General features: G+C 68.3%; 211 protein-coding genes, 3 tRNA genes and 4 pseudogenes (1 of these 218 running past the window's edge). 116 read left to right on the top strand and 102 right to left on the bottom strand.

Annotated elements, in window-relative coordinates:
- The 4 genes in view from BN1959_RS09145 to BN1959_RS09130 are tightly spaced (at most 59 nt apart) and all read right to left on the bottom strand, a layout consistent with a single transcriptional unit that may run on beyond the window.
- Positions 1–517 carry the 5' portion of a cyclase family protein gene (locus BN1959_RS09145; RefSeq protein ID WP_053949360.1) on the bottom strand. 137 nt of this gene lie to the left of the window's left edge, so 517 of the gene's 654 nt are visible here — the first part of the coding sequence; its start codon is at positions 515–517; its stop codon lies beyond the left edge, outside the window.
- A gap of 2 nt (positions 518–519) precedes the next feature.
- On the bottom strand, positions 520–2,079 hold the full coding sequence (locus tag BN1959_RS09140; RefSeq protein WP_053948370.1) for an amidohydrolase: 1,560 nt from the start codon (positions 2,077–2,079) through the stop codon (positions 520–522).
- Between the two features lie 59 nt (positions 2,080–2,138).
- Positions 2,139–3,596: an MATE family efflux transporter gene (locus tag BN1959_RS09135; RefSeq protein WP_053948369.1), complete on the bottom strand. Its 1,458-nt coding sequence runs from the start codon at positions 3,594–3,596 to the stop codon at positions 2,139–2,141.
- Positions 3,597–3,654: 58 nt separating this feature from the next.
- On the bottom strand, positions 3,655–4,842 hold the full coding sequence (locus BN1959_RS09130) for an MFS transporter (RefSeq protein WP_053948368.1): 1,188 nt from the start codon (positions 4,840–4,842) through the stop codon (positions 3,655–3,657).
- 81 nt (positions 4,843–4,923) lie between these two features.
- On the opposite strand from BN1959_RS09130, the gene BN1959_RS09125 reads away from it, so the two are divergent.
- Entirely contained in the window at positions 4,924–5,364 is a 441-nt protein-coding gene (locus BN1959_RS09125) for a DUF5683 domain-containing protein (RefSeq protein WP_053948367.1), read from the top strand.
- Here the strand turns inward: BN1959_RS09125 and BN1959_RS14720 are convergent.
- A complete protein-coding gene (locus tag BN1959_RS14720) occupies positions 5,361–5,573 on the bottom strand; it encodes a hypothetical protein (RefSeq protein ID WP_053948366.1) in 213 nt (70 codons plus the stop codon). The genes BN1959_RS09125 and BN1959_RS14720 overlap by 4 nt on opposite strands.
- A 112-nt stretch (positions 5,574–5,685) precedes the next feature.
- Here BN1959_RS14720 and BN1959_RS09115 point away from each other — a divergent pair, with 112 nt between their 5' ends.
- A complete protein-coding gene (locus tag BN1959_RS09115; RefSeq protein ID WP_053948365.1) occupies positions 5,686–6,654 on the top strand; it encodes a Gfo/Idh/MocA family protein in 969 nt (322 codons plus the stop codon).
- Between the two features lie 85 nt (positions 6,655–6,739).
- Complete coding sequence (locus BN1959_RS15360; protein WP_272913565.1) at positions 6,740–6,868, top strand: hypothetical protein; 129 nt, start codon at positions 6,740–6,742, stop codon at positions 6,866–6,868.
- A 52-nt stretch (positions 6,869–6,920) separates the two neighbouring features.
- Here the strand turns inward: BN1959_RS15360 and BN1959_RS09110 are convergent, their stop codons facing one another.
- Positions 6,921–8,222, bottom strand: a complete 1,302-nt coding sequence (locus BN1959_RS09110) for an MFS transporter (protein WP_053948364.1) — start codon at positions 8,220–8,222, stop codon at positions 6,921–6,923.
- Between the two features lie 104 nt (positions 8,223–8,326).
- On the opposite strand from BN1959_RS09110, the gene BN1959_RS09105 reads away from it, so the two are divergent.
- The 8 genes from BN1959_RS09105 to BN1959_RS09070 all read left to right on the top strand — a co-directional run bounded on the left by BN1959_RS09105 (position 8,327) and on the right by BN1959_RS09070 (position 19,232).
- A complete protein-coding gene (locus BN1959_RS09105; RefSeq protein WP_053948363.1) occupies positions 8,327–9,484 on the top strand; it encodes a cobalamin-independent methionine synthase II family protein in 1,158 nt (385 codons plus the stop codon).
- Between the two features lie 53 nt (positions 9,485–9,537).
- Positions 9,538–10,086 carry a gluconate 2-dehydrogenase subunit 3 family protein gene (locus BN1959_RS09100; RefSeq protein WP_053948362.1) on the top strand — a complete coding sequence of 183 codons (549 nt, stop codon included), beginning with the start codon at positions 9,538–9,540 and terminating at the stop codon, positions 10,084–10,086.
- Complete coding sequence (locus BN1959_RS09095) at positions 10,083–11,690, top strand: GMC family oxidoreductase (protein ID WP_053948361.1); 1,608 nt, start codon at positions 10,083–10,085, stop codon at positions 11,688–11,690. The genes BN1959_RS09100 and BN1959_RS09095 overlap by 4 nt, the downstream gene beginning before the upstream one ends.
- A gap of 82 nt (positions 11,691–11,772) precedes the next feature.
- Positions 11,773–12,936, top strand: coding sequence for an alpha-1 4-glucan-protein synthase (locus BN1959_RS09090; protein WP_053948360.1), 1,164 nt, complete (start codon positions 11,773–11,775; stop codon positions 12,934–12,936).
- Complete coding sequence (locus BN1959_RS09085; RefSeq protein WP_053948359.1) at positions 12,929–14,125, top strand: extracellular solute-binding protein; 1,197 nt, start codon at positions 12,929–12,931, stop codon at positions 14,123–14,125. The genes BN1959_RS09090 and BN1959_RS09085 overlap by 8 nt, the downstream gene beginning before the upstream one ends.
- Positions 14,125–15,792: an ABC transporter permease gene (locus BN1959_RS09080; protein ID WP_079978649.1), complete on the top strand. Its 1,668-nt coding sequence runs from the start codon at positions 14,125–14,127 to the stop codon at positions 15,790–15,792. Before BN1959_RS09085 ends, BN1959_RS09080 begins: the two co-directional genes overlap by 1 nt.
- Positions 15,789–17,033: an ABC transporter ATP-binding protein gene (locus BN1959_RS09075; protein WP_053948358.1), complete on the top strand. Its 1,245-nt coding sequence runs from the start codon at positions 15,789–15,791 to the stop codon at positions 17,031–17,033. The genes BN1959_RS09080 and BN1959_RS09075 overlap by 4 nt, the downstream gene beginning before the upstream one ends.
- A complete protein-coding gene (locus tag BN1959_RS09070; RefSeq protein ID WP_053948357.1) occupies positions 17,034–19,232 on the top strand; it encodes an ArnT family glycosyltransferase in 2,199 nt (732 codons plus the stop codon).
- An 11-nt stretch (positions 19,233–19,243) separates the two neighbouring features.
- Here the strand turns inward: BN1959_RS09070 and BN1959_RS09065 are convergent, their stop codons facing one another.
- The 6 genes from BN1959_RS09065 to BN1959_RS09040 form a co-directional block, all read right to left on the bottom strand.
- Positions 19,244–19,447, bottom strand: a complete 204-nt coding sequence (locus tag BN1959_RS09065) for a hypothetical protein (protein ID WP_053948356.1) — start codon at positions 19,445–19,447, stop codon at positions 19,244–19,246.
- A gap of 51 nt (positions 19,448–19,498) precedes the next feature.
- Entirely contained in the window at positions 19,499–19,684 is a 186-nt protein-coding gene (locus BN1959_RS09060) for a hypothetical protein (RefSeq protein ID WP_053948355.1), read from the bottom strand.
- A 27-nt stretch (positions 19,685–19,711) separates the two neighbouring features.
- Entirely contained in the window at positions 19,712–20,458 is a 747-nt protein-coding gene (locus tag BN1959_RS09055; protein ID WP_053948354.1) for a CPBP family intramembrane glutamic endopeptidase, read from the bottom strand.
- Between the two features lie 15 nt (positions 20,459–20,473).
- Positions 20,474–20,680 (bottom strand): helix-turn-helix transcriptional regulator, encoded by a 207-nt coding sequence (locus BN1959_RS09050; protein WP_053948353.1) that lies wholly within the window; start codon positions 20,678–20,680, stop codon positions 20,474–20,476.
- Between the two features lie 3 nt (positions 20,681–20,683).
- Positions 20,684–21,076 carry a hypothetical protein gene (locus tag BN1959_RS09045; RefSeq protein ID WP_053948352.1) on the bottom strand — a complete coding sequence of 131 codons (393 nt, stop codon included), beginning with the start codon at positions 21,074–21,076 and terminating at the stop codon, positions 20,684–20,686.
- Between the two features lie 160 nt (positions 21,077–21,236).
- Complete coding sequence (locus BN1959_RS09040) at positions 21,237–21,938, bottom strand: dolichyl-phosphate hexose transferase (protein ID WP_053948351.1); 702 nt, start codon at positions 21,936–21,938, stop codon at positions 21,237–21,239.
- Between the two features lie 115 nt (positions 21,939–22,053).
- Between BN1959_RS09040 and BN1959_RS09035 the strand changes: the two genes are divergently transcribed.
- A complete protein-coding gene (locus BN1959_RS09035) occupies positions 22,054–22,845 on the top strand; it encodes an SDR family oxidoreductase (protein WP_053948350.1) in 792 nt (263 codons plus the stop codon).
- 155 nt (positions 22,846–23,000) lie between these two features.
- Here BN1959_RS09035 and BN1959_RS09030 read toward each other — a convergent pair whose 3' ends face one another.
- The 3 genes from BN1959_RS09030 to BN1959_RS09020 all read right to left on the bottom strand — a co-directional run bounded on the left by BN1959_RS09030 (position 23,001) and on the right by BN1959_RS09020 (position 24,439).
- A complete protein-coding gene (locus BN1959_RS09030; RefSeq protein WP_053948349.1) occupies positions 23,001–23,681 on the bottom strand; it encodes a CPBP family intramembrane glutamic endopeptidase in 681 nt (226 codons plus the stop codon).
- Positions 23,682–23,796: 115 nt separating this feature from the next.
- Positions 23,797–24,099 (bottom strand): DUF7521 family protein, encoded by a 303-nt coding sequence (locus BN1959_RS09025; RefSeq protein WP_053948348.1) that lies wholly within the window; start codon positions 24,097–24,099, stop codon positions 23,797–23,799.
- 1 nt (position 24,100) lies between these two features.
- Entirely contained in the window at positions 24,101–24,439 is a 339-nt protein-coding gene (locus BN1959_RS09020; protein ID WP_053948347.1) for an ArsR/SmtB family transcription factor, read from the bottom strand.
- Between the two features lie 106 nt (positions 24,440–24,545).
- Here BN1959_RS09020 and BN1959_RS09015 point away from each other — a divergent pair, with 106 nt between their 5' ends.
- Together BN1959_RS09015 and BN1959_RS09010 are read left to right on the top strand one after the other, a co-directional pair.
- Positions 24,546–25,418, top strand: coding sequence for a type II CAAX endopeptidase family protein (locus tag BN1959_RS09015; protein ID WP_053948346.1), 873 nt, complete (start codon positions 24,546–24,548; stop codon positions 25,416–25,418).
- Complete coding sequence (locus BN1959_RS09010) at positions 25,415–25,756, top strand: hypothetical protein (protein WP_053948345.1); 342 nt, start codon at positions 25,415–25,417, stop codon at positions 25,754–25,756. Before BN1959_RS09015 ends, BN1959_RS09010 begins: the two co-directional genes overlap by 4 nt.
- Positions 25,757–25,944: 188 nt before the next feature.
- On the opposite strand, the gene BN1959_RS09005 is transcribed toward BN1959_RS09010, so the two are convergent.
- Entirely contained in the window at positions 25,945–26,532 is a 588-nt protein-coding gene (locus BN1959_RS09005) for an NAD(P)/FAD-dependent oxidoreductase (RefSeq protein WP_053948344.1), read from the bottom strand.
- Positions 26,533–26,691: 159 nt separating this feature from the next.
- On the opposite strand from BN1959_RS09005, the gene BN1959_RS09000 reads away from it, so the two are divergent.
- The 4 genes from BN1959_RS09000 to BN1959_RS08985 all read left to right on the top strand — a co-directional run bounded on the left by BN1959_RS09000 (position 26,692) and on the right by BN1959_RS08985 (position 29,242).
- A complete protein-coding gene (locus tag BN1959_RS09000) occupies positions 26,692–27,033 on the top strand; it encodes a hypothetical protein (RefSeq protein ID WP_053948343.1) in 342 nt (113 codons plus the stop codon).
- Between the two features lie 51 nt (positions 27,034–27,084).
- Positions 27,085–28,026, top strand: coding sequence for an ABC transporter ATP-binding protein (locus tag BN1959_RS08995; RefSeq protein ID WP_053948342.1), 942 nt, complete (start codon positions 27,085–27,087; stop codon positions 28,024–28,026).
- A complete protein-coding gene (locus BN1959_RS08990; RefSeq protein ID WP_053948341.1) occupies positions 28,023–28,808 on the top strand; it encodes an ABC transporter permease in 786 nt (261 codons plus the stop codon). Before BN1959_RS08995 ends, BN1959_RS08990 begins: the two co-directional genes overlap by 4 nt.
- Positions 28,809–28,876: 68 nt before the next feature.
- A complete protein-coding gene (locus BN1959_RS08985) occupies positions 28,877–29,242 on the top strand; it encodes a glyoxalase/bleomycin resistance/dioxygenase family protein (RefSeq protein WP_053948340.1) in 366 nt (121 codons plus the stop codon).
- Here the strand turns inward: BN1959_RS08985 and BN1959_RS08980 are convergent, their stop codons facing one another.
- Positions 29,243–29,995, bottom strand: a complete 753-nt coding sequence (locus BN1959_RS08980) for a YqjF family protein (RefSeq protein WP_053948339.1) — start codon at positions 29,993–29,995, stop codon at positions 29,243–29,245.
- 148 nt (positions 29,996–30,143) lie between these two features.
- On the opposite strand from BN1959_RS08980, the gene hpt reads away from it, so the two are divergent.
- A complete protein-coding gene (gene hpt / locus BN1959_RS08975) occupies positions 30,144–30,707 on the top strand; it encodes a hypoxanthine/guanine phosphoribosyltransferase (protein ID WP_053948338.1) in 564 nt (187 codons plus the stop codon).
- 43 nt (positions 30,708–30,750) lie between these two features.
- Positions 30,751–31,194 carry a hypothetical protein gene (locus BN1959_RS08970; protein ID WP_053948337.1) on the top strand — a complete coding sequence of 148 codons (444 nt, stop codon included), beginning with the start codon at positions 30,751–30,753 and terminating at the stop codon, positions 31,192–31,194.
- Between the two features lies 1 nt (position 31,195).
- On the opposite strand, the gene BN1959_RS08965 is transcribed toward BN1959_RS08970, so the two are convergent.
- From BN1959_RS08965 to BN1959_RS08940, 6 genes are all read right to left on the bottom strand, one after another.
- Positions 31,196–31,390 carry a hypothetical protein gene (locus BN1959_RS08965; protein WP_053948336.1) on the bottom strand — a complete coding sequence of 65 codons (195 nt, stop codon included), beginning with the start codon at positions 31,388–31,390 and terminating at the stop codon, positions 31,196–31,198.
- Positions 31,391–31,421: 31 nt separating this feature from the next.
- Positions 31,422–33,617: an alpha/beta hydrolase family protein gene (locus BN1959_RS08960; protein ID WP_053948335.1), complete on the bottom strand. Its 2,196-nt coding sequence runs from the start codon at positions 33,615–33,617 to the stop codon at positions 31,422–31,424.
- A 55-nt stretch (positions 33,618–33,672) separates the two neighbouring features.
- Complete coding sequence (locus tag BN1959_RS08955) at positions 33,673–34,614, bottom strand: DUF4349 domain-containing protein (protein WP_079978648.1); 942 nt, start codon at positions 34,612–34,614, stop codon at positions 33,673–33,675.
- Positions 34,615–34,779: 165 nt separating this feature from the next.
- Positions 34,780–35,568 carry an NAD(P)/FAD-dependent oxidoreductase gene (locus tag BN1959_RS08950; RefSeq protein WP_053948334.1) on the bottom strand — a complete coding sequence of 263 codons (789 nt, stop codon included), beginning with the start codon at positions 35,566–35,568 and terminating at the stop codon, positions 34,780–34,782.
- Between the two features lie 25 nt (positions 35,569–35,593).
- Positions 35,594–35,884: a hypothetical protein gene (locus BN1959_RS08945; RefSeq protein ID WP_053948333.1), complete on the bottom strand. Its 291-nt coding sequence runs from the start codon at positions 35,882–35,884 to the stop codon at positions 35,594–35,596.
- A gap of 191 nt (positions 35,885–36,075) precedes the next feature.
- Positions 36,076–38,031 (bottom strand): ABC transporter ATP-binding protein, encoded by a 1,956-nt coding sequence (locus BN1959_RS08940; RefSeq protein ID WP_053948332.1) that lies wholly within the window; start codon positions 38,029–38,031, stop codon positions 36,076–36,078.
- Between the two features lie 169 nt (positions 38,032–38,200).
- Between BN1959_RS08940 and BN1959_RS08935 the strand changes: the two genes are divergently transcribed.
- The 3 genes from BN1959_RS08935 to BN1959_RS08925 all read left to right on the top strand — a co-directional run bounded on the left by BN1959_RS08935 (position 38,201) and on the right by BN1959_RS08925 (position 41,823).
- Positions 38,201–38,770, top strand: coding sequence for an SRPBCC family protein (locus BN1959_RS08935; RefSeq protein ID WP_053948331.1), 570 nt, complete (start codon positions 38,201–38,203; stop codon positions 38,768–38,770).
- 39 nt (positions 38,771–38,809) lie between these two features.
- On the top strand, positions 38,810–40,144 hold the full coding sequence (gene trkA / locus BN1959_RS08930; RefSeq protein WP_053948330.1) for a Trk system potassium transporter TrkA: 1,335 nt from the start codon (positions 38,810–38,812) through the stop codon (positions 40,142–40,144).
- A 74-nt stretch (positions 40,145–40,218) separates the two neighbouring features.
- The gene (locus BN1959_RS08925; protein WP_053948329.1) at positions 40,219–41,823 is read left to right on the top strand and encodes a TrkH family potassium uptake protein; all 1,605 of its coding nucleotides are present in this window, start codon (positions 40,219–40,221) and stop codon (positions 41,821–41,823) included.
- Positions 41,824–41,829: 6 nt separating this feature from the next.
- Here the strand turns inward: BN1959_RS08925 and BN1959_RS08920 are convergent, their stop codons facing one another.
- Positions 41,830–43,482: a YegP family protein gene (locus tag BN1959_RS08920; protein WP_053948328.1), complete on the bottom strand. Its 1,653-nt coding sequence runs from the start codon at positions 43,480–43,482 to the stop codon at positions 41,830–41,832.
- A gap of 404 nt (positions 43,483–43,886) precedes the next feature.
- On the opposite strand from BN1959_RS08920, the gene BN1959_RS08915 reads away from it, so the two are divergent.
- Positions 43,887–45,005 carry a methyltransferase gene (locus tag BN1959_RS08915; RefSeq protein WP_053948327.1) on the top strand — a complete coding sequence of 373 codons (1,119 nt, stop codon included), beginning with the start codon at positions 43,887–43,889 and terminating at the stop codon, positions 45,003–45,005.
- On the opposite strand, the gene BN1959_RS08910 is transcribed toward BN1959_RS08915, so the two are convergent.
- Complete coding sequence (locus BN1959_RS08910) at positions 45,002–45,412, bottom strand: CBS domain-containing protein (protein WP_053948326.1); 411 nt, start codon at positions 45,410–45,412, stop codon at positions 45,002–45,004. The two genes, BN1959_RS08915 and BN1959_RS08910, sit on opposite strands and share 4 nt — an antisense overlap.
- Before the next feature lie 128 nt (positions 45,413–45,540).
- Here BN1959_RS08910 and BN1959_RS08905 point away from each other — a divergent pair, with 128 nt between their 5' ends.
- From BN1959_RS08905 to BN1959_RS08895, 3 genes are read left to right on the top strand one after another with little or no spacing between them, the layout of a single operon-like run.
- Positions 45,541–46,305, top strand: coding sequence for an ABC transporter ATP-binding protein (locus tag BN1959_RS08905; protein ID WP_053949358.1), 765 nt, complete (start codon positions 45,541–45,543; stop codon positions 46,303–46,305).
- Positions 46,298–48,049: a hypothetical protein gene (locus tag BN1959_RS08900; RefSeq protein WP_053948325.1), complete on the top strand. Its 1,752-nt coding sequence runs from the start codon at positions 46,298–46,300 to the stop codon at positions 48,047–48,049. Before BN1959_RS08905 ends, BN1959_RS08900 begins: the two co-directional genes overlap by 8 nt.
- On the top strand, positions 48,049–49,335 hold the full coding sequence (locus BN1959_RS08895; RefSeq protein ID WP_053948324.1) for a DUF6498-containing protein: 1,287 nt from the start codon (positions 48,049–48,051) through the stop codon (positions 49,333–49,335). The genes BN1959_RS08900 and BN1959_RS08895 overlap by 1 nt, the downstream gene beginning before the upstream one ends.
- A gap of 1 nt (position 49,336) precedes the next feature.
- Here the strand turns inward: BN1959_RS08895 and BN1959_RS08890 are convergent, their stop codons facing one another.
- The 3 genes from BN1959_RS08890 to BN1959_RS08880 all read right to left on the bottom strand — a co-directional run bounded on the left by BN1959_RS08890 (position 49,337) and on the right by BN1959_RS08880 (position 51,042).
- On the bottom strand, positions 49,337–49,621 hold the full coding sequence (locus tag BN1959_RS08890) for a hypothetical protein (protein ID WP_053948323.1): 285 nt from the start codon (positions 49,619–49,621) through the stop codon (positions 49,337–49,339).
- 31 nt (positions 49,622–49,652) lie between these two features.
- Positions 49,653–49,973, bottom strand: a complete 321-nt coding sequence (locus BN1959_RS08885) for a DUF3784 domain-containing protein (protein ID WP_053948322.1) — start codon at positions 49,971–49,973, stop codon at positions 49,653–49,655.
- 103 nt (positions 49,974–50,076) lie between these two features.
- Positions 50,077–51,042, bottom strand: coding sequence for a metallophosphoesterase family protein (locus BN1959_RS08880; protein ID WP_053948321.1), 966 nt, complete (start codon positions 51,040–51,042; stop codon positions 50,077–50,079).
- Positions 51,043–51,213: 171 nt separating this feature from the next.
- Here BN1959_RS08880 and BN1959_RS08875 point away from each other — a divergent pair, with 171 nt between their 5' ends.
- The 6 genes from BN1959_RS08875 to BN1959_RS08850 all read left to right on the top strand — a co-directional run bounded on the left by BN1959_RS08875 (position 51,214) and on the right by BN1959_RS08850 (position 60,611).
- Positions 51,214–53,115, top strand: coding sequence for an ABC transporter substrate-binding protein (locus BN1959_RS08875; RefSeq protein ID WP_053948320.1), 1,902 nt, complete (start codon positions 51,214–51,216; stop codon positions 53,113–53,115).
- A gap of 126 nt (positions 53,116–53,241) precedes the next feature.
- The gene (locus tag BN1959_RS08870; protein ID WP_053948319.1) at positions 53,242–54,288 is read left to right on the top strand and encodes an ABC transporter permease; all 1,047 of its coding nucleotides are present in this window, start codon (positions 53,242–53,244) and stop codon (positions 54,286–54,288) included.
- A gap of 1 nt (position 54,289) precedes the next feature.
- Entirely contained in the window at positions 54,290–55,714 is a 1,425-nt protein-coding gene (locus BN1959_RS08865; RefSeq protein ID WP_053948318.1) for an ABC transporter permease, read from the top strand.
- A complete protein-coding gene (locus BN1959_RS08860) occupies positions 55,711–56,733 on the top strand; it encodes an ABC transporter ATP-binding protein (protein ID WP_053948317.1) in 1,023 nt (340 codons plus the stop codon). Before BN1959_RS08865 ends, BN1959_RS08860 begins: the two co-directional genes overlap by 4 nt.
- Complete coding sequence (locus BN1959_RS08855; protein ID WP_053948316.1) at positions 56,730–58,238, top strand: ABC transporter ATP-binding protein; 1,509 nt, start codon at positions 56,730–56,732, stop codon at positions 58,236–58,238. The genes BN1959_RS08860 and BN1959_RS08855 overlap by 4 nt, the downstream gene beginning before the upstream one ends.
- A gap of 48 nt (positions 58,239–58,286) precedes the next feature.
- Complete coding sequence (locus tag BN1959_RS08850) at positions 58,287–60,611, top strand: heavy metal translocating P-type ATPase (protein ID WP_053948315.1); 2,325 nt, start codon at positions 58,287–58,289, stop codon at positions 60,609–60,611.
- Here BN1959_RS08850 and BN1959_RS08845 read toward each other — a convergent pair.
- The gene (locus BN1959_RS08845; protein WP_053948314.1) at positions 60,608–60,790 is read right to left on the bottom strand and encodes a hypothetical protein; all 183 of its coding nucleotides are present in this window, start codon (positions 60,788–60,790) and stop codon (positions 60,608–60,610) included. The two genes, BN1959_RS08850 and BN1959_RS08845, sit on opposite strands and share 4 nt — an antisense overlap.
- 88 nt (positions 60,791–60,878) lie before the next feature.
- Between BN1959_RS08845 and BN1959_RS08840 the strand changes: the two genes are divergently transcribed.
- The 5 genes from BN1959_RS08840 (at position 60,879) to BN1959_RS08820 (ending at position 66,256) form a co-directional block, all read left to right on the top strand.
- Entirely contained in the window at positions 60,879–62,012 is a 1,134-nt protein-coding gene (locus BN1959_RS08840) for an LEA type 2 family protein (protein WP_053948313.1), read from the top strand.
- A gap of 62 nt (positions 62,013–62,074) precedes the next feature.
- Positions 62,075–62,524, top strand: coding sequence for a DUF7528 family protein (locus tag BN1959_RS08835; RefSeq protein ID WP_237560317.1), 450 nt, complete (start codon positions 62,075–62,077; stop codon positions 62,522–62,524).
- A gap of 55 nt (positions 62,525–62,579) precedes the next feature.
- Entirely contained in the window at positions 62,580–63,599 is a 1,020-nt protein-coding gene (locus BN1959_RS08830) for an AIR synthase family protein (protein ID WP_053948312.1), read from the top strand.
- A 62-nt stretch (positions 63,600–63,661) separates the two neighbouring features.
- Positions 63,662–65,002, top strand: a complete 1,341-nt coding sequence (kynU, locus tag BN1959_RS08825) for a kynureninase (RefSeq protein WP_053948311.1) — start codon at positions 63,662–63,664, stop codon at positions 65,000–65,002.
- A 63-nt stretch (positions 65,003–65,065) separates the two neighbouring features.
- Positions 65,066–66,256, top strand: coding sequence for an NAD(P)/FAD-dependent oxidoreductase (locus tag BN1959_RS08820; RefSeq protein ID WP_053948310.1), 1,191 nt, complete (start codon positions 65,066–65,068; stop codon positions 66,254–66,256).
- 63 nt (positions 66,257–66,319) lie between these two features.
- On the opposite strand, the gene BN1959_RS08815 is transcribed toward BN1959_RS08820, so the two are convergent.
- Positions 66,320–66,505, bottom strand: a complete 186-nt coding sequence (locus BN1959_RS08815; RefSeq protein WP_053948309.1) for a DUF5786 family protein — start codon at positions 66,503–66,505, stop codon at positions 66,320–66,322.
- Between the two features lie 123 nt (positions 66,506–66,628).
- On the opposite strand from BN1959_RS08815, the gene BN1959_RS08810 reads away from it, so the two are divergent.
- The 8 genes and pseudogenes from BN1959_RS08810 to BN1959_RS08790 all read left to right on the top strand — a co-directional run bounded on the left by BN1959_RS08810 (position 66,629) and on the right by BN1959_RS08790 (position 72,601).
- The gene (locus BN1959_RS08810; RefSeq protein WP_053948308.1) at positions 66,629–66,853 is read left to right on the top strand and encodes a DUF5795 family protein; all 225 of its coding nucleotides are present in this window, start codon (positions 66,629–66,631) and stop codon (positions 66,851–66,853) included.
- Between the two features lie 48 nt (positions 66,854–66,901).
- Positions 66,902–67,077 (top strand) — tRNA-Trp (locus tag BN1959_RS14715).
- A 314-nt stretch (positions 67,078–67,391) separates the two neighbouring features.
- On the top strand, positions 67,392–67,976 hold the full coding sequence (locus BN1959_RS14420; RefSeq protein ID WP_079978647.1) for a type IV pilin: 585 nt from the start codon (positions 67,392–67,394) through the stop codon (positions 67,974–67,976).
- Positions 67,977–68,115: 139 nt separating this feature from the next.
- Positions 68,116–68,472 (top strand): annotated as a pseudogene (locus tag BN1959_RS14415) (IS5/IS1182 family transposase); the annotation flags it as partial.
- Between the two features lie 93 nt (positions 68,473–68,565).
- Positions 68,566–69,621: an outer membrane protein assembly factor BamB family protein gene (locus tag BN1959_RS08800; RefSeq protein WP_053948306.1), complete on the top strand. Its 1,056-nt coding sequence runs from the start codon at positions 68,566–68,568 to the stop codon at positions 69,619–69,621.
- Between the two features lie 563 nt (positions 69,622–70,184).
- A pseudogene (locus BN1959_RS15530) lies at positions 70,185–70,268 on the top strand (DUF7558 family protein); the annotation flags it as partial.
- A 211-nt stretch (positions 70,269–70,479) separates the two neighbouring features.
- On the top strand, positions 70,480–70,824 hold the full coding sequence (locus tag BN1959_RS08795; RefSeq protein ID WP_053948305.1) for a hypothetical protein: 345 nt from the start codon (positions 70,480–70,482) through the stop codon (positions 70,822–70,824).
- A 79-nt stretch (positions 70,825–70,903) separates the two neighbouring features.
- Positions 70,904–72,601: an ATP-binding protein gene (locus BN1959_RS08790; protein WP_053948304.1), complete on the top strand. Its 1,698-nt coding sequence runs from the start codon at positions 70,904–70,906 to the stop codon at positions 72,599–72,601.
- A 345-nt stretch (positions 72,602–72,946) separates the two neighbouring features.
- Here the strand turns inward: BN1959_RS08790 and BN1959_RS08785 are convergent, their stop codons facing one another.
- The gene (locus BN1959_RS08785) at positions 72,947–73,291 is read right to left on the bottom strand and encodes an ArsR/SmtB family transcription factor (RefSeq protein ID WP_053948303.1); all 345 of its coding nucleotides are present in this window, start codon (positions 73,289–73,291) and stop codon (positions 72,947–72,949) included.
- 157 nt (positions 73,292–73,448) lie between these two features.
- Between BN1959_RS08785 and BN1959_RS08780 the strand changes: the two genes are divergently transcribed.
- The 3 genes from BN1959_RS08780 to BN1959_RS08770 all read left to right on the top strand — a co-directional run bounded on the left by BN1959_RS08780 (position 73,449) and on the right by BN1959_RS08770 (position 76,362).
- On the top strand, positions 73,449–74,027 hold the full coding sequence (locus BN1959_RS08780) for a response regulator transcription factor (RefSeq protein WP_053948302.1): 579 nt from the start codon (positions 73,449–73,451) through the stop codon (positions 74,025–74,027).
- Positions 74,028–74,134: 107 nt separating this feature from the next.
- The gene (locus tag BN1959_RS08775) at positions 74,135–74,794 is read left to right on the top strand and encodes an AIM24 family protein (RefSeq protein ID WP_053948301.1); all 660 of its coding nucleotides are present in this window, start codon (positions 74,135–74,137) and stop codon (positions 74,792–74,794) included.
- 449 nt (positions 74,795–75,243) lie between these two features.
- The gene (locus BN1959_RS08770; RefSeq protein ID WP_154018255.1) at positions 75,244–76,362 is read left to right on the top strand and encodes a LolA family protein; all 1,119 of its coding nucleotides are present in this window, start codon (positions 75,244–75,246) and stop codon (positions 76,360–76,362) included.
- A 68-nt stretch (positions 76,363–76,430) separates the two neighbouring features.
- On the opposite strand, the gene BN1959_RS08765 is transcribed toward BN1959_RS08770, so the two are convergent.
- From BN1959_RS08765 to BN1959_RS08755, 3 genes are all read right to left on the bottom strand, one after another.
- On the bottom strand, positions 76,431–77,555 hold the full coding sequence (locus BN1959_RS08765) for a twin-arginine translocation signal domain-containing protein (RefSeq protein ID WP_161803745.1): 1,125 nt from the start codon (positions 77,553–77,555) through the stop codon (positions 76,431–76,433).
- 154 nt (positions 77,556–77,709) lie between these two features.
- Positions 77,710–79,086: a glycosyltransferase gene (locus BN1959_RS08760; RefSeq protein WP_053948298.1), complete on the bottom strand. Its 1,377-nt coding sequence runs from the start codon at positions 79,084–79,086 to the stop codon at positions 77,710–77,712.
- A 176-nt stretch (positions 79,087–79,262) separates the two neighbouring features.
- Positions 79,263–79,664 (bottom strand): DUF5518 domain-containing protein, encoded by a 402-nt coding sequence (locus BN1959_RS08755; protein WP_053948297.1) that lies wholly within the window; start codon positions 79,662–79,664, stop codon positions 79,263–79,265.
- 158 nt (positions 79,665–79,822) lie between these two features.
- Between BN1959_RS08755 and BN1959_RS08750 the strand changes: the two genes are divergently transcribed.
- From BN1959_RS08750 to BN1959_RS14395, 3 genes and pseudogenes are all read left to right on the top strand, one after another.
- Positions 79,823–81,049 (top strand): sensor histidine kinase, encoded by a 1,227-nt coding sequence (locus BN1959_RS08750; protein WP_237560315.1) that lies wholly within the window; start codon positions 79,823–79,825, stop codon positions 81,047–81,049.
- Between the two features lie 42 nt (positions 81,050–81,091).
- The gene (locus BN1959_RS08745) at positions 81,092–82,636 is read left to right on the top strand and encodes a bacterio-opsin activator domain-containing protein (protein WP_053948295.1); all 1,545 of its coding nucleotides are present in this window, start codon (positions 81,092–81,094) and stop codon (positions 82,634–82,636) included.
- Positions 82,637–82,881: 245 nt separating this feature from the next.
- A pseudogene (locus BN1959_RS14395) lies at positions 82,882–83,064 on the top strand (IS6 family transposase); the annotation flags it as partial.
- Positions 83,065–83,476: 412 nt separating this feature from the next.
- Here BN1959_RS14395 and BN1959_RS08740 read toward each other — a convergent pair.
- Positions 83,477–85,855, bottom strand: a complete 2,379-nt coding sequence (locus BN1959_RS08740; RefSeq protein WP_053948294.1) for a heavy metal translocating P-type ATPase — start codon at positions 85,853–85,855, stop codon at positions 83,477–83,479.
- Between the two features lie 125 nt (positions 85,856–85,980).
- On the opposite strand from BN1959_RS08740, the gene BN1959_RS08735 reads away from it, so the two are divergent.
- Positions 85,981–86,772, top strand: a complete 792-nt coding sequence (locus tag BN1959_RS08735; RefSeq protein WP_079978645.1) for a sulfite exporter TauE/SafE family protein — start codon at positions 85,981–85,983, stop codon at positions 86,770–86,772.
- Positions 86,773–87,024: 252 nt separating this feature from the next.
- Here the strand turns inward: BN1959_RS08735 and fdhF are convergent, their stop codons facing one another.
- Positions 87,025–89,157, bottom strand: a complete 2,133-nt coding sequence (gene fdhF, locus BN1959_RS08730; protein WP_053948293.1) for a formate dehydrogenase subunit alpha — start codon at positions 89,155–89,157, stop codon at positions 87,025–87,027.
- A 318-nt stretch (positions 89,158–89,475) separates the two neighbouring features.
- On the opposite strand from fdhF, the gene BN1959_RS08720 reads away from it, so the two are divergent.
- Positions 89,476–89,748 carry a DUF2249 domain-containing protein gene (locus tag BN1959_RS08720; RefSeq protein WP_053948291.1) on the top strand — a complete coding sequence of 91 codons (273 nt, stop codon included), beginning with the start codon at positions 89,476–89,478 and terminating at the stop codon, positions 89,746–89,748.
- 3 nt (positions 89,749–89,751) lie between these two features.
- Here the strand turns inward: BN1959_RS08720 and BN1959_RS08715 are convergent, their stop codons facing one another.
- The gene (locus BN1959_RS08715; RefSeq protein ID WP_053948290.1) at positions 89,752–89,967 is read right to left on the bottom strand and encodes a DUF2249 domain-containing protein; all 216 of its coding nucleotides are present in this window, start codon (positions 89,965–89,967) and stop codon (positions 89,752–89,754) included.
- A 133-nt stretch (positions 89,968–90,100) separates the two neighbouring features.
- Here BN1959_RS08715 and BN1959_RS08710 point away from each other — a divergent pair, with 133 nt between their 5' ends.
- The 7 genes from BN1959_RS08710 (at position 90,101) to BN1959_RS08680 (ending at position 97,253) form a co-directional block, all read left to right on the top strand.
- Positions 90,101–90,760 (top strand): helix-turn-helix domain-containing protein, encoded by a 660-nt coding sequence (locus BN1959_RS08710; protein ID WP_053948289.1) that lies wholly within the window; start codon positions 90,101–90,103, stop codon positions 90,758–90,760.
- Positions 90,761–90,985: 225 nt separating this feature from the next.
- Positions 90,986–91,459: a plastocyanin/azurin family copper-binding protein gene (locus BN1959_RS08705; protein ID WP_394325252.1), complete on the top strand. Its 474-nt coding sequence runs from the start codon at positions 90,986–90,988 to the stop codon at positions 91,457–91,459.
- 1 nt (position 91,460) lies between these two features.
- Positions 91,461–93,470 (top strand): TAT-dependent nitrous-oxide reductase, encoded by a 2,010-nt coding sequence (gene nosZ, locus BN1959_RS08700; protein WP_053948287.1) that lies wholly within the window; start codon positions 91,461–91,463, stop codon positions 93,468–93,470.
- 4 nt (positions 93,471–93,474) lie between these two features.
- Entirely contained in the window at positions 93,475–94,194 is a 720-nt protein-coding gene (locus BN1959_RS08695) for a hypothetical protein (protein ID WP_053948286.1), read from the top strand.
- Complete coding sequence (gene nosD / locus BN1959_RS08690) at positions 94,194–95,573, top strand: nitrous oxide reductase family maturation protein NosD (protein WP_053948285.1); 1,380 nt, start codon at positions 94,194–94,196, stop codon at positions 95,571–95,573. The genes BN1959_RS08695 and nosD overlap by 1 nt, the downstream gene beginning before the upstream one ends.
- On the top strand, positions 95,551–96,384 hold the full coding sequence (locus BN1959_RS08685) for an ABC transporter ATP-binding protein (RefSeq protein ID WP_079978644.1): 834 nt from the start codon (positions 95,551–95,553) through the stop codon (positions 96,382–96,384). Before nosD ends, BN1959_RS08685 begins: the two co-directional genes overlap by 23 nt.
- The gene (locus BN1959_RS08680; protein WP_053948284.1) at positions 96,381–97,253 is read left to right on the top strand and encodes an ABC transporter permease; all 873 of its coding nucleotides are present in this window, start codon (positions 96,381–96,383) and stop codon (positions 97,251–97,253) included. Before BN1959_RS08685 ends, BN1959_RS08680 begins: the two co-directional genes overlap by 4 nt.
- An 86-nt stretch (positions 97,254–97,339) precedes the next feature.
- Here BN1959_RS08680 and BN1959_RS08675 read toward each other — a convergent pair whose 3' ends face one another.
- The 3 genes from BN1959_RS08675 to BN1959_RS08665 form a co-directional block, all read right to left on the bottom strand.
- On the bottom strand, positions 97,340–98,191 hold the full coding sequence (locus BN1959_RS08675) for an SDR family oxidoreductase (RefSeq protein WP_053948283.1): 852 nt from the start codon (positions 98,189–98,191) through the stop codon (positions 97,340–97,342).
- Positions 98,192–98,268: 77 nt separating this feature from the next.
- On the bottom strand, positions 98,269–98,535 hold the full coding sequence (locus BN1959_RS08670; protein WP_053948282.1) for a DUF7521 family protein: 267 nt from the start codon (positions 98,533–98,535) through the stop codon (positions 98,269–98,271).
- Positions 98,532–98,906 (bottom strand): winged helix-turn-helix domain-containing protein, encoded by a 375-nt coding sequence (locus tag BN1959_RS08665; protein WP_053949355.1) that lies wholly within the window; start codon positions 98,904–98,906, stop codon positions 98,532–98,534. The genes BN1959_RS08670 and BN1959_RS08665 overlap by 4 nt, the downstream gene beginning before the upstream one ends.
- A gap of 329 nt (positions 98,907–99,235) precedes the next feature.
- Between BN1959_RS08665 and BN1959_RS08660 the strand changes: the two genes are divergently transcribed.
- The 3 genes from BN1959_RS08660 to BN1959_RS08650 are packed head-to-tail and all read left to right on the top strand — an operon-like array spanning position 99,236 to position 101,249.
- Positions 99,236–99,469, top strand: a complete 234-nt coding sequence (locus tag BN1959_RS08660) for a DUF2249 domain-containing protein (RefSeq protein ID WP_053948281.1) — start codon at positions 99,236–99,238, stop codon at positions 99,467–99,469.
- Positions 99,470–99,524: 55 nt separating this feature from the next.
- Entirely contained in the window at positions 99,525–100,880 is a 1,356-nt protein-coding gene (locus BN1959_RS08655) for a hypothetical protein (RefSeq protein ID WP_053948280.1), read from the top strand.
- Between the two features lie 60 nt (positions 100,881–100,940).
- Positions 100,941–101,249 carry a cupin domain-containing protein gene (locus BN1959_RS08650; protein ID WP_053948279.1) on the top strand — a complete coding sequence of 103 codons (309 nt, stop codon included), beginning with the start codon at positions 100,941–100,943 and terminating at the stop codon, positions 101,247–101,249.
- Positions 101,250–101,289: 40 nt separating this feature from the next.
- Here the strand turns inward: BN1959_RS08650 and BN1959_RS08645 are convergent, their stop codons facing one another.
- Positions 101,290–101,847 (bottom strand): hypothetical protein, encoded by a 558-nt coding sequence (locus BN1959_RS08645; RefSeq protein ID WP_053948278.1) that lies wholly within the window; start codon positions 101,845–101,847, stop codon positions 101,290–101,292.
- Between the two features lie 124 nt (positions 101,848–101,971).
- Between BN1959_RS08645 and BN1959_RS08640 the strand changes: the two genes are divergently transcribed.
- Positions 101,972–103,411 carry an LVIVD repeat-containing protein gene (locus BN1959_RS08640; protein WP_053948277.1) on the top strand — a complete coding sequence of 480 codons (1,440 nt, stop codon included), beginning with the start codon at positions 101,972–101,974 and terminating at the stop codon, positions 103,409–103,411.
- A 3-nt stretch (positions 103,412–103,414) separates the two neighbouring features.
- Here BN1959_RS08640 and BN1959_RS08635 read toward each other — a convergent pair whose 3' ends face one another.
- Positions 103,415–105,940, bottom strand: coding sequence for an efflux RND transporter permease subunit (locus BN1959_RS08635; RefSeq protein WP_053948276.1), 2,526 nt, complete (start codon positions 105,938–105,940; stop codon positions 103,415–103,417).
- 127 nt (positions 105,941–106,067) lie between these two features.
- Here BN1959_RS08635 and BN1959_RS08630 point away from each other — a divergent pair, with 127 nt between their 5' ends.
- Both BN1959_RS08630 and BN1959_RS08625 read left to right on the top strand, forming a co-directional pair.
- Complete coding sequence (locus tag BN1959_RS08630) at positions 106,068–106,829, top strand: TrmB family transcriptional regulator (RefSeq protein WP_053948275.1); 762 nt, start codon at positions 106,068–106,070, stop codon at positions 106,827–106,829.
- 55 nt (positions 106,830–106,884) lie between these two features.
- A complete protein-coding gene (locus tag BN1959_RS08625; protein WP_053948274.1) occupies positions 106,885–107,130 on the top strand; it encodes a hypothetical protein in 246 nt (81 codons plus the stop codon).
- Positions 107,131–107,605: 475 nt separating this feature from the next.
- On the opposite strand, the gene BN1959_RS08620 is transcribed toward BN1959_RS08625, so the two are convergent.
- From BN1959_RS08620 to BN1959_RS08605, 4 genes are all read right to left on the bottom strand, one after another.
- Complete coding sequence (locus BN1959_RS08620) at positions 107,606–109,120, bottom strand: MATE family efflux transporter (RefSeq protein ID WP_053948273.1); 1,515 nt, start codon at positions 109,118–109,120, stop codon at positions 107,606–107,608.
- Entirely contained in the window at positions 109,117–109,713 is a 597-nt protein-coding gene (locus tag BN1959_RS08615; RefSeq protein ID WP_053948272.1) for a TetR/AcrR family transcriptional regulator, read from the bottom strand. The genes BN1959_RS08620 and BN1959_RS08615 overlap by 4 nt, the downstream gene beginning before the upstream one ends.
- 84 nt (positions 109,714–109,797) lie before the next feature.
- Positions 109,798–111,114, bottom strand: a complete 1,317-nt coding sequence (gene metX / locus BN1959_RS08610) for a homoserine O-acetyltransferase MetX (protein ID WP_053948271.1) — start codon at positions 111,112–111,114, stop codon at positions 109,798–109,800.
- Entirely contained in the window at positions 111,111–112,385 is a 1,275-nt protein-coding gene (locus BN1959_RS08605) for an O-acetylhomoserine aminocarboxypropyltransferase/cysteine synthase family protein (protein WP_053948270.1), read from the bottom strand. Before BN1959_RS08605 ends, metX begins: the two co-directional genes overlap by 4 nt.
- A gap of 165 nt (positions 112,386–112,550) precedes the next feature.
- Between BN1959_RS08605 and arcD the strand changes: the two genes are divergently transcribed.
- A complete protein-coding gene (arcD, locus tag BN1959_RS08600; RefSeq protein WP_053948269.1) occupies positions 112,551–114,026 on the top strand; it encodes an arginine/ornithine antiporter ArcD in 1,476 nt (491 codons plus the stop codon).
- A 253-nt stretch (positions 114,027–114,279) separates the two neighbouring features.
- On the opposite strand, the gene BN1959_RS08595 is transcribed toward arcD, so the two are convergent.
- Positions 114,280–115,341: a mandelate racemase/muconate lactonizing enzyme family protein gene (locus tag BN1959_RS08595; protein WP_053948268.1), complete on the bottom strand. Its 1,062-nt coding sequence runs from the start codon at positions 115,339–115,341 to the stop codon at positions 114,280–114,282.
- The gene (locus tag BN1959_RS08590) at positions 115,338–116,273 is read right to left on the bottom strand and encodes a 1,4-dihydroxy-2-naphthoate polyprenyltransferase (RefSeq protein ID WP_053948267.1); all 936 of its coding nucleotides are present in this window, start codon (positions 116,271–116,273) and stop codon (positions 115,338–115,340) included. Before BN1959_RS08590 ends, BN1959_RS08595 begins: the two co-directional genes overlap by 4 nt.
- Positions 116,274–116,358: 85 nt before the next feature.
- On the opposite strand from BN1959_RS08590, the gene BN1959_RS08585 reads away from it, so the two are divergent.
- A complete protein-coding gene (locus tag BN1959_RS08585; RefSeq protein WP_053948266.1) occupies positions 116,359–116,871 on the top strand; it encodes an NUDIX domain-containing protein in 513 nt (170 codons plus the stop codon).
- 12 nt (positions 116,872–116,883) lie between these two features.
- Here the strand turns inward: BN1959_RS08585 and BN1959_RS08580 are convergent, their stop codons facing one another.
- Positions 116,884–117,801, bottom strand: a complete 918-nt coding sequence (locus BN1959_RS08580) for a 1,4-dihydroxy-2-naphthoyl-CoA synthase (RefSeq protein ID WP_053948265.1) — start codon at positions 117,799–117,801, stop codon at positions 116,884–116,886.
- A gap of 58 nt (positions 117,802–117,859) precedes the next feature.
- Positions 117,860–119,668 (bottom strand): 2-succinyl-5-enolpyruvyl-6-hydroxy-3-cyclohexene-1-carboxylic-acid synthase, encoded by a 1,809-nt coding sequence (menD, locus tag BN1959_RS08575; RefSeq protein WP_053948264.1) that lies wholly within the window; start codon positions 119,666–119,668, stop codon positions 117,860–117,862.
- 167 nt (positions 119,669–119,835) lie between these two features.
- Between menD and BN1959_RS08570 the strand changes: the two genes are divergently transcribed.
- The 3 genes from BN1959_RS08570 (at position 119,836) to surE (ending at position 122,593) form a co-directional block, all read left to right on the top strand.
- Positions 119,836–121,029, top strand: coding sequence for an NAD(P)/FAD-dependent oxidoreductase (locus tag BN1959_RS08570; protein ID WP_053948263.1), 1,194 nt, complete (start codon positions 119,836–119,838; stop codon positions 121,027–121,029).
- Between the two features lie 548 nt (positions 121,030–121,577).
- Positions 121,578–121,703: a hypothetical protein gene (locus tag BN1959_RS15355; RefSeq protein WP_272913564.1), complete on the top strand. Its 126-nt coding sequence runs from the start codon at positions 121,578–121,580 to the stop codon at positions 121,701–121,703.
- Between the two features lie 53 nt (positions 121,704–121,756).
- On the top strand, positions 121,757–122,593 hold the full coding sequence (surE, locus tag BN1959_RS08565) for a 5'/3'-nucleotidase SurE (RefSeq protein ID WP_053948262.1): 837 nt from the start codon (positions 121,757–121,759) through the stop codon (positions 122,591–122,593).
- A gap of 49 nt (positions 122,594–122,642) precedes the next feature.
- Here the strand turns inward: surE and BN1959_RS08560 are convergent, their stop codons facing one another.
- The 3 genes from BN1959_RS08560 to BN1959_RS08550 form a co-directional block, all read right to left on the bottom strand.
- A complete protein-coding gene (locus BN1959_RS08560) occupies positions 122,643–123,779 on the bottom strand; it encodes an outer membrane protein assembly factor BamB family protein (RefSeq protein WP_237560314.1) in 1,137 nt (378 codons plus the stop codon).
- A gap of 321 nt (positions 123,780–124,100) precedes the next feature.
- Positions 124,101–124,967 carry a phosphatase PAP2 family protein gene (locus BN1959_RS08555; RefSeq protein ID WP_053948260.1) on the bottom strand — a complete coding sequence of 289 codons (867 nt, stop codon included), beginning with the start codon at positions 124,965–124,967 and terminating at the stop codon, positions 124,101–124,103.
- A complete protein-coding gene (locus BN1959_RS08550; protein WP_053948259.1) occupies positions 124,964–126,730 on the bottom strand; it encodes an ABC transporter substrate-binding protein in 1,767 nt (588 codons plus the stop codon). Before BN1959_RS08550 ends, BN1959_RS08555 begins: the two co-directional genes overlap by 4 nt.
- Positions 126,731–126,845: 115 nt before the next feature.
- On the opposite strand from BN1959_RS08550, the gene BN1959_RS08545 reads away from it, so the two are divergent.
- Genes BN1959_RS08545 through BN1959_RS08535 form a run of 3 tightly spaced genes read left to right on the top strand, consistent with a single transcriptional unit; the run spans position 126,846 to position 132,017 of the window.
- Complete coding sequence (locus BN1959_RS08545; RefSeq protein WP_053948258.1) at positions 126,846–128,234, top strand: arylsulfotransferase family protein; 1,389 nt, start codon at positions 126,846–126,848, stop codon at positions 128,232–128,234.
- Positions 128,231–129,772: a glycosyltransferase family 39 protein gene (locus BN1959_RS08540; protein ID WP_053948257.1), complete on the top strand. Its 1,542-nt coding sequence runs from the start codon at positions 128,231–128,233 to the stop codon at positions 129,770–129,772. The genes BN1959_RS08545 and BN1959_RS08540 overlap by 4 nt, the downstream gene beginning before the upstream one ends.
- Before the next feature lie 46 nt (positions 129,773–129,818).
- Complete coding sequence (locus BN1959_RS08535; protein ID WP_053948256.1) at positions 129,819–132,017, top strand: thioredoxin domain-containing protein; 2,199 nt, start codon at positions 129,819–129,821, stop codon at positions 132,015–132,017.
- A 580-nt stretch (positions 132,018–132,597) separates the two neighbouring features.
- Here BN1959_RS08535 and BN1959_RS08530 read toward each other — a convergent pair.
- The 3 genes from BN1959_RS08530 to BN1959_RS08520 form a co-directional block, all read right to left on the bottom strand.
- Positions 132,598–133,287 carry a pentapeptide repeat-containing protein gene (locus BN1959_RS08530; RefSeq protein WP_053948255.1) on the bottom strand — a complete coding sequence of 230 codons (690 nt, stop codon included), beginning with the start codon at positions 133,285–133,287 and terminating at the stop codon, positions 132,598–132,600.
- 137 nt (positions 133,288–133,424) lie between these two features.
- Positions 133,425–133,820, bottom strand: coding sequence for a thioredoxin family protein (locus tag BN1959_RS08525; RefSeq protein WP_053948254.1), 396 nt, complete (start codon positions 133,818–133,820; stop codon positions 133,425–133,427).
- A gap of 106 nt (positions 133,821–133,926) precedes the next feature.
- The gene (locus tag BN1959_RS08520; protein ID WP_053948253.1) at positions 133,927–134,490 is read right to left on the bottom strand and encodes a hypothetical protein; all 564 of its coding nucleotides are present in this window, start codon (positions 134,488–134,490) and stop codon (positions 133,927–133,929) included.
- 103 nt (positions 134,491–134,593) lie between these two features.
- Between BN1959_RS08520 and BN1959_RS08515 the strand changes: the two genes are divergently transcribed.
- A complete protein-coding gene (locus BN1959_RS08515; RefSeq protein WP_053948252.1) occupies positions 134,594–135,535 on the top strand; it encodes a PLP-dependent cysteine synthase family protein in 942 nt (313 codons plus the stop codon).
- On the opposite strand, the gene BN1959_RS08510 is transcribed toward BN1959_RS08515, so the two are convergent.
- Genes BN1959_RS08510 through cyaB form a run of 6 tightly spaced genes read right to left on the bottom strand, consistent with a single transcriptional unit; the run spans position 135,536 to position 140,707 of the window.
- On the bottom strand, positions 135,536–135,982 hold the full coding sequence (locus tag BN1959_RS08510; RefSeq protein WP_053948251.1) for a DUF5804 family protein: 447 nt from the start codon (positions 135,980–135,982) through the stop codon (positions 135,536–135,538).
- A gap of 51 nt (positions 135,983–136,033) precedes the next feature.
- Positions 136,034–137,218: a tRNA sulfurtransferase gene (locus BN1959_RS08505; protein WP_053948250.1), complete on the bottom strand. Its 1,185-nt coding sequence runs from the start codon at positions 137,216–137,218 to the stop codon at positions 136,034–136,036.
- A gap of 56 nt (positions 137,219–137,274) precedes the next feature.
- Positions 137,275–138,330 carry a CNNM domain-containing protein gene (locus tag BN1959_RS08500; RefSeq protein WP_053948249.1) on the bottom strand — a complete coding sequence of 352 codons (1,056 nt, stop codon included), beginning with the start codon at positions 138,328–138,330 and terminating at the stop codon, positions 137,275–137,277.
- A 47-nt stretch (positions 138,331–138,377) separates the two neighbouring features.
- Positions 138,378–138,848, bottom strand: a complete 471-nt coding sequence (locus BN1959_RS08495) for a dual specificity protein phosphatase family protein (protein WP_053948248.1) — start codon at positions 138,846–138,848, stop codon at positions 138,378–138,380.
- A gap of 30 nt (positions 138,849–138,878) precedes the next feature.
- Positions 138,879–140,093, bottom strand: a complete 1,215-nt coding sequence (locus tag BN1959_RS08490) for a methionine adenosyltransferase (protein ID WP_053948247.1) — start codon at positions 140,091–140,093, stop codon at positions 138,879–138,881.
- A 59-nt stretch (positions 140,094–140,152) separates the two neighbouring features.
- The gene (gene cyaB, locus BN1959_RS08485) at positions 140,153–140,707 is read right to left on the bottom strand and encodes a class IV adenylate cyclase (RefSeq protein ID WP_053948246.1); all 555 of its coding nucleotides are present in this window, start codon (positions 140,705–140,707) and stop codon (positions 140,153–140,155) included.
- 130 nt (positions 140,708–140,837) lie between these two features.
- On the opposite strand from cyaB, the gene BN1959_RS08480 reads away from it, so the two are divergent.
- The 7 genes from BN1959_RS08480 (at position 140,838) to BN1959_RS08450 (ending at position 147,921) form a co-directional block, all read left to right on the top strand.
- On the top strand, positions 140,838–141,773 hold the full coding sequence (locus tag BN1959_RS08480; RefSeq protein WP_053948245.1) for an FKBP-type peptidyl-prolyl cis-trans isomerase: 936 nt from the start codon (positions 140,838–140,840) through the stop codon (positions 141,771–141,773).
- Between the two features lie 303 nt (positions 141,774–142,076).
- Complete coding sequence (hflX, locus tag BN1959_RS08475; protein ID WP_079978642.1) at positions 142,077–143,417, top strand: GTPase HflX; 1,341 nt, start codon at positions 142,077–142,079, stop codon at positions 143,415–143,417.
- A gap of 125 nt (positions 143,418–143,542) precedes the next feature.
- On the top strand, positions 143,543–144,283 hold the full coding sequence (locus BN1959_RS08470) for a hypothetical protein (RefSeq protein ID WP_154018252.1): 741 nt from the start codon (positions 143,543–143,545) through the stop codon (positions 144,281–144,283).
- Positions 144,284–144,861: 578 nt separating this feature from the next.
- Complete coding sequence (gene hisC / locus BN1959_RS08465) at positions 144,862–145,950, top strand: histidinol-phosphate transaminase (protein ID WP_053948243.1); 1,089 nt, start codon at positions 144,862–144,864, stop codon at positions 145,948–145,950.
- Positions 145,947–146,471: an adenylate kinase family protein gene (locus BN1959_RS08460; protein WP_053948242.1), complete on the top strand. Its 525-nt coding sequence runs from the start codon at positions 145,947–145,949 to the stop codon at positions 146,469–146,471. The genes hisC and BN1959_RS08460 overlap by 4 nt, the downstream gene beginning before the upstream one ends.
- Complete coding sequence (locus tag BN1959_RS08455; protein ID WP_053948241.1) at positions 146,468–147,085, top strand: CDP-alcohol phosphatidyltransferase family protein; 618 nt, start codon at positions 146,468–146,470, stop codon at positions 147,083–147,085. Before BN1959_RS08460 ends, BN1959_RS08455 begins: the two co-directional genes overlap by 4 nt.
- Positions 147,086–147,150: 65 nt before the next feature.
- Positions 147,151–147,921, top strand: a complete 771-nt coding sequence (locus tag BN1959_RS08450; protein WP_053948240.1) for a class I SAM-dependent methyltransferase — start codon at positions 147,151–147,153, stop codon at positions 147,919–147,921.
- Here BN1959_RS08450 and BN1959_RS08445 read toward each other — a convergent pair whose 3' ends face one another.
- From BN1959_RS08445 to BN1959_RS08435, 3 genes are all read right to left on the bottom strand, one after another.
- The gene (locus BN1959_RS08445; protein WP_053948239.1) at positions 147,922–148,731 is read right to left on the bottom strand and encodes a nucleoside phosphorylase; all 810 of its coding nucleotides are present in this window, start codon (positions 148,729–148,731) and stop codon (positions 147,922–147,924) included.
- 222 nt (positions 148,732–148,953) lie between these two features.
- Entirely contained in the window at positions 148,954–150,051 is a 1,098-nt protein-coding gene (locus BN1959_RS08440; protein ID WP_053948238.1) for a DNA topoisomerase IV subunit A, read from the bottom strand.
- Positions 150,048–152,483 carry a DNA topoisomerase VI subunit B gene (locus BN1959_RS08435; protein ID WP_053948237.1) on the bottom strand — a complete coding sequence of 812 codons (2,436 nt, stop codon included), beginning with the start codon at positions 152,481–152,483 and terminating at the stop codon, positions 150,048–150,050. Before BN1959_RS08435 ends, BN1959_RS08440 begins: the two co-directional genes overlap by 4 nt.
- A gap of 306 nt (positions 152,484–152,789) precedes the next feature.
- Here BN1959_RS08435 and gyrB point away from each other — a divergent pair, with 306 nt between their 5' ends.
- The 4 genes from gyrB (at position 152,790) to BN1959_RS08415 (ending at position 158,493) form a co-directional block, all read left to right on the top strand.
- Entirely contained in the window at positions 152,790–154,721 is a 1,932-nt protein-coding gene (gyrB, locus tag BN1959_RS08430) for a DNA topoisomerase (ATP-hydrolyzing) subunit B (protein WP_053948236.1), read from the top strand.
- On the top strand, positions 154,718–157,195 hold the full coding sequence (gyrA, locus tag BN1959_RS08425) for a DNA gyrase subunit A (protein WP_053948235.1): 2,478 nt from the start codon (positions 154,718–154,720) through the stop codon (positions 157,193–157,195). Before gyrB ends, gyrA begins: the two co-directional genes overlap by 4 nt.
- Before the next feature lie 282 nt (positions 157,196–157,477).
- Positions 157,478–157,843 (top strand): hypothetical protein, encoded by a 366-nt coding sequence (locus BN1959_RS08420; RefSeq protein ID WP_053948234.1) that lies wholly within the window; start codon positions 157,478–157,480, stop codon positions 157,841–157,843.
- 110 nt (positions 157,844–157,953) lie between these two features.
- A complete protein-coding gene (locus BN1959_RS08415; protein WP_053948233.1) occupies positions 157,954–158,493 on the top strand; it encodes a GNAT family N-acetyltransferase in 540 nt (179 codons plus the stop codon).
- Between the two features lie 132 nt (positions 158,494–158,625).
- Here BN1959_RS08415 and BN1959_RS08410 read toward each other — a convergent pair whose 3' ends face one another.
- The gene (locus BN1959_RS08410) at positions 158,626–158,964 is read right to left on the bottom strand and encodes a winged helix-turn-helix domain-containing protein (RefSeq protein ID WP_053948232.1); all 339 of its coding nucleotides are present in this window, start codon (positions 158,962–158,964) and stop codon (positions 158,626–158,628) included.
- A 300-nt stretch (positions 158,965–159,264) separates the two neighbouring features.
- Here BN1959_RS08410 and BN1959_RS08405 point away from each other — a divergent pair, with 300 nt between their 5' ends.
- Positions 159,265–159,657 (top strand): helix-turn-helix transcriptional regulator, encoded by a 393-nt coding sequence (locus BN1959_RS08405; protein WP_202594660.1) that lies wholly within the window; start codon positions 159,265–159,267, stop codon positions 159,655–159,657.
- Positions 159,658–159,822: 165 nt separating this feature from the next.
- Here BN1959_RS08405 and BN1959_RS08400 read toward each other — a convergent pair whose 3' ends face one another.
- Together BN1959_RS08400 and BN1959_RS08395 are read right to left on the bottom strand one after the other, a co-directional pair.
- On the bottom strand, positions 159,823–160,203 hold the full coding sequence (locus tag BN1959_RS08400; protein WP_053948230.1) for a DUF7500 family protein: 381 nt from the start codon (positions 160,201–160,203) through the stop codon (positions 159,823–159,825).
- A 149-nt stretch (positions 160,204–160,352) separates the two neighbouring features.
- Entirely contained in the window at positions 160,353–160,925 is a 573-nt protein-coding gene (locus BN1959_RS08395) for an archaellin/type IV pilin N-terminal domain-containing protein (RefSeq protein ID WP_053948229.1), read from the bottom strand.
- A 196-nt stretch (positions 160,926–161,121) separates the two neighbouring features.
- Between BN1959_RS08395 and BN1959_RS08390 the strand changes: the two genes are divergently transcribed.
- The 8 genes from BN1959_RS08390 to BN1959_RS08355 all read left to right on the top strand — a co-directional run bounded on the left by BN1959_RS08390 (position 161,122) and on the right by BN1959_RS08355 (position 169,751).
- On the top strand, positions 161,122–162,090 hold the full coding sequence (locus BN1959_RS08390) for a FlaD/FlaE family flagellar protein (RefSeq protein ID WP_053948228.1): 969 nt from the start codon (positions 161,122–161,124) through the stop codon (positions 162,088–162,090).
- Positions 162,090–162,533, top strand: a complete 444-nt coding sequence (locus BN1959_RS08385; protein ID WP_053948227.1) for a hypothetical protein — start codon at positions 162,090–162,092, stop codon at positions 162,531–162,533. The genes BN1959_RS08390 and BN1959_RS08385 overlap by 1 nt, the downstream gene beginning before the upstream one ends.
- Entirely contained in the window at positions 162,534–162,986 is a 453-nt protein-coding gene (locus tag BN1959_RS08380; RefSeq protein ID WP_053948226.1) for a hypothetical protein, read from the top strand. It begins immediately after the preceding gene.
- Positions 162,983–163,693: an ATPase domain-containing protein gene (locus BN1959_RS08375; protein ID WP_053948225.1), complete on the top strand. Its 711-nt coding sequence runs from the start codon at positions 162,983–162,985 to the stop codon at positions 163,691–163,693. Before BN1959_RS08380 ends, BN1959_RS08375 begins: the two co-directional genes overlap by 4 nt.
- On the top strand, positions 163,690–165,366 hold the full coding sequence (locus BN1959_RS08370; RefSeq protein WP_053948224.1) for a type II/IV secretion system ATPase subunit: 1,677 nt from the start codon (positions 163,690–163,692) through the stop codon (positions 165,364–165,366). Before BN1959_RS08375 ends, BN1959_RS08370 begins: the two co-directional genes overlap by 4 nt.
- Positions 165,363–167,087, top strand: a complete 1,725-nt coding sequence (gene flaJ / locus BN1959_RS08365) for an archaellar assembly protein FlaJ (RefSeq protein ID WP_202594659.1) — start codon at positions 165,363–165,365, stop codon at positions 167,085–167,087. The genes BN1959_RS08370 and flaJ overlap by 4 nt, the downstream gene beginning before the upstream one ends.
- Before the next feature lie 61 nt (positions 167,088–167,148).
- Complete coding sequence (locus BN1959_RS08360) at positions 167,149–167,589, top strand: FlaD/FlaE family flagellar protein (RefSeq protein ID WP_053948223.1); 441 nt, start codon at positions 167,149–167,151, stop codon at positions 167,587–167,589.
- A gap of 155 nt (positions 167,590–167,744) precedes the next feature.
- Positions 167,745–169,751: an AMP-binding protein gene (locus BN1959_RS08355; RefSeq protein WP_053948222.1), complete on the top strand. Its 2,007-nt coding sequence runs from the start codon at positions 167,745–167,747 to the stop codon at positions 169,749–169,751.
- Positions 169,752–169,778: 27 nt separating this feature from the next.
- Here BN1959_RS08355 and BN1959_RS08350 read toward each other — a convergent pair whose 3' ends face one another.
- From BN1959_RS08350 to BN1959_RS08330, 5 genes are all read right to left on the bottom strand, one after another.
- A complete protein-coding gene (locus BN1959_RS08350; protein ID WP_053948221.1) occupies positions 169,779–171,080 on the bottom strand; it encodes a dicarboxylate/amino acid:cation symporter in 1,302 nt (433 codons plus the stop codon).
- 89 nt (positions 171,081–171,169) lie between these two features.
- On the bottom strand, positions 171,170–171,904 hold the full coding sequence (locus BN1959_RS08345) for a hypothetical protein (RefSeq protein WP_053948220.1): 735 nt from the start codon (positions 171,902–171,904) through the stop codon (positions 171,170–171,172).
- A gap of 91 nt (positions 171,905–171,995) precedes the next feature.
- Complete coding sequence (locus BN1959_RS08340; RefSeq protein WP_053948219.1) at positions 171,996–172,316, bottom strand: cupin domain-containing protein; 321 nt, start codon at positions 172,314–172,316, stop codon at positions 171,996–171,998.
- 43 nt (positions 172,317–172,359) lie between these two features.
- Positions 172,360–173,529, bottom strand: a complete 1,170-nt coding sequence (dnaJ, locus tag BN1959_RS08335) for a molecular chaperone DnaJ (protein WP_053948218.1) — start codon at positions 173,527–173,529, stop codon at positions 172,360–172,362.
- A 98-nt stretch (positions 173,530–173,627) separates the two neighbouring features.
- Positions 173,628–174,902 (bottom strand): aminoacyl--tRNA ligase-related protein, encoded by a 1,275-nt coding sequence (locus tag BN1959_RS08330; RefSeq protein WP_053948217.1) that lies wholly within the window; start codon positions 174,900–174,902, stop codon positions 173,628–173,630.
- 223 nt (positions 174,903–175,125) lie between these two features.
- Between BN1959_RS08330 and BN1959_RS08325 the strand changes: the two genes are divergently transcribed.
- Complete coding sequence (locus BN1959_RS08325) at positions 175,126–176,298, top strand: arginine deiminase family protein (RefSeq protein ID WP_053948216.1); 1,173 nt, start codon at positions 175,126–175,128, stop codon at positions 176,296–176,298.
- Positions 176,299–176,484: 186 nt separating this feature from the next.
- Here BN1959_RS08325 and dnaK read toward each other — a convergent pair whose 3' ends face one another.
- From dnaK to BN1959_RS08310, 3 genes are all read right to left on the bottom strand, one after another.
- The gene (gene dnaK / locus BN1959_RS08320) at positions 176,485–178,386 is read right to left on the bottom strand and encodes a molecular chaperone DnaK (RefSeq protein WP_053948215.1); all 1,902 of its coding nucleotides are present in this window, start codon (positions 178,384–178,386) and stop codon (positions 176,485–176,487) included.
- 135 nt (positions 178,387–178,521) lie between these two features.
- Entirely contained in the window at positions 178,522–179,127 is a 606-nt protein-coding gene (locus BN1959_RS08315) for a nucleotide exchange factor GrpE (protein WP_053948214.1), read from the bottom strand.
- A 75-nt stretch (positions 179,128–179,202) separates the two neighbouring features.
- Complete coding sequence (locus BN1959_RS08310; RefSeq protein ID WP_053948213.1) at positions 179,203–181,542, bottom strand: DEAD/DEAH box helicase; 2,340 nt, start codon at positions 181,540–181,542, stop codon at positions 179,203–179,205.
- 75 nt (positions 181,543–181,617) lie between these two features.
- On the opposite strand from BN1959_RS08310, the gene BN1959_RS08305 reads away from it, so the two are divergent.
- On the top strand, positions 181,618–182,025 hold the full coding sequence (locus BN1959_RS08305) for a GIY-YIG nuclease family protein (RefSeq protein WP_053948212.1): 408 nt from the start codon (positions 181,618–181,620) through the stop codon (positions 182,023–182,025).
- A 58-nt stretch (positions 182,026–182,083) separates the two neighbouring features.
- Entirely contained in the window at positions 182,084–183,166 is a 1,083-nt protein-coding gene (locus BN1959_RS08300) for a pyridoxal phosphate-dependent aminotransferase (RefSeq protein ID WP_053948211.1), read from the top strand.
- A 136-nt stretch (positions 183,167–183,302) separates the two neighbouring features.
- On the opposite strand, the gene BN1959_RS08295 is transcribed toward BN1959_RS08300, so the two are convergent.
- Positions 183,303–186,380 carry an FAD-binding and (Fe-S)-binding domain-containing protein gene (locus BN1959_RS08295; RefSeq protein ID WP_053948210.1) on the bottom strand — a complete coding sequence of 1,026 codons (3,078 nt, stop codon included), beginning with the start codon at positions 186,378–186,380 and terminating at the stop codon, positions 183,303–183,305.
- Between the two features lie 144 nt (positions 186,381–186,524).
- Here BN1959_RS08295 and BN1959_RS08290 point away from each other — a divergent pair.
- The 3 genes and pseudogenes from BN1959_RS08290 to BN1959_RS08280 form a co-directional block, all read left to right on the top strand.
- Positions 186,525–186,707: pseudogene (locus tag BN1959_RS08290) on the top strand (HVO_2922 family protein); the annotation flags it as partial.
- A 44-nt stretch (positions 186,708–186,751) separates the two neighbouring features.
- Entirely contained in the window at positions 186,752–187,150 is a 399-nt protein-coding gene (locus BN1959_RS08285) for an acyl-CoA thioesterase (protein WP_053948208.1), read from the top strand.
- 37 nt (positions 187,151–187,187) lie between these two features.
- Positions 187,188–187,496, top strand: coding sequence for a cyclin (locus BN1959_RS08280; RefSeq protein ID WP_053948207.1), 309 nt, complete (start codon positions 187,188–187,190; stop codon positions 187,494–187,496).
- Here the strand turns inward: BN1959_RS08280 and BN1959_RS08275 are convergent, their stop codons facing one another.
- From BN1959_RS08275 to BN1959_RS08235, 9 genes are all read right to left on the bottom strand, one after another.
- A complete protein-coding gene (locus tag BN1959_RS08275) occupies positions 187,497–188,024 on the bottom strand; it encodes a phosphopantetheine adenylyltransferase (protein WP_053948206.1) in 528 nt (175 codons plus the stop codon).
- A gap of 36 nt (positions 188,025–188,060) precedes the next feature.
- Positions 188,061–188,618: a winged helix-turn-helix domain-containing protein gene (locus tag BN1959_RS08270; RefSeq protein ID WP_053948205.1), complete on the bottom strand. Its 558-nt coding sequence runs from the start codon at positions 188,616–188,618 to the stop codon at positions 188,061–188,063.
- A 124-nt stretch (positions 188,619–188,742) separates the two neighbouring features.
- Positions 188,743–190,158 (bottom strand): DUF7289 family protein, encoded by a 1,416-nt coding sequence (locus BN1959_RS08265; RefSeq protein WP_053948204.1) that lies wholly within the window; start codon positions 190,156–190,158, stop codon positions 188,743–188,745.
- Between the two features lie 67 nt (positions 190,159–190,225).
- Positions 190,226–190,780: a DUF7266 family protein gene (locus tag BN1959_RS08260; RefSeq protein ID WP_154018250.1), complete on the bottom strand. Its 555-nt coding sequence runs from the start codon at positions 190,778–190,780 to the stop codon at positions 190,226–190,228.
- On the bottom strand, positions 190,773–191,732 hold the full coding sequence (locus BN1959_RS08255; protein ID WP_053948202.1) for a DUF7261 family protein: 960 nt from the start codon (positions 191,730–191,732) through the stop codon (positions 190,773–190,775). The genes BN1959_RS08260 and BN1959_RS08255 overlap by 8 nt, the downstream gene beginning before the upstream one ends.
- Positions 191,720–192,286, bottom strand: a complete 567-nt coding sequence (locus BN1959_RS08250; RefSeq protein WP_053949352.1) for a DUF7288 family protein — start codon at positions 192,284–192,286, stop codon at positions 191,720–191,722. Before BN1959_RS08250 ends, BN1959_RS08255 begins: the two co-directional genes overlap by 13 nt.
- Positions 192,287–192,330: 44 nt before the next feature.
- Positions 192,331–192,828, bottom strand: coding sequence for a DUF7287 family protein (locus BN1959_RS15050; RefSeq protein ID WP_053948201.1), 498 nt, complete (start codon positions 192,826–192,828; stop codon positions 192,331–192,333).
- Positions 192,825–194,855, bottom strand: a complete 2,031-nt coding sequence (locus BN1959_RS08240; protein ID WP_053948200.1) for a type II secretion system F family protein — start codon at positions 194,853–194,855, stop codon at positions 192,825–192,827. Before BN1959_RS08240 ends, BN1959_RS15050 begins: the two co-directional genes overlap by 4 nt.
- Entirely contained in the window at positions 194,856–198,173 is a 3,318-nt protein-coding gene (locus BN1959_RS08235) for an ATPase, T2SS/T4P/T4SS family (RefSeq protein ID WP_053948199.1), read from the bottom strand.
- 107 nt (positions 198,174–198,280) lie between these two features.
- Between BN1959_RS08235 and BN1959_RS08230 the strand changes: the two genes are divergently transcribed.
- Positions 198,281–198,871, top strand: a complete 591-nt coding sequence (locus tag BN1959_RS08230; RefSeq protein ID WP_053948198.1) for an AsnC family transcriptional regulator — start codon at positions 198,281–198,283, stop codon at positions 198,869–198,871.
- 563 nt (positions 198,872–199,434) lie between these two features.
- On the opposite strand, the gene BN1959_RS08225 is transcribed toward BN1959_RS08230, so the two are convergent.
- The gene (locus tag BN1959_RS08225) at positions 199,435–201,975 is read right to left on the bottom strand and encodes a heavy metal translocating P-type ATPase (RefSeq protein WP_053948197.1); all 2,541 of its coding nucleotides are present in this window, start codon (positions 201,973–201,975) and stop codon (positions 199,435–199,437) included.
- A gap of 140 nt (positions 201,976–202,115) precedes the next feature.
- On the opposite strand from BN1959_RS08225, the gene BN1959_RS08220 reads away from it, so the two are divergent.
- A complete protein-coding gene (locus BN1959_RS08220; protein WP_053948196.1) occupies positions 202,116–202,790 on the top strand; it encodes a metallophosphoesterase family protein in 675 nt (224 codons plus the stop codon).
- Between the two features lie 225 nt (positions 202,791–203,015).
- Here the strand turns inward: BN1959_RS08220 and BN1959_RS08215 are convergent.
- Together BN1959_RS08215 and BN1959_RS08210 are read right to left on the bottom strand one after the other, a co-directional pair.
- A tRNA-Arg gene (locus BN1959_RS08215) sits at positions 203,016–203,088 on the bottom strand.
- A gap of 45 nt (positions 203,089–203,133) precedes the next feature.
- Positions 203,134–203,412, bottom strand: a complete 279-nt coding sequence (locus BN1959_RS08210; protein ID WP_053948195.1) for a Sec-independent protein translocase subunit TatA/TatB — start codon at positions 203,410–203,412, stop codon at positions 203,134–203,136.
- An 87-nt stretch (positions 203,413–203,499) separates the two neighbouring features.
- Between BN1959_RS08210 and BN1959_RS08205 the strand changes: the two genes are divergently transcribed.
- Positions 203,500–204,000 carry a redoxin domain-containing protein gene (locus BN1959_RS08205; protein WP_053948194.1) on the top strand — a complete coding sequence of 167 codons (501 nt, stop codon included), beginning with the start codon at positions 203,500–203,502 and terminating at the stop codon, positions 203,998–204,000.
- A 119-nt stretch (positions 204,001–204,119) separates the two neighbouring features.
- Positions 204,120–204,920 (top strand): HD domain-containing protein, encoded by an 801-nt coding sequence (locus BN1959_RS08200; RefSeq protein WP_053948193.1) that lies wholly within the window; start codon positions 204,120–204,122, stop codon positions 204,918–204,920.
- A 5-nt stretch (positions 204,921–204,925) separates the two neighbouring features.
- On the opposite strand, the gene BN1959_RS08195 is transcribed toward BN1959_RS08200, so the two are convergent.
- Complete coding sequence (locus BN1959_RS08195) at positions 204,926–206,548, bottom strand: BCCT family transporter (RefSeq protein WP_053948192.1); 1,623 nt, start codon at positions 206,546–206,548, stop codon at positions 204,926–204,928.
- A gap of 273 nt (positions 206,549–206,821) precedes the next feature.
- On the opposite strand from BN1959_RS08195, the gene BN1959_RS08190 reads away from it, so the two are divergent.
- Positions 206,822–208,186: an MFS transporter gene (locus BN1959_RS08190; RefSeq protein WP_053948191.1), complete on the top strand. Its 1,365-nt coding sequence runs from the start codon at positions 206,822–206,824 to the stop codon at positions 208,184–208,186.
- Positions 208,187–208,213: 27 nt separating this feature from the next.
- On the opposite strand, the gene BN1959_RS08185 is transcribed toward BN1959_RS08190, so the two are convergent.
- The gene (locus BN1959_RS08185; RefSeq protein WP_053948190.1) at positions 208,214–208,717 is read right to left on the bottom strand and encodes a DUF5797 family protein; all 504 of its coding nucleotides are present in this window, start codon (positions 208,715–208,717) and stop codon (positions 208,214–208,216) included.
- A 100-nt stretch (positions 208,718–208,817) separates the two neighbouring features.
- Between BN1959_RS08185 and BN1959_RS08180 the strand changes: the two genes are divergently transcribed.
- A complete protein-coding gene (locus BN1959_RS08180; protein WP_053948189.1) occupies positions 208,818–209,450 on the top strand; it encodes a uracil-DNA glycosylase family protein in 633 nt (210 codons plus the stop codon).
- Between the two features lie 6 nt (positions 209,451–209,456).
- Here BN1959_RS08180 and BN1959_RS08175 read toward each other — a convergent pair whose 3' ends face one another.
- Entirely contained in the window at positions 209,457–210,563 is a 1,107-nt protein-coding gene (locus BN1959_RS08175; protein ID WP_053948188.1) for a DnaJ domain-containing protein, read from the bottom strand.
- A 113-nt stretch (positions 210,564–210,676) separates the two neighbouring features.
- On the opposite strand from BN1959_RS08175, the gene BN1959_RS08170 reads away from it, so the two are divergent.
- The 5 genes from BN1959_RS08170 (at position 210,677) to BN1959_RS08150 (ending at position 213,995) form a co-directional block, all read left to right on the top strand.
- The gene (locus BN1959_RS08170; RefSeq protein WP_053948187.1) at positions 210,677–211,651 is read left to right on the top strand and encodes an MBL fold metallo-hydrolase; all 975 of its coding nucleotides are present in this window, start codon (positions 210,677–210,679) and stop codon (positions 211,649–211,651) included.
- Between the two features lie 78 nt (positions 211,652–211,729).
- A complete protein-coding gene (locus BN1959_RS08165; protein WP_053948186.1) occupies positions 211,730–212,755 on the top strand; it encodes an NAD(P)/FAD-dependent oxidoreductase in 1,026 nt (341 codons plus the stop codon).
- 157 nt (positions 212,756–212,912) lie between these two features.
- Positions 212,913–212,983: transfer RNA gene (locus tag BN1959_RS08160), tRNA-Gly, on the top strand.
- A 179-nt stretch (positions 212,984–213,162) separates the two neighbouring features.
- Positions 213,163–213,435, top strand: coding sequence for a hypothetical protein (locus BN1959_RS08155; protein ID WP_053948185.1), 273 nt, complete (start codon positions 213,163–213,165; stop codon positions 213,433–213,435).
- A 104-nt stretch (positions 213,436–213,539) separates the two neighbouring features.
- The gene (locus BN1959_RS08150) at positions 213,540–213,995 is read left to right on the top strand and encodes a hypothetical protein (protein ID WP_053948184.1); all 456 of its coding nucleotides are present in this window, start codon (positions 213,540–213,542) and stop codon (positions 213,993–213,995) included.
- A 36-nt stretch (positions 213,996–214,031) separates the two neighbouring features.
- Here BN1959_RS08150 and BN1959_RS08145 read toward each other — a convergent pair whose 3' ends face one another.
- The 6 genes from BN1959_RS08145 to BN1959_RS08120 are packed head-to-tail and all read right to left on the bottom strand — an operon-like array spanning position 214,032 to position 219,901.
- Positions 214,032–214,526, bottom strand: coding sequence for a DUF7529 family protein (locus BN1959_RS08145; protein WP_053948183.1), 495 nt, complete (start codon positions 214,524–214,526; stop codon positions 214,032–214,034).
- Positions 214,527–214,570: 44 nt separating this feature from the next.
- Entirely contained in the window at positions 214,571–214,972 is a 402-nt protein-coding gene (locus BN1959_RS08140) for a DUF7555 family protein (RefSeq protein WP_053948182.1), read from the bottom strand.
- Positions 214,972–216,309 (bottom strand): ABC transporter ATP-binding protein, encoded by a 1,338-nt coding sequence (locus BN1959_RS08135; protein WP_053948181.1) that lies wholly within the window; start codon positions 216,307–216,309, stop codon positions 214,972–214,974. Before BN1959_RS08135 ends, BN1959_RS08140 begins: the two co-directional genes overlap by 1 nt.
- Entirely contained in the window at positions 216,302–217,396 is a 1,095-nt protein-coding gene (locus BN1959_RS08130; RefSeq protein ID WP_053948180.1) for an ABC transporter ATP-binding protein, read from the bottom strand. The genes BN1959_RS08135 and BN1959_RS08130 overlap by 8 nt, the downstream gene beginning before the upstream one ends.
- Entirely contained in the window at positions 217,393–218,853 is a 1,461-nt protein-coding gene (locus BN1959_RS08125; protein WP_053948179.1) for an ABC transporter permease, read from the bottom strand. The genes BN1959_RS08130 and BN1959_RS08125 overlap by 4 nt, the downstream gene beginning before the upstream one ends.
- Positions 218,854–218,857: 4 nt before the next feature.
- The gene (locus tag BN1959_RS08120; RefSeq protein WP_053948178.1) at positions 218,858–219,901 is read right to left on the bottom strand and encodes an ABC transporter permease; all 1,044 of its coding nucleotides are present in this window, start codon (positions 219,899–219,901) and stop codon (positions 218,858–218,860) included.
- 103 nt (positions 219,902–220,004) lie between these two features.
- On the opposite strand from BN1959_RS08120, the gene BN1959_RS08115 reads away from it, so the two are divergent.
- Positions 220,005–221,843: an ABC transporter substrate-binding protein gene (locus BN1959_RS08115; protein ID WP_053948177.1), complete on the top strand. Its 1,839-nt coding sequence runs from the start codon at positions 220,005–220,007 to the stop codon at positions 221,841–221,843.
- Positions 221,844–221,884: 41 nt separating this feature from the next.
- Here the strand turns inward: BN1959_RS08115 and BN1959_RS08110 are convergent, their stop codons facing one another.
- Both BN1959_RS08110 and BN1959_RS08105 read right to left on the bottom strand, forming a co-directional pair.
- Positions 221,885–222,898, bottom strand: a complete 1,014-nt coding sequence (locus tag BN1959_RS08110) for a DUF5787 family protein (RefSeq protein WP_053948176.1) — start codon at positions 222,896–222,898, stop codon at positions 221,885–221,887.
- Positions 222,899–222,901: 3 nt separating this feature from the next.
- Positions 222,902–223,360 (bottom strand): bis(5'-nucleosyl)-tetraphosphatase, encoded by a 459-nt coding sequence (locus BN1959_RS08105; RefSeq protein ID WP_053948175.1) that lies wholly within the window; start codon positions 223,358–223,360, stop codon positions 222,902–222,904.
- A 117-nt stretch (positions 223,361–223,477) separates the two neighbouring features.
- Between BN1959_RS08105 and BN1959_RS08100 the strand changes: the two genes are divergently transcribed.
- Complete coding sequence (locus tag BN1959_RS08100; RefSeq protein WP_053948174.1) at positions 223,478–223,804, top strand: uS10/mL48 family ribosomal protein; 327 nt, start codon at positions 223,478–223,480, stop codon at positions 223,802–223,804.
- A 44-nt stretch (positions 223,805–223,848) separates the two neighbouring features.
- On the opposite strand, the gene BN1959_RS08095 is transcribed toward BN1959_RS08100, so the two are convergent.
- Together BN1959_RS08095 and BN1959_RS08090 are read right to left on the bottom strand one after the other, a co-directional pair.
- A complete protein-coding gene (locus BN1959_RS08095; RefSeq protein WP_053948173.1) occupies positions 223,849–224,094 on the bottom strand; it encodes a DUF7513 family protein in 246 nt (81 codons plus the stop codon).
- Entirely contained in the window at positions 224,091–225,638 is a 1,548-nt protein-coding gene (locus BN1959_RS08090; RefSeq protein WP_053948172.1) for a Na+/H+ antiporter NhaC family protein, read from the bottom strand. Before BN1959_RS08090 ends, BN1959_RS08095 begins: the two co-directional genes overlap by 4 nt.
- Before the next feature lie 88 nt (positions 225,639–225,726).
- Between BN1959_RS08090 and BN1959_RS08085 the strand changes: the two genes are divergently transcribed.
- A complete protein-coding gene (locus BN1959_RS08085; protein ID WP_053948171.1) occupies positions 225,727–227,013 on the top strand; it encodes an amidohydrolase in 1,287 nt (428 codons plus the stop codon).
- Positions 227,014–227,083 lie beyond the last annotated feature (70 nt).

Here is a 227,083-nt window from a genome sequence, read left to right as displayed (position 1 = left end):
CCGCCCCGAGCAGCGCGTGGTGGGCGCCGAAGGGATCGCGGCCGTCGAGGTGCATCTCTCCCTCGGCCGGCGGCGTCGGATCCGGGCTGAACGCGTCGATCGCGACGGCGAGCCCGCGGTCGGCACAGCGCTCGGCGGCGGCCACCGAGAGGTAGGGGTGGTCGCGGTAGCGCTCGCACTCCCAGTGACGGTCCCAGCCGGTCCGGAACACCGCACAGTCCGCGCCGGCCGGATCCGGCACGCGGCCGGCGGGGATCGGCTCCCGCGCGTCGAGGTCGGTGCAGTCGACGACCACGGCGTCGCGGACGAACGCCGAGACGGGGTAGGAACCGAGCGTGTCGCCGTCCTTCTCGGTGTGAGATGGCGCGTCGACGTGCGTGCCCGCGTGGCTCCCGCAGGTGAGTTCGCTGACCCGGCAGCCGTCGGCCGCGAACGTGTCCGCGGCGTCGACGCTGACCGCGGGGTCGCCGGGGTAGACGGGCATCCCGGACTCGATGGGGTGGGTGAGGTCCTGCATCGTCATCGGCCGTCGTACACCACGTCGCCGTCGAGCACCGTCAGTTCGACGCCGATCTCCTCGAACGAGTCGGCGTTCTCGTAGGGGTCGGAATCGAGCACGACCGCGTCGGCGAAGCGCCCCGGTTCGAGGACGCCTTTCTCGTCCGCTTGGAACTCCGCGTAGGCGGCGCCGCGCGTGGAGGCAACGAGCGCCTCGTCGACGGTGAGCCGCTGGCTCTCGTAGGGAGACTCGACGGCGAAGCTCATCCCGTACAGCGGTCCGGGCGGCATCTTGTCGCTGCCAAAGGCCAGCGGGACGCCGGCGTCGAGCACGTCGCGGTAGCGGTTGTTCTCGGGGCGTACGTCGCTCCCGAGGCGGTTCTCGTACAGCCCGTCCGCGCCGTTCCACTGGAGGAAGTTGGGCTGCATCGACGCGACGATGCCGAGGTCGGCCATGCGATCGATCGCCTCGTCGGTCGCGAGTTCGGCGTGCTCGATCCGGAGCCGCGGGTCGAACTCCTCGTCGTACGATTCGAGGGCACGCTCGTACTCGTCGATCACCACGTCGATCGCCGCGCCACCGATCGCGTGGGTCGCGATCTGCTGGTTCGTGCGCGCGGCGCGGGCGAACCACTCCCGGAGCTGCTCGCGGTCGTTCACCATCTCCCCGTGGCCGCCGCCGGCGTACTCGCGGTGGGTCTTGGCGGTCTCGGAGCCGATCGAGCCGTCGGAGAACGTCTTCAGCCCGCCGACGCGCAGCCAGTCGTCGCCGAACCCCGAGGCGATCTCCAGGTCCGACAGCGACGCCGCCTGCCACTGCGGCACGTAGAACGTCGTCCGGAGGTCGAGGTCGTCGTCGCGCCAGTGGGCGAACAGCGCCTCCTGCTGGACGTAGCCGTGGTCTCGGACGCGGGTCAGCCCCGCGACGGTCTGGATCGACGTGACGCCGAGTTCGTGGTAGCGATCGATTGCGGCGTCCAGCGCCTCGCGGGCTTTCGGCACGTCCGGGTAGGAGGCCGCCCGCACGCGGCCCGTGGCGTCCTCGACGACTCGGCCGGTCGGCTCGCCGCTCTCGGTTCGCACGTCGTGTTCGACGCCGGCGAAGTCGACTGCTTCGAGCGCGCGGCTGTTGAGCGTCGCCGAGTGGCCGTCGACGCGGACCGCGACGATCGGGTGCTCCTCGGAGACCGCGTCGAGTTCGGCCTTCGTGAGGTAGTCGCGCCCGCCCGCGGGCCAGGTGCTCTCGTCGTACTGGAAGCCGAGCACCCACTCCCCGGCCGGCGTCGACTCCGCATTCTCGGCCAGCAGCGCCAGCGCTTCCCCGCGGTCGTCGGCTGCCGAGAGGTCGGTCTCCAGCAGGCCGATCCCAACCGAGAACACGTGGGTGTGGGCGTCGTTGAACCCCGGGAGAACAGTCCGTCCAGCAAGATCGATCGTCTCGGCATCGGTCGCGGCCTCCTCGACCGTCGCGGTGTCGCCGACTGCGGCCACGCGACCGTCGCGGAACAGGACGCTGTCGGCGACCCGTCGATCGTCGTCGAGCGTGTGGACGGTGCCGCCACACAACAGGAGTTCGGACATACCGGCGCGGGGGGTGGCTCGGAGTTAAGCGTTCTCACGCCGCCAATGGCTCCGGGGAGTCAGTCGACCGTCGTCGCCGGGTCGTCCTGCTCGGGCCGGATGTCGCGGCTGATCTCCTTCCACTTCCCGCTGTTGAACCGCCAGTAGTTGATCGCCGCGGGGACGATCGTCTCTGCCATGAACGCGAGATACACGCCCCAGATGCCCAGCGCGGTCACCGAGCCGAGGTAGACCAGCGGGATCGAACAGCAGAACATCCCGAGGAACTGGCTCAGGAACGGGACGCGGGTGTCGCCGCTGGCGTCCAGCGGGCCGATCGAGGAGCCCGAGATTCCCCGGAACAGCAGCGCGACACAGGCCGCGTAGATCAGGCTGACAGCGATCGGTTCGGTCGCGGGCGGGGAGTCGCTGTTGATGAACAGGCTCACCAGCGGCCCGGCGAAGGCCGCAGTGATCGCCGCCGAGACCGCGTACGTCGCGACCGAGAAGCGGATGATGTCACGGCCGTACGCCTCCGCGAGCGCCTCCTTCCCCTGTCCGAGCGCCTGCCCGGAGAGGCTGGAGGCCGCGAGGCCGAACCCCCAGCCGGGCGTGTTCATGATCCCCCAGATGCGTCGTGCGACGACAAAGGCCGCGAGCGTGCCGTCGCGGTAGTTCCCGAGGAAGGCGAGCATCGGGAACTCCGCGGCGGTCCAGACGAGGTTGCGCGCGCCGACGGGGGTGCCGATCCGGACCAGATCGCGCAGCGTCCCGGGGTCGACGTACGTCCCGACAGGGTCGATCTCGACGGGGAAGTCGCCGAAGCCGGGGATCGCCCCACGCGAGAGCCCGAGCGCGAACGCGGTCACCGCGAACACGTTCGAGAGCACGGTGCCCAGCGCCGCACCCTCGACGCCCCAGCCGAGGACGACGATGAACACGGCGTTGAGGACGACGTTGACGACCGCGCCGCCGGCCCGGACCTGCATCGCGGTGTAGGCGTCGTCGGCGCCGACGAGCACGCGGCTCCCCACGAGGTTCAGCCCCGCGAAGGGGATGCCCAGCCCGACGACCCGGAGGTAGCGTGCGGCGTAGTCGATCTGGGTCGGGTCGCTGTTGATCAGCCTGACCAACTGCTCGGGCACCAGCCAGAACGTGAGCGTCACGGGGAGCGAGACGACGATCACCAGCAGCGTGCTGGAGCGGACCGCCAGCCCGAGCTTCTCGTAGGCGTCCGCGCCGTAGCGCTGGGAGACCAGCGCGATCGTCCCGCCGGCGACGCCGCCGCCGATCGCGAACGCGAGTCCCCAGAACGGGCCCGCCACCCCGACGCCGGCGATCGCGTCGGCGCCGAGTACCGCGCCGACCATCGCCACGTCGGCGGCGTTTTTCGACATCCGGGCGACGCCGGTGACGATGCGGGGCCACGCCAGATCGGCAGTCTCGATCGCCCGCTCGCGGTCGATCAGGCCGAAGCGTGCCAGCGCCAGCCCGATGTAGAGGATGGGCAGCCGGAGGACGTCTGCAGTGCGGGACACTCGTTCCGGCGTTCTTCCCGGACCGCGAAGAGGCTTACCAATCCCGCCAGCTTCGCTCCTACTCGTCGACGGGCACGCTGAGGAGGTGGACGACGACGCTCCCGACGAACAGCACCGCGCCCGCCGCGGCGAGGGCGACGCCCGGGGAGACAGCGTCGGAGAGCAGCCCGCTGCCGAGCTGGAACGGGACGACGGCCAGCCCGCTCACCATCGACATCGCGCTCAGCGCCGTCGCACGCCCGACGGCATCGATCCTGTCGTTGACGTACTGGCTCGCGAACACCCTGGTCGCCTCCGAGAGCCCCCGCACGAGCACGAACGCGATGAACGCAGACACCGGCAGCACCCACTGGCCGACGAGCAGCAGCCCCACCGCGAGCGGGACGACGAGGAACCACGAGCGAAGCCCCACAGTCGATCGGATCCACTCCGCCCGGTACGTGACCGCCGCGGCCACGAGGCTGATCGCGCCGTAGTACCACCCCAACAGCGTCTCCACGTCGCCCAACCCGTAGCCCGCGGCGACGGTCTCGATCCGAGGCTGGAGGAAGATGAACGCGAGATACGTCGCCGCCGCGAACAGCACGTAGTAGAGCACGAGGAACGAGCGGAGCCGCCGGTCGGCAAACGCCGCCCGCACCGCGTCGAGGCTGGCCGACAGCGTGGTCCGGTCGGCGGGATCGTCGCCGTCGTCGTCGACGGTCAGCAGAATCAGAGCGCCGACGCCCGTCACTGCCGCCGCCGCGTAGAAGGGGTAGGCGAGGTCGGCCGACGCGAGGTAGCCGCCGACGACCGCGGCGACGACGCCCGCCGCGAGCGCGAACGACTCGCCGCGGCCCCGCAGATCCGAGAAGGAGCGGCCGTCGCCGACCAGCGAGTCGTAGAGCCACGCGTCCTCCGTGCCCGAGCGGAACGTGTAGCCCAGCGACCAGCAGACGTACAGCCCGAGGAAGGCGGGGAACGTCAGCGATTCGTCGAGTCCCCCGGCCAGTCCGAGCCCCAGCAGCGTGAGTGCGATCGTGGACGTGCCGACGATCAGCCCGTTGCGCCGGCCGAGCCAGTCACCGAGGTAGCCCGTGGGGATCTCCCCCAGCACCGTCGTCACGTTGTAGGCGGCTTCGAGCACCGTGATCTGGAAGAAGGAGAGCCCGGCGCTCGCGAAGTAGAGGTACATGATCGGCCGGTAGAGCTCGACCGCTTTCGTTGCCTTGTACGCGTAGTAACGCGCGACGGCGGCCGATGGCATCGGTCGAACCGGGCAGCGCCAGCAGCAAAAGCCCCCGGGTATGCCACAAGAGCTACCCCCTTCGGACGCCCAGTACGGGGTATGACTGACGACGGTCCCTGCGAGAACCCCTCCAGCGACGACGGGTCGAGGACTCCCGACAGCGACGACGGATCGACGCCCGACGACGGGCAGGTGTACTGCCGGGACTGCGGCGCGATCATCACCGAGAAGGCGGAGATCTGCCCGAAGTGTGGCGTCCGCCAGCAGTCGCCGGGGTCGTCGATGGACGACCTGATCGAGGTGTTGACCAACGGGGAGAACCCGTTCGTGGCCGCGGTGTACTCCGCGATCCTGCCGGGGCTCGGGCAGTTCTACAACCGCGAGCCCGCGAAGGGTGCGACGATCGTCGTCGCCAGCTTCGTCGCGATGCTGTCGGTGCTGGCGCTGGTCGGGATCGTACTCTACCCCGCCGTCTGGCTGTACGCGGTGTACGACGCCTACGTGGTCGCCGACGGGCGGGAGCCGCCGCTGGACGTCTAGTCCAGCAGCACCGACGCGACGAGGAACAGGCCGTGGTGGACGACGATCGCGACGAGCAGCGCGGTCGCGATCGGGCCGGGCGGCCGCTGTACGCCGCCGCCGCTCAGCACCACCGCCACCGCCGGGAGGACGAAAAACGTCAGCACCAGATAGGCGTGTGCGTACCGTCCGGGAAGCCGGCCGAACACGCCGTCGTCGGTCGTCTGCACGTCTCCGGTGTCGCCGGCTGGGGACATAACCCCGGCGGAGCGCGGTCGGTGGCCGACCCGCAGCGGTCGCCGCCGACCGAAGGCTGAAACCCTCTCGTTCCCTCCGCCCGCTGTGTACAACGTTGCCGTCGTCGGCTGTGGGGTCATCGGCCACCGGCTGGCCGACGCGTTCGAGGCACACGTCGGGACGACCCTCCACGCCGCCTGCGATCTGCTGGAGTCGAAGGTCGAATCGTTCGCCGCGGAGTACGACTGCGCGGCCTACACCGACCACGAGACGATGGTCGCCGAGGACGCGGTCGACATTGTCTACGTCGGCGTACCGCCGAACGCCCACCGCGAGGTGGTCGAGGCCGCTGTCGACGCCGGGAAGCCGGTGCTCTGTGAGAAGCCGATCGCCGAGGACGCAAGCGTCGGCGCCGAGCTTGTGGCGCTGGCCGACCGGAGCGACCAGCCGACGGCGATCAACCTCCCGTTCCGCTACACGCCGGGCGTCCGGGAGCTGATCGACCGAATCGACGCCGGCGATATCGGCGAGCCCCGGCGGATCGAGCTCACGTTCCGCTTCCCGCAGTGGCCTCGCGAGTGGCAGGACGTCGAGTGGCTCGCCGGCCGCGAGCAGGGTGGCCCCCTCCGGGAGGTCGGCACCCACTACCTGTTCGGGGTACAGGAGGCGTTCGGCGGCGTCGACTGGGTGGACACCGCGGTCGAGTACACCGCCCCCGGGCGCTACGAGGCGTCGATCACGGGCTACTTCGCGGCCGACGGCGTCCCGGGAACGATCGACCTGCTGACCGACTGCGGCGCGGACGAGCAGAACTCGATGACCGTCGTCGGTACCGAGGGGTCGTTGACGCTGCTCGACTGGTACCGACTCGCCGAGAGTAGCGAGGGGACCGAGCAGCAGGTGGCCGTGGACGAACCCGGCGAGACGACGCTGCAGTTAGTCGAGGAGTTCGTCGCCGAGTTGGACGGCGACGGCGGCGATCTGGTAAGCTTCGCGGAAGCGAACCGCGTGCAGCACGTGGTCGACGCGGTGTTCGCGTCCGACGGCGAGCGAGTGCTCGTCGACACCGAGTGAGGGTCGATCCGCGCCACCTCCCGGGGAGGCGGGACGTAGTTATTGGCCAACATTTATTCCCTCGCAGAAAAGTTAGTTGAGCAACATGACTGGCGTCCAGATCGAGTGCGATGACTGTGCGGGAACGCTCAGTCACGCCGGCGGGTCGAACTGTGACGAACTCCTCGAGTGTGACTGTGGGAGCCAGTACGTCGTGACGATCAGCAAACTCTGAACCGAAACCGTGTCGTGAGACCGACACGGTGGGGATCTCCACCGTCAGCCGACTACCGCCGCAGCAACAGCACGCCGACGCCGCTGGCGATCCCGGCGATCAGCGCGAACACGAGGAACAGCACTGTCTGGTTCGAGTACGTCAGGATCACGCCGGCCAGCCCCGCGCCGAGCGCGCCGACGCCGAAGTTGCCGAGGTAGGTGTAGCCGTAGGAGAGCCCGCGGGCGGACTCGGGAGTGTACTCCGCGACGGCGGCCTGATAGATCGGCTGGACGATGAACAGCGCGAAGCCGAGCACCGCACTCACCAGCAGCAGCGGCGCCGCGCCCATCGACGCCAGCGGGAGGAACAGCACCGCAAGCACCGCCAGCGCGCCGAAGGCGTACGCGATCCCCTGCCCCGGCGAGAGCCGCTCGGTCAGCCGGCCGCCGACGTACTGGCCGGCGATACCGACTGCGAGCAGGCCCGAGTAGACGTAGTTCGCCGGCTCCTGCGGTTCGCCGGCGATCTCGATCGGCTGGAACGTCTCCAGTCCCGCGAGCAGTTCGGGCAGGAACGTCAGCACGCCGCGGTAGTAGAGCCCGTTCATCATCACGACGACGAACACGAACGCGAACGCGCTCTTTGCGACCATCATCGACACGTCGAGGAACTCGCCGATGGTGTCGGGCGTGTCGTCCTCCTCGTCGTCGTCGCTCCGGTGGGTCGACTCGTCGACGTCGTCAGACTGCGTCTGACTGGCAGACGAGCTTCGCTCGTCGACGTCGACGAACAGCGTAGCGGCGGCCGCGACGAACGCCGGTACCGCCAGCACCGCCGCGACCGTCTCCCAGTCGAGGAACGCGAGCATCACCGTCGTCGCCAGCGGCCCCGCCGCGATGCCGATGTTGCCGGCCATCCCGTGCAGCGCGAAGCCCCGGCCCTGCTCGGAGACGCCCTTGCTGATCAGCGCGAGCCCCGCGGGGTGGTAGACGCTGGCCGCGGCGCCCCACAGCACCAGCGCGACCGCGATCGCGATCACCGCGGGGCTGGTCGAGATCACGGGGACCGAGCCGATCGCCCCCGCGGCGGCGCCAGGCGCGACCGAGAGCACGAGGAACGACCCTCCCATGCCGACCAGACAGAGCGCGATCAGCTTCCGCGAGCCGTAGCGGTCCGCGAGCACACCGCCCGGCAGCGCGCCGATACCAAACAGCGCCATCCCGACCGCGACGACGATACCGAGCTCGGCCGCCGTCGTCGCGAACTCTGCCAGCCAGATCCCCACGAGGATGGGCACCGAGAGTTCGTACGTGTGGACCAGCGCGTGGGCCGCCCCCGCCAGCCCCACGATCCGCCGGTCGTTTCCGTCCATGTTGCCCACCCCGGCACGGACCCGCTTGAATGGACGGTTTCCGGCCGGTCTATCGCCCTCTGCAAAACCACTGGTTATATTTGTGAGTAAAATTATTACCGAGTATGTCGACTCACGACGGCGATCGGATCCAGACGACACACATCGGCAGCCTCCCGCGGCCCCCGGAGCTGCTCGACCTGCTGCGGACCCGCGAGGCCGGCGGCGACGTGGACCCCGAGGAGTGGGACCGCGTGAGCCGCGAGGCCACCCACGACATCGTCGACCGCCAGCTCGAAACGGGCATCGACGAGATCAACAACGGCGAGCAGCCCCGCGTCTCGTTCAACTACTACGTGGGCGATCGACTCACCAACATCGGCGGCAAGCGCGAGCAGGAGCTGTGGGCCGATCTGGAGGAGTACCCCGCCGTCGCGGAGGACACGTTCGAGACCGACGTGATCGACCTCGCGAAACAGCCCGCGGTGACCGGCGAGATCCGCTACGAGGGCCACGACGCCGCCGAGCAGGAAGTCGAACAGCTCCGCGAAGCGCTGGAGGGTACGGGCGTCGACATCGAGAACACGTTCTTCACGACCGCCTCCCCCAGCGTCGTCGCGGCGACCCACGTCGACGAGCACTACGACGACCACGCGGAGTACGTGTTCGACATCGCCGACGCGATGGCCGAGGAGTACGAGCTCTTCGCGGAGACGGGCGCGACGATCCAGATCGACGCGCCGGACCTGCTCGCGACGGGCCACAGCCACCTGTTCGCCGACGACAGCGTCGAGGAGTTCCGCGAGGTCGTCGAGCTCCACGTCGACGCGCTCAACGAGGCGCTCTCGGGCATCCCCGAGGAGCAGGTCCGCCTCCACACCTGTTGGGGGAGCTACGAGGGCCCCCACCACCTCGACACCGACCTTGTCGACATGCTGCCCACGCTGTACGAGGCCGACATCTCGGGGCTGAGCGTCGAGCAGGCCAACCCCCGCCACCAGCACGAGTACCGCGCCTTCGCCGAGCACCCCCTGCCCGACGGCTGGACGCTGATCCCCGGCGTCGTCGACGTGAAGACGAACATCATCGACCACCCGGAGACGATCGCCGACCGCATCGAGCGCGTCGCGACCGTCGTCCCCGACGACACCGAGATCGTCGCCGCGCCCGACTGCGGGTTCGGCACGCAGGCCGGTCTCGGGATGGTCCACCCCGACATCGCGTGGCCCAAACTCGAAGCGCTCGTCGAGGGCGCCGAGATCGCCTCGGAACGACTCCGGTAGCCGACCGCTTCCACAACGCTCTTCTTTAGGCTGACCAAATCCTCCGTCGAGGGATGCAGCTGACTCGACGGGACGCGCTCGCGGCGCTGTCGGCGGCGGGGATTGGCAGCGTCGCGGGCTGTTCCGCACCGGACGCCGACTCGTGGGACGAGGGGGAACCCAGCGGCGACGCCGATCCCGAACTGGGTGACGACGATCTGGAGACGCTCGTGGCACTCGCGGGCGTGCTCTACCCCAGCGAGGTGGAGAACGTCGGCGAGTTCGTCACGGAGTGGGTTCGACCCCGCGTGCGCGAGCGTCCCGAGCACGGCCGCGGGATGCTCGACGCGGTCGCGACGCTGAACGAGTACGCCGAGAGCCTCGAAGGGGCGGCGTACGCCGACCTCGACGCCGGGACCCGCGAGGAACTGCTCTCCTATATGGCCGTCGACACCGCCGATCCCGACCCGGACGGCGACGACGACCAGCGGGTGCGCTACTATCTCGTGAACGACCTCCTGTTCGGCCTGTACGCGTCGCCCACGGGCGCGTCGCTGGCGGGTCTCGAGAACCCGCCGGGGTATCCGGGCGGCACAGCCAGTTACCAGCGGGGGCCGGAATGAGCAGAGTCCAGTCCTCTCAGGATCGCACGCCCACCGAGAACGCCGACGTGTGTATCGTCGGCGCCGGCCCCGCGGGCGCGATCGTCGCGGACCGTCTCGCCGCGGCCGGGCACGAAGTGGTCGTGCTCGAAGCGGGCCCGCGGTTCGACCCCGACGACCGCGAGGAACGGATGGAGACCCACCTCCGGCCCGGCGACGACACGCCGATCTGGGGGATGGGCGGCCCCCGCGACGCGTACACCTCCGGCGGTGATCGGTTCTACCCACTCAACGCCGCCCGCGTGAAGGGCGTCGGCGGCTCGACGCTCCACTGGCAGGGGATGGTGATGCGCCTGCACGAGCAGGACTTCCGACTCGACTCGGAGCTCGGCATCGCCGAGGATTGGCCCATCGACTACGCGGACCTCCGTCCCTACTACGCCGCCGCGGAGGAGGCGCTCGCGGTCGCGGGCGCGTCGGACAACCCCTTCGCGCCGCCGCGGGAGCAGCCCCACCCGCTGCCCGCGTTCCCGCCGTCCTACAGCGACTCGCTGTTCGCCGAGGCGTGTGAGGAACTGGAGATCACGACCCACTCGGTGCCCAACGCTCGCAACTCCGAACCGACCGACGGCGAGAGCGCCTGCGTCGGCTACGGCACCTGCCGGCCGATCTGTCCCTCGGGCGCGAAGTACCACGCGCTGCGACACGTCGACAGCGCCGAGGGCGAGGGCGCTCGTGTGATCGACGAGGTGCCCGTCCAGCGGCTCGAACACGATTCGTCGGGCGAGCGCGTCACCGCTGCGGTGTACGTCACGCCTGAGGGCGAGACGTACCGACAGGAGGCCGAGGAGTTCGTGCTCGCGGCGGGCGGCGTGGAGACGCCACGCCTGCTGCTGCTCTCGGAAAGCGAGCAGTACCCCGACGGGCTCGCGAACGGCTCCGGCGCGGTCGGGCGGTACTTCATGGACCACCTGTTCGCCGGCGTCGGCGGCCGCCTCGACGAACGCACCCGGCAGAAACACGTCGGCTTCAACACCACCGAGAGCCACCAGTTCTACGACCGCGAGGACGCGAGCCGCGGGGCGATCAAGCTGGAGTGTCTCAACTACGCCGGCCCCGCGCCCGCGGACATCGCGATGGGGGCGGAGAGCTTCGGCGACGACCTGCTCGAAGAGATCCGCGCGGGCTACGGGAATCACGTCGCGATGGGCGCGCTCGTCGAACAGCTCCCCCGTGCGGAGAACCGCGTCACGCTCGACCGCTCGCGCACCGACGACCACGGCAACCCCGTGCCCGAGGTCGTCTGGTCGCTCGACGAGCGCACCCGCCGGACGATCGAGCGGGCCAACGAGATCCAGCGCGCCGTCTTGGAGGAGATGGGCGCCGAAATCGAGTGGGTCGTCGGCCCGGACTCGACGGGCCCCGCTTACCACCACATGGGCACGACCCGGATGGGTACCGACCCCGAGTCGAGCGTCGTCGACCCCGACCTCCGCACCCACGACCTCGGGAACCTCACGATCGCCGGCAGCTCGACCTTCGTCACCGGCGGCGCGATGAACCCCACGCTCACCATCGCCGCGCTGTCGCTGAGAGCCGCCGACGCGATCGAGTCGCGCCTCTGACTCGGACTGTCGATCGCCCAACTGGTTTTGGCTGCCCGAAAAATCGGCAACGTTTTAGGACTCCCTAAACAATCGGCGAGCAATGAGTGAGCAGGACATCTGCGTGATCGTCCCCACGATACGGGAGTACGAGTGTATGGAGGCGTACATCGCCAACGCCCGCGAACACGGGTTCGACACCGACCGCCTGTTCGTCGTGCTGGTCACGGAGGACTTCTGTGACACCGACGAGATGGCGACGATGCTCGACCAGCTCGGCGTCGATGGCGCCGTCTTCGACGGTACCGCCCGCGAGGAGTGGTTCGCCGAGCAGGGTGCCAGTGAGTACGCACACCTAATTCCCGAGGCCAGCCACGCCCAGACCTCCTTCGGGCTGCTGTACATGTGGGCCCACGAGCGCTTCGACTACGGCGTGTTCATCGACGACGACACGCTGCCCCACGATGACGAGGACTTCTTCGGCACCCACATGGAGAACCTCTCTTACGAGGGCGAGATCGAGTCCCGCGCCTCAGACGAGTCGTGGGTGAACGTGCTCGACGACGCCGACGGCGACCTCTACCCGCGTGGCTACCCCTACGCGGCGATGGACGAGGACGTCGACCGCGAGCCCACCCACGTCGACGACGTCGTCGCTTCGCAGGGTCTTTGGACGAACGTCCCCGACCTCGACGCAGTGCGAATCCTGATGGACGGCGACCTGCAGGGGCAGGCCCAGAGTCGCACGACTCGCGACGACTTCGGCGAGGACTTCGTCGCCGCAGAGGGCCAGTACCTGACCGTCTGCTCGATGAACCTCGCGTTCCGCCGCGAGGTGATCCCCGCGTTCTACCAGCTACCGATGGACGACAACCGCTGGGACGTGGGCCGCTTCGACGACATCTGGTCGGGGCTGTTCCTGAAGCGCGCCGCCGACGTGCTGGGCAAGCAGGTGTACAACGGCGGCCCGCTGTGTGAGCACAACAAGGCGCCGCGCTCGACGTTTGACGACCTCCAGAACGAGGTCGCCGGGCTCGAGCTCAACGAGCACGTCTGGGAAGTGATCGACGACGCCGCCGCCGGCGCGACGTCCTACCGCGAGGCGTTCGCGTCGATGGCCGACGCGCTCGCGACCGGCGATTTCGAGGAGTGGAACAACGGCGCGTTCCTGAACTACTGTGGTGAATACATGAACGACTGGATCGACTGTCTCGACGCGATCGAACCGACCGCCGCGGACACCGTGGAGGTGCCCGCCGATGACTGACGAACCGACTTCCAAGCGCCGCCGCCGGCTGCTCGCGAGCCTCGCGAGCGCCGGCCTCGTCGGCGTCGCCGGCTGTAACGGCGGCGGGACCGAAACCGAGGGCACGCCGGCTGACGGGAACGGCACCGCCACCGACACGCCGAGCGGGAGCGGCGGCGACGGCAGCCTGGGCGCCGAGTTCTCGGAGTTCCGTGGCTCGGGCGTGCTCGCGCAGGGCCGTGACGAGGTCGGCGGCACCCGGATCGAGGAACTGCCGAACCTCGAGGGCGAGCTCACCATCTACCTCGGCGGCGGGGAGGGCGGCCTCTACCGCGACCTGATCAACAAGCTGGAGGAGATCTACCCCGACTTCTCGGCGACCCCCCGGGTCTCCGGCACCGCCGACGCCGCGAACACGATCATCACCGAGGGGTCGGCGACGCCCGCCGACGTGTTCTGGTCGGTCGACGCCGGCTCGCTCGCGGCCGTCGCCGCCGAGGAGCTGACCAGCGAGCTCCCGAGCGAGGTGACCGACCCCGTGCCCGAGGAGTTCCACCCCAACGGCGCGTGGGTCGGCACCGCCGGCCGCGCCCGGGCGATCCCGTACAACACGGAGGCGCTCGACGAGAGCGACATCCCGGACGACGTGATGGACCTGCCCGACTCCGGCATCGCGGGCAACATGGGCTGGGGCCCGACCTACGGCGCGTTCCAAGCGTTCATCACCGCGATGCGGATCACGGAGGGCAAGGAGGCCACCCGGCAGTGGCTGCAGGGGATGGTCGACGCTGGCATCACCGAGTACGCGAACGAGTTCTTCGTCTCCAACGCCGTCGCCGACGGCGAGATCCAGGCCGGCTTCGCGAACCACTACTACGCGCTCCGCGTACAGGCCGCGCGACCGAGCGCGCCGATCGACCTCGCCTTTACCAGCGGCGACGCGGGCGCGCTGATCAACGTCGCCGGCGCCGCGGTGCTGGAGCCGAGCCCCCAGCAGGAGCTTGCACGGACCTTCGTCCGGCACCTGCTCTCGGCGGAGGCCCAGGAGTACTTCGCGACCCGCGCGTACGCCTACCCGATGATCCCGGGCGTGCCGCCGGTTGGCGACCTCCCGCGTATCGACGAGCTCAACCCCCCCGAGTTCGACCTCGCGCGGCTCTCCGAGATCGGGCCGACGGTCGAACTCATGCGTGAGGTCGGCGTCCTGTAATGGGCGCCGCTGGCGACACCACTCGCGAACCGGAGGGGCGCCTCCGGCTGTTCGCTCGGCGGTTCCTCGGGCTGGACGACGACGGCGTCTCGACGCCGCTGGTCCTGCTCTCGGGAGCCATCGCAGCCGCGGTGCTGTCGCCGCTGCTCTGGCTGTTGCTGCGAGCCGGCGAGGTGCCGCTCGCGGAGGCACGGTCGCTGATCGGTTCGTCGGGCGACGTGTTCGCCAACAGCCTCGCGCTCGTCGCGATCGTCACGACCGCCTCGGTGCTGTTGGGCGTCCCGCTTGCGGTGTTGACCGTCCAGACCGACCTGCCGTTCCGCCGGTTCTGGACCGTCGTCATCGCGCTCCCGCTGGTGATCCCCAGCTACGTCGGCGCGTTCGCGTACGTCTCGGCGTTCGGTCCCGACGGCGAGCTCGCGGACGCGCTCGCGCCGCTGGGCGTCCAGATCCCCGAGGTGTACGGGCTCGGTGGCACCGCGCTGGTGCTGACGCTGTTTGTCTACCCGTACGTGTTCCTCACCGCCCGCGCGGCGCTGCTCTCCTTCGACGAGACCCAACTGGAGGCCGCGCGCACGCTCAACGTCGACTACTTCGCGGCGTTCCGGCGGGTGATACTGCCACAGATCCTCCCCGCCGTGACCGCGGGTGCGCTGCTCGTCGCGCTGTACGCGCTGTCGGACTTCGGGACGCCGACGATCATGCAGTACGACGTGTTCACGCGGATGATCTACGTCGAGCTCAACAGCTTCGGCGACGGCCGGAACAACGCCACCCTGCTGTCGCTGCAGCTGTTGACCGTCACCGCCGTCGTGGTCGCGCTGGAGTCCCGAATCGGTGACGGCGAGGACTCGGGCTACGGCGCGGCCTCCTCGTCGTCGGTGTTGATCTCGCTGGGGCGGTTCCGCTGGCCGGCGATGCTGCTGCCCGCCCTCGTGTCGACGTTCACGCTCGCGCTCCCGGTCGGCATCCTGACGATGTGGTTCGTCCGCGCCGAGGCGCTGGCGTACGAGGTGGGCGGCCGGGCGTTCGAGGCCGGTTTCGCGCTCAACTCCGTCTACGTCGCCGCGCTGGCGGCGGCCGTGACGCTCGCGCTGGCGATCCCCGTGGCGTACTACTCCGGCCGTTCACGGTCCACGTTCGCGTGGCTGACCGAGCGGGCGACGTATCTGGGCTACGCGATGCCGGGGGTCGTGCTCGCGCTCGCACTGGTGTTCTTCAGCAGCAATCAGCTGGCGGAGTGGTTCGGGCCCACCGCCGCGCGGGCGGTGTACCAGTCACTCCCGCTGCTGGTGTTCGCCTACGTCGTGCGGTTCCTGCCCCAAGCCGTCGGCGCGACCCGGTCGTCGGTGCTCGGGGTCGATCCGTCGCTGCTCGGCGCCGCGCGCGTGCTCGGCGAGCCGCCGCGGCGAGTGTTCCGGCGGGTGACGCTGCCGCTGATCGCCCCAGGCGTGCTCGCTGGCGCGGCGCTCGTCTTCCTGACGACGATGAAGGAGCTCGACACGACACTGATCCTCCACCCGACAGGGTTTACAACGCTGGTGACGTACATCTGGCGAGTTCAGGAGGGCGGCTACTACGGCCGGGCGGCGCTGCCGGCGCTGGTGCTGGTGGTGGTGTCCGGACTCTCGATGATCCCCCTCCTCGTTCAGGGACGCGATCAATGAGCAACGAATACACCCCCACGACCGACGAGCGAGCGGCGGAGCGAGCAGCCGAGCGGGCGGACACGAGCGTCGACGACGACGCCGAGACGGTGCTCGAACTCTCGAACGTCGCCAAGGAGTTCGCGGGCGAGCGGGCCGTCGACGGCGTCGATCTCGCAGTCCGGGAGGGCGAACTTCTCACGCTCCTCGGGCCGTCGGGCTGTGGGAAGACCACCACGCTGCGCACGATCGCCGGCCTCGAATCGCCCACCGAGGGCACCGTCCGCGTCGGCGGCGAGGTCGTCGCCGGCGAGGGACGAACGGTCCCGCCGGAGGAGCGCGACGTGGGGATGGTGTTCCAGGAGTTCGCGCTGTTCCCCCACCTCTCGGTCGCCGAGAACGTCGCGTTCGGCCTCGACGACCGCGACGGCGACGTCGCACAGCAACGCGTCGCCGACCTGCTCGACCTCGTCGGGCTCGAGGGGTACGGCGACCGCTCCCCGACGGAACTCTCCGGCGGGCAGCGCCAGCGGGTCGCGCTCGCGCGCTCGCTCGCCCCCGAACCCGACGTGTTGCTGCTCGACGAGCCGTTCTCGAACCTCGACGTGGCGCTCAGAGTCGAGATGCGCGAGGAGGTGACTCGGATCCTCAACGAGGCCGGCGTCACCGCGGTCTCGGTCACCCACGATCAGGAGGAGGCGCTGTCGATCTCCGACCGCGTGGCGGTGATGTCCGACGGCCACGTCGAACAGGTCGGCAGCCCCGAGTCGCTGTTCGAACACCCCGAGTCCCGCTTCGTCGCCTCCTTTCTCGGCCAGGCCAGCTTCGTCCCCGGGGAGATCACCGACAGCTCCGTCGACACGACGATCGGCTCCTACGGCCGCGACCTGCTGAAAGGCGTGACCGACGAGTACGTCGGCGCAGAGGTGGACGTGCTGGTCCGCCCCGACGACCTCCGGCTCGCGCCGGTCGACGGCGAGGCCGGCCCCATCTCCGCCGAGACCGAGGCCGTCAGAGCGAGCGCGGACGGGGGGGCGCCGACGGATTCGGCCGCCGACGGGGGGACGCCCTCGGCCCCAACTGCGGACGGCGTGGTGGTCCGCCGCCAGTACACCGGCCCCTCGTTCGTCTACCACGTCGAGCTCGACGACGGCCCCGTGGTGCGCTGCCTGCACAACCACGCCGAGGAGGTCGACGTGGGCGAGCGCGTGCGCGTCCGTCTCGTCGCCGACCACACCCTCGCTTGGTACCCCGCGGCGTAGATGTCCGGGCAGCCCGCCGACTCCGCCGCGGTGACTGCGACGCTCCGAACCGCCGTCGACGCTGCCCGGGACCGCCTCGACCGCGGCCGGGTCGCGATCCTCCTGCTCGCGCTCGTCGCCGCGGTCATCTCGTTCCTCGTCGCGACCCGCGTCTTTCCGTACCACTCGATCAACCACGACGAGGGCGTCTACCTCCAGCAGGCCGAGCTGCTGCTCTCCGGAAAGCTGTTCCTCCAACCGCCGGTCGACGGGCCGTTCCACCCGTGGTTCTTCGTCGAGAGCGCGCGCGGGCTGTACTCGAAGTACCAGCCCGTCCCGGCCGCCGTGTTCGCGCTGGGACGCGTTCTGGGCGGCTACCCGATCGCGCTGGCGGGGATTTCGGCGGCCGTCGTCGCCGGCACCGCGGCGCTGGCCCGCGAGCTGTTCGACTGGCGGGTCGGCGCCGTCGCGGGCGTCCTCGTGCTCGCGTCGCCGCTGTTCCTGATCCACTCGGGGGTGTACCTCCCCTACGCGGCGACGGCGGCGTTCGAACTCTGCTTCGCGGTGGGGTACCTCCGCGGGGAGCGGACCGGGAGCCGGCGAATGGCGGCGGTCGCCGGCGCCGCGATCGCGACCGCCTTCTTCGCCCGACCGTACACCGCCGTGCTGTTCGCGTCGCCGTTCATCCTCCACGCGGTCGGGACGCTCCTCCGCTCGGGCGCGTGGCGGGCGCCGTTCGACGACGTGACCGATGCCCAGCAGGAGCTGTTCGTCCGCCGCCTCCTGACTGCGGGGCTCGGCATCGTCGGCGTGCTGGTCGCGCTGGGGTACAACGTGCTCGTGACGGGCGAGCCCCTCGTGTTCCCGTACCAAGCGTTCGCGCCGGAGGACGGCCCCGGCTTCGGCCACCGCGAGATCCTCGGCCACGAGGAGAACTACACGCTCGAACTCGGGATCGAGTCGAACCGCCGCGTGCTCTCCCAGCTGTTCACCGAGTGGGTCGCGATGGGGACGGTGGGCGCCGCACTCGCCGCCGCCGGCGTCGCCGCGACCGCGGGATCGGCAGTGCTCGGCCGCGTGCAGGACGCGAGCGAGCGCGCGTCCGCAGCGCTCACCCGCCGGCGCGCGACCGTCGCGGGGATGTTCGTCTCGATCGCGGCGGGCAACGTCGCGTTCTGGGGGAACTTCAACATCCTCGGCGCGCTCACCGCGCAGGACGACGGGTTGATCCACAGCCTCGGCCCGTACTACCACTACGACGTGCTCGTCCCGACTGCGGTGTTCGGCGCTGTCGCCGTCGTGTGGGGTGCCGACAGGCTGGGGAGTGTCGCCGCCCGGCGACTTCCGGACGCGCTGACGGCCGGCCGAGTCGCGCTTGCCGTCGTGATCGTGGCGGCGGGGGTCGCCGCGCCCGTCGCTGCCGACGCGGCGGAGCGCCCGCTGGAGCACAACGCGGGGGTCAGCGAGGAGCTCGCGGCCGCCTACGAACCGTTCGAGGAGGAAGGCGGGCTCTCGATGGGCAACGCCGCCCTCGGCGGTAATCAGACCGACGAGCAGACGCTCACGTTCCTCACCCCGGTGTACGGCCCGTGGCTGAACCACCCGTTCCAGGCGGTCCGGAACGACCCGGAGTTCGACGGCCCGTCGCTGTACGCCATCGGCGACTACGACGAGCTCGACGTGGCCGCCGCTAACCCCGACCACGAGCTCCGGCGGTACGTGATGCGCGGCCCGTGGAACCCCGTCGACGGCGAGCGCGTGACAGCCGAACTGCGCCCCGTCGAGCGTATCTCGGGGGAGTCGGTCAGGATTGACGCGGCGGTCGGCGTCCCCGAGGGCGCCCAGTCGGTGTCGATCCGCGCCGGCGGCGACGGCGGGCAGACGTACGCCGCCGCGACCGAGAGTCCGGGGACCCTCGGGCTGACGCTCACCGTCAACGAGAGCACGGCGCGACTCGCCGGCGAGGGGATCCGACAGCCGGGCACGTTCGAGGTTGAGGACCGCGACGAGCTTCGTGTCACGGTGTTCGTCTCCACCGGGCCGAGCGCGGGGTTCAGCTACCAGCTCGTGTTCCCGATCGACACCGCCGGCGACGAGGTGCGCGCGCTGTCGCCGACACGGGAGCGCTGTCCGGTGCCGGATCGCTGTGTGCCGGCGGGGCTGGGCCCGTCGCCGCCCGGGCAGTTCGCGAACGCGACGGTAGAGGCCGTTTCCGGATAGTGTTCGCGGGTTTACGGCTGGTCTGCGCCGGGGCTGACGTACTCCCGGATGGGCATCCACCACCAGCGCCACTTCCAGACGAACAGTGCGCCGCCGAGTAGTACCGAGGTCCAGAGAACGGCGATATCGCCCGTGTAGAGCCCGTAGGCGGGGAGGACGACGAGCAGGGCGACGAAGAGGAGGAGTCGAGTGGGGAGGAACTGGTCGCGGGACACGACGCCCCGTTCGGAGGGCCGGTCCGTGAAACTGTTCGTTCGCCGGTGGTGCTACTCGTCAGACGTGAACAACAGCACGAACACGGTCAGGCCCGCACAGCCCACGAACAGCGGGTGCGGCTCCCCGGTCTGTCCCGTGTAGTACGCGGCGATCACTCCCGCCGCGACGGCGATCAGTGACAGCGCGATCGTTACTCGTTTCTCGACGTCGACTTTCGGAACTGCGTTCTCGAACATCGGTCTGAGTGGGTGTGTTCGTCGTGACTACGCGGTCAGTTGCGCGTACGTGATCGCCATCAGCGTCAGATTGTACAGCCCGTGGGTGAGGACGGGAACGGCGAAGTTTCCGGTGCGCTCGTAGGCGTACCCCCAGAGGAGCGAGACGGCGCCGACGACGCCGGCGGCCAGCAGCGTTCCGAGCGCCGTTCCGTCGAAGTTGAGGAGGTGCCACCCCGCGAACAGCGTGCTCGCGCCCGCCACCGCCGGCCACGTGCCGAACTGCTCGCCGAGGCGGCCCTGCACTGCGCCGCGAAACAGGAGCTCTTCGGCGGGGGCGATCAGGAGGACCGACGTGACGCCGATCCACAGCGTAAGCGACGGGGTCGCCGACACCATGCCGCCGATCGTCGACGTGATGCTGCCCGACACGGCCTGCCGGAGCAGCGTCAGGCCGAACGCGGCGGCGACGGAGGCGGCCACGATCGCGCCGACCAGCAGCGATCCGTTCCGCGAGGGCAGACTGATAGGGAGGTCCAGCGACCGCCAGCGGACGTAGCCGAGCGCGAACGCGAACACGAGCAGTTGGCCCGGGAGCCCGAGCGCGAACTGCACCGTCCCGTCGTTCAGCACCGCTTCCGGCCCGAGGGCGAGGGCAGCGATCAGGCCGGCGAGGAAACTCGCGCCGACGTTGACGACGAGGCCCGCTACCGCGAGTCCGATCGCGACGCCGACCGGGCGGAGGGTGGAGTGATCGTCAGACTGTGCGTTCGAACTGTCGTTCGTGGAGGGCATCGTGAGTGGGGTGAATCAGGTGCCGTCGTCCGGTTCGTACGTGAATATCTCTTCGATCGAACAGTCGAAGTAACGGGCGAGCTTGAAGGCGAGTTCGAGCGAGGGGTCGTACCGACCGCGCTCGATCGCGTTGATCGTCTGTCGCGCCACGTCGAGTTCCTTCGCGAGCTCCGCCTGTGTCACGTCCGCTTTCGCTCGCCAGACTTTGAGATCGTTCTCCATCGGTCACATCCGCCGGCTGTGGTAGCCCATCGACCCGAGGAACGCCACGATCGCGACGGCTGCCGCCGCCAGCAGCGCGTTCTGGGTCGAGACGCCCACCGGGGAGTAGTCGACCGCCCGTGCCAGCGTGACGAGCGTCGCCAGCGTGCAGAGCCACGCCGCGGCGCCCGCACGGTGGGTGATTCGGTTCATGCGCTCGTCGCTCATCAGGCGGCCCCACACTCTGTCGTCGATGAACAGCGCCATCACGAGGAGCGTCCCCCAGGTGAGCGCCGAGCCGCCGATCACCAACCCGAGCGCGAGCTCCGGCGACGACGCCAGATCCGCGCCGACAGTCGCGAGCACCATCCCGATCACCGCGACTGCGAGCGGAACGTCCCGTTGCAGCTTCAGCATCGTATGTCGGGTATATCTGACACAGTGTAATAAGTATTTTCCAAAATGGGTAGTAGCTGCTCCATTCAGTCACGTACTCGAGTTGTCGACAGGGGTCGATCCGTTCAGCCGTACCCCTCGCTACTCGGCCCGAGAGAACCGAACGGCGTCACAGAGACGGTTAGAACAGACTCGTCAACTGCCGCTTGCGCTCCGCCGCACACACTCCCAGGATCGAACCCGCGATCTCGGCGCCGCCGGAGAACGGGTCGAGCTTCGTCTCGCCCAGCCGTTCGTCGTAGGCGATCGGCTCCTCGCGGATCTCGTACCCGCGCATCGCCGGCCGGATCAGCAGCTCCGCCGAGAGCCCGGTGTTCTCCGTCCAGGTGATCTCCTCGATCACGTCCTCGTGGTAGGCGCGCATCCCCGTCGTCACGTCGTGGAGGTACTCCCCCGAGAGCACGCTCGACAGCCCCGCAAAGGCGTAGTTGCCGAAGCGGTTCAGCGTCGGCATCGTGTCCGCACCGTGGTAGAGCCGGTCGCCGCTGACCACGTCGTACCCCTCGTTGATGAGGTCGAGGAAGTCCGGGATCCGCGCCATCGGGTAGGTGCCGTCGCAGTCGGTGGTGATCCGTACGGGGTTGGTCGCCGACAGCAGCGCCTTACACACCGCGTACCCGTACCCCTGGGGCTCCTGCTCGATCACGGTCGCGCCGTGGTCGCGGGCGATCTCGGCAGTGCCGTCGCTCGAACTGTCGACGACGACGACCTCGGCTTGTCCGTCGGTGGCCTCGTCGATATCCTCCAGCACTGGTCCGATTGCCTCCGCCTCGTTGTAGCTGCCCATCACGACGCTCACGTCCGCGAGCGTGTACTCGCTCATGGATACTCGGAGGAGAGGAGATGGTTTAGGCTTGCCGAAAAACTCTGCTCGGAGAACCCCGCAGGCGTTTCCGGAGCGAGTCGGGTTTAAGGTCTCCCCGAGTGCAGAGTACGGTATGGATCTGGAACTCGACGACACGAGCGCACTGGTGACGGCATCGAGCAGCGGTCTCGGCAAGGCGTCGGCGACGGCGCTGGCTCGCGAGGGCGCCAACGTCGTCGTCAACGGTCGAGACGAGGATCGACTCGCCGAGGCCGTCGAGGAGATCGACGGCGTCGGCGACGGCGAGGTCGTCGGCGTCCAGGGCGACCTGACGGAGAAAGACGACATCGAACACCTCGTCGAGCGGACGGTCGAGGAGTTCGGCGGGATCGACACACTGGTCACCAGCGCCGGCGGCCCGCCCAGCGGCGCGTTCCTCGAGACTGACGACGAGGACTGGTACGAGGCGTTCGACCTGCTGGTGATGAGCGCGGTCCGGACGGTCCGGGCGGCGGCGCCGCATCTGAAGGAGTCCGACCACGGGACGATGACGTTCGTCACCTCCCGCTCGGTGAAGGAGGCGATCGACTCGCTCGTCCTCTCGAACTCCGTCCGGATGGCCGTGATCGGGCTGGAGAAGACGCTCTCGAAGGAGCTCGCGCCGGAGGTCCGCTCGAACGCGGTGCTGCCCGGCCCTCACGAGACCTCGCGGATCGAGGAGCTCGTCGAGCAGGCGGTCGACCGCGGCGACTACGACGACTACGAGGAAGGGCTGGCCGACTGGGGCGACGGCATCCCGATGGAGCGCATCGGCGAGCCGATGGAGCTGGGCGACACCGTCGCCTTCCTCTCCTCGCCGAAGTCCTCCTACATCAACGGCGTCGCGCTCCCGATCGAGGGCGGTGCCGGCGCGAGCAACCTGTAACCAGCTACGGCGCGTGAGCGCCTGCGCGCTCCGTCGCGCAGGCTCCGAACCGATGCCGTAGCTGTGTATAGCCGATCACGGCGCGTGACCAGCAAGCGGCGTCGGCCGCTCGCTCGGAGTCGTTGCCGTGGCTGTGTGTAGCCAACTACGACTCCCTACTGCGAGAGGAAGCTGAGCGCGTTCACCGTCGCGTGGACGAGCACGATGACGTAGACGCTGCCCGAAAGCACGTACAGCACCGTCACTGCCAGTGCGGGCACGCTCGTGTACACTGTCGCCTGCAGCGAGAATCGGCCGGTCGCGTAGTGGACTACGGTGAAGACGAGCCACGAGACGACGCCAGCGATGACGACCGACCCCGACAGTGCGGCGAGCCGCTCGATCGGGTAGGCCTGATAGAGGAGGGACTCGGTGAGCCCGGCGGTGACCGCGGTGAACAGGAACACCGCGGCCGGTCGCTCGCCCTGCTCCGCGGAGAACGCCTCGCCCGTGTCCCACTCGAAATGCCGGAAGAGGTTGTACGCGACCGTCGAGAGCGCGATCGTGCCGACGAGCCCGCCGATCCACCAGACGAGCAGGCCGGCGACGCCGCCGACGCCGCCGGCGATCGGTATCGACGGCGGCAGCGTCGCCCCGAGCGAGGCAAACGAGTTTCCCTCGACGCCCACCACATACGCCAGCAGTACGCCCGTTACGAACCACTTCAGCAGGTGCTCCCGGACTGTCTCGTCGTCCGGAAGCACCGCGGGCGTGGCGAACCGCCCGCCGATCCGGCGTGCGGTGGGGTAGCCGGCGAACGCGACGACGAGGCCGCCGGCGGTGGTGACGAGGCTCATCCGGTCTCCGGGGTGGTTTGCCCTTCGGTGCCGGTGGACGGGGACCGTCTCGAGAACATACAGTAGGGGTGACACGACACCCAGTCAGTAAAAGTGTAGGGCCCGACGATCCCGGCTACGGCTCCATACGGAGCGCGTAGATGATACAGAGCAGCCCACCAATCTCCAGCGTCTGGATGAACGCCTGATTCACGGGACCGGGGATCGACGGGAACAGTAGCGAGACCGCCACGACCGGAACCGGGAGTCCGAGGATGATCCCGAAGCCGATCGCGAGGTACAGCATCGGTCGGCTGTCGTTGCGCCGGTAGCCGCGGTAGGCGAGATAGGCGATGAACAGCCCCAGCGCCGCGCCGACCATCTCGTAGGCCTGCAGGAACGCGCCGGTGGTCGCGCCCACTTGGAGTGGTTCGAACATCTCAGATCCCCTCGATCAATCGCGTGAATCGGTCGGACATGTCCTCCCGGCGGTCGATCTCGAGGTGGAGTTCGCCGTCGACGAGCTCGACGGTCACCCGCCGGAGGTTCGGGGCGTACACCTGCTTGTGGTGGCCAGCCTCCGGATCCGGCCGGGTCCGTTCCTCGATCAGGTCGTGCTCCCGGAGCCGTTCGAGCCGCCGGTAGATCGTCGGCCCCGACGCGTCACACCGCTGTTCGAGTTCGCTTGCGGACATGGGTTCTCTGTTCGTTCGAGTGAGGATAGCCCGGGCTGTCTCGTCCTCCAGCAGCCCGGCGACCGCCTCGAGCTCCTCACTCACTGTGTGGGCGTTGTCGGGAAAACCACCTAAAGAGCTACCGGACGCTTCAGCGCGTGAAGCGCTGGCTCCGCCTCTATTGACCCTCCCCGCAATGTGACTGGTAGCGATGTCCGACTCTCCACTCGACGCGGTCGACCGACACCCCGCCGCAACGTACTTCGCACTCACGCTCGCGTTCTCGTGGGGCGTGTGGCTCCCCGTTCTCCCGGCCGTCGACGGGCCGATGGTGAAAGTCGCGGCCCTTCCCGGCGCGTTCGGGCCGCTGGCCGCCGCCGCCGTCGTTACCCGCCTGCGCGGCGAGTCCGTTCGGGGCTGGCTCGTGTCGACGCTCGACTGGCGGCGCTCGCCGCGGTGGTACGCCGCCGCGCTGGCGCTTCCCCTCGGGGTCAGTTCGGCGATGGGCGTCGCGATGTTCGTGCTCGCGGACGGCCTCGCGAAGGGAACTCTCCGTCCCGCGCTCGCGGCGTTCGCGATCAACGTCGTCTTCGCTACGCTGCTCGGCGGCGGACAGGAGGAGTTCGGCTGGCGTGGGTTCGCGCTCCCACACCTGCAGGCCCGCTACAGCGCGCTGACTGCGAGCGTCGTTGTCGGCGCCGTCTGGGCGCTGTGGCACGCACCGATGTTCGTCTTCGGCGTGTACGAGACGGCACCCGCGGGCTACGCAGCGTTTGTCGTCGTCGCCTCGGTCGCGTTCACGTGGCTGTACAACGGCTCGCGGGGCTGTGTGCCCGCGGCGATCCTGATGCACGGGATGCTCAACGCGAGCGTGAACCTCCCGCTGCAAGCCGTCGGTGGGCCGTCGGCGCTCCCGGTGCCGTTCACTGCCCTGCTGGTCGCCGGCTTCGGCCTGTCGGCGCTCGGACTGGTGGCTCGCTACGGCCCCGAGACGCTCTCCGCAGGGGAGAGACGGACGCCGACGTGGACGGGTGATCGGCCGGAACGGCGTGCGACGGCCGAGACGGCGGGGGTGGAGGCGTGACTCTCCCCCGTCGTGCGCTCCCGGAGCTCACGTCGCTCGCGCTGGTGATCGCGACTGTCGCGGCCGGCGTCGTCGTCGCGCCCGCGCTCCCCGAGCAGATGATCGTCGGCTGGCACGTGGGGCTCGACGGACAGATATCGACCACGCGCGGCCCCCGGCTGCTGGGGCTGGTCGCCATCCCTGCGGTCACGGTCGTCACGTACGTCGTGCTGCGGATCACGCGCCTCGTCACCGAGAGAGATTACGGGCTGGACCCCCGGCTGTTCGACGTACTGGCGCATCTCCTCCTCGGGACGCTCGCGCTCGGGCAGGCGTGGCTGCTCGCGGTCAACCTCTGAGACGGGTCGGTCACCCCCCTCCCCTTCGGCCCTCACTCCGTCGGGAGGTCCGCCCCACACTCCGGACACGCCTCGTCGACGACAGTCTCTTGCAGGTCGCACTCGGGGCAGAACTCCCGATAGCACGCGTCGTCACCCATGGCGGGCGGTACGGGGACGCCCGGCGAAAAAACGTTCGTGTGAACGCGTTACTCCTCGTCGGTCATCGCCCCGAACGTCGACTCGGCGTCGGCGGGCACGTCGAAGTCGTGGTAGTGTTCGCCTTTCTCCTTGCTGAGGATGTTGAGCGCGGCGGCGGCGCCGTCGCCCGCGGAGATGACCGCCTGCCACTCCTCGGCGCGGATCATCGCGCCCGTGGCGTAGGCGTTCTCGACACTGGTCTCCATCGTCACGTCGGCGTCGACGACGCCCTCGTCGGTGAGTTCACAGCCCAGATCCTCCGCGAGGTCGCGGTTCGCACCCGTCGCGAGCACCACGTACGGCGCCTCGTGCTCACCGTCCTCGGTGGTCACGGCGAACCCGTCGTCGGTCGTCGTCACGTCGGTCACCTCGACGCCCTGCTTCCGGTCGACGCCGAAGCTGTCGACCTGTGTGCGCAGCGTATCGAGGAAGGCCGTCCCGTCCTGTGAGCCCACGCCGGGGTAGTTGAACAGGTGGGCCTTGTGCATCCACGTCTTGTCGGTGTCGAACACCGTGGTTTCGAGGCCGTTCTTCTCGGCGAACAGTGCAGCGCTCAGTCCGGCGGGACCACCGCCGACGACGATTACGTCGGTCACGTTCGAAAGTTGGCCGCTCGACCCCTAACTCTTTGCACGGTGGCAGGTGTAGTACGTAACCGTCTCTCTCCCGATGGGTCGTCCGCCGGAGGTGGCCAGTATCGACCCTGATAGTCACCACAAAACATTTATCACCGATAGCTCCCTCGGCACGAGTGAATGACGCCGAGCGATGGGTACACGGGGGTGACGGGCGATCTACTGCTTCTCGCCTCGGTCGTGCTGCTCGCGCCGACGTGGATCGGTGGGGCCGAGTTCCTCGCCGCGATGGGGCTAGGGGAGCTCCCGGCCGCGGTCGTCGGCGGCGCCTACGCGTGGGGTCGCGGAGGGCTCTCCGCGGCGATCCTGCTCCGGCGTTGGCGCGCCGGCTCGCTGACGCTGACGCAGTCCTGGATTGCCGAGTCCCTAGAGTCCGTCGCCGCTCGGAGCCCAATGGCCGACTACCCGATGCCGACGTCGGCACGGCTCACGCTGTCGACCGGTGCCCCGGCCGCGGTCTGATGCTCCCGCCGAGAACGAACGCTTTTCCTCCCGCCGTCGCCCACCCCGACCATGGACGCGGCAGTCGTCGCTGACGACGTGACCAAACGCTACGGCGACCTCGTCGCCGTCGACGGCGTCTCGCTGTCGGTGCCCGCCGGGACGGTGTTCGGGCTCATCGGCCCGAACGGCGCGGGGAAGACCTCCCTCGTACGCTGTCTCACCGGCACGACCAACTACGAGGGCGAGGTGTCGCTGCTCGGTAGCTCGCCCGAGACCGTCGACCGATCGTGGATCGGCCTGCTCCCGCAGTCGTTCTCCCCACCGGAACGCCTCACCGTCCGGGAGCTGCTGGGCTACTACGCCGACCTCTACGACGAGGCCCGCGACGTGTCCTCGGTTATCGCCGAGGTCGGCCTCGACGAGTCGGCGGGCACGTGGTACGAGGAACTCTCCGGCGGCCAGCAGCGCCGGGCCTGCGTGGGCATCACGCTCGTCAACGATCCGGACGTGCTGTTCCTCGACGAGCCGACCACCGGGATCGACCCCGCGGGCCGCCGGGACCTCTGGACGCTGATCGAGGAACTCGCGGCCGCGGGGACGACGGTCGTGCTCACCAGCCACTCGATGGACGAGGTCGAACGGCTCGCCGACGAGGTGGCGATGCTGGCCGACGGCGAGGTCGTGGCCGAGGGATCGCCCGCCGCGCTGATCGCGGAACACGGCGGCGAGTCGCGCCTCGAAATCCGGACCGAGGCCGGTGCCGACCCCCTCGCTGACCACGGTTTCCGCGTCGAAGCGTCCGCCGGCCGGCTCACGCTTCACGACGTCGACGCCGCGGAGATCGACGACGCGGTCGACGTGCTCGCGGCCGCCGGGATCGAGTACGAGTCGTTCACTTGGACGGAACCGACGCTCGAGGACGTCTACCTCGAACTCACGGGTGAGTCGTTCCGTGGAGACGGCGTCGCGGGGCCCGCAGAACCCCCCGCCGAGGCGGAGGTGGAGCGATGAGCCGCTTCGGCCGGATCGGTAGCGAGTGCCGCGCGGGCGCGAAGGCGTTCCTGCGCCGGCGCACGGCGGTGTTTTTTACCTTCTTCTTCCCGGTGATCATCGTGCTGATCTTCGGCGTACTCGTGGGCACTCAGCCCACCGGCGGCGGGCTGTTCGCGGAGCCGCCGGGCTACTACCTCCCCGGCTACCTCGCCGTCGTCGTGCTGTTCACGCCGCTGTCGCGGGTGGGCAGCGAGTTCGCGCGCCACTGCGAGGGGAGCCGCTTCGAGAAGCTGGCGACGACGCCGCTGCGCCGCTGGGAGTGGCTGCTCGCACACACGCTCGTGAACGTGTTCGTGATCGGCGCCGCCTCGCTGCTGATCTTCGGCCTCGTGGTCGCGCTCGTCGACGCGCAGATCGCCGTCGGCGCCCACCTACTGTTCCTGATTCCCTTCGTCGCGCTGGGCGTTGCGCTGTTCTGCGGGCTGGGGGCGGTTCTCGGCCGACTGGCAGACTCACAGGACGGCGTCATCGCCGCGAGCAACTCAGTGGCGCTTCCCCTGCTGTTCCTCTCGGAGACGTTCGTCACCCCGGCGCTACTACCGACGTGGTTCCGCCCGATCACGAACCTCTCGCCGCTAACGTACTTCGCTCGCGGCGTGCGATCGCTGACCTACACGGGCGCCCAAACGTCGGCCGGCGTCGATCCGGTCGCGCTCGCACTGGGAGATCTGGGTATGCTCGCGGCGCTGTCGACGGTGTTCTTCCTCGCCGGCGCGTACGCGGTGCCGCGCGGCGACTGACGGTTGTCGCCGACGGCCGGGTGGACGCAGTCGACGGGATTTATGTCCTCGACGCGACCAACCGGGGTATGGTCGACTCCGACGCCGATCTGCCCGACGGAACCGGCGGAATCGTCTTCTTCCGAACCGAGAACCGCGAGACGGTCGTCGACTGGTACCGCGACGTCGTCGGCGCCGAGACATGGCTCGAACAGCCGGGCTGTACGATCCTCTCCTTCCGGGGGTTCCGGTTCGGCTTCTGTGGCGGCGAGGAGACGGAGACCGAAGGGATCCTGACGTTCGTCTACGACGACGCGGCGGCCGTCGACGCGATGCACGAGCGCGTCGGCGATGCTGCCGACGAGGAGCCCCACGAGAACGAGACGTACGACATCTACCAGTTCTTCGCGAGCGATCCCGACGGCCGGACGGCGGAGTTCCAGACGTTCCACTGATCAGTCGACTTTCCTGATCCGATCGGCCCGCACCGGAACGCCCGGCGAGTAGTGTGCTAGCGGCGCCGTGTCGGGGCGCTCGAACCCGTTGGCCTCGAAGAAGTCCGTCGAGCGGAGGTCGAGGTCCGCCTCGTAGAGATCCCACGGCGGGTGGGCGACGTCGCCGTAGAAGAGGCTGGGGTCGGTTCCGTCCCGCTCGCCCACGTCCCCCTCGGCGAGGTAGAACCGGTAGTTCTCGACGAGGAACTGTTCGAGCGTCCCGTCTTCGGGTCGGAACCGCTCGCCTACCGGGCCGTAGGTGGCGTCGAGGTGGGCGTCCGGAACGCCGGCGTGGGCGCGGTGGCTGGCCAGCTCGATCGTCCGCTCGTGGGGGCCGGTCTCGCCCGGGGCCTCACTCGCCCGGTCGATCTCCATGTGGGCGGTGTAGTAGGGGAGCTGGTAGAACTGCCGGGCGATTCTGACGCTCAGCCGGTCGTCGGCGTCGAGGTTGAAGAAGTAGATCCCCTCGCCGCCGTCCGGGCCCGCGACGTACGTTCGGAGGTTCGCCTCGCCGAACGTGAGCCCGAGCGGTGTTGGAACCCCCCGCGGCCGGATGTCCTCCATCACGAACGCGATGATCCCCAGCCACGCGCTGCCGTCGTGGGTCCGGGCAGTGAGCCCGGCCGGGAGCCGGTCATCGACGACCGCGGCGTCGACGGGCCAGTGGGCGAACAGCGCGTCCCGCCAGCCCATCGAGAGGTAGTGACGCTCCATACCCGGCGTTCGGCCGCCTCGCCTTTCCCGGTGTCGGCTGTGGGTGTGTGACGGGTACGCGGGTCTGTGGCGACGCACACCGTGCAACTCGCCCCCACCCCCCGTCGCAGACCGCCACGTTTTACCGGCCACCTGCGGAACGGGCGACATGGATCAACTCCGCCGGTCGCTTCTGGAGGCGCCGATCATCGAGAAAGGCGAGTACCAGTACTTCGTCCACCCGATCAGCGACGGCGTTCCGACGCTGGAGCCGGGGCTGCTCCGGGAGATCGTGATCAAGATCTGCCGGAAAGTGGAGCTCGAGGACGTTGACAAGATCGTCACCCCCGCGGCGATGGGGATCCACATCTCGACCGCGCTCTCGCTGATGACCGACGTGCCGATCGTCGTGATTCGCAAGCGCCAGTACGGGCTGGAGGGTGAGGTGTCGCTCTCCCAGCAGACCGGCTACTCGGAGTCGGAGATGTACATCAACGACGTGGAGGCCGGCGACTCGGTGCTCGTGATCGACGACGTGCTCTCGACGGGTGGCACGCTCTCGGCGATCTGCGAGGCGCTCGACGGCATCGGCGCCGACGTGACCGACGTGGTGGCGGTGATCAAGAAGGCCGGCGAGAACGAGCTCGACGGGCAGGTCGACTACAAGACGCTGATCAACGTCCGCGTCGAGGACGGCGAGGTCGTGATCGTCGACGAGAACGGCGACGGGTAGGCCGACAGTCACGCTTTAGGGACTGCTCGTCCAGTTGTCGTGTGTGTCGAGATTCCCGGATCCGGTGGACCGCTGGCTGACCGTCGAGCGGCCGGTGACCTACTGGTCGTTCTGGGCAGCGATTCTGCGGCTCGTGCCGCTGCTGGCGGTAATCTTCGTGCTCGTGCTACTCACTACGAGCCCCTCCTTTACGCTCCGTTCGTTCGCGCCGGTGCCGTTCGTGTTCGTGGCCGCGACGTTCGGCTACGCCGTCCGTGCGTTCGACGGCGTCGGCGCCCTAATCTCCGCGCTCTCGGCCGTCGTGTACGGCTTCCTCCTCGCGCTCGACGGGATCGGCGCGACGCTGTTGCGCCAGCCGACGCCGCTGCTCTCGGTGCTGGCCGTGCTGACGTTCGTCGCCCTGCTCGCCGGCTTCGGCTCGTCGACGCTCCACGGTCAGGGCGGCGACGCCGAGCTCGAAGCGGCACGCAAGCGCTGGAAGGAGTGAGCTACGCTTGCTCGTGGGTGTGGTGATAGAAGTCGATCCGGGCGGTCGCGCCGACGGTTACCGGCTCGAAACAGACACGTGCGTAGCGTTCGGTCGCTTGTAGCGACACCATCACTCCCTCGGCGTGGCGGGAGACCGAGTCGTACGCCGCGCCACAGACGGGGCAGTTCGCGGGGGCGTCTTCCGGGACTTCCACAGCCCCCGGTCGTGGCTCCGGCTACTTCGGTCTACTCTCCGTCCGCTTCGCGACCGTGGGGGTCGGCGGCGTCGGGATCGCTCACCGCCGGATCGTGCCGACGGTACCACGCCGTGATCTCCTCCAGCCGGTGGATCGCGCGGTCGGGGTCGCCGATGTTGTGGTGTTCGTCCTCGTAGACGACGAGCCGACAGTCCGCGCCGGCCTGCTGGGCCGCGACGTAGAGCTGTTCGGACTGGGAGGGCGGACAGCGCCAGTCCTGCCCCCCGGCGGCGACGAGCAGCGGCGTCTCCACGCTCCCGATATCCGTGATCGCCGAGGAGGCGTCGATGTCCTCGGGGTTCTCCCACGGGTAGCCGTACTCGTTCTCCATCCAGATGTGGGAGTCGTCGGTGCCGTACGCCGAGCGCAGGTCGTAGATGCCGTGTTCGGGCGCCGCGGCGGTGAACAGGTCGGGGTACTGCGTCACCAGGTACCCCTGTGCGATCCCGCCGTAGGAGAAGCCGTAGCCGAACACACGATCGGGGTCGGTCCAGCCGCGGTCGACCAGCGACTCGATCCCGGCGGCGATGTCGCTGGCCTCGACGGTCCCCCACTGGCCGTGAAGCGTCTCGCAGAACTTCCGGCCGAACGAGGAGCCGCCGCGGTAGTTCGGTCGGAACACCAGATAGCCGCGGGTGGTGAGTGCCGCGTGGGCGAAGCTGAACGTGGGCTCGTCGTAGGACACCGGCCCGCCGTGGATCGCACACACCGTCGGCGCCGGCTCGGACTTCCCGGGTTCGTACTCCGGCGGATGGTACAGCACGCCCGAAATCTCCCAGCCGTCGTTCTCGAACGTCACGCGGCGGACTTCGGGCATCTCGTACTCCTCGGTGAGCTCGGCGTTCACCTCGGCCAGCTGCGTGAGCGACTCGGGCTCCTCGTCGGCTGCGAGATCGTCGACGGGCAGGGCGTAGGGGTCGTGGCCCTCGCTGGGGTGGGCGAGCCCCATCGCCGCCGTTTCGCCGCCGATCGAGAGGCCGGCGACGGCGCGATCGTCGCCCTGGGCCTCGAACGTGCGTTCCCAGTCGGCGTCGGCGGCGTCGCCAGAACGCTCCGCGTTCTGGCTGGCTAACGAATCGCTTCGCGATTCGTGAACGTCACACCGAATCAGCCGCGTCCGGGCTTCGTCGCCGACCAGCGTGTAGAACGTCTGGTCGTCTACCCACTCGAACGACGCGCCGCGTGCGAGCGTGCGGTCGAGATCGCCCGTGACCGAGACGTGCTCTTCGCCGTCCCAGACGCGGGCCTCGGTCGGGATACACCAGTTCTCGTCGTCGCCCGCCGAGAAGGCGAGGCGCTCCCCGTTGGGGGACCACGTCGGGCTGTTGCAGCTCAGCCCGCCGTCGGTGATCGCCGTCGCGTCGCCGCCGTCCGGGGAGACGGTGAACACGTCGGTCTCCAGCGTGCTGTCGGGGTCGTCGCCGCGGTAGGAGACGAACGCGATCTCCCCGCCGGCGCCCCAGTCGGGCTGGAGCCCGCTCAGCCCCTCGAACGCGCCGCGGCCGTAGGCGTCCTCGAGCTTCCGTGCGGAGTCGGCGTCCGCGGCGTCGTCGCCGCGCACCGCGTCCTCGCCCACCACGAACAGGTAGCTGGTGACGGTGTCGAGGTAGCCGGCGCCGTCGAGTTTGTGCTGGACGCGCTCGGTCTCGACGGGCCCGCCGTCGCGGCGTTCGTCGAGGTAGGCCGATTCGGCCTCGGTCGGGTCCCGGGCGGTGACGACGATACGCTCGCCGTCGGGCGCCCAGTCGAACTCACGGACGCCCTCCTCGAACTCGGTGATCTGCTGGGCGTCGCCGCCGAGTGCGAGGTCGAACACCCAGAGCTGGGAGTTCGGTTCCTCGTCGCTGCCGCCGCCGGCACCGTTCGGTCCGGCTTCCTCCTCCTCGTCCTCTTCTTCGTCCTCGTCACGGCCGACCCGGAGGTCGCTGTCCTCGTCGCGGGCCGCGAGGAAGCCGAGGCGGTCGCCGCCGGGCGACCATTGCGGCGATCCGGCACCGGAGACGCGGGTCAGTCGGTGGGGATCGCGACTGCCGTCGGTGGGGACGACGAACAGCGACGACACCGGTTCGTCGGCGTCGGGGTCGGACTCGGTAGTGGTAAAGGCGGCGCGGTCGCCGTCGGGGGAGACGGCGATCTCGCCGATCTGCGTGAGGTCGTAGTACGCGTGGAGCGGGAGTTCGCTCATGGGGCGGCGTTTACCCGGAGCGCGAAAAGCGTTCGGCAAGCGGAAGCGCGGGCGGCTACCCTTCGCCCTCGTTCGGTGGCTCGTCGCCCTCGTCGACCGGCGACTCTCCCCCGCCACCGCCGCGTATCGACCTGTCACCGACGACGTAGCGCTTGAACACCAGTCCGAGGCCGAACAGCGGCACGCCGAACGCGATCAGGTACGGGAGGGCGTACGCCAGCCCGACTACCGCGGCTCGGAGCGCGACTACGGCGCCGTCGACGGATTCGAGGAACGCGGCGATCACGCCGGTGTCGTACCAGTTCTCGGTATTGACCGGATCGTCGGGGCGTTCCTCGCGGAGTTCGACGGTCACCGTGGCGTATGCGACGCGGTTCTCAAGCGACTCCAGCCGGGCCTCGATCGACTCGATCTCGCCCTGCACGTCCGAGAGCTCGCGTTGGACCGCCAGCACGTCCTCGGTGTCGTTGGCCTCCTCGTACAGCTCGCGGAGCCGATCGCGCTCGGCGCGGAGGTTCGAGAGCCGGGCTTCGAGGTCGGCGTGCTGACCGGTCACGTCCTGTACGTTCTCCTCCTCACGGACGACGGTGCCCTCAGCCCGCACTTCCTCGAGGAACGCGGAGTAGTTCTCCGCGGGCACGCGGTAGGTGAAGCGGCCGTCGCGGTAGGTCGCGTCGTCCCAGTCGTTGCTCGTGATCTGTGAGTTTCCGACGTAGCCGCCGTGGGCCTCGGCCGCGGTCGAGAGGTTCGACCGGCTCGGCTCGAACTCGTCGACGCGGACGGTGAGCTTGGCGGTGTAGATCCGCATCCGGTTGCTCGCGGACGCGCTCTCGCTGTCGGCCTCCGCGGCCGTTCCGGTCGCTTGCTGGTACTCGGGCTCGTCGCCGCCTAGCGCCGCCTGCGTGGCGCCGTCGCCGGGGTTCCCCCCGCCCGCACAGCCCGCGAGCACGAGCAGGAGCGCGACCCCGACGGCGGCGAGCGGCCGTTTGCCTCGCATACCCGTCTCTCTCGGCGGAACTCGCTAAAGGGTTGGCTAACCACAAAGAGCCGTTTGAGTTATCGACGATGGCTCTCGCGCCGTCGATTTGGTGTGACACGATCACGGCAATAGTTCCGTCGTCGCGGGACGGAACCCGCGACGGGTCACGCGCCGTGGTCGGTATCACTCCCCGTCGAGTCGCCCCTTCTCGTCGTCGACGAGGCTCGGGTGGGTTCGCTGGCGCTGCTCGTGTGCCTCGGCGAAGTACTCCCGCATCGCCGCGCGGGACTCCGCCCGCCGAGCCGCACACTCGGCCTCGCCGATCTCCTCACAGCCCGGCGGCACCTCGCGGTCGCGATCGGTGAAGTACCCCTCCGGAGTCACCCAGTCGTGGTAGAACGGCGTATCGGAGTCGTGGATTAGCGTGATCGCCGTTCGCGCACCGTCGCCGGCCGCGACGACGGCCTGGTGGTAGCGCTCGGCGAGCCGACCCGCCGCGTAGAGCCCGTCGACGCCGGTCCGGCCGTCCTCGTCCTCGAGGAACTGCTTGCTGCCTGCCGACCGGATCGCCGGGCCGACCGGGTCGAGGTAGTCGGTGTTCGACCACGAGGCGGCGATCACCTTCTCGGCGCGAACCTCGTCGCCGTCCTCGGCGACCGCAACGAACCCCTCGCCCTCGGCGTGCCGAAGCTCCGTGATCCGGCCGGCGACCAGATCGACGCCGTTTCTCGTCGCCTGTGCGTGGAGCATGTCGGCGAAGAGTCGGGGGTTGACGCCCGCGGGAAACCCCGGGAAGTTCTCCAAGTGGGCGTTCCGGCGCAGGATCGACTCCCCGCCGTCGTACACCAGCGTGTCGAGCCCCGCGCGAGCGGTGAACAGCGCGGCGGTCAGGCCGGCGATCCCGCCGCCGACGATCAGCAGTTCGCGGCGCTGTGGCTCCTCGTCGTTCGCAGTCTCGCTCGAATCGGACATGCCCGCTGGGAGCCCCCACACGGGGTTAGGAACTTCGGAGTTCGGGGAGGCCGTTCCGCCCGACCCAGAGCACGACGTTCGCGCCGACCAGCGCGTAGATGAGGTAGCCGTCGCTCAGGATGCCCATACAGACCACCGCCCCGGCGATCAGCACGGGGAACGCGGAGAGGCTCCCGTCGCGGTCGTGGGTGATGGCTGCCCACACCACCGTCACCGCCGCGACGGCGCCCAACAGCGCGTTTCCGAGGAGGAAGGCGCTCGCCAGGAACACCCCCGCTGCGACGGCCGCCGTCAGCCACTTGGTCGTGGTCTCCACTACCCGACGTTTCTCGGTCGCGGAGGAAAGAGTTCCTACTCCCCTCCGCGGTGGCGAACAGGCGGTGCTTCCCGGCCCGGAGCGACACACCGCACAGGCGCTCCCCGCCCCGGGCGTCGTTCAGACCACGGCGCCGCTGCTCGCGGGATCGTACTTGAAAATCGGGGCGGCGGGATCGGTGCTGCCGGCGGTCAGTCGTCGTCGGCGTCGATGTCCTCTTCGAGCATGTCCGTGCGCTGGGCGGCGCGTTCGCGGGCGCGCTGGACGAACTCCTCCGGCAGGTCGTCGATCTCGCCGGCCTGGACGCCCCAGAGCTTCGCGTAGAGGCCGTCGGCTTCGAGCAGTTCCTCGTGATCGCCGCGTTCGACGATCTCCCCGTCCTCGAGCACGAGGATCGTGTCGGCGTCCCGCACCGTCGAGAGCCGGTGGGCGATCTCGAAGGTGGTGCAGTCCTCGCTCAGGCGGTCGAGGCTGCGCTGGATCAGCATCTCCGTCTCCGTGTCGACCGCGCTGGTGGCCTCGTCGAGCACGAGCACGTCGGGGTCCTGCAGCATCGTCCGGGCGATCGAGAGCCGCTGCTGCTGCCCGCCTGAGAGCTTCACGCCGCGCTCGCCGATCCGGGTGTCGTACCCCTCCGGCAGCGACTCGATGAACGCGTGAGCCTCCGCGGCCTTCGCGGCCTCGACGACCGCCTCGCGGTCGGCGTCGAACCGGCCGTACCGGATGTTCTCTGCGACGGTGCCGTCGAACAGGAACGTCGACTGGGAGACGTAGCCGACGTGGCTCCGCAGCGTCTCGAGGGATAGCTCGCGCAGGTCGTGACCGTCGATGCGCACCTCGCCGTCGACGGGGTCGTACAGCCGCAGTAGCAGTTTGAGCAGCGTCGACTTCCCGGCGCCGGTCGGGCCGACCAGCGCCACGTCCTCGCCGGGCTTGGCCTCGAAGTCGACGTTCTCGAGCACCATCTCCTCGGGCCCGTCCTGCTCCACGTCGGCGTAGCCGAAGCTCACGTCGTCGTACTCGACGCGGCCCTCGACCTCGTCAAGTTCGATCGGGTCGTCGGTCTCGGTGATCTGGGAGGGGATATCCATTAGCCCGAAGATGCGCTCGGAGGACGCCTTGGCGTTCTCGTACTGGTCAATGATGTTCGACACCTGCGCCAGCGGTGTGACGATGCGCTGGGTCATCAGGACGAACACCACCAGATCCCCGCCGCTGAGATCGCCGCTGAAAAACAGCGGCGGGCCCTGAAACACCCAGAGCCCGCCGACGATGAACGTCACCGCGAAGGAGAGTCCCGCCAGCAGCTCCATCCCGGGCCGGTAGATGTAGCTCAGCCGTAGCACCGCCATCGTGTCCCGGAAGTAGCGCCACGACGCGTTCTCGACGCGGTCGCTCTCGTAGGACTCGGTGCCGCTGGTCTTGACCAGTTCGACGCCGGCGAGCGCGTTCTCCAGCCGCGTGTTGAGGTTGCCGACGCTCGCCCGTCGGTCGACGTACCGAGGCTCGACGGCGCGCATGAACCACATCGTCAGCCCGACGATCGCGGGGACGACGACCAGCGTCACGAGCGCCAACTGCCAGTTCAGCGAGAACAGGATCATCGCGATCCCGACGATCATCACCGTCAGCCGGATCGAGTTCTGAAGCCCGTTGTCGAGGAAGTTCTCGAGGTTGTTGGCGTCGTTGTTCAGCACGGACATGACCTCCCCGGTCTGCTTGTCGTCGAAGAAGGTCATGTCCAGCCGCTGCATCGTCTCGAAGCTGTCCGTCCGGACCGCGTGCATCACGCGGTGGGCGTAGTTGTTGGCGGCGATGCCGTACAGCGTGGTGAACACCGCGGTCACGACGAACGAGCCCAGTATCAGCTCCACCGAGAACCAGAACTGCGCGGTGTCGGTCGCCGGGATCCACGCCCCCGGGAAGAACGGAATCGTGAACGCGCTGGTGTCCTGGAACACGCTGTCCAGCGCTGCACCGAGGACCACCGGCGGCAACAGGCTCGCCGACCGGGCGACGATGTTGCCCATCATTCCCAGGATCAGCCAGCGTATCCGTCCCGCGCTGTACTCCGTGAAAAGACGGTAGAGCGGCCGCTCGACGCGCTCCCGGTACACGTCGAACACGCTCCCCTCCTCCGCACTCATTACGAAGCGAAACCCCGCGCCACCGGAAGAACCCATCGAAGCCGGGTGCTGTAACCGGCAGCAGCTGCCGGGATCGCCCGGAACGGAGGGTAACGTCGCCGATCCGCGCTACCGGCGTGGCGGTACCACGACCACCGAAGCTATACCCCTCCCGCCGCGTGGGTGGGGTATGGAGCGGCTCGCCGTCGAGACGGTCGTCTACCGGCCGGTCGAGGAAGTGTACGAGTTTCTGGAGGCGTTCCCGGGGTACGCGAACTACTCCGAGTACCTCGACCGCGTCGACGAACTCGACCCCGGCCCCGGTGAGTCCGCGCGCTACGCGCTGCGGTTCTCGTGGTGGAAGCTCGAGTACACCGCGCGGTCGGCAGTGATCGAGACCGTCGAGAACGAGCGCATCGAGTGGGAACTGCTGGGCGATTTCGACGCCGGCGGCCGCTGGCTGGTCGCCGAGCGGTCCCTCCCAGAGGACGCCCCCGACTGGGCCGAGACGGCGACCGGGGTCCGGTTCGAAGTCGCGTACGCCCCCGAGACCGCCCACAGCGGGCTGATCGACCTCCCTTCGCTGGTGTCGCTGGGCTGGGTAGTCGAGAAAGTGAAACCGAAAATCGAGTCGGAGGCTCGAACCGTCGTCGAGCGGGCCGTCGCGGACCTCGAAGGCGAGCCACGGTCGGTCGAACTCACCGTGGAGACCGGCACAGACACGGCGGGCTCTGCGTTCCCGGCCGAAGAGAAAACGTGATACGGTGGGAAACAGTGGCTTTCGACAAGTGACCTACTCGTGCGCGTAATCATCGTTGGCGCCGGCCAGGTCGGTGAGAGCATCGCTGCCGACCTGAGTGACGCCCACGACGTCGTCATAGTCGAACAGGACCCCGACCGCGTCGAGGAGCTCAACTACAGCCTCGACGTGCTCGCGATCGAGGGCGACGGCACCAGCCTCAGCGCGCTCGAAGGGGCCGATGTGGCCGACGCGGACATGGTGATCGCCTCCACCGACAACGACGAGACCAACATCGTCGTCTCCTCGACAGTGAAGGCGATCTCCGACGCGTTCACCATCGCCCGAGTGAAAAACACCGAGTACCTCCGGACGTGGGAGCGCTCACGAAAGGCGTTCGGCGTCGACTTCATGGTCTGTACGTACCTGCTGGCCGCGGAGTCGATCGTCCGCGTCGTCGGGCTGCCCGCCGCCCGCGACGCGGACACGTTCGCCGACGGGCGCGTCGAGATGGCGGAGTTCGACGTGGGGGCGAGCTCGCCGATCGCGGGACAGTCGGTCGCGGCGGCGGACACGTACGACTCGCTGACGTTCGCGGCAATCATCAGGGAGGAGGAGCTGTTGATCCCGACCGGGACGACCACCATCCGCGCCGACGACCGCCTCGTGGTGATCGGGACGCCCCGAAGCGTCCGACGGTTCGCCGGCGACGTCGCGCCCGAGGAGGCCGCCCTCTCCGGCGAGGTGGTGATCGTCGGCGGCAGTGAGATCGGCTACCACGTCGCCAGACTGCTCTCCGAGCGCGGCGTCTCCGCGCGCCTGCTCGAACAGGACGCCGATCGGGCCCGCTGGCTCGCCGAGGAGCTCCCGGACACGATGGTGATGGAGACTGACGCGACCGACATCGAGTTCCTCGAACGCGAGCACATCGGCGACGCGGAGGTGATCGTCTCCGCGCTCGACTCCGACGAGAAGAACCTCCTCGCCTCCCTGCTGGCCGAGCGGGTCGGCACCGAGCGCAGCATCGCCGTGATCGACCAGTCGGAGTACGTCGACCTGTTCGAGGCGGTCGGCATCGACGTGGGCATCAACCCCCGCGAGGTGGTCGCCGAGGAGATCACCCGGTTCACCCGGACAGGCGGCGCCGAGAACGTCGCGCTGGTCGAGAACGGGCTGGCGGAGGTGCTGGAGGTCGAAGTCGACGAGGACAGCCCGCTGGTGGGCAAGCCGATCCGGGAGTCGATCCAGCTGCTCCCCGCGGACGTGGTGATCGGCGCCATCACCCGCGGTGGGGAGTACGTCGTCCCCCGCGGCGGGACCGAACTCGAAGCCGGCGACCACGTCGTACTGTTCGTCGAGACCGAGCACGCCGACGAGGTCTCCGCGGCGCTGTGACAGTGAGCCCCCGCCGGGGAGCGCCCCCGAAACAGTAGCTTGAAGCGCCGAACGCATCTCACCCCGAAACAACCGTGTCGATACGCGTCGATTACCGCGCCAGCCTGAGCCTCGTCGGGACGGTACTGAAGTACCTCTCCGTCCCGCTGCTGCTTCCGGTCGTCGTCGCGCTGCTCTACGGCGAGACGCTCGCACCGTTCCTGCCCACCATCGCGATCACGCTGGCGGCCGGGTGGGGGCTCGAACGGCTCGCCCCCGACCCGGATATCGAGCGCCGTGAGGGGTTCCTGATGGTGGCGACCACGTGGATCGCAGTCGCACTCGTGGGGACAATCCCGTACCTGATCGAGGCCCACGGCATCCCGCTGCTCGTGGAGCCCGTCCACCCCGGATCGACGCTCGGCAACCCCGTGAACGCGCTGTTCGAGTCGATGTCGGGCTTTACCACCACCGGTGCGACCGTGCTGGGGAACATCAACGTCACTGACCACACCCGGGGAGTGATGATCTGGCGCCAGCTCACCCAGTGGCTCGGTGGGATGGGGATCGTCGTGCTCGCGGTCGCGATCCTGCCCGAACTCTCCGTGGGCGGCGCGCAGTTGATGGACGCCGAGGCGCCCGGCCCGGGGATCGAGAAGCTGACGCCGAAGATCGCCGAGACCGCGCGGGTGCTCTGGGGCGCCTACCTCGCGATCACGGTGGTCGAGATCCTGCTGCTGTACGGGCTCGACCTCGCCGGGATGGCCGGCCCGAACATGGACGCGTACAACGCCGTCGCTCACGGACTGACGACGATGCCGACCGGCGGGTTCTCGCCGCAGGCCCGCAGCATCGAGGCGTTCTCGGCGGCGGTCCAGTGGGTGATCATCCCGTTCATGGTGATCGCGGGCACCAACTTCGCGCTGATCTGGCAGGCGATCGCCGGCTCCCCCCGCGAGCTGTTCGAGGACACCGAGTTCCGGGGTTTCCTCGGCGTGATGGCGGTGCTGACGGCCATCGTCTCCGGGCTGCTGTTCACCGGCGGGTTCGCGTCTGGCGTCCCTGAGGGCGCGACGTTCGACGCTGCCTACCTGTCTGAGACCGTCGCCGCGATCAGCGGCAACCTCGAACCGACTGTTCGCCACGCGCTGTTCCAGACCGTCTCGATCGTCACGACCACCGGCTACGCCAGCATGGACTTCGACGTCTGGGCGCCGCCGGCGCAGTACGCGCTCCTGTTCGCGATGTTCGTCGGTGGCTCCGCCGGCTCGACCGGCGGGGCGATCAAGATCGTCCGCTGGATCGTCATCGCGAAAGTACTCCGCCGCGAGCTGTTCACGACCGCCCACCCCGAGGCGGTTCGGCCCGTCCGGCTGGGCGGAAACACGCTCGATGACCGCGCGGTTCGGGGGATCATGGCGTTCACGCTGCTGTACATCACGATCTTCTTCCTCGGGGCACTGCTTCTGTTCCTCGACGTCGCCCGCGCAGGCCTCGACTTCACGGTGCTCGAAGTGATATCGGGGACCGCTTCGACACTCGGCAACGTCGGGCCGGCGTTCTACCGCCTCGGCCCGATGGGCGGCTACATCGGCTTCCCCGACAGCTCGAAGCTGTTCATGGTGGTGCTGATGTGGGCCGGCCGGCTGGAGATCATCCCCCTGTTGGTCTGTCTGGTGCCGGAGTACTGGCGGCGCTGAGGGGGACTACTCTCCGTCGCCGTTCCCGTCGTCACCGTCCTCAGCTTCGGCGGCCGCCGCAGCGTCGAGATCCTCGATCTCGGAACCCGGCGCGTTCAGCTTGAACCGATCGACTGCGTCCTCGGTTTTGGACTTCTCGGCGTACCCCTCGCTGCCGGTCGCGACGATCTGGCCGTTGCGGTGGCGGAGCCGCCAGCGGAACTCCCCACCCTGATCCTCGTACACCTCGAACGACGCGCGGCCGATGTCCAGCACGTCGGCCTCCGGCGCGTACTCCCGTACGCGTTCGACGGCGTCCTCGACGCTCGATTTCCGGCTGTACCCCTCGCCGCTGTCGGCGACGATCTGCCCGTTGGCGGACTTGAGCCGCCAGCGGTGCTCGCCGGCGCTATCCTCGTACGTCTCGAACGTCAGTTCGTCGAGCCCCCCGCGGACGCGGTCGACCGCGCGGCGGGCGTCGCGGCGGCGGGTGTACCCCTCGCCCCCGTCGCCGAGGACGTTCCCGTTCCGGTGGACGAGCCGCCAGCGCCACTCACCGGCGACGTCGCGATAGATCTCGAACCCGGTCGGGTCGAGGCGCAGGTACTCCGCGGGACCGGCGTACTCCTGGACGCGCTCGATCGCGTCGCGGGCGCCCGACCGCCGGCTGTACCCCTCGCCGCCGTCGCCGACGATGTTGCCGTTGTCGTGGCGGAGCCGCCAGCGGAACTCTCCGCCCTTGTCCTCGTACAGCTCGAACGTCGTCTGGCTCTCGACGACCTCTGGCGGCTCGAACGTCTCGCCCGGCTCGGCGAGTTCGTCCTCGGACTCGACGCGCAGCAGCGTCGCCCCGAGCGCGTTGCGCCGGACGCTCTCGAGCCCCTTCTGTGCGTTGTGCCGCTGGCTGTACCCCTCGCCGCTCGTCGCGACGATGTTGCCGTTGCGGTGGCGGAGCCGCCAGCGGAACTCCCCGCCTTTGTCCTCGTACAGTTCGAACCGCGCCTGACTCTGCCGGAGCGACCAGAGCCGCGCGGCGAGGTCAGCTTCGTCGGCCTCGGCGTCGGCGAGCTCCTCCGACATCGCCGTGACCGCCCTGCCCAGCGACGCCGCGGCGTCGTTCGACGCCGCCAGCTCGCTCCGGAGCGCTGCGACCCGTGCGGCGAGGTCGGCCTCGTCGGCGGCACTGTCTTCGAGCACGTCGTCGAGCTCGGCGAGTTCGCGCCGGAGGTCGGCGGCCTCGTCGCCCCGGCCGGAGAGCAGGGGAACGAGCACGCCGCCGGCCCCGATGGCCAGCAGTCCGAGCCCGTAGAGCCCGATCACGACCGTGTTCCCGTTCCGGACGGACCATTCCCCCGGGAACACCGCGACGAAGTAGGCGACGCCGATCGCCGCGACCGTGGCGCCGACGGCGACCAGCGTCGTCGCCCGCGGTTGGAGCGGGAGCCGGATCACCGGCCCCACCAGCAGGAGGATCAGCCCGACGCTGATCCCGACCAGCGAGAGCTGTCTCAGTCCGCCCCGGGGCTCGCTGGCGAGGAAGAGCAACACCCCCGCCACGGCGAGCACCAGTCCGACAACGAACAGCCAGTACCCCCTGACCTCGTCGTCGGTGGTCGGGTCGCCGATCCGCCGTCGGTACACCGATCGCAGCGTCCCCTCGTCGGTTCGTTCAGTTGACATCGTCGACTGCCATGTTTCTCCCCTGACGGCTTATAAGTATGCGAGCGAAACGTCGGTAGCATCAAGTGTCGGGCGCTGGCAGCACCGGTCGCGTGAAGAAGGGCTCTCGGTCGGTCCCGTCGCGGTAACCCCGTCGGGCCGGTCGGCCTGCCGACTGTGGACGCTCGTCGCCGCGCCCGGTGAGGCCGGGGGCGGACGGGCGTCGCGCTTTCGGTACTCGGTGCCACGCCCCGCCGTGAGCACCCGCTTTCTCCCGCCGGTCGGCGTGGCTCGTCCCGCTCGAACACCGACGAGTCCGACGTTTCCCGAATGCACGCACACCCGACGCTACGACAGCACCGCACGCCGACCGACACTCCACGCCGACGCTCGTCCCGAACCGCCAGCCGGACGGGAGCCCGGCGATGACCGGGCCGCTCGAACTGGCCGCCGGGGTCGCGGACGGCCCCGACAGCTACCGGTTCCACACCGCCGACGGCGCTGCCTCGCCCGCCTCCTTCCGCACCGACGAACTGGTCCTGCTCCGCTCGCTCCACGGCGCCGCTCCCGGCGACCACCTCTCGGTCCAGTCGAACTACGGCGTCGTGGGGGTGGGGATCGCGGCCTCGGCGGTATCCGTCCGGATGACCGAGGCCAGCGCCCGCCGGGCGACGCTCTGCCGGCGGAACGCCGCCGAGAACGGTGCCGACGCCCACACGGCGGTTGTCGCCGACCTCGGCCGCCTCACCCAGCGCTACGACACGGCGTCGTACGCGCCGGAGAGTCACACTCCGATCGCGCTCGGCAAACAGCGGATCGCCGACGCGCTGGCGACGCTCCGGCCGGGCGGTCGGCTGTTCGTCGCCGCCACGGACGGAGCGGGCGGCTCGCGCTACGCGGACTGCCTCCGTGAACTGACCGGCGGCTGCCGGACCATCACCTCGACCGACGGCTGTTCCGTCTACGTGGCCGAGCGTCCGGCCGAGTTCGAATCGCCGCAGTACGTGGAGCCGACGCGGTTCACCGCCCGCGTCGACGGCGTCCCGTTCCCGCTGGTCACGCTGCCGGGGATGTTCGCTGCCGGCCGCCTCGATCACGGGACGCGGCTGCTGGCGGCCACGGCGGCGGTCGACGACGGCGACCGCGTCCTCGACCTCTGCTGTGGCGCCGGCCCGCTGGGGATCTACGCGGCACGGACGGCCGACTGCTCGGTCACGCTGACCGACGACAGCCGGATCGCGACGCGTGCCGCGACCTGTAGCCTTCGGGCGGCGGGCGTCGATGGCGGCGTCGTCACCGCCGACGGCGTCGCGGGGGTCGCCGACGAGCGCTTCGACCGCGTGCTCTGTAACCCTCCGACTCATGCAGGGGACGGCGTACTCTCGTCGCTCCTCGGCGGCGCGTCCCGCGTCCTCACGGGCGACGGCGTGCTTCTCGTCGTCCACCACCGCGATCTCGACCTCCGGCCGCATCTCCGTAGCTACCGCTCGGTGAGCGAGCGGGCGACCGGCGAGGAACACGTCGTCGTCGCGGCGCGGCGTTAGGGGCTCGGCGTCTGCACCGTCGAGAGGTACGCGGTGAGGTCGGAGGTGGTGATCATGCCGATCAGTCCCTCGGTGTCGTCGACGACGGGCATGTGGTGGAACCTCGCCTCGATCATCCGGTCGGCGATCGTCCGGATCGAGTCGCCGGCTTTCGCGGTCTCGACGTCCCGAGTCATGTACTCCTTCACGGGCGTCTGGTCTTTGGGCTTCTGCCCCGCGACGATCGACACGAAGTCCGTCCGCGTGAGGATCCCCTCGAGGGCACCGTCACCGTCGACGACGACGACCGATCCGATGTCGTTGTCGAGCATCACTTCGGCGGCGTCCTCGACTAGCGTGTCCTGTGTGACGGTTTTGACGTCGGTGCTCATCAGGCTCGCGACGAAGAGGTCGTCGGTCTCGTCCATGTGAATACACAGCACGACACGGCGGATAACCCTTCCCCTCTCGGGCGATCAGTCGGGTCATGCCGGCCGCCGGGTCGGTACGCCTTTGGGGGCAGCGCCGCCAGACGACGGTGTCCCGCTTCCCACTCATGCCCGCCATCGAGACTACCGACCTGACCAAACAGTACGGCGACACCGTCGCAGTCACGGACCTCGACCTCGCGGTCGACTCAGGCAGCGTGTTCGGCTTCCTCGGCCCCAACGGCGCCGGGAAGACGACGACGATGCGGATGCTGACCGGGCTCGTCCGTCCGACCCGGGGCCGCGCGACGGTCGCCGGCGCCGACGCGACCGACCGCGACGCCCTCCGCCCCCGGATCGGCTATCTGCCCGAAGAGCCGCCGCTGTACGATCACGCGACCGCGTACGAACAGCTCGACTACGCCGCCGGCCTGCGCGATCTCGACCCCGAGCGCGCCAGCGAGCGCGTCGACGACCTGCTCGACCGCCTCGACCTGCCGCCCGAGGACGCGTCGGGCCGCATCGCCGACTACTCGAAGGGGATGCGGCAGAAAGTCGCCTACGTGCAGGCGGTGCTCCACGAGCCCGACGTGGTGTTCCTCGACGAGCCGACCTCCGGGCTCGACCCGCGTGCGGCCCGGACGCTCCGGCAACTGATCGTCGAGCTCGCCGAGGGCGGGACGACCGTGTTTCTCTCGACACACATCCTCCCGGTAGTCGAGGAAGTCGCCGACGCGGTGGGGATCCTCTACGACGGCGAGCTGGTCGCCGAGGGCGCGCCCGCCGAACTGCAGCGCCGCGCGGAGACCGGCGAGGCGCGCTCGCTGGAGGACGCGTTCCTCGAACTCACGACCGACGCCGTCGACGCGGCGCCGAGCGAGGGCGATGGCTGAGCCGAACTGGCTCCGGCACGCACTCCGGGCGGGTATCTTCGAGTACCGGCGCTCGATTCGGGCGATCCGCGAGGACACGGGCCGGCTGGTGTTGCTGGCGTTCAGTGTCCTGCTTCCGACGCTGATGCTCGGCGGGATGGCGGCACTGTTCGCACCGATCGTCCGGGAGAACGTGCCGGCCGGGCACGCTGTCCCGGCCGCGCTGCGTGGCGGCGCGACGCTGTTCTGGCTGTTCGGCGTCTTCCTGCTGGGCCAGCGGACGTCGTCGGCACACAGCGAGCCCGTGGCGGCGCCGTTCGTGCTGACGACAGTCTCCCCCCGGACCGCCGTCGTCGGCGGGATCGTCGCGGAGTCGCTGCGCGTGCTGACGTACGTGCTCCCGACCGCGGGGCTCGTGACCCTCGTCGGCGCCTACGCGTTCGCGACGCCGGCGCCGCTACTGACGGTGCCGCTGGTCGGCTGCCTGTTCGTCGCCAGCGCCGTCGTCGCTGGCCGGCTCGCGGGGTACTCCACGGCGTGGCTCGTCGCCCGAGTCCCGTTCGTCGCCCGCCACCGGACCGCACTGAGCGCGCTCGTCGCCATCGGCTTCTTCGGGCTGTACATGCTGTTCCAGCTCCCGTCGATCCGCTACTCGCTCGACCCCGCGCTGCTGAGCGCCGTCCCGCTGGGCTGGATCGTCGAGCTGCTGGCGGCCGGAACGCCGATCGAGTTCTCCCCAGCCCACGCCGCGGGCGGGCTGCTCACCGTCGGTGCAGTGCTGATCGCCGGCGGCTGGGCCGCCCAGCGGGTCGCCGCCTCGCTGTGGTTCGGTGACGAGGTCGACCCGACCGAGAGCGACGACGCGGCGACGGCGACGACCGAGCGCTCCACCGCCGGGGCGCTCGAACGCGGGATTTCCCCGGTCACGGTGCCGCTGGTGAGCGGGCCCGTCCAGCAGGTCGCCCGGTGGACACTGCTGCGGGCGAGACGCGAGCCGCAGCGACTGAACTTCCTGATGGTGCCAGTGTTCGGCGGCATCTCTGGGCTGGGGAGCATGATCCTACAGGGCACAGTCTCCCCGTCGGCGTTCGGGCCGGCGGTCGCGCTGATCGCGGGCTGGGTCGGCGGCGCCGCGTTCGCGCTCAATCCGCTGGGCGACGAGGGGCCGGTGCTGCCGATGACGCTGACGACTGTTTCCGGGCGGACGTACGTCCGCGGGCTGCTCGCGCCGGCGATGTTCACCGGCCCGATCGTCGCTGCGCTCACGTTTTCGGTCGCCGTCGCCGGCGGCCACGGGCTCGGCTCGGCGCTGGCGCTCGCGGCGATCGGCTGCCTGCTGAGCGCCGTCGGCGCCGCGCTGGCGCCGGCGGTCGGGATCTGGTTCCCACGCTACAGCGCGATCCGGATCGGCAACAGCGACGAGGTTCGGCCGCCGCGGCTGCTCGCCGGCACGCTGCACACCGTGCTCGTGTTCGTCCCCGGCGCGATGCTGGTGGGCGTCGCCGTCGCGCCGGAAATCGTCCGGCTCGTCGTGTCGGGCGTCGGCACTGTCCCCGGCTTCCTGCTCGGCCTCGTGGCCGGGGAGTCGGGGGGACTCGCCGCGATCGCGTCGTCGTTCGACGCCCTCGGCGCCGGCATCCGGTCGCTACCGCCGGCTATCGTTCAGTTCGGCGCCGGTGCGTTGCTGACCGCCGGCGGCGTGCTGGCCGGCTGGATCGGTTACCGTGAGGCAGTTCGGCGGTTCGACGAGCACGGGCCGTACTGATGGCCGGGGACGTTCCCGACCTCGACGCCGTCGCCGTCGTGATCGCGTCGAACCTCGTGGTGCCGGCGGGGGTGGTGTTTCTCGACTGGTCGATCGCGGTGCTGTTCGGCGTGCTCGTCACCGAGCTCGCGGTCGTGTTCGCACTGGCACTGGTGAAGATCCCGTTCGCGGCCAAGCGCTCCCGTGGCACCGTCGACCGCTCCCGGCTCGCTGGGCTGGTCCACCGGCTCAGGGGGTCGATCCCGATGCCCGGGCCGATCCCCGGAATCTACCCGCGGAACCTCCCGCCGCTGTTCGGCGGCGCCGTGATCGGCTCGGTCCTGCTGCTGTTCGTGTTCGCGCTGTTCGGCTTCGTCGCCAGCGGCGGCGTGACCGACGACGAGGCGGCCGCGATCGGCCTCGGGCTGCTGACGGTGTTGGTCCTCCGGAGCGGGGAGGAGCTTCTCGAGTACTTCGTCCGTGGCGGCTACCGCGAGCACTCCGCACAGTCGGCGTTCGCGCCGCCGTTTACGAGCCTGCTCGGGATCGGATCCCTCCTCGTGGTCGGGGTTGGTGTCGACGCTGCGGGGGTCGCCGCCGACCGCGGCGAGGTCGTCCTCGCGCTGCTGGTCGGCGGGAAGTTGCTCCTCGACCTGTGGGGGCTCCGGATCGAGGCCGACGAGGACCGCCACGGCGTGCTGGCCCGGATGTTCGGGAGCACAGCGACTGCCGTCGCCCCCGAGCCCGTCGAGGAGCCCGAGGGGGAGCCGAGGGTCACACAGCGGCCGCCGCGGGGGGCCGCGCTCGTTGACGCGCTTCTCCGTGGGCTGGCGTACGGCGTGACGAGCCCGATCGCGTTTTTCGCGTTCGTCGGTGGCGGCTTTGGCCTCCTCGCGGGGGGGCTCCCGGCGGCCGCGCTGGTCGCGTTTGCCGTCCTCGCACCGTTCGTCGCCGCCCGGGCCGTCGCGCGCTACCTCACCTACGGCGCCGTCGAGTACCGTTGCTACGACGGGCTGCTCGTCGTCGACAGCACACTGCTCGACGCGGCACAGGCGCGGCTCCGGCGACAGGCTGTCGACGGCGTGGCGATCGACCGCGACCTCGTGGACCGCGCCTTCGACACCGAGACGCTCGATCTGGAGGCCGACGCCCCGGACACGACGCCCGAGTTCGGGCTGCCCGACCCCGACGAGGAGCCGGACGACGGCGTGAACGCGGACCGGACGCGCACGCTCGCACACGTGCCCGAGGCGGGCGCCGTCGTCGACGCGCTCGGGGTTCGGTGGATACTGGAACGGGACAGGTAGCTCAGTCGCGGCGGTACCAGAACGCGGCGTAGGCGGCGAGTGAGAGCCCGAAGAGGACGAGCTCCGCCGCGGTCGCGATGCCCGCCGACACGCCCGGATCAGGGATCAGTCCGAACGCGCCGTCGAACCCCACGAGCGCCAAAACCAGCAGAGCGCTCCCGACACGGATCAGCGCCCGATCGGGCCAGTTCTCCGGATTGGCACCCAAGTAGCGCGACCAGAGTTCGGCCGCGACGGGGAGGAGGGCGAGGCCGGTGACGAGCACGAGCAGGTGCGGGTGGACCACGGCGAGGGGTCGAATGCTGCGGTGAAACAGCTTACGATGCCCCCGGGTCGTACGTGTTGAGGCGGTAGAGCAGCCTACCGACGGCGACGACGATCACGACCGCGAGCAGCGGGCCGGTGAACGACGGTACGCCCGACACTGCCCCGACGGCGCCGACCGCCAGTAGCGCCACGCCGAGACGGAGGACGGTGTTGCCCACCATGTTCGCCGCGACGTCCTCGGGGACGGGCGTCGACTCGTCGTAGCCGGCGATCAGGAACGTCCAGCCGCCGAACTTGATCAGCGCCCCCAACGCCGCCAGCACGGCGCCGACCGCCAGCCACTCGACCGAACTTGGAGGGAGTCCGAACATATCTGCCGGTCGTGGCGCCACCGACGTAAGTACCGTCCCGATCTCCCCGACTGCGACGCGGGAGATACGTTCTCGACCCCCTGTGAGTCGTGGCGCCGATCGCTCAGGACTCGTCGACTAGCGGGAACTGCGCCAGCCGGACCGCGGCCATGTCGGTCAGCCCCTTGCCGGTGATCGAGTCTTGATGGCGCTCGTAGTGACCGAGCATCATCCCCTCGTGGTCGGTGACGGGGACCAGTCGGATCTCGGTGCCCTCGGGGCCGACGTCGAACAGCAGGTACGACTGCGGGAACGAGCAGGTCGTCGGCGACATGATCTCGCGGACGCCTCGCTCCTTCGTGGCCGAGGGGAGGTGGAGGTGGCCGGTGACGACCAGCGGCGCGTCGTGGGCTTCGAGCGTGTCGAGGAACGGCTCGGGGTTGCGCATCGTCGGCGGGATCGCCATCTCCGGCTCGTTGTTGTCGCGGTGCTGGACCAACTGCTCGGACATCGTCGGGAGGTTGTGGTGGACCGCAATCAGGGGGTTCTCGAGTTCGGGCAGCGTCTCGTCGAGCCACTCGAGTTGGTGGTCGGTGACGAGCCCGTCGTGGGAGTCGGTCAGCCAGTCGTCGCCGCCGGCGCTGTTGAGGCCGACCACGTCGACGCCGTCGACGCGTTCGTGGAACGGCAGCCCGTCCGGCGTGTAGCGCTCTTCGAACTCGCTCAGGGGGAGGTTCTCGTGGTCGTACCCCTCCTTCTCCACGTCGTGGTTGCCCGGAACCGAGCGGAACGGGCTGTCGAGATCGGCGAGGATCTCGTCGGCGGCGTCGTAGTTCCAGCGCTCGCCGTCCTTGGTGATATCGCCGACACAGAGCGTGTAGTCCACGTCGCGGTCGTTGATGTCCGCGACTGCGCTCGCGAGGTGGGCCTCGGTGTGCTCGAACAGCTTCGACGTGCCCTCTTCGCGCGTGGAGACGTGCGGGTCCGCGACGACGGCGATGCGGGTCCGTTCGTCGCTGCACGGGCGCTGGAGGCGTGCCATCACGTTCCCCGGTGCGCTACCACTGTGGTCGACTGGATCGACGGCCATACGGGGTGTGTGGGCACCCGGTTGATAAGCCCACGGAGCTTCGACGGCCGGCGGTCGGATATGTATCGATATATAGTGGCACTGTCTCAAACGCTCGATATTGGGACGTACTGTCCCAAACGCACACTCAGAGGGCAAACTATTTCTGCAGGCGGTAATCCTGTAGGGGTGATGCCCGAGGAGAGCACTCGGCGATCGTTCTTAGCGGCGGCAGGCACCGGCGTTGCGGCGGCGCTCGCCGGCTGCGGCGGTAATGCACCCGATCAAACAGCGACGGAATCGCCCACTGACGAGCCGGCAGGCGGCTCCGACGACACCGACACCGAGCCGGAGGGCACGCCCCAGTCCGGCGGCACCCTCCAGATGATGGCGACCGGCGCTATCCAGACGCTGGACCCGATCAACGCGAAGGGGTCCGGTGCCGGCTACAACCAGTACAACCAGCAGTTGATGATGTTCCCGGACGGGGAGTACCCGCCGGAGGCGGCGCTCGCGACGGATTACGAGCTGTCCGACGACGGCCTCACGTACACGTTCACGCTGCGTGAGGACGCCACGTTCCACAACGGCGACGACGTGACGGCACACGACGTCGTCTACTCCTTCCGCCGGCTCGCGGAGTCCGAGAACTCCCGGAACCAGGACGACATCATCGGCGAGACGATGACGATCGACCACGAGAAGGACGCCTCCATCGCCCAACCCGAGGACGAGGAGACGCTCGACGACATCGTCCCGGAGTCGCTCGCGGTCGAGGCCGTCGACGACTACACGTTCGAAATGACGCTGCGGAGCGCGTTCTCGTGGTCGCTGTTCCAGATCTCGGGCGGCACGTTCGCGATCCTGCCCGAGAACTCGGTCGGCGACATCGAGGGGTACGACGGCGAGTACTCCTACAACGAGTTCTTCAGCACCTCCGGCGACGGCCCAACCTTCGCCGGCGCCGGCGCGTTCGAGGTCGACTCTTGGAGCAAGGGTGACGCGATCACGCTGTCGGCGTTCGACGGCTACTACGGCACCCAGCCCCAGATCGACGAGATCGTCTACACGGTCGTCCCCGACGGCAACACCCGGCTCAACCGCTTCGAGAACGGGAACGCCGACATCCTCGAAGGGATGCCGACGGCCTCGTTCACGCCGGGCAACGTGAACATCGAGGAGGACCAGGGTGCCAAGGAGATCGGGACGTACGACCTTGGCGGCCAGACGGTCAACTACGGCCAGATTGCCTCGCTGACCACGGAGTACCTCGTGTTCAACACGCTCGAGGTACCGCGACCGGTCCGGCGGGCGTTCGCGTACGCGCTGAACCAGCACGACGTCGCGGAGAACGTCTACAAGGGGACTGCCACGCCGGCGTACCACATCGTGCCGCCGGCGGCGTACCCCACCTTCGAGGAGGGCGTCTCCGCGGGCGAGACGTACACCCGCCACGCCGAGGACGGCTACCAGTCCAACCTCGAAGGCGCCGCCGACGGCTACCCGTACGGCTACGCCGAGACGGATCTCGAGTCCGCCCGGCAGGTGATGGAGGAAGCCGGCTACAGCTCCGACAACACGTTCGAGATCACTGCGACGACGATCTCGGGCAACAGCGGCTACCAGCGGGTGCTCACCCGGCTGCAGTCCAAGCTCCGGCAGGCCCACATCGAGATGGACATCACCGAGGCGCAGTTCGGCACCATCATCAGCCAGGCCATCGGCGGCGAGATGGAAGTGTTCGCGCTGGGTGACGGGATGGAGTACCCCGGCCCGGAGAACTTCCTGCGCTTCCTGTTCGGCGGGAACCCGTCGACGCAGTTCACCCGCTGGGGCGCGGAGGGGAGCTACTTCGACGAGGAGCTCCGACAGACGACGATCGACGCGTGGGAGCAGAACTACGCTCCTTCGGACTCCACGGCCGAGGAGGAGGCCGAGGCGTTCCAGACCGTCGAGGAGGGCAACTGGCTCTCGGTCCAGGAGCTCCCGATCGTCAACCCCGCCAGCCAGCGCTTCTGGCACCAGGACGTCGACGTCGAGATGTACGGTGTGATGGAGAACCAGACGTTCACCGATCTCACGCTCAGCCGGTAGAGCAGCGATCGGCCGTCTTTTCAATACCGCCTTCCTACCCCTGCGCGAACGCACACGAATGCACCAAATACGCGGTCTCGACCTCCGTAACGTGCGCATCGAACAGCCGACCGACGGAGGCCAGACGTGAGCAGAGCCAAGTACCTCGCCAAACGGCTGCTCATGGCGATCCCGGTCGTGTGGCTGGGGACGTCGATGACGTGGTACATCATCTTCCAGGGGCCGATCGACCCCGCCGCACGCCTGCTGAGCGAGGGACAGACGCGTGACCCGGCCGCGTATCAGGCCGCACAGACGCAGTTGGGACTGAACCAACCCCCGCTCCAGCACTACGTCGACTGGGTTTCGAGTCTGCTGATGTTCGACCTCGGCCAGACGTGGCTGCTCTACCAGGGGTCGAACGTGAACGCGCTCATCCTCGACTTCCTCCCGCGGACGCTCTGGCTGGGGTTCTGGTCGGTGCTGATCGCGATCTTCATCGGCGTTCCGTTGGGGTTCTACGCCGGCATGCGGTCGAACACCGTGGCCGACTACACCGCTTCGATGGGCGGGATCGTCTGGCGGGCGATGCCGAACTTCTGGCTCGGGATCATGCTGCTCGCAGTGCTCGGCAGCTCCCAGGCGATCTTCGGCTTCAGTTGGGAGACGCTCGGGCCGAACCTCACCTCCGGTATCTCCGGCAACCCCGATCTCAGCTATCTCTCGGGGAACCCGCTAGCCCTCTTTACGAACCCGAACGCGACCCTGCAGGCGATCAAGAAAGTGGCGCCCGCCGCGATCGTCCTCGGGTCGGCGTCGATGGGGAACGAGATGCGTATCGGCCGGACGGCCGTGCTCGAAGTGAAGAACCAAGACTACGTCGAGCTCGCCAAAGTCAAGGGCGTCTCCGACCGCGCGCTCGTGTACAAACACATCCTCCGGAACGCGCTGGTGCCGCTGGTCCCGATCATCACCAGCGAGGCGTTCCTGCTGATCGGCGGCAGCGTGCTCGTCGAGTCCGTGTTCGGGATCAACGGGATCGGCTACCTGTTCTTCCAGGCGGCCATCCAGGGCGACCTCCCGCTTGTCGGGACGCTGATGTACGTATTCATCCTCATGATCGTCGGAATCAATCTCATTCAGGACGTGCTGTACACGCTGATCGACCCACGCGTCGGGCTGGAGGGCGAGTGAGATGGCGGTGAAGACCTCCCGGTTCACGGAGACGCTGACCGACGGCCGGACCGCGCTGTGGGCGGCCGTTGGTGTGTTCCTCCTCGTGCTCCAGTTCGGGGCGCTCGCGAACTTCGTCGTCGGGCTGGGTATCGACGCGGTGCTCGCGCTGCCCGGCGTTGAGAGCGTCGGCTTCCTGACCAGCCTCGAGAACGCGCTCCAGTCGATCCCGACGTTGCTCTCCCGCGAGACGGTCCCCAACCAGGGGTACTACGACGGGAGCGGCTACGAGGGGACGTTCCTCGGACTGGCGCCGGCCATGGCGTGGGCGCTGCGGGCGACGCTCATCTATCTCTACGCCTTCGCCGCCCTCGGCTGGGTCATCTGGGGGCTGCGGATCTACCGCCAGGAGCACCGCGCCGCCGACTGGACCCCCCGTGACGACATGCTCAACCGGTTCCGCGGGCACAAGTGGGGGATCTTCGGGCTGGTGATCGTGTTCATGTTCGTGACGATGGCGGTGTTCGCCCCCGCGTTGGGGCCGACGACCGTCGACCAGAACATGCGCAACTCCTACGGCCACGAGATCAGCTACTGGGACACCGAGACCCAGTCCGTCGAGGAGGTCGTCGTCGGCCAGGCCAACCTCAACTCCCTCTCGGTAGGGAACGACGAGAACGTCGGGCTCTGGACGTACGACGACTACGGGCGGTTCCACCCGTTCGGCACGATGCAGAACGGCAGGGACCTGTTCACGTTCCTCGCAGTGGGCTCACGGATCTCCTTGGTCATCGGCGTGCTCTCGGTCGCGCTGAGTGCGTCGATCGCCGCCTCGCTCGCGCTGACCTCGGCGTACTACAAGGGGCGGATCGACCTGGGGATGGTGCTCGTCTCCGACGCCGTGATGGCGATGCCCCAGCTCCTGTTGCTGATCATGCTGACGACCGTCCTCAGGGAGACGTGGATCAGCGACGTGTACAGCGGCGGGTTCCTGCTCGCGCTGATCTTCGCGTTCACTGGCTGGACGTACATGTGGCGCTCCATCCGTGGGCCGGCGCTGCAGATTTCCGAGCGGGAGTGGATCGACGCCGCCCGGAGCTTCGGGCAGACGCCGCTCACGATCATGCGCAAACACATGCTTCCCTACGTGACCGGCTACCTGCTGATCTACGGCTCGATGACGCTGGGTGGCGCGATCATCTCCATCGCGGGGCTGTCCTTCCTCGGGCTGGGGGTGCAGCCACCGACGCCCGAGTGGGGACGGGCGATCAACCTCGGCCAGGACTACGTCCGCACCGGCTCCTGGCACATCTCGCTGATCCCCGGCATCCTGATCACGCTGGTCGTGACCGGGTTCAACGCGCTGGGTGACGGGATCCGCGACGCGATCGACCCGCAGTCCGACAGCGCCGGCGGCGAGACCGCCGGGGCAGGGGGTGGCGCGTGAGCGACACGCTGCTCTCCGTCGAGAACCTCCGCACCGTGTTCCACACCGACAAGGAGACGATCCGCGCCGTCGACGGCGTGAGCTTCGACGTCCAGCGCGGCGAGACCGTCGGCCTCGTCGGCGAGTCCGGGTCGGGCAAGTCCGTCACCGCCCGCTCGGTGCTCGGGCTGGTCGAGGAGCCCGGCGTGATCGAGGAGGGGTCGATCGAGTTCTGCGGCGACGAGCTCGTCGGCGGCAACTGGGACGAACACCGCGGCGACATCGCGATCGTGTTCCAGGACCCGATGAACTCGCTCAACCCCGTCTACACCGTCGGGAACCAGATCAAGGAGGCCCTGCGAATCCATCAGGACCTCCGGGGGCAGGAGGCCACCGAGGCCGCGATCGAACTGCTGGAGGACGTTGGCATCCCCGACGCCGCCCGCCGCGTGTCGGAGTACCCCCACCAGTTCTCCGGCGGGATGCGCCAGCGTGCGGTGATCGCGATCGCGCTGGCCTGTGACCCGGACCTGCTGGTCTGTGACGAGCCGACGACCGCACTCGACGTGACGATTCAGGCCCAGATCCTCGAACTGCTGGACGAGCTCCAGCGCGAGGAGAACCTGGGCGTGCTGTTCATTACTCACGACATGGGCGTGATCGAGGAGACGACCGACCGCGTGAACGTGATGTACGCCGGCGAGTTCGTCGAGAGCGCGCCGGTCGACGAGCTGTTCGACAACCCCCGCCACCCCTACACCCGGGGGCTGCTCGCGAGCATCCCCGGCCGGACCGCCGGCGACGAACGGCTGCCAACGATCGAAGGTGAGGTGCCGACATCGACCAGCGAGCCAACGAGCTGCCGGTTCGCGCCGCGGTGTCCCCACGCGTTCGAGGACTGCGAGGCGGTCCACCCCGAACGGATCGACGTCGGCGACGGGAACGTCGACCACGAGGCGGCGTGTCTCCTGTACGACGACCGGTTCGAGGAGTCGGCGCCCGAGGAGAAGTTCGCGAACGACGGGGGTGAGCGCGCGTGAGCGCCGAACCGTTCCTCGAAGTCCGCGACCTGAAGAAGTACTACGACGACGGCGGCCTGCTCGGCAGCGACCCCGTCAAGGCGGTCGACGGCGTGAGCTTCGACATCCGCGAGGGCGAGACGCTCGGGCTCGTCGGCGAGTCCGGCTGTGGGAAGACCACACTGGGGCGGACGATTCTCAACCTCGAGAAGGCGACCGAGGGTGAGGTCGTCGCCGACGACACCGACGTGACCAGCATCTCGGGCCGGGAGCTCCGGGAGTGGCAGAGTCAGGCCCAGATGGTGTTCCAGGACCCCGAGGCCAGCCTGAACGAGCGGATGACCGTCGGCGAGATCATCCGCGAGCCGCTCGACGCCCACGACTGGCCGAACCTCGCAGTGTCGGTCAGCGACGACCGCGAGGTGTCGGGGAAACTCGTCCACCGCGCCGAGGACGGCGAACGCCCCGACATCACTGTCGGCATCGACGACAGCGTCACCGTCCGCAAGAACGCACCGCTGTCGATCGACGACGTGGAGGTCGAGATCGACGAGGTGGAGATCAGCGTCGAGGTGACCAAACACGCCTCGGAGATGCGCGAGGACCGCGTGCGCGACCTGCTCGAACAGGTGGGGCTGCAGGAGGAGCACTTCTACCGCTACCCCCACCAGTTCTCCGGCGGGCAGAGTCAGCGCGTGGGCATCGCCCGCGCGCTCGCGCTCGAACCGCGGTTCCTCGTGCTCGACGAACCCGTGAGCGCACTCGACGTGAGCGTCCAGGCCCGGATCATCAACCTCCTCGAAGACTTACAGGAGGAGCTCGGGCTCACCTTCCTGTTCATCGCCCACGACCTGAGCGTCGTCCGCCACATCGCCGACCGCGTGGCGGTGATGTACCTGGGTGAGGTGATGGAGCTCGGCCCAACCGAGGAGGTGTTCACCGACCCCTCTCACCCCTACACCGAGTCGCTGCTGTCGGCGATTCCCGGCTCGTTGGTCGAGACCGGCGAGCGTATCACGCTGCGCGGGACGCCGCCGAGCCCGCGGGACCCGCCGACGGGCTGTCGGTTCTCGACGCGTTGCCCGGCGAAGATCCGCCCCGACGAGTACAGCGTCTCCGGCGAACACTGGGAGGCGCTCGACCAGCTCCACTCGGTGCTCCGGGCCCGCGCGAACGCCGAGAAGAGCATCGTCGACGTGGTCAAAGAGCGGCTTGGCGTGCAGGACGTGTCGACGGTCGACGAGCTCCTGCTCGAACTGTTCGACGCCGAGGAGGAAGCCGACGGCGACATCACGCTGAACATGCCCGACGACGCGGCGTCGGTCGTGTACGAGGCCGTGGAGATGGCCCGTGCCGGCGACGAAGACGGCGCCGCGACGCGGCTGGACGAGGCGTTCGGCAGCGTCTGCACCGAGGAACACCCCGACGCCAACGACGTCGGCGAGGGGCGGGAGAGCCGGTGTCTCCGCCACCGCGAGGAGTACGAGGATCCCGGCCCGGTGATCGAACAGCGCTACCGGAGCTAACCGGGCCCGAACCGACAGGGCTTACGCCACGGCGACGTACCCTCGCCCGTGTCCGAACCGTCCGCTTGCGACCTCTGTGACAGCCCCGTTCCCGAGCACCGCGACGGGGCGTTCTGCTCGGCGGGCTGTCGGTCGATCGCCGAAACCCTCGCTGAGCCCGCCGACACCGGGCCCGAGACGGCCGACGCCGCGGCCGACGGGACCACGTCGGCGTTCTTCTCGGTCGAGGGGATGCATTCTGCGACCTGTGAGGCGTACCTCGAAGCCGTCGCACGCGGCGTCGACGGCGTCGTCGCCGCCGACGCGAGCTACGTCACCGAGTCGATCCGCGTCGACTGCGACGGCGAGCCGCCGGTCGAGGAACTGACCGAGGCGCTCTCCGGCCTCGGCTACGACGCCACGCCGCGTGAGGATCGCGAGCCCGGGAGCTCGGTCGACACCGACGGCGGCGTCGTCGACGGTGCGTTGGGCTACCGCTACGCAGCCGGGGTGGTGTTCGCCTCGTTCCTGTTGCTCCCCTACGCCGTCGTGTTCTACCCCTCCCACCTCGCGGCGCTGCTGGGCTTCGCCGACCCGCTGGGCGGCGGCGCGAGCATCACGACCGTCGTCCCCGTGTTCCTCGTGTTGACGTTCGTCGTCATCGTCGTCACCGGCGCGCCCGTGCTCCGGGACGCCTACATCGCGATCGTCCTCAGGAAACCCAACACGGGGCTACTCGTGACGTTGACCGCGATCGCGGCGTACCTGTTCGGGGTCGCGGGCTACTTCGCGGGGACGTTCGGCGCCTACTACGACCTCGCGGTGGTGGCGGTCGCCGGCGTCACCGGCGCGACGTTCTACGAGTCGCTCACGAAGCGCAACGCCGCGAGCGCGCTGACCGATCTCACGGTGTCCCGCGTGGCGGACGCGACCCGCGAGACCGACGCCGGGAGCGAGACCGTCCCGGTCGACGCACTCGAACCGGGCGACCGCGTGCTCGTCCCCGAGGGCGAGCGCGTGCCCGTGGACGGCACGCTCACGGAGGGCGAGTGTACCGTCGACGAGGCGGTCGTCACCGGCGAGTCGGCGCCCGTTCGGAAGCGGGCGGGCGACGAACTGATCGGCGGCTCGATCGTCAGCACGGGCGCGGCGACGATCACCGTCGGCGACGGCGTGGCGAGCAGCGTCGACCGGCTCGCGGCGTCGGTCTGGGGGTTCCAGAGCGCCGCCCACGGGGGCCAGCGCCGCGCGAACCGAATCGCCGAGCGAGTAACGCCGCCGCTGGTCGCGGTGGCACTGCTCGTCGGCGTCGGCTCGTTCGTGCTGAGCGGCGGCCGGATCGCGGTCGGCGTCGTCGGGCTGCTCACGACGTTCATCGCCGCCTCGCCGTGGGCGCTGGGGTTCTCGACGCCGCTGTCGGCGGGGACGAGCGTCGCCCGCGCGCTCGAGGACGGCGTCGCGGTGTTCGACGAGACGACGTTCGAGCGGCTGCGCGGCGTCGAGACGGTCGTGTTCGACAAGACCGGGACGCTCACCACCGGCCGGATGGAGCTGCTCGATTACGACGCGCCAGCGGACCTGCTCGCGGCGGCCGCCGAACTCGAACGACGGGCCGCCCACCCCGCGGCCGCGGCGATCGTCGACGCGTTCGGCGGCGACGACAACACGGTCGAGTCGTTCACCAGCCACCCGACCGGCGTCGAGGGAACTGTCGACGGCCGGCAGCTGCTCGTCGGGAACCCCGACCTGTTCGCGGAGCGCGGCTGGTCGGTGCCTGACAACATCGCGTCCCGGGCGAGCGAGGCCCGCGAGGCCGGGAAGCTCCCGGTGCTCGTCGGGGAGGACGGCGCGGCGGCGGGAATCGTGATCGTCGGCGACGAGGCCCGGCCCGACTGGGCGTCGACGCTCGAACGCCTCGCCGACCGGGGGCTCGACGTGGTCGTGCTCACGGGCGACGACGAGTCCGCGGCCGCCGAGTTCGCCGCCAGCCCGCACGTCACCCACGTGTTCGCGGGCGTCCCCCCGGCCGGGAAGTCGGCGGCGGTCCGGCGGCTGCGCGCCGACGGGCCGGTCGCGATGGTCGGCGACGGGACCAACGACGCGCCGGCGCTGGCCGCGGCGGATCTGGGGATCTCGCTCGGGAGCGGGACCGCACTCGCGGCCGAGGCCTCGGATCTGGCGGTGGTCGAGGACGACCTCTCCGGCGTCGCCGCGGCGTTCGACCACTCGGCGGAGAGCTACCGGCGGCGGCGCTGGAACGACCGGCTCGCGCTGCTGTACAACGTCGCCGCGATCCCGCTGGCGATCGGCGGGCTGCTCAACCCCCTGCTGACGATGGGGGCGGCGGTGTTGTGCTGTGGGCTGATCGCCGGCAACGCGTTCCGTGCCGACTAATCGGGAAGTTCGAACTCACCCAGCGTGAGAAGGCCAAGTGCGAAGCCGGCGACGATCAGTCCCCCCGCGAGCAGCTGTGAGCGTGGCGTGCTCGGGAGCAAGCCCGTCGCGAGCGTCCCCCCAACGACGAGTATCGACGCGCCACCGAGCCCGACTACGGTCCGTACTCGTTCGTCCATATCGAGAGTTCGACCTCCGACAGCATGAGCGACACGCTTCCGTCCCGTGCCCGACGACGCTAAAGGGGAGGACCGTTCATGGCCGGCCATGTTGGGTGGGAAACTCGCGGCGGCGTCGACGCTGAAGATCGCCGCCGCAGTGCTCGGAGTGCTGTCGCTCTCGATCGGCGGGGCGTGGGCGGTCGGGATCATCGGCGCGCCCTCGGTCGTCGTCGTCGACAACGCGTTCGGCCCGGTGAACGAGTCGACCACGACGATCGAGTCCGAGATCGTCGTCGACAACCCCAACCCGTTCGGGCTGCGGCTGGGTGGGCTCACGATCGACTACGCCGTCGAGATGAACGGCGTCCGGATGGCTACCGGCGGGCGCGAGGGGCTGGGGGTGAACGCCAGCGGCAACAGTTCGATCCCGCTCACGACGCGGATGAACAACGACCGCATCCCGCCGTGGTGGGTCACCCACGTCGAGAACGGCGAGAACACCACGCTGACCGTCGACGCCTCGATCCACTCGGACCTGCTGGGCCAGTCGTTCGACCCACAGATCGAACGGTCGGTGAACACGAACGTCATCGGCGGGTTCAACAGCGAGGAGGACCGGCCGATCGACGTCGACCGGCCGTTCGCTCCCGAGCCCGTGCTCTGGCTCAACAGCACCAGCGGCCAGTGGGGCGCGGTGAGCAACGAGACCACCGAGATCGACACCGCCTTCGAGCTGTACAACCCCAACCCGACGCCGGTCGCGATCTCGGAGATCGGCTACGAGATCGAGATGAACACCGTCACGATGGGCGAGGGCGCGACCGAGAGCGCGGTCAGCATCGCCCCCGGAGAGCGCGAGACCGTCCGCGCGACGACGGCGCTGCAGAACGAGAACCTCGACGAGTGGTGGGTCACCCACCTCCAGAACGAGCAGACGACACAACTGGAGGTGACGTTCTACGCCCGGATCGACCTCTCCTCGTTCGGCGGCGACACCATCGAGATCCGGCTCGACTCCATCCAGCGCACCATCGAGACCGACATCTTCGGTGGGGGTGCGTCCGACGGCGGCACCGAGGGCGAGGCCACGCCCACGCCCGACGGAACTGAAACGGCGACAGCACCCGACGACGAGGAGACGGCGACGCCCGACGACACGCCCACTGACGACGAGACAGCCACACCGACGCCGACACCGACCGACGACGGACTCCTCGCGGTCGGTGGTTCCGTGGCGTGACAACACGTCACTGAGCGCCGACACGTTCTTCGCGGTGGCGGTGCTGCGTTCGACTATGCGGAGTGAACACGCTCCTGATCGGGTTCTTCTCGCACGACGAGACCGCGGTCGCGGCCGAGCGTGAGGACGGGGCGGTCCGGCTGACCGTCGACGGCGAGACGTATCGCTTGCCCCGCGAGGCCGCGCTCGCGCTGCGGGAGTCCGTCGGCGACGCGCTGGAGCGCCGACTGGCGCTGTTCCGGACCGTCGGACAGTACCGCCGCGACGGGAGCTACACCGTCGCCCGCCGAGGCGCCGACACGCCGGGAAACGAACAGGTGTTCGACTCCTTCGAGGCGCTGCGGGCGCTGTTCGAATCGCTACCCCCCGAGTTCGGGGCCGAGGCGGTGGGTGAGCAGGGCGTCACCGGCTCCCGACGCCACCTGATCGTGCGCCACTTCGCCGAGCACCCGCGGTTCGACTGTCGGCTGATCAGCGAGCGCCCGCTACGGGCCGAGAAGTCCGAGGACTGACGAGCGGTCGCCGTCGGTCGGCAGGCATACGTCGCCGCCGCCCGCAGCCGGAAACATGACCGACAGCGGCAAGATCGACCGGACGTTCTTCGCCGAGCGGATCGCCCCCCGACTCGGCGCCGAGCGCGACGACGTGGCGCTTGGCCCGACTGCGGGCGTCGACTTCGGCCTGCTCGACCTCGACGGGACGGGGCTGGCGGTCGCGACCGACCCGATCTCGGTGCTCCCGGCGCTGGGGTTCGAACGCGCGGGCCGGTTCGCGCTCCACGTCGCGCTCTCGGACGTGGCCGTCGCCGGCGTCGTCCCCAGCCACCTCGCGATCTCCTTCTCGCTGTCCGAGTCCATCACCGACGAACAGTTCGACGCGCTCTGGGGCGCGATCCACGAGGAGTGTCGTGATCTGGGGATCAGCGTGCTCACAGGTCACACCGCGCGCTACCCCGGCGCCGAGTTCCCGTGGGTCGGCGCGGCGACGGCGATGGGCGTCTGCGACCCCGCGGCGGTCGTGCGCCCGGACGGCGCGCGCCCGGGCGACCGCCTGCTCGTGACTCGCGGGCCGGCCGTCGAGACCGCGGGCCTGTTCGCGTCGCTGTACCCCGAGGAACTCGGCGAGCGCGGGCTGTCGCCCGAGACGGTTGCCGAGGCCGCCACGGGGCTGGACGAGGCCACGCTGGTCCGCGACGCCGTGACCGCTGCGGAGACAAGGGAAGTGACCGCGATGCACGACGCGACGGAGGGGGGCTTGCTCGGCGCGTTCTGTGAGATGGCCGGCAGCGCCGGGGTCCGGTTCGAGATCGACCACGCGGCGGCGCCGATGCGGTCGGGCGTCGACGCGGTCTGTGCGGCGCTGGGGATCGACCCGTGGAAATCCACCAGTTCGGGGACGCTCGTGCTCGCGGTCGCGCCCGAGGACGCCGACGCGGTCCGGGCGGCGATCGAGCGTCGGGGGACGCCCGTCGCCGAAGTCGGGAAAGTCGTAGAAGGTTCGGGTGTCCGGTTCCGCGGCGAGGAGTGGACCGAGCCGCCGCGGGACCCCTCGTGGGACGCCTACGCCGAGTTGGCCGGCGAGGAGTGAGCCGCGAATGGGGCGGCGGCCGGTGTGGTAACGCCTTTGTCGGGCGGGACGGAGAACCGTGCATGAGCAGCCCCTTCTCGATCGCCCGCGAGGACGCCGCCGCGCGGGACGCCGCCGACCCGCTGTCGGCGTACCGCGACCGCTTCGACGTGCCCAGCGAGCTGTACATGGACGGGAACTCGCTGGGGCCGATCAGCGACGACGCCGAACGCACGCTCGACCGCGTGGTCGACGAGTGGCGCGAGCGCGGCATCGAGGGCTGGACGGAGGGCGAACAGCCGTGGTGGGAGTACGCCGAACACCTCGGCGAGCGTCTCGCGCCGTACGTCGGCGCCGAGTCGGAGGAGGTCGTGATCGCCAACTCCACCACCATCAACATCCACAGCCTGGTCGGGACGTTCCTCGATCACGTCGCCGACGTGCCGGCACGGGCGATGGACGCGCCCGACGCTCTCGACGACTCGCCGGTCGACGCCTCGGGCAACGTCGTCGTCGCGAACGAACTCGACTTCCCGACCGACCACTACGCGATCCGCGCACAGTTCCGCCAGCGCGGGCTGGACCCCGACGAACACCTCCGGCTGGTGGAGAGCCGGGACGGCCGGACGATTGAGTACGAGGATGTCGCGGCGGCGATGGGCGACGACGTGGGGATCCTGTTCATGCCGACCGTGCTCTACCGATCGGGGCAACTGTTCGATGTGGACGCGCTGACCGAACTCGCCCACGACCACGACGCACTCGCCGGGTTCGACGCCGCCCACTCCGTCGGCGCAGTCCCCCACGAGTTCTCGGCGGCCGACGTGGACTTCGCGGTCTGGTGTTCCTACAAGTACCTCAACGCCGGCCCGGGAGCCATCGCGGGGCTGTACGTGAACGAGCGCTACCACGGGCTGGCGCCCGCCCTGCCGGGCTGGTGGGGGAACGAGAAAGCGAGCCAGTTCGACCTCGAACTCACGTACAGGCCCGAGCAGTCGGCGGGCGCGTGGCAGATCGGCACCGTGCCGATGCTGTCGGCGGCGCCGCTTGAGGGCTCGCTCGACCTGCTCGACGAGGCCGGGATCGACCGGGTGCGGGCGAAGTCGCTCGAACTGACGGAGCTGCTCGCGACGCTGGTCGAGGATCTGGCCGACGCGGGCTACGAGTATTCGGTCGGAACGCCCGCGGCAGACGAGCGCCGCGGCGGCCACGTCGCCGTCGAGCACCCCGACGCCGACCGCGTGAGTCAGGCGCTCCGCGAGCGGGGGGTGGTCGTCGACTACCGCCCGCCGAACGTGATCCGGATCTGTCCGGCGCCGCTGTACGTCGGCTACGCGGACGTGTACGACGTGGCCGAACAGCTCCGGGCCGTGATCGACGAAGGGGCACACGAGGCGTTCACCGCGAGCGAAGGCGTCTCGTAGCCGCGAACGACGTGAACACTCCGGCGTGAACACCGTTTTGTCGTCGGGGACCCAACACCGACCATGGACGTTCTAGTGCTCGGTGGCGGTTACGCCGGCCTCACGGTGACACGAAAACTGGAGCGGCGGCTCCCGGCGTCGGCGACGCTCACGCTGGTCGACGACACGGGGAACCATCTGGTCCAGCACGAGCTCCACCGGGCGGTCCGGGAGCCCGACTACGTCGACGACATCTCGGTGCCGCTGGGGGAGATTCTCGATCGAGCGACGCTGCGGGAGGGGGAAGTTACCGATGTGGACCGCGAGGGTCGGACCGTCTCGCTGGCCGGCGGCGACGAACTCGGCTACGACTACTGTGTGGTCGCGCTCGGGGCCGACACGGCGTTCTACGGCATCCCGGGCGTCGAAGAGCACGCGACACCGCTCAAACGGCTGGAACACGCCGCGACGATTCGCCGGGAGTTCGAGGCGGTGGTCGACCAACTGGGCCACGACGACCCGGCGACCGACACCGAGCGGACCGGGACGGTCGTCGTCGGCGGCGCCGGCCTCTCCGGCGTGCAGGTCGCGGGCGAACTGGCCGCGATGGCTCGCGAGCGCGACGTGGCTGACAGCGTCGAGATCGTCCTGCTCGAACAGGAGGCGACCGTCGCGCCCGGCTTCCCCGAGCAGTTCCAGCGGGCGACCCGCGACCTCCTCGACGAGCAGGGGGTGGACGTGCGGACGGGGACCACCGTGACTGCGGCGGACGACGCGACGATCACGACCGAGAGGGGAACGATCGCCTACGACCAGTTCGTCTGGACCGGCGGCATCCGCGGGAACGAGGCCATGGCCGGCGATCGCCCGCAGGTCCGCGGCGATCTCCGCCTCGACGAGCGGACGTTCGCGCTGGGGGATGCGGTGCGGATCGTCGACGCCGACGGCGAGCCGGTGCCCGCAAGCGCCTCCGCGGCCGTGCGAGCCGCGGAGACGGTCGCGCGGAACGTCGTCGCCGCGGCGACGGCCGACGGCGGGTTCGTGGACGTTCAGCAGTGGCACTGGGAGAGCCCGGGCTGGCTGATCTCGGTCGGTGACGACGCGGTGGCACAGCTCGGACCGACGGTCGTGACCGGCGGCACCGCCAACGCGCTCAAGTCGGCGGTGGGAGTCACCTATCTCGCGGAGCACGGCTCGCTCCGGCGTGCGCTGGGCGTGCTACGAAAGGAGATGGACGACGTCGAGGAGTTCGCGGAGCTACTCGAACGGCTCTGAGCCGAGGCTGTTCGGTCGTTCGATCAAGAACGAACGGGGGCTCGTGACGCGGGGGTCACGGGCCTACTCGTCGTCTTCGTCGTCGTCGCGCATCTCGTCGAGCTTGCCGACCAGTTCGTCGGTCGACTCGGTGGACTCGAAGGAGAGGTCGCCCTCCTCGCCGCCGTCGATGTCGACGCCCTCGGCCTGATCGTTGGTGTCCTGGTTCTGGTTCTCCTGCTCAGACTCGTCGTACGATCCAAATCCCATACCCGAGCCGACGGGGCCGAGCGCAAAAACCCTGTGGACCTGTCGGTCCCGTGAGGGTGGTTCTCGCGCCGCGCCCGCGGCGGACCGACAGGGCTTACGGGCCCGGGGGCCGAGGGGTGGGACATGAGCAACCGTGTCGTGCAGGGACGGATGGTGACGCCGGAATCGCTGGCCGAACAGGTCGAGGGCGACGACGTGCTGGAGGCCGAACCGATCGAGGACGCCGACCGGGACTGCCCGGACTGTGGCGGCGACGTGATCAGCGTCGGCTACATGCCCAGCGTGACGGAGTTCGTTACCGCCTACAAGTGCCAGGAGTGCGACTGGGCGGAAGTCGACCGGGACTGAATCGGATCGAAATCCCTTTACACGGAACGGATGTAGCGAGGAGTGCAAGGGGACGTGGCCAAGCCCGGGATGGCGACTGACTCCAGAGGCCACGCGCCCGGTGACGAACTCCAGACTGATATACCGAGTCGGCGACTGATCATCGCCGGCGACGACGACCCTCTGGAGGACCGAGGCGCACCGGAGATATCAGTCGATCGGGGGTTCAAATCCCTCCGTCCCCATTTCTTTCCGTACTGCACAATAATTGGCAGTAGAGAGGCCCTACCTTAACTACCCTCCCTCAATGCGCCGATATATTTCAGTCGATACCTGAATGGTATCCTGTACCAGTACAGGGTTTTGTCTGATGATGCTGAGTGTAGGTACTAATTCTGTTGACTGTTTTCGGACACCAGTCCCTAAGTACGGTTGTCTATATTGACCGTCAAGGATTCTACCATCCGAAAGAAAAGTCCTGATAATCATACAACATACGACATTTATACTCAAAAGGGATCCGCGAAGTTACTTATGTTGGTAGAATATAGTTAAATACATGACTCAGCAGCGCCGTGCTGTTTCTTCAGTCATTGCAGTTGTTTTGATGGTTGCAGTTGTCGTTATTCTCAGTGCAACTGTTTCTGCTGCCGTTCTTAGCATCACAGAAGATCTCAATGAACCAGCTCCGACAGTTGCGCAGACGAGTGGCGATTTTATTCCAGGAGCGGACGATCAAGAAGTTCGGGTGACCCACCTTGCTGGGGACAGCGTAATGGTTGAAAACATCGAGATAGCCGTTAGAGCCTCTGGTCCTGACGTGGACACTACGGAACGGCTGATCAATCTACCGGCAGATGGCAGCGATATCGACGAAGAAAACTTACACAACGATAATGGCTTAATTAGCAAGGGATACGGAGATGCCGGTCCCGCAGATCCGAACCAAGTGATTATAGAAGATTACCCGACTGACGACAACGTCTGGGACGTCGGTGAAACGGTTCAATTCGAAATAAATGTTGGTGAAGCCGACTTCCGGAGCCAACCCGGCAGGACAGGCCCAGACGCTGATGAACTCGAAATTACGATTATTCATACAGAGTCAAACGCGATACTGTTTGAAAAGGTGTTTAGACCGTAACTGGAATAGGATCGCACACAACTGCCTTGATAAGGAACTAGTGACTTCACACTCCGATAAATAAGCCGGTGTAGTGAATGGATAGTTCACCTCGGTTGCAGCGAAAGAAACGCCGTGCGAATCGTTCTATGACACCCTCGTCCTCGACGTACATATCTCGGCCCGGTGGAAACACAATACGAAGACCGGGCCGTAGGTCGTCCGCCGGAACGCGGACGACCTGCTATGAGTGGCTGCCGACAAAGCCTTCCACAGCTAGATCACGAAATACGAGTTCTACGCCCTCGGTGTCGATCCACTCAACTTACAGCATGGATCGAAACCGCTGACGCTAGGACATAACGCGTTCATCCGGACAAAAAGCTACTCTCAGCGCTGGATACCCGAAACATCGTATTCGACAACGAAGCGCTCGCTCGGCTGGTATCGACAGTTCCATGAAATCGCTCTCATATTCGCCATCTCCAACATAGAACCGCTCTGTGAACCACTCTAACGGTGACTTAGCACCTATCCAACACGGCAGATACAACAGCAACAGGTGGATCTATTGGTTAAAATACTTTGTTGGTCGGTATCTCGATGGTGTATGGTCTCCCGTAGAGTTACCCTCCAGTCCGTCGGTACCCTCCTTGTCGGTCTCGGTGCCGGGTGTATCGGCCAGTCAGGCCCGGCCAGTGATCGCGTCGAATGGCAGCGACAGGTCTCTGGGACGCCCCTTCTCAACGACGGAACGATCTACATCCTCGATCGGCTGACACTCTATGCACTGTCGCCGACCGATGGAAGCGACCAGTGGACGGTCGCCTACGAAGAAGACAACTTCGACGAACGTCTCTGTCTCCGCAGTGAACTCGCCGTCGACGATCGTCGGGTCTACGTCTCGGCGTGCGACGGACTCCGTGCCCTTCGTCGGTCGGACGGGGAGCAGGTATGGTCAGTCGACTCTCCGCTCAGATCGGGCGTAACCGTCAACGGGGGGCGGGTGTACGCGAACGGCGACGACTTGCTCGCCATCGACGCCGACGGGGGAGATATAGAATGGCGCGTGCCCACGGATGGCGAACGCCTCACCAGACTGGCAGCCACGGAGGATGTCGTCGTCTTCACGAACCGAGCCGACGGCGTCGTCACCGCGTTCGACACCGACGGCGAGCAACGGTGGACATATCGGACCGAGACCGAAACTCGGAGTCCGACGATCGCCGATGGAGTCGTCTACGTGGCAACCGCGCCGGTCCCGGGTCGTGAGGGACGATTGCTCGCGCTGGATATCGAGGACGGAGCCATACTGTGGAACGTCGAGACGCCGTCACTGAAACGCGGGACGCGTCCCGTCGTCGACACGGACGCGATCTACCTCGGCTGTAACGGCCGTGACAGCGGACGGCTAGTCTCCCGAAGCCGGCAGGACGGATCCGAGCGGTGGTCGTTCACCGCCGACAATCGGAGCGTGTACGAGCCGGTGGTCGACGACGGGACCGTGTACGCCGGCTCGAACGACAATACCCTGTACGCGTTCTCGCTTACCGGGGAAACGAAGTGGACGGTCGACACGGACAGTACCGTTGGATCGGTCGCCGTGGGAGACGAGTTCGTCTACGCGTCGAACAACGAGCGGCTCGTGGCCGTTGAGCGAAGCTGAGCGCGAGCTCATCATCGAGGGGATAGAACAACTTACGACACAGGGGCACCTCGCACTGGCTGCCGTGACGATCCTCGAACTCGGGGGGCATTCCGGGATCCGGACTCGCGATGTCTATGACGTGTATAACTCGCTGTCAGACCACACGATGCCGACCAACTTGCCACCGTCGGATGCGTGATCGCTTACTCGAGCTCGACATGCTGAGCATCATCCGCGCACGCAAGTCTGTCTGGCTCCGTCGGCGGCGAGGCCTACACGTTCGGGCTCCGCGTCGAGCCGTCGACGGCTACCGACGTCCTCGAAGCTGTCTCCCGGTTCGACGACGTCGACTTCAACGAGCTCGCGAAGAATTGGTTGAACGAACAGCAGAAACGTGGGTAGCGACGTTAGATTCTTTCACCTCAACTCTCCACCCCCGGGCATGTCCGGATTTCTCGTCGTCGACGACCACGTACTCGATATCCTGACCCGGGTGGACTGGTAGGTCCGGCTCGCGGGCTCGATTCAAGGCGGCCACGTTCTGGGTATTCTGTGAGTAGCCTTCCAGTGGCCTGGAGGTACGATTCCGGGTCGAACTCGGGCATCTTCAAGGCCAGTTGCAGCTGTGCGAACGCTGTCGCCCACGGGGGGTCGCGACGTACTGGGACGACCGACCGGACGGTTCGGGCGAGGGGGGAGGGCCGAGGGGGAGGGGCCGGTGGACTGCGACCCGTCGTTCGCGACGACGGGCAGGTGCAACTCGGCGTGCAGCAGGGAAGTATTGGAGTGTAGCGTTTCCCTACCTGAAACAGTCCATGTCTCTAACCCTGAAACAGGCCTCCAATGGTTAAACGCCACCTGGCAGGAAGCATCGGTATGTCGTTCTCTACCAGTCGCTCGGTCGGACGAGGTATCAGGAACTCGCTGTCCCGTTCCGGCGTGGCTGTGTTCGTTCCCGTACTGCTCGCACAGGCAGCCGTCCTCATCGCGTTCAACACTGTCCTCCAGTCGACTCTTCAGGAGGAGTTACACGGCCTTTCGATCGGCCTCGCCGCCATCGTTGCGCTCGGGGTCGTGAACGCCGGCATCGGGCTGCTTTCGCTGATCGATCTCGCAGCAGCACAGGTAGTAAGCCTCGTAGTCATATCGGCGTTCAACGTTGTCTCCATCACCGTCGTTGGCGACGCGTTCCGTCAGCTTCGGGGAGGAGCCTCCCCGTGAGCTCCTCTCGACACGAGTGTGACCGATCACCGCTCTCATTACGGATGCGCCGAGACTGTCAGATCATACAGCCACAACGATGAGGATCCTCGTGCTTTCGGCCTCGATCGCCGCCGACGTCGTTGCCGTCGCACTGTTGGCGTGGGCAACGTGGCGGGCCGTTGATGACCGGACCCGGCCGAACGCGGCCCCATTCGTCGCTCTGACCGGTGGGCTCCTGCTGTGGGCCCTCCTGTCGTTGGTCTCCGAGCTTCCACACGCCTGGTCCGTCGGCTCGGGAAGGGCCGCGATCGTACAGGTCCTACCGATCGTCTTCATCCCCGCGGTCTGGCTGGTCTACGTACTCGGCTACACCGGCCGCGGTACTGGACTGACACGTCCGCGGATCGCGATGTTCGTTCTCCTCGCGCTCCCCCTCGTCGGCGCGGCGATCACGTTCAACGGTGATCCCTCTATGGAGGAGGTTCAGCGCTCCCTGGCGTCACTCGCCGGGACTGAACTGATGCTGTTGTTCGTGGTGTACGTCTATGCGGGATTCGTCTTTCTCAGATACGGCTGGAACCACGCGCGCATCTCGAAAGGGCAGCTGCTGGTCCAGGTCGGGGCCGTCTCGGCGCCGTACGTCGTCGGGACGTGGCGCGACGGTAATCACATCGTCGACGGCGTGACGGCCGGCCTGCTCCTCTCCGGCGTATTGCTTTTGTTCGCGCTCCGGCAGTATCCCGTACTGACAGGGTTCCCGAAGGCGGACTACGTCGCCCGGTCACGAGTCGTCGAAGCGCTGCAGGAGGCCGTCATCGTCGTCGACTGGGATGGTCACGTCCTCGACGCGAACGTGACCGCCGAAGAACTGTTCAACCGATCCACGCGGGCCATGATCGACACGCCTGTGGCGTCGATCGTCGACGGTATCGACGGCGCTGACCTGTCCCCCGGATCGACCGGGGTGACCGCCCTCCGAACTGCGAAGGGGTACCGGCAGTTCCAGTTCACCGTCTCCGCCGTCGAGGGTGACGAGGGGGGCGACCCGGTCGCTAGAGCCGTGGTGCTCCGAGACGTGACCGATCAGCAGACCCGCGAGCAACGGCTCTCCGTTCTCAATCGCGTGCTCAGACACAACCTCCGGAACAAGCTCGACGTGATCCTCGCTCACGCCGATCACATCGCCGAGGGGACCCATCGCAGGGCGATTCGAGAGAGTGCGGCCGATCTGGCGTCGACCAGCCGGAAAGCTCGCGATGCCGAGGCGTTGATGACCGACAGCAGCGATTCACCATCACCGGTCGACCTCGTGTCCGTTGCCCGTGAAGTCGCCACGACCGCCCGTGAGGAGTACCCCGAGGACAGCGTCTCGGTCCAGGGGCCGGACCACCTCTGTATCGCCTCCCAACCCACGGTCGTCCGCCGGCTCGTGACCGAACTCGTCGAGAACGGGATCGTCCACTCGAGCGACCCCGCTCGGGTCGAGATCGACGTGGACAGGACTGCCGACGGCACGCCGAGACTCCGTGTCACCGATGACGGCCCGGGCATCCCCGATCGCGAACGCGAACTGTTGACCGGGTCGGGCGAAACTCAACTCGAACACGGGCTCGGTGTCGGCCTCTGGTTCGTTAACTGGGCAGTCAATCAACTCGGTGCAGAACTCGAGTTCGAGCGCGCCGACGCCGACGGAACCGTCGTCGTCGTCTCGTTCCACGGCGCTGGTACGTCTTCGATCTCGAACTCGTCGGACGACGAGTCCGACGGCACCGGGACGACCGAGGGAGACGGATGATGCGGAAAACATTCACCGGTGCGTTGGTGGAGGCTGATATGCGACGCCGCAACGTCCTCACGAGCGGGGCTGTCCTCCTCTCGGTCCCCCTCACCGGCAGTGCTTAACCCATCCGTCGTCCTCGATATGGAGTAGGGACGGCAGTAGAGACCCCTGACGAGAAGTCGATGACCGCTGAGCCGGGATGCGACGAACACTCCGTCATGACGACCATGCTGGAGAACGTGTCCGCGACTCGGAGTGACCGCAGCGAACTGTTCGCCACGAGACGTGGCTCGTCGGGTACAACGGAACTGCGTATCACATCTTCGCCGAAGGGCAGACGGGAACCGTACGATCGGGACGCTACCGAGTGAAACTGATCGACGCTTCGATATCGCCGTCCTCGATCGAAACCGAGAGGTGGCGGGCGGTGGCGGCGAACTGTTCACGATGGTGGCCGTCGAGAGCGATCCGCTGTTCGCTCCTGACGAGTCCGGCGTCCTGGAGGTCGTTGAGCCGACGGTAGGCGGTCGCTCGGGACACTCCCGCTTCTTCGGCGACGGCACGCCCGCCGCGCGGCCGTTCCGAGACTGCCTCGAACACCCGACGCGTGTACTCGTCCCCGAACAGGTCAAGCAGCTCCGCCGTCGACGGTCGGGATTCCATCTCTTCGTCGCGATCGTGACTCGGTTGGAGGCGTGCAGCCATACAACTGCAGTGTGGCGGATACCCCTTTGCAGGACGTGCTCAGTATCGGAACGCCCGCCCGATTCAGTGTCTAACCATGCAGACTGCGGTGCCCCGACGCGCCGAACGGAACCAGTTATGATGCTCCGGGAGCAACTCAGGGCTACGATTCCCCGCCATGGCGGACACCGACACCAATCAGGATCCGAGGGTTCTCGTTGTTGACGACGAGAAGGAAGTCGCCGACGCCTACGCGCTCCGACTCCGTGGCGAGTGTACGGTGGATACTGCCTACGGTGGGCAGGAGGCGTTCTCAGTCATCGAAAACCGGCCTGTCGACATCCTCCTCCTGGATCGGCACATGCCGGACGTCTCGGGCGACGAGGTGCTCACTCGACTCGCCGAGCGCGGGTTCGAGGGCCGTGTCGTGATGGTGACTGCGATCGACCCGGAGTTCGACGTGTTGGAATTACCGTTCGACGATTACCTGTGTAAGCCGATTGATCGTGAGGACGTTCGGTCGGTCGTCGATCAGCAGCGGCAGATTCTCGCCTACGAGACTCTCGGGAAGTACTTCGGCGCGAAGTCGACACAGACGGTGTTGACCGCCCAAACGAGCCCCGAACAACGCGAGAACCACGAGCAGTTCGAGGCGGTCCGCGAGCGGGCGACCCGCCTCGAACGGCGGGCACAGCGGTTGCTCGACGATGACACGCTGCTCGCGAAGTTCGAGAGCGTCGACCGTGATGGAAGGTAACACGAACTGTTGCTCTGCGCCTCACTTTCGTGTTGTGGGTGCCGTGTTGCACGAACGGAAACAGGGAGATAGAGCTTTTTCCGACTGAACTTACGTACGAGTGTCCAATGCAACTCGACGAGTTCGTCGACGCCAATGCTCCCGAATCGAGCGGTGACAGTTTCCGAAAAGTCAACAAACGGTTGTTAGAGATCCCCTTCGACGGAATCACGATGGTAAAAGCCGGCTCGATGATCGCCTACACCGGGAACGTGACGTTCACCGGCAAATCCTCCGCCGAGGGCGGTCTCGCTGGCTTCGTCAAGGACGCCGTCAGCGGCGAGGGGACACCGATCATGGAGGCCGAAGGATCGGGGACGCTGTACGTCGCCGATCAGGGCAAGAAGGTACAGATCCTCTCGTTGGACGCCGACGAGTCGATCTCAGTCAACGGGACCGATGTGCTCGCCTTCGAGGAGGGTATCGATTACGAGATCGGTACCGTCGGCGGCCTCTCCCAAGCCGCTGCGGGCGGGCTGACGAACGTGTTCCTCACCGGCCCCGGCGACGTGGCCATCACAACCCACGGCGACCCCGTCGTGATGAGGCCGCCAGTCACGACCGACCCCGATTCGACCGTGGCCTGGAGCGCCAACCTCTCACCGTCGATCGGGACGAACAAGGCCATCGAGATCGGCCAGCAGTCCGGCGAGCGGGTACAGATGGAGTTCGGCGACTCCGAGGGGTTCGTAATCGTCCAACCCTACGAGGAGGGCGGACAAACGTAACGACGATACGTAGCCACCACTCGCTCCGCCGGACCGATTCGCTGAACCGCCTTGGGGTCAAGCCCCGTGGCACTCGCCTTGCTTATCTGTAGACCCGTTCCCGGTTCAGGATAGCCTCGTGAGTGCTCAGATGCTCGGATACCGAAACTGACGACCGACTCTTTGCGGCGGACCGTCGGAACCGTCCCGCGCTCGAACGCGCGGATGGGTTGTTTCCCCGTCGGATTGGCAGTCAGCCGATGCGATCTCGCGAGAGCGACGTACCCCGCGGAACGTACTCCGACGAGCTTCGAGATCCGTCGGCCGTGGCGACGCGGCGGGGATCGTCTCGGAACCGCGAGGCGGGGCCGTAGCCGCTTCGGCGATCGGTGTTAAAACCCGGGTTCGCGTTGCTGGGGACGATAGCCGTCTGTAGGCCTATCCAAGTGGGGGGTGTAGAACCGGTCGCTATGTCCCCGAGCAGAGGCCGGCAAACGGTGGTTGCGGTACTCACTGCAGCGATGCTGCTGACCAGTGGTGCCGTGGGCGTCGCGTTCGCCGGTTCGCCCTCCATGACGGACGCACAGGCCGGAGAAACAGCCGACGGTGAGGAGGTAATCGACGCGTTCCTCGAGCAGGTATCGACCCTCGAAACCGTCCAGTTCACCCGCACCGCCGAGCTCACGTTCAACAATCAGACCTCTACGAACACCGTCCGCGTCGACGCGGACCTCGAGTCGTTCCTGAAGCGGACCGAGACGGTGAACGCCTCGATCGGAAGCGATTCGGTCACGACAGTACGAAACGACAGCGCGGTGATCACGTACGACTCCGAGGAGAACACTGTCTCGGAGTACGAAGTCCAGTCGGGAACCCTCCTCCCCCGAATCGAGTCGCTGGCGAACGAGTCCATGGTCGACTACGAATACCTCGGCATCGAAACCGTCGACGGACAGGAGACCTACGCGCTGGACGTGACTCCGGAAGAGCAGTTCCAGCGCGACGCCGACGTCGAGACGGAGACGACTGTGTATCTCGACACGGAGACGTACTTCCCGGTCCGGACGGACAGTCAGACACGAAGTGAGGAGTACAACCACAGTTCGACGGTGACGTACGAGAACGTCACGCTGAACGAGGAGATCCCGGACGGGACGTTCGACCTCGACGTGCCCGATGACGCAACGGATCCGACGGCGGCCGTCGGCCCGGAGATTACGGAGTTCGACACCTACGACGAACTCGCAGCGGCCGCGAACGTTTCAGTCCCGGACGCTGAGATCGGCGACGGGTTCAGTTACGACCACGGCACGACGATCGACGGCGAGAACTACTACGGCGTCACGCTGGGCTACAGCGACGGCAATCGGACGATCACTGTCAGCACGCAGGCCGAGTCGACCGGGAACTTCGACTACGAGGAGTCGGAGATGTACGAGGCCGTCGAAGTCGGCGGGATCACGGGCTATCTCTACACGAGCGACGAGTTCAGCCTGCTCAGTATCGAGGCCGACCAACGGTACACGATCTACGGCGATGTACGGAACGAGACCGCCGTAGATGTCGGGGTGTCGGTCATCGACGGGTAGCGCGGTTCGATACCTTTTTTTTTTGCGAACCGGAAGCGTACGCCGCGGTCCGACGTCGCTCTCGTCGCCTACGACTGGTGGTACCGCTCCCGGTGAACTTCCGCCGTCGTCCCATCGTTGGTCAGTGTGACGACCACTTCGTCGCCTCCCGGGTCGATGCCGACGACGCTGTACGTCGCGTTCTCGGCCGGTTCGGTCATCGTCTCACCACCATGCACCGTCGAGGAGACGGTGAGTCGGTCACCCGATTGGTTGCCGGTGAACGAGACCCGAGCTGTGGCGTCGAACAGGTCCGAGTCAGGATCGTCGTCGTAGGTGATCCCCTCGACGACCCGCGCCGACTCGGGGTACTGTTCGCGATGGATCGTCCGGGTCTCGCCGTCGACGGTTGCGGTGACCACCAGTTCGTCACCCGTCGGATCCAGATTCACGTCGAAGTACGTGATGACTCCCGGTGTCGACGACGACCGGGAGGAGGTCGCGTTCGCCGCCTTCGCAGTCACGCGATCGGCGACCGGTGATTCGACGAAGTGGACGCGAGCGCGGTCCTCATCGGTGTTGAACGTGACCTTGTCGACGACACGTACGTCGAACGGGCCGGGGTCGGAGACGTCCGCCTCGATCCGGACCCCCTGGGTCAGGATCACCCAGTTCCCGTCGTGGGTCACCGTAACCGCGCTGAACTCGCTCGTGTCACCACTCGAATCGGTGATCGTCACCTCGACGACGGCGGCCTCTTCGCCGGTGAGCGCGTCCTCGATCGTCTCGCTGTCGGCTCTGTCCCCCTGCAGGAACGGTGATGTCCGGACGAGATCGGTCGTCACCTCCCGGTCCATCGTTTCGACCGCGACTTGTGACACCGGTTCGTCCCGGAGCAGCCACGGTCCCGCCGTTTCGGGGTCGATGTTCTCGGGGTGGAACGGATGTATCGGGTGGAAGTACGCCCCGACGACGGCGGGGTCCGACGCCGCCACGGTTGATTCGACGTACTGACGGAGGAGCGACTCGGGAGTCCCGCTCGGCCCGGAAACCGTCGGGGAGGCTCTCGGCTCGTCAGTCACCGTCTCGTCGTCTGTCGCCTCTGTCTGTGTGCTCTCGTCCTCTGTGGGAGCACCGATGCAGCCGGCGCCTGCGGCGCCTCCGATCACGCCGAGTGTACCGAGGAACCGTCGTCTGGATACGTTGTGGGCCATCCAAGTACGTTCTACCGTCGCTTTCCCCTTCATCGCCCAGTCGCTGTTTCGAGATCCGAACGCGGGGAAAGGCATTTAGGAGCAGTCGAGCCGAACGCCCCGAGGTGGTTCACCAATCTCGTTGGCCCGTGGCGCCTTCACGTCCCCAGGATGGTCATCCCGATTCCTGTCCCTTCGCGACGCTGTACCACTCGCCGTCCCAGCTGAGAACGTACTCGACGACAGCTTTGATGCCGGCGAGGCTGTACATCGGCAGGACGGCCGGCACGAACAGGTAGCCGATCCCGACTCGTTCGAGGCGACCAGCATTGGCGTCGTAGGCCCTGAGCGCTAGCGCCGCACCGACGAGCGTCGCTGCCGGCAGCAGCGTCCACTTGGCGGCACCGTTGACGACGAGTACTGCCATCTTCGAGACCAGCGAGAGCATGAACACGTTGCCGAGTACCGAGCCAGCACAGATGGCTGGCGACACCAGTGATCGGTAGTTCTGCGGGCTGAGACTCCCCATCACCAGGCTGTGGAGCACCTGCGCGTAGCCAGTCATCCAACGCTTTCGCTGCCCCCACCAGTCAGCTGCCGTGTGGGCTGCCTCGATGGTCGAGGCGTAGGAGAACTGCTCGACCACGTCGACGCCCGCCTCGTAGCAGGCGAACGCGAACGCGTAGTCCTCGGTGAGCTTCGACGGGTCGTACCCGCCGACCGTCTCGAACGCCGCCCGCCGCATCACGATGGTCCGGCTGGCGGCCGTGGTGAAGTCGGTGAGCGTAGTGAGGAGCCGCTGACTGAGGTCGCCGAGTACGACCGATTCGTAGTACGCGACCGTTTCGACGACTCCGTTCGGGTCGGGGATCGTCCGTCCCTGCACCACGTCGCAGTCCTCGAGCTGTGCGACAGCCGCCGAGACGAACCGGCGGTCGACCTGTTCGTCCGCGTCGAACACTGCGAGGAGTTCGCTCTCAGTCACCGCTGCGGCGTAGTTCACCGCACCGGCTTTACTACCGGGGGAGCGGGTGTTGATCAGCAGGTCGACGCGGTCCTCACCTGTGTACTCACGCGCGCGTCGAATCGAGGCGTCGTCTCCGGGTTCGGCGACGATCACGACCCGGAGCGAGTCGTAGCGGCTCGACAGCAGGCTCTCGACGCTCCGGTGGAGGACTGGGGCGTCCTCGTGGACGGGGACTACCGCAGTAACGGTTGGCCCCGTCATCGGACGCTGGTTCTCGGACGTGAACGCCAGCTGGCCGAGCAGCGCCACTGACGAGAGCCCGAAGAGCCCGGAAAGGGTGAAACAGGCCATCACCGCCTGCAAAACCACGACGCTCGCGCCGCCGAGGACGGCCGGAAGCGTGACGACCATCGAGAGCGCGCCTTGGAGGTAGCCCGCGACCGCGATCGCGGCAACGAGCACGCCGAACGTCGCGCTGTCGAAGCCGTCCCGGAACGAGTCCGGAACGACGCTACGGAGGTGAACGAGGAAGCTGGAGAGCCGTTGTCGGATACGGAACGGGGTTCCTGATACGGACGAAGCCATCGGTTGTAGACGGAGGATCGGCCCCCTTCTCCCTGTATCGGACGGCTAACAGCCTGAACGTCTCCCTGTGTCCTCTCTAACTATGCAGACCCACCCGAATCAATGGCCGTGTCCGGGCTCGATCCTGTGACTAGTGGAACTCAGTACAGCCACCCCCAGACCATCCGGGAGCAGAATCACCCCCGAGTTTTCCCGGCCAGCCAGCTCCCGCCGACCGCGCCGAAGGCGCCGGCCACCACGGCGATGGCGAACGTGAAGACTACGAACGTGCCAACAAACAGCAGTCCGCCCACCGCACGAAACCAGACCGGGCCGGCGAGCCCGGACGTTGCTTCGAGGAGGAGCACGAGTGCCGGGAGGCCACCGACCAGTCCGGTACGGATACCGACAGCGGTGATGTCGATCTGTGGGGCCCTGATCTCGGCGAAGTAACCCGCGAGGACACCGCCGAAGAACACCATGTTGAGCGAGAAGGTACTGCCCGCCGCCGTCAGCCAGTAAAGGCCGGCCGAAAGCGGGATCGACGCGATACCGCCGAGGAGGGCGTACCGCCACGTATCGGCCGCAATGTAGTTCATACTTGACGTTTACGCGAGGCGATGATAATGGCCGTGGGGTGTTTCAGTCCCGGCAACGGTGTCCGACGGTCCCGAACGTACACGAGTGATCAACGGTATCGTTCGGTTTCCGTGAGCCGCTTCGGGGTCGACCTTCCGGGCACTCGCCTCGTTCGTCAGTGAACCGCCTTGGGGGCAACCCCCGAGGCACTCGGCCTTATCAGCCTGTAGAGACCTACGCAGCACGACCGGCCGCGACCCGATTTCCCGGGGGTGTCGGTATTGTTAGAGTGGGGACCTATATGTACGGCCGTGGAAGACTGGAGGTATGCACCCGACGACGGCTCGCCGGTGTCCACTCCCGCCGAGCGGCCCACTTCGTCGGACAGCCAGCGTCGTACCGACCACATTTCGGCCGAGCGCCGGTGATCGCCATGGCGGATGAGGCGTCGAGCCTCCCGATCGACGCGGTTCCCGACCCGTTCGTCCGGTACGAGATTTCGGACCGATCGCCAGAGATTGCTGCGGTCAACGAGGCGTTCGAAGCGGCGTTCAGCCCGGTTGCGACCGGGACGCCTGTAGAGAACTGGCTGCGATCCGACACTGCTGTCAACGAGGGCACTGTCGAGGAGCTTTGTTCGGCGCTCAGGGCCGGTGACACGGTCGACACCGAACTCCGTGCCGCGGGCGCAGTGCCGGGCGACGCTGCCGATTACCGGCTCCGAACCCTCGACGGCGAACGAGGCCTCCTGCTGACGGAACTCGCGACCGGCGTCGCGGTTGACCGTATCGCCAGCATCGTCAGCCACGATCTCCGGAACCCACTAGACGTGGCAAACGCCCACCTCCGTGCGGCCCGCGAAACGGGGGCCGAGGAGCACTTCGATCAGATCAGAGCGTCCCACGAGCGGATGGAGCGGATCATTCAAGACGTTCTCACCCTCTCTCAGCGGGAGGGGGCGATTGAGCTTACTGACAACGTCGGCGTTGCCGACGTGGCGGCCGACGCGTGGGCGACCGTCGATACCGCCGGGGCCTCGCTGACGCTGGCCGCTGATCTCCCCACGATCGCGGCCGATCCGGACCGCCTGCAACGGCTGTTCGAAAATCTGTTCCGCAACGCAGTCGAGCACAGTCCGGCGAACAGGACACACGATGCACCGACACAGGTCCGTGTCGGGCGCGTCGACGGCGGCTTCTTCGTGGCCGACGACGGGGTCGGTATCCCTGAGGCCGAGCGTGACCGGGTGTTCGCCCCCGGTTACACCACCGACCGGTCGGGAGGCGGAACCGGGCTGGGGCTGACGATCGTCGAACGCATCGCGGAGGCACACGGCTGGACTATTTCGCTCACCGCAAGCGACGCCGGCGGTGCCCGGTTCGAGGTTCGCCCGGCGGAAGGCTAACTACGCCGACACTCTACGTACCCGTAGTTCGACTACAAAACGATGGACGACGCACTCAGAAAGGCCCCGATCGGGGTCATCGAGACGACGCCCGAGGGTCAGGTCACGGCGGTCAACGATGCCGCAACGGCCGTTATCGACCTCGGTCGGGGCGACGACATCCGCGAGCACTTCCCGCGGTCGGCCGCCGGAACGCTACGGGCGGCGTTCGACGGCGGTCCGAGTGGCGAACGCTCCTTCGTCGAGTACTACCCGGAAATCGACCGCTGGCTCGCCGTCGATGTTCGGGTCGGCGAGGACGTAGTCGTCTACGTCCGGGACCGAACGGAGCACCGTGAGACCGAACGGGCTGTCGAGCGGCTGGAGCAGCGCCTCGACCGTGTCCAGCGGATCAACGCGTTAGTTACGGATGTGCTTCAGCGCGTCATCGACGCCGACGATCGCGTGGACGTGGGTGAGACAGTATGTGAGCGTCTCGGCGGCACTGACCTCTACCGATTCGCGTGGGTCGGGGAGCGGGAGTTCCCAGCCGAGCGCCTGCGGACTCTCGCTGCCGCGGGGAGCCCGACGGTGCTACAGGACCGCATCGGCGAGAGCCTCAGCAGCGAGACACGCTTACCCGAACAGGTGGCCGTCGAGACAGGGGAGACCCAGCTCGTCACACCGCTCGCCGCGGACGACCGCGTCCCTCGGGGCGTCCGCCGGGCGGCGTTCGGTAACGGTCTCCAGTCGTCTCTCGTGGTCCCGCTCGCATACCAGGGGTCGGTTTACGGCGTCGTCTCGGTGTACTCGGCAGACGAAGCCGGGTTCAGCCAGCAGGAGCGCGCTGCGCTCGAGACGCTCGGGAGCGTCGCCGGGTTCGCCATCCGGGCGATCAGGCAGGAGGGAATGCTTGCCGCTGACACGGTCACCCAAGTAACACTCTCGGTCACCGACGGGACGCTGCCGTTTACCCGTGCAGCCCGTGAGGCGGGCAGCGAGCTATCGCTCGAAGGGGTGGTCCCACGTGGGGAAGGAGCGGTGGTTTGTTACCTCCGAGCGGGCGGCGCCCCCGACGCGATCGACGACGTGCTCTCCGATGACGACCGCGTCACCGACGTGCGGTGGGTCCGATCGGAGGGGGACTCGCTGGTACAGGCCACGCTCGTCGGCGAATCACCGGTCCGGGTGCTCATCAACTGGGGCGCAACGGTCAACACGGCCGAGTACGCGGCTGATTCCGCCCGTCTCGTCGCCGCAGCGCCGCCGGACGGCGACGTTCGCCGAATGGTCGAGGCCGTCGACGCTCGCGTCGACGGGACTGAACTCGTCTCGAAGACGAAGACTGCTCGGAGATCCGCGTCGGCCGAGTCGTTCCGCGATGCGCTCGATGATCGCCTGACAGACAGACAGCGGGCGGTACTCCGGACTGCCTATCTGTCGGATTACTTCACGTCGCCGCGCGGGAGTACCGCCGAGGAGGTGGCCGACACGCTGGACATCACGGGCTCGACGATGCTGTACCACCTCCGCCGGGCACAGCGGAAGCTGATCGAAGCGTTCCTGTCGACTGACAGAAAGCCGGCAACGCGTGATTCGGATCAGTAGCTCCCGGAGCCGATCCCGGAGAAACCCCGGGACTAATTCGTCGCCGTCGGGCAACGGTTGCTGGATGAACTGCTCGACGACCCGCCTGGACCACCGACACTGTCGATACAGAACGCAAGTCCCAGCTGAACCCACCTCTTTCGGGAGGGTCGTTCGAGAACCAATCCGTACAAACATGACCGAACGTCGGGGACTGTCTAGTTAAGCCAGTTTGAGAAGTGAGCAGTCCGTTGGTTTCGGTGTCTATGTGCAACCAAGAACTGCTCAGAGAGACGTTGAAAACAGCGGATCTTGAATGTTGGGAGCGTGAACGGACCGCGATGCCCGTTAGGGCGTTCGCCGTCCGGCTTCACGCGACCGGTTGTTCGCTTCGAGAAACCAAAGAAATCCTTCGATTGTTCGGCGTAGAACGCTCACATCAAGCGATCTCGGCGAGGTTCCCAACTCGCTTGCTGCCCACGTCCTCGGCGCCCTGCTGCTTCGCTTGGTAATCAGCGCGCACTCGGTCTATTTCGTCCGGCGTAAACTGATACACTATCTCTCAAAGTGCCAGACGAGAAGTTATAGATTCCCATCGCCCTCCGGCTCCCCGAACCCAGCGTCCCAACCGACCGAACAGCCTCCGACGGACGTGCTGAGGCGGGCGACAGTCGGGATAAACGTGGTCGGGACGGAGGGAGTGGATCACACGGGGAGAGTAAGCCGGCGGCAGGCGGGGAGACTGCACTGGCTCGCCCGCGGAACCGGCTCGGACGACCGCCCCGCTAGCTCGGTGGGGCCGGGGAACCGCCCCTTCCGTGGCCGGGAGCCGACGGTTCGGTTCGGCGTCCGAGAGCCCGCTCACTCCCCCGCTTCGAGTAGCGGGCGGGAGGAGTTCGCCACGACCAGAAGACTGCTCGAAGCCATCGCGACGGCGGCGAACAGGGGGTTCAGCGTGCCCGACAGCGCGAGCGGGATGGCGATAGCGTTGTAGCAGAACGCCCAGCCGATGTTCTGTTTGACGCGTCGGCCGGTCGCCGTCGAGAGGTCGAACACCGTCTCCAACGAGCCGAGGTCGTCGTCGACGATCGCGACGTCCGCGGCGTCGACCGCGATGGCGGTGCCGCTGCCCAGCGCGATCCCGAGGTCGGCGCTGGCCAGTGCGGGGCCGTCATTGGTCCCGTCGCCGACCATCGCGAGCGTCCGGTCGGTCCCGAGCCGGCGGACCGTCTCCGCCTTCCCCTCCGGGGGGACGCCGGCGAACACCCGGTCGATCGCGGGGTGGTCGCGGAACGTCGCCGCCGCCTCGGACTCGTCGCCGGTGAGCAACACGACGTCGACGCCCCGGTCTGCGAGCCCGGTGACGGTCTCCTCCCAGCCCGGCCGGGGTTGATCGCCGAGGACGATCACCCCCTCCGCCTCGCCGTCACGCCCGACGAGGATCGGGAGGTCGCCGTTCGAGCGAACCGCGGCTGCCCGGTCGCGAAGGTCGTCGGCGACCGTCCAACCGTACTCCTCGAACAGGTCCGGGTGGCCGACCACGGCATCGGCGCCGTCGACGGTGCCCGCGACGCCGTTGGTGTGGCTCTCGAACGACGTCACGGGATCGTCAGCCCAGTCGCCCGCGAACGCGTCGGCGATCGCGGCCGCGACGGGGTGGGAAGAGCGCCGTTCGAGTGCGGCGGCGGCGGCGAGGGCCCCCTCGGGGGCGTCCGAACGCTTGAGCTCAAGTTCGCCCGTGGTGAGCGTCCCCGTCTTGTCGAACACCACGGTGTCGACGCCGCGGAACCGCTCGAACACCGTCTCGTCGAACACGACGATGTTCCGCTCGATCGCGTCGCGGATACCCGAGGCGACCGCCAGCGGCGTCGCGAGCCCCAGCGCACACGGACAGGAGACGAGCAGCACGGTCAGCGAGATGAGCACCGCCCGCGTCGGGTCGGCCCCGGCGGCGAGGTAGCCGACGCCGGCGACCGCCGCCAGTAGCACGACCGCTGGAACGAAGATCACCGCCAGCCGGTCGGCGAGCTTCTGGACACCGCTGTTGGCGCTCTGGAGGTTCCACAGCAGGTTCGTCACGCGGTCGATGCTGCTGGTCGCCCCTTCGCCCACTTCGACGGTGAGCGAGCCGTCCGACAGCACCGAGCCGCCGACCACCTCGTCGCCCGGCGCCTTCGAAACTGGCAGGGACTCGCCGGTGACGACCGCCTCGTCGACGGTCCCCTCGCCGTCGGTGACGACGCCGTCGACGGGGATTCGGTCGCCGGTCCGGACGAGCACGCGGTCGCCCTCGGTCAGCCGGCTCACGTCGACGGTCGCCGTCTCCCCGTCGTCGAGCAGGGTCGCCGAGGAGACCTGCTCGTCGCCGAGCTCGGAGAGCATCCCCATCGCGCGCTTCTTGATCGACGACTCGTAGTAGTTGCCCGCGGTGACGACCACGACGATGGCGACCGTCACGTCGTAGTAGATGTCGATCCGGCCGAGTGCGGCCGCGAGCGTGCTGTAAGCGTACGCGCTGAGCGCCGCCAGCGCCACCAGCAAGTCCATGTTCGGCGCCTTGGCCCGCAGGCTCACGAGTGCGCCGCGCAGGATCGGTTTCCCGACGCCGAACAGCACCAACGAGGTCAGCAGGAACAGTACGGCGTAGAAGTACGTCGCCCCCTGCAGCTGGGCCTCGGCCATCTCGGCCAGCCACGGCGGGTAGAGCCCGAAGTGGACGGGGTAGATGTAGACGAAATAGGGGAGCATCACCGCCATCCCGAGCATCACGCCCGCCGCGATCCGCCACAGTAGCGTCTCCTCGGCGTGGGAGCCCGCGGTGCCCTCCTCGCGGTCGTCGGCGACGTAGCCCGCGGTCGTGAGCCGGTCCTGAACTCCGTCCTCGTCGACGACCGCCGGGTCGTGGTCGACGCGGACCGTCTCGGTGACGTAGCTCGCCTGCGCGCCGTGGATCCCCTCCCCCTTCCCCGCGACGGATTCCAAGAACGCCTCGCAGGTCGTACAGTGCATCCCACTCACGTGGAGGTACGACCGCTCGTACCCCTCGGGGGGCTCCTCGTCGAGCGTCGAGTCGTCGGCGACCGCCTCGCGCACGTCGCCGCTGTCGACTGCAGCGTCGCCGAGCGCGTCGTGGACGTCCCGACAGCCCGTACAGCAGTACACTGCGTCCTCGCCCTCGACACGACCGCGAGAGAGCGGCAGGCCACAGAGCGCACACTCCCCCTGTTCAGTCGCGGTCATCGCCACCCGTTCGGGCCTCGTGATTCGAGAACCGCACCAGAACGGCCAACCTCCCACCGCCCGTAGTCCGGCGACATGAACCGCCACCGACCGCCGCGGACCGACCCACCCCGCCACGGTGAACGATGATCCCGGCGACGCTGCCGGCCCACGCCGGCCCGCTGCCGACCGGGAACGTCGAAACGGCCGTGTTCCTGATCGTCGGGCTGCTCGGCGGCGCCCACTGTCTGGGGATGTGCGGCCCCTTGGTGACGATGTACGCCGACCGGATGGAGAGTGAAAGCGAGAACGTTCTCTCGCTGTACGAGGTCCGCCAACACGCGCTGTTCAACGCGGGCCGAACGGTGAGCTACGCCGCCATCGGTGCGGTGTTCGGCGCGCTGGGCTCGGTCGTCTACGGTGCGGCGTCGACGGTAACCGCGGTCGGCGACACCGTCCGTGCCGTCTCCGGGCTGGTGGTCGGCGTCCTCATCCTCGTCGTGGGCGCCCGGTACGCGCTCGGTGAGTTCGGCGGGCACGGACTGTTCGGCAGCGGGGGCGGGTGGTTCAGCAGCGTGTACGGTCGCCTTACCGCCCACGTCGACGAGTGGACGAACGGGTCGGGGATCGTCGGCCTCGGTCTGGTCCACGGGCTCCTCCCCTGCCCGATCCTCTACCCCGCGTTCCTCTACGCCTTCGCACAGGGGTCGCCGGCGAAGGGGGCGGTCTCGCTCGCGCTGCTCGGGCTGGGAACGTTCCCCACGTTGTTCCTCTACGGCACCGTGCTCCAGTCGATCGGGAACCGCCACCGTGCACGGCTCCACCGTGCCCTCGGCCTGGCGTTTCTCGTCATGGGGTGGATGCCGATCGCACACGGGCTCGGACTGTTCGGCGTCTCCGTCCCCCACATCGAGGTGCCAGTTTACACCCCCTTCTGACGACGGCCTCCCCCCATCGCCTTCGTGGTACTGATCCATAGTGGCGGTTGTGCCTGCGGCATCCTTTCGATTCTGGTTCGCCCATCGAAACGCCCGGGCGGTCGACGGGCGAAACAGCGCTGCCGAGTGAACGCCCGATGGGTCGCCCGTTCGCACGGATCGCCCGCCCCCCAGTGGGGTCTGAAACGGGCGACGACGGCCTGTGGATCGACCGACCGAGGTGCTAAAACGGAAAACCGGTCCGCCGCGGACTCAGTCGTCCGCGGACGCCCCACCCGCTGGCTCGAGATCGACCTCGATCTCCGCGGTGGCCGCCTTGTACTCCGGAATCTTCGACCGTTCGTCGAGCACGTCGTTCGTCAGCCGGTTCGCCGAAGCGGCCGCGAAGTGTGGCGTGGTCCAGACGACGCCCTCCTTGATCGCCTCGGTCACGTCCGCCCGGACCGTGATCTCCCCGCGGCGGGAGCGCAGCACCACGTCGTCGCCGTCCTCGATCCCGTAGCGCTCGGCGTCGGTGGGGTGGACGTCGACGAAGTTCTCCGGCTGCTGGCGGGACAGCGTCGGCGAGCGACGGCTCATCGTCCCCGTGTTGTACTGCTCCTCCAGCCGCGCCGTCGTGAGCACGAGGGGGTACTCCTCGTCGGGTGTCTCCTTGGGTGCCTGGTGGACGACGCCCTCGATCCGGGCGAGGCCGTCCTCGGTCTCGAAGGAGTCCTCGTAGAGGTACGGGTCGCCCTCGTCGCCCGGCTCGTAGCAGGGCCAGTGCAGCCCCTCCTCCCCGAGCGCGTCGTAGCTCATGCCGTGCATGATCGGGCACACCTCGCGGAGCTCCTCGAACACCGCCTCGGGCCCATCGAAGTCGAACCCCTCGTCGAACAGCCGCGTCCCGACCTCCGAGAGGATGTCGAGGTCGTGGCGCGTGTTCTCGTGGACTTTGTGGGCGCCGCGCATCCGCTGGACCCGGCGGTCGGTGTTGGTGACCGTCCCGCCGCGTTCGGCCCACGTCGTCGCCGGCAGCACCACGTCCGCGAGCTCGGCGGTTTCGGTCATGAAGATGTCCTGCACCACGAGGAAGCCCAGATCCTCGCGGAACCGTCGCTCGGTCGCGTTCCCGTCCGGCTCGCTCATGATGGGGTTCTCGCCCATCACGTACAGCCCGTGGACCGTGTCGCCGATCGCGTGGGAGATCTCGACGTTCGTCAGCCCCGGTTCGGACGGGATCTCGAACCCCCACACCTCCTCGACGGACTCGCGGGCCTCGTCGTCGTCGACCAACTGATACCCCGGAAGCACGTTCGGCATCGCACCCACGTCGCAGGTGCCCTGAACGTTGTTCTGCCCGCGAAGGGGGTTCACGCCCGCGCCGGGCTTGCCGAGGTTCCCCGTGATCAGCGCGAGGTTGATCTCGTTCTGGACGTTGTCGACGCCGCAGGTGTGCTGGGACATCCCCATCCCGGTGAAGATGGCGGCGTCGGTCCCCATCGCGTACTTCTCGGCGGCGCGTTCGATCTCTTCGAGCGGGACGCCACACTCCTCGGCGGCGGCCTGCTTGTCGAAGTCGGCGAGCGTCTCCCGCAGGTCCTCGAACCCCTTGGTGCGCTCCTCGACGAACGCTTCGTCGATCCACCCTGCGTCGGGCTCCGCCTCGTGGCGTTCGAGGATCGTCTTCAGCACGACGTTGAGCAGGGGGATGTCCGTCCCCGGCTCGAGCTGGAGATGCATGTGGCGCTCGGTGCCCTCGATGTCGAACGACTCGGTGGTCTTGTTGGCGTGGGGGTCGACCTGGATCACCGTCGCGCCCTCGAGCACCGCCTGCCGGAAGTACTGGCTGTTGGCGATGGGGTGTTGCTCGCCGGGGTTGGCGCCTTGGATCCACAGCACGTCCGCGGCGTCCTCCAGATCGGCCATGCTGTTGGTCATGGCACCCATCCCGAGGCTCGTCCGCAGCGCCCAGACGGTCGAGGCGTGACACATCCGGGTGCAGTTGTCGATCTGGTTCGTGCCGTACCGCCGCGCCAGCTTCTGGAGCAGGTAGTTCTCCTCGTTGAACGTCTTCGAGGAGCCGAAAAAGCCCATTCCATCGGGGCCGTGCCGTTCACGGATCGACTCCATCTCGTCGACGACCCGGCTCAGCGCCTCGTCCCACGTCGCTTCCCGGAACTCCCCGTCTTCCTTGATCAGCGGCTCGGTCAGTCGGTCCTCGTGGTCGACGACATGCGTCGCCGCGCCGCCCTTGATGCAGACGCTGCCCTCGTTGACCGGGGCGTCACCCCACGGCACGAAGTTCATCTCGCCGCGCTCCTCGCCCTCGCGGACGCGGATCCCACAGCCGACGCCGCAGTACGGGCAGATCGTCTTCACCGGTTCGTCCGCCTCACTGGACATCGTGGTCACCGTGTGTGTTCATACCGCACGATCGGGTGTCTCAGTCCATGAGTGTGTCGGTGGGGCCGACGAGGCAGGACTCGGCGCAGGAACTAACTAACTCCGACACAGCGCACACCAGTGTGACGGACGGAGAGCTACGGTGTCCCGAGTGTGGGCTCACGGCCTCCGAATCGACGCTCGACAGCCGCCCGGGCGACATCTGCCCGGACTGCCGGAAGGGGTATCTCGAAGCCGAGTAGGACGACTCTCTGCTAACGCCCGGTCCCGAACCAGTTCGGCACAACCCTCCCGCCGACGCCACCCCGACGGACACGTATGGCCACAGACCGGCGACCGACCCTCGACGACCGGTTCGACGACGCGCCACTGGATCGACCCCAGCATCACCTCGACGCCAGCGATCTGCCCCCGCCGAAGCCGCTCCGGAACACCCTCGAACGGCTCGAAGAACTGTCCGACGGCGCCGTGCTCGTCCAGACGAACGACCGCCGCCCTCAGCATCTCTACCCGCGGCTCGAAGAGCGCGGGTACAGCTACGAGACGGTCGAGGAAGACGGCAGCGCGACCACCGCGATCTGGAGCGAGTGAGCCTCAGGCCTGCTCGATCACGACGCGCCACTCGTTTTCCCCGACCTGTTCGGTCTCGTGATCGAACCCGCGCCGATCGAGCACGCCGTACAGCGGTTCGGGCTCGAAGCTGTTGACCAGTTCCAGCTGCTCAGTCTCCCCGAGCGTCTCCAGCTCGTCGACGATCCGGCCGAACGGCTCCCCGTCGATATCTCGGGCGTCGAGGGTCCTGTCGGGCATATATCGAACTCCTCGGCCGTGAGGGTGGCAGTTGTGCCGAACGAGTTCGGCGGTGGCGCCGTCCGGAACCGGACCTCCGAACATGTTCGGGAGTATCGACTGGGTTATCCGTCCCCGACGCCGTGATAGAGCAATGCCCGAAGCCAAACTCACCCTCACGATTCCCGAACGAACCTGGCCCGGAGAGATCACCCGCGCCCACGGCGACGCCACGATCCGGATCCTGGCGGCGATGACCGAGACCGACGCCGGCGTCGGCTTGGCGGAGGTCGCTGCCCGCGATCCCGAGTCGGTCGTCGCCGACGTCTCCGGCCACGACTCCGTCGACGACGTGGAGGTGCTCCAGCGGGGCGATCGGCAGACTCTGATCCAGTTCCGGACGCACCTCCCCCTGTTGCTGCTGGCGGCGCGTGACTCCGGGCTCCCACTGGAGATGCCGTTCGAGATCGAGGACGGCGAGGCGACGTGGACGCTGACCGCCTCACAGGACGCCATCTCCGAGCTGGGCGACCAGCTCTCGGCGCTCGGCGTCTCTTTCACCGTCGACTACCTCCAGCAGGAGGTCGCCGGCTCCGAGGCGCTGCTGACTGACCGCCAGGGGACGATCGTCCGCGAGGCGATCGAGCGCGGCTACTACGACACGCCCCGGAAGTGCTCGCTGACCGAACTCGCCGACGCGGTGGGGCTGGCGAAGTCGACGGTCAGTGAGACGCTCCACCGCGCGGAGGAGCGCGTGATGAAAGAGTTCGCCGCCGGACTGGAGGAGGAGCCCCAGCCGATCATCGGGGGGTAGGGCCGGCCCGAAACCGCGCGCGAGGTCGAGAGAGCTGCGAGCATCGGGGGGCGACGCGTTGTTTTCCACGGCTAACTCACGAACTGAACTCGCGGTCCGTTCGCCCCGGGAACACAGATAAACCCCTGCCCGAACGGGTTCGTGAGTTCTGATACCGTGGGAATTCGCTCGACCGTTCTTTTGGTGGCACCCCGAACGCCGACCTGTCGAACCATGACTGAGGAGATGACGCGACGACGGTACGTGGTCGCACTGGCGTCGACGGGGATCGGGTTGGGGCTGGCCGGCTGTTCCGGCGGCAGCAGCACCGACTCCCCGACGGACACGCCGACGCCCACGGAGTCGGGCGGCGGCAGCGGCGAGTCCTGGGAGCAGACGAGCACCGTCGACATGAACGATCAGCTGGCGTTCGCCCCCAAGCGGATCGAGGTGGAGGCCGGGACGACGGTCACCTGGGAGAACGTCGGCTCGATCGGCCACTCGGTGACCGCCTACGAGGACAACGTCCCCGACGGCGCCGAGTACTTCGCCTCCGGCGGCTTCGACAGTCAGGACGCCGCCGTGGCGGCGTACCCCGACGAGGGGAACGTCACCGAGGGCGAGACGTACGAACACACGTTCGAGACGACCGGGGAGTACGAGTACTACTGCATCCCCCACGAGATGAACGGGATGGTCGGCTACGTGCGGGTGGTCTAACATGAGCACTAACGAACCCACCGAGGACGACGCGAGCGGAACCGAGCCGAAAGATTCCGAGGAGCTGTTCGAGGAGCACGAGGCACAGCTGAACGAACTGCTCGCGGACGTGGAGGGCCCCGACGCCCCCGAGGCGGAGTCGACGCTCCCCTCGCTGGGCGGCGGCGCCACCCGTCGGGACGTCATGAAGGCGGGCGCAGCCGTCGGCGCGATCGGCGGGCTCGCGGGCTGTGCGGGCACGGGTGCCCTGGGTAACAACACTGATACCGAGTCGAACAGCGGCGGCGACGTGCCCGACCACAAGGTGCCGCCGGGCGAGCACGACGAGTACTACGGCTTCTGGTCGGGCGGCCACGCCGGCGACATCCGAGTGTACGGTATCCCGTCGATGCGCCAGCTCACCCGGATCCCGGTGTTCAACCGCGAGCCGGCCAAGGGGTACGGTTTCGACGACGGGACTGACGAGATGCTGGAGGAGGCCGGCGACTACACGTGGGGGGACTCCCACCACCCGAGCCTCTCGGAGACCGACGGGAAGTACGACGGGGAGTACATCTACGTCAACGACAAAGCCAACGGCCGGGTCGCCCGGGTGAACCTCACCTACTTCGAGACCGACGCCATCGTCGACATCCCCAACGTCCAGTCGGTCCACGGCTGCTGTATCCAGAGCCCGGACACCGACTACGTGTTTGCCAACAGCGAGTTCCGGACGCCGATTCCCAACGACGGCCGGGACGTGAACAACCCCGAGGAGTACGTCTCGGTGTTCACCGCGCTCGACCCCGAGAGCATGGACGTGCTCTGGCAGGTCGAGGTCGACGGCCAGCTCGACATCGTCGACTCCGACAAGGACGGTCGCTGGGTGCTGTCCTCCTCCTACAACGACGAGGAGGGCGTCGAAGTCGAGGAGATGACCAAGGACGACCGGGACGACCTGAAGGCGTTCGACGTGCCGGCGATCCAGGAGCTCGTCGACGCCGGCGAGTACGAGGAGGTCAACGGCGTCCCCGTCGTCGACGGGACGAAGGAGAGCCCGCACAACGAGGGCGACGACCCGATCGTGCGCTACATCCCGACGCCGAAGTCGCCCCACTGCGTCGAGGTGACGCCGGACGGCAACTACGGGATGGTCGCCGGGAAGCTCTCGCCGACGGTGTCGATCATCGACATCGAGAAGCTGGGCACCGCCGACGACCCCGCGGACACGATCGTCGGCCAGCCGAAGGTCGGCCTCGGGCCGCTGCACACGACCTACGACGACCGCGGGCACGCCTACACTTCCCTGTTCATCGACTCCCAGGTCGTGAAGTGGGACATCGAACAGGCCGTCAACGCCGAGAAGGGCTCCGAGGAGCCGATCCTCGGCAAGATCGACGTGCACTACAACCCCGGCCACATCCAGGCGGTGCAGGCGATGTCGACCGAGCCGGAGGGCAACTGGCTGGTCGCGCTCAACAAGCTCTCGAAGGACCGCTTCCTCCCGGTCGGACCGATCTACCCCGACAACGACCAGCTGATCTACATCGGGAACGACGAGGACAACGAGACCGGCGGGATGGAGCTGGTCGCGGACCACCCCGTCTACCCCGAGCCCCACGACGCGATCTTCGCCCACAAGGACAAGATCGAGCCGGCGACGACGTGGAACAAGGAGGACTACGAGGAGGAGTACGTCACCCAGGAGAACTCCCGGGTCGAGCGCGTCGACGACTCCACCGTCGAGGTGTACGCCTCGGTCAAGCGCAGCGAGTACGGCCTGCGTGACTTCACCGTCAAGGAGGGCGACGAGGTCACCCTGACCGCGACCAACATCGAGGGGACACAGGACATCGTCCACGGGCTGGCGATCCCCGAGCACGACGTGAACCTCGCGCTTGCGCCACAGGACACGCGGCAGGTGACGTTCACCGCCGACGAGCCCGGGGTGTACTGGATCTACTGTACGTACTTCTGCAGCGCGCTCCACCTGGAGATGCGCTCGCGAATGATCGTCGAGCCCTCAGAGTAGGACCATGGAACGCCCGAAACCGAGCCAGTTCGGCGAGATCAGGCGGCTGCTGCCGCTGCTAGCGGCGGCGCTACTCGTGGTCGCCCTCCTCTTCCCGATGTGGCACATCCGGATGGACGCCGTCCAGTACCCCAGCGAGACGCTGTCGCTTGGGCTGTACGCCTACCCGCGGATCAGCGGCGACTACGTCGAGATCGCCCGCCTGAACAGCTACATCGGGTTCTACTACCCGGACCCGGTGTACTGGCCGCCGAACTACGAGCCCCACCCCGACGCGATCGACGTGCCGGAGTGGTCGCTCGGCCCGCTGGCGTTCGTCGGCGTGGCGGCGGCCAGCCTGTTCGTCGCCGTCGCACCGACGGCGCGGAAGCTCCGCCGCGGGCTCACCGCCCAGCTGGTCGGCTCGGTGCTGGTGTTCGGGATCCTGCTGGCGGACATCCAGTACCGGCTCTATCAGGCGGGCCACACGCTCGACCCCGACGCGCCAGTGATGGGCGTGGACCCGTTCACGCCGCCGCTGTGGGGGAAGTACGCGGTGGCGAACATCACCAGCTACTCCCGGTTCGGCGTCGGCGCCTACCTGACGGTGGTCGCCATCGGCCTGCTGGTGGTCGCGTGGCTGGCCCGGGGCTCGACGGCGACGGTGGGTGAACTGCCCCGGCTCGTTCGGGCGGTGCCGGACCGCCTGCGGGAGCGGGTCGGCCGAACGGAGGTGCAGCGCTGATGGACGACGCCGGACTCGAACGCGGGTTCGTCGCGCTCGTGGTCGTGGTTGCCGCCGCGCTCGCGGGGGTGGCAGTCGCCCCTACGTCGGCGGCGCCGACGCCCGACGCGGACGCGGAACGCCCCGACGGCTTCGCGTTCGATCCCGTGACTGAGTCCGGCGTCGCCACCGTCGGCGACGAGTCGTTCGACTCCGTCCAGCGCGCCGTCGACGCCGCCGAACCGGGCGAGACGGTCCGGCTCCGCGGCCGGTTCGGCGACCGCGTCGTCGTGAACACCACGGGGGTGACCGTCACGGCGGCGCCGGACGCCCGCGCGGTGATCGACGGCGGGCAAGAGGGTGACGTGCTCACGATTGCGGCCGCGAACGTCACCGTTCGGGACCTCTGGATCCGCAACTCCGGGATGGACACCTCGACCAACGACGCCGGCGTCTGGATCGACGCGCCCAACGTCACCGTCGCCGACAGCCGACTGACCGAGATTACGTTCGGCGTCTGGGTCGACGGCGTCGACGACGCGACCCTGCGCAACAACACGATCGTCGGCCGGGAGTCGGTGACGCCGCGGTCCTACCGCGGCAACGGCGTCCAGCTCTGGAAGACGACCGGCACGCTGCTCGAGGACAACCGGATCACCGACGCCCGGGACGGCATCTACTACTCGTGGGCGTCGGACGTGACCGCCCGCGGGAACACGCTCTGGGACCTGCGCTACGGCGTCCACTACATGTACTCCCACCGCAACCGCCTCGTGAACAACACCGCCGTCGACAACGACGTGGGGTACGCGCTGATGCTCTCCGAGGAGATCGCGGTGGTGAACAACACCGCCGCGAACAACACCGGCACCAGCGGCCACGGGCTCCTGCTCAAGCGCATCGACTACTCGACGATCCGGGGGAACACGCTCGTCGACAACCAACGCGGGATCTACTCGCTGAACTCCGCGGACAACGAGATCAGGGACAACCTCGTGCTGGGGAACCGGATCGGCTTCCACCTGACCGCCGGCACCAGCGGGGAGCGTGTCGTCGGCAACAGCTTCGTCGGCAACGGTCGGCACGTGCAGGCGGTCACCAGCGACACCCACGTCTGGAACGGCTCCGGGCGCGGGAACTACTGGAGCGATGGCGGCGCCGCCGATCTGGACGACGACGGCGTGAGCGAGCTCCGCTACCGCCCCGCCGGGCTGGTCGAGACGCTGGTCCGGGAGAACCCGGCCGCCGCGGTGTTCACCAACAGCCCGGCGTTCGAGGCGATCCGCCGGGCCGAGCGCACGCTCCCGATCGTCGACGCGCCGGGCGTCGTCGACTACCACCCGCTCGAACGCTCGCCACACGACTGGAGGGATCACTATGCACGCGATAGCGACGACTGATCTGACGAAACGATACGGCGACGTGACCGCGCTCGACGGCGTGAGCCTGTCGATCGAGGCGGGCACGACGTTCGGCCTGCTGGGCACCAACGGTGCCGGCAAGTCCACGCTGTTCAAGCTGCTCGTCGGCCACCTCACCCCCGACTCGGGGACCGTGACCGTGGGCGGTACGGACGTGACCGACGCCGGCCACCGGCTCCGCGACGTTGTGGGGTACGTCCCCGAGCACGCGGGGTTCCCGGACGCGCTCACGGGGCGGGAGGTGCTCGGCTACCACGCCCGCCTCCGTGGCGTGCCCAAGGCCGAACGCGCCGACCGAGTCGCCGCCGCGCTCGGGACTGTCGGTCTCGACGACGCGGCGGATCGCCGGGTCGGCGGCTACTCCAACGGGATGAACCGCCGGCTCGCGCTCGCGTCGGCGCTGCTCGACCGCCCGCGGCTGCTCCTGCTCGATGAGCCGACCGCCGGCCTCGACCCGCTGGGCGTCGCGGAGTTCCACCGGATCCTCGACCGCCTGCGCGAGGAGTCCGACCTGACCGTCGTGCTCACGACCCACGTGCTCGCGGAGGTCGAGGCGCTGTGTGACGACGCCGCGGTGCTCCACGACGGCGACCTGCTGTTCGACGGCGCCGTCGGCGAGCTGCGGGAGCTGGGCGAGGGCGACGAGCTCGAAGCCGGCTTCGGCGCGCTGATCGCCGACGCCGGCGGCAGTCGCGAGGAAACTGTATCGGGCGCCGAGCGCGAGCAGCCGGCGCCGGCGACTGGTGATGCCGAGAGCGGGCAGCCGGCATCGGCGGAGGTGGAGCGATGACCGACGTGAGCGCCGAGGAAGAGGGTGTCACCGAGGAGCCCGCGTTCAGCCTCCCGACGGGGGTGAGCGAGGGGTCGGCGCTCGATCAGGTCGCCACCGTCGCGCGGTTGGAGTTCGCGCTCGCGGTCCGGAATCGCTGGGCGTTCGCGCTGGCGGCGCTGTTCGCCTCGCTGTCGGTGCTCGTCGTCGCCCTCGGCGGGCAAGGCGGGGTGGTCCGCGCCGACGCGGTCGTCGTCAGCCTCGTCGAACTCTCGGCGCTGCTGCTCCCGCTGGTCGCGCTGCTGTTCGGCTACGACGCGGTCGTCGGCAGCGACGAGTCCGGCTGGCTCGGCGTGCTGTTTGCGCTCCCCGTTCCACGCAGTCGCATCGTCATCGGCACGTATCTCGGCCGGCTCGCGGTGTTCACGGGTGCGGTCGTCGCCGGCTTCGGCGTCGGCGGGCTCTGGCTCGCGGCCCAGGGGCGGTTCACCCCCGCGTATCTCGGCCTCATCGGTGCGGCAGTACTGGGCGGCGCGGCGTTTCTCGCGCTGTCGACCCTGCTGTCGACGCTCGCAGCGGAGAAGACCCACGCCCTCGGCGGCGCGTTGCTGCTGTGGGTCTGGGTCGCGCTGGTCCACGACCTCGTCTCGGTCGGGCTGATCGCCGCCGACATCGTGGGGCCGGACTGGCTGGCCGTCTTCGTGCTCGCGAACCCTGCCACCGCGTTTCGCGTGCTCGCGCTGCAGTCGGTGCCGACGGTGACCGGCGGGATGGCGGACGTGCTGGTCGGCTCGGGCGTGACGATGCCGGTGCTCGTGGCGGCGCTGGTCGCGTGGAGCGTCGCGGGGACGTGGCTGGCGAGTCGGTTGGTTCGGCGCCGGAGCGTCTGAACCTTCGCGAATTCCGTCCTGTGGCGCCCGAGTCGTGCCCGCCGGGGTTCCAGGCTACCTGATCCTCGTTTCTGTGGCGGAACCGATCACGCCTCGCGCTCGAACGCCGGGTCGAACATCCGGGCCGACATCGGCGCCGGATCGCCCTCGGTGACGTTGTACTCGGAGAAGTCGGTGACGCCGGCCTCGCGCAGCAGCGTCTCGTCGTAGAAGCTGTTGCCCGTACACTCCGCGGGGTCGCGTGCGAGGATCTCGAGCACCGCGTCCGAGACGATCTCCGGGGTACGCCAGTCGTCCTCGGTTCCGAGCCCGAAGTAGCGGCTCGCGCGGGTGTCGATCGTCGTCACCGGCCAGAACGTGTTACAGCCGACGCCGTCGCTTTTCAGCTCCTCGGCGAGCGACAGCGCGATGAACGACATCCCGAGCTTCGACCACGCGTACGGCGCCTTCCCGGGCGAGCGGTCGGTGGTGATCGGCGGTGAGTTCGACAGCAGCCACGCCTCTTCCTGGTCCGCGAGGTGGTCGGCGAACGCGTGCGCGACGAGGTGGCTGCCGCGGACGTTCACGTCGGTCAGCAGGTCGAACCGGTCGGCCGGCAGGTCCGCGACGTTCGCCAACTGGATCGCGCTGGCGTTGTTGATCACGATGTCGATCTCGCCGAACTGGTCGATCGCTTCGTCGACGATTGCCTCGACGCGGTCCTCGTCGCGGAGGTCGAGTTCGAGCGCGATCGCCTCGGCCCCACGCTCGCGTACCTCGCGGGCCGTCTGCTCGATCGAGCCCGCGAGCTCGGTCTCGTCGTCGTCGGTCGTCTTGCCCGTCGAGACGACGTTGCAGCCGTGGTCGGCGAGCGCGAGCGCGAGCTGTTTGCCGATTCCGCGGGTCGTGCCGGTGATGAACGCCGTCGAGCCAGTGAGGTCGGGGTTCGCGAGTGCCATGGCTCCGGATCGGCCGACGGGAGTATAATTCCCGGTGTCCGAGCTGCGGGCTCGGAACGACGGGGCCGACGATCCCCCTACTCCACGTACAGCGAGTAGAGGATCACGCCGAACCCCAGCGTCGTGAACGCGCTCTCGACGACGAGTGCGAACTCGTTGTTCACCGGCAGGAGCTGGTCGACGATCCCCGCAAGCAGCGCACCGACGGTGATCGCGCCGAACCCGATCGCGAGCGCCCGCAGCGCCGGCGACCCGTTGCGCCGATAGGCCCGGACCGCGTACAGCGTGATCGAGCCGCCGAGAACGAGCGTGAGGGTCTTGAGTACGACGACGGCGACGTTCATGTTTCGGTGCGCACCTCCGACCAGAGCGCCGAGAGCCGCTCTTCGGGCGTCGACTCCCTGCGGCCGATCGCGAGTTCGAGCGAACCGTCCTCGTCCAGCGAGACCTGGATCTCCTCGAAGTCCGCGACGTACCGGGTCGTGTGGCGGCCGTCGTCGCGGATCTCCGTCCGTTCATCGACCAGCGAGGCGTCGCTGAGCAGGTCCAGCTTGCGGTAGGTCGTCGATTGCGGAATCTCACACGCCTCTGAGAGCTCTTTGGCGGCCATCGGGCTGTCGAGCTGCCCGAGGATCGCTCGGCAGTCCGGATCGTCCAGTGCGTCGAGCACGTCCTGTAGCTCCGGCGCCTCGACCGCGATCGGGTCACGCTTCATCGTTCTCCGTTCGGCGTGACTGCTCGCCTCGTACAGCTGTCCGGTCATCGTCCCGGTGTCGTGAGGTGTTCATGGTCGGCTACCCTGCGCTCGTCGGCGTCGCTCGCGGGCCGGCCGATCGAGGGGTACTCGGCCGGCAGCGGGCGTCTACGACTGGCCCCGGGTCGGTCGCAGTGAGAGTGTCGCTGGGACATGGCATCGATACCTCATCGTACTGCCCTGCCCCACCAATCGGTGCTGCCGAACACGTTCGGGACACTCCGCCGGCCGACGAGAACCGAACAAGTTCGGGCGAACCCTCTGGGGGACTGGCCCGCTATCGGAAGTCGATGTCCGAGACCACACTCGACGTTCGTGAGATCCCGCCGTCGGACCGCCACCCGAAGATCCACGACGCGTTCGACTCGCTCGACAGCGGCGACGAGCTGGTGATCGTCAACGACCACGAGCCCAAACCCCTGTTCTACGAGATGCAGGCCGAGGTCGAGGCGTTCGACCCAGACGGCTACAGCGTCGAACAGCGCGACGACGACGAGTACGTGGCGCGGTTCCCCAAGCGGTAGCCGACCCGAACGTGTTCGCAGCCATTGGGAGGCCGCTGGGGCCCGTTCCGCCGGTATGAGCGCGATCCCCGGCGACGTCGACGCCGACCGTCAGCCGCCGATGACCGTCCCGCTGCGACATTTCCTCGTCGCGAGCGCGTTCCTCCCGCTCGGCGTAGTGGCCGGCGTCGCGGCTGTCGCCGATCTCCGTCTGGGACTGCTCTCGCTCGCCCACGCCCACCTGCTGCTCGTGGGGTGGGTCTGTCTCACGATCGCCGGTGCGATGACGCAGTTCGTGCCGGTCTGGTCGGGCGTCGACCTCCACTCGACGCGGCTCGCCGCGATCCAGCTCCCGCTGATCGCGGGCGGGCTGGTGGGGTTCGCCGCCGGCCTGCTCACCGGGCAGCTCGCGCTCCTGCCAGCCTTCGGCGCGGCGATGCTGCTGGGGTTCTGGGTGTTCGTCTACAACATCGGCCGGACGCTGGCCCGGGTGCGACCGTTCGACACGACCGAGCGTCACTTCGCGCTCGCGCTCGGCTTCTTCCTCCTCGCGACGCTGCTGGGGCTCCTGCTGGCGGTCGGCTTCGTTCGACCGTCGGTGCTCCCCGTCCCCCGACCGGCCGTCGTCGGCGCCCACGCGACACTCGCCGTGTTCGGTGCGGTGCTCACGACGGTGCTGGGCGCGCTCTACCAGCTCGGGACGATGTTCACCCAGACCGAACTCCACGGGATCGACGTCCCGCTCGGCCGATTCGAGGAGTTCGGCTACCCGACGGGCGTGCTCCTGCTCGCAGCCGGCCGACTCGCGGAATCGGCCACTGTCGCGCGCGCCGGCGGCGTTCTCGTCGCGTTCGCGCTCGTCGCGTTCGCGGTCGTGCTCGCCCGCCGGCTCTGGGAGACGCAGGTCGAGCGGACGCCGATGCTCTCGCGGTATGCGGTCGTTGCCGCGGCGACCGCGATCTGGGCCGCGCTCGCGTTGCCCGCGTGGCTCGCGGATCCGCTCGCGCGGAGCGCGCTGCTGGGTCGACCGGGCGTGAGCCACCTGCTCCTGCTCGGCGTCGTCGGCTTCGTCGTCCTCGGCACTGTCTACCACGTCGTCCCCTTCGTCGTCTGGGTCCACCGCTACAGCGACCGTCTGGGGTACGAGCCGGTGCCGATGGTCGACGACCTGTACGACGACCGGCTCGCAGCGGCGGACTTCTGGTGTCTTCTCGGCGGGACGACGCTGCTCGTCGCCGACGGCCTGCTCGACCTCCCGTCGGCGGTTTCGGCGGTCGCCGGGATCGCGGTCCTCGTCGGGACGCTGCTGTTCGTCGTGAACGTCGCCGGCGTCGTCCGCGAGCACGCGCCGCAGTCGCTGCTCACGGTACTGCTCGGGACGTGGGCGACGGTCGAGTCCGACGGCGCGTCGGCGTCGGCCGACCGCGACTGAGCCGGCGGCACGAACGTCTTCGGCCGAACGCTCAGGGCCGGCCCGAACGGAGTCCCGTCGATGCCCGAGATCACCGCGATCGACGACCTGACCGACACACCCCACGCGGAGGTGTTCGAGCAGCGCGACCCCCGGACGGTCCGGCTCGAACTCGACGCCGGCGAGGGAGTTCCCGCCCACACCCACCCCGGGACGAACGTCGTCCTCCACCTTCTCGACGGTCAGCTAGAGGTCTCGCTCGACGACGAGACGCACGAACTGGAGGCGGGTGAGCTCGCCCGATTCAGCGGCGAGCGTTCGATCTCCCCTCACGCAGTCGAGCCGAGCACGGCCATCGTCGTCCTCGCGCCCGCCACCGAGGAGTCGTAGTTCAGAGTCGAGAGCGGCGGCGAGACTGTCGACGGCGGGGTCAGAACGGCGCGTCCGGCGAGCCCGTCGTCGACCCACCGTCCTCGCTGTCGTCCGCATCCGGAACGCTCCCCGTCTCACGGTACTCCTCTTCCAGCGACCGGAGCTGTTCGTTGACCGCGTCGCTCTCCTGATGCATCGGGGCCGCGCGGATCCGGACGATTTCGTAGCCGTGGCGCTCGGCGAGCCCGTTCCAGGCCCGGAACGCGCCGATAGTGAGGGTGTGTGTCTGCGGGCAGAACGCCGTCGTCGGCGTGAACTCGGCGCGCAGCACGGCCGGGTCGTCCGCCTCTTCGGCGTATCGGAACCCGGCCCCGGGGTGGCGCGTGTCGAGGTTGAGTCGCGCGAGGTTGTAGCCGAACGTCATGTCGTACACGCCGCGTTCCTCGAACAGTTCCCGTGCGACATCGTGGACGGCGACGTGTTCGTCCTCGGCGAGCACGTCGTGCCCCTCGAGGAACTCGCCGGATTCTGGGAGGTGTTCGGGGACGAACTCGCCCTCCTCGTCGAACGTCGCGTCGTCGTTCCCGCCGCCGCCGAAGGGTGAGAGACCGGACATGGTCGACGCTACGCGCTCTCGCCCCCTACCCGTGGCTCCGAACACGTTCGGATGGGCGGGGAAGCAACGAATTTCGTTTCACTCTCCAGCACGCTTTTGCTCCGCTGGGCCCACCGTCGGGGCGATGCACCGGCGTCAGTTCCTCCGGGCCGCCGGCTGTGCGATCCCCGCCGTCGGCGCCCTCCCTGCCACCGCATCGGCTACACAATCTGCGTTCGAACCGCTCGGCTCCGTCTCGATCACCGGCGCGACCGAGGCCGTCGTCGGCCCCGAGAGCGAGACGGCGTACGTCGCGACCCAGGACGGGTTCGCGGTCGTCGACATCTCCACGCCGAACGAGCCCGCCGTGCTCCAGCGCCGGACGGGGCTGTTGTCGGAACGAGAAGGCGGGCCGATGCAGGAGATCCTCGACGTGAAGGTCGCCGGCGATCGGCTGCTCGTGGCCGGCCCCGCGAACGGGCACGAGGAACCGGTCGTCGAGGGGTTCCTGCTGTACGACGTCACGGACCCCAAAGACCCGGAGCGCGTCGCCTTCCACGAGACCGAGTTCCCCATCCACAACGCCGAACTGACCGAGGAGCGTGCGTACCTGGTCAACGGGAGCGAGGTGGTGCTCGTCGGCGTCGCCGACGAGCCGACCGAACTCGGGCGGTGGGCGCCGCGAGACGCCGACCCGGCGTGGGCGGAGGTGGACGGCCTGCTGCGTTTCGCGCACGACGTGTACGCGCAGGGCGACCGTGCGTACGTCGTCGAGTGGGATGCGGGCACGTTCGTCCTCGACGTGAGTGACCCGGCAGCACCGACGGTTGTGACCCGGATCGGCGGTCGGTCGGCGGAGACGCTCGCGGAGATACCGTCGGAGGACGCCGTCGTCCACTCGCTGAGCATGCCGGGGAACCACCACACGGCGGCCGTGAACGACGACGCCTCGCTGCTCGCCCTCAACAAGGAGGCGTGGCCGACCGAACTCACAGAGGGGACGGAGATCCAGCCCCTCGGCGAGGTCGAACTCTGGGACGTGCGCGAGGAGACCGCGCCGGAGCGGCTCGCGACGATCGAGGCGCCGCACTCCCGAAACCCCGAGAAGGCCGAGATCAACACCACGCCGCACAACTTCGAGATCAGGGGCGAGCGCCTCTACAGCTCGTGGTACGACGGCGGCGTCAAGATCCACGACGTGAGCGATCCGCGGAACCCGGAGCTGCTGGCGTGGTGGCGCGACCCCCACGAGTGGACGTTCTGGACCGCCCAGTACGCCACCGAGGAGTTCTTCGTCGCCAGCAGCCACTCGCGGGGGCGGTACAACGCCGGCAAGGGTGCGTTGGTCACCTTCCCGAACCGCGCCGGCGAGCAGGCGTCGCCGCCGGCGTTGACCGACACCGAGACGCCCACGCCGACCGTGGAGCCGACGCCGTCCTCCACTCCCGGTACGTCGACACCGTCGTCTCCCGCGCCCACGTCGACGCCGGCTGCCGAGAGCAAGACCGTGAGCGCCCCCGGGTTCGGCCTGCTCGGGGCCGCCGGGGCGATCTCGCTCGCGACGTGGCGGCACCTGCGGGACTGAGCCTCAGCGGCCGGGCTCGGCCGACGCCGACCCGTCGAACCGCTCCCACACTGTCAGCAGGCTCGGCAGCACCAGCACGCTCGCGAGGAACGCGTAGCTGATCGCGACCGCAGTGATGAAGCCGAATCGCTGGAGCGAGGGCACGAGCGCCAGCGCGAGCACGCCGAACCCCGCGGCCGTCGTCGCCGCGCTGGCCAGCAGCGCGCCGCCGGTGCCCTGGACGGTCCGAGTCAGGGCGGCGATCGGCTCGTGACCGCCGCCACGTTCGTCGACGAACCGCTCGCCGATGTGGATCGCGTAGTCGACGCCGATCCCGATTCCGATGGCGGCGATGATCGCGGTCTCGGTCGTGAACGCCAGCTCGGCGAGATACATCGTGCCGAACAGCCACGCCTGCGCGAGCACCACGGGGAACAGCACCACCGCGCCGAGCGTCGCCGAGCCGTACCGCAGTCGGAAGATGACGGCGAGGAACGCGAGGATCACACCGAACGTGATCAGGAACCCCTCGACCAGCGTCCGCAGCAGCGACCGCTGGACTAGCTCGGTCGTGATCGGCGAACCGGTCGCGACGGCGTCGAGGCTGCTTCCGGACTCCATCTCGGTCGCGACGCCCCGCATCTCCTCGGTGATCGTCCGCGTGTTCGTCGTGCCGGTCAGCGCGACGGAGACACGCAGCGAGCGGTACTCGCCGCCCTCGCGGTGGATCGTCGCCGCGGCCGCCTCCGGGTTCGCGTCGTAGACGGCATCGTAGATCGCCGCGAGGTTCTCGTCGGGCACACCGTCGCCGTCAGTGTCGGCGTCGTCGACCATCGCGGCGACAGTGTCGTTCTCGGCGGCGACGGCGGTGATCGTCTCGATCGGGCCGGTCACTTGGAGGCTGCCGTCGGCACGTACTGCCGCGGAGTCGGTGTCCCGGAGCGCGTCACGACCGTTTGCGAGCGCGTCGAGCGCCCCGGGGTCGGCGACGGGGCCGCGTATCAGGAACTCCGCCCGCGAGTCCCCGCGGGACTGGACGAAGTTCTCGTTGAGGTATTCGGCGTTCTCCCGGAGGTCGTAGTCGCTCGGCTGGATCGCCGCGGGGAGGACGTTCATCCAGTCCGGCGAGTCCTGCGGGAGAAACGCCGTCTGGTCCAGCGTCGTATCGATCCCCGTCGCCGCGACGCCGCCGCCGGCCGCGAGCACGACCGCGATCGCGAGCACCACGTACGGCGCCCGGCGGGCGAGCTCGGGGCCGACACGCAGCAGGCGCCCGACGCGCTCGCCACGGCCGAACGGGCGGCGATCGGGATCCCAACCCACCCGGGCGCGGAGCCGGTCGACCTCCAGCTTCAGCGCCGGGAACAGCAGGCCGAACACGACGAACGCGGCCGCGATACCGAACCCGCTGACGAGGCCGAACTCCCGGATCGAGACGATCGGGCTCACCGCGTTCGAGAGGAAGCCGACCGCGGTCGTGAACGTCGCGGCGCCGATCGCGACGACGACGCCCGCCAGCCCGCGGCGCATCGCCACCCGAGGCTCGATCTCGGGGTCGTCGGTGGCGGCCTCGCGGTAGCGCATCACCACGTGGAGCGCGTAGTCGATGCTCAGCCCGATCAGCAGGAACGGGACGGCGATCAGGATCTGCGTGATGCCGATGCCGGCCCAGCCGAGGAAGCCGGCCATCCAGACCAGCACCAGCGCGACGCCGAACAGCCCCAACAGCACGTCGATCGCGTCGCGATAGGCGATCCCCAGCACCGCGAGGATCAGCAGCAGCGCAACCGGCGAGATCAGCGCGAAGCTCTCGCCGGTGGCCTGCCCGCTCTCCTCGTCGACGATCCCCGTGGCGAACGTGAACTGGTCGGTCGAGGTGATCTCTGCGGCCGCGAGATCCTGCAGTTCGAGCTGGGCGTCGGTCACGTCGGCGGGGAGGCTATCGGTCGCCGCGCCGCTGGTGTCCTGATACACCAGAAGAATCCGGGCGGGCGCGGTCGTCGACCCCGGCTCGTACTCCGTCGAGAGCAGCGCGTAGGGGTCGCCGCGGGTGTCGGCCTCGGGATCGAGGACGCGGTCGACGGTCGACTCCACCTCGCCGGCGGACATCGACTCCAGTTGATCGATCTGCTCGCTCAGCGACGGCGGCGGGCCGCCCCCGCCGCGGGACTCGTAGTACGCCGCCGTCGCGACGACGTTGGAGACGCCGACGGTCGGCTGCTCGCCCCGCAGCGTCGCGTTGATCGAGTCGTCCGCCCTGATCGCGCGCTGGAGTCGGAGTGTTTCGAGCAGCGACTCCTTGGTGAGGACGTTCTCACCCCGGACGACCACCTGTGCGGTCGTCGTGTTCTCGCCGGCGACCGAGAAGTTCCGCTCGATGTCGTCGAGCGCGGCCGCCTCCGGCGAGTCGCTGCTGAACCCGGCGATCGTGAGCCCGCCGTCGACGCTGCCCGCGCCGGCACCGACCACCAGCGAGAGCACGAGGACGGCAGCGATCACCAGCTTGCTGTGGTCGGTCACGACCGCGGCGTAGCGCTCGGCGAGCTTCATCGACTGTTCCCTGTTTCCCGACGAAGATAAATATTGTAGATTACTACAAAATATACTTCATGCGGACCCCGGTCACTCATATCGCCCCCCGACGAAGCCCCGGTCGACTGGAGGTCCCGCCACGCCAATGAGTACACGAGACGCCGTCGACGCGCTGAAGCGACTCGGGCTGTCGAACTACGAGGCACGAGTGTTCGCGGCGCTGCAGCGCCTCGGGACGGGGACGGCACAGGAGATCAGCGACGTATCGGAGGTGCCCCGGTCGCAGGTGTACGGCGCCGCCGACGACCTGCTCGAACGCGGGCTGGTCGAACTGGTCGCGTCCTCGCCCAAGGAGTACCGACCGGTGAGCCTCGAAACCGCCCGAGAGCAGTTGGGACAGCGACTCGAACGTGAACGGGACCGGGCGTTCGAGAACCTGGCGGAGCTCCGGACCGAGGGCGACGACGGCGACACCGGCGGCACGGTCGCGACGCTGCGCGGCCGACAACCGATCGACGACCGCGTGGGTGACCTGCTCCGGACGGCGACCGACCGGGTGGTGTTCGTCGCGCCCGACGCCCGGTCGATCCCCGCCGCGCTGGCGGAGACGCTGCGGGAGCGCGCCCGCGAGGGGGTCGCCGTGATCGTCGTCACCGCCGAACCGGACCAGCGCGAGCGGTTCGCCGACAGCCCGGTCCGGGTGTTCGTGATGGACGAGGACAACCCCGGGGATTTCGCCGGCCGGGCGCTGATGGTCGACGGCGACACCGTGTTGCTGTCGGCGACGACAGACGATGCCGTGGGCGAGGAGGCGATGTGGACCGCCGAGAGCAGCATCGGCCGCATCCTCGCCCAGTTCATGCAGTCCGGGATCGACTCCGGGATGGAGCGCACCGACGGGCTCTGAATTCGACGATCGTTGTAACTAACCTTTACGGATGTCGAACTCATCGGCGTATTCAATGACGCAGACTCAGCCCAGCGCGGGCGACGCGACGACGGAACTCAGTACCGAACCGCCGGCGGACGTCGAGTCGACCGCCGGGAAGCTCGTGTACGTCTACCTCTCGTCGGTCGTGGAAGCGACCGTCGACGGGATCGCCGAGGCGCTCGACCTGCAGCTGATCGAACTGCTGCCGACGCTGCGCTCGCTGCAGTCGGCGGGCTACGTCGCGCGTGCCGGGGAGCGCTGTCGGATCGTCCGGTAGTAGCGTCTACTTCTTCGTTCAACTGACTGCTGTTCAGTGACAACGACGGCAACAGCAACTCGTTCGTAGACCACTTGTGACCGCAGTGCGCCGAACACGAGGTTCGGCGCAGTACCGAATCCCCACCCTTCCCCCGCGGGCCGGCGACCGGCGCCGGCCCGCGGCGACCACCGCCCCGCTACCGCACCACGGTCGCTGTGGGGGCGAAGCGCGAGCAGGGCGGGACCGGCGGTCCCGCTGGCCGTGCGGGCGACGCGTGGCTCGCCCGCACGACGCCTCCGTGCGCGAGCCGAGCGCGAGGGACGAGCGAGCGCATGCGAGCGGGTCGGCTGGGGAGATCTGTGGGCTGTGCGGGGCGGTGCAGTCGCAAGTGGTCTCGCGTCGAGACGCTGTTGCTGTCGAAGTAGACCTTGACAGAGCGACCGCCGTTCTCTCAGAATCCACCGACCGAAAAGCACCGCACCACTGCCACGAATCAGTCGTCACTGGGCGCTGCCCCGCGGGTCCGGTCGACGTCCACGCTCCGCCACGTGCCGCGCTGGTACCAGAGGTACGCCAGCGCCGCGCCGAACGCGTTCGAGAGCGCGAAGGAGAGCCACAGCCCGTCCGGGCCGAGGTTGAACGTCTGGGAGCCCAGCCACGCGATCGGCAGCCGGAACACCATCAGCGTCCCCACCGAGATCACCGCCGCGGTCGCGGTCTTCCCTGCCCCGCGGAAGCTGCCGTTGTAGGCGCGCATGATCCCCATGAAGCCAAACGTCGGCGCGACGAAGCGCATGAACTGCGCCCCGACCTCGATCACCTGCGGCGCATCGGGCTGGTCGGCGCCGACGAAGATCGAGACGATCGGCTCGGCCCAGACGAACGCGACCACGCCCACCGCCGAGAGAATCAGGAACGACGCCTTCGACGCGAACGCGGCGGTCGCCGCGGCGCGGTCGGGCTTGTCCGCGCCGATGTTCTGGCCGCTCATCGTCTCCACCCCGCGGGCCATCGCGATCGCGGGCATGAACACGACCGAGAGCACCCTGGTGCCGATCCCGTACGCCGACACGACCGGCGTCGCGAACAGTCCGACGACGATCAGCAGGAGGTTCACCGAGAGCGCCCGGCCCACACCCTCGACGGAGGCGGGCACGCCGATCTGGAGGATGCGCCGCGCGAACTCGAGGTCCGGCGCCATATCGCCGAGCCGGATCTGGACGCCCTGGTTCCCGCGGAACATGATCCCCAGCCCGATTACGAACGCCAGCGCCCGGGAGAAGATGGTCGCGATGGCGGCGCCACGCAGCCCGTCGCCCGTATAGCCCGTCATCGCGAACAGCTGCTCCTGCAGCCCGGGCATCCCGACGATCGCGAACAGCGGGTTCTCCTGGAACCCGAAGATGAGGAACGGGTCGAGCACGATGTTGACGATCACGGAGAGCGCCATCACCAGCATCGGCGTCACCGTGTCGCCGGCCCCGCGCATCAGGGAGATGAACACGAAGAAACCGAACATGAACAGCAGGCCAAGCGAGATCACCTCCATGTAGTTGACCGCCAGCGGCTTCACGTCGGGCGAGGCGCCGTAGATCTCCACCAGCGTATCGACGGCGAAGTATCCGATGATGCCCAGCACGATCGAGACGACGACCGCGAACGAGACCGTTTGGGATGCGGCGTAGTCGGCCTGTCGCTCGTCGCCGGCGCCGATGTTCTGGGCGATCAACACGCTGCCCGCGACCGAGAGCCCCATCCCCAGCGAGATCAGCAGGAACACCATCGGGAACGCGAAGCTGATCGCCGCCAGCGCCTCGGTGCTGTACCGCCCGACCCAGAACGTGTCCGCGAGGTTGTAGGCGGTCTGGAACAGGTTCGTGATGACGATCGGGATCGCGAGGATGAACAGCGGCTTGGCGATGCCGCCCTCGGTTAGGTCCAGCTCCTCCTGATTGAACGCTCGCTCGAACAGCCGCCGGACGCCCGCGAGCTGATCGCGGAGGCTCACTGGCACCCCCCGCCGGCGACGATCATCGAGTCGATGTGGGCCCGCAGCGTCTCACGCGTCTCCTCGATCGGTCGGCCGACCGCGACGCTACGGGTCTGGGCGCCGTTGAACACGGTCACGAGGAAGTCTGCCGACGCCTCCACGTCGAGATCCGACCGGAACTCCCCGCTCTCGACGCCCGCCGCGAGTTCGGCCTCGACGTGGTCGCGCAGCGTCCGGTCGTGGGCTTGGAGGTGCTCCCGGAACGCCTCGTCGTAGGGGCCCTGTGCCTTCATCTCCAGTACCGCCGTCTGGAACCCTCGGTCGGGGGCGTCGTCGTCCGGCGGGAGCAGGATCGTGTCGATCAGGTCCAGCAGGCGGTCGTGTGCGGTGTCCCCCTCGACGGCGTCGAGCCGCTCGGTGAAGCTCTCCAGCAGATCCTCGAAAAACGAGATCAGCAGGTCGTGCTTGCTGTCGTAGTGGTAGTGAAGGGCGGATTTGCTCCTGTCCGTCTCCGCGGCGATATCCTCCATGGTCACGTCGGCGTACCCGTGCTTGCAGAGCGCGCGGTACGTTCCTTCCGTGAGATCGCTCGTCGACTCTCCCGTACTCATACTGACTGACTGGTTAGTCAGACTGTTCAGTTAGTCAAAAGGGCTACGGTCGCGGAAATCGGCGTGGGGCGCTCCCGTGGATGCTCAGCCCATAAACCCGGAGCACGGTGTTCCGGGCGTCGCCAGGCGAGGGTTCGCCGTGTCGGCGTCGCCGTCGTCGCCGGCGTCGTCACGGTCCGCGTCGTCGACGGCATCACCGTCCACGCCGTCCCGGAGGAACGAGCGGATCGGCGGCCCCACCCGCTCGGGTTCGACGAGGAAGGCGTCGTGGCCGTGGTCGGAGTCGACGACGTGGTGGGCGACGGGAGTGTCCGTCGCCGCGAAGGCGTCCGCGAGCGCGCCGCCGGCCTCGGCCGGGAAGTGCCAGTCGCCCGTAAACGAGAGCACCAGCGCCTCGCCGCCGAACGCCGCGAGCGCGTCGGCGTCGGAGCCGTGTCCCGCCGCGAGGTCGAAGTCGTCCATCGCGCGGGTCAGGTAGAGGTAGCTGTTGGCGTCGAAGCGCTCGACGAACCGCGCGGCGTTGTGGTCGAGGTAGGACTCCACCTCCCGTTCGGGGAACGACTCGGCCGCGGGGTCGGCCGGGAACGGCGACTCCGCGTCGTACTCGCTCTCGCCACGGTCGAACTTGCGGTCCATCGACGCCTTCGAGAGGTAGCTGAGGTGGCCGAGCTGGCGCGCCAGCGCGAGCCCCCGGTCGGGGTGGCTCCCCGCGGCAGCGTACTCGCCGTCGTGCCACGCCGGATCCCCGCGGATCGCCCGCCGCGCGGTGGCGTTGAGCCCCAGCAGCTGTTGGTCGAGCCGCGGGGCGGCCGCGACGGGGATCGCTCGGTCGAGGTCGTCGGGGAACCGCCGCACCCAGTCGAGGACGTTCATCCCGCCGACGCTGCCGCCGACGACGGCGTGGAGGCGCTCGACGTCCAGTTCGTCCAGCAGTCGACGCTGGGCGCGGGTCCAGTCGCCGACGGTGACCGCCGGGAACGAACTGCCCCAGACACCCCCGTCGGGGTGGGGGCTCGCGGGCCCCGTCGAGCCGTAGCAGGAGCCCGGGACGTTCACGCAGACGACGAAGTACGCCGTCGTGTCGATGGCTCGCTCGGGACCGACGACGTCGTCCCACCACGCACGGGCCTGCCCGGCCGTCTCCGTTCCATCGGCGCCGTCGCCATCAGCGCCGCTCCCGCCCGGCGCGCTGGCGACGTGCTGGCTCCCGGTGAGCGCGTGACAGACGAGCACCGCGTTCCCCTCGCCGTTCGGGCCGCCGTCGGGGTCGTACTCGCCGTAGGTTTCGTACGCCAGTTCGAGGTCGGGAACCGAGCCGCCGCGCTCGAACTCGAAGGCCCCCACAGAGCGCGTGTCGGCGACGTGTGTCGGCGTCGGATCGAGGTCGGTGTTCCCCGTCATGTCGATCGATCGATGGCGGCATCGATGTCGTCCACGATGTCCTCGGGCTCCTCCAGCCCCACCGAGAGCCGGATCAGGTCGGGGGAGACGCCCGCGGCGCGCTGTTCGTCCTCGCTCAACTGCGCGTGGGTGGTGCTCGCGGGGTGAATCACCAGCGTCCGCGCGTCGCCGACGTTGGCGACGAAGCTGGCTAGCTCCACCTCCTCACAGAACTGCTTGCCCGCCGAGAACCCGTCTTCGAGCCCGAATGCGACCATGCCGCCGAACCCCTCGAGGTAACGCGCGGCGTTGTCGTGAGTCGGGTGGTCGTCGAGCCCGGGGTAGGTAACCCACGCCACGTCGGGGTGATCTTGGAGGTGCTCGGCGACGATCCCGGCGTTCTCGCAGTGTCGGTCCATCCGCAGGTCGAGCGTCTCCAGCCCCTGCAGCGTCGCCCACGCGTCGAAGGGAGTCTGCTGGGCGCCGAGCGGTCGGAGCCCGCGCTGGCGGAGCGCGTGGGTCAGCGCCTCCTCGCCGAAGCGCTCCGCGAAGTCGACGCCGAAGGCGGGGTTTACCCCCGAGAGCTCGTCGTAGTCGGCGTCGGGGTGGTCCCACGGGAACGTCCCGCCGTCGACCACGACGCCGCCGACGGTGGTGCCCGAGCCGTGGATCCACTTCGTGGTGGACTCCCAGACGGCGTCGGCGCCGTGCTCGATCGGCCGACAGAGCGCCGGGGAGGCGAACGTGTTGTCGACGACCAGCGGCGTCGCGTGCTCGTGGGCGATCGTCGCGAGGCGTTCGAAGTCGGGGGTCACCAGCGAGGGGTTAGCCATCGTCTCGACGTGGACGTAGGCGGTGTCCTCGTCGATCGCGTCGGCGTAACCGTCGTAGTCGAGTGTGTCGACGGTCCTGATCTCGATCCCCCGACGGGTCGCGGTGTGGGCGAAGTAAGCAGTCGTGCCGCCGTAGAGGTCGCCCGCGGTGACGACGTTCTCGCCCGACTTCGCGAGTACGGTCGTCAGCGCGTCGACGGCGGCCATCCCGGCGTTGGTCGCGACGGCCCCGACTCCGCCGGAGAGCGACGCCAGCCGGTGCTCCAGCGCGCGGACGGTCGGATTCGAGATGCGGCTGTAGACGTCGCCCTCGGCCTCCAGCGCGTAGAGGTCGGCGGCGCGGTCGGCGCTGCCCAGTCGATACGACGTCGTCTGGTGGATCGGTGGTGCGAACGACCCCCCGTCGGCGTCCGGCTCGTGGCCGCCGTGGAGGCTTCGGCTCCGGAACCCGCGAGTCATGTATATAACGCATATCTCAATAGATAAAAATGCATGGGAGTATTTTCTTTTGGCGGTGAGCGCCACCATGCGCCGCGGTTGGACAGTGGCGTGTGACACCTGATCCCAAAACACGGCCGTCCCGTCAGGTCTTTATTCCCTAAGGTAATTGTTCCGTCTACGAAAATGAGCTCTGCGAATGGTTCGCCGACGGACAGCTCGCCCGACGTGTTGCCGACGCTGGAACAGGCGCTCGTACCGACGCTGGGGATCGTCGTCTTCCTCGGTATCGGCTCCGGGCTGCTGGGGATGGCACCCCACGCACCGCTGCTCTGGAGCGTCGTGCTCGCAGCGCTGGTCGGCCGGTACTGGATCGGCGTGGGGTACGACGACCTCGCCGACGGGGTCGAACACGGGCTGCGGATGGGGCTCCAGGCGATTCTGATCCTCTTCACGATCTACGCGCTGATCGCGACGTGGATCGCCGCCGGGACGATCCCGGGGCTGATGTACTACGGGCTGGGGATACTCACGCCCGAAACGTTCCTCCCCGCGACGGCGCTGCTGGCAGCGGTCGTTGCGTTCTCGATCGGCTCCTCGTGGACGACCGCGGGGACGCTGGGCGTCGCCTTTACCGGCATCGGTTCGGGGCTCGGCATCCCGATCCCGATGACGGCGGGAGCGGTGCTCTCTGGCGCGTACGCCGGTGACAAGCAGTCCCCGCTCTCGGACACGACCAACCTCGCGGCCGCGGTGACCGACACGGAGCTGTACGATCACATCCTCTCGATGCGGCTCGGCACCGCGATCGCGTTCGGGCTCTCGGTGCTGCTGTACGCTTGGCTGGGGCTCCAAGCCGGCGGCGCCATCCCGACGGGGCGGGTCGCCGAGATTCGCGGTGCGCTCGCGGGCACGTACGATCTCGGCTTGCTCGTCTTCGTCCCGCTGCTCGTCACGTTCGCGCTGGCGATCCGCGGGATTCCGGCGCTGGCCTCCCTCGTCGCCGGCGTGTTCGCCGGCGCCGGCACGACGGTGCTCGTGCAGGGCACCGCGTTCACCGACGCGTGGGACGTGTTCCTCAACGGGACCGCGCCGGAGACGGGCGTCACGCTGGTGAACGAACTGCTCGTGAGCGGCGGGCTCGCTGGCTCGGCGTGGACGATCTCGGTGGTCGTGCTCGCGCTCTCCCTCGGGGGACTGCTCGACCATCTGGGCGTGCTCTCGACACTCGCCGCACAGCTCGCGGATCTCGTCATGGGTCAGCGTAGCCTCGTCATCGGGACGGGCATCTCGGCGTTCGCCGTCAACGCGTTCTCCGCCCAGCAGTACATGAGCATCGTCGTCCCCGGGATGACGCTGCGGGAGCTGTTCGACGAGCACGACCTCGACAGCTCGGTGCTTTCGCGGGCGGTCGAGTCCGCCGGGACGCCGACGGGCGCGCTGCTTCCGTACCACGCCGGCGGCGTGTTCATGACCAGCGTGTTCGGCCTGCAGGGCGGGACCTCGCTGCTCATCCTCACCGAGTACGCGCAGTACTACTTCTTCGCGTTCCTCTCGCCGCTGGTGCTGGTGGTCCTGACGATTGCGGGTGTCGGCCTCGACTCCGTGCCGCCCCGCGGCGGCGTCGATGCGGGTAGCGAGCCCGCCGTTGCGGACGACTGATCCGTTCGGCACGCTGTCAGCCGAGCGGGGCGACTGATCCGTTCGGCACGCTGTCAGCCGAGCGGGGCGACTGATCTCGCCGGCGCTGGTCGGCCGGCGAGGACGACTAATCACCCTCCCCGATCCTTATCCCCGATAGGGTGACCAACCCCTGTGTGCGCTGAGAGCTGCCGCAGGGCGAACGAGGCGGGAGCGTGACACACCGCCCTGTGAGCGACCGTGTCGCCTGTTCGCCATCTCGGGAAGCGGCTGCTCAGTCCCACACGCGGTCGTCGAACGCCGCCCCGACGTTCCCCGGTCCGTCGGGGACGGCGATCGCCCCGTCGACGACCGGGACCGGATCCGTGCCCAGATCCGACGCGAGCATCCCGCCGGTTGCGAGCCCGCACGCGCGGTCGCCCGAAATCGCGGCGGCGACGTGGACCGCGCCGGCCCGAGCGACGGCGCCGTCGATCGTCGTGGTCACGACGGGGTCGACGCCGGCGGCCGCCAGCCGTCCAGCCGCGGCGACCGCCGCGTCCGGCCCGCCGAGCGCCATCGGCTTCAGCACCGCCACGTCGGCCGCGCCGGCGTCGAGCACCGCCTGGATCCCGACTGCCTGGACCGACTCGTCGACCGCGACCTCGACACCGCGACCGCGCAGCGCCGCTAGCCCCGAGAGCTCTGTCGCGGGCAGGGGCTGTTCGACGTACTCGACACCGATCGAGGCGAACGTATCGACGGCCTCCGTAGCCGTCTCACAGTCCCACGCGCCGTTCGCGTCGATTCGAACGGTCGCGTCGACGGCATCACGGACCGCCGCCACGCGATCGAGGTCGGTGTCGAGCGATCGCGCCCCGACTTTGAGCTTGAGACAGTCGAACCCGGCGTCGACGGCGGTCCGAGCGGCGGCGACGGTCTCGTCGACGCTCCCGTCCCCCACTGTCGCGTTTACCGGCACCGATTCGCTCGGTCCGGGAAACCCGCCGCGGTCCGCGAGTAGCGCTGCGAGCGGCGTTCCGTTCGATCGCGCTTCCGCGTCCAGCACGGCGAGCCGGTAGCCGTGACGGGCAGCCGGCGTCGACGGTTGGCCGCCGTCCGCAACGGCGTCGGTGTGCTGCCACGACTGGGGCGGATCTCGGAGTGCGGCCTCACAGTCCTCGTATTCCTCGGTCCACCCCGGAAGCGGCGTCGCCTCACCGACGCCGTGAACCGTTCCCGTGTCTGTCGATCGCTCCATGCCGACGAGGAACCCACGACGCTCGTCGATGGTTCTGTCGGCGGTCGACAGCGGGCGTGCGAGATCCAGCGTGAACGACCGGATGTTCGGGCTCATCCGAGGATCAGTCCGGTGGTGAACAGCGCCGCGTACAGCGCGAGCAGCTGCCCGGTTCGCTCCAAGGCGGGGTTGAGCGCCTCGCCGTCGGTTCGCGTCAGGACGGTTCGTCCCACGACCGCCGCCAGCGGGATCGACAGGAGGGGGAGTAGGACAGCCGGACCGAACCCCTCGACGAACAGGAACACCGGGACCGCGTACGCGAGTGCGAGCATCGCGACGTACTCGACCCGGCAGACGCCGTAGCCGAAACGAACGGCGAGCGTTCGTTTTCCGGTTCTGCTGTCCTCTTCCTTGTCCCGGACGTTGTTCACCACGAGGACGTTCGTCGTGAGCCCCGCCATCGGGAGGCTAGCCAGCAGTGCGAGCGACGGCACCGTTCCCTCGGGGAGGCCCATCGGAACCCCGGCGACGGCCGCGGCGGCCTGCACGTAGACGGTCCCGGTGACGGCGACGAGGCCGAAGAAGACGAACACGAACAGGTCGCCGAGCCCGTGGTAGCCCAAGGGGTACGGCCCCCCGGTGTAGGCGATCCCGGAGGCGACCGAGAGCAGGCCGATCACGAGGATCGGGACGCCGCCGATCCAGACGAGGTAGCTGCCGACTAAGATCGCGGCGGCGAAGGTGAGCCACATCGCCCGCTTGACCGCGGCGGGTTCGATCAGCCCGCCCGCGGTCACGCGGGTGAACCCCTCGCGGTCCTCCGTGTCGGCGCCTTGGATCGCGTCGTAGTAGTCGTTCGCGAAGTTGGTGCCGATCTGGATCAGGATCGCGCCCAAAAGCGCTGCGGCGGCCGGGATCGGCGCGAACAACCCCTCGTGGACGGCGACGCCGACGCCGACGAGCACCGGGGAGATCGCCGCCGGCATCGTCTGGGGGCGGGCGGCCATCACCCACGCTTTCGCCCGCGACGGCTCCGCGTTCGAACTCATTGCCGGCGGTTCGCGCGGGCGCCCCAAAGCGACTGTGGTTGCCGGAAGTCGGAACCGTTTCGGACGTGCGCTGGGAGGAGGAACCGTGGACCGAAGCGACCCGCGAACGACCTACGACGACCTCTACGAGACCGAGCAGGTCCACGAGGTCGAGCCCGAACGGTTCGACGAGCTGGTCGACGGAGAGCCGTTCAGCACCGGCTGGGTCACGGTCGCGTCCGTGCTCGACGGCGAGGGGCGGGTCCTGTTGATCTACGACGCCGACGACGAGTCGTGGATGCTCCCGGGCGGGACGCTCCAGCCCGGCGAGTCGCTGACCGAGAGCGTCGTCCGCGAGGTCGAGGAGGAGGCCGGCGTCGAGATCGTCCCGCAGCGGCCACACAGCGCGATCGAGTCGGTCTGTAGCGACGGCGAGCGCTCGGCGGCGTTCACCGTCGTGGGCTTCGAGGCGACGCCCCTGAGTACGACCGTCGGGAGCGATCTCGGCGTCGACGACGAGTCGATCACCGACGCCACGTGGTTCGCCGAGCTCCCGGAGCCGCTGTTCGCCCGCGATCACGCGGAAGCGCTGTTCGAGCGGGCACGAAGCCGGCTCTGAGCCGTTCCCGGATCAGTAGTGCCAGGGGTAGCCCGAGAAGTCGGGCTCCCGACCTTCGAGGAACGCGTCCCGGCCCTCCTTGGCCTCGTCGGTCATGTACCCGAGCCGCGTCGCTTCGCCCGCGAAGACCTGCTGGCCCACCATCCCGTCGTCGGCCATGTTGAACGCGTACTTCAACATCCGCATCGCCGTCGGGCTCTTGCTCGTCATCGTCTCGGCCCACTCGATCGCCGTCTCCTCCAGCTCGTCGTGTGGAACGGCCTCGTTGGCCATCCCCATGTCGACGGCCTCCTCTGCGGAGTAGGTCTTCCCGAGGAAGAACACTTCACGAGCCTTCTTCTGGCCGATCTGGCGGGCGAGGTACGCCGAGCCGAAGCCGCCGTCGAAGGAGGCCACGTCGGGGTCGGTCTGGAGGAACTTCGCGTGCTCCTCGCTCGCGAGGGTGAGATCACAGACCACGTGCAGCGAGTGGCCGCCGCCGACCGCCCACCCCGGGACGACGGCGACGACGGGCTTGGGCATGAACCGAATGAGTCGCTGCACTTCGAGGATGTGGAGCCGGCCAGCTTTGGCCTGTTTGACGGACTCGGACTCGTCCTCGGCGGCCTCGTCGTCGCCGCGGTACTCGTAGCCCGAGCCGCCGCGGACCGACTGGTCGCCGCCGGCACAGAACGCCCAGCCGCCGTCCTTCTCGGAGGGGCCGTTGCCCGTCAGGAGGACGGCGCCGATGTCGGCCTGCTTGCGCGCGTGGTCGAGCGCGGCGTGGAGTTCGTCCACTGTGCCGGGCCGGAACGCGTTCCGCACGTCGGGACGGTCGAACGCGATCCGGACCGCCGGGAAATCCACGCCGCGGTGGTAGGTGATGTCGTTGAACTCGCCGGCGCCGTCGACCTGCTCCCAGCGCTCGGGGTCGAACAGCTCTGAGACCATACCGGAACCGCGACGCCGGCCCGCAAAAAGTCCGCGGTCGGCGCGGCCGTGGAGCGCCTCAGTTCGCCGGGTCGCCGCCGAGTTCCTCGATCACCTGCTCCCGCAGGCGGTCCCGAACCGCGTGGGAGTCGCCGGCCTCGGTGACGACCTCGACGACGGTGCTCCCCTCGCTCTCGACCGCCTCGCTGTAGGCGTCGACGAACTCCTCCCGGGAGTCCACCCGTTCGTAGTCGAGCCCGTACAGCTCGCCCGTCGGCTCGAAGTCGATCCCGTGGGGCGTCTTGAACTGGTCGGTGAACGGCGGCTCGAACGACTCGATCGGGAGCATGTGGAAGATCCCCCCGCCGTCGTTGTTGAGAAGGACGATGGTCGCGTCCACGTCACAGCGCGCGATCGCGAGCAGCGCGTTCATGTCGTGGTAGTACGCCAGATCGCCGATCACGAGCGTCAGGTGGTCTGCCGTCGCCGACCCCGCACCCAGCGCGGTCGAGGTGATCCCGTCGATCCCCGAGACGCCGCGGTTGCCCAGCGCCGTCACCGCGTCCGCGCTCGGTCGGGCGAACCGATCGAGATCCCGCACGGGCATCGAGTTCGAGACGAACAGCGTCGTGGGTTCGGGGGCCGCGTCGACGGCGTCGGCGACGATCCCGCCCTCGAATAGCCCCTCGTGGGCGTCGACCGTCTCCCAGTGGGTCCGCTCGGCTTCGCCCCACCGTTCCCGCCAATCGGCCGAATCCGGCCCGGCGACGACCCGAGCCAGCGCCTCGGCCAGCCGCGAGTGGTCGGCGACGACGAGGTCGGTCGCGGTGAACTCCGCCTCGCGCCACTTCCCGGCGGGATCGACGACGAACTGCTCGGCGTCGACCCGGCCGAGATAGTTCCGCAGCGGCTTCGAGGTCGGGGAGGCGCCGATCCGCAGCACCGCCTCGGGATCGGGCCAGTCACCGGTGACGCTCTCGTCGAGGTAGGCGTCGTAGCCGCCGAGCACGGGCGCGACGCGGGTGTGGCCGCCGAAGCGCAGGCCGGATAGCGGATCCGCGAGAATTGGGAACCCCGTCGCGTGGGCGAGTGCGACGATCGCCTCGGGGTCGACCTCGGTGGGGTCGGCGGGGCCGGCGACGATCAGGCCGCGCTCGACGCCGAGGGACTCCGCAAGCGAACGAATCTCGGTGTCGGGGAGCTCGGGCGCCCCCTGTGTGCGCTCGACGAACGCGGGCGACGACGATCCGGCACCGACGCCGGCGGGGGCGGCGGCGCTGCCCTCGCGCTCTCGCCCCTCGGCGGCCAGCGTTTCGAGATCCTCGGGCACGTCGCCGGGCACCTCGGTCGGTTCGAGCGGCTTGCGGAACGGGCAGTTGAGGTGGACCGGGCCGGCGTCGGTTCCCTCGGCCTCGGCCAGCGCGCGGGCGACGGTGGTCCGCAGCGAGCGGAGCTTGCGCGCCTCGGCCTCGGGCTCGGGCAGGTCCTTGTACCACCGGACGGCGTCCCCGTACAGCTTCTCCTGGTCGGCGGTCTGGTTCGCGCCCGAATCGCGCAGTTCGGGTGGGCGGTCGGCCGTGAGCGCGAGCAGCGGGACGCGGGACTGGTCGGCCTCCAGCACCGCGGGGTGGTAGTTCGCGGCGGCCGTGCCGGAAGTGCAGACCAGCGGCGTCACCTCGCCGGTGCGGCGGGCCCGGCCGAGCGCGAAGTAGGCGGCGGCGCGTTCGTCGAGATGAGAGAACGTCCGGACCGACTCGTGTTCGTCGAACGCGACCGTCAACGCCGTCGATCGCGATCCCGGCGAGATGCAGGCCGCGGTGACGCCGCCCCGGGCGAGCTCGTCGACGATCGCCCGGGCCCAGAGCGTGTTGCGGTTCGGCGCAGTCATTGTCGGATCGTCGCGGCGGGGGCTGTTGGTTCCTGCGTTCCCGGGCCGACGGCCGAGTCGGGCTCGGGGCTTGGGGCGACTGGGCCGGCGTCACGCGGCCGGAGCGGTCGATCATTCCCCGCGACGGTTCCGTAGCGACTTTACCGGAGCCCGTGTCACCTCCGCCTATGACCGACCGCATCGTCGTCGTCGGGGCCGGCTACGCGGGCGCCGGAACCGTCGACTCGCTCAAGGATGAACTGCCCGACGCCGGGCTGGAAGACGACGTCGAGCTCGTCTGGATCAACGAACACGACTACCACCTCGTGCTGCACGAGGCCCACCGCGTGATCCGGAACCCGGACGTGGCATCGAAGATCACGATCCCCTGTGCGTCGATCCTGCCCGACTGGGGAGAGTTCGTCCAGGACCGCGTCGTCGGCCTCGACACCGACGACCGAACGCTCGAACTCGAAGACGGCGACGCGGTCGACTACGACTACCTCCTGCTGGGGGTCGGCAGCGCCACCGCGTTCTTCGGGATCGACGGCCTGCGCGAGCACGCGCTCACGCTCAAGAGCCTCGCGGACGCCCGTGAGATCCACGAGGACGTGAAGACGGCCGCCGCGGACGCTTCCGTCGCCGATCCCGCACAGGTGATCGTCGGCGGTGCCGGCCTCTCCGGGATTCAGGCCGCCGGCGAGATCGCGGCGTACCGCGACGAGCACGACGCCCCGATCGACGTCCACCTCGTCGAGGGGCTGGATCAGGTGTTCCCCAACAACCCCGACGACGTCCAGCAGGCGATCCGCAGCCGGCTGGAGGCCGCAGACGTGAACATCGAGTGCGGCGAGTTCATCTCCAGTGTCGACGAGGACACGGTGTACATCGGCGGCGGCGACGACGAGGCGCCCGCCGAGATGCCGTACGACGTGCTCGTCTGGACCGGCGGCATCACGGGGCGGGAGGAACTGGAGAACACCGACCTCGACAAGGACGAGCGCTCCCGGCGCGTGTTCGCCGACCGTGACTTCCAGACCAGCGACGACCGCGTGTTCGCGATCGGCGACACGGCGCTGATCGATCAGGGCGAGGACGACGTCGCGCCGCCGACGGCGGTCGCGGCGTGGACCGCGGCCGAAGTGGCGGGCGAGAATCTCGTCAACGCCGTGCAGGGCCGGCCGCTCTCGCAGTGGACGTACGAGGACAAGGGGACGCTGATCTCCGTCGGCGACGAGGCCGTCGCCCACGACATCGACGCGCTCCCGTTCGACACCTTCGGCGGGATCGGCGCGAAGTTCCTGAAGAAGGCGGCCGCGGCCCGGTGGATCGCGTCGGTCTCCTCGGTGAGTCGGGGGATGGACGCCTGGAGCGACATGTGAGCGTCGGGTAGTCGCTTTCTTTGGTTGGGTTTGGAGGTGGTGAGTTCTTTCGCTGAATCCGTCGCACCGACAGTAGCTGGGTCGTTGGCTACTGGGACAGCAACCGCAACAGCATCTCGATGCTTGACCACTTGCGACCGCAGGGTGCCGGGCACGAGGCCCGGCACAGTTCCGAGTCCCCACTCCTCCCCCGCGGGCCGTCGACGAGAATCGGAGATTCTCGTCTGCCAATCAGAAATTTCCGATTTCTGATGACGGCGACAAGTGCCGGCCTGCGGCGTCCACCGCCACCGCACGTTGTGGCTGTCGGCGCGAAGCGCATGCGCCCTCGTGGCGCATGTCAGCGCGAGGGACGAGTGAGGCCGGAGGCCGAACGAGTCGGCTGGGGAGGTTCGTGGGTTGTGCGGGGCGGTGCGGTCACAAGAGGCCATGCTCGCTCCGCGGTCGTGTTCGCGGTCGATCCGACCGACTCGCGGCCGAACCGATCGAACGCCACGATCCGAATACCGCCACAACCCGTATCCCGATGGCTCCCCACCGTCGACTGTATGCGAGCATCTACGCTCGTCCTCGCGTTCGGCGTGTTCGTGTTCGTGCTCCCGATCCCCGGGACGTTCGTGGCTGGCGCACTCGTCCTGTTGGCTGGCGCAGTCGCCCGCTGGCTCGGCTCCTAGCGGCCGCTGCCCCGTACCGCAACCGTTTCTACCCGCAGGCGTCCACTTCCCGTATGAGCGACCCCGATATCCTCCTCACGAACGACGACGGGATCGACGCCTCCGGCCTCGCGTCCCTCCGCGAAGAGCTCACCGCAGTGGGCGACGTGACCGTCGTCGCGCCCCACGAGAACCAGAGCGGCGTCGGCCGCACGCGATCGAGCAGCGCCGTCCGCCACGATCACCCGTGGGGGTACTCTCTCGAAGGGACCCCGGCGGACTGCGTCGCCTACGCGCTCAGCGGCCTCGAGACCGAGTTCGACGCGGTCGTCTCCGGCGTCAACGACGGCCCGAACGCGGGCAACTACGTCGTCGGGCGCTCGGGCACCGTCGGCGCGGGGATCGAGGCGGCCTTTCTCGGCGTCCCTGCACTCGCGGTGTCGGCGTACCACGCGGTCGACTTCTTCCCCCACCCGCCGGAGGAGTACGACTTCGCCCGGCCCGCGCGGGTGGCCGCGGATCTGCTCGACCGCGCGCTCGCGACTGACACGTACAGCGACGTGGACCTACTGAACGTCAACGCGCCCGTCGATGCCCCGGATCCGGACGCTCGGATCACCCGCCCCACACACGACTACGACCTCGACGTGGCACACCGCACCGACGCCGTCGACCGCGACCTCGGCAACGGCGAGACTGCGGTCCGGCTCTCGGACTCGGTCTGGCCCGACACCGAGGGGTTCGAGAACCCGTTCCCGCTCGCGGACCAGCACGAGGAGCGCTACCCCCACGGGAGCGACCGCCGCGCGATGATCGAGGGGGAGGTGTCGGTGTCGCCGCTGTCGGTCGACCACGGCCACGCCGAGAGCGAGTCGCTCGTCGGCGTCGTCGAGAGTTTGGAAGCGGAGTGAACGCGGCCGAAACCCTCCCTCCCCGGAGTCTCCCGAGGCTGTCGTCCTCCTAGCCGTTTTTCTCCACGTCCCCGAGTACCGCCAGCGCGCCGATGCTGCTGGTCGCGAAGAACACGGCGCCGCCGGCGAGGACCGGCGGGATCGTCACCGAGTGGAACCCGTCCATCACGTAGTTCCACTCGACCTCCCCCGTCTCACGGTCGAAGGCCGTGATCGTCTCGCGGAGGTCGGTGGAGACGTACTCGGAGCCGTCCACCATGGCGATAACCGTCTCGCTCCCGACGGAGAACCCTTGGGCGTACACATCGTCGTCGTGGAGCACCCGCGTCGTTCCGCGCGCGAGATCGACCGCGAGTAGCCCCTCAGCGTTCGCCACGAACGCTGTCTCCCCGTCCACGGCCACTGTCGTCCTTTCGGTCCCGTCGATTTCGGGCACGTCGATCTCCGTGGTTCTCTCTCCGGTCTCGGGGTCGTGGACGGCGAGGCTGTTCCCGTCCACGACGAAAACGCCACGCTCGGTCGCTACCGGATCGGCGCTTACCGCCGGCTCCGTCAGTGCCTCCGTCCAGCGGGTCGTTCCGTCTTCGACGTCGAACGCCCCGAGGCCGTCCGTTCCGTCGATCTCCCCGATAGCGTAGACGGTGCCGTCGTGGATCGCCGGCGTGACGCGCTGCTGTGCCACCTCGGCCGTCTCCCAGTGTGGGTCGCCGCCCTCCGCCCGGAACGCTTCGAGGCCATCCTGATGCGGGATGACGACGACACCCGACTGGTCGTCGACGGCGAGCAGTTCCGGAGAGTAGTTCGGCCTGCCGTCGGTTTCGGACTCCCCGAGGAGCTGTCGCCAGAGAACGTCGCCGTTGCCTCGGTCGAGCGCGACGAGCTCGCCGTCGTACGCCACGAGGAAGCGGTCGTCGACGAGCGCTCGTCCGTGGTCGCTCTCCCCGCCGAGAGCGGTCCGCCACTGCTCGCTCCCGTCCTGGGCGTCGAGGGCGATCGCGCTTCCCTCGTTGCTGGCGTCGAAGTTCGTGATGTACACCGTTCCGCCGGCGATGACCGGGTCCCACCGCGTGAACGCCGCCGACTCCCACGCCAGGTTTCCCCGCGAGGGTGCGGAGACGTCCGGCGCGAACGTGTTGCCGCTGTCGCTGCCGTGTTGGGTCCACGACCCGTCTGGAACGGCGGGCAAGGGCGTGTCCGGCCTGCCCGACGGCAGGATCGATAGACAGCCAGACAGCGCTGCGGTACCGACGCACGCGGCCGTCAGGAGCGTGCGCCGGTTCATACGGGCGAGCGATTCAGTGACCGACGGATCGTACTTTCTGGAGGGCGCATTCCTGTGGTGGTATGCCTCGGCAGGGTTTTATGCATTGGTGTTCGATACGTACTCTTCACTGTCGGGAGATTCTGCCAGCGGTCCGCACAAACAGTCCTCGGCCGGGCCCCAGACAACGAACCGTCGGTTCGCTCAAATACGGGTGATGGGCGTTCCGTCGGTGACGCCGCCGAACTACCGCCTGAACTGCTCGACGACGCCGCCCGCGGTGCCGCGTGATCGATCGAGCGACTCCGTCCCGTCCTCCCCGTGTCGGCGCTCGGCGAACCGGGCGCCGACGCCGACGCTGAACGCCGCGAGCAGGAAGCCGGCGAGCACGTCGGTCAGCCAGTGGATTCCCAGATACATCGTCGCGATCGCGACCGAGACAGCGCCGATCGCCGCGATCGGGAGCCACCCCGGCGCGGTCGAACGGTACCGGGCGGCCAGCAGCGCCACCGTCGCCGACAGTGAGGTGTGCAGCGACGGGAACACGTTGGTGTTCTCGTTGACCTGACTCGTGAGCGCCTGCACCTCCGGCCAGTTGGCGAACAGCAGCGACTCGACCGCGCCCGGCATGAAGTTCCGGGGGCCGTACGCGACGAACAGCACGTAACAGACGAGGCCGATACCGTAGTTCAGTGCGTACGCTACCAGCGTCGCCGACAGTGGACGCGTGTCGTCGTGGAGCACGTAGAGCACGATCGGGAACGTCAAGAGGAACACGTAGCCGAACACGTAGACGAAGCTGAAGTACGCCGTCAGCGGCGGCGTCGCGTACGACTGGAGGCCGGCGACGAACCCGCCCTCGATCGCGTGAATCGCGCCCGTGACGTTGATGCCGATCAGCCAGGAGAGCTGGACCCCCACGTCCCGGACGGTGCCGTTGGCCAGCAGCAGCGCGCCGAGCACCGCCGCCGTCGGACCGACTGCGCGGACGTTCTCCCGAAGCGAACCGCGGCAGATTCCGGCGCCGGAGAGCCAGCGGAGCGTGCCGAGGCTCACCAGATGCAGGAGGAGGACGACGGCGACGACGTTTGAGAGGACGGTCAGCAGGCTCACGTCGCCCCCCCGACGAGCGTGTCGTCGTCGTACTGGTAGCCCGCCTCGCGGAACGACGCGCGGGCCGCTTCGGCGTTGAGTTCGCCGTGCTGTCCGAGGAATGGGACGACTGGGTTCCCGTCGTCCCACGCCAGATCGTCGGGGTACCACTCCGTCCCCTGGAGCGGGCCGACCGCGGGCCGGGCGTAGCCGTCGAGCACGTCCTCGCCGAGGTGTGCCCCGTCGATCAGTCGCGCGAGCGTGTGCCGGAACCGGGGGTTAGAGAGGTGCGGGCGGCCCGTGTTGTAGCCGAGCACGTACGGCCGCTCCGACCGACGCACGAGCAGTTCGGTCCCCTCGGCGCGGCCGATCCGGGGGACCGTCGACGCGCCGACGGCGGTGCCAGTCACGTCCGACTCCCCGTCGGTCACTGCCTCGACGGCGGCCACGTCGGAGCCGACGACCCGAACCGACAGCGCGTCGAGCGCGGAGTCGGCGATCCAGCCGGGCAGCGCCGTCCCTTCCCGCGTCGAGAAGTGGTCGTCGACACGTTCGAGTAGCAGGCGCTCACGGGGGGTGTTCCGGACGAACTCGAACGGGCCGCTCCCCACCGGTGGGATGTTGTTCGTGACCAGCGCCTCGGTCACCGTCCCGACGGGGATACCGCCAATGGCGGCCGGGTCGGTCCGGTCGCGCCAGACGTGTTCGGGAAGTATCGGCGCCGTCAGCGCACGCCGAGCCACGTCCTCGTCGGCATCGACGAACGACAGCGTCACCCGTCGATCGTCGACGACCGAGACCTCGTCGACGAGCGTGCGCCGGCCGCGGAACTCCGGGGACGGCACCGCAGCCGACTCGTCGTCGCCCAGCGTCGTGTCCGCGAGCAGGTCGTACGTGAACACCACGTCGTCGGCGGTCAACGACTCCCCGTCGTGCCAGCGGACGTCCTCCCGGAGCGTGACCTGCGCGGTCGGCGCTTCGTCGGTCCCGAACTCGATCGAGGACGCGAGCCACGGTGTGTACTCGCCGTCGAGGGGCCGCGCGAGCGGGTCGTACAGCAGCCCGGTCAACACGCCACTTCGCCGGAACTCGACGGAGAGCGGGTTCAGGTTCGTGGTCGCCCGGCGATCGGTGCCGACCACCCGGAGCTGCCCGTCGCCGCGATCCAGCTGCAGGTAGTCCATCGGGTCGGTCAGATCGGCCGCCCGCCAGTTCGTGTCGTCGGCGGTTCGTGCCGCCCGAACGTCGTCGGGTACCGTCAGCATGGTGAACGGCTGCGATCGGGCGATCGTCCGCTGGAGGTCGGCGAGCGCCTCCCGGCGCTGCTCGCCGCTGGTCCGTCGCTGGCGCTCGATCGTGCCGTCGGCATCGAGGTCGGTGTAGCTGAACGGGTTCTGCCAGCCCGGGGCGTCGGCGAACCGCGAGTGGAGCAGGGTGGTGAGCGCGTCGGGATCGCGGAACTTCGCTGGCAGCCGCATCACGAACAGGTCGAACTCGGACCGGAGCAGACACTGGCGTACGAGCTCCTGTTCGGCCATCGGGAGCACGTCGACGCCGATGCCCGCCTCGCGGAACCACGCGGCGACCCGTCGTGCGAGCCGGAGGGCGTAAGGGTCGGCGTCGGCCGGCAGCGTCTTGATCCGCAGTTCGACGGGCTGTGCGGATCGCCAGCCGGTGAGGTTCCGGGCTCGGCGGAGACAGCCACTGCCGAGGGCGGCGACGCCGCTGCCCAGCGCCGCGAGGACCGATCGTCGGCCCGTCGGCAGACGTGGCTGGTCGCTCATCTTCCTTCAGGTGTGCGATGAACGGATATATGGATTATGCTACTCGATCCGCGGCGCACGGGCGCCGCGACGGTTTCAGACAGACTTTACCGCCCGCCCCGACTCCCTCCCGGCGATGTCGTTCCCCAAGCGGACCGCTCGCCTCCTGCTCGCCGCGTTGGTCGTCGTCTCGGCAGTGACGGTCGTCGCCGGCTACGTCGAGAGTGAACGCACGAACGACCGTGTGACCGGCGACCCCGCCGTCGAGCAGGCGTTCCGGTCCGGTAGCGACGAAGCCGTCGTCGGCGAGCGCGAGGGAATCACCGTCGTCGCGACGGACTCCAACGCGTTCGTCAGCGACGAGAGCGACGCGCCGCGGGCGCAGGCCGAACTCGCGGCGTTCGCCCCCGACGGAAGCGTCTACTACTACCAGAACGACCACACGCGCTACTGGGACGTCGACCCCGTCGAGGGCACCAGCCACACCGTCGAGTTCGTCTACGCCGACCACCTCGACGCCGACGAGTGTGACGGCTCGGTCTGTACCCGAAACGGGATCGAGCGCGTCAACCTCACCACGGGTGAGCGCACGGACGTGTTCAGCCGGATCACCGCCGGCAAGCACTCCACGCGCTGGCACGACGCCGACCGCATCGACGACGAGCGACTCCTAATTGCCGACATTGCACAGGACCGCGCGTTCATCGTGAACACGACGACCGGGCTGATCGAGTGGTCGTGGGAAGCACAGGCAGACTACGACGTGTCGAGCGGCGGGCCGTTCCCCGAGGACTGGACCCACATCAACGACGTGGAGCACGTCGAGATCGACGGGCAGAAAGCGGTGATGGTCAGCCTCCGGAACCAAGACCAAGTCGCCTTCGTCGGCATGGACGGCGAACTGAAGGAGAACTGGACGCTCGGCACCGACGGTGACCACGCGACGCTGTACGAGCAGCACAACCCCGACTTCATCCCCGCCGAGCGGGGCGGCCCGGCGCTGCTCGTCGGCGACTCCGAGAACGGCCGGATCGTCGAGTACCAGCGCGAGGACGGCGAGTGGGTCGAGTCGTGGACGTGGACCGACCAGCGGATGCAGTGGCCCCGCGACGCCGACCGGCTTCCGAACGGCCACACGCTGATCACCGACTCCAACGGCGACCGGGTGGTCGAGGTCGACCGCGAAGGTGAGATCGTCTGGTCGGCCGACGTGGGGTTCCCCTACGAGTCCGAGCGGCTCGGCACCGGTGACGAGAGCACGGGTGGGGAGAGCGCGGCGTCGCTGGGGCTACCGAGCCACGAGCCAGCGCCCGAGAACGCGTCGCTGTTCGATCGGGTCCAGAACGCGCTGCCCCCAGCGATCGCGAACGCGATCTCCTACGCCTTCCCGCGCTGGGTCGGCCTGCTGGAGGGGAGCGCGATCGTCGTCCTGCTCGGCAGCCTGCTGCGCTGGGCGACGCTGGAGTACTGCTGGCGCGACAGAACGGTGGCGTTCCGATCGCCGATCGAGTTCCGCCGGAAATGAGCCGCGTCGTCGGCCGCCTCCCGATCACACGCGACGACGCGCGGTGGTTCGGCGCCACCCTCGCGGCGGGGCTGCTCGCGGTCGCCGTCTACCTCGCGACCAACCCCTATCCGGCGTACGGCGCCGGACTCTACCTCCGGATCGCCGACGCGATCGCCGCCGGCGGCTACGCCCCGCCGGCCCGGATCGCGGGGTACACTGCCGAGGGCGTCCCCTTCGCCTACCCGCCGCTGCAGTTCTACGTGCTCGCGGTGCTGCTCGATCTCGGCGCGACCCCCATCGCGCTAGCCCGCGTGCTCCCCTCTGTCGGCGTACTGGCCGCGCTCGTGCCCGTTTACCTGCTTGCGCGGGACTACGCGGGATCGCAGCCCGCGGGCGCGGCCGCGGGCGTCGCCGTCGCGCTCAACCCCCAACTGCTCCAGTGGCACGTCTCCGCTGGCGGCGTGGTGCGGGCGTTCGCGTTCTGCTACGCGCTGACCGCGATCTACGCCGGCTACCGGGCGCTCGAACACGACTCGCGGCCGGCGGTTGCCGTCGGCGCGCTGGCGTTCGGCGCGACGGTGCTCACCCACCCGACGTACTCGCTGTTCGTCGTCGTCAGCTACGTCCTGCTGTGGGGCGTCCGGGACCGCTCAGTCGCCGGGCTCGCCCGGAGCGCGGCGGTCGGCCTCGGCGGCGCCGTCGTCGCGACGCCGTGGCTGCTGTGGGTGACGAGCACCCACGGGATCGCCGTGCTCACGGGCGCCGCGGGCACCCACGGCGGCGTCGGCGGCGGCGCGGCGACGCTTTTCGGCGCGCTGAGTTCGGCCACTGCGTTGCCGCTGCTCGGCGCCGCCTACTTACTGTGGGCCCGCCGGGAGTGGTTCCTCGCGGCGTGGACCCTCGCCGCGGAGCTACTGTTCGCCCAGCCGCGGTTCGTCTTCACCGTCGGGAGCGTCGTCGCGGCGGTCGCGGCCGTCGACGTGGCTCGGCGCCTCCCCGCGCTGGACGGAAGCATCTCGCTGCCCGGAACGGGCGCAGTCAATCGCCGGGAGGCCGCCGCCGCGGCGTGTCTCCTCCTCGCGAGCGTCGCCGGCGGGGCGTACCTCGCCCACGAAATGACGCTCGGAAGCGACCCCTCGACGCCCGAGTTCCTCGACGACGAGGACGTGGCGGCGATGGAGTGGGCCGAGCGCGAGACGGCGCCCGACGCGACGTTCGTCGTGCTCGGCGACGCCGCGGAGTGGTTCCCGGCGTTGGCCGACCGGACGATCCTCGTCGGTCCGTGGGGCGTGGAGTGGCGCGGGCCGGACGCGTACACCACGCAGTTGGCGTCGTTCGAGGCGATTTCTCGGTGTGATTCGGCGTCCTGTGTCGAGGGAGAGGCGGGAGCCGTCGGCGCCGATCCCGAGTACGTCTACCTCCCAAAGGGCGCTTACACGGTTCGGGGGCACCCTGAGGTGACGTTCGGTACGCTCGACCGTTCGTTCGCGGCGTCGCCGGACTGGGAGCGCGCGTACGAGAACGACGGCGTGGTCGTCTACCGCGCGGCCGGGTAGCGCCGCGACCACCGGCTACTTCCCCCTCCGTGCGCTTTCTCCGACGATGACCGACTCGCCCAGCGGCGACGCGCGGAACCGACTCGCCGGGGCGGCCAGCCCCTACCTGCAGCAGCACGCCGACAACCCCGTGAACTGGCAGCCGTGGGACGACGACGCGCTCGCGGAGGCCCGGGAGCGCGACGTGCCGATCTTCCTCTCGGTCGGCTACTCGGCTTGCCACTGGTGTCACGTCATGGCCGAGGAGTCCTTCGAGGACCCCGCGGTCGCCGAGGTGCTGAACGAGAACTTCGTCCCGGTCAAGGTCGACCGCGAGGAGCGGCCGGACCTCGACCGCGTCTACCAGACTGTCTGTCAGCTGGTCACCGGCGGCGGCGGGTGGCCGCTGTCGGCGTTTCTGACGCCCGAGGGGAAGCCGTTCTACGTCGGGACGTACTTCCCGCCCGAGCCGCAGCCTGGGCGGAACGTTCCCGGGTTCGAGCAGCTCTGCCGCCAGATCGCCGACTCCTGGAACGACCCCGAGCAGCGCGGGGAGATGGAGAACCGCGCCGAGCAGTGGACGGCGGCGGCGCGGGACCGCATGGCGCCCGCGGACTCCCCGGAGGAAGAGACCGAGCGGCCGAGCAGCGAGATCCTCGACGACGCCGCGGCGGCGGCGATCCGCGGCGCCGACCGCCAGCACGGCGGGTTCGGGCAGGGGAGCCCGAAGTTCCCCCAGCCCGGGCGGGTCGAACTCCTGCTCCGTGTCGCGTCGCTGTCGGGTGATTCCGAGCCGCTGACGGTCGCCGAGAACGCGTTGGGGGCGATGGGCAGCGGCGGACTGTACGACCACCTCGGCGGCGGCTTCCACCGCTACTGCGTCGACGAGGACTGGACGGTCCCCCACTTCGAGAAGATGGCGTACGACAACGCCACGATCCCGGCGGCCTTTCTCGCGGGCTATCGCGCGACGGGGCGGGAGCGCTACGCCGAGATCGTCCGGGAGACGCTCGACTTCGCGGAACGCGAACTCTCCCACCCCGAGGGCGGCTTCTTCAGCACGCTCGACGCACGGAGCGAGACCCCCGCCTCACGCCTCGACGAGGGGGAGGAGCCCGAACGCGAGGAGGGGGCGTTCTACGTCTGGACGCCCGCGGAGGTCCGCGAGCACGTCGACGAGCCGGCGGCGACGCTGTTCTGTCGGCGATACGGCGTCGTCTCCGGCGGCAACTTCGAGGGCGGCACGAGCGTTCTGAACGAGACCGTCCCCGTGGCGGAGTTGGTCGGCGCCGAGATCGAGGTCGCGCGAGAGACGGTCACCGCGCCCGATTCGGCGGCCGCGGTTCGGGAACTGCTGGCAGACGCCCGCGAGACGCTGTTTGCGGCCCGCGAGGAACGCCCCCGACCGCTCCGCGACGAGAAGGTGCTGGCGGGCTGGAACGGCCTGCTGATCGAGACGTTCGCCCGTGCGGGGTTCGTGCTGGGCGACGACGCCCGGATCGAGCGCGCACAGTCGGCGCTTGGTTTCGTCCGCGACGAGCTCTGGAACGCCGATGCCGGCCGGCTCGCCCGCCGGTTCAAGGACGGGCAGGTGGGGATCGACGCCGCCCTCGAGGACTACGCGTTCCTCGGCCGCGGCGCGTTCGAGCTGTACCAAGCGACCGGCGACGTGGAGCCGCTCGCGTTCGCGCTCGATCTCGCTGGCGTCGTCGCCGACTCGTTCTACGACCCCGAGGACGGGACGCTCTACCTCTCGCCGAACGACGGGGAGGAGCTCGTCGCCCGGCCGCAGGAGCTCACCGACCAGTCGACGCCCTCCAGCGTCGGCGCCGCGGTCGCGCTGCTGCTCGATCTGGACCACTTCACCGACGACGATCTCGGCGAAGTGGCCCGCGAGACGCTCGCGACCCACCGCGGCCGGATCGAGGCCAGCCCCGTCGAGCACGGGACGCTCGCGATGGCTGCCGACGCGGCCGAGCGCGGCTCGCTCGAACTCACCGTCGCCGCCGACGAACTGCCGGGCGAATGGCGCGAGACGCTCGCTGACCGCCATCTCCCGGGTGCCGTCGTTGCCCGGCGACCGCCGACGGCGGCGGGGCTGGAGGCGTGGCTCGACGAACTCGGACTCGAGGAGGCACCGCCGATCTGGGCCGGACGCGAGGCCCGCGACGGCGAACCGACGGTGTACGCCTGTCGGTCGCGAACCTGCTCGCCGCCGGAGACGGATCTGTCGGCAGCGCTGGACTGGGTCGAAGCGAACCTGTAGAACTGTGTGACCGTCTCGGGTCACTGACTCCCGCGAGGGGAGCGAGCTATCGCTGCAGGGTCGCCCCCGCGACGGCGCCGACGAGCAGGCCGGCGGTGACCGCGGGGAACGCCGCCGCGAACACCACTGCGAGCGGCAGAGCAGCGAGCAGCAGCATCGTTCCGAAGGTGGGTGGGTGGCGATACGTCCGATGGTCCGGATTCCGTGGTGGGTACATCGTCTGTGGAGGGAGGTGCGTCAGCGGAGCGATACGAGCCACGTCGCCGTACCCGGGATTCGAGCGTTAGCACCCGAACGAGTCGGGATCGGGACGGGGCCGTCGGGGGACGAACTCCGTCAGATCGTCCACCGGACGGCGGCGACGACAACGCGCGTGAGGCGGGCACGGAACCCATCGGCCACGACCGAACGGCGGTCGCGTGACTGGGTCCCCTGGCCGGGGAGAAGCACGCTCAGTGAGTTGTGTAGCACGTCGTCGTCACCTCGGTCACTGGTAGTGGAGACGACAGTAAAAAGCTGAGCAGGGAGTGGTAACACACGGCACAACAGTACCGTCGCTACCGATGCGGGTGACGGCCGCTTACTCCTCGTCAATGAGCCCGTGTTCGACTAACTGATCGTGGATCGCGTCCGGTACCATCGCTCCGGTGAACGTCGCGCCCTCGATTTTGCCACCGCCCAGATTCGCGTTCGACAGATCGGCGTCCGTGAACTCTGCGTCCCGCATGTTGCAGCCGATCAGTGTCGCATCCGTGAGTGTCGCGTCGACGAGAGTTGCTCCGTCCAAGCTGCCGCTGCCCAGATCAGCACCAGTCATCTCGGCAGCGTCGAGGCTTGCATCCGTGAACGTTGCGTCCGATAGCCTGGCATCAGTGAGGTCGGCGTCGCCGAGGTCTGCGGTACTGAAGTCGCCATCGATGAACGCACCGCCCGACAGGTCTGCATTCTGGAGCTTCGCACCGCTGAAGGTCGGGCCACCGGGGTCGATCGAATCACCGTCGTCGCGATAGATCGATTCACGCTGGGCATCGCTAAGATCCGCTCCGGACAGGTCAGCGCCGGTGAAATCAGCATCACCGAGTTCAGCTTCACTGAGGTCGGCGTTTCGGAGGTCGGCGTCCACAAGGGTTGCTCCCCGAAGGTCACCCTCACTGAGGTCGGCACCTTGTAGATCGGCGTCCGTGAGATTCGCCTCCCGAAGGCCGGCCTCGTTCAGGTCGGCTCCCGGTTTGATCTCCTCCGGTTCGAGTTCACTGTGTGGGAGTTCCATGATCGCGGCTTCCGTCGCCACAGTGAAATATGTTTACTCAGGGATGATACGTCGAATCTGATTCTGGTCGAACTGCTTGCTCAACGGTGTAAGGCCGGGATTCTACTACGAGCGAGGATTCTACCAAGATTCCGAACTCACCCGGAAATCTCGTCGGCGAGGTAGACCGCGATCGGTCGGGCCTCGCTTTCGACGAACCGCGCGATCTCCTCCCCATCGCGCTCGACGATCACCGTCGGGATCAGGTCGATCCCGTACTCTTCGATACCGTCGCCCACTTTCTCGCCGTCCACGCGCTCGACCGCGTGGGCGTGGATCCGCTCGTCGGGCACGCCCGCGGCCGAAAGCGCGGCCGCGAAGGCGGGTAGCTGCTGGCGGCAGTCGCCACACCAGTCGCCGCCCCAGATGCGGAACGTGAGCCCCTCGGCGCCGAGGGCCTCGACCGTCTCCTCGTGGGCGTCGGCGCTCCACGTCGGGTCCGGCTGGAGCGTCGAGAGCGTCGATTCGGGGGAATCAGTCTCTGTGTTGGCCATACACGAAGATGGGCCCCGGCGAGGATAAGTCATACGTCGGCGGCTGTCAGTCGCCGCCTCCGAATTTGTACGTCGGCGGCTGTCCGCCGCCAAAATCACCCCCCGATCAGTCGCCGACCGCGCTCCCGAGCACGCCGCCGACCGCGCCGAAGACGAGGGGGTACACTAGTCCAGCGAGCAGGATCGCCGTGACCAGATCCGGTGCCGCCGATCCCTGGTAGGAGAACAGGAACCGACCGAGCAGCGCCAGCGGGAAGTAGCCGATCGCGACCGCGGCGCCGGCGATCGCGCCGTCGGCCGGCGCCTCGGCGTCGGCGAGCCGCGCGGTCAGCAGCCCCGCCGCGAGCAGCAGGACGATCGGCACCGCGTACAGCAGCGCAATCGACCCGCCGTCGCTGCCGGCGATGAAGTTCTGTGACTGCGTGCCCCCGAACCCGTCGATCCGGGTACTGACGAAGTGGGCGTTGTAGAACATCCAGCCGACGCCCTCCCAGACGGCGATGGGCTCGCCGCCGAACAGGTCGGCGATGAAGTTGTACGCCTCTAGCCGCTCCTCGATGGAGCCGCTCAGCCAGACGTAGCTGATCAGGTAGCCGAGCAGGTAGGCGGCGACCCCCGTGCCCGCGCCAGCGCCGAACGGCAGTTTCTCCGTCGTGCTCTCGGTGCTCATGGTTGTACGGATCGTCCGTGGGTAAAAATCTCTGACGGCCGTCGGCGGCGCGGGAAGCCGCTGTCGCTACCCCTTTACTCCCGACCCGGGTAGGCCGGGGTAGATGGACGCGAACGTGATCGACGCCATCGGCTCGCCGCTGGTCGAAGTGGCGTCGCCGGTCGGTACGGTCGCCGCCAAACTGGAGTCGAAAAACCCCGGCGGCTCCGCGAAGGACCGCCCCGCGCTGTACATGATCCGGGCGGCCGAGGAGGCCGGCGAACTCGGCGAGGGGGACGCGATCGTCGAACCCACGAGCGGGAACACCGGAATCGGGCTCGCCCTCATCGGCGCGGTGAAAGGGTACGACGTGCGGATCGTCATCCCCGGCTCGAAATCCCCCGAGCGCCGGCGGATCATGCGCGCCTACGGCGCCGACATCGAGGTCGTCGACGGTGACATCAGCGACGCACGCGACCGCGCCGACGAGCTCGAAGCGACCGGCGAGTACGTGCAGGTCCGGCAGTTCGAGAACGGCGCCAACCCCCGGGCCCACTACGAGACGACGGGCCCGGAGATTCTCGATCAGGTCGACGACCACGATATCGACGCTTTCGTCGCCGGCGTCGGCACCGGCGGGACACTGACGGGGACGAGCCGCCGGCTCTTGGAGTCCTTCCCCGAGATGGAGGTCGTCGCAGTCGAGCCAGAAGAGAACGCCGTGCTCTCCACGGGCAAATCCGGCCACGACGACTACCAGGGGATGGGCCCGGGGTTCGTCGCCCCGAACCTCGACGTAGATCTCATCGACGCGGTCGAGGCCGTCGATCTGTCGACCGCCGAGCGGGAGTGTCGCTGTCTGGCCCGCGAGGAGGGGATCCTAGTGGGACAGTCAAGCGGCGCCGCCAACGTCGCCGCGCGGCGGACCGTCAAGCGCCTCGTCGAGGAGGGGGTCGACGATCCGCTGGTAGTGACCGTGTTCCCCGACGGCGGCGAGCGGTACATGTCCACCGGGCTGTTCGAGGCCGAGGAGGCCGAGGACTGCCAGTGGGAGTGTGAGGACTGACTACCCGTCGAACTCGGACTCCGTCACCCGAACGACGAGCACGTCGTCGTACCCCTCACGTTCCGGAGTCCACTCACCTTCCCGTTCGACGAACACGGCGTCCTCCGGTCGCCCGTCCTCGACTCCGTACACCTGTAGAAGCGTCCCCGTCTCCTCGGGGGCCACCTCACCGTCCCTGATCGCCGTCGCGAGTTCGCGGGAGAGCCATTCCGTCTCCGATACCGAGTCCGACTGCACCAGCGCCGTCCTGACGAACCGGACGAGGTACCAGTTCAAGTCGTTCAGCAGCGACACCGCGGCGCCGATCGAGACGGTGTCGAGCGCGAGGCTGTTCGCGTACGGCTCCCGGAGCTCGTACGTCGAGAGCGCCTCCCGGGCGGTCTCCCGGGAGAGCAGTTCGTACCGGAGGTCGCTCTCGGGCTCGCCCAGCAGACAGACCTGCGCCATCGTCGGGGGGTCGCCGGGGCGGAAGAAGTGGGTTGCGGTCCGGCGCCGGGGTCAGTGGTCGCCGACGACGGAGCGTTCGTCGGCCAGCGCTTCCGCGCGGGCGAGCAGGTCGTCGGGCTCGGCGGCCTCGACCTCGGCAAGTGTCGCGTTAGTCTCCGGGTAGTCGGGGGCGACGCGCTCGCAGCCGACGTTCGTCGTCGCGTCGACGAACGTGCCGATGTCGCGGGCCTGCTCGACGATCTCGGGCTTGTCCCGCGTGAGTAGGGGGCGGTGGACTGGCAGGCTCGCGGCGGCGTCGGTGACGCGAACGTTCGGGCCGGTCTGGGAGGACTTCTGCCCGATCGACTCTCCGGTCGCGATCGAGTGGGCGCCGACGTCGTCGGCGACCGCCTCCGCGACCCGGAGCATCGCGCGTCGGAGTGAGAGCATCCGCGTCGCTCCCGTCTCGGCGACCAGCTCGTCGACGAGGTCGCCCGCGGGCACGACGCGCAGCCGAGCGTCGACGTGCGGCGCCGAGCGGGCGACCGTCCGGGCAGTCTCGGTCGCGCGAGCGAGGTGGTCCGGGCCGCCGTAGTCGCCGAGATCGAGGTAGACGGGGACGACCTCCAGTCCGCGTTTGAACAGCTCCCACGCCGCGACGGGGGAGTCGAGCCCGCCGGAGAACAGCGCGACCGTCGTCCCCTGCGTCCCGACGGGGAGCCCCCCCGGCCCGTCGTACTCGACGGCGGAGACGAACGCTTCGTCCTCCCGGACGTCGAGGCGATAGGTGCGGTCGGGATCGTCGAGATCCACGTCGGCGCCGGTCGCGTTGCCGATCGCCGCGCCGACTTCCGACGCGACCTCCTGACTCGTGAACGGGTGGGTCTCGGCCGTCCCGGCGCGGTTCGCCCGGACCGCGAACGTCGCGCCCTCGGGGTGGTCGTCGGTCAGTGCGACCGCCGCCTCGGCCAGCGCCTCGGCCTCGGGGGCGGTCGAGATCGCGGGCCGTGTCGAGACGACGCCGAACGTGTCGGCAGCCGCGCGAGCGGCCTCGTCGGCGGAGAAGTCCGTTTCGGGCTCGGCCGGCCGGACCAGGAGTCGCGACCAAGTGCGCTCGACCGCCCCGGGGATCCCGCGGTCGTCGAGGACTGCCCGCACGTTCTCGGCGAGGCGGTCGAGCATCTGCCCGCGGACCTTGTCGCTCTTGATGCCTGCCTCGCCGTAGCGGACGACCGCGAGGTCGGGTGACTGCTGCACGGGCGGGGTAACGGGCGGGCGAGCATGGGTGTTTCCTTCCGGGACGGACCCGGCCGTTACTCCTCGTCCAGCAGGTCGATCGGGTCCTCGATCTGCCCGGTGATCGACTCGAGCAGGTCGGTCACCGTCACCATCCCGACCACGTCACCGTTCTCCAGCACGAACGCGAGCTCCTGGCTCTCGACCTGGAACTGGTCGATCGCGTTGCTGACGCTGGTGTCGTGGGACATCGTCATCGGCGGCGCCGAGAGGTTCGTGAAGTCGATCTCGCCCTCGGCGACGCTGTCGCGGTAGCGAGCGAGCATCGGGAAGTAGACGATCCCCCGGAAGTCGTCGACCTCCTCGCCGATCAGCGGGTAGCGCGTGTGGGGGTGCTCCTCCATCCGGCGGAAGTTCTCCTCGGCGTCGACCGCCGTCGAGAGCGTCACGATCTCCTCGGTCGGCACCATCACGTCCTTGACCTGCTGATCGCCGATAGTGAGCGCGTTCAACACCTCCTCGCGGCGTTCCTCGGACATCTCTCCCTGCGAGAGCACCGAGCCCAGCCGCTTGTGGAGGTCGGCACGGGACTCGATGGCGTCCTCCTCGGTCTCCAGCCACGCGCCGGTCATCTCGACGCCGAACAGGCCGAGGGTGGCCTTCGCGACCCAGTCGCCCAGCTTGATGATCGGAAGGATGAGCCGGTTACACCAGTACAGCGGCGTCGCGCCGTACCGACAGACCAGCCGGGAGCGCTCGACGCCGAGGTAGGTTGGCGTCTGCTCGCCGTGGGTCAGATGGACGAGGTTGATGATCAGGAACGCGATGATCGCGCCGACGCCGACCCCCACTAACGGCTCGAACAGCGCCCCCAGCGCGGGCTCGGCGACGATCCCGACCGCGATGCTGGAGGCGGTGATCCCCACCTGACAGGTGGTGAGGTACAGTTCGAGGTCATTGGTCATCTCCCAGGCGCGTTCGAGCGCCGCGCTGTTCTCCCCGTCGCCGAGGAACTCCTCCTTCGAGAACTGCCGAGCGCGGGTGAGCGCGAACTCGATCGCGACGAAAAAGCCGTTCGCGAGGATCAACCCCACCCCCGCGATCAGTCTGGCGGTCAGTTCGAACGTCTGCATGGGGGTGTCTCTGGACCGCCCCCGGTAAATGCCCGGTGGCTCCGGGGCTACCCCCTCGCGGCGAGGTAGACGGCCCCCAGTTCGACCAGCGCCGGGTGTGGCACCGCCTCCGGTCGCGCCGCCTCGACGGTTCTCAGCCCGTCCCGGAACGACCCACCCCGCTCGGCGGCGACCGCCGTCGCGAGCACCGCGGTGCTCCGACTCACGCCCGCCTTGCAGTTGACGAGCACGTCGGCCGTCCGCGAGAGTCGTCGCACGGCGTCGACGGCCGCCGCGAACGCCGCCCAGTCGTTCCCCTCGCCGTCGGTCAGCGGATGGTGGTGGGTGGTCAGGGGGAACGCGTCGGCCGAGACGGAGACGACGGCGTCGAAGCGACGGTCGTGGCAGCCGGGGTCGGCGGCGTGGCGGTTGCCGAGGTGGAGGCCACGGTAGTCCAGCACTGCGAGAACCGGTTCGTCCTCGACGAAGCCGATCGGTCGGAGGAACTGGCAGTCGGGATCGGTCGAGCGGTCACTCATCGCCCCGGCTGCGCCGGGGGGAGCGCGCGCTCAGAACGTCGAGATGTCGCCCTCGATCGCCTCGCGGGTGATCTCGGTGACGTTCGCGAGGTTGTCGTCGACGATGTCGCTCACCTCGCCCTCGATGTCGGCCACGTCGACGCCGTCGGCGGTGACGACCTGCGCGTCGGCGACGTGGGGCTCGTCGATCGGCCGGCCGATCTGGGAGAGCAGGCGCAGTTGGAGGTCGCGGATGCCGTCGACTTCCGCGACGACGTCCTCGGCGGTGGCCGTCGAGAGGAGGTTGTAGATCTTCCCGATGTGGTTGACGGGGTTCTTCCCCGAGGTGGCCTCCATGCTCATCGGTCGGTTCGGCGTGATGAGCCCGTTGGCGCGGTTCCCGCGACCGACAGAGCCGTCGTCGCCCTGCTCGGCGGAGGTGCCGGTGACGGTGAGGTACACCGAGCCGGCGTCGTAGTCGTCGGCGGTGTTGACCTCGACGCTGATCTCGCGGTCGGTGTGCTCCCGGGCGACGCTCTCGGCGTACGCCTGTACCTCCTCTACCGCGGCCTTGTACGCCTCCAGACTCTCGACGTACGTGTCGACCATCGCGACGGCGACGGTCACGTCGATCGTGTCGCCCTCGCGCTTGCCCATCACCTTCACGTCCGGGCCGACCTCGGGGTGGTCGGCGGCGTACTCGGTGTTGATCCCGCGCTCGATCTCGTGGACGATCGTCTCCGTCTCGGTCAGGGGGGCGTGGCCGACGCCGTAGGAGGTGTCGTTGGCCATCGGTACCTGGACCTCCTCCTCGCCGAACACGTCCTGCAGGTCGCCGCTGCCCTCACCGAGCTGGATGTCGACGATTACGTCGGTCCCGTACTCCAGTTCGGGGATCTGTTCTTGGAGGTACTCACGGGCGGCCGCGAGCGCCGTCGAGTCGACCGGCAGCTCGATCGTCTCGCCGTCGCGCTCGTAGCTCTTGGTCGCGCGGCCGACGATCAGGATGTAGATCGGCTCGATCACTTCGCCGCCGCCGTAGGCCGGCGAGGCACGGCCCGCAGCGAGCTGTGTCTCGTCGGTGTTGTAGTGGAGCACCTTCCCCACGCGATCGAGGTAGAGCTGTGAGAGCGCTCGGGAGACGCTCTCGGCGATGCCGTCGCAGATAGAGTCGGGGTGGCCGATCCCCTTTCGCTCGACGATCTCGACTTGCTGGTCCTCGACCGCCCGCCGGTCGAGTTCGGAAACCTGAACGTTCCGCGTCATTGCTCCCTCTTCCGTGGCGCGGGGTCTATAACCTTCGGAAACGATCCGGGAGACGGAAATTACTGTGGGGCATCAGCGTCGAGCAGCAGACCGAGGTAGGACGTACGGATCTGGCCGTCGGGGTCGAGCCCAAGCGCTCGGAGTCGCTCCTGTGCCCGCTCCCGCACCGTCTCGATGTCGGATTCGGACGCCTCGCGTTCGACCTCGACGAACGAGCCGAGCCCGTCGACCGTATCGAGGGTGACGGTGTACCCCTCGAACTCGAACCGTTCGCGCTCCTTCTCGACGGTCGCGGCCGGCTCGAACCCGAGCCCGTCGAGGATTCCCGCGGCGGCGTCGCCGTTGGCGACGGCGGTCTCGTGCTCCTCGCGAGTCTTCGAGTCGGCCTCGACGAGCGGGCCCTTGTAGGTCAGCTTCGTCGTCGTCACGTCGGCAGCGAGGTCGGTCTCCTCGCGGAGCCGGAGCGCCTCGTCTGTCTCGGCGAACTCGCGGTGGGGAGCGTCGTAGTACGTGTCTACCTGCCGGACGTGATCGACGGGCTCGGCGCCGGCGTCGGCGAGCGCCGACCGGACGGGATCGTGGTCGGCTGCGACTTTGAGTTCGACCTCGTACATGACTCCGGGGACGGCGGCGGCGACGAAAAGGCTGCCCTCTCGGCCGCGACGCGTCGGCAGGGCCGCCGGCATCGGGAGCGTCCAGCCCCGAAACGTTGTCCTTAAGAGTGGAACACGAGACCGTAGAGGTATGAGCGAAAACGAGGCCGACGCCGAGAACGAGGCCGAGGCAGCCGAGACCGAGTCGGGAATCCAGGACGGTGACTTCGTCCGTATCGACTACAACGTCCGCACCGTCAGCGACGACCGCGTCGTCGACACGACCCGCAAGGACGTCGCCGAGGAGGCCGGCATCGACGACGACGAGTACGACTTCTCGCCGCGCATCATCGTCGTCGGCGAGGGCCACGTGTTCCCGGGCGTCGACGACGCGCTGCTCGACGGCGAGGTCGGCGACGAGGGCACCGTCGAGATCGACGCCGAGGACGGCTTCGGCGAGTACGACGAGGAAGAGGTTCGCACCGTCAGCGCCAACAAGCTGGACGAGGAGAACCGCCGCCCCGGCGCGCAGGTCCAGATCGACGGCGAGCAGGGCTACGTCGAGACCGTAATCGGCGGGCGTGCCCGCGTCGACTTCAACCACCCGCTGGCCGGGGAGGATCTCGAGTACGAGTACGAGATCGTCGACGTCGTCGACGACGACGAGGAGAAGGCGGCCGGCCTGCTGGGGATGTACCTCCAGATGGAGCCGGAGCTGCGCATCGAGACCGAGACGGTCGAGGAGGAGATCACCAGCGAGGACGAGGACGGCGAGGCGACGACCGAGGAGGTCGAGCAGCGCTCCCTCTACATCGAGGCCACTCAGCAGATGCAGATGAACCAGCAGTGGATGTTCCAGAAGAGCCAGGTCGCCCAGGAGCTGATGGACCGCCTCGACCTCGACCGCGTGGTCGTCGAGGAGGTCTTCGACGGCAGCGGCGGCGGCATGATGGGCGGCATGGGCGGTATGATGGGCGGCATGGGCGGTGCCGAGCAGATCGAAGAGGAGATCGAGGACATCGAGGAGGACCTCGAGGACGCCGACGTCGACGCCGAGGAGATCGTCGACGAGCTCGAAGACGAGTAACGCAGCCGGCACGCGACGCCGTCACACACCGGCCGAACCTTTTTGCGGGATCCCACGCCAGTAGCGCATAGCCGATGAAGCTCGACTTCTCCTGAGCCCGCGCGGCTCACGCGACGGCGGCGAGGCGACAGCCTCGGAAAGTAGCGAGGCGACAGCCTCGGCACCCGTGGTTCCGCGACCACGCTGTGAGCAGCGGGAGACCACCTGTGGCACCGTTCCCCGACAGCCTCGGGTCTCCCGCCGGCCGCGGGCCGATCCTGCCGTCGTCGCCCGTCCACGGTGGGAGACTCATCCCCACCAACGTTGCAACACTCACCACCAGCCGAGACGGATGCACAGCGAGCAAACATCAGTGACGCCGATGGCGACCCCGACCGAACCGCGATCGTCGTCGCCCGCGACGCCGACGAGCAGCCCGACACGACCGAGGTCGAACGCCTCGCCGCCGCAGCGAGGTACGAGGTCGTCGACGCGCTCACCCAGCGCCGCGCCGAGGACGGCCAGTACAACCTCGGCCGCGGGAAGGCCGAGGCACTCGCCCGTCGCGTGGTCGAGACCGACGCCGACGCCGCCCTGTTCGACGTGGAGCTCACGCCCGGGCAGTACAGTTCCCTGACGGCGCTCCTGCCCGACGGCACCGGCGTCGTCGACCGTCACCGGCTCGTGCTCGAGATCTTCGAGGCCGGCGCCGGCGACGAGGCTGCCCGCCTCCAAGTCGAACGGGCGAGGCTGCGCTACGAGCTCCCTCGGATCAGGGAGACCGAGGAGCGAACCCACATGCAGCGCGCCGCGGAGACCGGCTCCCGCGTGGTCGACACCGAGCGGCGGATTCGGACCGTCGAGAACAAGCTCGACGATCTGACCGACCGCGCAAGCGAGCGCCGGGCCGAGCGCCGCGACCAGGGATTCGACCTCGTCGCGATCGCTGGCTACACCAACGCGGGCAAGTCGACGCTGCTGCACCGGCTAGCGGACGACCTCTCTATCGACGGGATGGCGCCGGGGCATGCCGACCTCGACGGCGAAGCCGAAGTCGCGGATCGACTGTTCAAGACCCTCGACACCACCACCCGCCGCGCGGCGATCGACGGCCGGCGCGTCCTGCTGACCGACACCGTCGGGCTCGTCGATGGGATCCCGCACGACCTCGTGGCGTCATTCAGCGCGACGCTCGACGCCATCGCCGATAGCGATCTCGCGTTGCTGGTCGCCGACGCGAGCGATCCCCTGCCGAAGCTGCGCGAGAAGCTCCGAGTCTCGCTCCGGGAGCTCGACGCACCCCGCGGCGAGCTCCTGGTCGTGCTCAACAAGGTCGATCTCGTCGACGGTGACGCACTCGACGAACGCCGAGAGGCAGTGGAGTCGGTGGCCGGCGATCGGGCCGCCGCAGTGCTCACGGTCAGCGCGCTGGCGGGCGATGGCGCAGACCGCCTGCGCGATACCGTCGCGGCGGCACTCCCGAGTGAAACGGTCCAGTTCGACCTGCCCAACACCGGGGAGACGCAGTCGTTCCTCGCGTGGGCGCACGAGCACGGGTGTGCCGACGCCGAGTACGAGGGCGACCGTGTTCGCGTTCGGTTCGCCGGCCGGCCGGCGGTCGTCGACCGGGCGCGCTCGCGGGCGGCCTCGATCCGGGTGGACTGATCGCGATCCCGGTACTGCTCCGCTGACTTTTTCTCACTCTGCCCCGAGGGTGCTTGTGTGTGCGGCACACGGCCGCGGGCGCGGTCACGGCGGCGCCCGCCGGCCACGCACGCGGTGCTTCAACCATGACTGACAACGGCGGCAACGACCGACGACGGGACATCGAGGGACGAATCAACACGCTCGGCACGGGCAACAACGTGAGCGGCCGGCGGAGCCATGGCGCCGACGCAACCGAGGGCGACGACGCCGACTCGGAGACGGGCGTAACGCCGGAGGCCGGCGGCGACGATCGCGGCGGCGACGGGGAGACCGACCGCGACACCGGCGTGACGCCGGAAGCCGACGATAACGGCGGCGATGACGCCCCCGAGCGCGAGACGGAGGTGACTCCGGAGGCGAGCACCGACGACTACGAGAGCGAGGAGGAGGACCGCTCGTCGCTGGACGTCGAACTCGATCGGTTCGTGTGCGCCTTCGCCGCGCGGCGGGCCGAGTCGCTCGACGAGACGCTCGACGAGTACGTCGTCGGCTCCGTGAAAGGGTATCTCGCGGGGCTACTCGGTGGCGACGTGGAGTCGCCGGGCACGCTGAAGCGCCGCGTCGAGGTCGAGGCCGACGACGTGTTCGGGGGCCTGCTCGACGCCGTCGCCGAGGAGGAGCAAGACCGCGGCGACGTGGTGGTCGCGGCGGTCGCCGAGGCGTACGACGTGCCCGAGGACGACGAGCTGACCGTCGCTGGCCTGCGTGACCACGAGGCGATGCTGAACGGCGTGGTCGCGAACAGTTCGAACAGCCTCGGCGACGTGTCCGAGGTCGTGCAGGCGGCCGTCGAGACGCGGCTGCTCGAGGAGGACGCGGAGTAACAGCGGTAACGGCTCGCTTTTTCAGTTCCGGGGAGAGCGCCGTCAGTCGTGGCGTCGTGAGGTGATCCGTTCGTTCTTCGATCGCGAACAGGACCGCGGAGTGAGCATGGCCACTTGTGACCGCAGTGTGCCGGACACGGGGTCCGGCGCAGCACGGAATCCCCACCCCTCCCCCCGCGAGCGCCAACGTGGCGCTCGCGAGGCGTCCACCGCGACCGCACTGCAGCCGGCGGTGGCGCGCGACGTGAGCAGGGCGAGACCGGCGGTCTCGCTGGCAGTGCGGGCGACGCGTGGGTCGCCCGCACGACGCCTCCGTGGGCGAACGAGCCCGAACGAGTCGGCTGGGAAGGCGTGAGGGCTGTGCGGGGCGGTGCGGTCGCAAGGTGCCAACGATCGAGCTGCTGTCGCCGTCGCAGTAGACCCAGTGAAGAGATGCTGTTGCCGTCACAGCACCCTTACTGAAGAGATACTGTTTCAGTCACAACGCACTCACCATTCTCCCCGAAGAACGCTCCGCCGAGACCCCAACCTCAGTCGAGGGCGGGAGCCTTATCCCCCATCACCGAGAACGTCGCGATATGCAACCACGCGACCTCTCCGCCCACGTCGAGTACGTCCCCGGCCGGGGGGTCGAGGAGGTCGCCCGCGACCTCGGCCTCGATCCCGACGAGCTCGTCAAACTCTCCTCGAACGAGAACCCACACGGCGCCAGCCCCGCGGCCGTCGACGCCGTCCGGGACGCCGCCCACGAGATCTCCGTCTACCCCAAGGCGGCCCACACCGACCTCACGGCCGACCTCGCCGACCACTGGAACGTCGACACCGAGCAGGTCTGGGTCAGCCCGGGCGCCGACGGCGCGATCGACTATCTCTCCCGGGCGATGCTCGACCCCGCGGACCCCGTGCTCGTCCCCGACCCCGGCTTCTCCTACTACGGGATGAGCGCGCGCTACCACCACGGTGACGTCGAGACCTACGAACTCTCGAAGGGCGACGCGTTCGAGATGACCGCCGACACCGTGCTGGACGCGTACGACGGCGAGCGAATGGTGTTCGTCACGTCGCCGCACAACCCCACGGGGGCGACGATGGCCCGCGAGGAGATCGAGGCACTCCTCCGCAGGGTCGACGACGACTCGCTGGTCGTGATCGACGAGGCCTACGGCGAGTTCGCCGAGGAGCCCCCCGCCGCTGAGCTTCTCGACGAGTACGAGAACCTCGCAGTCCTGCGGACGTTCTCGAAGGCGTACGGGCTCGCCGGCCTCCGGATCGGCTACGCGCTCGTCCCCTCTGCGTGGGGCGACGCCTACGCGAAGGTCTCGACGCCGTTCGCCGCCAGCGAGATGGCGCTGCGGGCCGCCATCGCTGCACTCGACGACGACGCACACGTCGAGACGTCCGTCGAGAGCGCCGAGTGGGCGCGGGCGCACATCCACGACCAACTCGACGCCCCGACGTTCGACAGCGAGGCCAACTTCGTACTGTGTGAAGTCGGCGACGGCAGCGCCGTCGCCGAGGCCGCCCAGCGCGAGGGCGTGATCGTCCGGGACTGCAGCTCCTTCGGCCTCCCGGGCTGTATCCGGATCTCCTGTGGGACCGAGGCCGAGACGCGCCGGGCCGTCGAGACGCTGAACGAGGTGCTCGCCGAGTTGGAGGCCACGGCATGACCAGGAGTGACGACCGCGTCGCGCTCACGGGCACGCCCGGGACGGGTAAGACGACCGTCGCCGAGGCAGTCGGCGACCGCCGCGGCATCGACGTCTACCACCTCAACGACCTGATCCGCGAGGAGGGGCTCCACGAGGGTGAGGACGAGCAGCGCGGCTCGCTCGTGGCCGACCTCGACGCGATCCGGGAGTACCTCGGCGACTGGTCGGGACTGCTCGACTCTCACCTCGCTCACCACTTCGAGGCCGACGCCGCGATCGTGCTGCGCTGTCACCCCGACGAACTGGAGGAACGGCTCGCCGAGCGTGACGAACCGGACGCGAAGATCGCCGAGAACGCCGAGAGCGAGGCACTGGACATCGTACTCAGCGAGGCGGTCCGAACCTACGGCGAGGAGAACGTCTACGAGATCGACACCACCGACCGGCCGGTCGAGGCCGTCGTCGACGACGTGATCGCCGTCCTGCGCGGCGAGCGCCAGCCGTCGGCCGGCACGGTCGACTTCACGGGGGCGCTGTGACGCTCGATCAGTACCGCGATATTGCGGACCGGCTGCTCGTCCCGTTCGTCGACGCCGCGGAGGCGTTGGGGCTCACGCCCGACGGCGTGAGCGTGGTCGCGTTCGTGTTCGCCAGTGCCGCCGGTGGCGCGTTCGCGCTCGCGGGCGGGCAGGGGCCGCTCTGGCTCTATCTCGCGGCCAGCTTCTTCGTGTTCGCGAACGGCTGGCTCGATCTCGTCGACGGCGCGCTCGCCCGCAGCCTCGGCACCGACTCGAAGGGCGGCGACCTGCTCGACCACGTGCTCGATCGCTACGCCGACGTGCTGATTATCGCCGGGCTCGCGGCGGGCGCGGACGCCTACGCGCTGGGCCTGCTCGCGGTGACGGGCGTGCTGCTCACCTCCTACCTCGGCACGCAGATCCAGGCGGTCGGGCTCGGCCGGCAGTACGGTGGCCTACTCGGCCGGGCGGATCGGCTCGCGCTCGTGGGGATCGTCGGCGTCGTCGCGTTCGTGCTCCCCGGCGAGATCGTCGCCGGCTTCGGCGCGGTCGAACTGCTGCTCGTCCTGTTCGCGGCCGTCGGCCACCTAACTGCACTCCAGCGGTTCTGGGGCGCGTGGTCGGACCTCCGCTGACTGGGCGTGGGTCGCCGTCTCGAACGGACGGAAAACTGATACCGACCCCCGACACAGCCAGCGTCATGAGCGACCTCCGTCAGTCGAACCGACAGCTCTGGGACGAGTGGAGCGACGACTTCCAGGCGATCTGGCGCTCTGATACCGACGACGGTGAGCTTCCACCCGCACCCTCACCGTTCGCCGCGGACGCCCCCGGCGGCCCGCAGCCGGGGGTTCTGGAGAGCGTCGAGGGGAAGGCGTACGTCGAACTCGGCTGTGGCGGCGGGCAGGGCACCGTCGGCACCGCGGAGCTCGGCGCCGAGCCCGCCGTCGGCGTCGACTTCTCGGGTGAGCAGCTTCGGTACGCCCGGGCGCTCCGCGACGAGTACGCTGTCGACGCGCAGTTCGTGCAGGGCGACGTGACCGACCTCCCGCTGCCGGACGACCGCTTCGACGTGGCCTCCTCGGAGGCGGCGTTCCAGATGGTCGAGAACGTCGACCGCGCGTTCGCGGAGGCCCACCGCGTCCTCCGTGAGGGGGGCGTGTTCGTGTTCAGCGTGCTGCACCCGCTGCACGAAGCGCTCGATGCGGAGTCCGGCACGCTCGAACACAGCTACGTCGACGACGGGCCCCGGGAAATCGAGATCGACGAGTCGTTCGAGGAGACGCTGACGGTGTTCGACCGCACGGTCGCAGACCTGCACAACGGTCTCGTCGACGCCGGCTTCGAGGTCCCGCGGCTGCTCGAACACCACAACCACGAGGTCGAGCACACAGAGCCCGAGGAGAGCGATCTGCCCGACGTGCTTTGGAAAGTTCCCCAGAGCGTGCGGTTCTGGGCGGTCGCACGGTGATCAGTCAAGACTGAGGCCGGCGTGCCAGCGGTCCGCGCCGGCCGCTTCCTTCACTTCGTCCATCTTCGCGAGCAGCTTCACGGCGAGGCTGGCGGTCTCGGCGGCGACGGACTCGCCCTCGGTCATGAACTCCCCCGTGGTGCGGTTCGCGAACACCGAGCAGACCGCACCCGCCCGCAGGCCGTAGACGTTCGCGAGCGTGCAGATGGCGGCGGTCTCCATCTCGATGTTGAGCACGTTCGCCTCCTTCAGGTCCTCGACGAGCGTCTCGCTGCCGGCGGCTTCGAACCCTTCGAACCCTTCCCGCCCCTGCCCGGCGTAGAAGGAGTCGGCGGACATCGTGAGACCGACGTGGTAGTCGTGACCGAGTCGCTCGGCGGCCGCGACAAGCGCCGAGACGACCTCCTCGTCGGCGACTGCGGGGTAGTCCTCCCGGACGTACTCCTTGCTCGTGCCCTCCTGCCGGACGGCGCCGCGGGTGATCACCAGATCGCCCACGTCCATTTCGGGCTGGATCGCGCCGCAGGAACCGACCCGGATGAACGTGTCCGCGCCGACGCGAGCGAGTTCCTCGACGGCGATCGCCGCCGACGGCGAGCCGATCCCGGTGGAGGTGACCGAGATCGGGGCGCCGTCGTAGTTCCCGGTTGCAGTGCGGTACTCGCGGTGGTGGGCGACCTCCTCGTGGTCGTCCCACAGCGGCGTGATCTTGTCCAGCCGTTCGGGGTCGCCCGGGAGCAGGACGCTGTCGGCGACATCGCCGGGTTCGAGTTCGACGTGGTACTCCATCTCGTCGGACGCGTCGGACATGCTTTCGCGGTTCTCCGCTGTGGGGCGTAAGGCTGTCGTTCACTGTCGGATATCCTCCGTCCTCTGAGTCCAGTTCGGAGTCCAGTGCGTTTGTCTTGGCCCACGAGGGGAAGTTTTGAATCACTAACCGCTATATCGATTCGCCTCCGTCGAGACCAGATGCGTCGACGGAACGACCGACTATGCGAGCCGACAACTCGGCGAAACCCGGCCGAAAAAGAGTTACAGCACGCCCATCGTCTCCAGTCGCTCGGGCAGGTACGTGTCCGTCACGAAGTCGAGCCCCCGGGAGGCGAGCGCCTGCTGCTCGGCCTTCTTGTCGATCTCCAACTGCAGTTCGATCTGCTCCTCCCAGAACTCCGTCTGGAAGCGCGGGTCCTCGAGTTCGGACTCCAGGGCGTTCACGTCGGAGTCCGACAGCGGGTCCGTCGGCAGGTCGTAGTCGACGATGTCCTGTGGACGGATGCCGACGTACTGAGCCTCCGGGGTCGCGAGATACTCCGAGAGGTGGGCGGACTTGATCGAGCCGTACGCCACGGAGCCGTATATCCGGTAGGACCACGGGTCGCCGTCAGTGAACACCACGACCGGCAGGTCGAGTTCGTCGCGGAGTCGCTTGGTGATCCGCCGGGTCGCGCGTGCGGGTTGGCCTTTGAGGTGGACGATCAGGCAGTTGTACTCGTCGTCGAACCCGTTCTCGATCAGGCGGTCCCGCATCCCACCCGTCTCCACACAGAGCACGAAGTCGATGTCGTGGTCGAGGAACTCGATCGTGTCGGGGTTGTTCGGGATCTGGTAGCCACCCTCACCCACGTCGAGCTGGCAGTGAATCTCCCGCTCGCCGCGGCGGGTCTGTTCGCGCAGCTTCAGCGGCCCCATCAGGGTCGCGCCGGACTCCTCGGGCCGCATGTGGAAGTCCTCGCGGGTGACGCCCGTGATGATCTCTAAGTCCTCGACGAGGTTGTTCGACTCGTCCTGCCCGTTGAACTGAGCCTCCTCGTTGTCCCACGACTCTGAGAGGTAGTAGAGCTCTCGCAGCGTCGAGGAGCGGTCCTCGTCGAGCTGGTTCGCGAGGAACTCGATCGTGTAGGCGGCCTTCAGCAGCTTCCGCGCGCCGCTGACGGAGTTGGCCGACCGGGTGGATTTGCGGTCGCCGTACACCCAGACGCTCTTCTCGGGGTCGTACTCGATGTTGCTCTTCGTCCGGGTGGGCAGCTCCATCCGGGGGATCTCGCCGGCCGCGAACTGGTCGTAAAACTCCGCGGCCAGGTCGATTAGCCGTTCCCGCGCCTCGGCGTCGCTCAGGTCTTTCGTGCTCATGCGTTCACCGTGAGTTTCTCGTCGTCGACGCCGTCGACGGTGGCGTCGGCGTCGGCATCGGTCGGCAGGCTGTACTCCAGTTCGACCGTCTCGCCCGACCCCACGTCGGGGTTCCAGTTCACGAACCACTCCTCGTCCATCTCGATCGCGTCGACGCCGTCGGGCAGCCCCTCGGGCTCGGCGGAGACGATCTCGGTGATCTCTAGGCTCTCGTTCCGATCGGAGTGGTTCTCGACTCGCAGCGTCACCGTCTCGCCGTCGCGCTCGCGATCGACGCCGACGTTGTTCATGATCCGGGCCATCGCGCCCTCGATGTCGGGGTGGTCCCGACCCGTGACCTCGGCGACCTTCTCGGCCATCTGTGGGAGGATGCGTCCGAGCACGTCCTGTTTCTCCCGGCGCTTGGCCATCGAGCGGCGCTTGTTGAGGTAGGATTTGAGCTCGCGGGCGGCCTCCCGGATCGCGAGTTCGATCTCGTCTTCGATCTCCGGCACCGACGCCAGCGCGTCCTTCGACTCGCTGGTGAAGGGAACGTTCGTGGAGGCGACGTGGATCGAGATCACCGCCGGCCCCGAGGGCATCCCCGAGCCACCGGGCTGATCGAGCCCGTAGTTGCGCCAACCGATGCGCTTGACGACGTTCGTCGTCGCACACGCGCCGCGCTGGTACACCAGCGGCACGCGGTTCGCGAAGCGCAGCAGTTCGACGCTCCCGTCGGCGGGGATGTCGCCGCCGTAGGCGATCCCGGCCTCGACGACGAACGGGTCACCGCCGTGAACCTCGGCGTCCCGGGTCGAAGCGGCGTAGAAGTCGGCATCGTACTCCTTCCGGAGCCCGGCCTCGACCAGTTCGGCCGTGATCGGGGCGAGACAGCCCGTCGGCGGCGAGAGAATGTCCGTCTCCCGCATCGCCTCCAGCAGCTCGGAGGCGGTGTCGCGGTCGCCCGCGATTTCGCTCACGTCCGGCGGGTCGTCCGGGACGGTCTCCATCCGCGACCACAGCGACTCGACGACGTTCTCGCGGGCGGTGTCGCCGAACGTCTCGTCGTCGTACTCCTCGGTGGTGTCGGCGGCCTCGTCGACGAGCGTCTTCAGGTCGGCGAGGGTGAGCCGCATCCGGTTGGGGGCGTCGTCGTCGCCCAGTGCGACGAAGCGTTCGGCCAGCCGCTCGGCCAGCCCGTTGACCGCGGCATCGTCCTTCCGCGTCGAGGTGGCGTCGTCGACTAGCTCGTACAGCGTCGGTGTGAGCCGGTCGAGATCGTCGCCCTCGTCGTTCTCGGAACCGAACCGGGTGAGCTCGGCCCACGCCGCCGCGACGGCGTTCTCCCGGACGGTCGCGCCGAACGTCTTGCCCGTCTCGGTGCCGACGACCTCCACGAGCTTGGAGTAGGTCGTCCGCTCGCGTTCGGTCAGGCTGTTCGCGATCCGCTCGGCGAACACGTCGGTCGCGTCGGCGCCCTTGTTCGAGACGGCCTCGTAGAGGGCGCTTTGGATGTCCGCTTCCACGTCGGCGGTCGGGGCGCCGTTCCGGGCGGGCCAGCCGAGCTCGCGGCCGAAGTGGCGGTCGCGGAAGTTGTCGAGGACGCTGTCGGCGGTCTTCTTCCCGACGCGGGTGAACTCCCCCTGCATGAACCCGGAGACGGAGTAGGAGTCGGTCGCGTCGAGCATCTTGATCAGCGTCCCGAGCTCGACGCCGTGGGGGTGGGGCCGGATCTCCTCGGTCTCGGCGGGGAGCTGGTCGGTCGCGCGCTCGAACTTCAGCGGCTCGTCCAGCCCCGGCTCTCGAAGTTCGATCCGGGCGTGGGGGTTGACGACTGCGGTGTGTTTGATGTAGTCGTGGAGCTGCTGGCGGGCGCGCATGTTGGCCTCCATCTCCAACTCGATGCGGGTGCCGTGGCTGCGGTCCCACGAGGTGGTCTCGGCGGTCCCGATCTCCGGCTCGTTGGTGTCGGTGTCGATGATGAGCTCGAAGTACTCCGCCTCGGTGCTGCCCTGCGTGCGGGAGGTGATCTTCGCGGGCTTGCCGGAGGTGAGCTGGGAGTAGAGCACGGCCGCGGAGATCCCGATTCCCTGCTGCCCGCGGCTCTGCTCGCGCTTGTGGAACCGCGAGCCGTACAGCAACTTCCCGAACACTTTGGGGAGCTGCTCCTTGGTGATCCCGGGCCCGTTATCCTCGACCACGAGGCGGTAGTAGTCGCCGACCTCGCGGATCTCGACGTAGATATCGGGCCGGATGCCGGCCTCCTCGGTCGCGTCGAGAGCGTTGTCGACGGCCTCCTTCACGGCCGTCACCAGCCCCCGGGCGCCCGAGTCGAACCCGAGCATGTGTTTGTTCTTCTCGAAGAACTCGGCGATGGAGATCTCGCGCTGCCCCTCGGCCAACTCCTCGGCCGTAGTGGTGTCCTCGCCGAGTGTCGTCTGCTGCGAGGTCATTCTGTACTCGGGGTACCCGTCCCCCACGTAAAGTCCCTTTCGTAGCTCGGTGGAACTGAAACTCCGGGAGAACGACGGGATTTTCGGCCGATCGCACGCGGCCGCTCCGAGGCGCTGCTCGCGCGCACCCCGAAAACCGGAGGGTATCGGTCCGATCGCCCCACCCCCGAACTCAGTTTTCGGTCGCGTCGGCTCGCTTTGGGAATCGCCAAATTTCACTACGCCTGCAGCGATTTTTCGTTCGCGCGCTCCCGCGCGCGTGCGAGCCCTTTATCGGGCGGGGGCGCCTCCCAGTTAGTACGCGCTATGTCAGAAGAGAACGCCGACTACGGCGCGGGCCAGATCCAGGTCTTGGAGGGTCTCCAGGCCGTTCGGAAGCGCCCCGCCATGTACATCGGGTCCACCGACGACCGTGGGCTCCACCATCTCGTCTACGAGGTCGTCGACAACGCCATCGACGAGGCGTTGGCGGGTCACTGCGACCGCATCTCGGTGACGATCCACGACGACGGCTCCGTCTCCGTCACCGACGACGGTCGGGGGATCCCCGTCGACACCCACGAGGAGTACGACCGGCCGGCGCTGGAGGTCATCATGACCGTCCTCCACGCCGGCGGGAAGTTCGACAACAAGTCCTACCAGGTCTCCGGGGGGCTCCACGGCGTCGGCGTGAGCGTGGTGAACGCGCTCGCGAAACGCCTGACCGCCGAGGTCAAACGCGACGGCGCCGTCTGGCGCCACGAGTTCCACCGCGGCGAGCCCCAGGGCGACATCGACCGCGTCCGCGACCTCGCGGACGACGACGGGACGGGCACCACGATCCGGTTCTGGCCCGACGAGGAGATCTTCGAGACCACGGAGTTCGAGTTCACGACGCTGGAGAGCCGGCTCCGCGAACTCGCCTTCCTCAACAGCGGCGTCCACATCGAGCTCGCCGACGAACGCGACGACGACGAGCACGAGCCGGAGTCGGAGACGTTCCGCTACGAGGGCGGCATCCGTGCGTTCGTCCGGTTCCTCAACGAGACCAAGACGCCCATCCACGACGACGTGATCTACTTCGCGGACGAGGAGGATGGCGTCCAAGTCGAGGTGGCGCTGCAGGCCACCGAGGAACTCCAGGGGTCGATCCACAGCTTCGCGAACAACATCAACACCCGCGAGGGCGGCACCCACCTCACGGGGTTCAAGACGGCGCTCACCCGTGTCGTCAACGACTACGCCAACGAACAGGGACTCATCGGCGACGTCGACGGCAACCTCAAGGGCGAGGACGTCCGCGAGGGGCTGACCGCCGTCGTCTCGGTCAAACACCCCGACCCGCAGTTCGAGGGCCAGACCAAGACCAAGCTCGGCAACAGCGAGGTTCGCGGGATCACCGAGAGCACGGTCCACGAGGGGCTCGGGACGTACCTCGAGGAGAACCCCGACACCGCGAAGAAGGTCGTCGCGAAGGCCGCCGAGGCGGCGAAGGCTCGACAGGCCGCGAAGAAGGCCGAGGAGCTCACCCGCCGGAAGTCAGCACTGGAGTCGACGGCACTGCCCGGGAAGCTCGCGGACTGTCAGAGCCGCGACCCCAGCGAGGCAGAGCTGTTCATCGCGGAGGGTGACTCCGCAGGCGGGAGCGCCAAGCAGGCCCGGGACTCCTCGTTCCAGGCTGTGCTCCCGATCAAAGGGAAGATCCTCAACGTCGAGAAACACCGGCTCGACCGCATCCTCGAGAACGACGAGATCCGCGCGATCATCACCGCCGTCGGCACGGGGATCGGCGAGGAGTTCGACATCGAGGACTGTCGCTACGAGAAGATCATCATGGCCACCGACGCCGACGTCGACGGCGCCCACATCCGCACGCTGCTGCTGACGCTGTTCTACCGGCACATGAAGCCGCTGCTGGAGGCGGGCTACGTCTACGCGACCCAGCCGCCGCTGTACCGCATCCGCTACCGCGGCGAGACGTACGACGTGATGAGCGAGGAAGAGCGGGACCAGGTGATCGAGGAGGTCTGTGACGGCAACCCCACGCAGGTCCAGCGGTTCAAGGGGCTGGGCGAGATGAACCCCGACCAGCTCTGGGAGACGACGATGAACCCGGAGAACCGGGTGCTCAAGCAGATCACGCTCGACGACGCCGCCGCCGCGGACAAGATGTTCTCGGTGCTGATGGGCGACGCCGTCGAGCCGCGCAAGCAGTTCATCAAGGAGCACGCGACCGACGCCGAGTGGGTGGACATATGAGCACGGACACGCCCGACGACGGGGACGAGCCGGCCGATCGGGTCGAGCACGTCCGCGTCGAGGACGAGATGGAGCAGAGCTACATCGACTACGCGATGTCGGTCATCGCGGGCCGAGCCCTCCCGGACGTCCGGGACGGGCTGAAGCCGGTCCACCGGCGCATCCTCTACGCGATGCACGAGGACGGCATCACCTCCGGCTCCGGCCACCGGAAGTCCTCCTCCATCGTCGGGACCACCATGGGGGACTACCACCCCCACGGCGACAGCGCGATCTACGACGCGCTCGCCCGGATGGCACAGGACTTCTCGATGCGCGCGCCGCTGGTCGACGGGCAGGGGAACTTCGGCTCGATCGACGGCGACCCGCCGGCCGCGATGCGCTACACGGAGGCGCGCATGGCCCCGATCGCCGAGGAGCTGCTCGACGACATCGGGAAGGACACCGTCGACTTCTCCAGCAACTACGACGACCGGCTCACGGAGCCGGACGTGCTGCCCGCGACGTTCCCGAACCTGCTCGTCAACGGGAGTTCGGGGATCGCGGTCGGCATGTCGACGAACGTCCCGCCGCACAACCTCCGGGAGGTCGTCGACGCCACGATCGAACTGATCGAGGACCCCGAGGCGACCGTCGAGGACCTGATGGAGCACGTCGAGGGGCCGGACTTCCCGACGGGCGCGAACATCGTCGGCCGGAACGGCGTCCATCAGGCGTACAAGACCGGCCGCGGGCGGGTCCGCATCCGCGCGAAGTTCGACGTCGACGAGGAGGCGGGCCGCATCGTCGTCACCGAACTCCCCTTCCAGGCGAACAAGGCCCGCCTGATCGAGCGGATCGCCGACGACGTCAACGAGGGGAAGATCGAAGGGATCCGCGACCTGCGCGACGAGTCCGACCGCGACGGCATCCGCATCGTGATCGAGCTCAAGCGCGACGCGATGGCGGAGGTCGTCAAGAACCAGCTCCTGGAGTCCCACCTCGAAACCACTTTCGGCGTGATCAACCTCGCGCTGGTCGACGGCCAGCCGAAGGTGCTCACGCTAAAAGAGACGCTGCAGGAGTACATCAAGCACCGCCGCGAAGTGGTGCGTCGGCGCAGCGAGTACGACCTCGCGGAGGCCGAGGACCGCGCCCACATCCTCGAAGGCCGGCTGAAGGCGCTTGAGAACGCCGAGGACGTGGTCGAGGCGATCCAGAACAGCGAGGACCGCGACGCCGCCAAGGCGATGCTCCAGGCGGAGTGGGGGTTCAGCGAGGAGCAGGCCGCCCACGTCGTCCGGATGCAGCTTGGCTCGCTTACCTCGATGGAGCGGACCTCGATCGAGGAGGAGTACGAAGACGTGCAGGCGACGATCGACCGCCTCGAGACCATCCTCGCCAGCGACGAGGAGCTCGACTCGGTGATCGTCGACGAGCTCGAAGCCGTCGCCGAGGAGTACGGCGACGAGCGCCGGACGGGATTCATCGAGGACACCGGCACGGTCACCCACGAGGACCTGATCCCCGAGTCCGAGCAGGTGGTCGTGATGACCGAGGACGACTACATCAAGCGGATGGAGCTCGAGGAGTTCCGTGCCCAGAACCGCGGCGGGAAGGGGATCATCGGCACCGGGCTGAAGGAGGGCGACGCGGTCGCCTCCGTGTTCGTGGCCAACAGCCACGACTACCTGCTCTGTTTCACCAACCACGGGCAGGTGTACAAGCTGAAAACGTACGAGGTGCCGGAGATGTCCCGGACCGCCCGCGGGAAGTCCGCGGTCAACCTGCTCGACCTCGGCGACGACGAGCAGATCGAGGCCGTCGTCAACACCGACGACATCGACACCGAGGGCGACGAGGAGGAACAGCAGTTCCTCACGATGGTGACCCGCGGCGGCTACATCAAGCGCAGCGGCGTCTCGGAGTTCCAGAACATCCTCTCGACGGGGATCCGCGCGATCAGTCTCGAGGACGGCGACGCGCTCGCCGACGTCGAGGTCACCGACGGCACGCAGGACGTCGTGATCGCGACCCGCGAGGGGATGTCGATCCGCTTCGACGAGACGGAGGCCCGCGCGATGGGCCGGACCGCCCGCGGGGTCCGCGGGGTCGATCTCGAAGGCGACGACGAGGTCGCCGCCGTCGCCGGCATCGACGAGGAGCGCTCCTCGTGGCTGCTCACCGTGACCGAGAACGGCTACGGCAAGCGCTCCGACCTCGACGCCTACCGCGTGCAGTCCCGCAACGGGAAGGGGCTGATCGACATCAAGACCAACGACCGCAACGGGTTCGTCACCGCCCTGGACGCGGTCGGGCCGGGCGACCACCTCGTGACGATGAGCGAGGCCGGCCAGATCATGCGCTGTCCCGTGGAGGACCTCTCGATCGTCGGCCGGAACACGATGGGCGTGACGGTGATGGACCTCGCTGACGGCGACCGCGTGGCCGCCGTCGACGTGGTCGACGCCGACCGGATGGCCGAGGACGAGTAGGCTCCCGGCCCCCGTTTTCGAACGGTCTCGGACGCTTGCGAAATTCACACATTCCACGATTTGTGAGATTCCTCGATGGTCTCGACTGTCCCCACCGGCATCGGCCCCGTTCCGGGCTGTGCCTCGCAGTGTCCTAAACTGATTTATGCTTTTGGGGCCTAACGAACCCCGATGACCGAGGAAAACTGGGAGCTCTCGAGCGGGAGCGGCGGGGTGGATTCGCTGCCGAAGCAGATCCCGGAGGAGCTACTCGGCTACTTGTAGGAGGCGCTCGGGGAGAACGTGCGTGCCGTCGCCCACTACGATCACAACTCCGCCGATATCCGGACTGCCGACGGCGTCGGCGACGGCGTCACCGACGACCACGTCCAGGAGATCATCGACGACCTCCGACTGCAGGACGTCTCCCAGACCAGACAGGAGAGCCTCTTCGACGTCGGGTCGCTGTACTGCACGATCCGGGCGTTCGACGACGCGCTCGTCGTCCACTTCATCCAGGGCGACGCCCGGGGGACGATGATCTCGCTCGAACCGTCGACGGCGCCGGGTCTCACCGAGTTCATCTACGACGTGCTCGGAATCCTCCACGAACACTCCGAACAGGAGATCAACCGCGCCCCGCAGTGGACGGGATCGAAGCAGGACTGACCGGCGGCTGACTGCGGAGCAGGCGTGCAGGGCGCTCGAACAGTCCACGGTTTCTGGACCCTCGACGTGATCTCACAAAACCTATTCCCCGACCCCCGGAGGGGAGAGCCATGCCTGGAGCCAGCGTCAGTCGGGGCGAGCGGGTGACGCTCCGGACCGTCGAGGAGGAGGATCGGGCGTTCTGCCAGCGGGCGTCGGCCAACCCGGAGATCCGGATCCCGATCGGGAACCCCCTGCGGAGCCGGACGGAACTCGGCGACGTGGCCGAGTCCGAGGGCGACCAGTTCCTCGTCTGTCTGGACGGCGCGGGGCCGGGGTCGCCCGATGAGTCGGCGCTGACCCGGGTCGGCTGGGTCGGCGTCGAGGACATGAGCTACCGGCGGCCGGAGCTCTCCTACTGGCTCGCGCCGGAGTTCCACGGCGAGGGGTACGGCGGCGAGGCGGTGGGGCTCGCAGTCGACTACGTGTTCGCGACGTACGACCACCCCGCGGTGGGCGCGATCGCCTACGAGTTCAACGACGCCTCGCGGGGGCTGCTCGAGTCGCTCGGGTTCGAGCAGGAGGGGCGCGTGCGCCGGGATCGGTTCATCGACGGCGAGTACGTGGACACGATCCACTACGGGCTGTTGCGGGAGGAGTGGCGGGAGTAACAGGCTCATCGACCGCGAGCCGGATGGGTGTTCGTGGTGGACTAACGTCTGGCAGTTCATGCAGCCGTACGCCATCGACGACTACGAGGAACTGATCGAGCGCACCACGACCGAGATCAGCTCACCGGTGGATCAGCTGTCCGTGATCGGGGTGGCGGCGTCCGGGAGATCCCCCTCCTGAAGAACGCGGGCGTCGTACCCGTCCTCCTCCAACGTCACCACCGCCCCGGCGAAATCCGACCAGTACACGTTGTAGTGGTTGCCGTCGTCGGCCACGAGCGTCCGCTCCTCCACGAGATCGTGTTCTCTGAGTGTTTCGATCCGCCGATAGATCGTCGCTTCAGAGAGATCGAGCTGTTCTATCAAATCATTTACTGGCCCGGGCTTCCTAACGATAGCCGCCAACACGGTCCGCGTGCGCTCGTCACCGATCGCTTCGAGAACCCCGTTGCCAGCCCTGTCTTCCTGCATGTGTTTTTTGGCTGTCCATGTCAGCACTTATGCGTTCTCGTCTTTGATAACAAGTTTATATAGGTTTTCTCAAAATCCGAATATGCTGTCATAGTTATATGATAAGTTGAGCCATGATGTTTCGATATGAGCCGCGATCTGGGAACTGTCAATATGCCGTCTTCGGACGACGAATCCACCCGCACCGAGACGCGGAGGTCCGCGGCTGCCGCGTCGGAACCGGCCTCAGGGGCAACCGTCGACCAACTCTACGAGGAACTACGTTCACTCGAGGAGGAGCCACCCGAAATGGACGTCCGCATGACCCCGGAACAGCAGTCCGAGGTCGTGCTCGAACACGTCGAGCGATCGCTGTTCGACGGCGCGGAGTTCACGTTCGACGAGTCGACGGTGAAAGACAACCTCGAAGAGATCCTGCTGGTGCTGGTCGCACACCGTTCGTCCAACACGAACGGAAAGAGCCTCATGGGTGACCTCACGACCATCTTCGGCACCAGACTCAGCCCCGGGACGGTCTACCCGCAGCTCCACGACCTCGAGGAGGAGGAGGTGCTCCGGGTGCAGGAACTGGTCCGAACGAAGGAGTACGAGGTCGACGACGAGGACGCGCTCGTCGAGCGTGTCACGGCCGCGATGGAACAACACCTGACGCTTGGGCTCTTCCTGCGGTCTGCCCTCGACGAGCTGTCGTAGTTCTCACGCCGCCCCGAGTCGCCGCGCTGTCGACGTGCTCTCCAGTGGCGAGTCCACCGGCAGCGACTGTCGTTCTCACACAGTCACGAGCCGTCGGGCTTCTGTGATTCACACACCGTTTCGAGTCGGCCGGCAGTCCGCCGGCGCCGTCGACGCCGACCCGGCTCAGCTCCGCCCGTCGAGCTCGAGATCGGAGTTCGCGAGCAGCGTCCCCACGACAGCTTCGGGCGGGGTCGCCGGCGCCACCTTCTCGGCGTACCACCGCAGCAGCGACTCGAAGGCGTCTGCCACGTCGTTGGTCTCGACGCGGAGACTGTCTGCGTCGTCCTCGTGTCGGGCGTGGAGTTCGAGCGCGTAGGCGCCGTCGAGGTCGTCGAGCGTTCGACCCGCATCGCTGCCGGGGTCCGGCGCGTGCGCGCCGGCCGGTGGCGCTTCCACCCGCTCGTCCAGACTGACCACGTACCGGTCCTCGCCCAGCGGCTGGACGTGTTCGTCACTCGATCCCTCCCGTTCGGTCGTCGTGTCGTCAGTGTCGTCGTCGAGCATCTATCGCGTCCGTGGTGGGTCTCCCGCCGAATCGTTACTGGAGCCAGTACTCGATCGCTTCAGTCTGGGAAAAAGGCGAACGCAGTCACACGGTCGGCGCGTCACACCGGACGCAGCCGGCTGCCGTGTGTGGTCGTCGTCGCGAGCGCCTACACTTCCACGAAGTCGCCCGTGAGCACTTCCGGCACGCTCACGCCGTAGACCGTCTCCGCGCCCGACTGGTCGACGATCCGCAGCTGGGCGTCCTCGCCCTCGGCGAGGCCGCTTTGGATGTCGCTCGTGTTGATCGTGATCTCGATTCGCTGATTCGTGTCCTCGAGGACCGTGTCCTCGCTGCCGACGATCGCTTCCGTCGAGAATGCCGTTCCGTTGGCCGAGCCCCCTTGAGTCAGCGTCACCGAACTACTACTACTCGTATACTCGATCGTGGCCGCGCTGAGGTCGATTGGGTCAGACCCCGGCGACTTCTTCACGACCAGCGTGACGTTATCGACGTTGCTATCGCCGCCGGTCGCGCCCGTTGCGGACACGACGTCGATCTGGTTGGATACCTGTGCTTGTGCGTCCTCCCCGGTATCGGAGGCACGCGTCTGGAGATCATCCGCCGTGTTGATGAGGACCCCCGCGGCGACCGCGGCGACCAGCACCAGCGCGATGAAGATGATCAGCGTCCCGATACCGACCTGTCCGCGGTCGGCGTCGTCTCGTGATGGTAGTTTCATTGTCGTAGTCTCACTCCCTTATCGGATGGGTTCGTTCCCATCTCGTTCACCGGGGGGTATCCACTTAGTATAGCGAACGGTTTCGCCGACCGTATCGAGACTCGAAACGCGACTCGAGTTCGCCCCGCGACCTATGTGCTCGGTGGTTCTGTATTCTCACAAGAGCGTCGACGGCACAGTACGCGGGAAGAAAACTATGTTCGAAATCATCAGCAGCATGTTCAGCTCGAACGACGACGAAAACACCGACGAAGGACCGACCGACACGGCGGACGGCGACCCGTCCGCGAACCCGGAGCCGGAAGCGCCAGAAAGCGATCGGGAGGCGCTGGGTGGGGACGAGGGCTCGCCCGTGAAAGTATCCGCCCCCGAAGACGACGGGCCGGACGTCAACGAGCTCGACGTCCGACTCGACGAACTGGACGACGAGCTCTCGTCGACGGAGTCCTCGGTCCGCGCCCTCCAGAACTCCCAAGAGGAGATGGCGGACTCGATCGACGAGATGAACGACACGGTCAGACAGCTCGTCGGCGTCTACGACCGGCTCGCAGCCGAGGAGAACCCGTTCGTCGACGATCCGACCGAGGCGGCGGGCGGCGCTTCGCCGATGGCCGGGGTCGACGGCGAGGCGGCCGACGCGGCGGTCCCGGACGCGGATCCGGCCCCGGACGAACCCGCACGCGACGACCACGCCCCGGCGGAGGAGTCGGAGGCGGCGGCGGATCCGGTCGTCTCCTTCGACGATCTTCAGGAGGAGCCGGCGGCGGATCCGTTCGATGCGGCTGCCGAGTTCGAGACGGGTTCGGCCCCCGACCACCAGGAGCGCCGGGGCGGGGACGACGACGCCGCTCGGGACTCACAGGCCGCGGACGGCGGCCCGGTGCTCGAGTCGATCCCCGACGGCTACGCGGGCGAGGTGCTCGTGATGGAGTGGCTGGCGACGCTGATGGACCGGTCCGGGCCCGCGGGTGCGTTCCGCGCGGTCGACTACTACGAGAACGTCGGCTGGATCTCCCCGAAAGTCGAGGAGCGACTCGTCGACGTGATCGGTGGGCCGGCGCTCGACGTGTTCGTCGACCCGACACAGGCCCGCGAGCCGACCGCCGAGGAACACGCCGTCTCACACGAGTACATTCGCGTGCTCGCCTGTCTGAACGATATCTGATGGGGTTCAGCGTCAGCGGCGCGACGGCGGTGATCTTCATCGGCCTCCTCGTGAGCGCCGCGACCGTCTACCCGGCGGTCGACCGCTACGCCGACCGCCGATCGGCGGCGGCAACGGCGGCCGAGGAGCGAGATCTGACCCGACAGAACACCGCGATCGAATTCGTGAACGCGACGTACAACGAGAGTACGGACGAACTTACTGTCACGATCCGGAACACCGGCGCGAGCAGCCTCTCCGTCGCCGCGACCGATCTCCTCGTCGACGGCGAGTACGCCCGGCCGACCGCGGCCAACACGACCGTCGAGGGGATCGCGACAACCGACATCTGGGCCCCCGGGGAGACGCTCAGGCTGACACTCTCCCGGGCCTCGGCGCCGAACCGGACTAAGGTCGTGAGCGGGCCGGGTGTCGCCGTTACCGCCCGGGTGGAGGTGCGCTGAATGGCGAGCGCGTCGGTGTCGGAACTGATCCTGTTCATCGCGGCGGTGAGCGTCGCCGCCGCCGTCTCGGGTGTAATGGTCACGACTGTCGGGGGGATCTCCGACTCCCTCGACGAGCGAGGGGCCGACGTGGCCGCCGACATCGACACCGACATCGACGTGATCAGCGATCCGGGCAGTGACGCCGTCTACGACGACGAGAACGAGTCGGTCCGCATCCTGGTGAAAAACACCGGTCGGCGGACGATCGGAACGGACGGGTCGAGCATCGAAGTGCTGGTCGACGGGAAGTACGTCTCGCCCTCCGAGTACTCCGTCAGCGTGATCGGCGGCGGCGAGTGGTACGAGGGCGGCGTCGTCCGGATCGTCGTGAACGAACCGATCGCGAGTGGAGACCACCGTGTCACCATCATCGTCGAGAGCGAACGTGAGACCCTCCGTTTCAGAACATGAACTACCTGTCAATCGGACTCGAGTCACGAGATCGTGTCAACAACGCAATCGGCGGCGGCATCCCCGAGGGGAGCCTCGTGCTCGTCGAGGGCGGGACGGGGGCCGGGAAGTCGGCTCTGACCGCACGGTTCGTCTACGGGCTCTGTGAGGAGGGGACGGCCGTCGGGCTGGTCTCGACGCAACTCTCGACTGGCGAGTTCGTCGACCAGATGCACTCGCTGTCCTACGATGTTGTCGACCACCTCCTCGACGGCCACCTCCGGTACTTCCGGGCGCCCACCGAGGCCGATCGCCCGCTGCTGCACCGCCTCGTGGAGCCGAGCCCCCTCTGGGACGCCAGAACCGTCGCGGTCGACGGCTTCGGCTCGCTCTGTCGCAGCGACAGCTGGTTCGGCGGGCAGCTCGGTTCGGGCGACGAGGATCGGGCGATGGAGCGCGTCATCGGCCAGCTCGATCCCGCGCTGGCCGCCGACAAGGTGGTCCTGCTCACGGTCGACCCCGACAGCGTGACCGAGCGGGCGCTGCGGCCGCTGCGTTCGGCCGCCGACGTCTACCTCGAACTCCGCAGCGAGACCGTCGGCAACAACATCCGGAAGAAGGCGATGGTCCGTCGCTTCTCGGGGATGCAGAACCCGGTCGACGACACGATCGGCTTCTCGATCCAGCAGGGCCGCGGCCTCGTCATCGAATCGCGAACCATCGCATGAGATCGAACACTCGACTCACGGACGACCTGCGCGCGGTAACGGAGGCCCAGCCCCACGTCCGTGACCACCTCCAGTCGCTCTACGAGGAGACCGGTACGTACCCGGTGTACGCCGAGGAGCCGACGGAGGAACACGCGGACGGGGAGGCGAACGTCCTCTACCCGGCCGAGCCCCCGATCTACGTCCACGTCCACGGGGGAACCGGCCGCGACCCGACGTACCGCTGTCTGGAGCCGACGCTGTCCGACGAGGAGCAACAGCTGTACGAGCAGGTCCGGACCGAGGTGCTCGACCGTTCGGTCACGAAGCCCGCACCCGCCGAGGGCGACGACTTCACCGAGCATCTCGACGAGCTCGTCGACGAGATCCTGACCGTCGACGCTAGGGGGGGGTCCACCCTCGACCGGCTCCGGTCCTCGCTACTGGGCGACCAGTTCGTCGTCGACCGCGAGACGTACGATCGGCTCCGGTACGTCCTCCAGCGGGACATCGTCGGGCTCGGTCCGCTCGAACCCGTGATGGCCGACCCGATGAACGAGGACATCCACGTCATCGGCCCACACGCCTGCTACGTCGAACACGGCGTCTTCGGCATGACCGAGACGAGCGTCGACTTCGGCGACCTCGAGACGTTCAGCAACTGGATCCGGAACATGGGCGAACGGATGAACTCGCCCGTCTCGGACTCCGACCCCGTCATCGACTCGACGCTTCCGAACGGCTCGCGGATCAACATCATCTACTCGGACGACGTGAGCATCAAGGGGCCCTCGCTCACCGTCCGACAGGGGGAGGACGTCCCGCTGTCGATTTTCCAGATCACCAAGTGGGGGACGCTGTCTCCCGAACTCGCCGCCTACCTCTGGCTCTGCATGGAGAACGAACAGACCGTGTTCGTGGTCGGAGAGACCGCCTCCGGGAAGACGACCACGCTCAACTCCATGTTCTCGTTCATCCCGCGGGACCACAAGATCTACACCGCGGAGGACACCGCCGAAGTGATGCCCCCCCACGACAACTGGCAGCAGCTGCTCACCCGTGAGAGCAACGGCGACGGTTCGGACGTGGACATGTTCGACCTCGTGGCCGCCGCCCTCCGATCGCGCCCGGACTACATCGTCGTCGGGGAGGTCCGTGGTGCCGAGGCTCAGATGGCGTTTCAGGCGGCCCAGACGGGCCACCCGGTGCTGCTCACGTTCCACGCCAGCGATATCGTCTCGATGATCCAGCGGTTCACTTCGAACCCGATCAACGTCCCCGAGACGTTCATGGACAACTGCGACGTGGCGCTGTTCCAGAACCGTGTCAAACAGGGCGACGAGGTGCTCCGGCGGGTCACGAGCGTCCAGGAGATCGAAGGGTACTCCGAACACGAGGGCGGGGTCGTCACCCGTGAGACGTTCGGCTGGGACCCCCGGGACGACGAGGTCACGTTCAAGGGTCGGAACAACAGCCACGTCCTCGAGGACGGGATCGCGACGCTGCTGGGCTACGACGACACCCGGCGCATCTACGACGAACTCGACCGCCGCGCCGAGGTGATCCGTCGGCTCATCGACGCCGACGTGACCGGCTACCACGAGGTGAACGAGGCTATCGAGACGTTCCAGCGCGACGGCGTCGAGGCGCTCCCGATCGACATCCACGGCCTCACGGCCGGTGGAGAGCCGTGAGCACCGCCGAGGGAGACGGGGACGGCTGGAACCCTGGAGTGCGCGACGTCGTCCGGTCGGTGTTCGAGGCCTACCGCTACATGGAGATGTCCGTCGAGCGGTACGTGCTCATCGTCCTGCTGCCCGGTATCGCCGTCGCCGTCGCCGTCGCGGTTGCCCTCGTTCTGTTCAGCCCCCCGCCGCTCGTCGCGGCACCGGCCGTCCTCCTCGGCGTGCTCGCCCCCACGGCGGCGTTCGTCTACCCGAAGATCATCGCCGACCGGAAGCGCCGAGAGATCCGCGGGCAGTTCCACCTCTTCCTCACCCACATCACCGTCCTCTCCATGACGAACATCGATCGCGTCGAAGTGTTTCGGACCCTCGCCGGCGTTGAGGAGTACGGTGCACTCGCCGAAGAGATGGGCCGGATCACCGCGCTCGTCGACACGTGGAACCAGTCCCTCGACGACGCCTGCCGGCGCCGGTCCGAGCGCGTTCCCTCTGAACTGCTGTCGGACTTCCTCGGGCGAATGGCCTACACCGTCGGCGCCGGGCAGGGGCTCGACGAGTTCCTCCTCGACGAACAGGAGTCGATCATCCAGGAGTTCGTCATCCGCTACGAGTCGGCGCTCGACAAACTCGACGTCATGAAGGAGCTCTACCTCTCGCTGATGCTCTCGGTGACGTTCATTCTCGTGTTCGCGACGGTGCTCCCCATCCTGATCCCGGTGCCACCCACGCTGCTGCTCGGCGGCATCATCGTTCTGTTCGGGATCGTCCAAGCCGGCTTCGTGTTCCTCATTCACAACATCGCGCCGAAGGATCCGGTCTGGCTCGCCCCCGAGAGCGACCACTCGCCGATGCACCGCGTCCGCCCGGCGATCGTCGGCGGCGTCGCGCTCTCGGGGCTGGCCGTGGCCGGCGTGCTCGCAGTCGGCCTCGGGCTCACGCCGCTGGCTTCGGACGTGCTGCCGACGCCGATCTACCTCGCGATCCCGACGACGCCGCTGCTGCTTCCGGGGCTGGCGATGCGCCGAGAGGAGCAGCGGGTGACCGAGCGCGATCAGGGGTTCCCGTCGTTCATCCGCGCGCTGGGCGGCGTCGAGTCCGTCAAACAGACTTCGACCGCGAACGTCCTCGAGTCGCTCCGGAAGAAAGATTTCGGCGCGCTGACGGACAACGTCGACGACCTCTACAAGCGGCTTCGGACGCGGATCGACACGGAGTCCTCGTGGCGGCTGTTCGCCGCAGAGACGGGGTCGTACCTGATCCAGAAGTTCGGCGATATGTACGTCGTCGGCCGCCGGATGGGCGGGGAACCTCGACAGCTCGGCCGGGTGATCTCGACGAACTTCAACGAGGTGCTCCGCGTCCGCGAGCAGCGCCAGCAGGCGACGACGACGTTCGTCGGGATCGTCTACGGCGTGACGGCGGCGGCGATGTTCTCGGCGTTCATCGGGCTCGGCGTCGCCGAGCAGATGCTCGAGATCACGTCGGGGATCGCCGAGGGGAACGAGCAGTTCGTCGACTCGCTGTTCTCGACGGCGAGCTACGATATCGCGGTCATCGAGTTCCTCCTCCTCACTGTCGTGTTGCTGAACGCGCTGTTCTCGTCAGTGATGATCCGGATCACCGACCGCGGGCACTTCGTGAGCGGGCTCCCCCACTACGTGGCGCTGGTCTGGACCGGCGCGCTGGTTGCCACCGTCACCGAAATCGTCGTCGCTGGGCTGCTCGCCTGAGCGCGACTCAACTCTCGAAACGCTCCCCCCACTTTAGGTGGCGGTGGCCCAACGCCGACCCATGCCAGACGTCTCCGGAACGCGCCCGTTCCTCGAGGGACCCCTCGACGGCTCCGAACCGCTCCTCCAGTGGGTCAAGTACCTCGGCACGACCTTCGGCACCGCCGGCGCGCTCTGTTCGCTCCGGTACTACGAGGGGTTGTCGTGGATCTCTCCGGGGGTCCGTCGGGAGGTCGAGCAACACCTAGAGGCGCTCTCGCTCGAGGAGACACACTCGAAGAAGTACGACGAGCCGGGTCATCCCACCGGTCCGCTCTCCCCGCTCGCGGGAACCCCCTTCGGCGCCCACGCGAAGTCGCTCCGGTTCATCGCGAGGCTGGCCGACGACGACCTCGAAGGCGATATGCTCCGCGCGAAGTTGGCCAAACACCGCATCGACGGCGATCTCGTCCAGCCGGCGGAGGACCCCGAGTCCTCCTTCTCGTCGGCTTCGGAGCCGTAAGCGGTCGGCGTTCGACCCGTTTCCGGCTTCCACCGTCGGTGCGGGGCTCTGACAGCCGCCGGAACGGACGACGCGACTCTCGTCTGCTCGGTCGGCAACTCCGGCCGGCGGTCGTCGAGTAAGTTACTTCCCCGCTCCCCCAAAACGCCCGACGTATGGAAACGAGCGAGGGGTTCGACGAGGTCGTCCACGAGCCGGATCGGGAGTTCGTGGAGTCGACCAACGTCTGGCAGTTCATGCAGGCGTACGGTATCGACGACTACGAGGAGCTGATCGAGCGCACCACGACCGAGATCGAGGGCGAGCCCGAGTCGGGCGTCGACTGGTTCTGGGACGAGATGGCGGACTACCTCGACGTGGAGTTCTACGAGGCCTACGATACGGTCCGTGACAACAGCGACGGGCCGCAGTTCACCGACTGGTACCCCGGCGGCGAGATCAACATCGCCCACAACACGCTGGACCGCTACGCCGAGGCTGACGCCCCCGAGCGCAACACGGTCGCCTGTATCTGGGAGGGCGAGGACGGCGAAGTCGACGAGCGGACGTTCCACGACCTCTACCGGCAGGCCAATCGCGTCGCGAACTACCTCGAGGAGGCGGGGATCGAGACCGGCGACACCGTTGGCCTCTACATGCCGATGGTGCCGGAGGTGATCTCGATCCTCTACGGCTGTTTCAAGGTGGGCGCGATCGTGGTGCCGATCTTCTCGGGGTTCGGCGTCGAGGCGACCGCGACCCGGATCGACGACGCCGAGCCCTCGGTGCTGTTCACCGGCGACGGGTTCTACCGTCGCGGGAGCCCCGTCCGGCTGAAGGCGGGCTCCGACGAGGCGATCGAGCAGGCCGGCCACGTCGAGAACGTCGTCGTGTTCGACCGGCTCGGTGATCGTGAGAACCCCGAAGTAGACGTGCCGTGGGACGACGACCGCGACGACTGGTGGGGCGACACGGTCGCCGAGCAGGACGGCGAGTACGACACCAAGTCGCTGCCGTCGGATCAGGAGTCGATGCTGCTGTACTCCTCCGGGACCACGGGCGAGCCGAAGGGGATCGTCCACACCCACGCCGGGGTGCTGACTCAGTGCGCGAAGGAGATCCACTTCGGCTTCGACCAGAAGGAGTCCGACCGCTTCTTCTGGGTCAGCGACATCGGCTGGATGATGGGGCCGTGGACGCTGATCGGCAACCACCACTTCGCGGGCACGACGTTCATGTACGAGGGCGCGCCCGACCACCCCCATCCCGGCCGATTCTGGGAGATGATCGAGGAGCACGGGATCACCACGTTCGGCGTCTCCCCGACTGCGATCCGCGCGCTGCGCAAGCACGGTGACGAAGTCGTCGAGCAGTACGACCTCTCCAGCCTCCGGCTGCTGGGTTCGACGGGCGAACCCTGGGACCCCGAGTCGTGGCTGTGGTACTACGAGCAGGTCGGCGGCGGCGAGGCGCCGATCATCAACATCTCCGGCGGCACCGAGATCTGTGGCTGCTTCCTGATGCCGCTGCCGATCAACGATCTCAAACCCGGCACGCTGGGCGGCCCGGGGCTGGGGATGGACATCGACATCGTCGACAACGACGGCAACTCCGTGAAGGAGGACCACGAGCGCGGCTTCCTCGTCGCGCGTGACTCCTGCCCGTCGATGACCAAGAGCCTCTGGTCGGGCGACGAGCGCTACCTGGAAGAGTACTGGTCGACGTGGGACGATCTCTGGGACCACGGCGACTTCGCCCAGAAGGACGAGGAGGGGTTCTGGTTCCTCCACGGCCGCGCCGACGACGCGCTCAACGTCGCCGGCCGGAAGGTCGGCCCCGCCGAGATCGAGGGCGTGCTTGTCGAACACGGCGACGTGAACCAAGCCGCCGCCGTTGGCGTCCCGGACGACACCACCGGCACCGCGGTCGTGACCTACGTCATCCCCGAGGAGGGCGTCGAGTCGAGCGACGAACTCGCCGAGGAGCTCCGCGAGCTGGTCGGCGAGGAGCACGGCAAGCCGTTCCGCCCTCGCGAGATACTGTTCGTCGACGAGTTCCCCAAGACGCAGTCGGGGAAGGTGATCCGCCGCGCGATCGAGGCGGCGTACAAGGGTGAGGACCCCGGGGACCTCTCCTCGATGGAGAACCCCGAGGCGTTCGACGAGCTGAAAGACGCGTCGTAGCGCCACCGAACCGCTCTTTGTGGCGGCTCAGTCGTCGGCGGGTGCCGAGCCGTTCGGCTCTCCCACCCACGAGCCGCTCGCGAAGTCGACGGCGTTGTTCCACTTCGCGACGACCGTCGTCACCGCGAGGTCGCCGGAGATGTTGGTCATCGTGCGCAGCCGGTCGAGGATCGGGTCGACGCCGGCGACGAACCCGACCACTTCCAGCGGCAGCCCCAGCTGGGTCAGCACCAGCGTCAGCATGATCAGCCCCGTGCCGGGGACGCCCGCGGCGCCGATGCTCGCGAGCACCGCGACCACGACGACCGTGAACTGTTCGGGCAGCGTCAGTGAGACCCCGACCAAGTTCGCGGCGAAGATCGCCGCGACGCCCTGGTACAGCGCGGTCCCGTCCATGTTGATCGTCGCGCCCAGTGGGAGCGAGAAGCTGTAGACGCTCTCGTCGATCTTGAGGTTCTCGTCGGCGTCGTTCATCGTCACCGGCAGCGTCCCCGACGAGGAGCGGATCGACAGCGCCGTGATCAGCGCCTCGCGGCCGCCGCGCAGGAACTTGATCGGCGACTGGCCGGCCAGTAGCATCACCAGCCCGCCCAGGTGGACGACGGCGATGTGCAGGCTCACGGCGATCAGCAGCGTGAGGATCAACAGCGCGAACGGGACGATCGCGTCGACGCCCGCCTGCCCGAACACGGACGCCATCAGCGCGAACACGCCCAGCACGCCGTACTCCATCACGCCCCAGACGACTTTGAACATCGCCTCGGCGCCGGCCTCAGCGAGGTTGTAGAAGCTCTCGATCCCCTCGCTGACCTGCTCGGAGATCTCGTCGGACTCCTCGACCACCGCCAGCGCGTAGCCGAACACGATAACGAAGAAGATGACCGGCAAAATGTCGCCCGCGGCCATCGCGCCGATCGGATTCGAGGGGACGATCCCCAGGATCACTTCGACGATGTCGGGTGCCTCCGCCTCCATCGCCTCGCCGCCGGTTAGTTCGAGGTTCTCGCCGGGGTTGATGAGGTTCGCCACCAGCAGCCCGAAGGCGACGGCGAGCCCGGACGTGAGGGCGTACAGCCCCACGACCTGCCCGCCGATCCGGCCGAGCTTGCTCGGTGTCAGCCGTCTCGCCCCCATCAGCAGCGTGAACACGATAATGGGGATGATCAGCATGCTCAGCATCTGGACGAACAGGTCGCCCAGCGGCTGGAGCTGCGTCGCGGGCTGTCCGACCGCGAGCCCGACGACCGAGCCGAGGAGGAACGCCGCCCCGATACGATACACGATCGGAACCGACCGATACCGAGACCAGTATCCGCCAACTGTACTCATGATCCGCCCGATCTTCCGGGCACCCGTACTTAAAACACCGTGTGGGGGCGACTGCGGCCGTTACCTACGTCGGCCTGACCCATCGGCTCTCAGTTCCGTGAGAGCGTGAGCTCGTCAGGATCGACGGTGGCCGGCTCGGGGGCGTCGCCCGAAACCACCGCGAGGTCACCGACTGCCGCTGTCGCCGTGGCTGCCGGGTCGGCGAGTACGATACAGCCGCCGACCAGAAGCGGTGCGAGCACCCCGACGACCACCGCAGCCGGGTCGGCGAGCGACTCCCGGAGGACCACGCGACTGTCGGCGTCGAGCCCGCGGAGCTCCGCGATCTCGGAGGCGGCCGCGAGCGCGTCGCCGTGGCTCACCGTGCGGTCCCCGTCGGCGAGCAGCGGCGTCCCGGGATCGATCTCGGTCGGCGGGAACGCGGGGTTCTCGCTCCAGACGGACTCCTCCCAGTCGATCGTCTCGGCGTCGGTCGCCTCGCCCCCGAACACCGCGATTTTGGTGCCGGGACCGGGGGCGTAGGCGGCTTGCTCGGCGGCGGGGACGAGCAGCAGTCGGTCGCCGGCGTCGCTGCCGGCAGCGGGGTCGAACCGCGTTGCGGCGCCGAGCTGGGCGGCGCCGAGGAACGAGAGGAGGGGCGGCAGGTCGGGAACGGGGGCGACGGCGACCGTTCGATCCTCGCCGACGCCGTGAAAACGGAGAACGTTGCCCGCCTTGTACGCGTTCGTGATCAGTTCGTGGTAGCTCCGCTCGCGGTCCCCGATCGAGAGCGCCGGTCGATCGCTGCGGCGGTCACGGGCGAGCAGGTCGCCGACTACGTCCATGATCGGGGGACGCGGTCCGGAGCGATAAGGCTCCGGCGGTCGACGGCTCGGGACGGGTAGCGCTCCGTGGCTCGACGGTACGCCGACGACTCTACGGCGCGCCGGCGATCACCATCCGGGAGTCGTCTTCCTCGAACAGGAGCATCCGGGAGTCCTCCCCGTCGACGCGGACGGCGTCGCCGGCGTCCATGTCGACAGTGTCACCCTCGACGGTGAGCTTCGCCGATCCCGCGAGCAGGACGTACACCTCCTCTTGTCCGTCGCTCTCGTGGGCGTGTTCCATCCCCTCCCAGCCGGCGTCGGCCTCGACGACGGTGACGCCGAGGTTCTCGCAGTCGAGCGCGTCCCGGAGGAAGTACATCCCGGGCGCCTTCGGTTCCACGTCGTCGTAGCTGACGGTGTCGTGGCTCATGCGCGTAAGTCGTGGGCCGCTGCCGTGAAAAATCGCGCGGCGGCTACAGCGAACTGCGGAGCTTCTCGAAGAAGCCGCGATCCACGTCGACCTCCTCGCCGCCGGCCTCGGCGAACTGTTCGAGCGCCTCGCGCTGCTCCTCGTTCAGATCGTCGGGCGTGACGATCTGCACGTCGACGTAGAGGTTGCCCTGCCCGCGCCCGCGCAGCCGAGGCATCCCCTTGCCCTGGAGGCGGAACCGCTCACCGGACTGCGTGCCGGCGGGGATGTCGAGTTCGACGGGGCCGTCGAGCGTGGGCACCTCGACGGTCGCGCCGAAGGTGGCCTGCGGGAACGAGATGGCGTGGCGGTGCTCGAGGTCGGCGCCGTCGCGCTCGAACTCGGGGTGGTCCTCGACCTCGACCTCGATCAGCAGGTCGCCCTTGGGGCCGCCGTTCTCGCCGGGCGCGCCCTCGCGGTTCATCCGGAGGCTCTGCCCGCTCTGGATGCCGGCAGGCACGTCGACCTGCAGGGTGGCCTCCTGCCGGACGACGCCGTCGCCCGAACACGTCTTACAGTCCTCGGAGTACAGCTCGCCCTCGCCGCCACAGCGCCGGCAGGTCTGGGTCTGCTGGACGCGACCCAGCGGCGTCTGCTGGACCTGCGTGACCTGCCCCTGCCCGTTACACTCCGGGCAGGTCTCTACGTCGGCGTCGGCGGGGTGGCCCGCGCCGTCGCAGTCGGGACACTGCTCGGGGCGCTCGATGGTGAACTCCTTGCTGACGCCCTCGTAGGCCTCCGAAAGCGTGATCGACATGCCGGTGCGGATGTCTCGACCGGCCTGCGGGCGGTTGCCGCCGCCGCCACGGCCGCCCCCGCGGCCGCCGCCGAAGAACTGCTCGAAGATGTCCTCGAAGCCGCCGCCCCCGCCACCCATGCCGCCGCCGAAGGGGCCACCGCCCATGCCACCAGCGCCACCGCCGCCCTGGTCGAAGCCGCCGCGCTTCTCGGCCTGTTCGAAGCGCTCGTGACCCATCTGGTCGTACGCCTGCCGCTTCTCCTCGTCGGTGAGCACCTCCTTGGCCTTCTTGGCTTTGCGGAACTTCTCCTCGGCGTCGGGATCGTCGCTCACGTCCGGGTGGTACTGGGAAGCCTTCTGGCGGAACGCCTGCTGGATCTCGTCCTCGTCGGCGTCCCGGGAGACCCCCAGCACCTCATAGAAGTCCTCGCTCATTCGTTATCGGGGATAACTGGCTCGGCCTATTTGAATCGCGTGGCTTCCGGCGTCCCCGCGGCACCGCCGCCACGCGGCCCGAGGGCTGCCCGCCGGGCTCAGTTCCCGGCGGCGAACCGTTCGACGGCGTCGTGGACTGCCTCGGGCGCCACCGACCGACTCTCGCCGTCGCGGTCCTCGACCTCCACCTCGCCGGTCTCGCGGTAGTGGTTCCCGAGGATGATTTTCGCGGGAATCCCGAGCAGTTCGCTCTCGGCGAACCGTTCGCCGACGGACTGCTCGCCGTCGAACAGGAGGCAGTCCTCGCCGATCGCGTCGTGAATCTCGGTAGCCACCGCCGCGATCTCCCCGTCGCCGATGGGGACGATCGCGGCTCGGTAGGGCGCGACCGATCCCCACTCGGTGACGGGCCAACGACAGGCCGCTTCCCCCGAGTCGGCGCCGCCCTGCATCACCATCGTCTGGACGATCCGACCGATGCCGAGCCCGTAGCTACCCATGTGAACCTCGCGGGGCCGGCCGTCGGCATCGTCGACCGTGAACCCCATCGCGTCGGCGTAGCGCGTCCCGAGTTCGAACGTGTGGCCCACCTCGACGCCGCCACTGCTCCGGAGGCTGCCGCCGCAGTCGGGGCAGTCGTCCCCGTCCGCGAACGCGTCGAACCGGGGTGACTCGTCGCTCAGGCCGAACCGGCAGCCGTCGGCGGTGCAGCCCAACAGCTCGCAGGTCCCGCTCTCGACGGGCGCGAGAAACTCCTCCGAGCGGTCGCCGCCCATCACGCTGTTGGCGGCGTCGGCGATCACGAACTCGATGCCGAGATCGGCGAGTATGCGCTCGTAGGCCGCCCGTATCTCGCGGTACCCTTCCCGCAGCGAGGCCTCGCCCGTATGGAACGAGTAGGCGTCCTTCATCGTGAACTCCTTGCAGCGCAGCAGGCCCGCGCGGGCGTGGTCGTCCCGGAACTTCGCGCCGACCTGGTACAGCGTCAGGGGGAGCTCGTCGTAGGAGCGCACCAGCCCGTCGAGCAGGTGAACCATCCCCTCCTCGTGGCTGGGCGCGAAACAGAGGTCGCGGCCGTCGCGGTCCGCGAGGGTGAACATCTCGCCCTCGAAGGATCCCCAACGGCCGCTCTGTTCCCAGCGCTCGCGCTGCTGGAGGCCGGGAAGGGTGACCTCCTGCCCACCGACGCCGTCCATCCCTCTCCGGATTCGGTCGACGGCTTTCTCCCGAATCCGCTGCCCGGCGGGCGTGAGCGCCCAGAGCCCACTGCCGAACTCCCGGATCAGCCCCGCACGCACGAGGAGTTCGGTCGCTTCCGTCCCCTCGCCGCGGCGCTCGCGGCTCGCGGGGAGAAAGAGGTCACTCCGACGCATGGGCCACCTCGCTCGCTACGGACTGCTGGAGAATTCGCTGTTCGTTACCGCCATCGCGGAACGCGTCCACGGGCCGTGCTGAACCCGCGGAACTCGCGTGTCGAAGACATCGACTGAAGCGTGTGGCGGACGTGTGAAAAACCTACCTCTGTCGTGCGGTTCGATGGCAGCCCCCACGCAGCGATGGATTGATCGCCCCCCGACCCACAGATCGTGGTAACTGATGCCATCGTTCACCGCCCGCGCCGAGTACGACCGCCTCGCCCACGTCCGCGCCCACCGCCCCGGCCTCGAACTCTGGTCGGGCGCGCTCGACCCCGAATCCAATCTCTTCGACGCGACCGTCCCGCCCGCACAGGCCACACGAGAGCACGAGCGCATGACCGACGCGCTCGCGAGGGCGGGCGTCGAGGTCCACCTGCTCGCCGACGATCTCGCCGACGCTGGCGCGCTCGACGATCTCGTCGCCGAGTACGTCGATCTCCCCGACGGTCGCCATCCGGCCGCGGCGACCGCCGAGTTCGACGCCCGCGAGACGCTCGAACTGATCCTCTCGCGAGCGAGACTCACCGAGGGCGGCGACGGGCCGAACGTCGAACTCCGTCAACCGATCTCGAACACGCTGTTCCAGAGCGACACCGTCGTCGTCGGCGACGAGGGGCCGGTGCTCTGTGAGATGGGCGAGCCGATTCGACAGGACGAACTCCCGATCGTCCGCCGGGCGTGGGAGGGGCTGGGCGCCGAGTTCACCCACGAGATGTCCCGCCCGCTCGAAGGCGGGGAGTTCCTCCCCGCCGACGAGTTCGCGCTGCTGGGCGTCTCCGCGGAGACCGACGGCGAAGAAGAAGTGATCCGGACCACCTACGAGGCGGGCCGGGAGTTCATCGACGCGGGTGCGGTCGGGTTCGAGGAGGTGGGGCTCGTCCGCGCGCCACTGGCCGCTGACCGACGCCACCGCGAGCAGCACGGGATCGGCTCCCGGGTGCTCCACCTGCTCGGCTGGTGTAACCTCGCCGCCGAGGGGCTGGCGGTGACCGACCCGACGCTGGCCAAGGCGGCGACGGTCGACGTGTTCCGGAAAACGGGCGATTGCTACGCGTTCGACCGCTCCACGTCGACGCTCGCGTACCTCCGCGAGAAGGGATACGATATCGTCGAGATGGGACCGAAAGAACGCTGGGCGGCGAACTTCCTGACCGTCGACGACGGGACGATCGTCCCGATGCACCGCACCGACGAGGACGGCGAGTACGACCCCGACCTGAACGGCACGATCGAGCGCCTGAAGGAACGAGGCGTCGAGGTTCTCCCCGACGGCGAGGGGATTCCGGAAGGCGTGCTAACGCAGGGGGCCGGCGGGATCAACTGCATGACCGTGCCGCTGGAGCGTCAGTGAGTCGGGAAGAGTTCGTCTCGGGAAGTTTCGTCTCAGTCCGGTTCAGAAAGCTCCCTGCGGTCGCTTTCTGAAATCACGAGGGACTTCGCTTCGCTCTCGTGAGCAGACGAGAACGACGACTATTCGTCGTCGTTCTCGTCGACGTCATCAGAAATCGAAGATTTCTGATTGGCTGACGAGACGAGTCTACGACTCGTCTTCGTCAACGTCTTCGAAGTCGGCGTCGACGTACTCGTCGTCGTCACCGCCGGACTCGCCGCCCATGCCGCCGGGGCCGGCGCCGCCCATGCCGCCCGGACCGCCCGCGGCACCCGCACCGGCGCCGCCGGCGCCCGCCTGGGCCTGCTCCTGGTACATCTGCTTGCCGATCTCCTGGAGCTCCTCGCTGAGCTCCTCGGCGGCCTCGTTCAGCTCGTCGGCGGTGGCGTCCTCGTCGTCGAGGACGTCCTGCACGTCGTCGATCGCGGCCTCGATCTCCTCGATCGTCTCGTCGTCGACGTTCTCCTCGTTCTCGTCGATCAGCGTCTCGGCGCGCTGGATCGCGCCCTCGGCCTCGTTGCGGGCCTCGATTCGCTCGCGGCGCTGCTGGTCCTCCTCGGCGTGCTGCTCGGCCTCCTGCTGCATCTCCTCGATCTGCTCGTCGGAGAGGCCGGCGCCGCCCTCGATGGTGATCGACTCGGCGTTACCCGAGCCCTGATCCTCGGCCTCGACGTTGACGATCCCGTTCTCGTCGATGTTGAACGTGACCTCGATCTGGGGCGTTCCGGCCGGCGCCGGCGGGATACCGGTCAGCTGGAACTCACCCAGCAGCTCGTTCTCCTCGGCGATCTCGCGCTCGCCCTGGAACACCCGGACCTGCACGGAGGTCTGGTTGTCCGCGGCGGTGGTGAACACCTTCGACTCCTCGGTCGGGATCGTGGTGTTCTTCTCGATCAGGCGCTCGAACAGGCCGCCCTTGACTTCGATCCCCAGCGAGAGCGGGGTCACGTCGAGCAGCACGAGGTCGTCGACGTCGCCGGAGAGCACGCCGCCCTGGATCGCTGCACCCAGTGCGACTGCCTCGTCGGGGTTGACGTTCTTCTTGGGCTCCTGCCCGACGAGATCTTCGACCTGCTCGTGGACCTGCGGCATCCGGGTCGACCCGCCGACCAGAATCACTTCGTCGATGTCGTTCTTGCTGTAGCCGGCGTCGTCGAGCGCCTGCTCGGTCGGCTCGACCGTTCGCTCGATCAGGTCGTCGGTCAGCGACTCGAACGTCGCACGCGTGATCGACTGTTCGAGGTGGACCGGGCCGGAGTCCGTCGCCGTGATGAACGGGAGGTTGACGGTGGTCTCTTTCTTGTTCGAGAGCTCGATCTTGGCCTCCTCGGCGGCGTCCTTGAGCCGCTGAAGCGCCTGTCGGTCCTCGCGGAGGTCGATCCCGTGCTCGTTCTCGAACTCGTCGGCGAGGTGGTCCATCAGCGCCTCGTCCCAGTCGTCGCCGCCGAGGTCGTTGTCCCCGTTGGTCGCGACGACCTCGTAGACGCCGCCGCCGAGGTCGAGGATCGACACGTCGAACGTCCCGCCGCCGAGGTCGTAGACGAGCACCGTTTGGTCGGAGTCGTCGTCGAGCCCGTACGCCATCGACGCCGCCGTCGGCTCGTTGACGATTCGCTCGACCTCGAAGCCGGCGATCTCGCCGGCGTCCTTGGTCGCCTGTCGCTGCTTGTCGTTGAAGTACGCGGGAACCGTGATGACCGCCTTCTCCACCTCGTCGCCGAGATACTCCTCGGCGTCGCGCTTGAGCTTCTGGAGGATCATCGCCGAGATCTGCTCGGGCGTGTACTCCTCGCCGTCGGCCTCGACGGCGTACGCTTCCTCGCCCATGTGGCGCTTGATGGAGGCGATCGTGTTGTCGGGGTTCTGGATCGCCTGGTTCTTGGCGGGCTTGCCGACCAGGCGCTCGCCGTCGTCGGAGAACGCGACGACCGACGGCGTGGTCCGGTCGCCCTCGCTGTTGACGATGATCTCGGGATCACCACCCTCCATGACGGCCATGGCGGAGTTGGTGGTACCGAGGTCGATTCCGAGGATCTTGTTGCTCGCCATTCTTGGTCGTGTATTCCGGGCTGAATCGGTTAAAGGTTGCTTTCACGACCGCAGACCGTCCCTCTGCCGGCTTGCGGTTCTACCAGTCGGTGTTGGGATGTGGAGAAGGGTTTATCCCGAAGCGTCGTCCGACCGCTACTCCTCGCTGACCGTGACCTGTGCGGTCCGGATCACCTTCTCGCCCATCTCGTAGCCGGGGCGGTAGAGCTCCTCGATGGTGCCGGCGGGGCGGTCGCTCTCGACGCGCATCAGCACCTCGTGGCGCTCGGGGTCGGGCTCCTCGCCGGGCTCGGGCTCGATCCGCTCGACGCCTTCGTCCGCGAGCACGGTGTCCAGTTCGCGGAGCGTCCCCTCGACGCCCTCGCGGATGTCGGCGTCGCTGTCCTGCTCCAGCGCGCGAGCGAGGTTGTCCCGGACCGGGAGCAGCTCCTCGACTAGACTCTCGGTCGCGCGGGCCTGCTGCTGTTCGAGCTTCTTCTGTTGGCGCTTCTTGAAGTTCTGGAAGTCGGCCTGTTTCCGGGTGAGCTTCCCCTCCAAGTCGTCGATGCGCTCCTCGTAGTCGGCGCGGTCCTCCCGGACCGCCTCGGCCAGTTTCTCGTCGTAGTCGGCGACGCGCTCGATCAGCGATCGGTCGAGCTCCTCGTCGGTCTCCGCCTCCGGCGCGTCAGCGTCGGGTTCGACCTCGGTCCCTTCGTCGGCGTCGGTCGGCTCCTCGGCTGCCGCGTCGGCGTCGTCGGTCATACCCGAAGGAAGCGCCGCCGTGGGTTTAAGCGTTGCAAAAGCGCCCCGCGATCCCGTGTCGCCCCCTGGTCCCGATCAGTCGCCGCCGGTGAGCTCGTCGAGCATGAACACCGCCTCGGGCTTCGAGAGCGGGTCGTTCGCGTTACCACAGTGGGGCGACTGCACACAGGACGGGCAGCCGTCGGCGCAGTCGCAGTCGTCGATCAGTCGGGCGGTCCGGGCCATCAGTTCCTCGATCCGGTCGTAGCTGCGCCGGGTCAGCCCGACGCCGCCGGGGTGGCCGTCGTAGACGAAGATCGTCGACTGGTCGGTGTGGCCGTGGTACGGCGTCGACAGCCCGCCGATATCCGCCCGGTCACAGAGCAGGTACAGCGGGAACAGCGAGATGACGCCGTGCTCGGCGGCGTGGATCCCGCCGTTGAATCCGTACTCGGGGTCGCCGTCCTCGGCGGCCATCGCGCGCATCTCCACCTCCACGTCCTCGGGGACCGTCCAGTAGAACGCTTTCGTCCGGAGCGTCGTCTCCGGCAGGTCCAGCGACTCCCGCCCCATCGTCTCGCCGGAGGCGGCGTCACGGCGCTCGAACCCGGTGATCTGCTCGGTTACGGAGACGTCCGCGAACCGGACCGCCGTGTCGGGGCGGGCCGACAGCGACTTCTCCCGCAGGTCCTCGTGGACGGTCACGTCTTTCTCGGTCAGGACCTGCGTGTGGTAGTCCGCCCAGGTCGGCTGGAGGCGGGCGGTGTCCCGGTCCAGATCTAACTCCGTGACCTCGTAGCGCTGGCCTTGGTGATGGTAGATCGCTCCCGGGTGGGCGTCTCGGAGCGCGTCCGAGAACGACAGGGAGGCGATCACGTCGTTCGAGCGGGAGTCACGGAGCTCGACCTCGCGGTCGTCGATCGTCCGGAGGTTCATGCTGTGCTGGGGGCTTTCACTGCCGTCGTGGGTCCAGCGGAGCCCGTTCCCCGTCTCGCGACGCTCCAGCACGCCCGACTCCTCCAAGTCGGCGACCACGTCAGGGAACGGTTCGCCGAAGTGGCGCCGGTCGTCTCGGGAGAGCCAGTTCTCGGCGGCCGCCGAGGCGACGTGGTCGGGCATCACCGCCTCGTTCTCCGGGTCGCTGATGGCGTCCTCCGGTTCGCCCTCGAAGAACGTCTCGGGGTTGCTCATCAGGTACTGGTCCAACTGGTCCTCGCCGGCCACCATCACGACCAGCGCGGGATCGTCGCCCCGACCGGCACGCCCGGCCTGCTGGAACGCCGCCATCCGGGTGCCCGGGTAGCCGTCGACGATCACCGCGTCCAGCCCGCCCACGTCGACGCCGAGTTCGAGCGCGTTCGTGCTCCACGCCCCGCGGAGGTCGCCGCTGTGGAGCCGATCCTCAAGCTCCCGCCGGCGGTCGTCGGTCAGCGACCCTTGGTATGCCTGTACCTTCCCCGCGACCTCGGTCGACCCGCGGCTCCGGAGCTCCTTTGCGGACTCCGCCGCGTAGCGCTCGGCGGTCTGACGGCTCCGCGTGAACACGAGCGTCTGCTGGCCCGCCTCCACGAGGTCGGTGAACAGTCGCATGGATTCGACGTGACTGGAGCGTCGCCGTCCCGTGTCGCGGTCCTGTTCGTACTCGGGTGGGTTCCAGAGCACCCAGTCCCGCGGCCCCGTCGCGGAGGCGTCGTCGTCCACGAGCGTGAACCCCGAGGGGTCGCGGCCGGTGATCGTCGCCGCGTGCTCAATCGGGTTACCGATCGTCGCCGAGCAGCAGACGTACGTCGGGTCGGCGCCGTAGCGCTCGCAGATCCGGTTCAGCCGCCGGAGCAGCAGCGCGACCTGCGAGCCGAACACGCCGCGGTAGCTGTGGACCTCGTCGATCACCACCAGTTCGAGCGAGGAGAAGAACCACTCCCAGAGCCGGTGGGCGTGGGGGAGCAGCGCGTAGTGGACCATGTCGGGGTTCGAGAGCAGCACGGTCGGTCGGCGATCCCGCACGTCGCGCTTTTCGGATTTCGAGAGTCGGCCGGTGTACTGGTCGACCGAGACGCGTGAACCGAAGCCGAGATCGCGGGCCAGCTCCGAGAGCGTCTCTAGCTGGTCCGAAACGAGCGCGTTCTGCGGGCCGAGATACAGCGTTCGGCCGCCGTGGTCCATCGCTCGCTCGAACGCGGGAACGGTGTAGGCGAGGCTCTTCCCGCTGGCGGTCTCGGTCGCGATCACGGCGTCGTCACCCTCCCTGACGGCTTCGATCGCGTTACTCTGGTGCCGGAACGGTCGCTCGATCCCTCGGTCGGCGAGCGCGCTCTCCAGCCGCGGTTCGAGGTCGAGATCCGCGAACGTGGGCTTCCGGGCTGACACTCGCCGGTGAGCGGCCACCTGGTCCGCGTGGTACTGGCGCTCCCGGAGCCAGTCGAGCGGGTCGTGCACGCGCCCGCTCGGCGCCCGCGAGCCATGACGGTTCTGGTCCCGGCCGCTTTTGACCGCCGGCGGCGACGTGAACGTATGAACGGCGGAACGTACACGCTCGTCTTTTCGCTGCCGAGCGCCACCCATATCGAGGTCGGTGCGCTCGGCGAGCACCGGTTCCCGGCGGGTGGCTACTGCTACACGGGGAGCGCGCTGGGCAGCGGCGGCTTCTCCCGGATCGACCGCCACCGTCGCGTCGCCGCCGGCGAACACGACGTGCGTCACTGGCACGTCGACTACTTCGGCAGCCACCCGGCGACGGAACTGGTTGCCGTCGAGCGCACGCGCGGCCAGGACCGCGAATGTGCAGTGGCGCGAACACTCGGGAACGGCCCCGTTCCCGGGTTCGGGGCCTCCGATTGCGACTGCGAGACACACCTCGCGCGGTTCGAGAGCCCGGAACTCGCCGCCGAGAGAGCCGCCGCCGTACACGATCGCCAATAACGCACGACGAGAAGGGGAGGCGGTGACTCTTAACCCCCCACAGCACTACTGGGCGAGCATGTTCGAACCGATGCCCTACCTGGAGTGGATCGAGGGGCGGCCGGCGGCGGCCGACCACGATCTCGGGTCGAGCGACCTCCGGACGCACCGAGCCGACGGATCGGTGACCCCGCCGCCGCTCTCGGGGCTGGCCGATCCGGACGATCCGCCGTCGCTGTCCGCTTCGATCGCCACGGAGTACGGCGTCGACGAGTCGTCGGTACTCGTGACCGCGGGGGCAACCCACGCGAACTTCCTCGCCGCCGCCGCGGCGCTGTCGCTGAGCGAAGGCGAAGAAATCGTCGTCGAGGATCCCGGCTACGATCCGCTCGTCCACACGCCCGCCGGGATCGGCGGGACGGTGACGCGCTTCGAGCGCCCCGCCCGATCGGGCTACCCACTCCTCCCGGGCGAGATCGCGTCGGCCGTCTCCGGGCAGACGGCGTTGGTCACCGTCACGAACCGCCACAACCCGACGGGTCGACTCGCTTCCCGGCCGGAGTTGGCGTCGGTCGGGGAGGCCGTCACCGACGCGAACAGCCGGCTGCTCGTCGACGAGGTGTACGGTCCCTACACCGCCGAAGCCGACGCCGAGGGGGCGTTCGGCGGCGTCACGGCGGCGGGGCTCCCCAACACGGTCGTGACGGGCTCGTTCACGAAGTTCCACGGGCTCGGCGGGCTCCAGATCGGCTGGCTGATCGCCGAGGAGCCGTTCGTCGAGCGCGCTCGGGAGGTGTTCATGCACGTCCCCTCCGTCGCGGCGCCGAGCCGCGCGCTCGCTCGGCGCTTCTTCGCCCACCGGGACGAGCTGGTCGCCGACTCCCGCTCGCACCTCCGACGGAACCACGAGCTGCTCTCGTCGTTCGTCGATGACCGCCCGGCGCTCGACGGCGAGATCGCCGCCGGCTGCACGTACGGGTTCGTCGAACACCCGCGCGCCGACGGCGACGAGCTCGCCGAGGCGGCGTGGGACGCCGGCGTGTTGGTCGTGCCGGGGCGGTTCTTCGACGCGCCGTCCGGGGTCCGGATCTCGGCCGGCCGGAGCCCCGAGGCGGTCGAAGCGGGGCTGGACACGCTGGGCGAGGTGCTGGACGAGCTCTGAGCCCGGACGTCGACGCCGAGGCTGGCGAACAGGTGGCAGGCCGCCGGCGAGGCAGGTGGCACGCTCCCGCTGCTGCCCCGCCGCGGTTCTCAGGTCACGGGGAGCGTGGTCCCGTTCCCGTACTTGAACGTCGGGGTCAGTCGACGTCGACGGCCGCCGCGAGCGTCTCGATTGGGTGGGGCGGCTCCGCATCGGCGTCCGGTCGGTCGCCGAGCTGGGTTCGACAGGATGCGCCCGGCGCGACGACCTCGTCGCCGTCGGCGTCGTCGACCTGATCGAACAGCATCCGGCCGATCGCTCTGCTCATCGAGAGATGTTCGGCCTCGTAACCGAAGCTCCCGGCCATTCCACAGCAAGTGGAGTCCAGCGGGTCGACTTCGAAGCCGGCCCGGCGGAGCACGCCGACCGCGTGGTGATCCTTCGTGCTCGCTTTCTGGTGGCAGTGGCCGTGGTAGACGAGTTCCCCCTCGCCCGCCGCGTCGAGGCCGTCGTCGAGGCGGAACGCGTCGAGGTACTCGAAGACGCCGTAGGTAGCGTTCGAGACGGCCGCCACGTCGTCGCCGGCCAGCAGATCGTGGTAATCGGACTGGAGCATCACCGCGTCGGACGGCTCGACGACGACCACGTCCCAGCCGTCGGCGACCTTCGGGGCGAGCGCGTCGACGTTCTCGCGGGCCTGCTCACGCGCCTCGTCGACGAACCCCTTCGAGAGCGGCGGCCGGCCGCTGGAGCCCGCTTTTTCCGCCAGTCGGACGTGGACGCCGGCCGCTTCGAGCACCCGGACCGCCGCCTTGCCCTGTTCGGGGGCGTTGTAGTTCGTGTGGGTGTCCGGGAGTACGACTGCTTTCCGCTCGGCCTCGCTTTCGGGGACCGCCGGCTCGCGATCGGCCATCCAGTCGGCGAAGCTCTCGCGGTGGAACGTCGGCAGGCTCCGGTCGGCCGCGATGCCGACGGTCTTCTCCATCGCCCAGCGCGCGCCCGGGAGCCTCGCGGCGACGTTCGACAGCGGCGCGAGCCGGCTGCCGATCCGCGAGAGCGTGTCGACGTTGGCGAACAGTCGCTCCCGGAGGCTGCTCCCCTCGCGCTCGTGGCGCGCGTGCTCGATCTCGGTCTTCATCTTCGCCATGTCCACCTCGCTCGGGCAGTCCTTCGCACAGCCCTTACAGCCGATACAGAGATCGAGCACCTCGTCCTCGAACTCCTCGGTGAAGATCTCCTCCTCGGGGAGGTCGCCGCTCATCGCCTGCCGGAGCAGGTTCGCCCGGCCGCGGGTGGCCTGAATCTCCTCGTCGGCCGCGCGGTAGGTCGGACACATCACCCCGCCGGTGGTCTCCTGCCCGCCGCGACAGCCGCCGCAGCCGTGACAGAGCTCCGCCATCCCCTGGAACCCGTTGTCGTTCTCCCAGCGGAGTTCGGGGTCGAAGCCGGCGTCGAACTCGTACTCCGGGTCGAACCGGAGGTGCTCGGTCATCGCCACGGCGTCGGCGCGTTCGGGCAGCGACCCGGGCCGTTGCTCGTCGGGCGCGTAGCCGCAGACCTGTCCCGGGTTCAGCAGCCAGTCGGGGTCGAACGCCGACTTGAGGTCGCGGAACGCCTCCCAAAGCTCCTGTCCGTACAGCTTCCGGTTCCACTGCGTTCTGGCCCGGCCGTCGCCGTGTTCCCCGGAGACGCTGCCCCCGAGGTCGACGACGATGTCACTGACCGCGTCGGCGATCGACTCGAAGCGCTCGACGCCGGCGTCGGTCTTCGTCCCGATCAGCGGCCGGACGTGGAGCACTCCCGGGCCGGCGTGGGCGTAGAACGAGGCGAACGTGTCGTGGTCCGCGAGGACCTGCTGGAAGCGGCGGGTGTACTCGGGGAGCTTCTCGGGGGGCACCGCACAGTCCTCGATGAACGAGAGGTGTTTCTCGTCGGTCGTTCTGGAGAGCAGGATCGGCATCCCAGCCTTGCGCATCTTCCAGAACCGCTCCCGTGTAGTCTCGTCGTGGGCCTCCATCGCCGCGTCGGCACGGACGGGGTCGCCGGCGCTCGGCGGGTGGTCGCTCGGTTCCGCCGCGGTAGTGGTCCCCGGCCGACGGTCGGCGAGCAGGTCGGCGACCTTCTGCCGCCCCGCGTCGCCGCTCCCGGCGTAGAACTCCACGAGCAGCGCCGAGTCGGTGCCTTCGGGGAGCATCCCCACTACGTCGCCGAACTCCTGGGTGTCCCGCGCGAGGTCGAGCAGCGTGTCGTCCATCACCTCGACGGCCGCGGGGTCGTGTTCGAGCACCGCGCTCACGTCCTCCATCGCCGAGAGCAGGTCGCCGTACGCCAGCAGCGCGACGGCCTTGGTCTCGGGGATCGGTTCGAGCGAGACGGTCGCTTCCGTGACGATCGCGAGCGTCCCCTCGCTGCCCGCCAGCAGGCGCGCGAGGTTGACCGTCGCGTCGTCGGCTACCTCGCCGTCGACCGTCGCTTCGTCGACCAGCACGTCGAGGTTGTACCCCGAGACGTTCCGCTTGAGTTCGGGGTACCGCTCGCGCACCTCGTCGGCGTGGTCGTCGAGCACGTCGACGACGTCCGCGGCGATCCGCTGCTGGAGGTCGCCGTCGGGGTCCGCGCGCTCCCGTAGATCGCCGACGCGCGACTCGCCGAGTTCGGCCACGGTGCCGTCGGCGAGCACGGCCTCGCAGGACTCCACGTACGCGTCGGTCTTCCCGTACTTCAGCGAGTGCGATCCGGTGGAGTTGTTGCCGATCGCGCCGCCGAGGGCGGACTTGTCCCGCCACGCGGGGTCGGGCGCGAACTTCAGCCCGTGCGGTTCGCAGGCGGCGTTGAGTTCGGCGAGGATCGCCCCGGGCTCGGCGGTCGCGGTCGCCGCTTCGGGGTCGATCTCGCCGATCCCGTCCATCTCGGCGGTGAAGTCGAGGACGACCGCCTCGTTGACGGTCTGCCCGGCGAGGCTGGTGCCGCCGCCGCGAGGGAGCACGGGGATCCCGCGCTCGCTGCAGTACTCGATGACGGCGGCCACGTCCGCGGTCGACTCGGGGAATACGACCCCGATCGGCGTTACCTCGTACGCCGAGGCGTCGGTCGCGTAGAGCTGTCGGGAGTAGCTGTCGAAGCGCACGTCGCCGTCGACGAGCGACTCGAGATCGTCGAGCAGCCCCGGCCGGGCCACCTCGCCGCCGTGGTAGTCGAAGTCGCCGTCTGTCGACGGGTCCGGGTCCGCTGCCATGGGACGGTGTTACGCGAGTATCGGGAAAAGTACACCTCCTCCGGTGGCCGATGCGGGCGGCGGCCTCGGGGCAGAAAGTGGCCGGGGAAGGACAGGGCCGGAAGAAGTTTCAGGTATGAGGGTAATTACCAACTGATGGCCGAGTCAAAAGCCACCTTCGAGTTGTACGAGGACGACGCCGGGCAGTACCGCTGGCGGCTCCGCCACGACAACGGCAACATCGTCGCCGACAGCGGCGAGGGGTACGCGAGCAAGCAGAAAGCCCGCCAGGGGATCGAGAGCGTGAAGAACAACGCCGCCGGCGCCGACGTCGAAGAACACGACTGAGCCCGGATCGGTGCCCCTTTTTCGCTGCCAGACGAGGTCGGCACATGAGCTACGAGACCACCGTCGGCGTGCGCTTTCGTGATATCGACGCGATGGGCCACGTCAACAACGCGGTGTACGCCAGCTACGCCGAACAGGCCCGGGTCGACTACTTCGCGGACGTGCTCGACACCGACCTCTCGGCGGTCTCCTCGGTGCTCGCTCGCATCGAGATCGACTACCACCGCCCGATCGAACTCGACGACGGCCCCGTCACCGTCGCGGTCGACGTGCCCAGCCTCGGCGAGTCCAGCCTCCCGATGACCTACGAGATCAGCGATGCCGACGGGAACCTCGCGGCGAGCGTCGAGAGCGTGCAAGTGGCGTACGACCGCGACGCCGAGGAGTCGGTCCCCATCCCCGAGGCGTGGCGCACGGCAATCGAGTCGTACCACGATCTGTAGGCCGACGGTTTATCGGACTGGACGACGACGTTCGACCGTGTACAGCGCCCGTGATCGCGTCGAAGAAGCGGGGTGGCTCGCGGAGATCGACCGCGCGGCCGACAGCCTCGAACTGGGCGCCGACGCCAGATCGACCGCCGAGGACCTGTTCCTGAGCAACGTCCCCGAGAGCGAGCGCTCCAAGCCCGCGGTCGCGGCCGCCGCGCTCTACGCGGCCGCGCTGCTGTCCGGCGAGGAACGCGCACAGACCGCGGTCGCCGACGCGATGGACGTGTCGCGGCTCTCGGTCCAGCAGCGCTGGAAACCGCTGCTGGAGGAAGCGGGCTTTCGCCCGCCGACGTGGTAGCTACTCGGCGTCGCAGGAAGAGGCCGACTCGGTGCCTTCGGGCGGGAACTTCCCGCGTCCCTCCCGGTCGGGCGTGCGGTTGCCGTGGCGGTCGATCTCGCCGCTGACGATCCGCGTCGAAGAGATCCGGTCGCCGTCCGCCGCGGGGACGTGATCGACGACCTCGATGTCGAGCGGCTCGTGGCCCCGCTGTTCCCGGATTTCGTTGATCCGTTCGCCGCCCTCCTGGGTCTCCGGCGAGACGATCAGGACGTCGAACTGCGGCTCGGTCGCGATACCGGTCGGCTCCTCCAGCGTCCGGATCTCGAACTCGCGGCCGTACTCCTCGGCCAGCGGTTCGAGTTCGGCTTCGAGATCGGTCTTCCGCTCCGACCAGGGGCGGACGTACCGATCGACGTGGCGTGTCTCCGGGGCGAGCTCGTCCGACGTGAGGCCGACGGTCAGGTCGCCGAGCTCGAACGCTCGGCGGAACAGCTCCCGGTGACCGTCGTGAACGGGGTCGAACGTCCCCCCGATGGCGACCTGCATACCCCGGGGAACGGGCCGCCGACTGTTAAAGCGCAGTCATTCGCTCTCGGCGGGGTCGGGCGAGTCGCTCGCGTCGGCGTCGTCGGTCACGCCATCGTCGGTGCCCTCGTCCGTCCGATCGTCGCCATCGTCGGCGTCGCTGACCGAGATCGTCACGGGCCCGCCGTCGTCGCCGGTCTCGCCCCGATCGAGCCGCTCGTCGAGGTTGAACACGGCGTTGAGCTGGTTCTGGACCTGCCCGACCGCGTCGGAGACGAGCTCGCTGGGCGAGATCGCGTCGTACTCGTAGGGGTTGTTGCCGGCGCCCTCGCTCTCCCGCTTCCCGCGGGAGACGGTCCCCTCCTCGTGGAGTTCGGCGAGCGCCTCACGGACGGTGCTCGGGTAGAGCCCGGTCCCCTCGGCGACCTCATCGCTGGTGCTGTCGGGGTGCTGTCGCAGGTAGACGTAGATCCGCGCGCGCGTCTCGGTGTCGAGCAGCCACGCAAGCAGGTCGACGACGCCCTGATCGAACTCGCCGATCGCCTTGTCGGCACCCTCCTCGAGCCGTTCCCGCGCCGAACTGACGTCCTCGTCGGTTTCTGAGTCCTGAGACATGTGTGTTCACTCGAAGGTCAGAACTCTGCGCCCAAAAACGTTTGCCGCGGGACGCGGTGAGGCGCCGGCGCTGTCGAGAGGCGCCGATGTCAGCCGATTCGAAAAAGTGCCCGTGAACGGGCGATTACTCCAGCTCGACTTCGATCTCGTTTTCGGTCACGTGGAGGTACGCGATGTACTTCCGACCGTCCGTCTCGTAGTCGAGAACGCCGGTGGAGGCCGTCTTGTCGAGCTGTGAGCCTGAGCTCTTCAGCTCGCCGCTGACGGTGAACTCGTCGCCGAGCAGCGCCACGTAGTGGTTCGAGAGCTGCTCGATCGTGGTCGAGTCGCCGGACTCAAACGTTCGTGGCTCGTCGGGGGCGTCCTCGTGATCGAACGTGACGTTCTCGCTCCCTTGGTACTCGAGGTCCAGATCCGACGTGAAGTCCGCTTCGAGCTGCGGAACGTCCCCGTCGCAGTCCAGCTGGAAGGGGCCGCTCATGGCGGACGTATCGCCGCTCTCCCACCGTTGTGTCGTCGTGTCGTTCCCATACGTGACGGTTACCGATATCGGCCCGGTGCCGCCACCCTGTTGGCAGCCTTTGTCGATCGCGATCGTGTAATCGAGGGTCTTCTCGCCCGAGCTCACCGTGAAGTACACCTCTTGGCTGTTGAACGTGTTCCCGATCGGCTTCCCGTTCTTGTTCGTGTCTGGCTGGAGGGTCACGTTGAACTCCGTGAGCGTGTGTCCCGGGGCTTTTCCACGGGCGGTCAGCCCGTCCTCCGAATCCACCTGCAGCCATTGGAACTCGCCGATCGTGTCGGGGGTGATCAGCTCGACAGTCGCCCGCCGGTTGTCGTGATCGACGGTCACGTTGCCGCTGGTCCGGGTCCGGAAGAAGTCGGCCCAGCCCTCGTAGAAGCGGCTCTGGACGGTGACGGTGACGTTCCCGGTGGTGATCGGGTTGTCGTACGCCGTCCCGTCGTCGTAGGACGCGGAGCTGTTGGGGAACACCCGCCGAGACTCCTCACTCTGTGTGACGACCGCGGTGGTTCGGCCCGACGCCTGCCCCTCGGAGGTCACCCTGATCGCGGGCAGTGTAAGCGTCGCGCGGCGGTAGTTGAACTCAGGCGGCGAGCGCATCACGCTGCCGTTGCCACGGCGCTCCCAGACCCCGCCGCCCTGATAGGCGATCTCCGTGTCGCCGTTCCGGTAGCTCACTGAGCCCAGCGAGGCGTTGTAGATCTGCTTCTCGGTCCCGTTACCGGTGGCGTTGTGGTGGACGACCCGAAGCCAGCCCGAGTCGTTCTCGGCGACGAACTCGCCGTCGCCGGAGGGGCCGAGATCGACGCGCTGGGAGCTACTCTCCCCCAGCGCGACGATCGCGGCTTTGGAGTCGAACTGCGTGAGCGCGTGGCCGGCTTGTGAGGTCGTCGCCGTCCGCTCGGCGTCGGCGAACGCCTGCGAGCCGATGCCGACGACGGCGCCCGTCCCGATGATGGTGATACCGAGCAGTAACACCACGCCGACGACGCTCGAGACGCCACGATCCGTTCGCATCATCGCCGGATACGACCTCCACGGGGATAGTTGCTCCCCTCGCTGGGGCGGCTGAGCGGGGGAGATATCACGACCCACCATCCCCAGCGAGTCCGCTCTCGTTAGTCGGCGCAGCCACCAGTTCCTGCTCGTCACCGTCGCCGGCGACCCGGATCGTCACCGGGCCGCCGGATAGTGTTTCGTTCGCGACCGGGTGTTCGGTCCGGAAGCTGACGTTCCGGCTCACGTCGACGCTCTCGGCAGTGACGACGATGGTGCCGCTGGCTGGCTGGCCCGCTTCGTCCGATCGGTTCACCAACTGTAGCGTGTACCCCCCGCCGGTTCCCACGTCGTCGGGGAGCCAAACGCGCACCCTGACGGTTCCGTTCTCCCCGTCCGCGGCGCCGGCGAGGCGGTCGGCGTCCTCGATGCCGCTGGCGAGCTGTTGGCCGGTCACGGTCAGTTCGTCGGTGACGACCGCCCGTTGTTGGTTCTCGACCAGCGTCCCGCCGGCAGTCAACAGCCCCGCGATCAGAACCGCCGTGATCGAGAGCGTGAGCGTGTAGCCGAGCGCCGTCGAGACGCCGCGGCGGTCCGCGGCGATCGAGGCGTCGGGCTCCGGTGCCGGGGCGTCCTCACGCATCGGGCTCACCCGGCGCGATCCGGACCTCCGACTGGTAGTAGACGTTCGACGTCCGGTACGTCACCCGGAGTTCGGCGCTGTACAGCGTTCGCGTGGCCGTCGGCTCCCCGACGACGTCGGCGCCCGTCTCGAGACGGTCCAGCCGGCGGTCGACCACGACGGCGTAGGTGCCGACGACCTGTTCGTTCCCGCCGCCGTCGAGCGCGTCGACGTATCTGATCGTGTACTCCCCGGAGAGGGTACCGAAGAACTGCATCGCCGAGCAGTCCTCGCCGGCGATCGTGCCGGCCGTGAGGTCCACCACTGCTCGGTCGTCTGAGCCGGGGTCAACCGTACAGCTCTCGACATTCCCGTCCGGATCTTCGACGCTGACCGCCACGTCGCCGGTATCGCCCCCACTCTGATGGAGGTAGGTGGCCCACTCGTCGGTGCCGTTGTCGAACGTCACCCGGAAGGCGCCGTCGGCGACGGGCGTATCCGTCGAGGCGAGCGAGTCTTGGGTGACGTTCAGCCGGAACGCCCGGGCTCGGCTGTCGTTCGCGACAGTCCAATTCCTTGCGCCGCTGTCGCTCGTGAAGTTCCGGTCGCTTGCTTGGGTGATTCGGGTTCCGTTCTGCATGGAGCGGCTCTCCAGTCTCGCCTCGACCAGCCCCACTACTGCGTGGGTGCCGGCGGCACGACTCCAATCGCCGACGGTGTCGGTGAAGTTCCCGCGAAGTTCCGCGTACGTGGCGCTCCCGCCGCCGTCGATCTCGCCGACGGTCGTCCGCGCCATCGCTGTCGCCTCGTTCTCGTACTCGATCGCCTCGCCCGTGCCCGGGCCCGGGTCGCGGGTGGCGACGTTGCCGGTGTAGATGGCGGCGTTGAGCAACACCGCCAGCGTCACGAATATGACCGCCAGCACGAGCGCGCCGACGAGCATCAGCTGGGCGCGGTCGTCTACATCCGCCATACGACCACCTCCACCTCCAGCACGTTGTACACGGGGCCGTCCGGGTCGACGTTGTACCCCAGATACGTGCTGTTCGACATCGACGTGTTCTCCAGCGTGGTGGCCGTGGGCTCGGCCCGCTGGGCCGTCTCGTTGACGCGGTGGAGCACGTCGTCGTCGTACACCGTAAACGAGCGCGTAGCCGTCGAGGCGTGGTCCGACGGCGAGCCCAGATCGACCAGCAGCTCGGAGTCACGGCTCCCCTCCCCGGTGACGTAGTACACCTTCACGTTGAACGCGATGTTCCGCTCGCGGAGCGTTCGATCGAGCCCGTTCCCGAACGCAGTTGGCGGCCCGCCGCCGTGGAACCCGCCCGCCTCGGCGCCGTCGAAGTGGCCGTCCTCGTTCCAGCTGAGCAGCGTCGGCACGACCGAGCCCCTCTCGGCTTCGGCCGCGAGTATCCCCTCCGCGAGCTTGGCCTGTTGGTTCTCGATGTGCTGGCTGGACGTGCTGCCGGTCAGCGGCGTGACCGCCGTGACCTGCAGCGCGAACACGATGCTGGCCAGCAGCAACATCCCCGCGGTGATCGCCTCCAGCGTGCGGGCCTGCCCGCGGTCGCTCACCACGCACGCACCTCCAGCCAGTAGTTCTCCCCGTCGATCGAGACGACCCGCCGCGCGGTCGTCACCGAGACGCTGCTCGGCGGCTCGCCCCCCGCTTGGTGTGTCCCGAGCGCCGCGGTGTCGGTCGTGTTCTCGATCCGGATCTGGACCGACTGCCCGGAGTCGAGGCCGAACATCTCCTGCAGCGTGGTCGCGTTCGTGTCGAACCGGCAGCCCTCCGCCGGCGGGTCGCTGCCGTTCAGCTGTTCGAAAAACGCGACCGTGCAGTCCCGATCGAGCACGTACGGCTGGTCGGGCGCGCCCAGCCGCTCGGTCGCCAGCGAGGTGGCGGTCCGGTCGGCGACCTGCGTGTCGCCCGCGCCGAGAAACGGCGAGAACATCCCCGGAATCGTGGCGACGACGAACGTGACCGCCACGAGGAAGATCCCGATCCCGATGGCGTAGTCGAGTACGGTCTGGCCCCGCCGATCGCCGACGACCTCCCGGCGGCTCATACGACCACCACCCAGACCGCCAGCGCAAGCGTCTGCAGGATCACGACGAACTTCACCCCCGAGATGATCTGGGCGTCGCGGATGTACCCCGAGATGATCCCCGAGAGCACCGCCTGCAGCGTCACCGCGTGAAAGAACAGCAGCGAGAGCAGCTGGGTGTCGATGCTGGCGCCGAAGCTGAGCCCGCCGGCGCCGGCCGCTTCGCCGCCGCCGCTCCCGCCCATCGACGCCATGGTGTCGAGGAACTGTACCTTCAGGATCGCCATCACCGCAAGCAGCGTGAGATACGTCATCAGGATGATCGCGACCTGCATCCGGGTACGGGACTTGCGCTCCCGTTCGATGTCGTCCTGGTTCTCGGAGGACTGGGCCGCAGTCGACAGCACGTCGGTGATCTGGCTGGACGCCTCCTGTGCTTCCGAGATCAGCTTGATCGTCCGGGCCAGCCGCGGGATGTGGTACTTGTTGTTGAACTCGACCATCGCCTCCCGCAGGCTCATCCCGTAGTTCACCTTCGCGTACATCACCTCGAACTCGTCGGCGAGCTTCCCCGTCGAGGTGTCAGAGACCGTCTCGATCGATTCGAGTAGCGTCTGTCCGGTGTCGTTGGCCGAGGAGAGCTTCCGGAGGTTCTCCGAAAGCTTCCCGGTGATCGACCGCCGGGTGAGCCCGTTCCACTCGTAGAACACCGCCAGCGGGAGCAGCACCATGTACGAGGGGATGTAGTACCACGCAAACGTCCCCCAGATCGGGTTCGCGATCATCCCGTCCCACGCCGTCGGCATCGCGCCGTTGACGAACAGGACGGCCACCACCGCGGCCGCCGTCGGCACCGTGAGCGCAAGCGTAAACAGAGGGTTGTCCCGGAAGAAGATCTGTGGCGCCGACAGCAGCTGTTTCGTCTTGTAGTTCCCCTCGCGGGACTTGATGCGGTTGAACACGCTGAACCGTCCCGTGAACGCCTCGATCAGGCCGAGGTGGATCAACCCCTCCCGCTGGCTGGCTTCGAGCCGCTCGCTGCCGTCCTGTGGCGAGAGGTAGCCGTCGCCGATCTCGTCCTGTTTTACCGTCGAGATCATCACGAGAAAGCCGACCCCCGTCAGCGGGATCAGCGCGTAGACGGTGCCGTAGATGAGCTGCTCCCGGCCGCTGCCCATCATGCTCATCACGACGAGGATGATGATCAGCAGGAGCGGGAACAGCGACAGCGTCATGTACATCTCGCCGAACAGCTCCAAGGTCTCCAGTGTGGTTTCCTGCTCCTGCTTGGCGGTGCGCATGTGCTTCTCCTTCTTGTCGTAGAGGAACTGCTCCATGTCCCCCCCGGAGTTGATGATCGAGAGCATGTCCGTGAGGAACTGCGAGAGCTCGTCACTTGGGGTCTCCATCGACTGCTTGCGCACCGCGTTCCGGTAGTCGGTGCCGAAGTACTCCGTCTCGTTGACGATGCTCTGGAACTCCTTTGCGACCTCGCCGTACGTGTCGTCGGCCTCGGCCATCGACTCGAGTATCTCGAGTTGGTTCAGCCCCCCGACCGACAGCGCGTACATGTAGGAGACCGAGTCCGAGAGCAGCATGTTGATCTCCCGCTTGCGGGCCGACGCCCGGGAGTAGGGGATCGCCGCCAGCGTGCCGAACCCCATCAGGAACCCGATGCTGCCGAACACCAGCCCCGACAGCAGGATCGCCACGGGCACCGTCGCCGCCCTGAGCATCGCTGCGGTTTGGGCGTTCCCGGCGGGGATACCGAGGCTGAGCGACTCCGGAGTCACCAGCCCGAACTCGAAGATCGCCCAGCCGAGCAGGCTGCCGAACGCCCAGAGCAGGCCGCCGACCAGCACGCCGACTGCGAGCGCTCGAGAGAGGTAGAGCTCGACCGCCTGGTTCATCCGAGCCTCGGTCAGCTTCTCCTCGACGTTGCCGACGAAATCGCCCTCCGTGTCGAACAGGAAGCGGTACAATGGGTAGAACGCGTCCGCCAGCGTCCCCCAGTCGTCGTCGCGACCCTCGCCGAGTTCCAGGCTCATCTACTCCTCGCCCTCCTCGTCGTCGGCCCCACTCCGGAACAGATCGTCCGGTTCGGTGTCGGACGGGCTCCGGAACAGATCGTCCAGATCGTCCGATTCGTCCTCGGAGTCGAACAGCGACTCCTCCGGCTCCGCGTCGTCATCGGACGAACCCAACCCCGATTCCTCCGTCCCCGTGCCGTCGTCGGAGTCGAACAGTGATTCGTCCGGCTCCGCGTCGTCGTCGGAGTCGAACAGCGATCCCTCCGTTCCGTCGTCGGACGAGCCGAACTCCGAATCCTCGGGCTCCGGATGGGTCGTCAGGTCGCTCGGATCGTCCCACTCGTCGCCTTCCGGGTCCCACTGGATCGCCGGCTCGTGAGACTCGTCGACGCCGTCATCCTCGGGCTGATCGTTCTCGCCCCCATCGACGGCCGATGCGCTCGCGCCGGTCGGGGGTTCGTCACTCTCCTCGTCGGCGTCTCCCCCCTCCTCGGGCTCTCGGTCGGCCTCTGTCCGATCGGTATCGGCTCCGTCGAAGTCGGGCCCGGCGGCGTCGGCGGTTTCGTCGTCTTCCGGCTCGTCGTCGTCCGGTTCGTCGTCGCCCGGTTCGAGCTCCGGCGTCGACTCGTCCGCGCTGTCCTCCCCGTCCACGTCGTCCAGCGCCGGCCCCTCGGGCTCGTCGAGTTCGACGCCCTCCTCGGTCCCGCTGGGGAGCTCGCCGGCGGCGTCGGGTGTCGCTTCCACGTCGCCCTGTGGCTGGCTGTCGACCAGCGCGTCGGCGACGTCGTCGGGGGTCTCGCCGTAGTACTTCTCGAACAGCCGCTCCTCCGCCTCTTCGAGGATCCCCGCAGTCTGTTCGAAGATCTCGTCGTTAGGGTCGGGGCGGGGGACCATCTCCTCCTTCGCGGGATCGATGTCGATCAGCACGGACTCCATCTCCCGGAGGTCCTCCAGCGACGCTTCGAGCTGGTCGTTAGCCATCAGCGAGAGGATCGTCTCGGGGTCGTTGATGAACGCCTGGAACGTCGCCGCCACCTGCGTGTACGTGTTGAGCCCCTCGTGGATCAGGTACGCCAGCACCGTCTGGCGCTTGAATATCTCGTCGTCGAGCCGCTGGCGGTCCCACCCGCGGTCGAACATGATCTCCTCTAAGGTGTTCGAGTCGCCCATCTTCAGGAACTCGTCGGTCTCGGCCTGCCACTGGTAGACGTCCTGCACGTTGATCTCGTCGTTCTCGGCGTCGTAGTGGTTGATCTCCGTGAGCGACTTGTTCCGGCGAACCTTGTGGCCCTGCACCCGGGTGGAGGTCTGGATCGAGACGAGGTCCAGCGCGGTGAACATCGTCTTCGAGACGTTGATCGGCTCGGTGGTGAACCGCTTCAGCACCTCGCCGACGTTGTCGGCGTGGAACGTCGTGTACGTGGTGTGGCCCGTGGACATGACCTGGAACAGCGTCCGCCCCTCCTCCCCGCGGATCTCGCCCATCACGATGTAGTCGGGGCGCTGGCGGAGCGCGGCCTCCAGCAGGTCGAACTCGTCGACGTCGCCCTTGTCGTCGTCGGAGAACGAGGGCCGGGTGACCGACGCGATCCAGTTGCGCTGGGGCAGTTCGACCTCGCGGGTGTCCTCGATCGAGACGATCTTCGTGTTCGAGGGGATAAAGAGCGAAACGGCGTTCAGGCTGGTGGTCTTCCCGGAGGCCGTCCCGCCGGCGAAGATCAGCGACTTGTGGTTCTCGATACAGAGCCAGAGAAAGGCCATCTGGTCCAGGCTGAACGTCTGCCAGTTGATCAGGTCGACCGGCGTGAACGGCACGTCCTTGAACTGGCGGATCGTGTAGTTGGTGCCGTGGTCGGAGACTTCCTTCCCCAGCGTGAGCTGGGCACGGGAGCCGTCCGGGAGCGTCGCGTCGACCTGCGGCCGGCGTTTCGAGATACCCTTCCCCGAGCGCTGGGCCAGCTTCACGACGAAGTCGTCGAGCTCGTCCTCGCCGTGGTAGACGTTGGTGATGATCTGCTCGTAGTCCGAGTGGTAGACGAAGACGGGTGAGTTGTAGCCGTCACACGAGATGTCCTCGACGTTGATGTCGTGTTTGATCCCGTCGATGCGCTCGTAGCCGATGAAGTCCCGTTCGAGATAGTACAGCAGCTTCTCGACCTGGTACTCGTTGAGCGTGTCCTCGTCCTCTTCGAGCAGCACGGGCTCGGGCCGGACTTCGATCCCCTCCAACTGCCGGGTGCCCTCGATCGGTTCCTCGTAGCCCAGTAGGTCGACGACGCGGCCGGAGACCCCGCCGCTCGGGTCGAGGCCGAACGCGTCGGCGATGCGGTTGCCCAGCCCGCCGCGCTCGCCCGGCTCGTCGGGCTCGTCGTAGAGGTCGTAGCGATCGAGCAGCTCCCGGGTCCGGCTCTCGATCACCGACCGGCGGTGGTCCTCGTCGCCCGCGGTGCCGCCCTCGTCCTCGTACTTGATCGACGCCCGCAGCTTGTCGGTCAGGTAGTCGCTGAGCTCGTCCTCGATCTGGGTGAGGTGGGGCTCGACGACGTAGTACTTGATCTCGTTCTCCTTCGTGGAGTGGAAGATCACCACGTAGGAGTAGGGCTTGTTCACCCAGTAGCGGTCCCGCTCCCGGAAATGCTGTTTCTTCGCCAGCGGGACGGTCTTCTCCAAGTCGTAGCGGTTGGCGACGGTCGTCCGCCCCTGCGTGTCAGAGAAGAACGCGTCCTCGTCGATCTCCTCGTCCACGTCGACGGTGCGCTCGTCGATCAGCTCCTCGAGCTCCTCGCCCGCCCGCTCGCAGTCGGCCATCGTCCGGTCGATGCTGTCGGCGGGGAACCCCAGCGCCGTGTCGGGGTCGAACTCGACGGGTTCGCCGTCGCTGTCGGTCGGCGCCTTCCCCTCCTCGTCGTAGAAGTACTCGCGTTTGTAGTCCGCCCAGCCGTAGATGTCCTTGATGACCGGCGTCTCGTCGTAGCCGATCAGCGGTGAGTAGTCGGTGATATCCCCCGCGACCCGGCCGGCTGCGCCGATCCGGGCCTCGATCTCCCACGGCGGAAACCCCAGATACGCCGCGGGATCCACGTCGGTCCGCTCCCAGTCCTCGGGCGTGAGCGTGCGATCCTCCTCCCCCCAGCGCTCGCTACCCGGCGTCTCGTCGAACCGCCGGTAGAGCGCGCTCGCCGCTTGGCTCTCACCGTGTTCCCGAAGGAAATCGTCCCACGTGTACGAGCCGACGACGGCGTCCGGAGCCGTCCCGGTCCCCTCCCCGGGCTCGACCCCGTCCTGCACTTCCCCATCGAGCGGGCTCGGGGTCGAGTCCCCCTCGTCGGTAGCCATTGACTAGTTGGGTAACTCACTCCGCACGCAAAAACTCTCGCCTGGGAGTATCAACACGGAGAACGGCGACGGCGAAGCTCTTTGGGCCCGGTCTCCTTACCCCGCCCATGCGAGATCTCGACGAGACCGACCTCCGGATCATCGAACTACTGGCCGCGGACGCCCGCCGACCGTACAGCGAGATCGGCGACGACGTTGGGCTCTCGGGACCGGCGGTGTCCGACCGCATAAAGCGGCTGCAGGACTCGGGTGTCCTGAAGCGGTTCACGGTCGACGTGGACCGCTCGCAGCTTCGGGCCGGCGTCCCCGTGTTCGTCCGCCTCGTCGTCGACGACGGGCTGGCCGAGCTCCGGGAGCGCGTCTCGATGGCGAGCGCCGTCGAGCACCTATTCGTCACCGCCGACGAGGAGCTGCTGTTTTCCGCCCGTGCCGAGGCCAACGGCGTGCGCGACTGGCTGACCGACCTCGTGGGCGACGCCGACGTGCGCGATCGCGAGGTGCGCGTCCTGGACGAGATGGAGTGGAGCCCCGCGCTGGGCGGGGTGGAGTTCGCGCTGACGTGTGACGAGTGCGGCAACACCGTCGACAGCGAGGGCGAGACCGAACGGCTGGGCGGCGACGTGTACCACTTCTGCTGTTCCTCCTGTCGGTCGCGGTTCGTGGAGCGCTACGAGCGGATGGAGGAAGGCGCGGGGTGATCGTGGTTGGATCGTTGATTGGGTACTTTTCGGCTTATCGTGGTTTGGAGTTAGGGCGAACAGCGACAGTACGGCCCCACCGCGAACAGCGACAGTACGGCCCCACCGCGAACAGCGACAGTACGGCCCCACCGCGAACAGCGACAGTACGGCCCCACCCCGAACAGCGACAGCATCTCGATCGTAGACCACTTGCGACAGCACCGCCCCGCACAGCCCTCACGCCTCCCCAACCGACTCGTTCGGGCTTCGCCCTCACTCGTCCCTCGCGCTGGTCGCGCCCACAAGGGGCGCTCCTGCTTCGCGCCGACCCCGGCCGCGGTGCGGTAGCGGTGGACGCCGCGGGCCGGCAGTTGTCGCCGGCCCGCGGGGGAGGGGTGGGGACTCGGTGCTGCGCCGGACTCTGTGTCCGGCGCACTGCGGTCGCAAGTGGTCAAGCATCGAGATGCCGTTGCTGTTGCGGTCTCAGTTGCCAATGATCGAGATCCAGTTGCAGTCGCTACCGAGCAGACATACGCTCACGCCAACCGATACGCCCGGAAAATCGAACAAGTAACGACGTCTTACTCCCCGAAATTCTCCGGCTGAATACGGGAGAGCCGCATCGCGTTCCCCGTCACGCCCAGCGTCATCCCGGCGTCGCCGACCAGTACCGCCGCCCAGATCGGTACCACCCCGAACGGGACCGCCAGCGCGAGCGCCGCCTTCACCGCCAGACTGGTCCAGATGTTCTGCCGGATCACGCCGTTGGCGTCGTGGGAGAGCTCGTAGAGGTACGGCAGCCGCGAGAGGTCGTCGCCCATCAGCGCGATGTCGGCGGTCTCGATCGCGGTGTCGGTGCCCGCCGCGCCCATCGCGACGCCGACGGTCGCCGTGGCGAGCGCGGGGGCGTCGTTGATCCCGTCGCCGACCATCGCGACGCCGCCGTACGCCTCGTCGAGCTCCTGCACCGCGTCGACCTTGTCCTCCGGGAGCAGTTCCGCGCGGTACTCGTCGACGCCCACCTTCTCGGCGATCGCACGCGCGGTCCGTTCGTTGTCCCCCGTCAGCATCGCGACGTGCTCGACGCCGTGATCGTGGAGGGCGGCGACCGCCTGCTCGGCCTCCGGACGCACGTCGTCGGCGACGGCGATCACGCCCTCGATCTCGTCGTCGGTACCGACGAGGACCACCGTCTTCCCCTCCGACTGGAGGTCCGGCACGATCGTCTCCAGCAGATCGACGCAGTCGTTGCGCTCACACAGCTGCTGGCTCTTCTGCGTGACGGCCCCGCCGTCGGTCGCCGCGTGGACGTGGTTCAGGTCGAAGCCGAGCTCCTCGAACAGCCCCGGCTTCCCGGCGTAGTGGGTCCGACCGTCGAGCTCCGCCCGGACGCCCTTGCCGGTGATGCTCTCGAACTCGTCGACCCGGCGGTCGTCGACATCCCGCGCCTCGGCGCGTTCGACGATCGCTTCGCCGATGGGGTGTTCCGAACGCGATTCGAGTCCCTTCGCACACCGAAGCACGTCCGCCTCGGTGTGGTCCCCCAGCGGGACGACGTCAGTGACGCGCAGTTCGCCGACGGTGAGCGTCCCCGTCTTGTCGAGGGCGACGGCGTCGACCTCGCCCATCGCTTCGAGGTGGTTCCCCCCCTTGATCAGCACGCCGTTTTTCGCGCCGCTGGTGATCCCCGAAACCACGGAGACGGGCGTGGAGATGACGAACGCGCAGGGACACGCGAGCACCAGCAGCGTCAGGCCGTAGACGATCGCCTGCGTGGTCGAGACGCCGAGCAGCGAGGGCGACGCCAGCGTCACCAGCACCGCAAAGGCGACCACGACCGGCGTGTAGTAGCCCGCGAACCGTTCGACGAACTGCTCGCGTTCGGTCTTGTTCGACTGGGCGTCCTCCACCATCTCGATGATCCGGGAGAGCGTGTTCTCGCCGGCCGCGGAGGTGACCTGTAGCTCGAGGTACCCCTGTTCGTTGACCGTCCCGGCGTACACCTCGTCGCCGGGCGTCTTGTCGACGGGCACGCTCTCGCCGGTGATCGGCGCCTGATTGACCGCGCTCTCGCCGTCGATCACCTCGCCGTCGAGGGGGATCTTCTCCCCCGGCTTCACGACGACCACGTCGCCGACCGCGACCTCGTCGACGGGGACCGTGGTCTCCTCCCCGTCGCGCCGCACCGTCGCCTCGTCGGGCGAGAGATCCATCAGCTCCTGCAGCGAGTTCCGTGCCTTGTCCATCGAGTAGCGTTCCAGTAGCTCCGCGACGCTGAACAGGAACGCCAGCGTCGCGGCCTCCATGTACAGCGCCTCCCCGAAGCCGAGGCTGACGGCGACGGCGCCGCCGATCGCGAGGCTCATCAGCAGGTCGATGTCGAGGTTGCGGTTCCGCAGCGAGTAGTAGCCCCCGCGGACGATCTCCTGCCCGCCGACGACGACCGCGGCGAGGAACAGGACGTCGGCGATCGCCAGCGTCACTCCCCCGGCGGCGAGGAGCTCGGCGTTCGCCCCCGTGAGCACGAACTCCAGCAGCAGGCCGAGCGCGGTGAAGACGCCGCTGATCCACGTCTTGATCGCCCGCCGGCTCCGCCAGACAGTCCCGGTCTCGGCGACGCCGCCGTCGTCGCCGTCGGCCGTCGACTCCGTCACCTCGTAGCCGGCGTTCTCGACCGCCCGCGTGACCGCCCCCGCGGAGGTCTGCTCCCGGTCGAACGTGACTGTGACCTTCCCCGTCGTGGGCTGGGTCTGGTAGGCGGTGACGCCGTCGACGGCGTCGACCGCGTTTTCCACCTTGCCGGCGCAGGAGGCACAGTCCATCTCGGGGGCGGTGAACGTCTCGGTGGCCTCACCGACGCCGGAGTCGACCGTGTAGCCCGCCTGTTCGATCCGCTCGGCCACGTCCGCGGGATTCGTCCCCTCGGGGTCGTAGTTCACGGTGACCGTGCCGGTGGTGACCTGCGGGTCGACACGCTCGACGGCGTCGAGTTCGCGGACGCTGCTCTCGACTTTCCCGGCACAGGACGGGCAGTCCATCTCCGTGACGGTGAGCTGGAGTGACTCCCCGTCGCTGGGTTCGTCGGGTGGTTCCCGCGGGTCGTCTGGTTCGTCGCCGCTCATACCTAGCCGTAGTCGCTCGTCGGTTAATAATCCCGCTGCTAAATAGGCGGGTCAGTATGCGCTACTTTGGTAAATATTGCGGACCGAGTTATTAACGAGTCGTCGGCTTCATAGTTCGGAGGCACGAAGCTTCGGTCCCGATGCGTCTCGTACTCCTCTCGGACGTCCACGCGAACGAGCCCGCCCTCCGAGCCGTCCTCGCGGATCTCGCCGACGAGTCGTTCGATCGACTCGTCTGCGTCGGGGATATCGTCGGGTACGGTCCGGACCCGGCGGCCTGCCTCTCGCTCGTTCGTGACCACGCCGACGTCTGTGTCGCCGGAAACCACGACCGCGAGGCTAACACGCCCGAGCGATACAGCGGGCACCCTACCGCCGGCCCGGGGCTCGAACACACCTACGAGGAGCTCGGGGACGACGAACTCGCCTGGCTCGACGAACTCCCCGAGCGCCGGCGACTGGAAGCGTGTTCGACGACCGTCGCACACAGCCATCCGGTCCCCGAACACACCGACCGCTACGTCTACCCGGCGGATTTCTCGGATGTCGGCTCCACCGTCGACACCGCGCTCCTGGCGATGGGCCACACCCACGTCCAGGGGGCAGAGATGGTCGGCGAGACGCTCGTCGTCAACCCCGGCAGCGTCGGACAGCCCCGTGACGGGGAGCCGGGCGCCGCCTACGCGATCGTCGACACCGACGACCGGACGGCCGACCTCCGGCGGGTGGAGTACGACGTCAACGCGGTTCGGGAACGCGTCCGGGCCGCCGGACTGCCCGACGAGACGTGGAAGCGACTGCTGGACGGGCGCTAGCTTCAGTACAGAGGAGGGTGGACGGGCGTGGTAGGACTCTCGCAAGCGACCATCGGGAGGGAGTGAGAGTAAACCATGCCAGTGAACGACTGCAAGGAGTGAACGGGCGTGGTGGGATTCGAACCACGGTCGGACGTGCTCGCTCGCGTTCGCTCGCTGCGCGCGACCTCCCTGTTTCGGAATCCCACCGAGCCGTTTTCACGGCTCACTTCGTTCGCCGGAAAACGGGCGTGGTGGGATTCGAACCCACGATCGAGGAGTTAGGAACCCCTCGCCTTGTCCGCTAGGCCACACGCCCTACTGGCCGCTACCGGGCCGGGGGGCAAAAGAACCCGCTTCGGCGTCAGTTGCTCGACGTCTCGGTCTCGGTCGCCGTCTCCTCCTCGGTGTCGTCGGTCGTCGAGGAGGTGGTGTCGTCGTCCGTGTCCGGTCCGTCCTTCATCTCTTCGAGCTCCTCGTTGAGCTCCTGTCGGCCCTTCTGGAACTCACCCATCGCTTGCCCGGTCGACCGAGCCAGCTTCGGGATCTTGTTCGCGCCGAACAGGAGCACGAGCACGAGGAGGATGATGACGAGCTCGGGGCCCCCGGGGATCGGTACTTGAAGCGGCGCAGTCTGGAACATCTCTATGCGGATGTACCCCACTCCCGACTATAGGCCTTTTGGAAATCGGGGGGAGCGCTTTTCCCCGACGACGGCAGACGATCGACTATGGACGACACCACACCGCCGGCGGTCGGTGACGACGCACCGGGGTTCACCGCGCCAACTGTCGACGCCGACGGCACCACGCCCCGCCCGCTTGAGGCGTATCTCGGCGAAACGCCGACCGTGTTAGCCTTCTTCCCCGCCGCGTTCTCCGGCACCTGCACCGAGGAGTTCTGTACGTTCCGGGACCGGCTCGGTCCGCTGGCCAGCGAGTCGGCGACGGTGCTCGGAATCAGCACCGACCTCCCGTGGGCGCTCGCGGAGTTCCGTGAGGTGGAGTCGCTACCGTTCCCGCTGGTCGCCGACAACGACGGCGCGATCTGTGCGGACTACGGCGTCCGGACACGGTACGAACGCCTCGGCATCGACGGCGTCGCCCGCCGATCGGTGTTCGTTCTCGACGCCGACGGTGCGGTCACGTACCGTTGGCTGGCCGACGATCCCGGGAACGAGCCCGACTACGAGGCCGTCGACGAGGCGGTCCGGAACGCCGCGGACGACTGATCGCCGACGGCACGCTGGCAGCTGCGGCGGACGACTGATCGCCGACGGCACGCTGGCAGCCGCGGCGGGCGAGTAGCTACCCGACGACCTTTTTCCGTCGGCTCCGCGAGACGAAGGGTATGGCTATGGAAGTCTCCGATCACGAGTACGACCCGCAGGAGGAGCACGCCTTCCCCGACGACCGACTCAACGAGGTGCTTCCCGCGCTGGTCGAGGACCCCGAAGTCGTCGCCTACCTCGAAGCCCAGAACGTCAACGCGGTCACGCGGAAGGGGTACAACGACCACGGGAGCAAACACATCGAGATCGTCCGGAACCGTGCGCTCCGGCTGTACGACCTGCTGAAAGCCGGCGGCGTCGAGTTCAACGGCGCCAGCGAGCAGGGGCTCGACGAGGCCGACGAGCCGGTGATCGTCGCGCTCGCGGCGACGCTGCACGACGTGGGCCACGTCGTCCACCGCGACGAGCACGCCTACTACTCGATCCCGCTGGCGGCGGACCTGCTCGACCGCTTCCTCGATCAGTTCTACGAGACGCCGGAGAAGGTGCGCGTGAAGGCGGAGGTGCTCCACGCGATTCTCTGTCACCACACTGCGGAGACCCCGCTGACCCGGGAGGCAGGCGTGATCCGCGTCGCCGACGCCCTCGACATGGAGCGTGGCCGCTCGCGCATCCCCTACGAGGAGGGCGGTCGGGGGATCAACACCCTCTCCAGTCAGGCGATCCGGCAGGTGAGCCTCCAGCCGGGCAACGGGAAGGCCGTGCTCGTCGAGATCGAGATGATCAACGCCGCCGGCGTCTATCAGGTGGACAACCTCCTCAAGGACAAGCTCCACGACTCGATGCTCGAAGACGACGTCCGCATCGTCGCCGTCAACACGAAAGGTGACGACGATCTGGTCGAGCGAATCGAGCTGTAGGCGGCTCAGTCGTCAGAGGTGGTGCCCGCCGACTGGCGCTGTTGCTGAACCGACGGTCCCGCCGGCGTCGACCGTTCGCTCTCCTCGCTGTCGCTCTCGGTGAGGATCGGGAACTCGCGTTCGAACTCGATCAGCATCCCCAGCATCGCGATCGCACACAGGATCGCGGTCGGGAGCCCGACGAGAATCGTGAACGACTGGAGCACGGGCATCCCGCCGGCGAGGCTGAGCGCGATGGTGAGAAGCACCATCATCAGCCCCCAGACCAGCCGGTTGATCGTCGACGGCGACTCCTCGCCGCCCGCGGCCATCATCGCGATGCTCAGTGTCGAGGAGTCGAGCGTGGTGATGAGGAAGCTCACCACCAGCAGCAGCAGCGCCGCCGAGAACACGGCGGGGTAGGGGAGTAGCTGCTCGAACAGCGCGAATCCGACGGCCTCCAACCCCGAGGACTCGTACACACCCAGCAGGTCCGCGGCGCCGGAGCTCTGGAGCAGCAGCGCGGAGCCGCCGGTGGCGGCGTACCACGGCACCGTCAGTGCGAACGAGCCGAACAGGCCGGCGAACACCAGCTCACGCAGGGTTCGACCCTTGGAGATCCGGGCCATGAAGATCCCGATCATCGGCGCGAACGTGAGCCACCACGGCCAGAAAAAGAGCGTCCACGAGCCGAGCCAGCCCGTCGCGTCGCCGTTCGGCGCGAAGAAGAGGCTCATCCCGACGAAGTCGGTCGCGTAACCGGTCAGCGCCTGCGTGGTGAGGTTGACCAGTGTCGTCGCCTGCCCGAACGCGAACATCGCCGCCATCAGCCCGATCAGCAGGACGACGTTGAGGTCGGCGAACCGCTTGATCCCCTTCTGGATGCCGGCGATCACCGACAGCAGGAACAGCACCCCCACGAGGAGGATCAGCCCGATCCGGCCGAGCTGGCCGAGGCCGACCCCCCACTTGAACGAGAGGCCGGAGGCGAACTGGCTGATCCCCAGCCCGAAGGAGACGGTGATCCCGCTGACGGTGACGACGACCGCCAACGCGTCGACGAGTTTCCCCAGCGGGCCGTCGAGGTTGTCGACGCCGACGAACGGCGCGAGAATCACCGCCGGACGGAACGGCGCACCCCTCCGGTAGACGTAGTAGGAGATCGCCACCGCGAACACGAGGTAGGTGGCCCACGCCGACAGCCCGTAGTGGTAGATGGCGTACTGCAGGGCGTCGGCCATCCGCGCCCACGTCCCCGCCGAGGAGTCGAAGTACGGCGGCCGCGTCCCGTAGTGGATCAGCGGCTCGACCGGGCCCCAGAACTCCAGTCCGCCGGAGGAGAGCCCCGCGGTGAACGTCATGACGAGGTACTGCCAGAACGTGAACTCCGGCTCCGTGTCGGGGCCGCCCAGCTTGATCCGGCCCCACGGGCCGATCATCACGTAGACGACGAAGACGAAGGCGAGGAACACGACCCAGAGGTAGAGCCACCCCAGGTTCCCTACGATGAACTGGTTCGCCGTCGCCAGCGTCGCGGCGGCGGTGTCGGAGAACGCGACGACGGCGACGATGATCCCCACCAGCGCGGCCACCGACAGCGAGAAGACGGCCACGTCCGACTTCTCCCGGAACGATTCGACTGCGCCCACGAGCTGCGACGATACACTCACGAGTGCGGAAGGAGGGTCAGTACCGCAGCCTGTCGTTCGACACCGTTCGCCGACGCTATCGTCTCAGATCCGTGCGAACTCACGCAGATTGCGTGCATCCGGCCGATGTCCAGTGAAGTGAGAGGGATGTATCTGTTGAAGCGGGACAGTCTAATCAGAGACGTGACTGTTTATCGGACCGCCCGTCCCTCCCGGAAAAGGCTGCGGCGAAGGATTCCTTTATGCGTCGGTGTCGTGTTCGGTCCGACGAAAGTGGCCCGTTTCGGCAACTCCGTCGCGCTGCTCCGCAACCGGGAGTTCCTCTCGCTCGCCGGCACCGCGTTCGCCCGGAGTCAGGCGTACTCGACCATCATCATCGCGCTCGCGCTGTACGCCGACGCGTTCGGCACCTCCGGGTTCATCGAGGGGCTGTGGGGGACCGCGTTCGCGTCGGTCCAGCTGCTGATCGTTCTCCCGTTGGGACGGAAGATCGACACCGGGAACGCCAAGCGCTGGCTGCTCGCCGGCCTCCTGATCAACGTCCTCGTGTTCGCGGGGTACATGTTCATCGGCGACCCGGTCAACGCGGAGATCGTCGCCCTCCTCAAGAGCGTCGGCGCCGGCGCGCTCTGGACGACCAACGGCTCGATCCAGGTCGTCCTCGTCCGGATGCTGCAGGGGATCGGCGCCAGCATCCTCTGGATCACGGGCTCGACCGTCGTCGGGCAGATCTCGCCGGACGACGAGAGCGGCCGCTGGCTCGGCTCGTACAATCAGGTCGCGGCGTTCTCCTCGCTTGCGGGCGATCTAGTCGGCGGCCTGCTGCTCTCGATGTACGATCCGCTCCAGTCGCGGGTGGTGTTCATCGTGCTCGCGGCAGTCACGATGGTCGCGTTCGTCCTCGTCTACTTCGAACTCCGCGACAACCCCGGCGGGGGCGTCGACGATCCCGAGGCCCAATCGGGGATCGGCACGATCAAGAAGCTGCTGAAGCTGCCGATGCTACGCTCGCTGGTGCTGTTCCGGCTCTCGTTCTCGGTGGGGAAGATGGCGGTGATCATCTTCCTCCCCATCCTCGCACGCACGGAGTTCGGGATCGACGCGTTCGCGATCGGCTGGATCCTCGCCGGCGGGAAGCTCACCAAGTCGCTCCTCCAAGGGTACGTCGGCGACCTCACCGACCAGATCGGCGACCGCGCGAAGTTCGTCGCCGCCGGCGCGCTGGTGTACGGCTTCGGGATCGCGCTGATCCCCCTGTCGCTGCCCGCCGAGGAGACGATGGGACGGTTCTACCTCGGCTACTTCGGCCACGGACAGGAGCTCGGTGGCGGATTCCTCGTGCTGTTTCTGGCCTACGCGATACTGGGGATCGGCGACTCGATCCGGCTGCCGGCGAGCATGGCGCTGTTCGTCGAGGAGGGCGAGAAGTACGACTCGGTCGCGAGCGCGATGTCGCTGCGGTCGATCTCCTGGAAGATCGGGCAGACCGCCGGCCCGCTCGGCGTCGGGCTGATCAAGGACTTCGTCGGCACCGTGCAGGCGTTCCTCACCGCGTCGGCGTTCGTCGTGTTCGCGACGGGCGTGTTCTGGCTCACCCACACGATGTCCGGGGAGTCGGAGCCCGCGGTCGCCGATTAGTCGCTCGGTCGACCGCCCCCGGACGGATCAGCTCTCGATCGTCTCGACGTCGAACGACGAGCGCTCGGCAGCGAGCCGGAACGTCGGCACCGTCCGGTACTCCACCTCGACGACGTTCTTCCGCCGGAGGCTGCCCAGCGCGTCCCGCACGGCCTCGACGTCGGGGTCGATGCCGAACTCCTCCCGGAGCTTCCCGAGCACGCTCACGACGCTCTCGGAGCGCTCCTCGGGGCCCGCGAGCACGTCGAGCACCTGCACGTGGAGTTCGGGAACCCTGATGCGGTCGGGGATCCCGCCCTCCTCCTCCGGGGGGACGCTGGGCTCAACGTCAACGAGATCGACGCCCTCGGCAGTCGCCCGGATCAGGCTGTCGTCGTCGCGGTAGTAGTAGTCGCTCAGCTCCGATTCGAGATACTGGTGGACCTCGCTCCCCGACTCCATCCCCCAGCGGTCCTGTAGCTCCTTGTTCTTGGTCGGCTGGAGGGTCACGATGTCGGCGAGGCGCTCTCTGGCCTCGTCGCTCAGACTCATCGGCCGTGGCTGGGGCGCGGGGGCGTATGGCTATTCCGGTCCCGGCGGGGCGCCGGCCGGAACCACGCCAGCTAAGCCCGCCAGCCCACTACGGACGGGCGTGCGAAACGTCACCGACCGGGTCTCAAACCCCTTCGGGATGGAGCCGCCCTGTGACCGCTTCGTCCCCGGCTACGGCGACGCCAACGCCGACTTCCACGTCGTCGGCGACCATCCCGGCGTCCACGGCGGCGCCGATACCGGCGTCCCGTTCACGGGCACGCCGGCGGCCGAACGCCTCCAGGACGCCCTCCGCGAGGCGGGGCTGCTCCACACCGTCGGCGACGAACCCGCGGTCGATCGAACGTTCCTCTCGTACCTCCACATGTGCGTTCCGGCCGACGATACCCCGAGCGACGCCGAGTACACGGAGATGGAGCGGTACTTCGACGCCGAACTCCGCGCGATCGCCGCCCACGTCCTGTTGCCGGTCGGCGAACGCGCGACCCGCCACGTCGTCGAAACGTTCACCGCCCGGGCCCACCGGACCGAGATCGAGATGGACCGCCTCCACGGGCAGGAGATTCTGGGCAGCGGCTGGCTCGTACTCCCGATTCAGGATCCGAGCGATTGGGCGGGAGACGAGGCCGAACGGCTCGTCGAGTCGCTGCTGGAGCTCCAGTCGACTGATTTCCGTCGGGAGACCGACCTCGGGCGGTTCCTCCCCGGCGGGGAGAGCTACCACGTTCGATAGCGCGGCTCACCGCGTCGCGAGCAGGTACCGCCCCACGTCGACGAGGAACCCGCCGCCGCTGAGAAGGGGTAGCACGATCAGGCCCAGCAGCGCGCCCCACGTCGGGACCGCGACGACCGGCCAGACCGCGAGACAGAGCGCCGGCGCGATCGAGGGGAGCGCGTACACCCACGCGGCGCCGCGCCCGAACCGCCCGACGGTCGTCAGCACGACAAGCGGGAGCAGCACCGTCCCGGCGAGCAGCACCAGCCCCAGCGTCGGCGTGCCGGCAGTCGCCGTCCGGGCCGCCGCGAGGACGTACTCGGTGGGCGAGTCCAGCGGGAACGTGCCGAGCAGCGTCGGGATCGGCGATGCCGCCACGTCGCCGACGAACGAGCGCATCGCGGCCCGTCGCGGGAGCGCGTACGCGCCGAGGCCGCCCGCATAGAGGAGGAGCGAGAGCACGACGACGCCGTACCACCGCTTCAGCCCGCGCCGGCGACGGACGCCCTCCGGCACCGACGAGTCGGCTGTCGCCGTCTGCGTCGAACTGGCGGCGGCGTCCCAGCTGTCCCGGTCCGTGCCGGCGGCCTCGTCGCTGCGATCAGTCGAGGACTTCCCTCCGGTTGTCGTCCCAGTGGTCGACGAACGACTGTCGGTCGTCGACGTGCTGCTTCCCGTACTGCCGTAGTCACTGCTCGACCCAGTCGAGGCGGTGGAGCCGCCGGATCGATCGCTCGTGGCGGCGTCGGTCGACGTATCCGCGGGGCTGTTCGTCGACGATTTCGCCGCCCTATCCATCGGTTCGGAGGTGCTTGGACCGCTATCCGTCGACCCGTCGTCGGTAGTTGTGCCGTCCGGCAGGTCCTCCTCCGGGAACACCGACACCGGCGGGAGGCCGTCGAGGTGTTGCTCGACGTACTCGTGGTGGCCAAGCCGGTCGTACGTCTTGCGCTCGGCCGGGTCCGAGAGCACGTCGTGGGCGGTCTTGACGAGCTTGAACTGCGCCTCGCCTTCTGGGTGGTCGTTCACGTCCGGGTGATACTTTCGGACACGCTCCCGGTACGCGCGCTTCAGTTCCTCGGCGGCGGCGTCGGCGGGGACACCGAGAACGTCGTAGAGGTCCGCCGGCATGGCTCCCGATACGCCCAGTCCGTGTTTGAATCTACCGCCCTCCGTTCGCCGCGGTCGCGCACCCCGCCGCGCGAAGTGGGAACCCTCTTGGGTGACCGCTGAACAGTTCCGCTATGGAACGGATCCGTCTGGGGAACACCGTCTTCGAAGGGGAGAACAACGTCTACCTCCTGCAGGGCGAGGAGACCGTGCTCGTCGACGCCGGGGTCGCCACCGAGCCGACGCGTGAGGAGTTCGTGGACGGGCTGGCGTCGTTCGGCGTCACGCCCGCGGACGTCGACCGCGTGTTCCTCACCCACTGGCACTACGACCACGCCGGACTGGCGGGGATGATCCAGAACGCCGGGGGGGCCACCGTCCACGTCCACGAGGCCGATGCCGGGCTGGTCTCGGGTGAGGAGCCGTCCCTGATGGAGGATCGAGCGCTCCAGCAGGAGACGTTCGAGGCGTGGCAGATCCCGGACGGCCCGCGCGAGGAACTGGTCTCCTTCCTCGAAGGCCACGCCGAGCTCGCCGGCGAGGACGTGGCGGTGACGCCGTTCACGGGCGGCGACCGCTTCGACGTGAACGGGACCGAGTTCGAGGCGGTCCACCTCCCGGGCCACTCCGCCGGGCTCACCGCCTTCGCGTTCGAGGCGGACGGGGAGCGGCAGGCGTTCGTCGGGGACGTCATCCTCCCGAAGTACACGCCGAACGTCGGCGGCGCCGACGTGCGAGTGGCGTCGCCGCTGGCGAAGTACGTCGACAGCCTCGTCGAGGTGATCGAGCGGGACTGGGACCGCGCGCTGCCCGGCCACCGCGACCCGATCGAGGAGCCGGCAGGCCGCGCCCGGGAGATCCTCGGCCACCACCGCGAGCGGACGGAAAACGTGGTTGACGTGCTCGAGCGCCACGGCGCGTGTGACGCCTGGACCGTGAGCCACCACTTGTTCGGCGAGTTGAAGATGATCCACATCCTCCACGGGCCGGGCGAGGCGTTCGCGCATCTGGATCACCTCGAACGGCACGGGATCGTCGAGCGGGAGGCGACCGACTACCGCCTCGTCGTCGAGGAGCCGGACGTCGAGGAGCTGTTCCCCGAACCGTAGCGATCCCTTGCGGGGCGGCTTCCCGCCGGCCGCGCACACGAGTGGTGCCCTTTTCCCTGCGAGCCGCGGAGTACGTGTATGAGCGAAGCCGACTCCGACTATCAGGTCGCCGTCGTCGGCGGCGGCCCGGCAGGGCTGACGACCGCACTCTACACGACCCGACTCGGCCACGACACGGTGTTGATCGACCGCGGCGGCGGGCGCGCGGCGATGATGCAGGACACGCACAACGTCATCGGGATCACCGAGGAGACCTCCGGGAACGAACTGCTGCAGACCGCGAAAGCACAGATCGAGTCCTACGGCGCCGACACCGTTCGGGGGATGGTCTCCGACATCGACGGCTCGGCGGGGAGCTTCGAACTCGCCGTCGGTGAGGAGACGTACACCGCCGAGCGCGTGGTGCTCGCGACGGGGTTCGCCGACGAGCGCCCGGACCCGCCGCTGCCCCGGACGGGGCGGGGGCTCCACTACTGTCTGCACTGTGACGCCTACATGTTCGTCGACGAGTCGGTGTACGTGATGGGCACCGGCGAGAGCGCGGCCCACGTCGCGATGATCATGCTCAACTTCACCGACGAGGTGGACCTGCTGCTCCGCGGCGAGGAGCCGGCGTGGAGCGAGGAGACCGACCGACAGCTCCGGGCCCACCCGGTCGACGTGATCGAGACCGAAATCGCGGGGATGAACACCGGCGAGGACGGCTGGCTGGAGTCGTTCGAGTTCGAGGACGGCACCGTCCGGGAGTACCGCGGCGGCTTCCCGATGTACGGCTCGGACTACAACGCCGATCTCGCGGACGCGCTGGGGCTGGAGCGCGCCGACGACGGCAACGTCGCGGTCGACGACCACGGCCGCACGTCCGTCGACGGCGTGTCCGCGGTGGGCGATCTCACGCCCGGCCACAACCAGATCCCGGTCGCGATGGGCGAGGGCGCGAAGGCGGGCATCGCGCTGCACTACGACCTCCGGGAGTTCCCTAAGTCGCTCGACGAGCTCGACGGCGAGCAGGTCGATCCGGCGTCGACGCCGGCGATCTCCGACGAGCTCCGCGAGGCTGCCCGACGCCGCGACGAGGTCGAGCCGGCGGCTGCCGACGACTAGCGAACAGGCGGTGCTGGGCGGCGCCGACGGACACACCGCGCTCTCGACCCCGTCGGTGGCGATGGTCAGCGCACGGGCAGCGTGGTCCCGGCATCGTACTTGAAGAATCGGGCCGAAGGGGAACGCCCTTATTTCTGCGTGTGGTTACTCCGACTGCGCACCGATGGTCTAGTGGCAGGACCTGAGCCTTCCAAGCTCATGGCCCGGGTTCAAATCCCGGTCGGTGCATCTCTGTCGAACGGAGTGAGACGAAATGCACAGGGGATTCTGAACCCTGTGAGTCGCAGCCCGCGCAGCGAAGCGAGCAGGAACGTCTCACAACGGTTCAAATCCCGGTCGGTGCATTTCTGTCGGAAGTCGCCGCAGAACCGAGAGCTACACGTTCCTTCGCCCGAAACCCACCTCCCATGACCAAGACCGTCGACGAGCTCCGCAACGAGATCCGGGTCGCTGTCGGCCGACACGAACGACTGGTCTCCTCCGGATTCACGAAGGAAGCCTTGGCTGCCATCTGTGAGTCGCTGGATGCCGACGTGGCGACCGCGAACATCCCCGGGAAGAACGTGATGCGGCAAGCGATCAGCGAGGCAGTCGACGGCGTCGACGAGCGCCGCGACCAGGGCAGTGGCTTCCGAAAAGCCGAACTGGAGGCCATCGCCGCCGAACTCGACGCCGAGTAAGCGAGTCGGCGTCGTTCGGTCCGCTTCGGAGCCGCGTCGACGCTCCCCGTGGAACAGATCCGCTGGCCGAAGAACTAACTCGCAGCCGTCTCACGGCCCACCCAATGGAGCGGAAGAACCGCTTCGTCCAGGACACCGAGGTCCTCATCTACCGGCTCAACCACGCGAACATCGACGAAGCGAAGCGCCTCGTCGAACAGATCTGCCTCGTCGCCGAGTCCTTGGCACAGGATCTAGAGGACGGCGAACAGAAGCAGTTCCTGCGAGGGACGAGCGAACTGATGGCGCGGTTCCGGAAGCAGATTCTCGACCTCGAAGCGCAGGGCGCATCCGACCAGAAGATCGCCGGGACCGTCCTCGAGGCGATGGACGAACACTTCAGCCGCGACGTGACCGAGTTCTCGCTCGAACTCGGCGCCGACGACGCTGTCGACAGTGAGAGCACGATCGACCGCCTCGTCGAGGAGAACGAGTGGCTCAGGGAGGAACTGGAGCGAGCGGAAGCGGACTACATGGAGCTGTACGACCGGTCCGCGGCGGATCCCGAGTGGCAGCGGTGACGCGTCGCCGCCGGCTCGGCTGCCAGTAGCGCCGGCTCAGTCCTCGGGGAAGAACTTCCCCGGCTCGTCGTGCCGGAACGAGCCGAGGTGGGTCGTGTCGAGCTTCTGGACGTGCGTGTACACCACGCCCTCCTCCTCGACCGCCGACTCCAGCGGCCCGCTGTGCTGTGTGTCGTACTGTGCGGCCAGCAGGATCGCGGTCCCCGAGGGCGGATCGAGCAGCTGGAGCAGGAAGAACACCTTCCCGCCGATCTCTTGGCGGAACACGTCGTAGCGCTCGAACCCGCCGGCGTCGAACGCCTCCCGGAACGCCGACTCGTAGTTACCCGGGATCACGTGAACGAAGCCGAACCGCCCCTCCTCGCCGGCCTCGGGCGGCTCGGGCGCGGCGTGGCCGACGGGGATCGCGACCGTCTCCCACCCCTCCTCGTCGAGCTCTGCCGCGATCGACTCCATCTCCTGTAGCGTCCGGCGCCACGCGTCCTTTCTCGCGTCGACGCTCGGCGGTGAGTCCTCCGTCGGGTCGGGCATGGGCGCCTTATGGAGATGCGACGTAAATACCTCCCGGCGATCGGTCAGACGCCGAACACTGCCTCCAGCGCGAACGAGACGAACAGGATGGCCAGCCCGGAGAGAAACCGCTTCGCGCCCAGGTCGAACCGCCGACCCACCGGGAGGCCGAGGCGCTCGAGCGGCGAGAGCCGGTCGACGACCGCCTGCGTCCGGGAGCTCTGCTCCGGCGTCGGCCCTTCGAGATCAGAGGGGTCGGTCGGCCAGAGCTGTGCGACGCCGACACCGAGCTGCAGGAACCCGCCGACGAACAGCAGGTACTTGAGGAGGATCCACGGCTCCCCCAGCAGCGCGCCGATTGCCAGCCCGGCGAGACACGCGATTCCCGCGGTGATCCCGGCGTAGACGACGCCGTCGATCGTCTTGGCGACGAACACCGCGACCGCGGACGACCGATCGAAGCCCATCACTCCGAGTCGAGCGTGGCCGCCGGCGATTCGTACTCGGGGGCGTGGCGGTGGCAGTAGCTGGTCCGCTCCTCGTCGTCGACGGTGTAGTAGTCGGGAGCGTCCCTGTCGCACGGTCCGCCGACCTCGCCTTTCAGGTACTGGCGGGCGTCCTCGGGGTTGCCGTCGCTCACGTCCTCGACGACGCGGTCGACGTGGGTAGCCAGCTCCGGCGGGAGCTCCACGTCGCCGAACACCTCCTCGGTGATCTCGTCGATGTCGGAGATCCGGGTCTCTAGCCCGAGCAGCTCTCGGGCGATCACTGTGATCGAGCGGTCGGTACGCACCCGTTCCCGGAGGATCTCCCGCAGCTCTTGGATCGCCCGCCAGGCGTCGTCGTCGACCGATTGGTACGCCTCCGGCCGGATCTTCATCGGACACCGCGTCGAGAACGGGCAGCCCTCCGGCGGGTTCCGGGGGCTCGGCGGCGCGCCCCGCAGCGTGATGCGGTCGGACTCGGCGTACGGGTCCGGCTCGGGGATCGCCGACAGCAGCGAGTGGGTGTATGGGTTCGCGGGGTTCTCGAACAGCCGTTCGGTCTCGCCGAGCTCCATGATGTGGCCGAGATACATCACCGCGACGCGGTCGGCGAGGTGGCGCACAACCGAGAGGTCGTGGGCGATGAGCAGGTACGTCAGGCCGAGGTCGTCCTGCAGGTCCCGAAGGAGGTTCAGGATCTTGGCCTGCACGCTCACGTCGAGCGCCGACACCGGCTCGTCGAGCACGAGGAACTCCGGTTCGAGCGCGAGCGCGCGGGCGATCCCGATGCGCTGGCGCTGCCCGCCCGAGAACTGGTGGGGGTAGCGGAAGTAGTGTTTCTCCGAGAGCCCGACTTTCTCCAGCAGCTCCCGCACCCGCTCGTCCCGCTCGGCTTTCGTCTTCCAGTCGTGGACGTCCAGCGGGTCACGGATCAGCTCCCCGACGGTCATCCGCTCGTTGAGGCTGGAGTCGGGGTCCTGGAACACCATCTGGGCGTTCCGCCGCCACTGTTTGAGATCGCTCCCCGACAGCGTCGTGATGTCGGTGTCCTCGAACTGGACGTCGCCGCTGGTCGCCGTCTCCAGCCGGACGAGCGTCCGGCCGAGCGTCGTCTTGCCACAGCCCGACTCACCGACGAGCCCCAGCGTCTCGCCCCGGTGGATGTCGAAGCTCACGCCGTCGACGGCTTTGACGGGGTTGTCCGAGAGGAGGCTGTCCGCGCCGTAGTGTTTCTTCAGGTCGCGGACGCTGACCAGCACGTCGTCGTCGGTAGTCGTGGACCGTTGCTCCCGCTCGACTGTCGCGTTCTCGTTACTCATCTTCGACCTCCGTCTCCTTTCCCTCCCGCAGTTGTCGATGCTCGTCGACGGCCGCCTCCCGACCCCGATCCTCGGGGTAGAGCAGACAGGCCGCCCTGTGGTCTGCCGCCCCGGACTCGACGGCCACTGGGGCGGGGTGGATCTCCTCGCAGGCGTCGAACTTCTTCGGACACCGCGGCGCGAACCGACAGTCCGTCGGCTGCGACGTCGGCGTCGGCACCTCCCCCTCGATCGTCCTGAGGTACGTCTCGTCGGGGTACCGGCCGGGGATGCTCTCGAGCAGCCCGTCGGTGTAGGGGTGTGCGGGGTTCTCGAAGATATCCCCCACGGGGCCTGACTCGACGATCTCGCCGGCGTACATCACGTTCACGCGGTCGCTGACCTCCGCGATCACCCCCATGTCGTGGGTGATGAACACGATGCTGAGGTCGCGCTCCTCCTGCAGTTCCTGGAGCAGTTCGAGGATCTGCGCCTGGATCGTCACGTCGAGCGCGGTCGTCGGCTCGTCACAGATCAGCAGATCCGGATCACACGCAAGCGCCATCGCGATCACCGCACGCTGGCGCATCCCACCCGAGAACTGGTGTGGGTACTCGTCGAGCCGCCGCCGTGCGTCGGGGATGCTCACCGACTCGAGCAGCTCGATCGCCGCCTCGTCGGCCTCGTCGCCCCGGAGGTCCTGGTGGACTCTGAGCGTCTCCTTGATCTGGTTCCCGACGGTGTACACCGGGTTCAGGCTGGTGAGCGGGTCCTGGAACACCATCGCGATCCCGCTCCCTCGCACCTCGCGGTACTCGTCCTCGGTCAGCCCGGTCAGTTCGCGGCCACGGAACTCGATCGACGAGCCGGCCGCGAGCTGTCCGGGGGCGTCGACCAGCCCCATGATCGACCGAGCGGTCACGCTCTTGCCCGAGCCGGACTCGCCGACGATGCCGACGGTCTCGCCCTCCTGTACGTCGAAGCTGATCCCCTCGACGGCCCGGACGGTCTCCTTGTCGGTGTGGAACACCGTCTGCAGGTCGTCGACGGCGAGCATCGGCGCTTCGGCCGTCTCGGGCGTCGCCCGACTCTCCGGTGTGTGGCTCATGCGCCACCCCCGCCGGCGGCGGCCGCAGTCGCGTCCTCGTCCGAGACGTCCCCGCCACCGCCCTCGCTCTGTGGGTCGATAGCGTCGCGGATCCCGTCACCCATCGCGTTGAACGCGGTCACGACCAGCGTGATCAGGAACCCCGGGATCAGCGAGATGTGCCAGGACGCGGAGGCGACGTACGGCTGCCCGACGCTGATCGCCCGCCCCCACTCCGGCGTCGGCGGCGTGATCCCCAGCCCGAGGAACGAGAGGCCGGCCACGGAGATGATCACGCCACCGAGCGTGAGCGAGGCGTAGATCAGCATGTAGCCGACGATGTAGGGGGCCATGTGTTTCCGCATGATCTGTGCGGGGTGTTGGCCGTAGTTCTTCGCGGCGTCGATCCACTCCTCCTCGGCAACCTGGAACGACGGGCCACGGACCGCCCGCCAGAGGTACGGCCAGTAGATCATGGTGAACAGTGCGATAAACAGCAGGGCCCCGTTGTACACCGTCGCGATCCAGGTGTTCGCGAACACGACCGCAGCCAGGATCAGGATCATCAACACCGGGAGCGCCTGGATCGAGTCGCTGGTCACCACCAACGCCAGGTCGACCGCACCCTTGTAGAACGACGAGATCATCGCGAACGCCATCGCGAGCACGCCCGCTCCGAGCATCGAACTCAGGCCGATGAACAGCGAGATCCGCGCCCCGTACGCGAGGAAGGTGAACAAGTCCTTGCCGGACGGCAACGTCCCGAACGGGTGGAACCGATCGAAGCTGTCGTACTGCCACGGGCCGACGTTGCGCGACGCCGAGCCGACCGACGTCGACTGTCGGTTCGCGGCGCCAGCCGTGATTGTCTCGACCTCGCCGGTCTGCTCGGAGAAGTACTGGATTTCGTGGGAGTACGGGTCCTGGATGTTCTGCTCCATCGTCGTCGGGCTCACGGCGGGCGCGAACAGCGCCAGCATGAGGAACAGCGCCACGATGAACATCCCGAACTTCCCCCACTGGTGGCCCCTGAGCCGGTCGACGATGTCGTCCGTCGGGGTCCAGTTGGCGACGCGGTAGTGGCGGCGGAACGTGATGTAGCCGAACCACAGCCAGCCACACCAGAGCGCGCCGTAGACGCCGATCAGCGCGATCCGGAGCAGCCAGGCGTACTTCGGCTCCAGCCCGAGGAACGTCCCCATCCACTCCTCGCCGGTGAAGTAGCCGCGGTTCGGCACGAGCTCGCGGGAGAGCAGTGTCGGAAGCGATCGGGAGGCGGCGACCGCCCCCGCCAGCGGACTGCTCCCGAGGACGAACGTCAACAGCCCGTCGAGCGTCCCCAGCACGACGGAGAGCACGGCCCCCAGCTCCGCGAGCAGGAGCACGAACGCCCCCGCCAGCCACCGAACGAGCGGGACGGGTCGGTCGCGTATTCGGTCCCGGTACGTCGTCGCCGTTCTCGGTTGGTCAGTAGACATGGTTTCAGCGGTCCTCGTAGCCGACACGCGGGTCCAGCACCGTGTACAGCAGGTCCTGGATGATGTTGAGCACGACCAGCGTCAGGATGAACACGAACAGCAGCGAGGAGACCAGCGGCAGGTCGCCCTGGATCGCCGACTGGAAGAACAGGTAGCCGATCCCGTTGATCGCGAACACGACCTCGACTAGCACTGAGCCGCCGATCAGCAGGAACGCCTCGCCGGTGATCACCGGCACCAGCGGGATCATCGCGTTTCGGAAGATGTGTTTCCAGACGATGTTGCGCCGGCTCATCCCCTTCGCCCGCGCGGTCTCGACGTAGTTCGAGTTCACCGTCTCCAGCACCGCGGTACGGCCGATACGCATCTCGTTCCCCATCGACGCCGAGCCCAGCACCAGCGCGGCCGGGAGGATCTGCTTGGTCGCCGCGAGGACCGTCGGCCAGGTCTCCCCGGGTGCCGTGAGCAGGCTGAGCGGGTCGCCGAGGAAGTCGAGCGGCGGCGGCGTCACGATGTTCGTCTCGACGAGGAACGTCGCCCACTCGAACCCGAGCAGCTCTTGGGACTGGGAGAGCACCGAGACGAGGATGATCGCGAGCCAGAAGTTCGGCATCGCGCGCCAGACGATCCCGCCGAACGACGCGAAGTAGTCGCTCAGTGTGTTCGGGTTCAGCCCCGCGTAGAACCCCAGCGGGATCCCGATGAACAGCGGGATCAGGATCGACCAGAAGCCGAGCCACAGCGTCCGGGGGGCGTACGACGCGATCAGCTCGTAGGCGCCGTCGCCCGGGCTGATCACCCACGACTGGCCGAGATTGAACGTGAAGAGGTTCCACATGTAGTCGATGTACTGGTCCCACAGCGGGTCGTTCAGCCCCAGCGACTCCCGGATCTGCTCGTACTCGGTGGGGTCGCCGCTCGGCCCGAGGATCGCCGCGGCCGGGTCGATCGGGCCGACCCGGATGATCAAGAACGCCACCGTCGTGCCCAGAACGAGGACGGGTATCGAGAGGAGGAGCCGACGGAGGAAGTAGTTCCATTTGGCCATCGATGTGAGGTATGGTACTACTTGGCAGGGATAAGAGTTTCCAATAGTGTATAGACTTGCCCGTTGGAAACCGTTTATCAGCGTAAGTTCCTACCGTCCTTCCATGGGACACGATGACAGGGGCGCCTCACGGCGTACCTTCCTGAAAACAACCGGCACCGTCGCGACCGGCGCGGCGCTGGCGGGCTGTACTGGCGGCGACGAACCGACGGAGGGCACCAACACCACGAGCGCGGGTGGCGGCATGGACGACACCGATACCGACACCGGCACCGACGGTGGCGGCAGCGGCGGGAGCAACGAGCTCCAGCTCATCAACGCGACGATGAGCTCGCTCGACCCCGTGCAGGCCTCTGATACCGCCTCCTCGGAGGTCACGACCCAGATCTTCGACGGGCTGATGAACTGGGTTGACGGGGGGATCCCCGTCGAATCACGCCTGGCCACGGATTACTCGGTCAGTGACGACTTCCTCACCTACACGTTCGAACTCAAGGAAGGCGTCACCTACCACAACGGTGACGAGGTGACGGCACAGGACGTCGTCTTCGCGTGGGAACGGCTCGCGGCGTCGCCGAACTCGCAGGCGCCGGCGGACATCCTGAGCGCGGTAAACGTCGCCCACGAGGAGACCGAGGACGGCTCGTACGTGCCGGGAACGATGGAGATGGAGGCCGTCGACGACTACACGTTCGAGTGCACGCTGGCGGCGCCGTTTGCCTCGGCCACGCAGGTCATGGCCAACAATCAGTTCGCGATCTACCCGGAGGGGATCGTCGGCGACATCGAGGGGTACGACGGCGAGATGGACCAGGGCACGTTCGCGTCGGACAACCCGATCGGCGCCGGGCCGTTCGAGTTCGAGAGCTGGCAGTCCGGGACCGAGGCGGTCGTCTCGGCGTACGACGACTACCACGGGAGCGGGCCGGAGGTCGACGGCATCCACTGGCAGATCATCGCGGATCCCTCGGCGCGGTTCAACTACGCGATGAACGAGAACGCGGACATGTTCGCCATCCCGACCTCCCAGTTCAACTCCGACAACTACACCGTCGACCGCACGGACGAGAAAGGGCGACAGCGCGGCACGTACGAGGCACGCAACGGCGAGTCGCTCAACGCGGTGGGCGTGCCGACGCTCAACTACAACTACGTCGGCTTCAACATGCCGGAGGTTCCGAAGGCGGTCCGGCAGGCGATGGCGTACGCGATGAACCAAGAGACGATCGCCCAGCAGGTGTTCAAGGACCGTGCAGCGCCGGCGTACCACACGATGTCGCCCACCGTCTACCCCGGTGGCTCCGAGGCGTACAACCAACACGCCGAGGAGAGCTACCCCTACGGCTACAACCAGACCGACCTCGAGAGCGCGAGGCAGGTGATGGAGGACGCCGGCTACGGCCCGAACAACCGCTACGAGCTTGAGTGGCTCCAGTACCAGTCGAGCACGTGGCTGAGCGTGGCGAACACGCTCCGCGACAAGCTGACCAACGCCCACATCGACATGCAGATCGAGCAGGCGCCGTTCTCGACGCTGCTCGAACGGGTGCGCGCCCTCAACGTCGAGGCGTTCACGCTGGCGTGGATCGTGCCGTGGGCGGCGCCAGACGCGTTCGTCAAACATCTCGACCCGGCCCGCTCTGATCCCACCGAGGGGGCAGCCGAGATGTTCGTCGACTGGCCGAACGACACCGAAGCGGCCCAGAACGCGATCGACGCGTGGCAACGCATCGTGGACAACCCGCTCGCCAACGACGAGGAGACACAGATCCGGAACGAGGCAGCGATCACGATGGAGGAGGCCAACTGGGAGGACGTGGCGAACCTCCCCGTCTTCCACGAGATCGAGCAGCGGTTCCACTACGACCACGTCGACGTCGATCCGTTCGGTAGCGGTGGGTCGTACAAGCAGAAACACGACAGCACGAGCCTGAACCGGTAGGCTCTCCACGACCGCTTTCTTCGGACATCCTCAGGCGGGCGCTACCGCTCCCGGACGCGCTCGCGCCGTCGCTCCAGCAGCTCCCGTACGCCCTGCCCGGGGCCGCCGTCGATCGGCCAGCCGTTCGTCCGCCACTGTGGCGGCTCCGGCTCGAACGAGCCACAGCGGCGCCCACACTCGGCCTCGCTCTGACAGCGATCCTTCGCGGCACAGGTCGGTACCGTCCCCCGACCGCTTCGGGCCAGCTCGAACCACCGACAGTCTGGCCGGGTCGTCTCGGTGAACGACCGCCACCCCTTACCGTAGGCACGCTCGGCGATCAGCCGTCGGCGCCGCGCTTTCTCCGCGGAATCGAACCGCTCCCCGCCAGCCGTGGGGTCCAGCGCCGACGGGAGCCAGTCCACCGCCGCCGCGTCCGCGGATGTGCCGGCCGAGAAGTCGAACGTGAGCACGCCCGCCTCCACGGGGAACTGCCGCAGCAGCGCCGGCTCCACCCGCTCGCCCGTCCGCCCGGTCGCGAGCCACACCTCGTCGGCCAGCGCGGTGTCCACGTCGTGTTCGAGCTGGTCCGACAGCGCGGCGGCGGCGCTCGCGTCGAGGTCCGGCTTGTTCTCGATCGCGATGATCCGGGACACCCAGTCGGGGTAGGGCCGTTTCCGCCGGATCTCGATCCGGTTGCCGTTCTTTCGCTTCTCGACCAGCCCGCGGGCGGCGGCGCGGTGGATCGCCTCCCGGACGTAGCGCCACGGGTAGCCCGGGTCCGGGAGCGCGTCGCGGTAGTATTCCCACTCGGCGGGCGCGTGGCGGACCACCGGCAGGAGGTCGCCGTCGATGGTCCGGTCGCCGAACTCGCGGCGCGCGGCGAGCCCCTCGGGGTCGCACTCGATCACGATCGTGTCCCAGCGGCGCTTCTTCGTCCCGAGTTGGCGCGAGACGAGCACGGGCGCGGCGTCGTCACTCCCCGCGGCGTCGTCGCCGGGCGGCCAGCCCAGCTCCGCCCAGCGACAGACCAGAAGTTCGAAGGAGAACTCCGAGTCGGTGGCGGGGGTCGGCACCGCTTACGCCGGCGTGCCGACGTACCCCTCGCCCTCGGCCTCCTTGACCTCGTCGAGGTAGTCGTGGGCGTCCTCGAGGATCTCGCGGGGGCCGTCCTGCGTGATCGTGTTGAGCGCCTGGTCGTAGTCGCGCCACTGCATGTCGCGGTGCTCGGCGGAGAGCTCCGCGCTGGCCTCGAACGACCGGGCGATGAACAGGTGGACCGTCTTGTGGATCGTGTTCCCGTCGGCCTCGAACACGTAGTCGTACTCCTTGCGGAAGCCGTCGATGAGTCTGAAGTCCTCGATACCGGCTTCCTCCGTCACTTCGCGGATCGCGGTCTGCTGGAGCTCCTCTTCCCCCTCGACCCCGCCCTTGGGGAACTCCCAGTCCCCCGGTCGGCTCTTCAGGAGGAGATACTCCCGTTCGCCGCGGGTGTCGCGGAAGAGGATGGCTCCGGCAGACGTCGCTTCGACCGTCATTGCGTTCGGGTAAGCGTCGTGCTCTTAAATTGGCTTCGGTGGGCCGAAATCCCCGCGCACGCTCCCGGCGCGGGAGCCGGTAGATGCGCTTTTCACGCTCGAACCCAACCACCGAGTATGACCTTCGTAACGACGCTTACGTTCCGGAGCGGGGACCGGGACGTACTAGACGACACGGTCGACGGGCTCAAACAGCGCGTCGAGCGCAAGGGCGCAGAGTGCAAGGGCCCTCACCAGGAACAGCCCGAACACCACGCGGTCCCGCTGTACTGCCGGTGCCAGCCGGGCGAGCAGATCGACCCGTGGAACTACACGGTGTACACTCGCTGGCTGGAGATCCACGGCTCCGACCACATCGCCCGCGAAGTCGTCGCGACCGACCTTCCCGACTCCATCCGCGTCGAGGTCGACGTGGAGCGCCGCGCGAGTCAAGCCTACCGCTGATTCTCTGTTTCTTCCTGCCGAAAGAAAGAGCCGCGAGTGGCCGCTCAGCGCAGTTCCGCTTCGCCCGTCGCGTTCTCCTCGTCGAAGGCGGTGACGCGGATCCGCGTCTCCTCGTCGACGGTCACGTCGTCGGCGGCACCGGGCAGCCGGAGCACGGTGTCGCCGATCCGGATCACCGCGTCGTCGCCGTCACGACTGGTGATGATGGCGGTCAGCTCGTCGCCGGGGCTGTACGTCGGCGTCGCCGTCCGGAACTCCATGCCCGCGAGGAACGCGTCGAGTCGGCTCATACGCGACTCACCTCCTCGCTCTCGCGGTCGCTGACGTACTCCAGCCCGAAGCCGGTCAGGGCCGCGAGCAGGAACACCGTCACGAGGAACCAGCCGTGGAACACGTACGGGAACACCGCGGCGGGGTTGACCACCATCTCGGCGGTGAACCACTCGTACTCGCCGGGCAGGGTCTGCATCGCGGAGTAGCCCGCGAGCACGCCGCCGCCCCACGGGAAGATATAGCCCAGTGCCGAGGTGTTGGCGTCGAGGATGTTCGCCCGTCGGTAGCCGTTGATGTTGAACCGCCGGCCCAGCGTGCGGATGTACGGCGCGACCGCGATCTCGGCGGCGGTGTTGATCGTCACCATCGCGTTGACGGCCGCGGTGCCGAGCACCATCGTCACCTCGGCGCGGCGCACGGAGGTCGCGACGGTCTCCAGCAGCCACGTCTGGAGCGCCTCGAACCCGCCGCCGGCGCGCATGATCTGTGCGCCGGCGACGATCAGCAGTGTCAGCACGATCAGCGGGAAGAAGCCCACCGCGCCGGTGTAGAGGCTCCCGCCGACGCCCGCCTCAGCGGCGGGTACGGTCTCGACGACTGTGCCGATCAGCGGCGCCGCGTCGAGCGACTGTGCCACCCCGGAGCTCTCGGGTGCCGAGAACACGAGCACGTCGCTGACGCCCACGTCCACGAGGTCGAACGCCCCCAGTAGGACGTTCAGCACGAACGCGCTTGCGAGCCCCCACGAGACCGCTTCGACGATGTGTCGCCCGGTGACGGCGGTCGCGATGACGATCGCGACCGGAATCAGGTGGAGCAGCCCCCACGCGGCCCCCGCCTCGACGCCCGCGTTGGCCGCGGGGTCGCTGGTCGACATGGTCGCGCCAGCGATCAGGTAGGCCGCAAGCGCCGGCACCGCGGCGACGACGGCGTACTTCACGCGGGAGGCGACGACGCCGCCGATGTCGGCGTCCTGTGTCACCGCGCTCACGATCGTCGTGTCCGAGACGGGCGCGAGGTTGTCGCCGAACACCGCCCCCGAGAGGATCGCCCCGAACAGGAGGATCGGGTTCGTCCCCAGCAGCAGGCCCGCCGGGAACACCAGCGTCACGAACGCGATCGTCGTCCCGTAGCCAGTGCCGATCCCGGTCGCCAGCACCGCCGCGAGCAGGAAGGTTACGGCCGGGAACAGCGCGGCGCCGACCTCGGCGGCGCCCGCCAGCCAGACGAGCCCGTCTACGAAGCCGCCGGCCTGGATCGTGTTCGCGAACATCCCCGCCCAGAGCCACGCGACGGCCGCGGTCGCCGCCACCTCCTGTGTCATTCCCTCGAAGATGGCGTCGGCGTACGCCTTCCAGTCCCCACGGACGAACGGGAGTCCGGCGATCAGGCCGACGAGCATCCCGACGACGAGGCCCGAGGTGTCGCCGATTCCCAGCACGCCGGACTGGAACACGGCCCAGACGACGAACACCGCGATCGGAACGGCGCTGACGGCCGGCCCACCGCGGAACCTGAGCGACGTCTCTTCACCCGGTTCGGTCGATGTTTCGTTCTGCACGAACGGAGGTGGCGCGAGGCGAGGTAATAAAGGCCGTGGCTCGGACGGCCGGCCGGGGTTTAAGCACTCGCGGGCCGACCGGTCGGCCGTGCACGTAGACGCCGACGACCTGACCTCGTTCCGCCGGGAGCTCCACCGCCACCCCGAGCCCGCGTGGTGTGAGTTCTACACCACCGCCCGCATCCTCGAGGAACTCCGGGCCCGTGACGTGGACGAACTCCACGTCGGGCCGGACGCGCTGGAGGAGAGCGACGAGCCGCGGATGTCCCTCCCCGATCAGGCCACGCGCGCCGAGTGGAAGGACCGCGCCGTCGAGGCCGGCGCGGATCCCGACCTACTCGCACGGCTCGACGGCGGGAACACGGGCGCTGTCGCCGTGATCGAGCAGGGTGAGGGACCGACAGTCGGCCTCCGGGTCGACATCGACGGGCTGCCGATCACGGAGTCCGACGACGACGAGGAGCACGCCCCCGCCGCCGAGGGGTTCCGCTCCGAGAACGAGGGGTACATGCACGCTTGTGGCCACGACGCCCACGCGACCCTCGGGCTGGGCGTGCTCGACGCGGTGCGCCACAGCGACTTTTCTGGCACGCTGAAGGTGTTCTTCCAGCCCGCCGAGGAGCGCGTCGCCGGCGGCGGGCCGATGTCCCGCTCGGGCCACCTCGACGACGTGGACGCGCTGTACGCGGTCCACATCGGACTTGACCACCCGACCGGCGAGATCGTCGCCGGCGTCGGCGGCTTCCTCGCCGTCTCCGGCTTCGGAGCCGAGTTCACGGGCTCCTCGGCCCACGCGGGCGCCCACCCGGAGCAGGGCGACAACGCGATTCAGGCGATGGCCGAGGCGATCAGCAACATGTACGCCGTGCCGCGCCACGCCGACGGGCCGACCCGAGTCAACGCCGGCGTCGTGGAGGGCGGCACCGCCTCCAACATCGTCGCCGAGCACGCGCGGATGGAGTGTGAGGTCCGCGGACAGACCACGGAGCTGATGGAGTACATGTGGGAGAAGACCGGCCGCGTGCTCGACGGCGCTGCGACGACCCACGACGTCGAGGTCGAGCGCACGCTGAACTCCCGGGCGCCCTCGGCGGAGAGCGACGAGGAACTCGCGTCGATCGTCGCCGACGTCGCCGAGGGTGTCGCGGGCGTGGACTCGATCATGGGGCACGACGAGCTCGGCGGCAGCGAGGACGCGACGTATCTGATGAACCGCGTCGAGGAACAGGGCGGGCGGGCCTGCTACGTCGGCCTCGGTACCGATCACCCCGGCGGTCACCACACGTCGACGTTCGACGTCGACGAAGAGTCGCTCCGAATCGGCATCGAGACGCTCGCGGGGGCGATCGAGGCGTTCGGTCAGGAGCAGGACTGACTGGGTTGGGTTGCCGCTAGCAGCCAGAGTAGAGTTTCCACGAACGACCGTAGGGAGTGAGGAGGCTTTT

It is taken from the genome of Halolamina sediminis (assembly GCF_001282785.1).
In the GTDB taxonomy this organism is placed as follows: Archaea; Halobacteriota; Halobacteria; order Halobacteriales; family Haloferacaceae; genus Halolamina; species Halolamina sediminis.
The sequence above is the reverse complement of the archived record's forward strand: the minus strand, read 5'-3'. Positions and strand labels throughout refer to the sequence as shown.

Bases quoted from the DNA above. Each gene is read 5' to 3' on its own strand.
- BN1959_RS09140 (WP_053948370.1), bottom strand. From the start codon at position 2,079: ATGTCCGAACTCCTGTTGTGTGGCGGCACCGTCCACACGCTCGACGAC.
- BN1959_RS09130 (WP_053948368.1), bottom strand. From the start codon at position 4,842: ATGCCATCGGCCGCCGTCGCGCGTTACTACGCGTACAAGGCAACGAAA.
- BN1959_RS09125 (WP_053948367.1), top strand. From the start codon at position 4,924: ATGACTGACGACGGTCCCTGCGAGAACCCCTCCAGCGACGACGGGTCG.
- BN1959_RS15360 (WP_272913565.1), top strand. From the start codon at position 6,740: ATGACTGGCGTCCAGATCGAGTGCGATGACTGTGCGGGAACGCTCAGT.
- BN1959_RS09110 (WP_053948364.1), bottom strand. From the start codon at position 8,222: ATGGACGGAAACGACCGGCGGATCGTGGGGCTGGCGGGGGCGGCCCAC.
- BN1959_RS09105 (WP_053948363.1), top strand. From the start codon at position 8,327: ATGTCGACTCACGACGGCGATCGGATCCAGACGACACACATCGGCAGC.
- BN1959_RS09100 (WP_053948362.1), top strand. From the start codon at position 9,538: ATGCAGCTGACTCGACGGGACGCGCTCGCGGCGCTGTCGGCGGCGGGG.
- BN1959_RS09095 (WP_053948361.1), top strand. From the start codon at position 10,083: ATGAGCAGAGTCCAGTCCTCTCAGGATCGCACGCCCACCGAGAACGCC.
- BN1959_RS09090 (WP_053948360.1), top strand. From the start codon at position 11,773: ATGAGTGAGCAGGACATCTGCGTGATCGTCCCCACGATACGGGAGTAC.
- BN1959_RS09085 (WP_053948359.1), top strand. From the start codon at position 12,929: ATGACTGACGAACCGACTTCCAAGCGCCGCCGCCGGCTGCTCGCGAGC.
- BN1959_RS09080 (WP_079978649.1), top strand. From the start codon at position 14,125: ATGGGCGCCGCTGGCGACACCACTCGCGAACCGGAGGGGCGCCTCCGG.
- BN1959_RS09075 (WP_053948358.1), top strand. From the start codon at position 15,789: ATGAGCAACGAATACACCCCCACGACCGACGAGCGAGCGGCGGAGCGA.
- BN1959_RS09070 (WP_053948357.1), top strand. From the start codon at position 17,034: ATGTCCGGGCAGCCCGCCGACTCCGCCGCGGTGACTGCGACGCTCCGA.
- BN1959_RS09060 (WP_053948355.1), bottom strand. From the start codon at position 19,684: ATGTTCGAGAACGCAGTTCCGAAAGTCGACGTCGAGAAACGAGTAACG.
- BN1959_RS09055 (WP_053948354.1), bottom strand. From the start codon at position 20,458: ATGCCCTCCACGAACGACAGTTCGAACGCACAGTCTGACGATCACTCC.
- BN1959_RS09050 (WP_053948353.1), bottom strand. From the start codon at position 20,680: ATGGAGAACGATCTCAAAGTCTGGCGAGCGAAAGCGGACGTGACACAG.
- BN1959_RS09045 (WP_053948352.1), bottom strand. From the start codon at position 21,076: ATGCTGAAGCTGCAACGGGACGTTCCGCTCGCAGTCGCGGTGATCGGG.
- BN1959_RS09040 (WP_053948351.1), bottom strand. From the start codon at position 21,938: ATGAGCGAGTACACGCTCGCGGACGTGAGCGTCGTGATGGGCAGCTAC.
- BN1959_RS09035 (WP_053948350.1), top strand. From the start codon at position 22,054: ATGGATCTGGAACTCGACGACACGAGCGCACTGGTGACGGCATCGAGC.
- BN1959_RS09030 (WP_053948349.1), bottom strand. From the start codon at position 23,681: ATGAGCCTCGTCACCACCGCCGGCGGCCTCGTCGTCGCGTTCGCCGGC.
- BN1959_RS09025 (WP_053948348.1), bottom strand. From the start codon at position 24,099: ATGTTCGAACCACTCCAAGTGGGCGCGACCACCGGCGCGTTCCTGCAG.
- BN1959_RS09015 (WP_053948346.1), top strand. From the start codon at position 24,546: ATGTCCGACTCTCCACTCGACGCGGTCGACCGACACCCCGCCGCAACG.
- BN1959_RS09000 (WP_053948343.1), top strand. From the start codon at position 26,692: ATGACGCCGAGCGATGGGTACACGGGGGTGACGGGCGATCTACTGCTT.
- BN1959_RS08995 (WP_053948342.1), top strand. From the start codon at position 27,085: ATGGACGCGGCAGTCGTCGCTGACGACGTGACCAAACGCTACGGCGAC.
- BN1959_RS08990 (WP_053948341.1), top strand. From the start codon at position 28,023: ATGAGCCGCTTCGGCCGGATCGGTAGCGAGTGCCGCGCGGGCGCGAAG.
- BN1959_RS08985 (WP_053948340.1), top strand. From the start codon at position 28,877: ATGGTCGACTCCGACGCCGATCTGCCCGACGGAACCGGCGGAATCGTC.
- BN1959_RS08980 (WP_053948339.1), bottom strand. From the start codon at position 29,995: ATGGAGCGTCACTACCTCTCGATGGGCTGGCGGGACGCGCTGTTCGCC.
- hpt (WP_053948338.1), top strand. From the start codon at position 30,144: ATGGATCAACTCCGCCGGTCGCTTCTGGAGGCGCCGATCATCGAGAAA.
- BN1959_RS08960 (WP_053948335.1), bottom strand. From the start codon at position 33,617: ATGAGCGAACTCCCGCTCCACGCGTACTACGACCTCACGCAGATCGGC.
- BN1959_RS08955 (WP_079978648.1), bottom strand. From the start codon at position 34,614: ATGCGAGGCAAACGGCCGCTCGCCGCCGTCGGGGTCGCGCTCCTGCTC.
- BN1959_RS08950 (WP_053948334.1), bottom strand. From the start codon at position 35,568: ATGTCCGATTCGAGCGAGACTGCGAACGACGAGGAGCCACAGCGCCGC.
- BN1959_RS08940 (WP_053948332.1), bottom strand. From the start codon at position 38,031: ATGAGTGCGGAGGAGGGGAGCGTGTTCGACGTGTACCGGGAGCGCGTC.
- BN1959_RS08935 (WP_053948331.1), top strand. From the start codon at position 38,201: ATGGAGCGGCTCGCCGTCGAGACGGTCGTCTACCGGCCGGTCGAGGAA.
- BN1959_RS08920 (WP_053948328.1), bottom strand. From the start codon at position 43,482: ATGTCAACTGAACGAACCGACGAGGGGACGCTGCGATCGGTGTACCGA.
- BN1959_RS08915 (WP_053948327.1), top strand. From the start codon at position 43,887: ATGACCGGGCCGCTCGAACTGGCCGCCGGGGTCGCGGACGGCCCCGAC.
- BN1959_RS08910 (WP_053948326.1), bottom strand. From the start codon at position 45,412: ATGGACGAGACCGACGACCTCTTCGTCGCGAGCCTGATGAGCACCGAC.
- BN1959_RS08905 (WP_053949358.1), top strand. From the start codon at position 45,541: ATGCCCGCCATCGAGACTACCGACCTGACCAAACAGTACGGCGACACC.
- BN1959_RS08900 (WP_053948325.1), top strand. From the start codon at position 46,298: ATGGCTGAGCCGAACTGGCTCCGGCACGCACTCCGGGCGGGTATCTTC.
- BN1959_RS08895 (WP_053948324.1), top strand. From the start codon at position 48,049: ATGGCCGGGGACGTTCCCGACCTCGACGCCGTCGCCGTCGTGATCGCG.
- BN1959_RS08885 (WP_053948322.1), bottom strand. From the start codon at position 49,973: ATGTTCGGACTCCCTCCAAGTTCGGTCGAGTGGCTGGCGGTCGGCGCC.
- BN1959_RS08880 (WP_053948321.1), bottom strand. From the start codon at position 51,042: ATGGCCGTCGATCCAGTCGACCACAGTGGTAGCGCACCGGGGAACGTG.
- BN1959_RS08875 (WP_053948320.1), top strand. From the start codon at position 51,214: ATGCCCGAGGAGAGCACTCGGCGATCGTTCTTAGCGGCGGCAGGCACC.
- BN1959_RS08865 (WP_053948318.1), top strand. From the start codon at position 54,290: ATGGCGGTGAAGACCTCCCGGTTCACGGAGACGCTGACCGACGGCCGG.
- BN1959_RS08845 (WP_053948314.1), bottom strand. From the start codon at position 60,790: ATGGACGAACGAGTACGGACCGTAGTCGGGCTCGGTGGCGCGTCGATA.
- BN1959_RS08840 (WP_053948313.1), top strand. From the start codon at position 60,879: ATGTTGGGTGGGAAACTCGCGGCGGCGTCGACGCTGAAGATCGCCGCC.
- BN1959_RS08830 (WP_053948312.1), top strand. From the start codon at position 62,580: ATGACCGACAGCGGCAAGATCGACCGGACGTTCTTCGCCGAGCGGATC.
- kynU (WP_053948311.1), top strand. From the start codon at position 63,662: ATGAGCAGCCCCTTCTCGATCGCCCGCGAGGACGCCGCCGCGCGGGAC.
- BN1959_RS08820 (WP_053948310.1), top strand. From the start codon at position 65,066: ATGGACGTTCTAGTGCTCGGTGGCGGTTACGCCGGCCTCACGGTGACA.
- BN1959_RS08815 (WP_053948309.1), bottom strand. From the start codon at position 66,505: ATGGGATTTGGATCGTACGACGAGTCTGAGCAGGAGAACCAGAACCAG.
- BN1959_RS08810 (WP_053948308.1), top strand. From the start codon at position 66,629: ATGAGCAACCGTGTCGTGCAGGGACGGATGGTGACGCCGGAATCGCTG.
- BN1959_RS14420 (WP_079978647.1), top strand. From the start codon at position 67,392: ATGACTCAGCAGCGCCGTGCTGTTTCTTCAGTCATTGCAGTTGTTTTG.
- BN1959_RS08800 (WP_053948306.1), top strand. From the start codon at position 68,566: ATGGTCTCCCGTAGAGTTACCCTCCAGTCCGTCGGTACCCTCCTTGTC.
- BN1959_RS08795 (WP_053948305.1), top strand. From the start codon at position 70,480: ATGTCGTTCTCTACCAGTCGCTCGGTCGGACGAGGTATCAGGAACTCG.
- BN1959_RS08790 (WP_053948304.1), top strand. From the start codon at position 70,904: ATGAGGATCCTCGTGCTTTCGGCCTCGATCGCCGCCGACGTCGTTGCC.
- BN1959_RS08785 (WP_053948303.1), bottom strand. From the start codon at position 73,291: ATGGCTGCACGCCTCCAACCGAGTCACGATCGCGACGAAGAGATGGAA.
- BN1959_RS08780 (WP_053948302.1), top strand. From the start codon at position 73,449: ATGGCGGACACCGACACCAATCAGGATCCGAGGGTTCTCGTTGTTGAC.
- BN1959_RS08775 (WP_053948301.1), top strand. From the start codon at position 74,135: ATGCAACTCGACGAGTTCGTCGACGCCAATGCTCCCGAATCGAGCGGT.
- BN1959_RS08770 (WP_154018255.1), top strand. From the start codon at position 75,244: ATGTCCCCGAGCAGAGGCCGGCAAACGGTGGTTGCGGTACTCACTGCA.
- BN1959_RS08765 (WP_161803745.1), bottom strand. From the start codon at position 77,555: ATGGCCCACAACGTATCCAGACGACGGTTCCTCGGTACACTCGGCGTG.
- BN1959_RS08760 (WP_053948298.1), bottom strand. From the start codon at position 79,086: ATGGCTTCGTCCGTATCAGGAACCCCGTTCCGTATCCGACAACGGCTC.
- BN1959_RS08755 (WP_053948297.1), bottom strand. From the start codon at position 79,664: ATGAACTACATTGCGGCCGATACGTGGCGGTACGCCCTCCTCGGCGGT.
- BN1959_RS08745 (WP_053948295.1), top strand. From the start codon at position 81,092: ATGGACGACGCACTCAGAAAGGCCCCGATCGGGGTCATCGAGACGACG.
- BN1959_RS08740 (WP_053948294.1), bottom strand. From the start codon at position 85,855: ATGACCGCGACTGAACAGGGGGAGTGTGCGCTCTGTGGCCTGCCGCTC.
- BN1959_RS08735 (WP_079978645.1), top strand. From the start codon at position 85,981: ATGATCCCGGCGACGCTGCCGGCCCACGCCGGCCCGCTGCCGACCGGG.
- fdhF (WP_053948293.1), bottom strand. From the start codon at position 89,157: ATGTCCAGTGAGGCGGACGAACCGGTGAAGACGATCTGCCCGTACTGC.
- BN1959_RS08720 (WP_053948291.1), top strand. From the start codon at position 89,476: ATGGCCACAGACCGGCGACCGACCCTCGACGACCGGTTCGACGACGCG.
- BN1959_RS08715 (WP_053948290.1), bottom strand. From the start codon at position 89,967: ATGCCCGACAGGACCCTCGACGCCCGAGATATCGACGGGGAGCCGTTC.
- BN1959_RS08710 (WP_053948289.1), top strand. From the start codon at position 90,101: ATGCCCGAAGCCAAACTCACCCTCACGATTCCCGAACGAACCTGGCCC.
- BN1959_RS08705 (WP_394325252.1), top strand. From the start codon at position 90,986: ATGACGCGACGACGGTACGTGGTCGCACTGGCGTCGACGGGGATCGGG.
- nosZ (WP_053948287.1), top strand. From the start codon at position 91,461: ATGAGCACTAACGAACCCACCGAGGACGACGCGAGCGGAACCGAGCCG.
- BN1959_RS08695 (WP_053948286.1), top strand. From the start codon at position 93,475: ATGGAACGCCCGAAACCGAGCCAGTTCGGCGAGATCAGGCGGCTGCTG.
- nosD (WP_053948285.1), top strand. From the start codon at position 94,194: ATGGACGACGCCGGACTCGAACGCGGGTTCGTCGCGCTCGTGGTCGTG.
- BN1959_RS08685 (WP_079978644.1), top strand. From the start codon at position 95,551: ATGCACGCGATAGCGACGACTGATCTGACGAAACGATACGGCGACGTG.
- BN1959_RS08680 (WP_053948284.1), top strand. From the start codon at position 96,381: ATGACCGACGTGAGCGCCGAGGAAGAGGGTGTCACCGAGGAGCCCGCG.
- BN1959_RS08675 (WP_053948283.1), bottom strand. From the start codon at position 98,191: ATGGCACTCGCGAACCCCGACCTCACTGGCTCGACGGCGTTCATCACC.
- BN1959_RS08670 (WP_053948282.1), bottom strand. From the start codon at position 98,535: ATGAACGTCGCCGTCGTCGTACTCAAGACCCTCACGCTCGTTCTCGGC.
- BN1959_RS08665 (WP_053949355.1), bottom strand. From the start codon at position 98,906: ATGAAGCGTGACCCGATCGCGGTCGAGGCGCCGGAGCTACAGGACGTG.
- BN1959_RS08660 (WP_053948281.1), top strand. From the start codon at position 99,236: ATGTCCGAGACCACACTCGACGTTCGTGAGATCCCGCCGTCGGACCGC.
- BN1959_RS08655 (WP_053948280.1), top strand. From the start codon at position 99,525: ATGAGCGCGATCCCCGGCGACGTCGACGCCGACCGTCAGCCGCCGATG.
- BN1959_RS08650 (WP_053948279.1), top strand. From the start codon at position 100,941: ATGCCCGAGATCACCGCGATCGACGACCTGACCGACACACCCCACGCG.
- BN1959_RS08645 (WP_053948278.1), bottom strand. From the start codon at position 101,847: ATGTCCGGTCTCTCACCCTTCGGCGGCGGCGGGAACGACGACGCGACG.
- BN1959_RS08640 (WP_053948277.1), top strand. From the start codon at position 101,972: ATGCACCGGCGTCAGTTCCTCCGGGCCGCCGGCTGTGCGATCCCCGCC.
- BN1959_RS08635 (WP_053948276.1), bottom strand. From the start codon at position 105,940: ATGAAGCTCGCCGAGCGCTACGCCGCGGTCGTGACCGACCACAGCAAG.
- BN1959_RS08630 (WP_053948275.1), top strand. From the start codon at position 106,068: ATGAGTACACGAGACGCCGTCGACGCGCTGAAGCGACTCGGGCTGTCG.
- BN1959_RS08625 (WP_053948274.1), top strand. From the start codon at position 106,885: ATGACGCAGACTCAGCCCAGCGCGGGCGACGCGACGACGGAACTCAGT.
- BN1959_RS08615 (WP_053948272.1), bottom strand. From the start codon at position 109,713: ATGAGTACGGGAGAGTCGACGAGCGATCTCACGGAAGGAACGTACCGC.
- metX (WP_053948271.1), bottom strand. From the start codon at position 111,114: ATGACGGGGAACACCGACCTCGATCCGACGCCGACACACGTCGCCGAC.
- BN1959_RS08605 (WP_053948270.1), bottom strand. From the start codon at position 112,385: ATGACTCGCGGGTTCCGGAGCCGAAGCCTCCACGGCGGCCACGAGCCG.
- arcD (WP_053948269.1), top strand. From the start codon at position 112,551: ATGAGCTCTGCGAATGGTTCGCCGACGGACAGCTCGCCCGACGTGTTG.
- BN1959_RS08595 (WP_053948268.1), bottom strand. From the start codon at position 115,341: ATGAGCCCGAACATCCGGTCGTTCACGCTGGATCTCGCACGCCCGCTG.
- BN1959_RS08590 (WP_053948267.1), bottom strand. From the start codon at position 116,273: ATGAGTTCGAACGCGGAGCCGTCGCGGGCGAAAGCGTGGGTGATGGCC.
- BN1959_RS08580 (WP_053948265.1), bottom strand. From the start codon at position 117,801: ATGGTCTCAGAGCTGTTCGACCCCGAGCGCTGGGAGCAGGTCGACGGC.
- menD (WP_053948264.1), bottom strand. From the start codon at position 119,668: ATGACTGCGCCGAACCGCAACACGCTCTGGGCCCGGGCGATCGTCGAC.
- BN1959_RS08570 (WP_053948263.1), top strand. From the start codon at position 119,836: ATGACCGACCGCATCGTCGTCGTCGGGGCCGGCTACGCGGGCGCCGGA.
- BN1959_RS15355 (WP_272913564.1), top strand. From the start codon at position 121,578: ATGCGAGCATCTACGCTCGTCCTCGCGTTCGGCGTGTTCGTGTTCGTG.
- surE (WP_053948262.1), top strand. From the start codon at position 121,757: ATGAGCGACCCCGATATCCTCCTCACGAACGACGACGGGATCGACGCC.
- BN1959_RS08550 (WP_053948259.1), bottom strand. From the start codon at position 126,730: ATGAGCGACCAGCCACGTCTGCCGACGGGCCGACGATCGGTCCTCGCG.
- BN1959_RS08545 (WP_053948258.1), top strand. From the start codon at position 126,846: ATGTCGTTCCCCAAGCGGACCGCTCGCCTCCTGCTCGCCGCGTTGGTC.
- BN1959_RS08540 (WP_053948257.1), top strand. From the start codon at position 128,231: ATGAGCCGCGTCGTCGGCCGCCTCCCGATCACACGCGACGACGCGCGG.
- BN1959_RS08535 (WP_053948256.1), top strand. From the start codon at position 129,819: ATGACCGACTCGCCCAGCGGCGACGCGCGGAACCGACTCGCCGGGGCG.
- BN1959_RS08530 (WP_053948255.1), bottom strand. From the start codon at position 133,287: ATGGAACTCCCACACAGTGAACTCGAACCGGAGGAGATCAAACCGGGA.
- BN1959_RS08525 (WP_053948254.1), bottom strand. From the start codon at position 133,820: ATGGCCAACACAGAGACTGATTCCCCCGAATCGACGCTCTCGACGCTC.
- BN1959_RS08520 (WP_053948253.1), bottom strand. From the start codon at position 134,490: ATGAGCACCGAGAGCACGACGGAGAAACTGCCGTTCGGCGCTGGCGCG.
- BN1959_RS08515 (WP_053948252.1), top strand. From the start codon at position 134,594: ATGGACGCGAACGTGATCGACGCCATCGGCTCGCCGCTGGTCGAAGTG.
- BN1959_RS08510 (WP_053948251.1), bottom strand. From the start codon at position 135,982: ATGGCGCAGGTCTGTCTGCTGGGCGAGCCCGAGAGCGACCTCCGGTAC.
- BN1959_RS08500 (WP_053948249.1), bottom strand. From the start codon at position 138,330: ATGCAGACGTTCGAACTGACCGCCAGACTGATCGCGGGGGTGGGGTTG.
- BN1959_RS08495 (WP_053948248.1), bottom strand. From the start codon at position 138,848: ATGAGTGACCGCTCGACCGATCCCGACTGCCAGTTCCTCCGACCGATC.
- BN1959_RS08490 (WP_053948247.1), bottom strand. From the start codon at position 140,093: ATGACGCGGAACGTTCAGGTTTCCGAACTCGACCGGCGGGCGGTCGAG.
- cyaB (WP_053948246.1), bottom strand. From the start codon at position 140,707: ATGTACGAGGTCGAACTCAAAGTCGCAGCCGACCACGATCCCGTCCGG.
- BN1959_RS08480 (WP_053948245.1), top strand. From the start codon at position 140,838: ATGAGCGAAAACGAGGCCGACGCCGAGAACGAGGCCGAGGCAGCCGAG.
- BN1959_RS08470 (WP_154018252.1), top strand. From the start codon at position 143,543: ATGACTGACAACGGCGGCAACGACCGACGACGGGACATCGAGGGACGA.
- hisC (WP_053948243.1), top strand. From the start codon at position 144,862: ATGCAACCACGCGACCTCTCCGCCCACGTCGAGTACGTCCCCGGCCGG.
- BN1959_RS08460 (WP_053948242.1), top strand. From the start codon at position 145,947: ATGACCAGGAGTGACGACCGCGTCGCGCTCACGGGCACGCCCGGGACG.
- BN1959_RS08450 (WP_053948240.1), top strand. From the start codon at position 147,151: ATGAGCGACCTCCGTCAGTCGAACCGACAGCTCTGGGACGAGTGGAGC.
- BN1959_RS08445 (WP_053948239.1), bottom strand. From the start codon at position 148,731: ATGTCCGACGCGTCCGACGAGATGGAGTACCACGTCGAACTCGAACCC.
- BN1959_RS08440 (WP_053948238.1), bottom strand. From the start codon at position 150,051: ATGAGCACGAAAGACCTGAGCGACGCCGAGGCGCGGGAACGGCTAATC.
- BN1959_RS08435 (WP_053948237.1), bottom strand. From the start codon at position 152,483: ATGACCTCGCAGCAGACGACACTCGGCGAGGACACCACTACGGCCGAG.
- gyrB (WP_053948236.1), top strand. From the start codon at position 152,790: ATGTCAGAAGAGAACGCCGACTACGGCGCGGGCCAGATCCAGGTCTTG.
- gyrA (WP_053948235.1), top strand. From the start codon at position 154,718: ATGAGCACGGACACGCCCGACGACGGGGACGAGCCGGCCGATCGGGTC.
- BN1959_RS08415 (WP_053948233.1), top strand. From the start codon at position 157,954: ATGCCTGGAGCCAGCGTCAGTCGGGGCGAGCGGGTGACGCTCCGGACC.
- BN1959_RS08410 (WP_053948232.1), bottom strand. From the start codon at position 158,964: ATGCAGGAAGACAGGGCTGGCAACGGGGTTCTCGAAGCGATCGGTGAC.
- BN1959_RS08405 (WP_202594660.1), top strand. From the start codon at position 159,265: ATGACCCCGGAACAGCAGTCCGAGGTCGTGCTCGAACACGTCGAGCGA.
- BN1959_RS08400 (WP_053948230.1), bottom strand. From the start codon at position 160,203: ATGCTCGACGACGACACTGACGACACGACGACCGAACGGGAGGGATCG.
- BN1959_RS08395 (WP_053948229.1), bottom strand. From the start codon at position 160,925: ATGAAACTACCATCACGAGACGACGCCGACCGCGGACAGGTCGGTATC.
- BN1959_RS08390 (WP_053948228.1), top strand. From the start codon at position 161,122: ATGTTCGAAATCATCAGCAGCATGTTCAGCTCGAACGACGACGAAAAC.
- BN1959_RS08385 (WP_053948227.1), top strand. From the start codon at position 162,090: ATGGGGTTCAGCGTCAGCGGCGCGACGGCGGTGATCTTCATCGGCCTC.
- BN1959_RS08380 (WP_053948226.1), top strand. From the start codon at position 162,534: ATGGCGAGCGCGTCGGTGTCGGAACTGATCCTGTTCATCGCGGCGGTG.
- BN1959_RS08375 (WP_053948225.1), top strand. From the start codon at position 162,983: ATGAACTACCTGTCAATCGGACTCGAGTCACGAGATCGTGTCAACAAC.
- BN1959_RS08370 (WP_053948224.1), top strand. From the start codon at position 163,690: ATGAGATCGAACACTCGACTCACGGACGACCTGCGCGCGGTAACGGAG.
- BN1959_RS08360 (WP_053948223.1), top strand. From the start codon at position 167,149: ATGCCAGACGTCTCCGGAACGCGCCCGTTCCTCGAGGGACCCCTCGAC.
- BN1959_RS08355 (WP_053948222.1), top strand. From the start codon at position 167,745: ATGGAAACGAGCGAGGGGTTCGACGAGGTCGTCCACGAGCCGGATCGG.
- BN1959_RS08350 (WP_053948221.1), bottom strand. From the start codon at position 171,080: ATGAGTACAGTTGGCGGATACTGGTCTCGGTATCGGTCGGTTCCGATC.
- BN1959_RS08345 (WP_053948220.1), bottom strand. From the start codon at position 171,904: ATGGACGTAGTCGGCGACCTGCTCGCCCGTGACCGCCGCAGCGATCGA.
- BN1959_RS08340 (WP_053948219.1), bottom strand. From the start codon at position 172,316: ATGAGCCACGACACCGTCAGCTACGACGACGTGGAACCGAAGGCGCCC.
- dnaJ (WP_053948218.1), bottom strand. From the start codon at position 173,529: ATGAGCGAGGACTTCTATGAGGTGCTGGGGGTCTCCCGGGACGCCGAC.
- BN1959_RS08330 (WP_053948217.1), bottom strand. From the start codon at position 174,902: ATGCGTCGGAGTGACCTCTTTCTCCCCGCGAGCCGCGAGCGCCGCGGC.
- BN1959_RS08325 (WP_053948216.1), top strand. From the start codon at position 175,126: ATGCCATCGTTCACCGCCCGCGCCGAGTACGACCGCCTCGCCCACGTC.
- dnaK (WP_053948215.1), bottom strand. From the start codon at position 178,386: ATGGCGAGCAACAAGATCCTCGGAATCGACCTCGGTACCACCAACTCC.
- BN1959_RS08315 (WP_053948214.1), bottom strand. From the start codon at position 179,127: ATGACCGACGACGCCGACGCGGCAGCCGAGGAGCCGACCGACGCCGAC.
- BN1959_RS08305 (WP_053948212.1), top strand. From the start codon at position 181,618: ATGAACGGCGGAACGTACACGCTCGTCTTTTCGCTGCCGAGCGCCACC.
- BN1959_RS08300 (WP_053948211.1), top strand. From the start codon at position 182,084: ATGTTCGAACCGATGCCCTACCTGGAGTGGATCGAGGGGCGGCCGGCG.
- BN1959_RS08295 (WP_053948210.1), bottom strand. From the start codon at position 186,380: ATGGCAGCGGACCCGGACCCGTCGACAGACGGCGACTTCGACTACCAC.
- BN1959_RS08285 (WP_053948208.1), top strand. From the start codon at position 186,752: ATGAGCTACGAGACCACCGTCGGCGTGCGCTTTCGTGATATCGACGCG.
- BN1959_RS08275 (WP_053948206.1), bottom strand. From the start codon at position 188,024: ATGCAGGTCGCCATCGGGGGGACGTTCGACCCCGTTCACGACGGTCAC.
- BN1959_RS08270 (WP_053948205.1), bottom strand. From the start codon at position 188,618: ATGTCTCAGGACTCAGAAACCGACGAGGACGTCAGTTCGGCGCGGGAA.
- BN1959_RS08265 (WP_053948204.1), bottom strand. From the start codon at position 190,158: ATGCGAACGGATCGTGGCGTCTCGAGCGTCGTCGGCGTGGTGTTACTG.
- BN1959_RS08260 (WP_154018250.1), bottom strand. From the start codon at position 190,780: ATGCGTGAGGACGCCCCGGCACCGGAGCCCGACGCCTCGATCGCCGCG.
- BN1959_RS08255 (WP_053948202.1), bottom strand. From the start codon at position 191,732: ATGGCGGATGTAGACGACCGCGCCCAGCTGATGCTCGTCGGCGCGCTC.
- BN1959_RS08250 (WP_053949352.1), bottom strand. From the start codon at position 192,286: ATGTTGCTGCTGGCCAGCATCGTGTTCGCGCTGCAGGTCACGGCGGTC.
- BN1959_RS15050 (WP_053948201.1), bottom strand. From the start codon at position 192,828: ATGAGCCGCCGGGAGGTCGTCGGCGATCGGCGGGGCCAGACCGTACTC.
- BN1959_RS08240 (WP_053948200.1), bottom strand. From the start codon at position 194,855: ATGAGCCTGGAACTCGGCGAGGGTCGCGACGACGACTGGGGGACGCTG.
- BN1959_RS08235 (WP_053948199.1), bottom strand. From the start codon at position 198,173: ATGGCTACCGACGAGGGGGACTCGACCCCGAGCCCGCTCGATGGGGAA.
- BN1959_RS08230 (WP_053948198.1), top strand. From the start codon at position 198,281: ATGCGAGATCTCGACGAGACCGACCTCCGGATCATCGAACTACTGGCC.
- BN1959_RS08225 (WP_053948197.1), bottom strand. From the start codon at position 201,975: ATGAGCGGCGACGAACCAGACGACCCGCGGGAACCACCCGACGAACCC.
- BN1959_RS08220 (WP_053948196.1), top strand. From the start codon at position 202,116: ATGCGTCTCGTACTCCTCTCGGACGTCCACGCGAACGAGCCCGCCCTC.
- BN1959_RS08210 (WP_053948195.1), bottom strand. From the start codon at position 203,412: ATGTTCCAGACTGCGCCGCTTCAAGTACCGATCCCCGGGGGCCCCGAG.
- BN1959_RS08205 (WP_053948194.1), top strand. From the start codon at position 203,500: ATGGACGACACCACACCGCCGGCGGTCGGTGACGACGCACCGGGGTTC.
- BN1959_RS08200 (WP_053948193.1), top strand. From the start codon at position 204,120: ATGGCTATGGAAGTCTCCGATCACGAGTACGACCCGCAGGAGGAGCAC.
- BN1959_RS08185 (WP_053948190.1), bottom strand. From the start codon at position 208,717: ATGAGTCTGAGCGACGAGGCCAGAGAGCGCCTCGCCGACATCGTGACC.
- BN1959_RS08175 (WP_053948188.1), bottom strand. From the start codon at position 210,563: ATGCCGGCGGACCTCTACGACGTTCTCGGTGTCCCCGCCGACGCCGCC.
- BN1959_RS08170 (WP_053948187.1), top strand. From the start codon at position 210,677: ATGGAACGGATCCGTCTGGGGAACACCGTCTTCGAAGGGGAGAACAAC.
- BN1959_RS08165 (WP_053948186.1), top strand. From the start codon at position 211,730: ATGAGCGAAGCCGACTCCGACTATCAGGTCGCCGTCGTCGGCGGCGGC.
- BN1959_RS08155 (WP_053948185.1), top strand. From the start codon at position 213,163: ATGACCAAGACCGTCGACGAGCTCCGCAACGAGATCCGGGTCGCTGTC.
- BN1959_RS08150 (WP_053948184.1), top strand. From the start codon at position 213,540: ATGGAGCGGAAGAACCGCTTCGTCCAGGACACCGAGGTCCTCATCTAC.
- BN1959_RS08145 (WP_053948183.1), bottom strand. From the start codon at position 214,526: ATGCCCGACCCGACGGAGGACTCACCGCCGAGCGTCGACGCGAGAAAG.
- BN1959_RS08140 (WP_053948182.1), bottom strand. From the start codon at position 214,972: ATGGGCTTCGATCGGTCGTCCGCGGTCGCGGTGTTCGTCGCCAAGACG.
- BN1959_RS08135 (WP_053948181.1), bottom strand. From the start codon at position 216,309: ATGAGTAACGAGAACGCGACAGTCGAGCGGGAGCAACGGTCCACGACT.
- BN1959_RS08130 (WP_053948180.1), bottom strand. From the start codon at position 217,396: ATGAGCCACACACCGGAGAGTCGGGCGACGCCCGAGACGGCCGAAGCG.
- BN1959_RS08125 (WP_053948179.1), bottom strand. From the start codon at position 218,853: ATGTCTACTGACCAACCGAGAACGGCGACGACGTACCGGGACCGAATA.
- BN1959_RS08120 (WP_053948178.1), bottom strand. From the start codon at position 219,901: ATGGCCAAATGGAACTACTTCCTCCGTCGGCTCCTCCTCTCGATACCC.
- BN1959_RS08115 (WP_053948177.1), top strand. From the start codon at position 220,005: ATGGGACACGATGACAGGGGCGCCTCACGGCGTACCTTCCTGAAAACA.
- BN1959_RS08105 (WP_053948175.1), bottom strand. From the start codon at position 223,360: ATGACGGTCGAAGCGACGTCTGCCGGAGCCATCCTCTTCCGCGACACC.
- BN1959_RS08100 (WP_053948174.1), top strand. From the start codon at position 223,478: ATGACCTTCGTAACGACGCTTACGTTCCGGAGCGGGGACCGGGACGTA.
- BN1959_RS08095 (WP_053948173.1), bottom strand. From the start codon at position 224,094: ATGAGCCGACTCGACGCGTTCCTCGCGGGCATGGAGTTCCGGACGGCG.